The organism is Pandoraea captiosa, from assembly GCF_902459775.1.
Lineage (GTDB): Bacteria > Pseudomonadota > Gammaproteobacteria > Burkholderiales > Burkholderiaceae > Pandoraea > Pandoraea captiosa.
Window position 1 is genome coordinate 1 of sequence record NZ_CABPSQ010000011.1, and the last position, 169,430, is coordinate 169,430.

145 protein-coding genes, 4 tRNA genes and 1 riboswitch are annotated in these 169,430 nt (G+C 63.5%); of the genes, 76 read left to right on the forward strand and 73 right to left on the reverse strand.

What is annotated here, in order from left to right:
• Positions 1-22 precede the first annotated feature (22 nt).
• From PCA31118_RS21465 to PCA31118_RS21480, 4 genes are all read right to left on the reverse strand, one after another.
• Complete coding sequence (locus tag PCA31118_RS21465; RefSeq protein ID WP_174990559.1) at positions 23-2,698, reverse strand: hypothetical protein; 2,676 nt, start codon at positions 2,696-2,698, stop codon at positions 23-25.
• Between the two features lie 523 nt (positions 2,699-3,221).
• Positions 3,222-3,704, reverse strand: a complete 483-nt coding sequence (gene nrdR, locus PCA31118_RS21470) for a transcriptional regulator NrdR (RefSeq protein WP_044456512.1) — start codon at positions 3,702-3,704, stop codon at positions 3,222-3,224.
• An 18-nt stretch (positions 3,705-3,722) separates the two neighbouring features.
• The gene (gene glyA, locus PCA31118_RS21475) at positions 3,723-4,970 is read right to left on the reverse strand and encodes a serine hydroxymethyltransferase (protein ID WP_150627041.1); all 1,248 of its coding nucleotides are present in this window, start codon (positions 4,968-4,970) and stop codon (positions 3,723-3,725) included.
• Between the two features lie 99 nt (positions 4,971-5,069).
• Positions 5,070-5,177: riboswitch (ZMP/ZTP riboswitch) on the reverse strand.
• Between the two features lie 31 nt (positions 5,178-5,208).
• On the reverse strand, positions 5,209-6,228 hold the full coding sequence (locus PCA31118_RS21480; protein WP_150627154.1) for a zinc-dependent alcohol dehydrogenase family protein: 1,020 nt from the start codon (positions 6,226-6,228) through the stop codon (positions 5,209-5,211).
• A gap of 213 nt (positions 6,229-6,441) precedes the next feature.
• On the opposite strand from PCA31118_RS21480, the gene PCA31118_RS21485 reads away from it, so the two are divergent.
• Complete coding sequence (locus PCA31118_RS21485; RefSeq protein WP_150627042.1) at positions 6,442-7,374, forward strand: LysR family transcriptional regulator; 933 nt, start codon at positions 6,442-6,444, stop codon at positions 7,372-7,374.
• 89 nt (positions 7,375-7,463) lie between these two features.
• On the opposite strand, the gene PCA31118_RS21490 is transcribed toward PCA31118_RS21485, so the two are convergent.
• A complete protein-coding gene (locus PCA31118_RS21490; RefSeq protein WP_150627043.1) occupies positions 7,464-8,882 on the reverse strand; it encodes a hypothetical protein in 1,419 nt (472 codons plus the stop codon).
• Between the two features lie 283 nt (positions 8,883-9,165).
• On the opposite strand from PCA31118_RS21490, the gene PCA31118_RS21495 reads away from it, so the two are divergent.
• Positions 9,166-9,702 (forward strand): 2-thiouracil desulfurase family protein, encoded by a 537-nt coding sequence (locus PCA31118_RS21495; protein WP_150627044.1) that lies wholly within the window; start codon positions 9,166-9,168, stop codon positions 9,700-9,702.
• Positions 9,703-9,744: 42 nt separating this feature from the next.
• Here PCA31118_RS21495 and PCA31118_RS21500 read toward each other — a convergent pair whose 3' ends face one another.
• The 5 genes from PCA31118_RS21500 to PCA31118_RS21520 form a co-directional block, all read right to left on the reverse strand.
• Entirely contained in the window at positions 9,745-10,326 is a 582-nt protein-coding gene (locus tag PCA31118_RS21500; protein WP_150627045.1) for a DJ-1/PfpI family protein, read from the reverse strand.
• Positions 10,327-10,573: 247 nt separating this feature from the next.
• The gene (gene boxA / locus PCA31118_RS21505) at positions 10,574-11,863 is read right to left on the reverse strand and encodes a benzoyl-CoA 2,3-epoxidase subunit BoxA (protein WP_150627046.1); all 1,290 of its coding nucleotides are present in this window, start codon (positions 11,861-11,863) and stop codon (positions 10,574-10,576) included.
• A gap of 37 nt (positions 11,864-11,900) precedes the next feature.
• The gene (gene boxB / locus PCA31118_RS21510; protein ID WP_150627047.1) at positions 11,901-13,328 is read right to left on the reverse strand and encodes a benzoyl-CoA 2,3-epoxidase subunit BoxB; all 1,428 of its coding nucleotides are present in this window, start codon (positions 13,326-13,328) and stop codon (positions 11,901-11,903) included.
• Positions 13,329-13,411: 83 nt separating this feature from the next.
• Positions 13,412-15,067 (reverse strand): 2,3-epoxybenzoyl-CoA dihydrolase, encoded by a 1,656-nt coding sequence (gene boxC, locus PCA31118_RS21515; RefSeq protein ID WP_150627048.1) that lies wholly within the window; start codon positions 15,065-15,067, stop codon positions 13,412-13,414.
• Positions 15,068-15,179: 112 nt separating this feature from the next.
• Positions 15,180-16,094 (reverse strand): helix-turn-helix transcriptional regulator, encoded by a 915-nt coding sequence (locus tag PCA31118_RS21520; RefSeq protein WP_044456523.1) that lies wholly within the window; start codon positions 16,092-16,094, stop codon positions 15,180-15,182.
• Between the two features lie 279 nt (positions 16,095-16,373).
• On the opposite strand from PCA31118_RS21520, the gene PCA31118_RS21525 reads away from it, so the two are divergent.
• The 4 genes from PCA31118_RS21525 to PCA31118_RS21540 all read left to right on the forward strand — a co-directional run bounded on the left by PCA31118_RS21525 (position 16,374) and on the right by PCA31118_RS21540 (position 21,089).
• On the forward strand, positions 16,374-16,844 hold the full coding sequence (locus PCA31118_RS21525) for a DUF4863 family protein (protein ID WP_150627049.1): 471 nt from the start codon (positions 16,374-16,376) through the stop codon (positions 16,842-16,844).
• Positions 16,845-16,901: 57 nt separating this feature from the next.
• Positions 16,902-18,485 carry a 3,4-dehydroadipyl-CoA semialdehyde dehydrogenase gene (locus tag PCA31118_RS21530; RefSeq protein ID WP_150627050.1) on the forward strand — a complete coding sequence of 528 codons (1,584 nt, stop codon included), beginning with the start codon at positions 16,902-16,904 and terminating at the stop codon, positions 18,483-18,485.
• A 196-nt stretch (positions 18,486-18,681) separates the two neighbouring features.
• Complete coding sequence (locus PCA31118_RS21535) at positions 18,682-20,253, forward strand: benzoate-CoA ligase family protein (protein ID WP_150627051.1); 1,572 nt, start codon at positions 18,682-18,684, stop codon at positions 20,251-20,253.
• 14 nt (positions 20,254-20,267) lie between these two features.
• Entirely contained in the window at positions 20,268-21,089 is an 822-nt protein-coding gene (locus PCA31118_RS21540) for an alpha/beta fold hydrolase (RefSeq protein ID WP_150627052.1), read from the forward strand.
• A gap of 2 nt (positions 21,090-21,091) precedes the next feature.
• Here the strand turns inward: PCA31118_RS21540 and selD are convergent, their stop codons facing one another.
• Positions 21,092-22,171 (reverse strand): selenide, water dikinase SelD, encoded by a 1,080-nt coding sequence (gene selD / locus PCA31118_RS21545; RefSeq protein ID WP_150627053.1) that lies wholly within the window; start codon positions 22,169-22,171, stop codon positions 21,092-21,094.
• 261 nt (positions 22,172-22,432) lie between these two features.
• Between selD and PCA31118_RS21550 the strand changes: the two genes are divergently transcribed.
• Positions 22,433-23,599, forward strand: a complete 1,167-nt coding sequence (locus PCA31118_RS21550) for a transglutaminase-like domain-containing protein (RefSeq protein WP_150627054.1) — start codon at positions 22,433-22,435, stop codon at positions 23,597-23,599.
• A gap of 78 nt (positions 23,600-23,677) precedes the next feature.
• Positions 23,678-24,277 (forward strand): TlpA family protein disulfide reductase, encoded by a 600-nt coding sequence (locus PCA31118_RS21555; protein ID WP_150627155.1) that lies wholly within the window; start codon positions 23,678-23,680, stop codon positions 24,275-24,277.
• A gap of 75 nt (positions 24,278-24,352) precedes the next feature.
• On the opposite strand, the gene PCA31118_RS21560 is transcribed toward PCA31118_RS21555, so the two are convergent.
• Together PCA31118_RS21560 and PCA31118_RS21565 are read right to left on the reverse strand one after the other, a co-directional pair.
• Positions 24,353-25,282: a LysR family transcriptional regulator gene (locus PCA31118_RS21560; protein ID WP_150627055.1), complete on the reverse strand. Its 930-nt coding sequence runs from the start codon at positions 25,280-25,282 to the stop codon at positions 24,353-24,355.
• 81 nt (positions 25,283-25,363) lie between these two features.
• The gene (locus tag PCA31118_RS21565; RefSeq protein ID WP_150627056.1) at positions 25,364-26,080 is read right to left on the reverse strand and encodes a hypothetical protein; all 717 of its coding nucleotides are present in this window, start codon (positions 26,078-26,080) and stop codon (positions 25,364-25,366) included.
• A 455-nt stretch (positions 26,081-26,535) separates the two neighbouring features.
• On the opposite strand from PCA31118_RS21565, the gene PCA31118_RS21570 reads away from it, so the two are divergent.
• Both PCA31118_RS21570 and PCA31118_RS21575 read left to right on the forward strand, forming a co-directional pair.
• Entirely contained in the window at positions 26,536-27,045 is a 510-nt protein-coding gene (locus tag PCA31118_RS21570; RefSeq protein WP_246190373.1) for a chromate transporter, read from the forward strand.
• A complete protein-coding gene (locus PCA31118_RS21575) occupies positions 27,042-27,572 on the forward strand; it encodes a chromate transporter (RefSeq protein WP_150627058.1) in 531 nt (176 codons plus the stop codon). The genes PCA31118_RS21570 and PCA31118_RS21575 overlap by 4 nt, the downstream gene beginning before the upstream one ends.
• A gap of 12 nt (positions 27,573-27,584) precedes the next feature.
• Here the strand turns inward: PCA31118_RS21575 and PCA31118_RS21580 are convergent, their stop codons facing one another.
• Positions 27,585-28,967, reverse strand: coding sequence for a hypothetical protein (locus PCA31118_RS21580; protein ID WP_150627059.1), 1,383 nt, complete (start codon positions 28,965-28,967; stop codon positions 27,585-27,587).
• A gap of 364 nt (positions 28,968-29,331) precedes the next feature.
• Between PCA31118_RS21580 and PCA31118_RS21585 the strand changes: the two genes are divergently transcribed.
• From PCA31118_RS21585 to PCA31118_RS21595, 3 genes are all read left to right on the forward strand, one after another.
• Positions 29,332-29,958, forward strand: coding sequence for a LysE family translocator (locus PCA31118_RS21585; RefSeq protein ID WP_150627060.1), 627 nt, complete (start codon positions 29,332-29,334; stop codon positions 29,956-29,958).
• 30 nt (positions 29,959-29,988) lie between these two features.
• Positions 29,989-30,804, forward strand: coding sequence for a DUF3047 domain-containing protein (locus tag PCA31118_RS21590; protein ID WP_246190363.1), 816 nt, complete (start codon positions 29,989-29,991; stop codon positions 30,802-30,804).
• A 298-nt stretch (positions 30,805-31,102) separates the two neighbouring features.
• The gene (locus PCA31118_RS21595; protein WP_150627061.1) at positions 31,103-32,887 is read left to right on the forward strand and encodes a peptidoglycan D,D-transpeptidase FtsI family protein; all 1,785 of its coding nucleotides are present in this window, start codon (positions 31,103-31,105) and stop codon (positions 32,885-32,887) included.
• 534 nt (positions 32,888-33,421) lie between these two features.
• On the opposite strand, the gene PCA31118_RS27090 is transcribed toward PCA31118_RS21595, so the two are convergent.
• The 5 genes from PCA31118_RS27090 to PCA31118_RS21615 form a co-directional block, all read right to left on the reverse strand.
• Positions 33,422-33,787, reverse strand: a complete 366-nt coding sequence (locus PCA31118_RS27090) for a cytochrome o ubiquinol oxidase subunit IV (RefSeq protein WP_044456536.1) — start codon at positions 33,785-33,787, stop codon at positions 33,422-33,424.
• Complete coding sequence (locus PCA31118_RS27095) at positions 33,788-34,414, reverse strand: cytochrome o ubiquinol oxidase subunit III (RefSeq protein WP_044456537.1); 627 nt, start codon at positions 34,412-34,414, stop codon at positions 33,788-33,790.
• Between the two features lie 2 nt (positions 34,415-34,416).
• Positions 34,417-36,396 (reverse strand): cytochrome o ubiquinol oxidase subunit I, encoded by a 1,980-nt coding sequence (gene cyoB / locus PCA31118_RS21605; protein ID WP_044458326.1) that lies wholly within the window; start codon positions 36,394-36,396, stop codon positions 34,417-34,419.
• Positions 36,397-36,411: 15 nt separating this feature from the next.
• Entirely contained in the window at positions 36,412-37,467 is a 1,056-nt protein-coding gene (cyoA, locus tag PCA31118_RS21610; RefSeq protein ID WP_150627062.1) for a ubiquinol oxidase subunit II, read from the reverse strand.
• A 511-nt stretch (positions 37,468-37,978) separates the two neighbouring features.
• A complete protein-coding gene (locus tag PCA31118_RS21615; RefSeq protein WP_150627063.1) occupies positions 37,979-38,608 on the reverse strand; it encodes a LysE family translocator in 630 nt (209 codons plus the stop codon).
• Between the two features lie 268 nt (positions 38,609-38,876).
• Here PCA31118_RS21615 and PCA31118_RS21620 point away from each other — a divergent pair, with 268 nt between their 5' ends.
• Together PCA31118_RS21620 and PCA31118_RS21625 are read left to right on the forward strand one after the other, a co-directional pair.
• Positions 38,877-39,341, forward strand: coding sequence for an Lrp/AsnC family transcriptional regulator (locus PCA31118_RS21620; protein ID WP_044456539.1), 465 nt, complete (start codon positions 38,877-38,879; stop codon positions 39,339-39,341).
• Positions 39,342-39,415: 74 nt separating this feature from the next.
• Positions 39,416-40,966 carry a sensor domain-containing diguanylate cyclase gene (locus PCA31118_RS21625; protein ID WP_150627064.1) on the forward strand — a complete coding sequence of 517 codons (1,551 nt, stop codon included), beginning with the start codon at positions 39,416-39,418 and terminating at the stop codon, positions 40,964-40,966.
• Here the strand turns inward: PCA31118_RS21625 and PCA31118_RS21630 are convergent.
• A complete protein-coding gene (locus PCA31118_RS21630) occupies positions 40,894-42,015 on the reverse strand; it encodes a LysR family transcriptional regulator (RefSeq protein WP_150627065.1) in 1,122 nt (373 codons plus the stop codon). The two genes, PCA31118_RS21625 and PCA31118_RS21630, sit on opposite strands and share 73 nt — an antisense overlap.
• The gene (locus tag PCA31118_RS21635) at positions 42,012-43,520 is read right to left on the reverse strand and encodes an MFS transporter (protein ID WP_150627066.1); all 1,509 of its coding nucleotides are present in this window, start codon (positions 43,518-43,520) and stop codon (positions 42,012-42,014) included. Before PCA31118_RS21635 ends, PCA31118_RS21630 begins: the two co-directional genes overlap by 4 nt.
• A gap of 86 nt (positions 43,521-43,606) precedes the next feature.
• Here PCA31118_RS21635 and PCA31118_RS21640 point away from each other — a divergent pair, with 86 nt between their 5' ends.
• Positions 43,607-44,263 (forward strand): helix-turn-helix transcriptional regulator, encoded by a 657-nt coding sequence (locus PCA31118_RS21640; protein ID WP_150627067.1) that lies wholly within the window; start codon positions 43,607-43,609, stop codon positions 44,261-44,263.
• 96 nt (positions 44,264-44,359) lie between these two features.
• Here the strand turns inward: PCA31118_RS21640 and PCA31118_RS21645 are convergent, their stop codons facing one another.
• Complete coding sequence (locus tag PCA31118_RS21645) at positions 44,360-44,677, reverse strand: YnfA family protein (protein ID WP_150627068.1); 318 nt, start codon at positions 44,675-44,677, stop codon at positions 44,360-44,362.
• A 102-nt stretch (positions 44,678-44,779) separates the two neighbouring features.
• Between PCA31118_RS21645 and PCA31118_RS21650 the strand changes: the two genes are divergently transcribed.
• Both PCA31118_RS21650 and PCA31118_RS21655 read left to right on the forward strand, forming a co-directional pair.
• Positions 44,780-44,995 (forward strand): SlyX family protein, encoded by a 216-nt coding sequence (locus PCA31118_RS21650; RefSeq protein ID WP_425495391.1) that lies wholly within the window; start codon positions 44,780-44,782, stop codon positions 44,993-44,995.
• Positions 44,996-45,166: 171 nt separating this feature from the next.
• Positions 45,167-45,883, forward strand: a complete 717-nt coding sequence (locus tag PCA31118_RS21655; protein WP_150627069.1) for a DUF1439 domain-containing protein — start codon at positions 45,167-45,169, stop codon at positions 45,881-45,883.
• Between the two features lie 80 nt (positions 45,884-45,963).
• Here the strand turns inward: PCA31118_RS21655 and PCA31118_RS21660 are convergent, their stop codons facing one another.
• From PCA31118_RS21660 to PCA31118_RS27435, 4 genes are all read right to left on the reverse strand, one after another.
• The gene (locus tag PCA31118_RS21660) at positions 45,964-46,389 is read right to left on the reverse strand and encodes an organic hydroperoxide resistance protein (RefSeq protein WP_150627070.1); all 426 of its coding nucleotides are present in this window, start codon (positions 46,387-46,389) and stop codon (positions 45,964-45,966) included.
• Between the two features lie 361 nt (positions 46,390-46,750).
• Positions 46,751-47,335: a TetR/AcrR family transcriptional regulator gene (locus tag PCA31118_RS21665; RefSeq protein ID WP_150627071.1), complete on the reverse strand. Its 585-nt coding sequence runs from the start codon at positions 47,333-47,335 to the stop codon at positions 46,751-46,753.
• Positions 47,336-47,491: 156 nt separating this feature from the next.
• Complete coding sequence (locus PCA31118_RS21670) at positions 47,492-49,480, reverse strand: TonB-dependent siderophore receptor (protein ID WP_246190364.1); 1,989 nt, start codon at positions 49,478-49,480, stop codon at positions 47,492-47,494.
• Positions 49,477-49,692, reverse strand: coding sequence for a hypothetical protein (locus PCA31118_RS27435; protein ID WP_246190365.1), 216 nt, complete (start codon positions 49,690-49,692; stop codon positions 49,477-49,479). The genes PCA31118_RS21670 and PCA31118_RS27435 overlap by 4 nt, the downstream gene beginning before the upstream one ends.
• A 336-nt stretch (positions 49,693-50,028) precedes the next feature.
• On the opposite strand from PCA31118_RS27435, the gene PCA31118_RS21675 reads away from it, so the two are divergent.
• Complete coding sequence (locus PCA31118_RS21675) at positions 50,029-50,532, forward strand: Lrp/AsnC family transcriptional regulator (protein WP_150627072.1); 504 nt, start codon at positions 50,029-50,031, stop codon at positions 50,530-50,532.
• Positions 50,525-51,463: a DMT family transporter gene (locus PCA31118_RS21680; RefSeq protein ID WP_150627073.1), complete on the forward strand. Its 939-nt coding sequence runs from the start codon at positions 50,525-50,527 to the stop codon at positions 51,461-51,463. The genes PCA31118_RS21675 and PCA31118_RS21680 overlap by 8 nt, the downstream gene beginning before the upstream one ends.
• 28 nt (positions 51,464-51,491) lie before the next feature.
• On the opposite strand, the gene PCA31118_RS21685 is transcribed toward PCA31118_RS21680, so the two are convergent.
• Positions 51,492-52,250, reverse strand: a complete 759-nt coding sequence (locus tag PCA31118_RS21685; protein WP_150627074.1) for an SDR family NAD(P)-dependent oxidoreductase — start codon at positions 52,248-52,250, stop codon at positions 51,492-51,494.
• Between the two features lie 301 nt (positions 52,251-52,551).
• On the opposite strand from PCA31118_RS21685, the gene PCA31118_RS21690 reads away from it, so the two are divergent.
• A complete protein-coding gene (locus tag PCA31118_RS21690) occupies positions 52,552-53,478 on the forward strand; it encodes a LysR family transcriptional regulator (protein ID WP_150627075.1) in 927 nt (308 codons plus the stop codon).
• A gap of 14 nt (positions 53,479-53,492) precedes the next feature.
• On the opposite strand, the gene PCA31118_RS21695 is transcribed toward PCA31118_RS21690, so the two are convergent.
• Entirely contained in the window at positions 53,493-54,146 is a 654-nt protein-coding gene (locus tag PCA31118_RS21695; protein WP_150627076.1) for a TetR/AcrR family transcriptional regulator, read from the reverse strand.
• Between the two features lie 248 nt (positions 54,147-54,394).
• On the opposite strand from PCA31118_RS21695, the gene PCA31118_RS21700 reads away from it, so the two are divergent.
• The 3 genes from PCA31118_RS21700 (at position 54,395) to PCA31118_RS21710 (ending at position 56,674) form a co-directional block, all read left to right on the forward strand.
• On the forward strand, positions 54,395-54,823 hold the full coding sequence (locus PCA31118_RS21700) for a VOC family protein (protein WP_150627077.1): 429 nt from the start codon (positions 54,395-54,397) through the stop codon (positions 54,821-54,823).
• 151 nt (positions 54,824-54,974) lie between these two features.
• Positions 54,975-55,904, forward strand: coding sequence for an ABC transporter ATP-binding protein (locus PCA31118_RS21705; RefSeq protein WP_150627078.1), 930 nt, complete (start codon positions 54,975-54,977; stop codon positions 55,902-55,904).
• Between the two features lie 8 nt (positions 55,905-55,912).
• A complete protein-coding gene (locus PCA31118_RS21710) occupies positions 55,913-56,674 on the forward strand; it encodes an ABC transporter permease (RefSeq protein WP_150627079.1) in 762 nt (253 codons plus the stop codon).
• Positions 56,675-56,720: 46 nt separating this feature from the next.
• Here the strand turns inward: PCA31118_RS21710 and PCA31118_RS21715 are convergent, their stop codons facing one another.
• Positions 56,721-57,335, reverse strand: a complete 615-nt coding sequence (locus tag PCA31118_RS21715; RefSeq protein ID WP_150627080.1) for a glutathione S-transferase — start codon at positions 57,333-57,335, stop codon at positions 56,721-56,723.
• A 173-nt stretch (positions 57,336-57,508) separates the two neighbouring features.
• Between PCA31118_RS21715 and PCA31118_RS21720 the strand changes: the two genes are divergently transcribed.
• Both PCA31118_RS21720 and PCA31118_RS21725 read left to right on the forward strand, forming a co-directional pair.
• Positions 57,509-58,198, forward strand: a complete 690-nt coding sequence (locus PCA31118_RS21720; RefSeq protein WP_044456559.1) for a type 1 glutamine amidotransferase domain-containing protein — start codon at positions 57,509-57,511, stop codon at positions 58,196-58,198.
• Positions 58,195-58,725 (forward strand): GNAT family N-acetyltransferase, encoded by a 531-nt coding sequence (locus PCA31118_RS21725; RefSeq protein WP_246190366.1) that lies wholly within the window; start codon positions 58,195-58,197, stop codon positions 58,723-58,725. Before PCA31118_RS21720 ends, PCA31118_RS21725 begins: the two co-directional genes overlap by 4 nt.
• Before the next feature lie 147 nt (positions 58,726-58,872).
• Here PCA31118_RS21725 and PCA31118_RS21730 read toward each other — a convergent pair whose 3' ends face one another.
• Positions 58,873-59,394: a DUF1993 domain-containing protein gene (locus tag PCA31118_RS21730; RefSeq protein ID WP_150627081.1), complete on the reverse strand. Its 522-nt coding sequence runs from the start codon at positions 59,392-59,394 to the stop codon at positions 58,873-58,875.
• Between the two features lie 297 nt (positions 59,395-59,691).
• On the opposite strand from PCA31118_RS21730, the gene PCA31118_RS21735 reads away from it, so the two are divergent.
• The 7 genes from PCA31118_RS21735 (at position 59,692) to PCA31118_RS21765 (ending at position 65,482) form a co-directional block, all read left to right on the forward strand.
• Positions 59,692-60,330 carry a hypothetical protein gene (locus PCA31118_RS21735; protein ID WP_150627082.1) on the forward strand — a complete coding sequence of 213 codons (639 nt, stop codon included), beginning with the start codon at positions 59,692-59,694 and terminating at the stop codon, positions 60,328-60,330.
• 114 nt (positions 60,331-60,444) lie between these two features.
• Positions 60,445-61,293 carry a hypothetical protein gene (locus tag PCA31118_RS21740; protein ID WP_150627083.1) on the forward strand — a complete coding sequence of 283 codons (849 nt, stop codon included), beginning with the start codon at positions 60,445-60,447 and terminating at the stop codon, positions 61,291-61,293.
• A 52-nt stretch (positions 61,294-61,345) separates the two neighbouring features.
• Positions 61,346-62,278 carry a hypothetical protein gene (locus tag PCA31118_RS21745; protein WP_150627084.1) on the forward strand — a complete coding sequence of 311 codons (933 nt, stop codon included), beginning with the start codon at positions 61,346-61,348 and terminating at the stop codon, positions 62,276-62,278.
• A 217-nt stretch (positions 62,279-62,495) separates the two neighbouring features.
• The gene (locus tag PCA31118_RS21750) at positions 62,496-63,230 is read left to right on the forward strand and encodes a YoaK family protein (protein WP_150627085.1); all 735 of its coding nucleotides are present in this window, start codon (positions 62,496-62,498) and stop codon (positions 63,228-63,230) included.
• A gap of 196 nt (positions 63,231-63,426) precedes the next feature.
• Positions 63,427-64,197, forward strand: a complete 771-nt coding sequence (locus PCA31118_RS21755) for a 3-oxoacyl-ACP reductase (RefSeq protein WP_150627086.1) — start codon at positions 63,427-63,429, stop codon at positions 64,195-64,197.
• A gap of 187 nt (positions 64,198-64,384) precedes the next feature.
• Positions 64,385-64,894, forward strand: coding sequence for a hypothetical protein (locus PCA31118_RS21760; protein WP_150627159.1), 510 nt, complete (start codon positions 64,385-64,387; stop codon positions 64,892-64,894).
• 273 nt (positions 64,895-65,167) lie between these two features.
• A complete protein-coding gene (locus PCA31118_RS21765) occupies positions 65,168-65,482 on the forward strand; it encodes a VOC family protein (RefSeq protein ID WP_150627087.1) in 315 nt (104 codons plus the stop codon).
• Positions 65,483-65,590: 108 nt separating this feature from the next.
• On the opposite strand, the gene PCA31118_RS21770 is transcribed toward PCA31118_RS21765, so the two are convergent.
• Positions 65,591-66,511 carry a DMT family transporter gene (locus tag PCA31118_RS21770; protein WP_150627088.1) on the reverse strand — a complete coding sequence of 307 codons (921 nt, stop codon included), beginning with the start codon at positions 66,509-66,511 and terminating at the stop codon, positions 65,591-65,593.
• A gap of 214 nt (positions 66,512-66,725) precedes the next feature.
• On the opposite strand from PCA31118_RS21770, the gene PCA31118_RS21775 reads away from it, so the two are divergent.
• The gene (locus PCA31118_RS21775) at positions 66,726-67,514 is read left to right on the forward strand and encodes an AraC family transcriptional regulator (RefSeq protein ID WP_246190367.1); all 789 of its coding nucleotides are present in this window, start codon (positions 66,726-66,728) and stop codon (positions 67,512-67,514) included.
• 51 nt (positions 67,515-67,565) lie between these two features.
• On the forward strand, positions 67,566-67,862 hold the full coding sequence (locus PCA31118_RS21780) for a YciI-like protein (protein ID WP_150627089.1): 297 nt from the start codon (positions 67,566-67,568) through the stop codon (positions 67,860-67,862).
• A gap of 151 nt (positions 67,863-68,013) precedes the next feature.
• On the opposite strand, the gene PCA31118_RS21785 is transcribed toward PCA31118_RS21780, so the two are convergent.
• The 6 genes from PCA31118_RS21785 to PCA31118_RS21810 all read right to left on the reverse strand — a co-directional run bounded on the left by PCA31118_RS21785 (position 68,014) and on the right by PCA31118_RS21810 (position 75,597).
• Positions 68,014-68,089 (reverse strand) — tRNA-Glu (locus PCA31118_RS21785).
• 14 nt (positions 68,090-68,103) lie between these two features.
• Positions 68,104-68,179: transfer RNA gene (locus PCA31118_RS21790), tRNA-Ala, on the reverse strand.
• 158 nt (positions 68,180-68,337) lie between these two features.
• Positions 68,338-69,522, reverse strand: a complete 1,185-nt coding sequence (locus PCA31118_RS21795; protein WP_150627090.1) for a DSD1 family PLP-dependent enzyme — start codon at positions 69,520-69,522, stop codon at positions 68,338-68,340.
• 39 nt (positions 69,523-69,561) lie between these two features.
• Positions 69,562-72,687, reverse strand: a complete 3,126-nt coding sequence (locus PCA31118_RS21800; protein WP_150627091.1) for an FAD-binding and (Fe-S)-binding domain-containing protein — start codon at positions 72,685-72,687, stop codon at positions 69,562-69,564.
• A 220-nt stretch (positions 72,688-72,907) separates the two neighbouring features.
• On the reverse strand, positions 72,908-74,185 hold the full coding sequence (locus PCA31118_RS21805; protein ID WP_044456570.1) for an MFS transporter: 1,278 nt from the start codon (positions 74,183-74,185) through the stop codon (positions 72,908-72,910).
• A 191-nt stretch (positions 74,186-74,376) separates the two neighbouring features.
• Positions 74,377-75,597, reverse strand: a complete 1,221-nt coding sequence (locus PCA31118_RS21810; protein ID WP_150627092.1) for a pyridoxal-phosphate-dependent aminotransferase family protein — start codon at positions 75,595-75,597, stop codon at positions 74,377-74,379.
• A gap of 185 nt (positions 75,598-75,782) precedes the next feature.
• Here PCA31118_RS21810 and PCA31118_RS21815 point away from each other — a divergent pair, with 185 nt between their 5' ends.
• Positions 75,783-76,499 (forward strand): GntR family transcriptional regulator, encoded by a 717-nt coding sequence (locus PCA31118_RS21815; protein WP_150627093.1) that lies wholly within the window; start codon positions 75,783-75,785, stop codon positions 76,497-76,499.
• Positions 76,500-76,644: 145 nt separating this feature from the next.
• Here the strand turns inward: PCA31118_RS21815 and PCA31118_RS21820 are convergent, their stop codons facing one another.
• Both PCA31118_RS21820 and PCA31118_RS21825 read right to left on the reverse strand, forming a co-directional pair.
• Entirely contained in the window at positions 76,645-77,301 is a 657-nt protein-coding gene (locus PCA31118_RS21820; protein ID WP_150627094.1) for a flavodoxin family protein, read from the reverse strand.
• Between the two features lie 421 nt (positions 77,302-77,722).
• Positions 77,723-78,583, reverse strand: a complete 861-nt coding sequence (locus PCA31118_RS21825) for an IclR family transcriptional regulator (RefSeq protein WP_150627095.1) — start codon at positions 78,581-78,583, stop codon at positions 77,723-77,725.
• Positions 78,584-78,878: 295 nt separating this feature from the next.
• On the opposite strand from PCA31118_RS21825, the gene PCA31118_RS21830 reads away from it, so the two are divergent.
• From PCA31118_RS21830 to PCA31118_RS21870, 9 genes are all read left to right on the forward strand, one after another.
• Positions 78,879-80,327, forward strand: coding sequence for an NAD-dependent succinate-semialdehyde dehydrogenase (locus PCA31118_RS21830; RefSeq protein ID WP_150627096.1), 1,449 nt, complete (start codon positions 78,879-78,881; stop codon positions 80,325-80,327).
• A 114-nt stretch (positions 80,328-80,441) separates the two neighbouring features.
• Positions 80,442-81,734 (forward strand): ABC transporter substrate-binding protein, encoded by a 1,293-nt coding sequence (locus PCA31118_RS21835; RefSeq protein ID WP_246190368.1) that lies wholly within the window; start codon positions 80,442-80,444, stop codon positions 81,732-81,734.
• 134 nt (positions 81,735-81,868) lie between these two features.
• Positions 81,869-82,765 (forward strand): branched-chain amino acid ABC transporter permease, encoded by an 897-nt coding sequence (locus tag PCA31118_RS21840; protein ID WP_150627097.1) that lies wholly within the window; start codon positions 81,869-81,871, stop codon positions 82,763-82,765.
• A complete protein-coding gene (locus PCA31118_RS21845; protein WP_150627098.1) occupies positions 82,762-83,790 on the forward strand; it encodes a branched-chain amino acid ABC transporter permease in 1,029 nt (342 codons plus the stop codon). Before PCA31118_RS21840 ends, PCA31118_RS21845 begins: the two co-directional genes overlap by 4 nt.
• Positions 83,791-83,800: 10 nt before the next feature.
• Complete coding sequence (locus tag PCA31118_RS21850) at positions 83,801-84,565, forward strand: ABC transporter ATP-binding protein (RefSeq protein ID WP_150627099.1); 765 nt, start codon at positions 83,801-83,803, stop codon at positions 84,563-84,565.
• Positions 84,558-85,199: an ATP-binding cassette domain-containing protein gene (locus PCA31118_RS21855; RefSeq protein WP_150627100.1), complete on the forward strand. Its 642-nt coding sequence runs from the start codon at positions 84,558-84,560 to the stop codon at positions 85,197-85,199. Before PCA31118_RS21850 ends, PCA31118_RS21855 begins: the two co-directional genes overlap by 8 nt.
• 33 nt (positions 85,200-85,232) lie before the next feature.
• Positions 85,233-86,393, forward strand: a complete 1,161-nt coding sequence (locus PCA31118_RS21860) for an iron-containing alcohol dehydrogenase (RefSeq protein ID WP_150627101.1) — start codon at positions 85,233-85,235, stop codon at positions 86,391-86,393.
• A 157-nt stretch (positions 86,394-86,550) separates the two neighbouring features.
• Complete coding sequence (locus tag PCA31118_RS21865; RefSeq protein ID WP_150627102.1) at positions 86,551-86,931, forward strand: DUF1801 domain-containing protein; 381 nt, start codon at positions 86,551-86,553, stop codon at positions 86,929-86,931.
• A 548-nt stretch (positions 86,932-87,479) separates the two neighbouring features.
• Positions 87,480-88,193, forward strand: coding sequence for an autoinducer binding domain-containing protein (locus PCA31118_RS21870; protein WP_246190369.1), 714 nt, complete (start codon positions 87,480-87,482; stop codon positions 88,191-88,193).
• A gap of 73 nt (positions 88,194-88,266) precedes the next feature.
• Here PCA31118_RS21870 and PCA31118_RS21875 read toward each other — a convergent pair whose 3' ends face one another.
• The 5 genes from PCA31118_RS21875 to PCA31118_RS21895 all read right to left on the reverse strand — a co-directional run bounded on the left by PCA31118_RS21875 (position 88,267) and on the right by PCA31118_RS21895 (position 100,977).
• A complete protein-coding gene (locus PCA31118_RS21875) occupies positions 88,267-88,950 on the reverse strand; it encodes an acyl-homoserine-lactone synthase (RefSeq protein WP_150627103.1) in 684 nt (227 codons plus the stop codon).
• A gap of 180 nt (positions 88,951-89,130) precedes the next feature.
• A complete protein-coding gene (locus tag PCA31118_RS21880; protein WP_150627104.1) occupies positions 89,131-90,612 on the reverse strand; it encodes a hypothetical protein in 1,482 nt (493 codons plus the stop codon).
• 84 nt (positions 90,613-90,696) lie between these two features.
• A complete protein-coding gene (locus PCA31118_RS21885) occupies positions 90,697-92,379 on the reverse strand; it encodes a hypothetical protein (protein ID WP_150627105.1) in 1,683 nt (560 codons plus the stop codon).
• 102 nt (positions 92,380-92,481) lie between these two features.
• Entirely contained in the window at positions 92,482-96,039 is a 3,558-nt protein-coding gene (locus tag PCA31118_RS21890; RefSeq protein ID WP_150627106.1) for an RCC1 domain-containing protein, read from the reverse strand.
• A 15-nt stretch (positions 96,040-96,054) separates the two neighbouring features.
• The gene (locus PCA31118_RS21895; RefSeq protein WP_150627107.1) at positions 96,055-100,977 is read right to left on the reverse strand and encodes an RCC1 domain-containing protein; all 4,923 of its coding nucleotides are present in this window, start codon (positions 100,975-100,977) and stop codon (positions 96,055-96,057) included.
• Between the two features lie 214 nt (positions 100,978-101,191).
• On the opposite strand from PCA31118_RS21895, the gene PCA31118_RS21900 reads away from it, so the two are divergent.
• The 3 genes from PCA31118_RS21900 to PCA31118_RS21910 all read left to right on the forward strand — a co-directional run bounded on the left by PCA31118_RS21900 (position 101,192) and on the right by PCA31118_RS21910 (position 105,233).
• Complete coding sequence (locus PCA31118_RS21900) at positions 101,192-103,555, forward strand: hypothetical protein (RefSeq protein ID WP_150627108.1); 2,364 nt, start codon at positions 101,192-101,194, stop codon at positions 103,553-103,555.
• 116 nt (positions 103,556-103,671) lie between these two features.
• A complete protein-coding gene (locus PCA31118_RS21905; RefSeq protein WP_174990560.1) occupies positions 103,672-104,703 on the forward strand; it encodes a winged helix-turn-helix domain-containing protein in 1,032 nt (343 codons plus the stop codon).
• A complete protein-coding gene (locus tag PCA31118_RS21910; protein WP_150627110.1) occupies positions 104,700-105,233 on the forward strand; it encodes a hypothetical protein in 534 nt (177 codons plus the stop codon). Before PCA31118_RS21905 ends, PCA31118_RS21910 begins: the two co-directional genes overlap by 4 nt.
• Positions 105,234-105,350: 117 nt before the next feature.
• Here PCA31118_RS21910 and PCA31118_RS21915 read toward each other — a convergent pair whose 3' ends face one another.
• The 6 genes from PCA31118_RS21915 to PCA31118_RS21940 all read right to left on the reverse strand — a co-directional run bounded on the left by PCA31118_RS21915 (position 105,351) and on the right by PCA31118_RS21940 (position 115,316).
• Positions 105,351-107,600, reverse strand: coding sequence for an autotransporter outer membrane beta-barrel domain-containing protein (locus tag PCA31118_RS21915; protein WP_150627111.1), 2,250 nt, complete (start codon positions 107,598-107,600; stop codon positions 105,351-105,353).
• A 163-nt stretch (positions 107,601-107,763) separates the two neighbouring features.
• Positions 107,764-110,016 carry an autotransporter outer membrane beta-barrel domain-containing protein gene (locus tag PCA31118_RS21920; RefSeq protein WP_150627112.1) on the reverse strand — a complete coding sequence of 751 codons (2,253 nt, stop codon included), beginning with the start codon at positions 110,014-110,016 and terminating at the stop codon, positions 107,764-107,766.
• Between the two features lie 342 nt (positions 110,017-110,358).
• The gene (locus tag PCA31118_RS21925) at positions 110,359-111,534 is read right to left on the reverse strand and encodes a glycosyltransferase family 9 protein (RefSeq protein ID WP_174990561.1); all 1,176 of its coding nucleotides are present in this window, start codon (positions 111,532-111,534) and stop codon (positions 110,359-110,361) included.
• A gap of 150 nt (positions 111,535-111,684) precedes the next feature.
• Positions 111,685-113,328: a rhodanese-related sulfurtransferase gene (locus tag PCA31118_RS21930; protein ID WP_150627114.1), complete on the reverse strand. Its 1,644-nt coding sequence runs from the start codon at positions 113,326-113,328 to the stop codon at positions 111,685-111,687.
• A 54-nt stretch (positions 113,329-113,382) separates the two neighbouring features.
• A complete protein-coding gene (locus PCA31118_RS21935) occupies positions 113,383-114,048 on the reverse strand; it encodes a cysteine dioxygenase family protein (protein WP_150627115.1) in 666 nt (221 codons plus the stop codon).
• Positions 114,045-115,316: an acyl-CoA dehydrogenase family protein gene (locus PCA31118_RS21940; RefSeq protein WP_150627116.1), complete on the reverse strand. Its 1,272-nt coding sequence runs from the start codon at positions 115,314-115,316 to the stop codon at positions 114,045-114,047. Before PCA31118_RS21940 ends, PCA31118_RS21935 begins: the two co-directional genes overlap by 4 nt.
• A gap of 251 nt (positions 115,317-115,567) precedes the next feature.
• On the opposite strand from PCA31118_RS21940, the gene PCA31118_RS21945 reads away from it, so the two are divergent.
• The 9 genes from PCA31118_RS21945 to PCA31118_RS21985 all read left to right on the forward strand — a co-directional run bounded on the left by PCA31118_RS21945 (position 115,568) and on the right by PCA31118_RS21985 (position 124,451).
• On the forward strand, positions 115,568-116,665 hold the full coding sequence (locus PCA31118_RS21945; RefSeq protein WP_150627117.1) for an LLM class flavin-dependent oxidoreductase: 1,098 nt from the start codon (positions 115,568-115,570) through the stop codon (positions 116,663-116,665).
• 42 nt (positions 116,666-116,707) lie between these two features.
• On the forward strand, positions 116,708-117,598 hold the full coding sequence (locus tag PCA31118_RS21950) for a class II aldolase/adducin family protein (RefSeq protein WP_150627118.1): 891 nt from the start codon (positions 116,708-116,710) through the stop codon (positions 117,596-117,598).
• Positions 117,599-117,695: 97 nt separating this feature from the next.
• On the forward strand, positions 117,696-118,739 hold the full coding sequence (locus tag PCA31118_RS21955; RefSeq protein WP_150627119.1) for an ABC transporter substrate-binding protein: 1,044 nt from the start codon (positions 117,696-117,698) through the stop codon (positions 118,737-118,739).
• Between the two features lie 79 nt (positions 118,740-118,818).
• Positions 118,819-119,940 carry an ABC transporter permease gene (locus PCA31118_RS21960; RefSeq protein WP_425495392.1) on the forward strand — a complete coding sequence of 374 codons (1,122 nt, stop codon included), beginning with the start codon at positions 118,819-118,821 and terminating at the stop codon, positions 119,938-119,940.
• On the forward strand, positions 119,934-120,809 hold the full coding sequence (locus tag PCA31118_RS21965; protein WP_150627120.1) for an ABC transporter ATP-binding protein: 876 nt from the start codon (positions 119,934-119,936) through the stop codon (positions 120,807-120,809). Before PCA31118_RS21960 ends, PCA31118_RS21965 begins: the two co-directional genes overlap by 7 nt.
• A gap of 93 nt (positions 120,810-120,902) precedes the next feature.
• Positions 120,903-122,192: a c-type cytochrome gene (locus PCA31118_RS21970; protein ID WP_150627121.1), complete on the forward strand. Its 1,290-nt coding sequence runs from the start codon at positions 120,903-120,905 to the stop codon at positions 122,190-122,192.
• A 105-nt stretch (positions 122,193-122,297) separates the two neighbouring features.
• On the forward strand, positions 122,298-123,266 hold the full coding sequence (locus tag PCA31118_RS21975; RefSeq protein WP_150627122.1) for an ABC transporter substrate-binding protein: 969 nt from the start codon (positions 122,298-122,300) through the stop codon (positions 123,264-123,266).
• 171 nt (positions 123,267-123,437) lie between these two features.
• On the forward strand, positions 123,438-124,079 hold the full coding sequence (locus PCA31118_RS21980) for a LysE family translocator (RefSeq protein WP_150627123.1): 642 nt from the start codon (positions 123,438-123,440) through the stop codon (positions 124,077-124,079).
• 126 nt (positions 124,080-124,205) lie between these two features.
• Positions 124,206-124,451, forward strand: a complete 246-nt coding sequence (locus PCA31118_RS21985; RefSeq protein ID WP_150627124.1) for a DUF3820 family protein — start codon at positions 124,206-124,208, stop codon at positions 124,449-124,451.
• Here the strand turns inward: PCA31118_RS21985 and PCA31118_RS21990 are convergent.
• The 3 genes from PCA31118_RS21990 to tcuC form a co-directional block, all read right to left on the reverse strand.
• Positions 124,405-125,949, reverse strand: a complete 1,545-nt coding sequence (locus PCA31118_RS21990; protein WP_150627125.1) for an amidase — start codon at positions 125,947-125,949, stop codon at positions 124,405-124,407. The two genes, PCA31118_RS21985 and PCA31118_RS21990, sit on opposite strands and share 47 nt — an antisense overlap.
• A gap of 213 nt (positions 125,950-126,162) precedes the next feature.
• Positions 126,163-126,903 carry a substrate-binding domain-containing protein gene (locus PCA31118_RS21995; RefSeq protein ID WP_174990564.1) on the reverse strand — a complete coding sequence of 247 codons (741 nt, stop codon included), beginning with the start codon at positions 126,901-126,903 and terminating at the stop codon, positions 126,163-126,165.
• A 124-nt stretch (positions 126,904-127,027) separates the two neighbouring features.
• Complete coding sequence (tcuC, locus tag PCA31118_RS22000) at positions 127,028-128,344, reverse strand: MFS transporter (RefSeq protein ID WP_150627126.1); 1,317 nt, start codon at positions 128,342-128,344, stop codon at positions 127,028-127,030.
• A gap of 324 nt (positions 128,345-128,668) precedes the next feature.
• Between tcuC and PCA31118_RS22005 the strand changes: the two genes are divergently transcribed.
• On the forward strand, positions 128,669-129,631 hold the full coding sequence (locus PCA31118_RS22005) for a LysR family transcriptional regulator (protein ID WP_150627127.1): 963 nt from the start codon (positions 128,669-128,671) through the stop codon (positions 129,629-129,631).
• Between the two features lie 119 nt (positions 129,632-129,750).
• A complete protein-coding gene (locus tag PCA31118_RS22010; RefSeq protein WP_150627128.1) occupies positions 129,751-130,182 on the forward strand; it encodes a hypothetical protein in 432 nt (143 codons plus the stop codon).
• A gap of 99 nt (positions 130,183-130,281) precedes the next feature.
• Here PCA31118_RS22010 and PCA31118_RS22015 read toward each other — a convergent pair whose 3' ends face one another.
• Positions 130,282-131,469 carry an alpha-hydroxy acid oxidase gene (locus tag PCA31118_RS22015; RefSeq protein ID WP_150627129.1) on the reverse strand — a complete coding sequence of 396 codons (1,188 nt, stop codon included), beginning with the start codon at positions 131,467-131,469 and terminating at the stop codon, positions 130,282-130,284.
• A 64-nt stretch (positions 131,470-131,533) separates the two neighbouring features.
• Entirely contained in the window at positions 131,534-132,007 is a 474-nt protein-coding gene (locus tag PCA31118_RS22020; protein ID WP_044456604.1) for an Lrp/AsnC family transcriptional regulator, read from the reverse strand.
• A gap of 277 nt (positions 132,008-132,284) precedes the next feature.
• Between PCA31118_RS22020 and PCA31118_RS22025 the strand changes: the two genes are divergently transcribed.
• Together PCA31118_RS22025 and PCA31118_RS22030 are read left to right on the forward strand one after the other, a co-directional pair.
• The gene (locus PCA31118_RS22025; RefSeq protein WP_150627130.1) at positions 132,285-133,373 is read left to right on the forward strand and encodes a porin; all 1,089 of its coding nucleotides are present in this window, start codon (positions 132,285-132,287) and stop codon (positions 133,371-133,373) included.
• Between the two features lie 218 nt (positions 133,374-133,591).
• Entirely contained in the window at positions 133,592-135,058 is a 1,467-nt protein-coding gene (locus PCA31118_RS22030; RefSeq protein ID WP_150627131.1) for an amino acid permease, read from the forward strand.
• Between the two features lie 152 nt (positions 135,059-135,210).
• Here the strand turns inward: PCA31118_RS22030 and PCA31118_RS22035 are convergent, their stop codons facing one another.
• Positions 135,211-135,963, reverse strand: a complete 753-nt coding sequence (locus tag PCA31118_RS22035; RefSeq protein ID WP_150627132.1) for a CerR family C-terminal domain-containing protein — start codon at positions 135,961-135,963, stop codon at positions 135,211-135,213.
• Between the two features lie 102 nt (positions 135,964-136,065).
• Between PCA31118_RS22035 and PCA31118_RS22040 the strand changes: the two genes are divergently transcribed.
• Genes PCA31118_RS22040 through PCA31118_RS22050 form a run of 3 tightly spaced genes read left to right on the forward strand, consistent with a single transcriptional unit; the run spans position 136,066 to position 140,488 of the window.
• Positions 136,066-137,403 (forward strand): HlyD family secretion protein, encoded by a 1,338-nt coding sequence (locus PCA31118_RS22040; RefSeq protein ID WP_150627133.1) that lies wholly within the window; start codon positions 136,066-136,068, stop codon positions 137,401-137,403.
• Positions 137,396-138,997 (forward strand): DHA2 family efflux MFS transporter permease subunit, encoded by a 1,602-nt coding sequence (locus tag PCA31118_RS22045; RefSeq protein WP_150627134.1) that lies wholly within the window; start codon positions 137,396-137,398, stop codon positions 138,995-138,997. The genes PCA31118_RS22040 and PCA31118_RS22045 overlap by 8 nt, the downstream gene beginning before the upstream one ends.
• Before the next feature lie 6 nt (positions 138,998-139,003).
• Positions 139,004-140,488, forward strand: coding sequence for an efflux transporter outer membrane subunit (locus tag PCA31118_RS22050; protein ID WP_150627135.1), 1,485 nt, complete (start codon positions 139,004-139,006; stop codon positions 140,486-140,488).
• Between the two features lie 159 nt (positions 140,489-140,647).
• Here the strand turns inward: PCA31118_RS22050 and PCA31118_RS22055 are convergent.
• Together PCA31118_RS22055 and PCA31118_RS22060 are read right to left on the reverse strand one after the other, a co-directional pair.
• Positions 140,648-140,724: transfer RNA gene (locus PCA31118_RS22055), tRNA-Arg, on the reverse strand.
• 141 nt (positions 140,725-140,865) lie between these two features.
• Positions 140,866-140,942: transfer RNA gene (locus PCA31118_RS22060), tRNA-Arg, on the reverse strand.
• Positions 140,943-141,339: 397 nt separating this feature from the next.
• On the opposite strand from PCA31118_RS22060, the gene PCA31118_RS22065 reads away from it, so the two are divergent.
• Positions 141,340-142,992 (forward strand): AMP-binding protein, encoded by a 1,653-nt coding sequence (locus tag PCA31118_RS22065; RefSeq protein ID WP_150627136.1) that lies wholly within the window; start codon positions 141,340-141,342, stop codon positions 142,990-142,992.
• 340 nt (positions 142,993-143,332) lie between these two features.
• Here PCA31118_RS22065 and tcdA read toward each other — a convergent pair whose 3' ends face one another.
• Positions 143,333-144,169: a tRNA cyclic N6-threonylcarbamoyladenosine(37) synthase TcdA gene (gene tcdA / locus PCA31118_RS22070; RefSeq protein WP_150627137.1), complete on the reverse strand. Its 837-nt coding sequence runs from the start codon at positions 144,167-144,169 to the stop codon at positions 143,333-143,335.
• On the opposite strand from tcdA, the gene PCA31118_RS22075 reads away from it, so the two are divergent.
• Positions 144,168-146,279 (forward strand): AsmA family protein, encoded by a 2,112-nt coding sequence (locus PCA31118_RS22075; protein ID WP_246190371.1) that lies wholly within the window; start codon positions 144,168-144,170, stop codon positions 146,277-146,279. The two genes, tcdA and PCA31118_RS22075, sit on opposite strands and share 2 nt — an antisense overlap.
• Positions 146,280-146,303: 24 nt before the next feature.
• Here the strand turns inward: PCA31118_RS22075 and PCA31118_RS27100 are convergent, their stop codons facing one another.
• On the reverse strand, positions 146,304-146,462 hold the full coding sequence (locus PCA31118_RS27100; RefSeq protein ID WP_174990562.1) for a hypothetical protein: 159 nt from the start codon (positions 146,460-146,462) through the stop codon (positions 146,304-146,306).
• Between the two features lie 156 nt (positions 146,463-146,618).
• On the opposite strand from PCA31118_RS27100, the gene pdxH reads away from it, so the two are divergent.
• The 3 genes from pdxH to PCA31118_RS22090 all read left to right on the forward strand — a co-directional run bounded on the left by pdxH (position 146,619) and on the right by PCA31118_RS22090 (position 149,785).
• A complete protein-coding gene (pdxH, locus tag PCA31118_RS22080) occupies positions 146,619-147,266 on the forward strand; it encodes a pyridoxamine 5'-phosphate oxidase (RefSeq protein ID WP_150627138.1) in 648 nt (215 codons plus the stop codon).
• 114 nt (positions 147,267-147,380) lie between these two features.
• The gene (locus PCA31118_RS22085) at positions 147,381-148,592 is read left to right on the forward strand and encodes an SAM-dependent methyltransferase (protein ID WP_150627139.1); all 1,212 of its coding nucleotides are present in this window, start codon (positions 147,381-147,383) and stop codon (positions 148,590-148,592) included.
• Positions 148,589-149,785, forward strand: coding sequence for a DUF72 domain-containing protein (locus PCA31118_RS22090; RefSeq protein ID WP_150627140.1), 1,197 nt, complete (start codon positions 148,589-148,591; stop codon positions 149,783-149,785). Before PCA31118_RS22085 ends, PCA31118_RS22090 begins: the two co-directional genes overlap by 4 nt.
• Before the next feature lie 59 nt (positions 149,786-149,844).
• Here PCA31118_RS22090 and fabV read toward each other — a convergent pair whose 3' ends face one another.
• Positions 149,845-151,038 (reverse strand): enoyl-ACP reductase FabV, encoded by a 1,194-nt coding sequence (gene fabV, locus PCA31118_RS22095; protein ID WP_150627141.1) that lies wholly within the window; start codon positions 151,036-151,038, stop codon positions 149,845-149,847.
• Positions 151,039-151,194: 156 nt separating this feature from the next.
• Positions 151,195-152,742 (reverse strand): MFS transporter, encoded by a 1,548-nt coding sequence (locus tag PCA31118_RS22100; protein ID WP_150627165.1) that lies wholly within the window; start codon positions 152,740-152,742, stop codon positions 151,195-151,197.
• Positions 152,743-153,223: 481 nt separating this feature from the next.
• Here PCA31118_RS22100 and PCA31118_RS22105 point away from each other — a divergent pair, with 481 nt between their 5' ends.
• Entirely contained in the window at positions 153,224-153,580 is a 357-nt protein-coding gene (locus PCA31118_RS22105; protein ID WP_150627142.1) for a hypothetical protein, read from the forward strand.
• A 63-nt stretch (positions 153,581-153,643) separates the two neighbouring features.
• Entirely contained in the window at positions 153,644-154,630 is a 987-nt protein-coding gene (locus tag PCA31118_RS22110; protein ID WP_150627143.1) for a hypothetical protein, read from the forward strand.
• 37 nt (positions 154,631-154,667) lie between these two features.
• Here the strand turns inward: PCA31118_RS22110 and msrA are convergent, their stop codons facing one another.
• The 10 genes from msrA to PCA31118_RS22160 form a co-directional block, all read right to left on the reverse strand.
• Entirely contained in the window at positions 154,668-155,240 is a 573-nt protein-coding gene (gene msrA, locus PCA31118_RS22115; RefSeq protein WP_044456617.1) for a peptide-methionine (S)-S-oxide reductase MsrA, read from the reverse strand.
• Between the two features lie 292 nt (positions 155,241-155,532).
• The gene (hutG, locus tag PCA31118_RS22120; protein WP_150627144.1) at positions 155,533-156,489 is read right to left on the reverse strand and encodes a formimidoylglutamase; all 957 of its coding nucleotides are present in this window, start codon (positions 156,487-156,489) and stop codon (positions 155,533-155,535) included.
• Between the two features lie 114 nt (positions 156,490-156,603).
• Positions 156,604-157,386, reverse strand: a complete 783-nt coding sequence (locus tag PCA31118_RS22125) for an amino acid ABC transporter ATP-binding protein (protein WP_150627145.1) — start codon at positions 157,384-157,386, stop codon at positions 156,604-156,606.
• Entirely contained in the window at positions 157,383-158,051 is a 669-nt protein-coding gene (locus PCA31118_RS22130; RefSeq protein WP_039396703.1) for an amino acid ABC transporter permease, read from the reverse strand. Before PCA31118_RS22130 ends, PCA31118_RS22125 begins: the two co-directional genes overlap by 4 nt.
• A gap of 153 nt (positions 158,052-158,204) precedes the next feature.
• A complete protein-coding gene (locus PCA31118_RS22135; RefSeq protein WP_052811119.1) occupies positions 158,205-158,942 on the reverse strand; it encodes a transporter substrate-binding domain-containing protein in 738 nt (245 codons plus the stop codon).
• 39 nt (positions 158,943-158,981) lie between these two features.
• Positions 158,982-159,728, reverse strand: a complete 747-nt coding sequence (locus tag PCA31118_RS22140; RefSeq protein ID WP_150627146.1) for an IclR family transcriptional regulator — start codon at positions 159,726-159,728, stop codon at positions 158,982-158,984.
• Positions 159,729-159,973: 245 nt separating this feature from the next.
• Positions 159,974-161,539: a class I adenylate-forming enzyme family protein gene (locus PCA31118_RS22145; RefSeq protein WP_150627147.1), complete on the reverse strand. Its 1,566-nt coding sequence runs from the start codon at positions 161,537-161,539 to the stop codon at positions 159,974-159,976.
• Between the two features lie 71 nt (positions 161,540-161,610).
• Positions 161,611-162,855, reverse strand: coding sequence for an acyl-CoA dehydrogenase family protein (locus tag PCA31118_RS22150; RefSeq protein ID WP_044456621.1), 1,245 nt, complete (start codon positions 162,853-162,855; stop codon positions 161,611-161,613).
• Positions 162,856-162,912: 57 nt separating this feature from the next.
• Positions 162,913-163,728, reverse strand: coding sequence for an alpha/beta fold hydrolase (locus PCA31118_RS22155; protein WP_150627148.1), 816 nt, complete (start codon positions 163,726-163,728; stop codon positions 162,913-162,915).
• Positions 163,725-164,771, reverse strand: coding sequence for a 2,5-dihydroxypyridine 5,6-dioxygenase NicX family protein (locus PCA31118_RS22160; RefSeq protein WP_150627149.1), 1,047 nt, complete (start codon positions 164,769-164,771; stop codon positions 163,725-163,727). Before PCA31118_RS22160 ends, PCA31118_RS22155 begins: the two co-directional genes overlap by 4 nt.
• 145 nt (positions 164,772-164,916) lie before the next feature.
• On the opposite strand from PCA31118_RS22160, the gene PCA31118_RS22165 reads away from it, so the two are divergent.
• Together PCA31118_RS22165 and PCA31118_RS22170 are read left to right on the forward strand one after the other, a co-directional pair.
• The gene (locus PCA31118_RS22165) at positions 164,917-165,435 is read left to right on the forward strand and encodes a flavin reductase family protein (protein ID WP_150627150.1); all 519 of its coding nucleotides are present in this window, start codon (positions 164,917-164,919) and stop codon (positions 165,433-165,435) included.
• An 8-nt stretch (positions 165,436-165,443) separates the two neighbouring features.
• Entirely contained in the window at positions 165,444-165,896 is a 453-nt protein-coding gene (locus tag PCA31118_RS22170; RefSeq protein WP_150627151.1) for a MarR family winged helix-turn-helix transcriptional regulator, read from the forward strand.
• A gap of 16 nt (positions 165,897-165,912) precedes the next feature.
• On the opposite strand, the gene PCA31118_RS22175 is transcribed toward PCA31118_RS22170, so the two are convergent.
• Positions 165,913-166,095, reverse strand: coding sequence for a hypothetical protein (locus PCA31118_RS22175; RefSeq protein ID WP_150627152.1), 183 nt, complete (start codon positions 166,093-166,095; stop codon positions 165,913-165,915).
• Positions 166,096-166,163: 68 nt separating this feature from the next.
• Between PCA31118_RS22175 and kynB the strand changes: the two genes are divergently transcribed.
• From kynB to kynA, 3 genes are all read left to right on the forward strand, one after another.
• Positions 166,164-166,799, forward strand: coding sequence for an arylformamidase (gene kynB / locus PCA31118_RS22180; protein WP_150627166.1), 636 nt, complete (start codon positions 166,164-166,166; stop codon positions 166,797-166,799).
• Between the two features lie 80 nt (positions 166,800-166,879).
• A complete protein-coding gene (gene kynU / locus PCA31118_RS22185) occupies positions 166,880-168,133 on the forward strand; it encodes a kynureninase (protein ID WP_150627153.1) in 1,254 nt (417 codons plus the stop codon).
• Between the two features lie 16 nt (positions 168,134-168,149).
• Positions 168,150-169,151: a tryptophan 2,3-dioxygenase gene (gene kynA / locus PCA31118_RS22190; protein ID WP_246190372.1), complete on the forward strand. Its 1,002-nt coding sequence runs from the start codon at positions 168,150-168,152 to the stop codon at positions 169,149-169,151.
• Positions 169,152-169,430: the final 279 nt, after the last annotated feature.

The following is a 169,430-nucleotide window of genomic DNA, read 5'->3' on the forward strand; positions in this document are numbered from 1 at the left end:
TGATATTTCATAAGCCAATGATTTATAATGAAATTCCCTTCACTAGGGGCACAAGTATCCGCGACGAAAGCGCGTTCTGACCGGTGACGACACCGGTCGGCCGAGTCGTGTCGGGCTCGACGGGTGGCGTCGTATCCGGGTTCGATGGATCGACGGGGTTCGTCGGATCAGTCGGATCCGTCGTGTCGGTCGGATCGGTTGGATCGGTAGGGTCAGTCGGATCGGTGGGATCGGTAGGGTCGGTTGTCTTGTCCACGGTAATGCTGCCGACCGTCACCTTGCCGAGTGTGGCGGACTTGCCTTCGGCAACACTCACTACGCCCAGCTTGTCCTGCACATCGGCAAGCACGACATCGTGCGCGACCGAAACGTGGATCGCCGTGTTGGTGAAATCACTGTTCTCCGACACCTGAATGGCACCGCCACTCACGCCGCCGTCCACCTTCGACAGGCGCGATGTGATCTGCGCGCCGGGCTGCGATGTATACCGCCCCACGACGAGCTTGTTAGTCCCCAAATCGATCTGACCTGCGTTATCGACGCTTTGAACGCCCGCCACAGACTTCGTCAGCGCGATAGCCGCATGTTTGCCGATCGTCACCGCCCCCGAGCCCAGCGCCTTCTCGTGCGCGGCTGTCAGCTTGCCGCCCTGTACGTCGAGCGACGCGACACCGCTCTGGTCGGCCGTCAGCGTCAAATTGCCCGCCCCCACCTTGATCAGACGTGCGCCCGCCGCAACGGACCGGAGGGATGCGTCCGGCACGCGCTTCGGCGTGACGCCTGACGACAAACGCGACGTGCGCCTGCGCGTGACGCTGGCATCCGGTGATTCCGCCACCGGCAGAATCCGGCCGTCGAACGTGTCGTCCAGCCCCAATGCGCCCAACTCTACGACCGTGTCGCCCGTCACCAGATCGCCCTTTCCTGTCAGGGAACCCATGGAGATCTTGCGCTGGCCGCCGTCCGGGGGCGAGTCGATCTGAGCCACGTCGAGCACGCCGTTATCGAGCGCGATGCGTGCCGCGTGAGCGGTGGTCGCGCCGATGAGTTCGACGGTTCCCTCGTTCGTCAGACTGACATTGTCGAGCGCGGAGTGCAGCACGCTCAGGTCGCCGTGCGCGCCGTTGCGAACGTGCGCATTCCCGCCCCGGGATTGCGAGAGAGTGACTTCGCCCATGTTCACGAGCGTCATGTTGCCAAGGTCCGTATCGAGAATCCGAAGGTTGCCGTCACCGCCGTTCGTCACCTGTGCAGATCCGCCATCCACCTCGGTCAATGCGACTAACCCGGTATTGGTCATCTGCATGTCTTCGAGACGCGTGTTCAAAAAGTCGGCGTGGCCTTCCTGATAATTCACGACTTGGCTGGCGCCCATGGAAGCGCCGTTTGCCTTCAGCACGCCCGAGTTTCTGATGGTTGCGTTCGCGGCGCGCGCGCTCTCGAAATGTGCGCTGCCGCCGTCAACGAGGAGCGTGCTCGCACCGGCATCCGAGTCTTTGTCGAAACGAACCTGCCCGCCATCCGACACCGCAATACTCGCATTGCCCGCGCTGGTCCCGGCGTTGAAGACGATCTTTCCCGGGCGGTGCTTCCTTGAGACCTCACCCGCGCCACGCTCGCCAGTGCGATCCCCATCGGTCACTTCGACCGCATCGGCACCTCGTCCGGCCATGAGCGTCACGTTCTGCGCCCCACTGTCGACGCCCCTGCCGTTCGCCACGAAGTTCAGCACGCCGTCGGTCCCCACCGCGATCACGGCTCCCGTGTCCGCTTCGAGCGCATGATGCACGTTCAAGGTACCGCCCGCCACGCCGACGACGTGCCTGGCACCCGGCTTGAATCGGATCGTGCCGACGTCACGAACGCCACCGACGGTGTCCTTCAACGCCTCGGACCAGGGCCCGGACCGTGCAGTCAGTTCCAGTAACGTATCTTTTCCAACGACGCTGGCCCCTTCCGGATATCCGGTATCGAAGTCGGCGTTGAACAGGTTCTCGTCGCGCCATGACAGCGCGGTGAATTTTTCGGGGTCAGGCAATGCCCGGGAGACAAGCTCGTTGGTATTCGCCATTCGACGGAAGGCCGTTTCGTCGGCCTGCTTGATCCGACCGATCCTCGTCTCCAATGCACTTGCCGCCTGGCTCAACGCAAAGGCTTCGTCGCGCACACGGTCGTGCGCCGTTCGGTCGGCAAGATAGACGGACAGCGCTTCCTGCCTTGCCGCCTTGTCGTGCTCGGGCGCGCTCAATACGTCCTTGACCTTCTCGCGAATCTTTTCAAGGTCCTGCTTCCGGAGATCTTTCATCCACGGTTGCACTTCGCTTTCCTTGCCCTTTACACCGATGACACGAATTGCCGTTTCTATTTTTTCAGAATACTCCCGCAGTTTCTCATCGATCTCTGCGATATCGCCGAGATGGGAGATATCCGACAAAATATCCGAATTCATCGATTTCACGGCGGATAAATTATCGAAAATATCGCTTTTCCTGCCAAATTCACTTTTCACATGAGACAGACGATCATTCAGAAATTTAACGACATCGTCTCTCTTGTGGTTCCATGCCGCAATCTCGGCAACGTTGCCCAAGCTCACCGCCGCGTGCGCCGGCAGTCCCATTGCCGCCACCATCGCAGCGGCCGCGAGGCAAATCTTGGATCGATAAAACGTTTTCTCTTTTTTAACTTTCGCCTGCATTCGACAATTTCCCTATTTAATTCGCATTCAACAGCAGCCAATTCGACTGCTTCCTCAACGACGGAAATCACACCGCCGTCAAGACCGCGAATTCTAGAGATGAACTATCGAATTCTGATCGACCTCATCATTTTTTGGTACTTACCCCATAATGACATCAACATTTATGATTGGGGCAATTCTTAATTTTATTGATTTAAAAAACATAGACGATTCCCAAAATATTCTGAATACCCGTCATGAATCGCCCAAAAGTATCGTCAGGTGCGGCACACGCACAACACCGCACCGCCTCCTTTCAGTCACGGCCCACGGTCGCGTGCTACGGGTTTCGCGTGACGGGCGCCCCCTCGAACGGCGAACGCCGTTGCGTTGCTCGCGGCCATAAAAAAACCGTCGCACCCTTTCGGGCACGACGGTTTTTTGCTTGTCCTTACAGCTTTTCCTTACGACCAGTCAGGCCATTGCGCCTGTCCCGCTCGCATGCAGGACCGTCACGCAAACGATCACACGCGACTCAACTTCACGCCACCGGCTTGCGCTTGGGCTTGATATCGGTGCTGTCGATCTCTTCGAGAACGTCGCGGAATTCCGCAATGTCCTCGAAGCTCCGATAGACCGATGCGAAACGGATGTAAGCGATCTTGTCCAGGCGCTTCAACTCGCGCATCACCAACTCGCCGATACGCTGGCTGATCACCTCGCGCTCTGCGCCGGCCAGCAGTTTGTACTCGATGCGCGCGATCGCGGCATCCATCGCTTCGGCGCTCACCGGACGCTTGCGAATCGCCAGCTGCATGCTGGCGCGCACCTTCGCACGATCGTACTCGGCGCGGCTGCCGTCTTTCTTGACGACGACCGGCATCGCCAGTTCGACGCGCTCGTACGTCGTGAAACGCTTGTCGCACGACGGGCATTTCCGGCGCCGCCGGATGGCAGCGCCGTCTTCCGCTTCACGCGAGTCGATGACTTGCGTGTCGTCGTGCCGGCAGAACGGGCAGCGCATGCGTGCGGCGCCTGTGGCTTAGCCGTAGACCGGGAAACGCTTGGTCAACTCGGCCACTTGTGCACGCACACGGGCCAGGTTTTCGGCGTCTTCCGGATTGTCCAGCACGTCGGCGATCAGGTTGCCGACCAGCTCGGCTTCGGCTTCCTTGAAACCGCGCGTGGTCATGGCCGGCGAACCCAGACGCACACCGCTCGTCACGAACGGCTTTTCCGGATCGTTCGGAATCGCGTTCTTGTTGACGGTGATGTGGGCTTCGCCCAGCGCGGCTTCGGCAGCCTTGCCGGTGATGTTCTTGGCGCGCAGATCGACCAGCATGACGTGCGACTCGGTGCGACCCGACACGATGCGCAGGCCGCGCTTGACCAGCGTTTCGGCCATCACGCGAGCGTTCTTGGCGACTTGCTGTTGGTATTCCTTGAATTCCGGCGATGCGGCTTCCTTGAACGCGACGGCCTTACCGGCGATCACGTGCATGAGCGGGCCGCCCTGAATACCCGGGAAGATGGCCGAGTTGATGGCCTTCTCGAACTCCGCCTTCATCAGAATCACACCACCGCGCGGGCCGCGCAGGCTCTTGTGCGTGGTCGTGGTGACGAAGTCGGCGTGCGGCACCGGGTTCGGGTACACACCGGCGGCGATCAGACCGGCGTAGTGCGCCATGTCGACCATGAAATAGGCGCCGACCGACTTGGCGATCTTCGCCATGCGCTCGAAATCGATCTTCAGCGCGAAGGCCGAGGCGCCGGCCACGATCATCTTCGGCTTGTGTTGCTCGGCCAGTTTCTGCGCGGCGTCGTAATCGATGTCTTCGGCTTCGTTCAGGCCATAGCTCACCACGTTGAACCACTTGCCCGACATGTTGACCGGCGAGCCGTGCGTGAGGTGACCACCGTGCGCCAGGCTCATGCCCATGATCGTGTCGCCCGGCTTGAGCATGGCGAAGTACACGCCCTGGTTGGCCTGCGAACCCGAGTTCGGCTGCACGTTGGCGGCTTCCGCGCCGAACAGCGCCTTCACACGGTCGATCGCCAGTTGTTCGACGACGTCGACATACTCGCAACCGCCGTAATAGCGCTTGCCCGGATAACCTTCCGCATACTTGTTGGTCAGTTGCGAACCCTGCGCTTCCATCACGGCCGGGCTGGTGTAGTTTTCCGAAGCGATCAGTTCGATGTGATCTTCCTGACGCTGGTTTTCTTTCTGAATCGCTGCCCAGACGTCGGGATCGACGGAGGCAACGGTAGATTTCGATTTGTCGAACATGGCGGTTCCGTTGAATTGAACAGGTTTTCCGGGAGGGGGATGCTGCGGCGCGCCTTCCTTTGTGCTTCGGAAGACGATAGACAGGGCAGCACCAACCATCACGGCTGCCCAGGCGAACGGCAAATAAGACCCCGGCGCTTCCCGGTGGGTTGCTCCACCTCGGGCGCACAAGGCTGTGCACCCTAATCGCCAGTCACGCGGGGTTTGTGGCGTCGACAGTTTATGCGAGGTTGCGGCGTTAGGCAACCGGCCCGGAACCCGTTGAGACACGTACCACCACCTTGCCGAACGCCCCGCGGCGCAGGTGCGCAAGCGCCTGAGCGAAGTCGGCGAAATCGTAGACGGCGTCGACCACCGGCACGATGCCATGCCGGTCGACCGCCGTCACCAACGCCTCCAGCCCCTGCCGGTGCCCGACGCCAATGCCCTGCACGTGCGCCCGCTTGAGCAGCATCGAATACACGGGCAATCGCAGCGTGTCACCGCCCAGCGTGCCGATCACCGAGACCTTGCCGCCCGGCGCCAGGGCCGTCATGGTCTCGCGCATGTCGCCGCCCGCGAGTTCCAGCACCTGCTCGACCCCCGTGCCCTGCGTCAGCTTGCGGACTTCCTCCGCCCAACCTTCCTGTCGTTGGATGCCATGGGTGACGCCGAGCGCCGCCGCGCGCGCCAGTTTGTCCGCGCTGCCGCTCACCACGATGGCCTTCGCCCCGTGAGCGAGCGCTAGTTGCGCGCCGAACAGCGCCACACCGCCCGTGCCGATGCTCAGCACCGTCTCGCCGGCGACCAGCTTCCGGCCAGTGCCGAAAAGCGCGAACCAGGCGGTCAGCCCTGCGCAGGTGAGCGTTGAGGCGGCCACGTCGTCGAGCGAAGACGGTGCGCGCACCAGCGCCGCCTCGTCGAATACGGCGTATTCACGCAACACGCCCTGCAACGTCCCACCGAAGATCTTCAGCCCCGCCGGCGCCCGTTCGCCATCGAACCAGCGATCCCAGAACGTGTTGACGACGCGCTCGCCAACGCGCACGCGTGTCACGCCGTCGCCTGCCGCGACGACTTCCCCGGCCATGTCCGAGCCGGGCACAAAGGGGAACGACACCGGCAACCCCATGCCGGTATCGATCATCAGGGCGTCACGATAATTGAGCGATACCGCGTTCACCCGAACGAGGACTTCGCCAGGGCCCGGTGTCGGCACGTTCACCGTCGCGCGTTCCAGCGCCGCCTCGCCCAAAGTCGCCATTTGCCATTGTTGCATCGTTGCCATTGCCAGTTCTCCAATCCTTGTATCGACGTTTCCCCAATGGGGATCCCTGTATGTCCGGTGACTCCGGTGACTCCGGTGACTCCGGTGACTCCGGTGACTCCGGTGACTCCGGCAGGCCCCGCCTTCCGACGGACATAGACATGGCTAGCTTATTGGAGAATACTTCGCGGCAGTGATGGCAATTTATCCACGAATTGGCGACTTATGAGAACCAATGAGACCTATACCCCTGACCGGCTTTCGGGCATCTCGGCCTTCGTGGCGGCAGCGGACGCCGGTAGTTTCGCGGGCGCCGCGCAGCGGCTGCATCTCACACGCTCAGCGGTAGCCAAACGTATCGGCCGCCTGGAGGTGCGTCTCGGCGTACGTCTGTTTCATCGCACCACCCGCAGTCAGCACCTGACCGACGAGGGCCAAACGTTCTATCAACGCTGCACGAAGGTGCTCGCAGAGTTGTCGGAAGCCGAGGATGAACTGAGCGCCGGTTCCCAGACCCCCATGGGCAGGCTTCGGGTGACCATGCCCGTGCAGATCGGACGCCAGTGCATCGCGCCGGTGTTGCTGTCACTCGCCAAGGCGCATCCGCAGTTGCGGCTTGAAATGGCGTTCAGCGACCGCCGCATCGATCTGATCGAGGAAGGCTTCGATCTCGCCGTCCGTAGCGGACGTCTGGACGACACACCGGGACTCAAGGCCCGCTCGCTCGGCGAACAGACGATGTTGCTGTGCGCGTCAGGCGCGTACCTCGCGGCCAACGGTACGCCGCAAACGGTTGACGATCTCGCCGACCATGAGCGTCTGATGTACGGGCGCGGCGCCAATCTCTATCAATGGCCTGCCTTGCCAAGACTCCCCGAAGCGTCTGCCGCCACACGCCGCACACCGCGCTTCGTGCTCGACGACCTCGTCGCGCTCGTGCACGCGGCAGAGCAGGGGCTGGGCATTGCCTGCATCCCGCGCTGGGTGGCAATGCAATCGCTCGGCGCCGGGACCCTCGTGCAATTGCTGCCGCAGACCTATGCGCCCGGTACGCCGCTGCATCTGGTCTGGCCCGACACACGGCACCCGTCGCCCAAACTGCGCGCCGCGATCGACGCGCTGGTGAGTGCCACCCCTGCTTTGCTCGGCATGCCTTGATGGCTCGATGGTCCAACCAGGTGCCGGGGCCGAACGGCAACGCTTGACGACGTCACGACATCACGACGTCACCCGAGGGCAACGCCCGCTCAAGTGCCGCTGCGACGCAGGAACGGTTCCTGCTGGGCATCGACGGCCTGGGCGCGGGTGCCGTACATATGCGCCCAGGTTTGCGCTGCCCACGGGCCGCCGAGTAACCGAACGAGGCTGTCGCGCCGCCCCAGAAGGTGGCTCACGAGCGTTTCCGGGTCCAGGACCGGCATATCCCCGTCGAGCGCCGCGCCACTGCCGGTACGCCCCACCCGGCAGGCGGCCTCGATCCACGGCCGGACTTCGCGCGCCGAAAGCCTGCCCAGCCGATACGCCATCTCGGCAGCCACCGCCCGCACGCTCGTGGGATCGCGTAATTCGTCCCCTGCCGTTTTCGTCGATGCATCTCGTGCGAACCCCGCGAGCCGGCGAACGAAAGGGGCGTAGTTTTCGCCATACGGAAATTGCGAGAGATCGGTCAACGCGCCGTCGGGCAATGTGGGGTCGAATGCGGCGGCGTCGCGGCGAAACGTGGATGTCGACGCGGGCAGCGACGGCACCGCCTCTCGCTGCCCGAGCGCGAGGTCATACGCCTGCGCCTTGAGCCGCCCTTGGAATCCGAGATGCAGGCACGCGTCGAAGTCGAGCGACATCGCGCACGGCAGGTCGTTCACGTCCCGCCACACGCCGATGTTTTCCATGAAGACATTGCACATGTCCCAGTTGCCAAGCCACAGTCCGGCAATGTAATGACGTTCCAGCGCACTTTGATAGACGTCAGGCAGCGCCTGACATAGACGCAGACGCATGGCATTGCGATGCGCAAGTGCGTCGGCATACGCGCGCGCCGACGCGTCGCGCAGCGCATGAAACGGCAGCCCCCCGGCATCGGCGAGCACCTGCGCCATGCGCGCCCGCGCGTCAATGGCTTCATCGCGGACGTGGCGCAACCATTGCGGCGCGGGCTGACCCGCACCATCGAAAACGCGCCAGGCGTCGTCGCTCTCGATCCATTCGCCGAGATCCCGATACCCGGACAGAAAGGTGGTCGCGAAATAGACGCGATCGGGCGCGAGCGTGCTGTCGAACGCCTGAGAACATCCCTTGACCAGCATCGCGGTGGGCGTGGCGAGACCGAGCGCGCCGAAGAGCCGTGAGGCGAGCCACGCCTGCGCAGCATGTGCCGGGCTCGGGCATGCCTTGACGACATACTGGGGCGCATCGGCGAGCGGCACGAGCGACATGCGGACCGCGCCCTCGGTACTTCCCAACGCCGGGGCATCGGGCACACGGGTCGCCGACGAGAAGTCGTACGGCCCGATGTCCGGCAACGGTGCGCCGCTTCCGTCATGACCGATCACGGCGCCGAACACGCCCGAGGGCCCCGCTTCAGGCAAGGGGCGAGCATTTGCAGGCGCATCGTTATGCCGCCAATGGTGGTTGAGATCGACTTGAGCCTTGTAGGCGTTGGCACGCATCACGACTCTCCCTGGTCGTAGCACGGGGAAGGAGACGTTGTGCGCCATCCATACGGCACGCGACATGCATCGTGCGCGCGGCAGGCAACGTCGCGAGCTTCGCGAACGTCTCCCGCTTCGCGACGACACGAACGTCGGACTCCCCAATCAAGATCGGCAAATCTTGCTGCGGCACCGCACTTCGAGCTTTCGAAAATGAAGCAATCCCGGACAAAGCGGCCGTGTCCAATCGATGCGCGATTAGCGTGTATTCGCGCGGATTCCGGTGTGATAGGCTCGCCGCATGTCTACGTCCGTCCGAGTCCTTGTCAGCAGTTGCCTGCTGGGTCATCCCGTTCGCTATCACGGCCGCCCTGCCGCCTGTGAAGCCGATGCCGACGCCGTGCTGGCGCGCTGGCGCGCCGCTGGATGGCTCGTGCCCATTTGTCCGGAAGTCGCAGGGGGATTGCCAACCCCACGCCCGCCCGCGGAGATCGAGCACGCCCTGAGCGGCGATGCGGTCTGGCAGCGGCGCGCGCGCGTAATGGATGACACCGGCGCCGACGTCACGGCGCCCTTCCTCGAAGGGGCGCGCCGTGCGCTCGCGCTCGCCCAGCATCACGGCATTCGCATTGCGGTATTGAAAGAGGACAGCCCCTCGTGCGGCAGCGCATCGATCTACGACGGCTCGTTTCGCGGCGCAAAGGTGTCGGGCGAGGGCGTGAGCGCCGCCTGGTTACGGCAGCACGGTATCGAAGTCTTCAGCGAGCACACCATCGCGCTCGCCGATGCGCGACTGCGCAGCCTCTACCGCCTCGACCGCCTCCACCCCGGCACATGAGCGTCAGACGCGCAGCGTTGCACTGCGCGCCCCATGCCAACGTCAAAGTTCGATCTTCGTGCCGAGCACGGCAAGAAACTGTGCAATCCACGCGGGATGTGCGGGCCAGGCCGGCGCGGTCACGAGCTTGCCGTCGGTATGGGCATCGTCGATCGCGATGTCCATGTATTTCCCTCCGGCCAGGCGCACCTCCGGCGCACATGCCGGATAGGCCGAACACTCGCGCCCTTCGATCACACCGGCGGCCGCGAGCAGTTGCGCGCCGTGGCAGATCGCGGCAATCGGCTTGTCGTTTTCCGCAAAATGCCGCACGGCGGCGAGCACCGCGTCGTTGAGCCGCAGATATTCCGGCGCGCGTCCGCCGGGAATGACCAGCGCATCGAAGTCGCTGGGCGAGAGACCGTCGAACGTCGCATTCAGCGTGAAGTCGTGACCACGCTTCTCGCTGTACGTCTGATCGCCCTCGAAATCATGGATGGCGGTACGCACCTTGTCGCCCGCCTTCTTGCCGGGGCACACGACTTCCACGCGATGGCCCACGGCCATGAGCGCCTGTACAGGCACCATCAGTTCGTAGTCTTCGACGTAATCGCCTGCCAACACCAGAATCCGCTTCTTGCCCATGTGGCTCTCCGTTCAGAGAAAAAATGGAAAGGGAAACAGCCCCTCCATGTTACTCAATTCCGGGAATGCCCCCGCCACAACACGGGCAAAAAAAACCGCGTGCCTGAGCACGCGGTGTCAAGTCGGCGCAAAACGCCGTCGGTCAATCGTACGGGACCACGTCAATACGCCGACGCAGTCCTGCTCAGTTCACAACAAGGCGACAGTGTGTCTCGATGCTGGCGACACGCGCGCCTCGGCCATCTCGTCAGTAAGTCTCCAGATGCAGACGCCCTTCCGTCTTCATCCGTTGCCAGAGTGCCTGCCAGTCCAGCCCGGCTTCGCCCGCGATGGTTTGCAGCACCTGCAGCACGCCGTCTTCCATGCCCTTCAACCCGCACACGTAGATGTAGGTGTGATCGTGACGCAGCAACGCGGCAACATCTGCTGCGCGCTCGCGCATCGCGTCCTGCACGTAGCGCCTGGGCTGCCCCGGCGTGCGCGAAAACGCGAGATTGGTATCGATGAAGTCCTTCGGCAAATTCAATAGCGGCCCGAAGTACGGCAGTTCACCTTGCGTGCGCGCACCGAAGAACAACATGAGCTTGCCGGTCGCACCTTTCATGCGCCGCCGACGGCGATACTCCGTCATCGCCCGCATCGGCGCCGCCCCCGTGCCCGTGCAGACCATCAGCAGATGCGAATCGGCATGGTTCGGCATCAGGAACGTGCTGCCGAACGGCCCCATCACGTTGACCACGTCGCCCTTTTTCAGGTCGCACAGGTAGTTCGAACATACGCCGCCGACGGCCTGCCCCTGATGGTCTTTCGTCACCCGTTTGACCGTCAGCGCCAGGTTGTTGTAACCGGGGCGCTCACCGTCGCGAGGCGACGCAATCGAGTACTGCCGGGCATGGTGCGCTCGCCCGTCGGCCGTCGTGCCCGGGGGAATGATGCCGATGGACTGCCCTTCGAGCACCGGAAACGGCTGCTTGCCGAAGTCCAGCACGATGTGGTGGATGTCGCTCTCGGTGCTCGCATCCGTCACACGATAGTTGCCCACCACGCTCGCCTGCACCGGCGCTTTGTGGTTGTACAGATTGACGTAAGGCTTCGCGGCGGACCACGGCGGCACGACCGAGCCCCGCACCAGGTCCGAGCCACCAATGACCGGCGCCGACGCCTCGCTCGTCACGCCAATGCCTGCGGCCCCCGCCCCGCCGCCCGACGCCCCCTGACTGCCTTGCGCGGCCTCGCCGATCGAGCCCTGCCCGGCGAGCGCGTCGTCCTGCACGGGCAGTTCATCCCACGTGAGCTGTTCGTCGACGGGATAGGCTTCGGCCCTGAGCACGTCGCGCCAGTTGTCGATGGCCCCCGTCGGGCAAGGCGAAATACACGCCATGCACCCATTGCACGTGTCCGCGCGCACAACGTAGTTGTTCTCGTCGTGCGTGATCGCGTCGATCGGACACGTCTCCTCGCAGGTATTGCAGCGAATGCAGATCTCCGGATCGATCAGATGCTGCTTCAGGACTTCGACCGGAACGGGGCCGTTCATGATGCTGTCTCCTTGTGGGGATGGCGCTTGCGGCCGCTTAATTGAAACGCACGTACTCGAAGTCGATCGGCTGACGATTGATGCCCAGCGGGGGCGGCGCGATCCAGTTCGCGAACTTGCCCGGCTCGGTCACGCGCCCCATGAGCGACGCGACATACGCGCGGTCCTCCGACGACGGCAGCCACTCGCGCTCATGGGCGGCCCATTCGGTCTCGCTCACGACACGACCGTCCGGCGAAACGCGCACGCCCGCGAACGTGCCGATCTGACGATTGAACGCCTTGTGCGGCACCGTCAGGCGCAAATCGATGCCCGCCTTCTCCAGCACCTTGTTCCAACGGTTCACGCCGGCCACCGAATCCTTGATGTAGTCGTCGCGCAGCACTTCGTTCATGGCGTTGAGCATCGGCACCTCGCGCTCCACGAGCTTGCCGTTGTCTACGTCGAGCAGACGATACATCTGGCCATTGAGCTGGTGATCGTCGTCGCGCTTGCTCTCTTCATAACGTCCCTTCAGACCGGAGCTGTAGAAGATCGCCGCGTTCGACGACTGGTCCGCGCCGAACAGATCGATCGTCACGGAGTAATGGAAGTTGATGTAACGCTGAATCGTCGGCAGATCGATCACACCGGCGGCGCGCAACTTCGAGACGTCGTCCGTCTTCAGTTCGTTCATGACCTGCGCGGTGCGGGCAATCACGCGCGAGACGCCCGACTCGCCCACGAACATGTGATGCGCTTCCTCGGTGAGCATGAACTTCGTGGTGCGCGCGAGCGGATCGAAGCCCGACTCGGCCAGCGCCGAGAGCTGGAACTTGCCGTCGCGGTCGGTGAAGTACGTGAACATGTAGAACGCCAGCCAGTCCGGCGTCTTCTCGTTGAACGCGCCGAGAATACGGGGATTGTCGTCGTCACCCGAGCGACGGCCGAGCAACGCTTCGGCTTCTTCGCGGCCATCGCGACCGAAGTAGCGATGCAGCAGGTAGACCATGGCCCACAGGTGGCGGCCTTCCTCCACGTTCACCTGAAACAGGTTGCGCAGGTCGTACATCGACGGCGCGGTCAGCCCGAGGTGACGCTGCTGCTCGACCGACGCCGGCTCCGTGTCGCCCTGCGTGACGATGATGCGGCGCAGGTTCGCGCGGTGCTCGCCCGGCACTTCCTGCCACGCGGCCTCGCCCTTGTGCTCGCCGAAGTGGATCTTGCGATCGGCCTCGCCCGGCGTGAGGAAGATGCCCCAGCGATAGTCGGGCATCTTCACGTGATCGAAGTGCGCCCAGCCGCTCGGATCGACGCTCACCGCCGTGCGCAGATAGACGTCGAACCCATGCGAGCCTTCCGGCCCCATGTCACCCCACCAGGACAGGAAATTCGGCTGCCACTGTTCGAGCGCGCGTTGCAGCGTGCGGTCGTCCGAGAGGTTGACGTTGTTGGGGATCTTCTCGCTGTAGTTGATCGAAGCCATCGTGGGAATCCTCGTGTCTCGTGCGTATGCTTTGGAAAACCTGCCGGTGCGTGCCGGTGCGTGTCGGAGCGTATCTGTCTGTCTCAAACGCGGTTCAGATCGAACTGCGCCTTGTTGCCCTTGCCGTAGACCTTCAGCGCGCCCTTCTCGCCCACGGCGTTCGGACGGATGAAGATCCAGTTCTGCCACGCGGACAGGCGGCCGAAGATGCGCGTGTTCATCGTCTCCTTGCCGTTAAAGCGCAGGTTCGCTTCCATGCCGGTGAGCGCATCGGGCGACATGGCCGCACGCTCTTCGATGGCGATACGGATTTCGTCCGGCCAGTCCAGATCGTCGACGGCCGCAGTGACCAGACCCAGACGCTCAGCCTCGTCCGGACGCACCGGGCGGCCGATGGTGGCGCGCACGGCCTCCAGTTCGGCGGCATTTTCGTAAAAGCGACGCGCCAGACGCGACTGATCGGTCACCATCGGCAGCAGGCCGAAGTTGACTTCGCTGAGCGTGATGGCCGGCTCGTCCTCTTCGCTTGCAGGCAGCGCGGCCATGTAGGTACGGTCGGCGGCGAATGCGAATTCGGCGAGCGTGCCGGTAAAGCACGAATCCGGTTCGATGAGTGCGAAGAGCGAACGCGAGGACACATCGATACGGGCGAACGTGCGGCGCAGCATGCCGATGGTTTCGCGCACGAACCAGTGATCCCGATGAGCGAGCAACGAGGCATCGGCAGCGAGCACATGCCTGGCATCGCCTTCCGTGCGCAGCAGCCACGTGCCGATGTCGAGCTCGTTGGTACGAAGGTTGAGAATGGCGTCGTCGAGTTCGCGCGCCATCTTGAGCGGCCACCAGTGGATGCCGGCCGCTTCGATACCGGCGATGTCGGACGGCGGCGCAGACTTCGGCGCCCTGACCGTGAGGCTGGCGGTACGATTCGCGCGATCGATCTCCACTTCCACGAATTCGTAACGGATCGCGTCCGGCTCGTCGGTGCGCTCGATGCGGGTGAGCGTCACGCCCTTGCCGCCCGGACGATCGCTGCCCTGCGCGAGTTCCGCCGCGCGCGCGGCCACGGCCTGTGCGAACTGCGCGGGCTTGACCACTTCATCCACGAGACGCCATTGCTTGGCGCGCTCGCCGCGAATGCCTTCGACGATGGTGCAGAAGATGTCCGCGCGGTCGTTGCGCACGTGACGCTTGTCGGTCAGACGCGTGAGGCCGCCGGTGCCCGGCAACACGCCGAGCAACGGCACTTCCGGCAACGCGACCGACGACGAACGGTCGTCCACCAGATAGATCTCGTCGCACGCCAGCGCGAGTTCGTAACCGCCACCGGCACAGGCGCCATTGACGGCGGCAATGAACTTCAGGCCCGAGTGGCGGCTGGAGTCTTCAAGACCGTTACGTGTTTCGTTGGTGAACTTGCAGAAGTTGACCTTCCACGCATGCGAGGAGAGGCCCAGCATGAAGATGTTCGCGCCCGAGCAGAACACGCGGTCCTTGGCGCTCGTGACCACCACCGTCTTGACTTCCGGGTGTTCGAAGCGGATGCGCTGGATGGCGTCGTGCAGCTCGATGTCCACGCCCAGATCGTACGAATTGAGCTTGAGCTTGTAGCCTTCACGAATGCCGCCGTCTTCCGCGATGTCGATGGCAAGCGTTGCCACCGCGCCGTCGAAGCTCAGTTTCCAGTGCTTGTACTGCGTGGGGTCCGTACGGTAGTCGACGTGGGGTTTGCCGAACATGATTGCCTCCAACTCGAATAATGATCTTGTTGAATTGCAATATAGTGCAGCACAAACCCACCGTCAACCGTTTACCCAAAGAAAAATGAATTATTTTGCAGAATGATGTCCCTTAATCGGACGACAGCTGCACCGCGAGGCGTCCGCGCAGTTGCAGGTAGGCGTCTGCGAGGGCCTTTCCACCGGTGTCGAAGCTCATGTCGGCCTTGGCGTAGAAGTCCGTGCGCCCGGCCAGAATGCGCTTCAGGTCGTCCATCGCCTCTGCATTGCCCGACATCGGACGCAGGTCGCCTTGCGCCACGACACGCTTCATGTGCTCTTCCGGCGACGCCTGGAGCCACACCGTATAGCAATGCGTGAGCAGGAAGTTGAATGTCGCGGCGTCGCTCACAATGCCGCCCGGCGAGGCGATCACGGCGCGCGGATGCTCGGCCACCACCGCTTCGAGCGCCCGCAATTCATAGCGCCGGTAAGCCGTTGCGCCATAGAGCGAGTAGATCTCGGACGGCGGGCAACCGGCCAGTTGCTCGATCACGCGATTGAGCTCCACGAACGGTACGTGCATATCGTCAGCCAGCATGCGGCCCAGCGTCGACTTGCCTGCGCCCCGCAGACCGATGAGAGCGATGCGTCCGCGCCGGTCCGGGTCGCGCTCGCTGCCCGCGAACAGTTCGCTCAGCGCCTGCCGCGCCCGCGTCAGCGCTTCGCCGTCGCGGCCATGCAGGATCTCGCGAATGAGCAGCCACTCGGCGGAAGACGTCGTTTCGTCGCCTACGATTTCCGCCAATGTGCAATTTAGTGCCTGTGCGAGCTGACGCAGAAACAGTACGGACGCGTTCCCGACGCCCGACTCCAGGTTGGCCACGTGACGCTCCGAGACCCCCGCGTCGAGCGCCAGCGCCTTGCGCGTCAGGCCGCGACGGGCGCGCAGCGTGCGAACACGCTCGCCCAGCGCCACCAGGAACGGATCCTTGTCACCGGCGCCCCGGGCCGTGGGCACCCCGTCGGCTTGCGCACTCTTATTCATCGGAGGAAGTCCTCGAAGCAGATAACATGTAATATATTGCTTGACAGCCAAATTTGCATGCTCTAATTTTCACCATGCGTCGATAAAAAAGCAAACGCGAGCCGGGTCTCCTGTGCATCGTCCTTGATCGGCGTCATATCAATAGAGCAACAGACAGTGCGCCGTGCGGCGCTCGCGCTGACGACAGAGCATGGAAGTGACGATGGCGGCCTGCAGGAATTCGGGCCGCATAGGTCGGCGCGAACGGTATCGCCACTGCGACGTCCCCAGGAGACATGGATGGATGTGCCCCAATTTCAGGCGCTGATTGCCGAGGTGACACGTCAACTCGACGGTCGCGCGCTCGACGCCTCGCTCGCCGACTGGCTCAACGCCCGGTATGGCGCGGGCTCCCCAGGTTACGAAGCGCTCGCCGAGGCCTGCCGCACCGGCGTGGCCGAAGGCTGGCTGTGCAATCGCGAAGGCGGCGGAATTCGTTACGGCCGCGTCATCAAGCCCACGCCCGATACCCATGGCTTTTCCGTCGACGTCGTCGACATGGCCGACCTGGCGGGTCCGCATCACGTGCATCCCAACGGCGAGATCGACCTGATCATGCCGCTCACGCCGGGGGCGACCTTCGATGGTCATCCTGCCGGCTGGTGCGTGTACGGCCCCGGCACGGCACATCGGCCGACGGTCGCCCAAGGGCGCGCCCTCGTGCTGTACCTCCTGCCCGAAGGCGCGATCGAGTTCACGCGCAGTGCTTGAGCCGTCGGCGCCACGCGTGCCGCTTTGCCATTTGGGTCTTCTGCTTGCTTCAGGTTGATGGACATGAGTACTGCTGCCTTGCTGGAAAACTACGTCGCTGGCCAATGGGTGGCCGGCAACGGTGAGCGTACCGCGCTGACCGACCCGGTCACGGGCGACACGCTTGCCTACGTCTCGAGCGCCGGGCTTGATCTCGACGCGGCTTTCGCCTTCGCACGCGACACGGCCGGCCCGGCGCTGCGTGCGCTGTCGTACGGTGAACGCGCGCAGCGACTTTCGCAGATCGTTGCCACGTTGCAGGCGAATCGCGACGACTACTATGCGATTGCCACCGCCAATTCGGGAACGGTCGCGACCGACTCGGCCGTAGACATCGACGGCGCCATCTATACGCTCTCCACTTACGCGAAGCTCGGTGCGTCGCTGGGCGACGCGCACCTGTTGCTCGATGGCGCCGCCGTGCCGCTCGCCAAAGACGCCTCGTTCGCCGTGCGCCACGTTTTGCGTCCGACACCGGGCGTCGCGCTCTTCATCAACGCGTTCAACTTCCCGTCGTGGGGACTGTGGGAGAAGGCGGCCGGGGCGCTGCTCGCGGGCGTGCCAGTGATCGTCAAACCGGCGACCTCTACCGCCTGGCTCACCCAGCGCATGGTGGCCGACGTTGTCGCAGCCGGCATTCTGCCGCCCGGCAGCCTGTCGGTGATCTGCGGCAGCGCCGCCGGACTGCTCGACCGTATCGGCCCGTTCGACGTCGTCTCCTTTACCGGCTCGGCCAGCACTGCCGCCACGCTGCGCGCACATCCGGCGTTCACCGAACGCTCGGCACGCATCAACGTGGAAGCGGACAGTCTGAACAGCGCGATCCTGCTGCCGGATGCCTCGCCGGGCACCGCTGCTTTCGATCAGTTCGTGCGGGAAGTGGCGCGCGAGATGACGGTCAAGTCGGGACAGAAGTGCACGGCGATTCGTCGCGCGATGGTGCCCGTCGCGTATTTCGATGCCGCAGCGAGCGCGATTGCCGAGCGCCTGGCGAAGACCGTGGTGGGCAACCCACGCAACGACACCGTGACGATGGGCTCGCTCGTGAGCGTTGCCCAGAAGCGCGCCGTGCTCGAAGGCATCGCCGAGCTGCAATCGGAAGCACAGACGCTCTACGACGGCAATCGTGACGCCGCCTTCGTCGATGCCGAGGCGAACAGCGCGTGCGTGGCGCCCGTGCTGCTGGGGCTGCGCGATGGCGCGGCAGGCAAACGCATTCACGACACGGAAGTCTTCGGTCCCGTGGCGACGCTCGTAGGCTATCGCGATCTCGACGACGCCGTGACGCTCGCCCGACGTGGGCAGGGCTCGCTCGTCGTCTCGTTGTACGGCAACGACGCCGCCGCGATGCGTGCCCCTGCGATCGCCCTGGCGGATGCGCACGGTCGCGTGCATGCGGTCGATCCGTCGGTGGCGAAGACGCAAACCGGCCATGGCAACGTGATGCCCCAGTCGCTTCACGGCGGACCGGGCCGCGCCGGTGGCGGCGAAGAACTCGGCGGCCTGCGCGCGCTGCGCTTCTATCACGTGCGCTCGGCCGTTCAGGGCCCCGCGGCACTCGTCGAAGCGCTGACGCAGGACGCCGTCGAACTGCCTCGGTAGTCCGACCATGGCCCCACACCGCGGGCCGTGTTATCCAGTTTCAACCCCGCAGTAGCCGCAAGCCGTCGCAGTCAAGGTGATTCAACGAGGCGCCGTCAGAGCGCGGAAAAGAACTCACGCTACGCGTACCCGCCCCCATCGGTGCCATTTGTGCCGTCGATGGGCGCCGGCCGCGTGGTGATCCACCGGAGGCAACATGGAAGCCGTACTCACCCCACCGCCGGCGAATTTCAACTTCGCCGCGCACCTGGAGGCGCTCAACCGCGAGCGCGCTGCCAAGACTGCATATCTCGACGACACGCGAACCCTCACGTATGGCGAACTGGCCGAGCAAAGCCGACGCTTCGCCACAGGCCTCGTGCGCGCGGGCGTGCATCGCGAGGAGCGCATTCTGCTCGTCATGCTCGACACCGTCGACCTGCCGGTCGCGTTCCTCGGCGCTCTCTACGCGGGCGTGGTGCCGGTGGTCGTCAACACGCTGCTCACCGCCGACGACTATGCGTACATGATCGCGCACAGCAAGGCGCAGCTCGTGATCGCCTCCGGCGCGCTGATGCCGACGGTCCAGGCCGCGCTCGACAAGGTCGGCGAGACGACTACGCCGCCCCCCTGCATCGTCTCGCAACCGATTGCGGCGCAAACCGACGGGGCGAGCGCATTGCCCACGTTCGATGCACTCGTCGACGGCCCGCCCAGCGCCCTGCCCGCCGATACGGCGGCCGACGACATCGCCTTCTGGCTGTATTCCTCCGGCTCGACCGGCAAGCCCAAGGGCACTGTCCACACACATGCGAATCTGTACTGGACGGCGCAGACCTACGGACGCCACGTACTGGGCGTTCGCGAGGACGACATCGTCTTCTCTGCCGCCAAGCTCTTTTTCGCCTACGGGCTGGGCAATGGGCTGACGTTCCCACTGTCGGTCGGTGCGAGCGTCGTGCTGATGGCCGAGCGCCCCACGGCCGAGGCTGTGGCGCAGCGTCTGCGCCAACATCGCCCCACGATCTTCTACGGTGTTCCCACGCTCTACGCCACGCTGCTCGCCTCGCCGCATCTGCCCGCGCGCGAGGACGTGGCGCTCCGTCTGTGCACGTCCGCCGGCGAAGCGCTGCCGCGCGAGATCGGCGAGCGTTTCACCGCGCACTTCGGCGCGGAGATTCTCGACGGCATCGGCTCGACCGAAATGCTGCACATCTTCCTGTCGAATCGCGCGGGCCGCGTGGCCTATGGCACGACAGGCGAGCCGGTACCCGGCTACGCGGTGGAACTGCGCGACGAGCACGGTCAGCCGGTGCCCGATGGCGAGATCGGTGACCTGTACATCAAGGGGCCGAGCGCGGCGCTCATGTACTGGTGCAATCGCGAGAAGTCTCGCTCGACATTCCTTGGCGACTGGCTCAAGAGCGGCGACAAGTACCAGCGCCTGCCCAATGGGTATTACGTCTATGCCGGACGCAGTGACGATATGCTCAAGGTCAGCGGCCAGTACGTCTCGCCCATCGAAGTGGAGATGGTGCTGATGCAGCACGACGCCGTGCTGGAGGCGGGTGTCGTGGGACGCGACGACAACGGCCTGACCAAGACGCAGGCGTTCGTCGTCCTCAAGCCGGGGCTCGCTGCCACCGACGCAATGGCCACCGAGTTGAAGGCCTTCGTCAAGGCACGTCTGGCGCCACACAAATATCCGCGCGAGCTGGTGTTCGTCGACGACCTGCCGAAGACGGCCACCGGCAAGGTGCAACGCTTCAAGCTACGTGAAATGCTTTAGGAGACACCCACAGAATGTCGGACGTACAGTTCGCCCGGATCGAGACGCCCTCGCATGGCGCGCTCTCGCTGGAGTATCGATGGCTCAACCGCGAGCGCACGCACGCGCCGCTGCTGGTCTTCCTGCATGAGGGGCTGGGCTCCGTTGCCATGTGGAAGGACTGGCCGCAGCAGTTGTGCGACGCGGGCGGCTATCGCGGTCTCGTGTACTCACGCAACGGATATGGCCGCTCGACCCCGCGCCCGCACGACGAAGCCTGGCCCGTTGACTTCATGCACCGTCAGGCGCGCGAAGTGCTGCCGGCGTTTCTCGATGCGGTGGGGGTAGGGCCGCACGAGGCGGATCGCATGTGGCTCGTGGGGCACAGCGACGGCGGCTCGATCTCGCTGCTGTTCTCCGCCGCCTTCCCCGACCGGCTCGCGGGGGCGGTCGTGCTCGCGCCGCATCTGTTCGTCGAGGACGTATCGGTCGAGAGCATCGCCAAAACGAAGACCGTCTACGAGACGACGGATTTGCGCAGCAAGCTCGGCCGTTATCACGACGACGTCGATTCCGCTTTCTGGGGGTGGAACGATATCTGGCTGAACCCGGCGTTTCGCGAGTGGAATCTGGTGGACGCCGTGGCCACCATCTCAAAGCCGCTGCTCGCGATTCAGGGCGAGGACGACGAGTACGGCACGATGGCGCAGATGGACAGCATTGCTGCGCACGTGCCGCACGCGAGCGTGGTGAAGCTGCCCGATTGCGGTCACTCGCCGCATCGCGACGCGCCCGGCCCGCTCGGGCAAGCCATCGTCGCGTTCATCGGTGCGCACACCTCGCGTCAAGCCGCCTGAGCTCAGATGACGCGCACCCCCGGCGAGCCGGGACGCATGGCGCCGACGATGGCCGCTTCGATGAAACCGTCGGCACGGAAAACGGCGAGCACGTCGTCGACAGCGCCCGGTGCGCACGACACCAGCAAGCCACCGGCCGTCTGCGGATCGCACAGCAAATCGCGATCGCGCGTCGTCAGACGCTCGCCCAGTTCCACCGACGCCCCATAGGACGCCCAGTTGCGACCGGACGCGCCGGTGATGTACCCCTTGTCCGCCAGTTCGCGCACCCCGTCGAACAGCGGCACGTCGGACATGCGCAAATAGGCCGCCAGGTTCGCACCTCGACACATCTCCAGCGTGTGGCCGAGCAGGCCGAAGCCGGTCACGTCGGTGAGCGCATGCACGCCCGGCAGCGCGGCGAGCGCCGGGCCGACGCGATTGAGGCGCGTCGTCGCATCGATCATGCGGCGATAGCCCTCCTCGTCGAGCTGGTGCTTCTTGAGCGCGGCCGACATCACACCGACGCCGAGCGGCTTGCCCAGGACGAGCACGTCGCCTGCCTGCGCGTCGGCGTTGCGCTTGAGACGTTTCGGATGCACCACGCCCAGCGCGGCCAGACCGTAGATCGGCTCGACGGAATCGATGCTGTGACCGCCCGCAATGGGGATGCCCGCCTCCGCGCAAATCGACTCGCCGCCGCGCAGGATGTCGCGGATCGTCTCGCGGGGCAGCACGTTGATCGGCATGCCGACGATGGCGAGCGCGAAGATCGGCTTGCCGCCCATCGCATAGATGTCGGACAGCGCGTTGGTCGCGGCAATGCGGCCAAAGTCGAACGGGTCGTCGACGATCGGCATGAAAAAGTCGGTCGTGGCAATGATCGCCTGCTCGTCGTTGAGCTGATAGACCGCCGCGTCGTCGGCGGTCTCGGTGCCCACCAGCAGCGCAGCGGGCGCGGGCAATGGCGTGTCGTTGCGGGCAAGCAATTCGGACAGCACGCCCGGCGCGATCTTGCAGCCACAGCCGCCGCCGTGCGCGAGCGAAGTCAGACGCGGCACTTCCGGGGCAGCGCCCGATTGAGTTGCATCGTTTGCGGTCATGATCGTGAGTGTTCGTTTTCTTGAAGTCGACGTATTATGAAGCAGCTTTGGCGCATCGCCATGTCTTGCGATGTGTCGCCATGCCTGCCATGTCCCGAAATCGCGACGTCTCGGAATCTCAAAACGGCAGACGATGCGCTCATGCTACCGTTTCACATCGTCCCTGCATTCGGGGACGTCGTTTCACGACATCTCGTTCCACCTTGTTTTACCCTCTAACCAATATGCGCCGTGAGCGCTGAAGCCTAAGGGGACCACACCATGCAACGCCGCCGCTTCCTGTCTTTGGGCGCTTCTCTGGGCGCTTGCGCCCTGCCCGCCTCCGTGCTTTCCACTTCGCTGCTGCCGGGTGCCGCACGCGCGGCATCGAGTGCCGCAGGCGTCGCCGCACCCAATCCCGCCGACGGCTGGCGTACTTTCGAGTTGACGACACAGGTCGATCTGCCGGCCGGCAACGGGCCCGCGAATGTCTGGCTGCCCGTGGCAATGACGCCGTCCGGCGCCTATCAGACCGCGCTGGGCACCCACTGGGAAGCGCCGGGCGCCAGGGCCGAGCTGCGCATGGTCCGCGGTGCGTCGGGCATCGGCGTGCCGATGCTGGCTGTGGCGTGGCCGGAGGGCGCGGCGCATGGCGCGCGCACCGTCACGCTGACGAACACGTTTGCCACGCGCGACCGGCGTGTCGATCTGTCCCAGCCGCCGTCGGCCGAGGCAGCGCACGAGTCGCCAGCGGTGCTGCGTCAGTATCTCCAGCCGACCGAGTTGCAGCCGACCGACGGTCTGGTGCGTGACACCGCCGAGAAAATCACGCGTGGCGAAAAAGGCGACGTCGACAAAGCCCGCGCCATTTATCAATGGATCGTGGAGAACTGTCGCCGCGAAGGGTCGGTGCGCGGCTGCGGCACGGGCGACGTGCGCTACATGCTCACCACGGGAGACCTCGCGGGCAAGTGTGCCGATATCAATGCGCTCTTTACCGCGTTGGCGCGCTCGGTCGGCATTCCCGCACGCGATGCCTACGGCGTGCGTGTCGCAACGTCGCGTCACGGCTTCAACAGCCTCGGCAAGGCAGGCGACGTGACGCGCGCCCAGCATTGTCGCGCCGAGTTCTATGCCGCCGGCTACGGCTGGGTGCCGGTCGATCCGGCGGACGTGCGCAAGGTCGTGCTCGAAGAGGTCCCGGGCGGCCTGCCGCTCGACGATCTGCGCGTTCGTGCGGCGCGCGCCATGCTGTTCGGTCAGTGGGAAATGAACTGGGTTGCGTTCAATCACGGCGCCGACATTCCGTTGCCGGGCGCGCAAGGTACGCAGACGCGCGCCGTACCGTTCCTCATGTACCCGAACGGCGAAGTGGCAAATGCCCGGCTCGACAGCCTCAATCCCGACACCTTCCGCTATCGCATGAACGCTCGGGAGATCACGGCGTGAATAGCATCTGAGTAGCACCTGAGTACGACCTGAGCGGTAGCCTGTTCGTCACCGCCCCACCCACGAGGAAGCCTTGCCATGCAACGCCGTCAATTTCTTCATACGCTCGGTGCGCTCGGCGCGGCGTCGACACTGGGCGGGACCGGCACCCCGGCGTTCGCCGCCGGACCGGTGAAGGGCGCGACGGAAGTCGACGACAGCGCCCTCGCCGGCACCTCCGGCGGCACGCTGGCGGCATGGCGGGGGGCCACGCCTGCCTTCTCCCTCGAAGGGCTCGACGGCAAGACCCATGCCTTGTCGCAGTATCGCGGGCGCGTGGTCATCGTCAATTTCTGGGCGACGTGGTGTGGTCCCTGTCGCAACGAGATTCCTGCGATGGGTGAGGTCGTGCGTCAGTACCGTGCGCGCGGCCTCACGCTGCTGGCCGTCAATTACAAGGAACCGGCCACGACCGTGAAGCCCTTCGTCGACAAGTTGCCTATCGACGGCACCGTCCTGCTCGATGCGGACGGCGCGGTGTACAAGCGCTTCGGCTCGCTCGGCCTGCCCGCGACTTATCTGGTCGACCGCGCAGGCAATGCACGCTTCTGGCGCATGGGCGAACTGGAATGGACCGACGTGGGATTGCACGGGCACATCGAAGCGTTGCTCACGCAAAAAGGCGGCACGGCGGCCTGACGCGCTATTGCGACGCCATTGGCGATTGGCTGTCGGCTGTTGGCCGTCTGCTGATGGCGGATGGCTAACGGCGCGTTATGCCTCCGCGACCGTACGAACGTGCTCGAGCAGGCGCGCGGTCGGCCCGGCAAGCACCCCTTCCCGATAGGCGCAGCATAGCGGCGCGCGGGGCGGCGGCGTGAGCGGTCGGTACACGATGCCCTCGATCTGCATGCGCATGAGCGAGGCGGGCACCACCGACACGCCAAGCCCTGCGGCGACGAGCGAGAGCGTGGTGAGCAGGCGCGGCGCCTCCTGTTCGATCGCCGGACTGAAGCCTGCGCCGTGACACGCGGCGATGATGGCGTCATACAGTCCCTGCCCGGCGCGACGGCGATAGAGAATCAGCTTCTCCGAGGCGATTGCCGTCATGGGCACGTCCGCGTTGACAGATTTGGCGGATTTCCCGCCGCGGCCGGTGCGCGCGAGCGGATGCGCCGAGGGCACCGCCAATACCATCGGCTCCTCCAGCACCTGCACCACGGTGATCTCGCCGGTATTGCCTTGCGGTTGCCGAATGAAGGCGACGTCGATGTGGCCGTCGCGCAATCCGTCGAGCAATTCGCCCGTGCTGGATTCGTCGAGCATGAGGGAGACCGACGGTGCATCGCTGCGAAACGCGCGAATCACCGTCGGCACGAACGGGTGCAGCGCTGCCGAACTGGTAAAGCCGACGGAGAGGCGTCCCTTCACGCCGGCGGCAACGCGCCGCACGTCGTCGACCGCCTGATCGAGCTTGCGCACGACCTCGTAGGCGTCGGAGAGGAAGGCCTGTCCGGCATCGGTGAGCGCCATGCCACGCGGCAGGCGCTCGAACAAGGTCACGCCCAGTTGTGTCTCCAGCACCCGGATCTGCTGCGAGAGGGGCGGCTGCCCGATACCCAGACGCTCCGCCGCGCGCGTCATGTGTCCGGTTTCAGCCACCGCAATGAAATAGCGGAGCAGGCGTACGTCGACGTTTGCCATATTGGTTCGATATCGATGTTCCATCAAAGATATCGAACCATATATCGCGCCCCAACCACCCGCAAGGGCTCGCGCGACGAATCAGGCAATCGTGCCGAGTTCCTGTTCGGTGAATGTGTGATCCTCGCCGTTCCAGGCACGCAGGTCGATGAAGCGCATGCCGCCGGGGACGGTCCCCAGCCCCGGATGGTTCGTAAAGTGCGACGCGCCGCTCGTGTAGAACTTCATTAGCTTGCCCGGCGCCGAAATACCGACGCCCTGTTGAAACGGGATGTATTGTCGCCCTCTCACAGCAGTGATCAGTTGTTCCCTGTTCGTCGACGCGACGGGTTGGAATCTCCAACTTGGCGCGTGTTGCGGCTGGTCCGCAAGGATAGGTCGATCCAGTCCCTGAAAATGGAAATTCGCGTCGAGTGGAAAGTAGTAATAGATGAGGCACAACAGATTCACGAGGTTCTCGTAATCCCCCGGGCCCGCACGCAATTCGTCCAGGTCGGGGCCGAAAGGAATCTCGATATGGAAGCGTTCATAGGAAACGACGATCGCGTAGTTATTCCCCACCGTATAGTCCGGATGGCTGTCGATGACGTCATCGATCAACGCAAGCATCTGCGACGGCGTTGCGCAGTTCATGACCCCCAAGATCTGAGCGGACCAGGATCCCTGCTGAATCGCGTACATATCGGCCGACACAAACTCGCTCAACAGGCGGTCGTCGTGAATCAACTCCGTGTTGCCCGGTTCGATCTGGATCGGCTGGATCCGTGGGAACCGCCGCTGAAGGGTTTTCAGATTCATGGTGCGCTCCTCGAAGAGCAGATCGTTGTCGGCATCGTTGTGCCGATCCCACTCTAGCGAGCGATCTGTCGCGTGCCACCTGTCAATGTTGTCAGGTCAGCGCTCTTTTTACAGCGCTCTGCTCGTCGTTCGCCCCCCCAATAGCTCTCGTCAAATCCATATCAAACCGATATGGATTCATCGACATTCATATATTGGACAATATCGCGCAGCAGCACTACTCTGCAAGGGTCCAGCGCAACGGAGCGCAGTCCAACCGTTTGAGCGATTTGACCGTGTTCCCGACGTGCCCCATCGGCAGCCATACCCAAGAAGTCCTCATGTCCTCTTCAACACCAACATCTGCAGCCTCTGCGGCTGATGCATCCTCCGACCAGCCCGCGCCGACCCCGGAAGGGCCGCACGCCCGAACCGGCAACGACACTCACCTCTCACGCGCGCCCAGTGTGCGCGAAATGTTCCTCGGCTTTCTCGGTCTGGGCATGACCGCGTTCGGCGGGGCGTTGCCGCTGGCGCGACGCATGATCGTCGAGAAGCATCGGTGGATCACACCTGCGGAGTTCACGGACTTGCTCGGCCTCTGCCAATTTCTGCCGGGCGGCAACATCATCAATCTGTCGGTCGCGCTCGGCATGCGGTTTCACGGCTGGCGCGGTGCGCTGGCCTCGATCCTGGGGCTGATCGCTGCGCCGTCCGCTGTCGTGATCGTCCTCGGCACGATTTATCAGCACTTTCAGAACGATCCGCATGTGAAGCATCTTTTCGCCGGTCTGGCGGCCGCCGCTGCCGGTCTGTTGATTCAGATGGCGTGGAAGGTTTCGTGGCCGCTACGCAAGTCGCTGGCGCTCGGCGGCGTGGCAGTGGCATGCTTCATCGCGATTGCCGTGCTGCGCGTACCGCTCGTGCTCACCATGCTGGTGATGACACCGATCTCCATCTATGCCACCTGGAGAGTCTCGCAATGACCGGCACGCTCATCTCCCTCGCCCTCATCTTCACGCAGTTGTCGGTGCTTGCCTTTGGCGGCGGCAACACGATCCTGCCGGAGATGGAGCGTCAGGTCGTCGATCTGCACCACTGGATGACCTCCGAAGAATTCAGCGCCTTGTTCGCGCTGGGACAGGCGGCGCCCGGTCCGAACCTCATGATCGTCACGCTCGTCGGCTGGCATGTCGCCGGCTGGCAGGGCATGCTCGTCACGTCGATCGCCAAGTTCGGACCGTCGTCGCTCATCACGGCCGGTGTGCTGCACCTTTGGGAACGCTTCCGAGACCGACCGTGGCGCCGTATCGTGCAGGCGGGCCTGATGCCGATGACCGCCGGGCTGGTGGCTGCGAGCGCAGCGCTGATCGCCCAGGCATCGGCCACCTCGTGGCTGCTCGCAGGCATTACGGCCAGCGTTGCCGTGCTGGCCATTCGCACGAAAGTCCATCCGCTGTGGTGGCTCGCCCTCGGCAGCGTGGCCGGGCTGCTCGGTGGGCCTTATCTGTAAGACAGGGGAGGCTTAGCCCCGCTCACAGGCCTGCGCAAACGACGCCTGCCAGTGTCCCCGGCCCATCGCGTCGATGCCGTCCACCAGACGCACCCAGTCGGGGCTACCGATTTTCAGCGATGGCGGCGTGTCGCCACGCACCAGTGCGACGAGGCGGGCCGGACACGGCACATTGGCGGCATTGGGCTTAAACTTCCCCGCCACGATCATCACGCGGGCAATCCAGCGAGCCACGTCCAACGGAATCGTCGGACGGATCGTCTCGCCGGGTTGCAGTGCGGGCTCGTCAGACCAGCGCCAGGCGTAGCGCGCGCTGATGCCCGCTCGCGTGGCCACGCCCAGCGCGTCGAGCACCTGTCCACATGTCATGCCTTGGTGAGCCGCCACCGTCATCGCGCGTTGCGCGAGTTCACGCCAATCGCCGGTGCCGCCACAGTCGTCGCGAACGCTGGCGGCGAAGAGTTGCATGAGCCGGTTACGCACGCGTCTCAGCGCCGTCGGATGTGTGAGCAAGCGGCGGTCGTTTCGCGTCTTCGCGCACAGGTCGTCGGTGGTCTCGGCAGGATCGAACACCTGCACGTCGATGGGATGGACCGTGAACGTCGGCGAGCCAGGCGCGTCGTGACGCCAGTCCGGTTCGAGCCGATCCCTGAGCAACGCGAAGGCACTATCGTCGCGAATCAATGACAGGCGTTCGTCGGTAATGAACAAGGCGTCGCGCATGGCCTTGGGCAGCTTGAACCCGAGGCCGTGGGCCATCAACTGGCAAAGACCCGAGACGCGGTCACTTCGTGCCAGATCGGGTTGCGGCGCGTCCGCAATGTGCAGCAACAGCGCTTCGGCGATACGCATTTCCGCGAGCACGCGACGCGGCAGCGAGGCGCCGTCCTGCCGTGCGTTGGCCGCAGGCGCGGTCGCATCGAACACGGCAAGACACTGACGCATCGCCGTCACGTCCGCGAGCGTGCGCCGACGCAGTTGCGAATCCGTCTGCACCGCCCACGCGCGCTGCGCCTCGCCGCCGCTGCCGATTGCCCGCTCCAGCGCCCTGAGCTCCGGCCAGAGGTAGCTGCATGTCGCGCCGAGCGTGAGCGCACTCAGCGCACAGGCGAAGCCGACATCCGCGACAGTCGTGACATCCGAGACGCCCCCCGCCCCGGGCTGCGCGTGAGCCTGTGGGCGGCCCCGTCGGCCTGTCTGATGCCAGGCATCGACGAGCAGATGACGTAATCCGCTCTCGCGCAGGCAGGCGAGCGCGCCGGTGAAGTCCTCCCGAAAGCTATCGAAAACGCAATGCATCGCGTCCATCGCAAGATGAAAGACCGTGCTCGCACCGGGCAGCGTGCCGGTCGAGAGTGAGTGGGAAGTGCGGGGTGCATCGGACCCAATTGACATGGGACAGGCTCCTTGATGAGTCGCGGTGTCGATCCACGCCGATCCGCGCCAATCCACGTCAGTCCACGCCAATCCGCAGGGTCCTGCCCGCCATGAGGGCAAGAGGGCAGGAGAGCAGACACGAGGAACGCACGAAGCAGGCGAAAGCTGACCCAAAGCAGACGGAAAGCAGGCACGAAGCGGCAAGCAAGCGCACAGAAAGCGCGGACCGGAAGAGCGGGCATGGTCCCCCACCGGCGCCTGCCCGGCTTCAGGATTCGCTCCCGGCCCTTTCGGGCGGCCTCTCGCAGAATCTGGGATGATGTCGGCATTGCATCGTCCCGACTCACTGAAAACTCGCTCGTCCCTATTGGAGGAGGCCGTCATGCCGACCCTGGCCACGCTTGCCACGTTTGTCGTTGTCGTACTCGGACTTTTTCTGATTCCGGGGCCTGCCGTTCTGCTGACCATCACGCGCACCGTGCAGGGCGGACGCCGCGCCGGCGTCATGACCGGCATGGGGATCGCCTTCGGCGACCTCGTGCACACGCTGTTCGCGGCGGTCGGACTGTCTGCCGTGCTCATGACCTCGGCGCTGGCGTTCGACGTGGTGAAATACGTCGGCGCGGCCTACCTGATCTATCTCGGCATCAAGGCGCTGCGCGAGCGCCCGGCCGATCCGCAATTGCCGACACCGCCCCGGGTCTCGCCGGGCCGAGCCTTCGTGCAAGCCGTGGCAACGGAAGTGCTCAATCCCAAGACCGCCCTCTTCTTCCTCGCGTTCATGCCGCAGTTCGTGCATGCGAGCGAAGGGAACGCCTTCCTGCAGTTCCTCGTGCTGGGCATGGTGTTCGTTGCGATGAGTGCGCTGTACACCGCAGCCATCGCCTTGTCGGTGCGCCCGCTGGGCAAATTCGTGGGCCGCTTCACGTGGCTGCTGCGCAGGCAAGGCAAGATCATCGGCACCATCTTCATCGGTCTGGGGCTGCGGGTCGCCATGCAGCAACGCTGAGTTCGCCTTTCAATGTGGGAGTCGTTCGCCATGCCATGCATTGTCCCGACGCTTCGCTCACCGTTTTCTCAATGTCTGTCCCGTTTGCGCCCTCGCAGCGTGGCCGCCACGACCCTGATCGCATGCGTCGCCACCATCGGCGCACACGCGACACCCGCCATGGCCGCCGACGCATCGCCGCCCGGCCCGGCAGCCATTGCGTTTTCCAAAGCGCCACCGGGCAGTGCCTTGCCGACGGGATGGCAGAACCTGCCGGTCGTCAGCGGCAAGAAGCTCACCGTCTACACCGTGGTGGCCGATGGCAGGCGCAACGTCATCGAGGCGAACTCGGCCGACTCGGCATCGGCACTTGTAGCCAAGGGTGACGGCATCGACCTGAGTGCGACGCCCGTCGTCGCGTGGCGCTGGAAAGTGGACGCGGCGATTCCCGGCGCGGACAACCGGGCCAGCGACAAGGAAGATGCACCGGCGCGAGTCGTGTTCTTCTTCGACGGCGACAAGTCGTCGCTGCCGTTCGGCGACCGCGCGGCCATGACGCTCGCCAAGGCGGGCGGCGAAGATCTGCCCTACGCCACGCTGATGTACATCTGGTCCAACGATGCACCGGTCGGAGGCGTCATTCAGAACCCGCACACCGACCGGGTGCAGATGCTCGTCGTCGCCGGCGGTGACGCGTCGCTGGGCAAATGGCAAACCTTCTCGCGCAATCTCGCGGCCGACTTCGAGCGCGTCTACAAGGAAAAACCGGGCAAGCTGCTCGGCTTCGGCATATTTACCGATAGCGACAACACGCACGCCACCGCCCACGCCTGGTACGGCGACTTGCGCTTCGATCCGGCGAAATGATCCGTGGAAGTCATCGACCAACGTCATTCGCCGAAGTCATCCGCCAACATCATCCGCCAACATCGGTCGGCAAATTCGACGCAGGAAACCGGTTCCGGTTTCATCAGCCGACACCCCTGCGAAAAGTCGTGTAGCAAGCCTCGAAAAAAACGTCGAAAGCCCCGTGTGACGGGGCTTTTGCGCTATTGCAACGCTCGCTTGCGTGCTACGCTATCTCGCCTAGAATTTGAGCCATAAGTGGTAGACGGGCTCATCGCACTTCATCGTCGTTTCAGCCTTTCATCGCCCTGCGAGCGCCATGCAAAAGAACCGCCAGCCCAAGGACGTTACGTTCGCCGCCAGTCCTGTTTTGCAATCGCGCATGTCGTTATGGCGATCCAAATTCGTCGTCATCGTCATCACCCTCGCCTTCATCGGTCTGGTGGTGCGCGCGTTCTGGATTGCCGGACCGGGTAACGGCTTCTACATCGCGCAGGGCGAAAAGCGTTACGAGCACGCTATCGTCATGCCGGGCGTACGCGGCAAGATCGAAGATCGCGATGGCCGCGTACTCGCCACCAGTCTGCCGATGCGCACCATCTGGGCAGTGCCTGCCGAGGTACCGGACGACCTCTCCGACAGCGACATCCAGAAAGCCAGCAAGCTGCTCGACATTCCGACAAAGGAATTGCGCACGAAGCTCATCGGCGAGAAGAAGTTCGTCTACGTGAAGCGCCAGGTCTCGCCGGAGATCGGCAAGCAGGTCGAAGCGCTGGGCATTCCCGGCGTCTACGAAAGCAGCGAATACAAGCGTTTCTATCCCGAAGGCGAAGTCGCGGCACATGTCGTGGGCTTCACTAACGTTGAGGACAAAGGTCAGGAAGGCATGGAGCTCGGCGAGGAGCCGTTGCTTGAAGGGACGGCCGGTGTGCGTCGCGTCATCAAGGACCGGATCGGTCGCACGATTCAGGATCTGGACGACTCCAGCCCGCCGCGCGACGGCAAGGACATTCGTCTGACGCTCGACACGCGCGTGCAGTACATCGCCTATGAAGCGCTGAAGAATGCGCTCGATCGCACGGGCGCGAGGGCCGCGATGGCCGTCGTCATCGATGCGAAGAGCGGTCAGGTGCTGGCATTGGCGAATCTGCCGACCTACAATCCGAACGACCGGGAGCATCTCACCGGCGAACAACTGCGCAACCGGGTGTTCACCGACGTGTTCGAACCGGGCTCGATTCTCAAGCCGTTCACGATGGCACTGGCGCTCGACCTGCACCGCCTCACGCCGACCACGACCATCGACACCGGTCCGGGCCGTTATGTCTTCGAAGGTGCGACGATCTCGGACGACAGTGCCAACGGCGTGCTGACTGCGGCGGGCGTCATCCAGAAGTCGAGCAACATCGGCATGACGAAAGTGTCGACCATGTTGCGCGCCGAAGAGATGTGGGACATGTTCACCGAGATCGGCCTGGGACAACAGCCGAAGCTGGGCTTTCCCGGTGCGGTGTCGGGGCGTCTCCGTCCGTACAAATCGTGGCGACGGATCGAACAGGCGACCATGGCTTACGGATACGGGATTTCCGCCTCGCTATTCCAACTGGCGCGCGCTTACACGATCTTCGCGAACGACGGCGTGCTCGTGCCCATCTCCATCATCAAGCCCGACACGCCGGCACAACCCGAGGGAGTGCGCGTGATCGATGCGCGCACGGCCGTAGAGATGCGCAAGATGCTGGCCAGCGTGGTGGATACCGGCGGCACCGCAACGACCGCGCAGGTGGCCGGTTACAGCATCGGCGGCAAGACCGGCACGGCCTACAAGGCTGGTGCGCATGGCTACGATCACTCGAAATATCGCGCGTCGTTCGTCGGGATTGCGCCGTTGTCGGCGCCGCGTCTGGTGATTGCCGTGTCCGTGGACGAGCCGAAGGCATCGCAGCACTTCGGCGGTCAGGCCGCCGGTCCGGCGTTTGCGGAAATCGCGTCGCAAGCGTTGCCGTTGCTCGGGATTCGGCCGGATCTGCCGGTAAGGCCCGGCGTGATTCTGGCGGCGCCGACTTCCGACACGCCGCCTGACGATAAAGCGCCTCACGGTTGATTTTTTTGCCTCCCCCGCTTCCCGCGTCAGCGGTAGATCGGGGTGGGGGCCGCCCGCGGCACTCCAATGCCTGTTAAGTCGCACCGCGGGCGACCCCCACCCCGATCCCCACACGTTAGCGATGCGACGACACCTATCGGTGCGACTCGGTGAAGTCCATTACAACTGCGCCCTGAACGATCCGACGCCACTGTCCAGTACGTGGACGATGACGCTACAGGATGTATGAGCGGCGGTTGTCGGTGCCCTGACGGAGTGACTTTAAAGTTGGAACGGAGTCAGGGTACCGGCAAGCGCCGCGGGTATGGGGGTCGGCGGGGGCGGAAGGAGTTGAATAGCGGGCGGTGTCGACGTAGCGATGCGGCGTGAGCAAAAAGGGCGATTCGATGATTCGAATTGCCCTTTTTGCATACCGCACCGGCAAAGCCGCACCACCCAACACCGGCCCCCGCACAAACGCCAACAAAAAAAGGCGGCCCGGAAACCCGAAGCCGCCTTTCTCACTCGCCCAACATCCAGGGCAAGTCCAGAGACTTACATCCCCGGCATCATCAGCGAGTTGGCGTTGTGCATGATCCACAGCGAGCCGACGAGCACGATGGCTACGATCAGCACGGTGAACAGGAACGCCATCACATTCCAGCGCTGTTCCGACGAGCGGTCCATGTGCAGGAAGTAGATTAGGTGGACGATGATCTGCACGAGGGCAGCGCCGAGGATCAACGGCAGTACCGTCGACGGCGGCATCGTGCCATCCATCACCAGCTTGAACGGCACGACCGTCAGGATGACCGCGAGCACGAAGCCGATCAGGTACGACTTCACGCTGCCGTGGCTACCCCCGGCCGCATTGTGGCCAGCTTCGTGGCCGTGCGATTGCACCGATTTGCTATTGCTCATTTACATCGCTCCCATCAGGTACACGACCGTGAACACGCCGATCCACACCACGTCCAGAAAGTGCCAGAACAGCGAGAGGCACTGCAGACGCGTGGTGTTGGTCGAGCTCAGGCCCTTCTTGGCGATCTGGTACATCAGCACGGCCATCCACAGCAGGCCCGAGGCCACGTGCAGACCGTGCGTTGCCACCAGGGCGAAGAACGACGACAGGAAGCCGCTGCGGTTCGGACCCGCGCCTTCGAGGATCAGGTGATGGAATTCGTACAGTTCCATGGCGATAAACGCCGCACCCAGAATCCACGTGATGGCAAGCCAGCCCATCACGGCACCCTTCTTGCCGTTGTGCAGGCCGATCATGGCGAAGCCATAGGTGATCGACGAGAACAGCAGGATGAACGTTTCGACCAGCACGAACTTCAGGTCGAACAGTTCCTTGCCCGTGGGGCCGCCCGCCGTTGCGTCACGCAGCACGGCGAACGTGGCGAACAAGCTGGCGAACAGCACCAGGTCGGTCATCAGGTACACCCAGAAACCGAAGATCGTGTTGCCCCCGGTGTCGTGGTGCGCGTGGTCGTGCGCATGCGCATCGGCATGCGCGCCAGTGTGTTTGAGAACTTCGCTCGTCATGATTAAGCCTTTGCTGCTGCGGCCAGTGCCTGATGGTGAGCCGATTCAATGGCCACCACTTCCGGCGACTGCACGTAGTAGTCGATCGAATCGTTGTTGCTGCGGCAGATGAACGTCACGATCATGCCCACGAAGCCGACGATGGCGAGCCACCAGATGTGCCAGATGGCGGCGAAACCGAACACCAGCGAGAAGGCACTGATGATGAAACCGGCGCCGGTGTTCTTCGGCATGTGAATCGGGGCGTAGCTCGTCTTCAGATCGCTCTTGATGCCGTGTTCCTTGCGATAGGCCAGCTCGTCGATGTCGTGCACGCGCGGCTCTTCGGCAAAGTTGTAGAACTGCGGCGGCGACGACGTCATCCACTCCAGCGTACGGCCGTTCCAGGGGTCGCCCGTGGTGTCGGCCAGCGCCTTGCGGTTCTTGATCGACACGACCAGTTGCAGCACCTGGAAGCCAATACCGGCGGCGATGAACAGTGCACCGATGAGCGCTGCGATCAGCCAGGGTTGCCATTCCGGATTGCTGTAGTGGTTCAGACGACGGGTCATGCCCATCAGGCCCAGCACGTACAGCGGCATGAACGCGAGGTAGAAGCCGATCAGCCAGCACCAGAAGCTTGCCTTGCCCAGACGCTCGTCGAGCTTGAAGCCGAAAGCCTTCGGGAACCAGTAGTTCATACCGGCGATATAGCCGAACAGCACGCCACCGATGATCACGTTGTGGAAGTGAGCAATCAGGAACAGCGAGTTGTGCAGCACGAAGTCCGCACCCGGCACGGCCAGCAGCACGCCGGTCATACCACCGATCACGAACGTGACGATGAAGCCCAGCGTCCACAGCACCGGCGTGGTCATCTGCACGCGACCACGGTACATCGTGAACAGCCAGTTGAAGATCTTCACGCCGGTCGGGATCGAGATGATCATCGTCGCGATGCCGAAGAAGGCGTTCACGCTGGCACCCGAGCCCATCGTGAAGAAGTGGTGCGCCCACACGAGGAACGACAGCACCATGATCGCGGCCGTGGCGTACACCATCGACTTGTAGCCGAACAGCTTCTTGCCGGAGAACGTCGAGATGATTTCCGAGAAGATACCGAACGCCGGCAGAATCAGGATGTACACCTCAGGGTGACCCCAGATCCAGATCAGGTTGATGTACATCATCGGATTGCCGCCCAACTCATTCGTGAAGAAATGGAAGTCGAGGTAGCGATCGAGCGAAAGCAAAGCCAGCGTCACGGTCAGGACCGGGAACGCGGCGCACACCAGCACCATCGTGCACAGGGAAGTCCACGTGAAGATCGGCATCTTCATCAGGTTCATGCCCGGTGCGCGCATCTTCAGAATCGTGACGACGAAGTTCACCCCGGTGAGCAACGTCCCCAACCCTGAAATCTGCAAGGCCCAGATGTAGTAGTCCACCCCCACGCCAGGGCTGTACTGAATGCCCGAGAGCGGCGGGTATGCCAGCCAGCCCGTGCGCGCGAATTCACCCACGCCCAGCGACAGGTTGACCAGTGCGGCGCCCGCCACGAACAGCCAGAACGACAGCGTGTTCAGGAACGGGAAGGCCACGTCGCGTGCGCCGATTTGCAGCGGCACCACGAGGTTCACGAGACCCGTCATGAAAGGCATCGCCACGAAGAAGATCATGATCACGCCGTGGGCGGTGAAGATCTGGTCGTAGTGATCCGGCGGGAGAATGCCGCCCGAGTTGTGCGCAAGCGCCAGTTGGGTACGCATCATCATGGCGTCGGCGAAGCCGCGCAGCAGCATGACGAGCGCGACGAGCACGTACATGACACCGATCTTCTTGTGATCGACCGACGTCACCCACTCGTTCCAAAGGTACTTCCACTTACCGAAGTAGGTGAGCAGAGCAATGATGCCCAGCCCGCCCAGCACCATCATGCCGACCGCGCCGACGATGATCGGCTCGTGGTACGGGATGGCTTCGAGAGTCAGTTTGCCAAACAGTGCTGACATTGTTGATTACTCCTTATGCGCGTGCGCAGCCGTACCGGCGTGCATCGCGTGCGCACCGGCGTCCATGGCCATGGTCATCGACTGGCCTTGCACATTGGCGGCGGCGGCCGGAGCCGTCGCGGCGTCCGTGCCCGCGCCCTTCATTTCCATCTTCATGTCCATGCCCTTCATTTCCACGGCACCGTGGTTCTCATGGCCTTCGTGCTTCTGCGCCATGCCCGATGCCATCGGGGCGTGCACGATCGACTGGAACATGTTCGCGTCGACCGAGCTGTAGTACGTCACCGGCGTGTTTTCGCTCATCGGCACCAGCGAGGCGTAAGCGTCGCGGTCGAGCACCTTCTTCGACTCGCGCACCTTCGTGACCCATTGCTGGAAGTCGCCATCGGTCATCGCCAGCGTCTTGAAGCGCATGCCCGAGAAGCCGCCGCCGCTGTAGTTCGCCGAGATGCCGTCGTACGAGCCGACGTGGTTGGCGATCAGGTGCAGCTTCGTTTCCATGCCGGCCATCGAGTAGACCTGGCTACCCAATTGCGGAATGAAGAACGAGTTCATGATCGATTCCGAGGTGATCTTGAAATTCACCGGGACATCGACAGGAACGGCCAGTTCGTTGATCGACGCAATGCCCTGTTCCGGGTAGATGAACAACCACTTGTAGTTCAGCGCCACGACTTCGACCGTAATCGGCTTCACTTCGCTTTCCAGCGGCTTGTACGGATCGAGTTCGTGGGTGGAGACCCAGGTGATGCGCGCGAGGATCGCAATGATGATGATCGGCACGAGCCAGACCACGACCTCAATGGCCGTCGAGTGCGACCAATTCGGCTCATAGCGCGCCGACTTGTTGGTTGCGCGGTACTTCCACGCGAACCACAGCGTCATCAGGATGACCGGAATCACCACGATCAGCATCAGCCAGGTGGCCGTGAGGATCAGGTTCTTGTTCTCAATTCCGATCTGCCCCTTAGGGTCGAGCAGCGTCATGTCGCAGCCAGCCAAAAGCAGCGGCGAGCACAAGGCGAGGAGCCTAAACAATCGCGGGTTTCTGTGTTTCTTCATGTCACACGACAGGGTTGAGTTGGCCAGCGAACGGCGCAACACGGGCTTACCGGCCTGATGCAGGGTCGCAGGAGGTTGGCAAGGGTTAAGGTGGGACGGGAGCAGTCGTCACGCCGGTATTGCACCGGTTGAACTACGACGACTGTGTCATCGAAAAGACGGGAACCGGGGCGGATTGCCGCCCGCAGACCTCAAGTCACTGTCCGACTTCTTGTCTTTTACTTCCATCACGGTGCGGCATTATGCCGAAGTTTAATTAGGCCGCACATTGCCCACCCACCAGCGCGACAATGTGTCGCGCGGCTCTCACGCGTACGCGCGCGACGTTTTCCCGGCAGATCGACACCTTTTTGGCGGTAAACGCTGTGCAATGCAGCAATGCGGGAAGGTTCTGGGAATTCAACAGGTGCGACGTTGTGTCGCACCCCGATTTGCGGTGTCGCAGCGAAATGCACCAAGACGGTGCACTCGCTGGCAGGCGATGTCGGTGAGGGGTATTGTGCCCGCCTTTTCAGTCGAGCGACAACCGTACGGCAAATGCCATGAGGGCTGCGCCGAACGACCAGCGTTGTACTTTTTGTGCAAGCGGGCGAGCGCGCAGCCAGCATGCGATACGCGCCGCGCCAAAGGTGAGGGTCACGTCGAAGAGCGCGCCGACGATCAATAGCAGCACGCCGAGTTCCAGTACCTGCGACCACACCGGGCCTGCGTCAGGACGCACGAACTGCGGCAGCAGTACCGAACAGAACAGCAACGCTTTGGGGTTGAGCACACTCGAGAGCACGCCACGTCGGAATGCCTGCGAGAGCGGCGGTGCAATGTCGTTCGATGTCGCGGCCACGTCCATGCCGAACGCCGGCGAGCGCCAGATCTGGATCGCCACCCACGCCAGATAGATCGCGCCCGCGATCCGCACGGTCTCGAAAAGCCACGGTGCCGCACGCAGCAGCGCCGCCACGCCGCAGGCCGAAAGCGTGACGTGCGCGGCGCGCGCCAGCGCCAGGCCGGCGGCGGTCGCCAGTCCGTGCCGGGTGCCTCGCGTCATGCTCGTTTGCATGATCACCGCCATGTCCGGTCCCGGCAGCGCATAAACGACAACGAGTGCGCCGATGAAGACCGTGAGCAAATGCAGCGAGACCATGACTTTTCTCCGTGGGATGAACGCAAGTGAAGTTGCGATTCATGATCTCTCCATTCAATGAGTGATAGATAGCGTTTTCCGCCCATCAACAAATGAATATTTGGTGTATTTCTCTATATCAGTCCCGTTTGTCGACGAAAGCGCCGCCACCGCCTCGCCCCCACTGCCGGTCGACCTAAGCCATACGGATGAGGGAAACACTTCCCGCACAACGCGGATCGTGGTGGAATGCCGTCTTTGAAGCTGTTTTCGTAGCGGGATACCCACCATGAACGAACTCGACGCCATCGATCGGGCCATTCTTGCCATCGTCCAACGCGATGGCCGCATTTCCAACGCCCGCCTTGCCGAGCGCGTCTCCCTGTCCGAGACGCCCTGTGCCCGACGTCTCAAACGTCTCGAAGCCGAGGGCTATATCACCGGCTACCGAGCCGAGCTCTCGCACCGCGCGCTGGGCCTCGGCGTGACGGCGTTCGTTCACGTGCGCTTCGCCGTGCACGACCGTGCGTTGTCCGAACAATTCGAGCGCGAGGTGCAGGCCATCGACCGTATCGTCTCGTGCCACAACATCTCGGGCAGCGCCGACTATCTGCTCGGCGTGGTCGCCACGGATCTGGACGACTACGGCAGTTTCACGCGCGATGTCCTGCGCGCCCTGCCCGGCGTCACCGCCATCGAGTCGATGCTGTCCTTGCGTGAGGTCAAACGCGATACGGGCGCGCCGCTGCTGTAAAACGATTCACCAGGGCATACAGCAGGTTTCACCGTAAAATGTCAGCCTAAAACCAGAACCAGACCAGGTGACACATGCCGGACGCTCTGCCCGCCGTTCCCTCTGTTCCCGATCTTCCCGCTTCGCAGTCATCGTCGTCCGTCCCCGCGACGGACGACGCCCTGATGTTCGATCTCGCGCCGGTCTCGCTCTGGCTGGAAGACTTCAGCGGCGTGAAACAGCTGTTCGACGAATGGCGTGCGCAAGGCGTAGTCGATCTGCGCGCGCACTTCAAGGCCGACCCCGCACACGTCTCACAGTGCTCGCAGCGCATTCGCGTCATCAAGGTCAACCGGCGCACGCTCACGATGTTCAACGCTGCGGCGCTCGACGAACTCGTGGCCAACCTGTCGCGCGTATTCCGCGACGACATGCTCAAGACGCACATCGAAGAGCTGTGCCAACTCTGGGACGGCAAGACCCACTTCACCAGCAAGACGGTGAACTACACGCTCGACGGCCGTCGCCTCGACGTGCTGCTCAACGGCTCGGTACTGCCCGGGCACGAGACGTCACTCGATCGCGTGCTGATCTCACTGGAGAACGTGACGGAACTGGAGCACGCCCGCGAGCGCGTCACCATGGGCGAGCAATATGCTCGCGGCCTGTTCGAATACTCGCCGGTTTCCCTGTGGGTCGAAGACTTCAGTGCGATCAAGCTGCTTCTGGACGATGCCCGCGCTCGCGGCATCACGGACTTCCGTACGTTTACCGACGTGCACCCGGAGTTCGTCGAGCGCTGCATGCAGGAAATCGACGTGCTCGACGTGAACCGCCACACGCTGGCCATGTTCGTTGCGCCGGACAAAGCCACGCTGCTCGGCCGCCTGCCCGACGTCTTTCGCGACGACATGCGGCATAACTTCCGCGAACAGCTGATCGATCTCTGGGAGAACAAACTCTTTCAGCAACGCGAAGTCATCAATTACGCCCTCGACGGCAACGAAATCAATGTGCACCTGCAGTTCGCGGTGCTGCCCGGTCACGAGGCGCGCTGGGACCTGGTGCTCGTGGCACTCACCGACATTACGGCACGCAAGAAGGCGGAATCGTATCTGGAATTCCTCGGCAAGCACGACGTGCTCACCAAGCTGCGCAACCGTTCGTTTTACGTGGACGAACTCAATCGGCTCGAACGCAAAGGCCCGTATCCGGTCACGGTGGTCGTAGCGGACCTGAACGGCCTGAAGGCGGTCAACGACCAGTTGGGTCACGCGGCGGGCGACGCGTTGCTGCGTCGCGCGGGCGAAGTGCTCGGCAAGGCCGTCATCGCGCCGCAGATCGCGGCCCGCATCGGGGGTGACGAATTCGCGCTGCTGCTGCCCTCCACCGACACGACCGGTGGCGCGGCCATCATCGAGAGCATTCGTCAGTTGGTGGAACTGAACAACTCGTTCTATCCGGGTACGCCGCTGTCATTCTCGATGGGCATGGCAACGTGCGAAGCGGGCGAGCGGCTGGAGGCGACGATTCAGCGTGCCGACCTGCTCATGTACGAAGAGAAACGCAACCACTACGCCGGGAGCGTGAACGAACGCCGGTTGCCGGACGGCGGGGCGTCGGGCAGGACCGGCAGCGGCGCATAATCTACGGGGGCTACGGGCGCTACTGGGGCTCCGAGGGGGATAGCAGCGGCGTCGACCGTCATGTCGGCGGCCGCGTGCGCCTTGGCCGTTCCCAACGGCTCGCAGATCAGCGCAAGCCAGTCGACGAACGCGCGCACACGCGGCGACACGCGCTTCTGCGCCGGATAGGCCGCCGACAGTCGCAACGGTGGCGGCGGACACTTGGGCAACACCGGCACCAGACGCCCCGACGCCAGGTAAGGAGCGGCCGCGAGCCGCGTCGGCTGAATGAGCCCGAGCCCTTCAAGCCCTGCCGCGAGATACGCCGCCTCGTCGCCGACATGCAATTGCCCGCGCGTACGTACGCAAGTGGCTTTGCCGCTCACCACCATCGTGAGGTCGCCGCAGCGTGCGGGCATCGTCGAGCCCTCTCTTGCGGACAGCCCGGCGGCAACACCGAGCGACGCCAGCGACTCCGCGGGCGCCGTCAGCCATTTCACGGACGTATGCGTTGCCAGATCGTCAAGGTCGGCGGGCGTGCCATGCGAGTCCAGATAGCGACGGCTCGCGCACGTCACCCGGGGCAGATCGCCCAGATGACGCGCCACCAGACGCGAATCCGGCAACTCCCCGAGCACCACACCGCAGTCGACGCCGTCACCGCGCCAGTCACCGTGCGCGGGCGTCGCATCCAGCGCGATTTCCAGTCCCGGATAGCGGGCCTGAAATTCGGCGAGCGACGGCATGACGACCTCACGCGCGATCACCGGCGGCAGCACAACGACGAGGCGACCGCGCAGTTGCGCGTGCGCACCGAACAGGCCCGACTCGACCTCTTCGACGTCCGCGAGAATGGCCGAGCATCGCTCGTAATAGGCAGCGCCTTCCATCGTGAGCGCTACGCGTCGCGTGGATCGCGTGAAAAGCGCGACGCCGAACCAGCGCTCGAGATGCTGGACTTGTGTAGTGGCCGTGGCGCGCGGAATGTCGAGCGACAGCGCCGCCTTCGTGAAGCTGCCGACTTCGGCCACACGCACAAAGGTACGCATGGCAGTGATGCGATCGATCATGATGCCTCCGTCCGTTCCTGTATCGTTTCGCGCGTCTCGTCGGCTTTCAGGGACGATGCGACGCCCCTGCCGCGCAGGATGATGACCACGCTCGCCGCCGGCGCCAGCGCGAACAATGCAAAGAGCCACACCGACGCGCGCTGCGCTTCGGCCAGTCCGCCATCCGCCAGTCCCGCCGAGTTCACCACCCACCCTGCCAGCGCCGAACCGAGCGCCATCGAGTACAACTGCACGGTCGTGATCGAGGCCGATGCCAGCCCCGCTTCGCCGGGACGTGCCGCCGTCATCACCCGCGTGAGCAGATGCGGCCAGCCAATGCCCACGCCGACGCCGACGCCGAACAGCGCGATGCACAGTGCGGCGACGCCCGCCGCACTGTCGAAAAGCGACGCCTGCGGCAGCAGCCACGCCAGTGTGAACATCCCAAGCGCGACGATGACCGGTCCGAGGCGCACCCGGCGCTCGGCGGCGTCGCCCTGACGACCGGCGCTCGTCATCGAGCCGACCGACCAGCCTGCCGCCATCAGCGCGGCGAGATAGCCCGCAGCGAAGGGTGCCTGGCCGTGCACGGTCTGGAGGAAGTAAGGGATGTAGATCTCGCTCGTCATCGCCAGCCCGAGCAGGCTCATGACGGCATAAAGACCGCCGAGACGCGTTCGCAACGAATACGCGCCCGTGGGCATGAGGCGAGGCAGTGCATGCCGCACGCTTCGCTCGCGGTGCGCAAGCCACCACGCGAGCACCAGCCCCGACAGCATCCAGACGGCGGCAACGCCGTGCGAACTGACGACGGATCCCAGGGAAATCGCGACGGCCGACGCACACAGCAGCGCCACTTTGAACCATGGCACCGCATGCGCTTCGTCGTGGCTTTGCGACGTGCCGTCCGCACTCGTCACCGTGCGTCCGCCGGGCACCTGTGCCCGGATAATGAGGCCAAGTCCGACTACGATCGGCAGCAACGACCAGAACGCCCAGCGCCAGTGACCGAACTGCGCGAAGACACCGCCAACGGCCGGACCACACAGCGTTGCGACGCCCCACATGCCGGAGACCAGCCCCATGGCGCGTGACCACAACTGCGGAGCAAAGACGATTCGGATCAGCGCATAGCTCAGCGCCAGCAATATGCCGCCGCCGAAACCCTGCAACGTGCGCCCCACCAGCATCCACGGCATGGTCGGTGCCGCCGCGCAAAGCATCGTTCCCGCGCTGAAGCCGACCAACGCGGCAATGTAGGCGACGCGCGGGCCGAGCGACGACAGCATCTGCGCCGCAAACACCGACCCCAGTATCGACGCCACCACGAACAACGTCGTGTTCCACGAGTACAGATCCAGCCCGCCAATGTCTTTCACGATGGAGGGCAATACGGTCGTCGCCACATAGACGTTGGTCGCGTGCAACGCCACCCCGCCCGCCAGCGCCAGCGAACGCCAGCCGTTGTTGCCACTCAGCAAATCGCGCCAGCCCGGCGCATGGGAAGTCGTCGTGCTCGTTGTCATGGATGGACAGCCCCCACTCGGGAGACTAATATGCAAGAAAGTTCTTGGATATTACATGCCTCACAATGAATTACCCAAATAACCCCTTGGATAATAGGGCAGCGCAGCCCGGCCCCCCCGCCGCCGGACACGAGCGTGTGCTGCAATGGCTGAAGACGCAGGGACCGGCGTCGACGGCCGAGGTCGCGTCAGGATTGGGCATTACAGCGGAAGCCGCGCGTCAGCAGGTGCAGAAGCTCGTGGCGGACGGCCTGCTCGTCGGGGAGACGATGCCCACGCGCGGTGCGGGACGCCCTCGGCAGGCATGGGCGCTTACCGAGGCGGGCCACAGCCGCTTTCCCGACGCCCATTCCACGCTAACGATTCAGTTGATCGGCTCGATCCGCCAGCTCTTCGGTGAGGACGGACTCGACCGATTGATTGCGCAGCGCGCCGCCGAGACCCGCATGCATTACCAGCGGGCCATCGATCCGCTCCCGGGATTGGCCGCGCGTATGGAAAAGCTCGCGGAAATTCGGTCGGCGGAAGGCTATATGGCGCGCGTGGAGCGCGATGGCGATGACTGGCTGCTCATCGAGGATCACTGCCCGATCTGTGCGGCGGCCAAAACCTGTCAGGGCTTTTGCCGCACCGAGCTGGAACTGTTTCAGGCGTTGATCGGCGAGCGTGGCACCGTGTCGCGCGAGGCGCACATTCTCGCGGGTGGACAGCGCTGCACCTATCGCGTGAAGACGTCGGCCTGACGCAGCGGGGCCCACGGTTGAGGTTTTCGCGATGTCGCAGACGTCGGCTGCCGCAGGTGCGTCTCAGATGCCCCGGATGCATCGAACACATCGAACCTAGCGCGGCTGAAACGCGATGAGGCTCATCCCCGCGAGCGCCACGACCACGCCAGCGACATCCCAGGACGTCGGACGCATGCCGTCGACCAGCCACAACCATACGATGGCAACGCCGATGTACACGCCGCCATACGCCGCGTAGACGCGCCCGGCGGCCGAGGGATGCAGCGTCAGCAGCCACGCAAAGAGCGCAAGCGCCATCGCACCGGGCACCAGCAACCACGCGCTGCGCCCCTGCCTGAGCCATAACCATGGCAGATAGCAGCCGACGATTTCCGCTACCGCGGTTGCGACATAAAGCAGAAAGGTTTTCATGCTGCGATTATGCCCGGCGGACTCGCGAGGCGTCACTTTGCGCGCCATGCACACTGACGGGACCTGCAATGACCTACAATGCCGCGTTCACCGGAGAAGCTCATGGAATCGTTGGAAGCACGCGTCGTCGAACTCGAAATCAAAGCGGCGTTTCAGGAAGATCTGCTCGAAACGCTCAACGAGATCGTCACCCGCCAGGAACAGCAGATCGACCTGCTGCAAAAGCAGCTCAAGGCGCTCTATCAGCAGATGCAATCGCAAGGACAAAGCGGCGGCAACGACGGCAATCCTCGTCACGAAATTCCCCCGCACTATTGAGACGAGCACGCGCGCGCGACACACGCCCGCATGCAGCATGTGCCGCAGGGGCTTCAGACAGATGGACACTCGGATGAACGCGCGATTCAGAACGTTCAGAACGATTCGCCGCTTCTCGGGTCACATGACCATCGACGATTCAGGCACGCCCGCTTGCCGGGCACCCGTGACATGACTTCGCAACGCGACACCCGCAGTTCACGCCGCACCGGCAAAACCCACCACACGGACCACACGGACCACACGGACCACACGCACATCATCCTCCCTGACGATCCGACGGACGCGGGCGCTGAGGCGTCCGTGCTGCGTTTTTCCCGGCGAGACAGCCTGCGACTCGTCGTCGGTGGTTGGCTCGGACTGGCGCTCACCCCCTGGATGCGTCCCGCGCTCGCCGCGTACAACATCTGGACCGGCGAGTACACGATGACGCGCAAGGAGATCGAGAGCGCCGTCGACAAGCGCTTTCCGACCACGCTCAACTACGGCCAGCTGCTCTCCGTCGAGTTGACGCATCCGCAGATCGGTTTCAATCCGCAGGCCAATCGCGTCAATACGCAGGTCGATGCCCAGGTGCAGAACGTGTTGCTGCAAGGCCAGCCCCTCAAAGGGGTGCTGGCGATTTCCAGCGCGCTGAAGTACGACCCCGTGCGACGCGCCGTCCTGCTGGACAACCCCAGCGTCGAGCGTGTCGACGTCAACGGCATGCCGCCCACCTACGGTCAGCAACTGACCGCCATCGGTGGCACCGTGGCGCAACAGGTACTCAACCAGTATCCGATCTACACATTCAAGCCGGAACAGCTCAAGTACGGCGGACGCGACGTCGAACCCGGCGCGATCACCGTGCTGCCGGACGGCATCAAGGTCGAAGTGAAGACGAAGTAGTTTGCGGCGCCTACCGCGTCATGAAAAAAGGGCGGCCCGGAGGCTGCCCTTTGCACACTCGCCGCGCGGCGGGTGACGTCTTAGACGACAGTCAGCGTCACGTCGATGTTGCCACGCGTGGCGTTCGAGTACGGGCACACGACGTGTGCCTTCTGCACGAGGTCCTCGACCACGGCGCGATCCACACCCGGCACGCTGATCTTCAACTCAGCCTGAATGCCGAAACCGGTCGGGATCTGCCCGATGCCGACGGCACCGTCGATCTTCGTGTCTGCTGGCAGCGCCACCTTTTCCTTACCGGCGACGAACTTCAGTGCGCCGAGGAAACACGCCGAGTAGCCTGCGGCAAACAATTGTTCCGGGTTCGTGCCGCCAACGCCGGGACCGCCCATTTCCTTGGGCACGACCAGCTTGACGTCGAGCACGCCATCGGACGAGACGGCACGGCCATCACGGCCTCCGGTGGCGGTGGCATGGGCGGTGTAAAGCACTTTTTCGATCGACATGACGAACTCCTGGTAAGTAGAGAAATTTCACTGCCAAACTTCGACCCCCTGACCGGCCACACCGTCGCGGCGTTGCCTGGTAGCCAAGCGGCCATCTTAATACCCCTGTGGGACACCTTTCGTGAACGTCGATTCAATCGCAATCGTCGTTCGTCCCGCATGATGTTGCTGATTGTCCTGCCTATTGCCCGCATTATCTATCTACGTATAGATAGATGGACGACCACAAATAAACGGGAGACGCTGCTCCCGCAGTGATGCTGTCTTCATAACTCTGCCCACGTGGGCTGCCCGCATGGGGCTAACCGCGTGGGGCTAACCACATCGGGCTAACCACATGAGGCTGCCAACCGGCTGCGGCTCAAGCTACGCCGCACACCGACGCGACCACATCCTCCAGCCTCGATGGCGCCCGGAACAATCGGGATGCCATCACACTGCCCTGAAACCCGGCAAACAGCGCACGGGCCGTCGCCTCGGGCGGCGACGTGAGTTTCAGCGTCCCTTCCGCCTCACCCTGCGTGAGCACACGTGTGAGCCACGCTTCGTGATAAGCGAAGAATCGCTGCACGGCCTCGCGCACCGTTTCCGGCAACGTCTCGATATCGGCTGCCAGCATGCCGCACAGACAAATCCGGTGACCGTCCTCGACAATGCGCCCGAACCCCTGCGAGTACCGCGCCAGCTTTTCGGGCGCGGGCAGCGACTCGTCGATTTGCGCCAGCCCTTCTCCGATGAAAGCGTCGTAAGCCCGGATCGCTTCGAGCACCAGATCTTCCTTTGCGGGGAAGTAGTAATGGATGCTCGACGTCTTCACACCGACGCGCTCGGCCAGATCCCGGTAACTGAAGCCGTTATAGCCTCGCGTCATCAGGAAAGTCTGCGCCTGCGTCAGCAGTTTCTCTCTGACGGTCGGTGCAGTGGGCGATGTCGTGGTGCGGTTCATGTGACGAACTTTATCTATCAGTAGATAGATAGTCAAGCGTATTTTTCGAAGCGTCGATGGATTTTTTCGATGGCGTCGATAGCCGAGCCGCCGCCCCAATCGAAACAGCGGCCCGAAGGCCGCTGCTCAAGCTCACGCGGTGCCCCCGGCACACGGTCAGAAGTCGATCTTCGCGTTCAGGCTGACCATGCGCGGGTCGGCGGGCTTGATGTAGTTGTCGTACTGGTATTCCCAGTACTTGCGGTTGGTGAGATTGCTCACGGCCGCGCGCAACGTCACGTCCTTGCCCGACACGCGGGTCCGGTACGTCGCCCCCAGGTTGATCAGCGTGTAGCCCGACACGGTCAGCGAGTTCTGCGGATTGAGCGCGGTGCGGCCGTTGTAGCGAATGTCCCCGCCGACCGACAGACCCGGCACGTACGGAATCTTGTATTCGACGTTGCCCGAGAGTACGAAGCGCGGCGCGCCGCCCACGCGATTGCCGTCGAAGCCGCCGGATGTGCGTGCGTACCACGCGTCGAGCGCCATGGCGCTCGCACCCAATGTCCACTGCGGACCCAACTTGACCGAACCGGCAAGCTCGATGCCCTGATAGATCGACTGGCCGTCGGCCACGCGCGCGTTGGCGCTGTTCGTGTAGACCGCGCCGCGTTCGATGCGGAAGAGCGCCGCCGTCGTGCTCCACGTCGCCTGCTCCGTCTTCACCCCGACTTCGTACTGACGGCTCTTGAACGGATTGAGCACGGCCCCGGCGTTCGCGTAAGTCGAACCGACCACTTCACCGGCCTCGAGCGCTTCCACGTAGCTCACATAAGCGGTCGTGTTCGGTGTGAGCTTGTACAGGGCAGCGAGCGTCGGCGTGAAGACGCCGTTCGTCGAATACGTCGACACGCCTTGTGCGTTCGTCTGGTCATAGTTCGTGAAGCGCCCGCCGGCCAGCACCGAGAAGCGATCCGTGATCTGCACGGTGTCCGATGCAAAGACCGACTTCTGTTCGATGGCGCTGGAGCGCTGGGCCTGAAGCGGTGTGCCGTCGCCGTAGAACTGGTACGACGTGCCCTGGTACAGGTTGCCGGTATAGGTGGGGCTATAGACGTACGCATAGTCGTTCGTCTGATATTGCGATGCATATCCGAACGTCAGTTGATGCGTCAGCGCGCCGGTGCGGACCTTGCCTTCCGCGGTCACTTGCCACGCATGGAACGTATTGACCTCGTCGCCCAGATCGTTCTGGCCACGGAAGTCGCCCGCCCCGTTGAGCAGATTCAGCGTGGCTTCGTTGCGGTCGCGCGTGGACTTGTTGTAGGCGAAGTTGGCCGACACCTTCCAGTCCGGATTGATCTGATACTGCAGGCCCGTCGTGTAGAACTGCGTGATCGTGTTCAGGTGCGTGGCCTGCGTTTGCAGGTTGGCATTCGATACGTTGATGGGGCCAGGCAACTGGTTGCCGGTGAAGCTGAACGTGGAGAGCGAGGGCGACGTGCCCGTGGCGCGGCGGTCCTGATACATCGCGCCGAAGTTCCACGTGAGGTCGGGCGTGATGCGTGCATCCAGCGCCACGGAGACCGTATCGCGGTTGAGGTTGCCGTCGGTATAGGTGCGCCCTTCCTCGTGCGTGTAGTTCAGTCGCCCACCGAACATGTCGTTGGGACCGGCGCGACCGCCAAGATCGACGTGCTCGCGCCAGATGCCTTCGGACTGGAAGCCGACGTCGATGCTTGCCACGCGCTCGTCCGTCGGCTTCTTCGTCACATAGTTCACCACGCCGCCTGGCGCGACAAAACCGTACATGAAGCCCGAGAGCCCCTTGAGCAATTCCACGCGGTCGAACTGTTCGTACGGCATGGTCACGCCGTAGGTCATGACAGGCATGCCGTCGAGCTTGAAGCCCGATTGCCAGTCGATAGGCATGCCGCGCACATAGATGTAGCCGGCCCATGCGTCGAAGGCATTGCTGCCGTCGGTCACGGAGGCATCGGTCACGAACACGTCGCCAAGCTTGGCCGGTTGACGCTGTTCCAGTTGCTCCTGGCTCACTACCGTGGTCGAGAACGGCGTGTCGAGCTGGCTGCGCGAACCCAGCGCGCCGGCCTGTACCGATTGCTTCAGATTCTGCGGCGTCTCGCGCAGCGCCGAGTCCGTCACCGTGGTGGCCTTGAGCGTCGCGGGTGCTGCGGCATCGACGGGGACGCGCTGCCGGTGGTGCCGGCAGTCCCCGTGGCTTCGGCGGACGACTGCGCGAAGACCGGGGAAGCGCCCACAGCAGCGAAGGTCAGGAAGGCGGCCAGCGCGAGCGGACGCGCAGCGAGATGGCCAGCCGCAGTGCGGCGGGCCCGGTAAGCCGGAGCAAACGACATGCTTGAAATCCCGTGTGTCTAGAGAAACTATTTATTTAATGAGAATCGTTAACGTTCTCATTCACAGGATCGGGATATTAGCAAACCGTCGCCGCCCGTCAACAAATGTTGTCATCCGCTGGCACGGACAACACCGAAATACAACATTTCCGTCCCTTACACGCTTCGGCACCCCGGGCGGGACGCGGCGACGCCAATTCGGCCTGGTTTTGAAGATCCTTGTGGCCCCCGCACCGACAACGCAGCCAAATAGGCTAATATCGCGGCACTGTCGCCTACCGAGCGGCTAATCGAACGGAACGCCGACCCTTATCCGGGGCGCGCGCGTAGTGTGGTATGGAACTCGACGCCATTGATTTGAAGATTTTGCGGGAGCTGCAAGCCGACGCCCGCCTCACCAACGTGGAACTCGCCTCGCGGGTCAGTTTGTCGCCCTCACCGTGTCTCGCGCGCGTCAAGGCGCTCGAGACAGCCGGTTATATCCGCCAGCGCGTGACGCTGCTCGATCCGTCCCGCCTCGGGCTGCACATCAACGTCTTCATCCACGTCACGCTGGAAAACCAGAACCGCGACGGGCTGGACGCCTTCGAAGCCGCCGTGACCGCGCTGCCCAACGTCATGGAGTGTTACCTGATGTCGGGCGACGCCGACTATCTGCTGCGCGTGATGGTCAGCGACATGGCCGCATACGAAACGCTCATCACAGATCGCATCTCGCGAATTCCGGGTATCCGTAACATTCGTTCGAGCTTCGCGCTCAAGCAGGTCATGTACACCACGGCTGTGCCGGTGCCCGGTCAGGACGGCGCCGGTGGCCCCGACAGCGCGGGCGATGCCTGAGACGTCTCAGGCGGGCGCAACCTCGGCCCCGCCGGGCGGCGCGAGTCAACAGGTCGCGCTGCATGTGGCGGCGATGCTGTTTGGCGCGTCGGCCCTGTTCGGCGAACACATTGCCGCAAGCAGCACCCTGATCGTCTTCGGACGCGGACTGTTTTCGTGGCTCGCGCTCACCGTGATTGCGCTCGCCGGTGTGGCCGGACTGCGAGGCGCGGCGCGACTCTCGGGGGGTGCGCCGTGGCGTGGCCTCTCGGTGGGCGCGGCAGGCCGACTGATGGTCGCGGGAGTATTGCTCGCGATGCACTGGCTCGCCTTCTTTCTCGCGATCAAGGCCGGGGGCGTGGCCATCGGCACGCTTGGATTCGCATGCTTTCCGGCGTTTGTGATCCTGCTGGAGTGGCCGCTGCGCCGCGAACGTCCCTCGTTGGGAGACATCGGCGTGATCGCGCTCGTTTGTTTCGGTCTTGCGCTCGTGACACCCGCGTTCGACTGGCAGGCCGGAGCGACGGTCGGGCTGGCGTGGGGCGTGCTCTCGGGGGCGCTCTACGCCGTCATCGCGCTGTCGAACCGGGTGCTCGGCGCACACGCGTCGCCATTGCAGGCGAGCTGGTGGCAGTGTCTGGGCATTCTCGTCGTGCTCGCACCGTTCGCATGGCGCGAAGCCCTTGCGCTCCCCGGCGCTCAGTGGGGGTGGCTCGCCTGCCTGGGCGTCGTCTGCACCGCACTCGCCTACACCCTTTTCATTCATGCGCTGCGCGCGGTCAAAGCCAGTCAGGCGGCCGTGGTGATTGCGCTCGAACCGGTCTACGCGATCGCGTTCGCGTGGGGGTTGTTCGGTACCGCCCCCACGCTCAAGATGGCGATCGGCGGCGTGTGCATCGTCGGTGCCGTTGCCTGGTCCGGCTCGATGCGCTCACGCCGCCCCGCGCATTGAGGCCCTCGCGCGCGACGCAGGCAGACCGTCAAAGGAACATGCCGCCCGAGGCTTCGATGCGCTGGCCGTTGATCCAGCCCGTCTCATCGCTCAGCAATGCCGCCACGGCACCACCGATGTCATCGGCTTCGCCCACGCGCCCCAACCCGGTGTTGCTCGCGACCATCTGATGCACGCCCTGGTTGTCGCGCACCGTGCCGCCATTGAAGTCCGTGGCAATGGCGCCCGGGGCGATCGTGTTGGCGCGAATGCCGCGCGCCCCCAATTCCTTCGCGAGATAGCGCGAGAACACCTCGATGCCTCCCTTCATCATGGCGTACGCCGACGCATTCGGCAGCGTAAAGCGCGCCAGACCGCTCGACACGTTAAGAATGCGCCCCCCGTCGGCAATCATGGGCAGCAAGGTCTGCGTGAGAAAGAACGGTCCCTTCAGGTGCAACTTCACCAGAAAATCGAACTCCTCTTCCGTGGTCTCGGCAATCGACTTGTGCAGCCCCGTGCCCGCGTTGTTCACGAGGAAATCGAACGTATCGCGCTGCCAGACTTCCTTGAGGAGGCGTTTGACTTCGGCGGCGAACGGGGTGAACTGAGTGGAATCGGAGGCGTCCAGCGCGAGCGCCACGGCATTCGCGCCCATTTTGGTGATCTCGGCGACCACCGCTTCGGCTTCGGCACGCTGGCTGCGGTAGGTAAGGATGACGTCGGTGCCTCGTTGCGCCACGGCCAGTGCCGAAGCGCGACCAAGGCCGCGGCTGCCGCCGGTAATAAGTGCGATCTTGCGGGTCATGGTGATTCTCCTGAATGCGGTTTGCGTCGGGCACCGCGGGTCGGTGCTGCGCCGGTTGAACACATCGGACAGCCACTCGGGCCGCCCATCCTGTCTATCTCGTCTGCCGCGCCTGAATGGACACGTTGCGTGCCCGTCGCGTATCGCCGTATGGGACGCTCACATCAGATGTCGCGGTATGTTCAACATGCTATTGCATCGAATTTCACCAATAAATCCACCGAATATGATTACACTGATCAAATTCCAATAACAATGACGTATCCGCATCAACGGATTGTCGGATTGCCGGATTGCCGCCATGCATCAGATCGACGCCATGCGCATCTTCGTGCGCGTTACCGAGACGGGCAGCTTCACGCAGGCGGCCGACAGCCTTGGCCTGCCGCGCGCCAGCGTGTCCAATGCCATCAAGCAACTCGAAACGAAGCTTGGCACGCGTCTGCTGCACCGGACCACGCGCCGCGTGCAACTCACGCAGGACGGGCAGGCGTGCCTCGAGCGCTGCAAGGATCTGCTCGCCGACATGGAAGAGTGGGAAACGATGTTCGTGCCGCGCGGCGAGGCGCTCACGGGACGCCTCCGTGTCGATCTGCCGGCAACGCTCGCGCGCACGACCGTCATTCCGCAGTTGCCGACGTTCCTGGCGCAACATCCCGCGCTGCGCGTAGAGCTGTCGAGCACCGACCGGCGCGTCGATCTCGTGCGCGAAGGGTTCGATTGCGTGCTGCGCGTCGGGGCCGTTGCCGAATCGACATTGATTGCAAGACCGCTCGGCCATATGCGTCAGATCAACGTGGCCAGTCCGGCTTACCTCGAACGCTACGGCGTGCCTGCCACGCTGCAAGACCTGAGCGCACACCGCCTGATTCACTACACCACGACGCTGGGTACCCGCCCGACGGGCTGGGAGTACCACGACGGCGAGCGTTACACGCAATGGCCGATGGACGGCGTGCTGACGGTCAATAACGCCGACGCCTATCAGGCCGCGTGCCTTGCCGGGCTCGGCCTGATTCAGGCGCCGGAAGGCGGCGTCCGCGCCCTGCTCGCCGATGGCACGCTGCGCGAGGTGATGCCCGAGTTTCAGGCGGAGCCGCTGGCGGTATCGCTGCTCTATGCCAACCGCCGACATCTGCCGCGCCGCGTGCAGGCGTTCATGAACTGGCTCGCCGATCTGCTGACGCCTCGCCTGACGACGTTCGGCGGCCCGACAACGCCGCAATAAGGTCGGCGGCCCGCTTACAGTCCCTGTTCGACCATGGCCACGAGCCGCTGCCCCAGCGCATCGACCTGGGCATCCGGCAGATCGCGCAAGGGGCCATCGATGACGAGTACCGACAGGCCGTGCACGGCCGCCCACGCCAGATACTCCGCACCGGGTCGCTGCGCCGCATCGATGATGCCCGCCTCGACCATACCGTCGAGCGCGGCCCCGAGCAGTTCGAACGGATTCAGTCCGCTCGCCCCGGCCTTTTCCGGGCCACCGGCCGAGCGCACGTTCTCCGACGGTGCAAACGCCGTGCGGAACAACCCCGGCTCGCGTCGCGCGAAATGCAGATAGCCGATACCCACTGCTCGCAACACGGCGCGTGAGCGTGCCGCGCCATCGGGCAGCGACGTCGCGTCGATCGTCGCCTGCTCGTGTTCGATGGCCACCGCCAGTTCGGCAAGCGCCGCAGCGCGCACCGCGTCGAGCAAATCCTGACGATTCGCGAAGTGCCGATACGCGGCGTTGGGAACGACCCCGGCGCGGCGCGTCGCTTCCCGTAGGATCACTGCATCCGGACCGCCGTCGCGCGCCAGCGCAATCCCCGCTTCCAGCAATGCCCGACGCAGGTCACCGTGACGGTATGTCGCGCGCACCGGGCCGGACGTTGTTTCTTGTTCTGACATGACTACCTCTTGTGGACAGTGTCCATTATGTCTGCTATTGTTTGTGTACACTGTCCACAAAGGCAAGTTGCACTGCGTCATCGGTCCGTGGACGACGTCACATTCGCGACCCGGCAGCAGAGGCACTATGGTGTGTCTATGTACCGAGGTATCGACGACGTGGGACCGATGACAGGTTCCTGGCCGGGTGCCGTCACTCCCTAACCCCTTCCGGCCCCTTTTGATTCCGACACATCGAGGAGCGCTCCATGCAAGTTCATTCCTATCTGTTTTTCGAAGGCCGTTGTGAAGAAGCGATCGATTTTTATGTCAAGACGCTGGGGGCAAAGCCCGGCATGCTGATGCGGTATGGCGAAAGCCCGGAGTCTTGCCCCGAAGGCATGCTGCCGCCGGGCAGCGAAAACAAGATCATGCACGGGGAGTTCTTCATCGGCGAATCGATGGTGATGGCCTCCGATGGCATGGCGAGCGGCAAGCCGAAGTTCGAAGGCTTCGCGCTATCGGTGGATTTCACCGAAGTCGCCGCCGCCGAAAAGGCGTTTCGCGCACTGGCCGAAGGCGGCGAGATCAACATGCCGCTGGGAGAGACGTTCTTCGCCAAAACGTTCGGTATGGTCAAGGATCGTTTCGGCATGAACTGGATGGTGATCGTGCCGAAGGAAATGCCCAAGGGCTAAGGCGCAAGCGCGGGTATCTTCGGCTGCGGGATACCGCGCCGAAGCACGCCGAACATGCGGGTTCGGGATCGACGGCGGTCCCAACGCCCGCATTTTTTGCGTCGCCGAACGTGTCCGACAAGTTCGTCACGCCTGTGCTATCGTCGCCGCCATGCCATCCGTGATCTCAATCAAAAATCTGTCGAAGACGTACGCGACAGGTTTCCAGGCGCTCAAGAATATCGACCTGGAAATCCAGCGCGGCGAGATCTTCGCCCTGCTCGGCCCGAACGGCGCCGGCAAAACGACCCTCATCAGCATCATTTGCGGCATCGTGCGCGCCAGCGAAGGCACGGTCACCGTCGACGGACACGACATCGTCACGGACTACCGTGCCGCGCGTGAAGCCATCGGCCTCGTGCCGCAGGAGCTGACCACCGATTCGTTCGAATCGGTGTGGGCCACCGTCTCTTTCTCGCGCGGCCTGTTCGGCAAGCCGGCGAATCCCGCTTACATCGAAAAAGTCCTGCGCTCGCTCTCGCTGTGGGAGAAGAAGGACAGCCGCATCATGCAACTGTCGGGCGGCATGAAGCGACGCGTGCTGATCGCCAAGGCGCTCTCGCACGAACCACGCGTGCTGTTTCTCGACGAGCCGACCGCCGGGGTCGACGTGGAATTGCGCCGCGACATGTGGCGTCTCGTGCAATCGCTGCGCGAGACCGGCGTGACGGTGATCCTCACCACGCACTACATCGAAGAGGCCGAGGAAATGGCCGACCGCGTGGGCATCATTACCGGCGGGCAAATCACGCTCGTGCAGGAAAAGACCGAACTGATGCGTCACATGGGCAGCAAACAGCTCTCGCTGCAACTGACCGAGCCGATTCCTGCGGTGCCCGAAGCGCTTGCCGGTTACGGCCTCACACTTAGTGAGAACGGTAGCGAACTCGTGCTCACGTACGACGCCAATATCGAGCAGACGTCCATCGCCGCCTTGCTGCGCGACATGGAACGTGCCGGGATTTCGGTCAAGGACCTGCACACGACGCAAAGCTCGCTCGAAGACATTTTCGTCTCGCTCGTGCACAAGAAAGAAGGATGAGCCGCGCCATGAATCTTTACGCTGTCAGGGCGATTTACAACTTCGAGATGGCGCGCACGCGTCGCACGCTGATGCAGAGCATCATCTCGCCGGTCATCTCGACCTCGCTGTACTTTGTGGTTTTTGGCGCGGCCATCGGTTCGCGCATTCCGGAAATCGAGGGCGTGCCTTACGGCGCGTTCATCGTGCCGGGCCTCATCATGCTCTCGCTGCTCACGCAGAGCGTGACGAACGCCTCGTTCGGCATCTATTTTCCGCGCTTCACCGGCACGATCTACGAGGTGCTGTCGGCGCCTGTGTCGTACATGGAAATCGTGTGCGCCTATGTGGGCGCTGCGGCCACGAAATCGATCATTCTCGGGGTCATCATGCTCGGCACGGCCGCCCTGTTCGTGCCGCTGCGCATCGAGCATCCGCTCTGGATGATTTTCTTTCTGGTGCTCACGGCGGTCACGTTCAGTCTGCTCGGCTTCATTATCGGGATCTGGGCGGATGGCTTCGAGAAGCTGCAACTCGTGCCCTTGCTCATCATCACGCCGTTGACGTTCCTCGGTGGCAGCTTCTATTCGACGAGCATCCTGCCGCCGTTCTGGCGCGCGGTCACCCTGTTCAATCCGGTCGTGTATCTCATCAGCGGTTTTCGCTGGAGCTTTTACGGGTTGGCGGACGTGAGCGTAGCCGTAAGTCTCGGTATGACGCTGCTGTTCCTCGCGATCTTCCTCGCCATCGTGGCGTGGATGTTCAAGACGGGCTACCGACTCAAGAGCTGACGGCTCATGATCGCGCCGGGGGTCGCCCGGCGCGGTTCCCCCGCGCTTACACCGGCGGCGTTTCGCGAAACGCCGGCAAGGCTTCGGCCTGCGCCGCAAACTTTTCAATCTCCGGAAAGTCGCGGCTGAAATCGATTTCCGGCAGCATCATTTGATGGAAACGCCACGCCACGGCGATCGTGACACCGTGCTCGCCGATCTGGTCGGGCGTTGCCACGACCGGCACCTGCGCCAGTTCCTTTTCCAACGCATGAAACGCCGCACGGACCTGCGTGCGCACGCGATCTGTCCACGGCGCATGGCGCTTTTCGCTCGGACGCAATTCACGCTCGTACACGAGTTGCACGGACTTCTCGCATGCCGCGAGCGCCAGTCCGGTCAGACGCAGCGAACGCACATGCGCCGCCGGGTCGACAGGCACCAGCCGCTGCGCAGGATCGACCAGCGATTCGAGGTACTGCAGGATCAGCGTGGAGTCCATCAGCACCGTACCGTCGTCGGTCACGAGCGTGGGCGCCTTCACCACGGGGTTGATGCTGGCGAACTCGTCGAACGTCCGGAATACCGACAAGGGTCGGTGCTCGAAAGGCAGGCCCAGCAACTTCAGACAAATTGCAGTACGGCGAACATACGGGGAATCCAGCATTCCTATCAACTGCATCTCTTTTCTCCTTGTTATCGCGCTTATGGACGGATTATGGACGGCTCATGGGCGGCGTACGGGCAACGTGCAGGCGGCCCGTGGACGGCTTGCAGACGCCTTGTGACCGGTTTCGCCGATGATACATGACGGGTAGAATGGACCGCATGGCCGATTCGACAGGGAGACGTTTCATGAACATCCTGATGGTTCTGACCTCGCACGACCGCCTCGGCGACACGGGCAAGAAGACCGGCTTCTGGCTCGAAGAATTCGCCTCGCCTTACTACGTGTTCATCGACGAAGGGCTTGCCGTCACGCTCGCATCGCCGGCCGGCGGCCAACCGCCGCTCGACCCGAAGAGCGACGAGCCCGACGCCCAGACGGAAGCCACCCGACGCTTTCGCGACGACACGGAAGCCAAGACGGCACTTGCCAATACGCTGAGGCTGGCGGACGTGAACGCGGACGACTACGACGCCGTCTTCTACCCTGGCGGCCACGGCCCGCTCTGGGATCTGGCGCAAGACCCGCACTCCATTCATCTGATCGAAGCCTTCGAGCGCGCAGGCAAGCCCATCGGTTTCGTCTGCCACGCGCCGGGGGTGCTGCGTCAGGTGCGCGCGGCCAACGGCGAGCCGCTCGTGCGCGGACGCCATGTGACCGGCTTTACCAACGATGAAGAAGCAGCCGTCGGCCTGACCGACGTGGTGCCGTTTCTGGTCGAGGACGAACTCAGGCGTCTGGGCGGCCTGTATGAGAAGGCGGGCAACTGGGAATCGCACGTCGTCGGCGATGGGCGTCTGGTGACGGGTCAGAATCCGGCGTCTTCGGAAGAGGCGGCGCGCACGGTGCTCGCGATGATGGAGCCGCGTCTGCCATGAGACAACCCTCGGCAGCCGTGGACATCCGGCGCCTCGTTCCCACCGACGCGCTGGCGTTTCAGGCGCTGCGTCTCGCGGGATTGCAAGCGCACCCGGAAGCGTTCGGATCGAGCTACGAGGAAGAGAAAGACTGGCCGGTCGAGCGTGTGCGCGAATGGCTGACCGCGCGCCCGGACGCCGGCGTCTTCGGCGCCTTCGAAGACGAACGGCTCATCGGGGTGCTCGGGTTGGGACGCCAAACCCGCAGAAATTTCGCGCATGTGGGCTTTCTGTGGGGCATGTACGTTCAGGCGAGCGCCACGGGGCGAGGCGTCGGGCGAAGGCTGCTCGAAGCCGCACTCGCCCTTGCGCGCTCTCAGCCCGGGCTGCGCCACATCACCTTGCAGGTCAACGCCGACAATCGCGCGGCCATCGCCCTGTATCAGTCGTTCGGCTTCGTCGAGATCGGGCGCGAGCCGGATGCCATGCGCGTTGGCAACGGCTTTTGCGACGACATCCGCATGTACCTGCCGATCGCCACGCACTGACGCTGGTGCATTGGTGCATTGGTGCATTGACCTTAGCGCCGGCCAACGGCGCAGTGCGTCTGCGAAAGCACCGAAGGCGGCACCGACGAGGTATTGACCGTCGCTGCCGCCTTCGTCATTCAGGCGCTCGCATGTGTGCGCCGAGCGTCAGACCGGCTGCATCTCGAACGGCCCCAGGTAATCCGTCTTGCCCACGTCCACGCCTTGTGCACGCAACAGGTCGTGCGTGGTCGTCACGTGGAAATAGAAGTTCGGCAACGCAAACTTGAACAGGTAATCGACGGCGTCCATCGTGGTCTGATGCGCCTTGAACCGCAACGTGACCTGACGCGACTCGGCCCCTTCGAAACGATCTTCCAGAATGCCCGCAACGAAGGCCTCCGTGTTGGCGATGCGATCGCGCAGCTGATCGAACGTCGTTTCGTTGTCTTCGAACTTCGGCGCCTCTACACCCGTCAGACGCGCCACCGCGAATTTCGCCGTATCGCTCACGCGCTGGATCTGCCCGATGAAATCGAGCATGTCCGGTGCGAGTCGGGCCTTGAGAATCGAATCCGGATCGACGGCTTTGGCTTCGCAGTGCGCGCGAGCCTTCTTGATGTAGTCGGCCATGACGGTCAGGCCGCGCAGATAGACGGGAATGGTGGCGCGGTAAAGGGAAATCGACATCGGGAACTCCTCGAAGATGGCATAGCACGTAGCACGCGGGGGCGTGATACGCATCCATGCTATCAGCGCCCCCGAATTCCTGCCGCGCACCGAAGCGATTCCTGAAATACAAGAGGGCTTCCTCTAGGGAAAATCCTATCGTTCGCGATGGGACATCCCTTTGCAAGTCCCGCTCCGAACGTCTCCCGAAACGCTCAAACCGGAAAAGGATCCTGCAGTATGACGAGTCCGCTGACCCTCACCTCATCGAACGGCAACCATACGCGCTCATTGAGCGATGAGACGATCGTGAAGTGCATGTACGCCGCGAACGAGAAGGCGCTGGACAGCCTGTGGAGCCGCCTGAAAGATTACTTTCTCGGCACCCACAAGAGTGACGTCAAGCACGCGATCTACACGCTGGCCAACGCCAGCGAATTCAGCGATCAAATCAGAGCATTCAACGTGGTCGTGAGCTGCATCGATCCGGGGGACCTTCATCGTGTGTCGTGGAGGCTAGACGCCCAGCAGGTCGTCGGTTTTCAGATCGGCGATAACGACTTCCCTATGGCCAACGATACGCAGAATTTCATGAAAGATGTCATGCCATTGAGTCTCGATGCGAAGTGCCGGATGTTGCGCACAATTCGCGTCGGAGAGTCGCAGGCGCTGGCAACGCCGGAGCATTTTGGACTCCATATTGAAAAGGTGACGAGTCCACCGAAAAGTGTCGCGTTCTTTCACGAAATGCAGGCGCGCGACGTGGAAATGAGAGGGCTTCCGGCGCTGCTCGATGCGCTGCAAGTCATCGGGCTGCATCAGGAATCGCCTCAGGCGGTCAAGGACACGCTGAAGGAGCAACTTGCGGCGTCGGACGGCGTGCTGTTCGCTCCGAGAATGGAACGTAACGTCGAGAACCTGGTGCGTCTGGTCCGGGCGATGAACGATCGTCACTGACGCACGGCCGTCAGAACGGAACTCGTGCGATAGCCCCCCCCGTCAATCGCCCCCCCCAATGCGCAACATGAGCGCAACATGAGCGCAACATGACAACCCAAAGGAGCCCCACCGATGTCAGTTTCACCGGCAACGCCCTCGATCGGTCTGCTCGGTCTCGTGCCGCGCAGCCTCAGCGCGGACACCGTCGCCGCTTGCACGAAGAACGATATTCAATACCAGTTGAACACGTTGTGGGAGCGGATCAAGGACTGGTTTCTGGGCACCCACAAGGTGGCCGCCACCACAGCCATCCACACGATGGCGACGACGACCTCGGTCAGTGCGCAGATCGGCGCTTTCCTCGACCTGATCGGCCATGTCAGGCCGGAGCACCGCGATCAGTTGAAGTGGTGTGCCGGAGAGGGCGAGGCCCCCTACTTCATGATCGGCGACACCGTGATTGCGTCGGCGAAGGATTGGTCGGCGCGCACACCGATGCAGCTGAGTACGCCGGACATGGCCCGCATGCTGCTGGCTACCCATCACCGGGAAACGCCGCTGTTGCTGACGTTCCTCCAGATCGATGTCAGCGCCGCCCCGCAAGCGCGCCCGACCATGACACCGGAGGACGACGACGATGTCGTGTACGTCGACATGGACGCCCATACCGACTTTCTTCGCGACGCGCCCCTGCTCAGGGACGCGCTGGAATTCATCGGTATGCACCGTAACGACGAAGACTGCGAACTGTCGCGCAGTCTCGGGGAAGCGGTTGCGGCCCAGTGGCGATCGATGGGGCTTTACCTCATCGAGTCCGCCGATGGCGAGTCGACGCAGGGCGCCGACACCATGGGCGGCATGGCGCAGAACGTCATGGTCGTGACGACGGACCTGTTCCACGAGCATCAGCAAGTGAAGCGCAATGCCGCACCGGGCAGCGGTGGAAGCGCCGGAAGCGCTTCGATGCGACCGCTTGCATGACAGCGTCGACGCCGACCGAATCCCCCGTCCGTCATCTCAAGGAGCCATCAAGATGGCAACGCCCATTCCGAATATCACGCTCAGTCTGAGTGGCGGGTACGGCTGCGTGCTCGACGCAAAGACTGTCGAGACATGCACGACGACCCACGACGCCGACGCGCTGACCAGCCTCTGGGGAAAAATCAAGGACTGGTTCTTCGGCACCCACGCCGAGGCGGCGAAAAGCGCGCTGCATCAATTGGCACATCCCACGTCGCCCGAGGCACAGTTCGACGCGTTCGCCAGACTGCTCGAATACGTCGCCCCTCAGGACCGCGGCAAATTGACGTGGCATGTCGAGGAGAACAAGGCGCCCTGCTTCCGGGTGGGCGACTACGCGTTCGATGCGCCGAACGACTGGCTAAGCCAGCGCCTCACGCAGCAGTCGGCGCCCGACATGGCGCGACTGTTGTTGTCCCTGCACTATCGCGACACGCCTGTCCTGAGTGACCTGGGCAACTCCTGCCTGAACGCGCTTGCCGAACGTGCGCTGCGCATGACCGGCACCGACGATGTCGCGCTGAACGCCGAGGTAATATTCGAGTCGTTGCGCTGGCAATTGCCGGATCTGAATCGTAAGCCGGCCCTCGTCAATGCGTTGGGGCTCATCGGCATGCAAGGCAACGACGAGCACGATGCGCTGGCCGACGCCGTCGCAGAGGTCGTCACGCAAACGCTGCTCAGCGGTATCGACGCACCCGACGAGGACTTGCGCCAGATCGCCGGAGTCGCTGGCAGCTATGCCGGTGGGCTGGTGCGCCTGACCACGCAAATGAGCCGTGATCGCGACGCATTCATACGCGTTTGGCTCGCGCTCAATCTGCCGCTCAATACCTCGCTGCGCCACAACCGCATGCCCGTCGACAGTGATGCCGAAGCCGCTATCGGGAATGTTGTCGGGGGTGTCGCCGGGGGTGTAGCAGGCGCGACGGATCTTCCGTCCTGATCGGCGGCAACGAAAGCAATAAGACACCATAAGGCGCAATAAGACGTTCGGACGGTGGCCGCCAGGCGTCGGCGCGTTGCACCATGGCGGGTCGACGGGAAGCCCTGCGTCGTGGACAGATGATATGCTCCATCGGCGTCCAGGGCTTCCCGGTTTTGCGCTGTCTGCCCTGCAAGGGGGCGCAACATTCGCCACGCATGCCGACACAGGAGCTGCCATGGGTTCCCCCCGCCATATCCCCTCTGCGACCGAAGCCGCCACACTCGCGCGCGCATGGGTCGGTCACTTTTCGAAACCCGCTGCCATCGGCATGACGCTCGCCTTCGTGGCGGGCTACGTCGACGTCGTCGGCTTCATCGCGCTCTTCGGGCTCTTCACGGCACACGTGACCGGCAACTTCGTCATGATAGGCGTGCAGCTCGTGGCAAGCACGCATGTCGGTGTCGTCGCGAAGCTGCTCGCGTTGCCCGTGTTCGTGATCTTCGTCGCGATGGTCAAGGTCATCGTGCAGGGCTTCGCGAACACCGACCGGCGCCCGCTGCGACTCCTGCTCGTCGTACAGACGGTATTGCTGCTGGGATTCATGGTTGTGGGCATGGCGGCGCAGCCGATCGTCTCGGCCGACGCCCCGCTCGCGATCCTCTCCGGCATGTTCGGCGTGGCCGCGCTCGCGATTCAGAACGCGATCGGACGGCTCGTGCTCTCCGATCTCGCCCCCACCACCATCATGACGGGCAACACCACGCAGATCGTGATCGACATGGTCGAGCTCGCGAGCGGCAACAGCGGCGACGGTAGTGCCGCAAAGGCGCGGCTGCGCAAGATGCTGCCCGCGTTGGCGGCGTTCGCCGTGGGCGCCATCTTCGGCGGCTTCGCCTATCACGGCGCCGGGTTCTGGTGTGTGCTGCTGCCCGTTGTGCTGCTCGTCGCGCTCGCGATCGCCAACGAGTAAGGCCACCGTGAGTGCGCACCTGCGCGATAATGCGGGTCTTTCACGCCCGCCGGCGTTCGCCGACACACGCTAATGCACGCCGATGCACGCTGATGCAGGGTCGGCATCCGTCGATGTCGCACACCGGCCAATTGCGGAATTGCCGAATTGCCGCGCACTCGCTGCGGGCGGGCCGCAAACGTCACAGGAATTTGTCATGAAGCTCGATTCTCAGTGGGTCCTCGTCACCGGTGGGGCCCGAGGGCTAGGCGCCGCCATCACGCGCGCCGTTGCGCAGGAAGGCGCTGGCGTCGTCATCAACTATCTGCGTAGCGATGTAGCCGCGCGCGAACTCGTCGACTCGCTCGGTGCGCTCGGCCAGCGTGCGATCGCCTTGCAGGCCGACGTGACCGACGCCGCAGCCGTCGCCCGTCTTTTCGCGCAAGCGCGCGAGCGCACCGGCGCGCCGATCGTCTCCGTCGTCAACAATGCGCTTGCCGACTTCCGCTTCGACGGCGATGCCCGTCCCAAGCTGGCCGACATTTCGTGGACGCGTTTCGCGCAGCAACTCGAAGGGGCCGTCAAAGGCGCACTCAATACGATGCAGGCCGCCCTGCCGGGCATGCGCGAAGCCGGTTTCGGACGCATCGTGAACGTGGGCACCAACCTGTTCCAGAACCCGGTGGTGCCGTACCACGATTACACGACCGCCAAGGCTGCCCTGCTCTCGCTCACGCGCACCGCGGCCAATGATCTGGGCCCGGACGGCATTACCGTCAACATGGTCTCGGGCGGCTTGCTGCGCGTGACGGACGCCAGTTCGGCAACGCCTGAAGCCGTGTTCGATCTGATCGCCGGCCTCACGCCGCTGCGCCGGGTCACCACGCCCGAGGAGTTCGCCGACGCGGTGTTGTACTTCCTCAGCCCATGGGCGCGCGCCGTCACGGGGCAGAACCTCATCGTCGACGGCGGGCTGGTGAAAGGCTGAAGGCCGGCGCGACGAGGCAGCGTCCCTACGCAATGCGCTGAACGCGTCCATGCATTGGCCGGACGCGGTAAAATTGCGACCTTTGTAAGCGCCCGCTTCCGTTTCCGACCCGGCGAAGCCGCGCCTTTCTCTTATCCCCAAGCCCCGACATCAGACAGTGACCGCCTCTTCCGTCATCCCTGCCGACATTCCAGACGTTCCCGACGTTCCAGACGCTGACGACGCCACCGATCATCAGGACACCATCCACGAAGACCGCCTTTGGCGCGACGACGGGTGGACGGCGAAGGTCGTCAAGAACGAGGAAGACGACGGCTGGGCCGTCGCCATGTTCAAGGACGGCGAGTCGGAACCGGCCCTCGTGGGCCCGTGGACGATGGGGCGTGACAAGAAGAGTCCGAAACCGCTCGACGTCAACGCCTTCCACACGCTGGTGAAAACGGCCGCCGAGGTGTTGCGACGTCACGAGCAGCAACTGCGTGCACAGTTGCACAAACGGGTAAGCGTCGATGGTCCGGATGGCGACATCGAGGTCACGCTGGACATTGTGCCGGACGACTACGATCCCTACGCCATGCTGAGCGCCATCGACCGGTTTGGCGAGACCATCGCCACGGTCAAGGTGCCACCGTCGTTCAAGCTCTCGCGCAACAGCGCCCGCGCCTGGATCGACAACGACTTCCAACGCCCCCAGTAAGCGCCCGCTCACCGCTGATCGCGCTCGCCTGTCTATCCCATCACTGCGGATACCGGGATAACTGCCCGTCTGGCTGCCCTTCCCGACACCACCTAAGATGTGCCTCACCGACGAGGACACCGTGCCGCCGAACGTTCGCAAAGGACACGCATCGTGCAAGCGGGCGCTCACACTGCACGGTGTCTTCGCGGGCATGCGGGCATTTGCGAGTCTTTGCCAACACATCCGAGACAACACATCCGAGACAACACATCCGAGACGTCAGGAGACCTCATGAAACGTTTTCACATCGCGCTTGCCGTGCGCGATCTCGACGAATCCATCACCGATTACTCCGCCCGCCTCGGCCAGCCGCCGTCGGCCGTGGTGCCAGGAGCGTACGCCATGTGGCGCACCGACTTGCTCAACTTCTCGATCAATCAATCGCCGTCGCGCGCGGGCGAATTGCGACATGTTGGCTTCGAGGACGACGACACGCCCGGGTATTCGAGCAGCACCGACTGCAACGGCCTGCTGTGGGAAGCGTTCTCCGCCGCCGAGCAGGACCGTCGCATAGTGAGCACTTACGGGGTAGCGGTTCGCGACTGACCCAAGCGAAAGGGGGACCGCAATCCCCCTTTCTCCCCTCGCCCGCCGCGCGCACGCATGCACGTACAGTGCGTGCCGCTTGGGCCTCAGAACGCTATCCGAGCCAAATCAGGCCGGTACTTCGTCCGAATCGTCGACCACATCGCCGTAGCCCGGCAACGGACGCTGCCAGCGCTGTGCGATGAACACGCCAACGAGCGCCACACCGCCACCGATCACATGAAACGTGTGTAATTGCTCACCCAGCAGCACCACCGCGATCGCTGCCGTCATCACGGGCAACACGTTGATGAACATGCTGCAACGGTTCGGCCCCAGATGCCGAATGCCCTGAATCCACAGAATCGGCAGCACGATCGACGCCCCCAGCCCTGCATACAGCACCAGCGGCACCGTCGCCGCATTCAGTTGCGCCTGACCGGCAGGGACCAACGCCAGCATCGGGATCATGGTCACGAGTGCGGCCCACGCCTGCACGTAGGTCGACTGTGCGGGCGGCACGGCCACGTGCCAGCGACGCAGCAGCACGCTGTACAGACCATACGACGCCGATGCGATCAGCATCAGAATGTCGCCCAGATGGACACCACCGTCGAGCAACGTCGACGGATGTCCCTGACCGATCAGGTACACCAGGCCCGCGAGCGAGAGCAGACCGCCTACGAGCATGCCGAGCGTGGGCGGCTCACGCAGCAGCACCACGCTCCACAGCAAAGTGAGCAACGGCGCAAGCGCGGTCACGATCGCCATGTTGGTGGCGGTCGTGCTGTGCGCGGCGAGGTACGACAGGCTCTGATAAAACGACATGCTCAGAAAGCCGAGGAAGGCGAGCTTGGCCAGTTGCGGCCTCACGTGATGCCAGTTGCGCGCTAGCGGACGAATCACGAACGGCGTCATCACGACGAGCGCCAGCACCAGCCGGTAGAACGTGATGGCCGACGGCGCGATGGTCGTGGCGGAGAGTTTGGAGACGATGACATTGCCGGCCCACAACAGCATGGCGCCGAGCGGATACAGGAAATACCCCATGACGAATTCCCACAGGTTTGACAAAGGAAGCGCCATCGTCCGCGATGCAGGAAAGACCGTCTCACGCTAAAATCACAAAACCTGTCTCGAAAAGGACACGCCGTTTTGCCGGTGCTGCTTTTCCGGTGCCTTTCCGGCGCTTTTCCGGAGCTTTTTTTGCCCATCCGGTTTTTACGTCGCTTCTTCCAACGCTTCGCCCCAATCGAATTCGATCATGAAGGCCGTCCGGCGGATCATCGATCCTCGACTCACCGACCATCTGCGCTTCGAGAGCACCCCCATGCCCATGGCGGCCATGGCGGTCGACTATGCGCATAACGAGTTCATCGCATCGCACTCCCATCGGCGCGCGCAATTGCTCTATGCGATCGAGGGGGTGATGATCATTGCGTCGGCCTCGGGACGTTGGGTCGTTCCGCCCACGCGCGGGGTCTGGATCGCCGCCGGGCTGGAGCATACGGTTCGCATGAGCGGCAACGTGAAGATGCGCACGGTGTTCGTCGAGCCCGGCAGTGAGCCGCTGCCCGACAGAAGTTGCGTGGTCGAGATTACGCCGCTCATGCGCGAACTGATTCTCGCCGCCATCGAGATCCGGCCGGATTACGCTGCAGACTCGCGGGACGCCCGCCTCATGCGATTGTTGCTCGACGAACTGATCGCGCTGCCCGTCTTGCCGCTTTACCTGCCATGGCCGAGGAATGCGCGTCTCGCACGCGTGTGCGAGCAGTTGATGGAGGACCCATGCAACGACGCCACCATCGAGCATTGGGCCAACGAGGCAGGACTCTCCGCGAAGACGTTTCAGCGACGCTTTTCCACGGAAACCGGACTGACCTTCGGGCGCTGGCGTCAGCAGGGCCGCCTGCTGCAAGCGCTGGAAGCCCTCGCGCGTGGGGAGAAGATCGTGAATGTCGCGCTCGACCACGGCTACGCGAGCCAGAGCGCCTTCGCCGCCATGTTCAAGCGCCACTTCGGCGTGCCACCATCGTCGTTTTACCGGTAATTACCGATAATTATCGATAATGACGGAAACGCCTCGACAGGAGACATCCCCATGCATTACCTGCTGACTTACGAACTCGTCGACGACTATCTGGCGCGGCGCGGCCAATATCGCGATGCGCATCTGGCACTGGCGTGGGCGGCTGCCGACAGAGGCGAATTGCTTCTGGCCGGCGCACTCGAATCCCCCGTCGACACCGCAGCCCTGCTATTCGAAGGCGAGTCGCCGGCGGCCGCGGAAGCCTTCGCGGCGGCAGATCCGTACGTCGTGAATGGTCTGGTGAAGTCGTGGCGCGTGCGGCCGTGGAAAACGGTCGTCGGGAAGACGGCGAGCACGCCGGTGCGGTGAACCGGCGCGAGCGTCGTGATGGCAGCGGGCACGGGATCGCGGAATCCGCCGCACAAAAACAAAACGCGCTTGGCGGTTAAACCAAGCGCGTTTGTCGACAACCGATTGCGCGTCGCGTTCCCGGAGTTTTCCGAAACCACGCCACTAAATCTGGCGTCCCCTAGGGGATTCGAACCCCTGTACTCACCGTGAAAGGGTGATGTCCTAGGCCTCTAGACGAAGGGGACCTAAATCTTCGTTTTGGTGGAGGTAAGCGGGATCGAACCGCTGACCTCTTGCATGCCATGCAAGCGCTCTCCCAGCTGAGCTATACCCCCGTACGGCGAAGAAGTGAGACTATAGCGTGCTTTTTCAATCTTGGGAAGCCCCCCACCAAAAATATTTCGGATAGCGTAGACGTCACGGCAGCCACCCGACCGGCATGTGCTTCGCTCAACACTGCCCGAGCTACCGCCGCCGCGCCTGCCCGGCGGCATTACCGGCTCAGCCCGCGCGCCTCGATCGGCCACAGCGCCTCGACTCGCCCGTGCCGCACTGCCACATAGCGGTCGTACAGATTCACGGTGGGATCGCAATGCCCCGGCACCAGCAGAATGGTTTCGCCCAGCCACGCGGCACTGTCCTCCCCGGGCGACGCAAGTTCGAGCACGCCGTGCTCGTCGGACGCCGTCCGGTAATGCGGCTTGCCTGCCTGCTGCGACGACCAGAAGCGCGGCAGCCCGGAATCGGTCGCCACGCTCTTGAGTCCCGCGTCGCACACGATGATGCCCTTGCGGGCGGTACTCATGATCGTGGACGCCAGGAAGAGACCGTGACGAAAACGCCAGTCGTCGCGCCATTCGAGCGCCCCGTAATGACCGTCCAGAAACACATACGATCCGGGCTGAATCTCGGTGTAGACGCCGCTTTCGATATCGAACTCCGCCGTCCCGGTGCCACCGCCCGTCACCACCGGGCAGGCAATCCCTCGCGCTTCGAGAAACCGCACGTAAGCCGAAGCCCGGTCCGCCGCCAACCGCGCCGTATCGCGACGCTTGTCCCAGCTTTCGACGTGCTGCGCGCTGCCGTGATAGGCCTGCAGGCCGCCGAAGCGCAATCCTTCGTAATGATCGATGGCGTCGACCAGTTGCGCCACGGCATCCGTCGAATCCACGCCGCAGCGTCCCTGCCCCACGTCGACCTCCGGCAGTACGGCAATGCGCACCCCGGCGCGCTCTGCCGCCTTGCCGAGCGGCGCGACCTGACGCACGTCGTCGACACAGACCGACAGCGTCACACGCGAGGCCATCGCCACGGCCAGCGCGACACGCGCTTCGCCAACGAACTCGTTGCTGATGTGGATGTTCCCGATGCCCGCGTTGACGAACGGGATCGCCTCCGTCACCTTCTGGCAACAGATCCCCACGGCGCCCGCCGCCAGCTGGGCGCGCGCAACGTTCACCGACTTATGCGCCTTCGCATGCGGGCGCACCGCGACACCACGCGCGGCCGCCGCACTCGCCATGCGTTCGACGTTCGCATCGAATGCATCGAGATCGAGCAGTAAAGAGGGGGTCGCCACCTGCGCGAGCGAGTCGCCCACGCGCGCGACCGGCGGTACCGCAACGCCGCCAGCGGCAGCGTTGACGGCTATCGACGTCGTATTGACGGAATCTGGCATCACAATCCTTCGAATGGCGTTCGCAGAAAATGTCGGCAATCAGGCAGACGAAGCACGCGAATCAGGCGAGGCAGGCCAGGCACCCGAGCCGCCCGGCAAGGCACGCGCCAGCACACACGCCACATGCAACGCCTGCGTCTGCGCACCGTCATGAATCTGATGACGGCAACTGGTGCCGTCTGCGACGACGATGGCGTTTTCGCTGCGTTGTCGAATCGCCGGCAACAGCGTGAGTTCCGACATGGCGCGCGACGTGTCGTAATGTTCGGCCTCGTAACCGAAGCTGCCTGCCATGCCGCAGCATGACGACTCGATCGATGATACCTTCAGCCCCGGCACCCATCCAAGCACCGCCGTGACGGGAGAGTAAGCATCGAACGCCTTCTGATGGCAGTGACCGTGCACCAGCGCTTCGCCCACGCCGTCAGGCAGCGCTTGCCAGGCGATGTCCAGACGCCCTGCCGCCTTCTCCCGAACCAGAAATTCCTCAAACAGGAACGCGTTGTCTGCCAACCTGCGGGCCGCATTGCCGAAGCCATAGCCGAGCACCTCGTCGCGCAACGACAGCAGGCACGACGGCTCCAACCCCACGATGGGCACGCCGCGCTCGACGAACGGCATTACGGCGTCGAGCAGGCGACGCGCTTCCGCCTTCGCTTCGTCCACCAGCCCGGCTGCGAGAAACGTGCGCCCGCAGCACAGCGGCCGCTCGCCGGCACGCCGGTTCACGTGGACGGTGTAGCCCGCCGCTTCGAGCACCTGCCTCGCGGCACGCGCATTCTCGGGCTCCATATAGTTGTTGAACGTGTCGACGAAGAGCAACACGTGGCGCCCGGCGTCGGCGCCGCCGCACGCGTCCTCAACCATGCCCAGCGGCGTCTGCCCCTCAAGGAAAGACCGTTTCAGCGCAGGCACCGAGCGCTCCAGCGCCAGACCCAGCCAGCGCTTTGCCGCGTTGCCACCCGGCAGACGCTGCGCCGCATCGAGCAGTCCGCCCACACGGCTGGCCCAGGGCGCGTAACGCGGCAGGTAAGCGATCAGCTTGTCGCGCAGCGACACGCCATGCCGCTTCGCGCGCGCATGGCGCGCCTCGATCTTGAATCGCGCCATGTCGATGCCCGTCGGACAATCCCGCTTGCAGCCCTTGCACGACACGCACAGATCGAGCGCGGCCTTGACCTCGTCGCTCGCGAGCCCGTCCTCCCCCAACTGACCGGAGACAGCAAGACGCAGCGTGTTCGCCCGCCCCCGCGTCACATGCTGTTCGTCGCGCGTCACGCGATAGCTTGGGCACATGGTGCCCGCGTCGAACTTGCGGCAGTGGCCGTTGTTGTTGCACATCTCGACGGCAGACGCCAGACCGTGCGTGGCGTCGCTGCCGGTATCCGGCGCGCTCTGCTCGCCGCTCAGCGCGTCGCGCCTGACGTTCCATGCGGTCCAGTCGAGCGCGGGCGTCATGGGCCTGGCCGCGTAGCCCGGTGCGAAACGGAACAGCTCGCGGGTGTCCATCTTCGGCGGGCGCACCATCTTGTCCGGATTGAAGCGGTTCTCCGGATCGAACAGTTGCTTGATCTCGCCGAACGCCGCATTGATGCGCGGGCCGTATTGCCAGGCCACCCACTCGCCCCGGCACAGACCGTCGCCGTGCTCGCCCGAGTAGGCGCCCTTGTATTCGCGCACGAGCGCTGCGGCCTCCTCGGCGATCTCGCGCATCTTCACCGCGCCGTCGCGACGCATATCCAGAATCGGGCGCACATGCAGCGTGCCCACGCTCGCGTGCGCATACCAGGTGCCCTCGGTGCCGTTGCGATGGAACACTTCGGTCAGGCGTCGCGTGTACTCGGCCAGATGTTCCAGCGGCACGGCGCAATCTTCGATGAAGGACACCGGCTTGCCGTCGCCCTTCATGCTCATCATGATGTTCAGGCCCGCCTTGCGCACTTCCCACAGGGCCTTTTGCGGTCCGGCATCGGGCATCTTCACCACGCTGTCGGGCAATCCGAGATCGCCCATCAACGTGGCGAGATCGTCGAGTCGCGCCCGCAGCGCCGCCGGATCGTCGCCCGCGAACTCGACCAGCAGAATCGCCTGCGGATCGCCCGTGAGCGCCTTCTCGATCACCGGACGGAACGCCGCGTTGTCCATGGCCAGATCGATCATCGTACGATCGACGAGTTCCACCGCCACCGGCCCGAGTTTGACGATGTGCTGCGTGAGATCCATCGCCTGATAGAACGTGGGGAAGTTCACCACGCCGAGCGTCTTGTGCTGCGGCAGCGGTGCGAGCTTGAGCGTGATCTGTCGGCTGTAGGCGAGCGTGCCTTCCGAGCCGACCAGCAGATGCGAGAGATTGGCCACGCCGTCGTCGGTGTACGCGCGCGGATTCAGACAATCGAACAGATCGAGGTTATAGCCCGCCACGCGACGCAGCACGCGCGGCACGCGCTCGCGCATCTCCTCCTGCTCGCGCATGGCGATCTCGTGAACGCTGGCGAGCAGCGCCTTCGTGCGTGTGTCTGTGGGCGGGGTGTGCAACGAGCCGAAGTGCAGTTGGGCGCCATCGGCCAGCACAGCATCGATGGACAGCACGTTGTGCACCATGTTGCCGTACTCGATGGAGCGCGATCCGCATGAGTTGTTGCCCGTCATGCCACCGATGGTGCATTGCGCCGCCGTCGACACGTCGACCGGAAACCACAGGCCGTGCGGTTTGAGCCACGCATTCAGATGATCGAGCACGATGCCCGGCTCCACGGTAATCGTTCGCGCTTCGGCATCGAACGCCACTACGCGATTGAGCCATTTGCTGTTATCGATGACGAGTGCTTCGCCGATGGTCTGCCCGCACTGGCTGGTTCCCGCGCCGCGCGCGAGCACCGGCACCTGCTGATCGCGGGCAATGTCCAGCGCACGAATCAGATCTTCCTGATCGCGTGGCACGACCACGCCAATAGGGAAGATCTGGTAGATCGACGCATCGGTCGCATAGCGGCCACGGCTCGCGCGATCGAAGAGCACGTCACCGCGAAGTTCGCGGCGCAGGCGTTCCTGCAATGGGGTGAGCGCTACGCCGCCGCGCTGCATCGGCATCAGATGCACGGGCTGACCCACGACATTCGGGCGGGCCGGGAGATGGGATTCACGGGCGTTCGGTTGGGAATTCATGGCGTGACTGGCATTGAGCTGGCGGGGCGGGAGGCGTCGCAATCGCGAAGGCCGAATCGACGGCGCGTCCGACGCGGGCGAAGTCGCCCGGCCATGATGTTGCGGGGGAAGTCATTCGACTTCGGTCGGCACCGCCTGGCGCCGCGCACGCGGAAACTTCCGGCGTGCGCGGCGATCAGGCGAGCGTCATACGTTCCTGCATTCACGGGTCGTGAACATGTCAGGCGGGCTGGCGAGCGTTGCTTGCCTTGGCGGCATCGCCCGCCATCGAGAACTTGCTCTCAGGTTGCATACGGAAGGCCAGCACCACCCCCACGGCCATCAGGATCATGCTGCCCACGAACGGCAGTTCCCAGTTGCCCGTGCGGTCGATGAGGTAGCCGGAGAGCACGGGCGAGATGATCGCCGCCAGTGCCGAGCCGGTGTTCATCATGCCGCTGGCGGTGCCCGAATACTCCGGCGCCACATCCATCGGGATGGCCCACATCGGGCCGATCGTCATTTCGGCGAAGAAGAACCCGAACGCCAGACACGCCATCGAGACATACAGATGGTGCGTGAACATCATCGGCACGAGCGAAATGAGCGTCAGCAGCATGCACACCGACACCATCCAGCTGCGCGCACGCTTCAGATTGCCCGTGCGCTCGTAAAGCTTGTCGGTGACGATCCCGCCGAGCGTGTCACCGACCACACCGGCAAAGAACACGCTCGACGCGAACAACGCCGACTTCTTCAGATCGAGGTCGTAGCTGTGCAGGAAGTACTGCGGAATCCACGACAGGAACAGCCACAGTGTCCAGCCATAGCAGAAGTACACGATGGTCACGGGCATCATGCGCCTGAACAGCGGCCCCCACGGCACCGAGCCGCTCTTGGCCTTGAGCGCGGGCAACACGGCGAGTTCTTCCGTCGTAATGCGCGGATGATCCTGCGGACGTTCCGTGAAGGTCAGCGCCCACAACGCGACCCAGATCAGGCTGACGATACCGCACAGGTAGAACGACTCGCGCCAGCCGTGCGTAGCCATGATGAACACCACCACGGCCGGCGCCACGGCGTTACCGATGCGCGACGCCGCGTGCGTGATCCCCTGCGCGAAACCGCGCTTTTCCTTCGGAATCCAGCGCGACATGGCCGACGTGGCCGCCGGGAACGTCGCCCCTTCGCCCAGCCCCAGCAGCAAGCGCGCGAGCAGCAGCGTGACGAGACCGCCGGCCATGCCGGTCAGGATGGTCGCCACGGCCCAGAGCGCGCCGCACACGAGCAGCGTGCGTTTGGCGCCGAAACGGTCGCTGACCCAGCCGCCGATGATTTGAAATACCAGATAGGGGTAGGCAAATGCCGAGAAGACAAGACCGATTTCAGTCTTGGAGAGATTGAATTCCTTGCCGAATCCGGCCGCAGCCGTACTGACGTTGACACGATCGAGGTAGGTGATGAAATACATGACGCATAGCATCACCAGCACGACCCTTGTCGCTCTGAAAAGCTTCATTGCATGTCTCCTGAAACATCCCGTGAAGCGCGGCTGCGGCATGCGGCCAGCGCAAAGGTGTTGCTGCGTCACGGGCCTTTCTGTACTGAAGCCCTGTGACGCGTGAATGACAATAAAAGCGTTCACTTCAGAGGCGATGCTCGCCGTGCAACATCCCCTCTTGTCCCCTGATAAGGACTACTAACGGCATGTCAGGCGGCGGCCTTGAGCAACGGCGCAGTTTTGGCCTGTGCCAGGTAGTCCATGGCGGCGACGACACCGGAGGCTGCCAGCTTCACGCCGGAGATTTGCAGCCCCATTTCGCAGCCCGAGAGCGTAGCCATGAGCGTGAGATCGTTGCAGTCGCCGAGGTGACCGATCCGGAACATCGTGCCGCGAATCTTGCCGAGCGCCTGACCGAGCGACATGTCGAAGCGTTCGTAGATACGCTTGCGCACCTCGTCGGCGTCCACGCCTTGCGGCATCACGACACCGGTGAGCACCGGGCTGTACACCGCCGGGTCCTGACACTGGATCTCGAGCCCCCAGGCATTGACCGCGCGGCGCGTTGCCTCGGCCAGACGCTGGTGGCGCGCAAACACGTTGTCCAGCCCTTCTTCCAGAATCATGTCGAGCGCTTCGGACAAGCCGTACAGCAGGTTGGTGTTCGGCGTGTACGGCCAGTAGCCGTTCTTGTTCGCTTCGATGATTTCCTGCCAGCCCCAGAACGCCCGCGGCAACTTCGCTTGCTTGCCGGCTTCGAGCGCCTTCGGCGACACCGCGTTGAAGCTGATGCCCGGCGGCAGCATCAACCCCTTTTGCGAACCGGAGACGGTCACGTCCACCCCCCATTCGTCGTGACGATAGTCCGCCGAGCCGAGACCCGAGATGGTGTCGACAAGCAGCAGCGCCGGGTGCCCAGCGGCGTCGATGGCACGACGCACCGCTGCGATGTCCGACGTCACGCCGGTGGAAGTCTCGTTATGCACCACGCACACGGCCTTGATGGCATGGGCGGTGTCGGCGCGCAGGCGCGCTTCGATCATGTCCGGCTGCACGCCACGGCGCCAGCCTTCGGTGCCCGGCAGGCCAATGAACTCGGGTTTGAGGCCAAGGTTTTCGGCCATCTTTTTCCAGAGCGTCGAGAAGTGCCCGGTCTCGAACATCAGCACATGGTCGCCAGGCGAGAGCGTATTGGACAGCGCAGCCTCCCACGCGCCGGTACCCGATGCCGGATAAATCACGACCGGCTGCTCCGTCTTGAAAATCTTCTTGATGTCGGCGAGCACCTTGCGACCCAGTGCGCCGAACTCGGGGCCACGATGGTCGATCGTCGGATAACTCATCGCGCGCAGAATGCGATCCGGCACCGGGCTCGGGCCTGGGATCTGCAGGAAATGGCGACCCGAGGGGTGGAAATCGAGCTTCAGCATGAACGTCTCTCTCCTCTTGAAAATTCGTTTTGAATTTTGCATTCAAAATACTTTAGCAGAGCCGATGGCTTTCGCAAGGGGTGAGAAGCGCTTTTAATACAGTCGTTTACCCTAGAGATACGGACGCCTGATACCGTGCGTTACAATCCCGGTCACGCGCTTTGACGATGCCTTGATGATTTTGAATGCAAAAAATGGATAACACGTCGACGATTGCCGCCCCCGAGATTCCGCGTGTCGAGCGCTTGCGGTTGCACGACACGGTCGTCGAGCACCTGCGCCGCCTCATCATCGAGGGCGTGCTCAGCCCCGGCGTCAAACTCAACGAACGCGAGTTGTGCGAGACGCTCGGCATCTCGCGCACCCCGTTGCGTGAGGCCTTCAAGGTGCTTGCCGCCGAGGGACTGATCGAGATTGCGCCGAATCGCGGCGCGAGTGTCGCGCGCATGACGGAGAAGGAAATCCGGGAGATGTTCGAGCTCATGAGTGCGCTCGAAGCCTTTTCGGGAGAACTGGCGGCAGAACGGATGACATCGGTAGAGCTTGCCGAAATCAAGGCGTTGCATTACGCCATGCTTGCGTGCCGCGCGCAGCAGGATCTTCCCGGCTATTACGCACGTAACCAGGCCATTCACGACCGCATCAACGAAGCGGCGCGCAACGGCGCGCTGCGTCAGACTTATGTGTCGATCAACCGTCGCCTGATGGCGCTGCGCTTCCGTTCGAACTTCCATGCGGACAAGTGGGATCGCGCCATCGACGAGCACGAACAAATGATCGATGCCCTCGAAAAGCGCGACGGCAAGCGACTGGGCGAAATCTTGCGCAAGCATCTGCTCGCCAAGCGCGACGCCGTGCTGCAAATCCACGCCGACCCGGCGAGCGATGCCCCGAGCAACTGACGCCGCAGGGCGACGGGCGGCTCGGCACATGCTACGGCTCTCGCCGTCCCCACCATCCTCACCATCGCTTCAGTTCGACGCACAAAAGACAAACGGCACGTCGAGTGCAATCACTCGACGTGCCGTCGATCGCTTCAGCGATGCGTCAGAGGCGACGCTCGGCCGCTTCGCGCGCACGACGCGCCAATACGGCGGGAGACTCCAGGACTTCGCCGGCCAGACGCGCGACCAGCGATGCGACGTTGCGTCCGTACTGCTTGCCGGAGATGACGTCCGCCGGGTCGAGCGCGTACGCCGCGTCGACTTCCACGCCCGGCGCCGTCACCGCCGGGAAATCGCCCGCGAAGCGCATGACCGGCGACGCCGCCGCGCCGCGCACCTCGAAACCGGTGTCATCGGCATCCACATCTGCCCATACCATGCCGTGCTGCGCTGCCAACGCGGCGAAGTAGTCGAGCGTGTTGCGCTTGTCGTCGCTGGAGCGGCAGCTAAACGAGAAGCCCCCCGCGACCTTGTTGCGCCAGCTACGGGCGCGCCACATGCCGGTGGTCGCATCTGCGAAGGCTTTGAACGTGGCGGCAATTCCACCCTGGAATGCCGGCGCACCGAAGATGATGGCGTCGGCAGCGGCCAGACGCGACAGCATGGCTTCGTCATGCCATTGCCCGTCGACGAGCTGGTGCGGCTCGATGCTGAACAGTTGCGCGTGCGCACCGGCGTCGTTGACGCCTTGCGCAACGGAATGGGCAATCATGGCGGTCGCGCCGCCCTGCGAGTAATAAACGATTGCGATATTGGACATGGCGTAGTGCTTCCCTATTGGATGTCCGCCCCATGGCACCGCCCGGATCGCGCTTCCCTTCGCTTCCTTTGGCTTGTCTGGACATCAGTCAGGTCCAAATGATGCCAGTGATAACCCCTAGGGAATAGCCCGCATTCATGGACATGACTGTTCCGCCAAAGATAACAATCGAATGTCGGCAAGACGCTGTCGGCCCGCGAGCGCGAAACCAACAGGAAAATGGCGCCACGCTGACCGCGAGGCCGTCACCGTGTCACCGACTAAAGCCCTACGGCGCGCGAGGAAATTATCGGGACATTCACGTCGCCAAGCACAGTAGGTTGCGTGCAGTTCGAAGACGCTTCGCCGAATATCACGTGAGATCCGCTCAACGCCTCACGAACATCATGTTCGTCGCGGCGGACGTGCCTGCGCCGAGCGCTCAGCGGCGCGAAGGCGCACCAAGGCGCACCGACAACTGATCGGCCAGCTCGCGCATCTGGCGACCGATGCGCTGCCCCGTCTCGGCATCGATCTCGTTGGTCAGAAAGCTCACCGCCAGACCGGCCACGGCACGCTCGCCGCTCGCGTCGAACACCGGCGCACCGAAACAGATCATGCCTTCGCGCATCTGTCCGTTGTCGATGGAATAGCCGTCGCGGCGCACCTGCGCCATTTCCTCGGCGAGTGCAGGATACGTACTGACGCTCGCCCGCGTGAGCGGTGCGGGCCATGCCCCCGCGAGCAAATCGGCCGCCTCGCCCGGTGGCAGCGTCGAGAGCATCGCCTTGCCGGTGGCCGTATAAGGCGCGGGCAGTCGCATGCCGATCCGGAACGTCACGCCAAGCGGCCGGTTGCCGTTGTGGCAGGCGAGATAGATCACTTCGGCGCCGTCAAGCACCGACAGCGTGACGGTCTCCTGCGCAAACGCGCGCGATGCCTCCCAGACGGCCCGAAATTCCTCGGTGATATTGGTCTGCGACAGGAACGCATTCGCCCATCCCATCACATACGAGCCCATCGTCATGCCGCCATTGGCATGACGTTTCACCAGCCGCAACTTGACGAGCGTGTCGCACAGTCCGTGCAGCGTGCTCTTGGGCACCCCCGTCTCGCGCGCCAGATCGGCCAGCCCCACCGGCTCGGACGCCGCCGCGATCACATCGAGGATGTGCACGGCGCGCACCACGGCGGGCGCGGTGGTCTTGAGCGGTTCATCGGCGTTGGCCGCATGAGGGGCATGGGCAGCACCAGCGGCCGCGAGCGAAGCGTTGGCAGGCAGATCGAGTTTGCGCTTTGGCATGAATCGGGAGTCTCGGGAATCACGGAAATCGGGGCGTCAAGCAGGCGTCTCGGGCATTGAGACGCCCGGCGCAGGGCGCGACGCCGCCAGCATGGTACGGGTAACACCTGCCCATTCCGCCCTAGGAAAACCCCTTAGTTGCACCTGAAACGTTCAATACGTAGAATCACATTCAATACATAGAATATCGTTCAATAGATAGAACGACAAGTGACAGACGAGACACTGCCACGCCGTTCCCTCCTGATCGATCCGCATCCCTTGTAGGAAACGCCGGCGTTCCCGGCCAATTGCCATGCAACTCAAAGACACCAACCTTTTCAAAACGCTCGCCTGGGTCGACGGTCAATGGATCGCGGCCGACAGCGGCAAGACCTTCGACGTGCTCGATCCGGCCACCGGCGAAGTGCTCGCGCAGGTACCGGAACTCGGTGCGGAAGAAACCACGCGGGCCGTGACCGCCGCCGAGCTGGCACAAAAGGCATGGGCCGCGCGCACCGGCAAGGACCGGGCGAACGTGCTGCGTCGCTGGTTCGAGCTGATGATCGCGAACACCGACGACCTCGCCTATCTGATGACCCGCGAGCAGGGCAAGCCGCTCGCCGAGGCACGCGGTGAAATTGCCTATGCGGCCAGCTTCATCGAGTGGTTTGCGGAAGAGGCCAAACGTGTGGATGGCGACGTACTCGCAACGCCCGCCGTCGACAAACGACTCGTCACGCTAAAACAACCGGTCGGCGTCTGCGCGGCCATCACGCCGTGGAATTTCCCGGCCGCGATGATCACGCGCAAAGTCGCGCCCGCATTGGCCGCCGGTTGCGCCATCGTCGTCAAGCCGTCCGAGCTGACTCCGCTCTCGGCGTTCGCGCTGGCCGAACTGGCGCAACGTGCGGGGATTCCCGCGGGCGTGTTTCAGGTCGTCACGGGCGATGCCCGCGCCGTGGGCGGCGTGCTGACGTCGCACCCGAGCGTTCGCAAGCTTTCGTTCACCGGCTCGACCGGCGTGGGTCGCCTGCTCATGGCGCAGTGCGCACCGACCGTCAAGCGCCTGTCGCTGGAGCTGGGCGGCAACGCACCGTTCATCGTCTTCGACGACGCCGACATCGATGCCGCCGTCGAAGGCGCGCTCGCCGCGAAGTATCGCAACGGCGGCCAGACGTGCGTATGCGCGAACCGCTTTTATATTCAGGACGGCGTCTACGACACCTTCGCCGAGAAGTTCGCCCGACGCGTCGCCGAGATGAAGGTCGGCAACGGTCTCGAAGACGGTGTGGTCATCGGCCCGCTCATCGAAGGCAAGGCCGTGGACAAGGTCGTGACGCTGGTCGAAGACGCCAAATCGCGCGGTGCGCGCGTGCTGGTCGGCGGCGCAGCGCATGCGCTGGGCGGCACGTACTACACCCCGACCGTGATCGCCGACGCCACCGCGCAAATGCGCGTGGCGCGTGAAGAAATCTTCGGCCCGGTCGCCCCGCTCTTTCGCTTCACCCGAGACGAAGACGCCATCGCGCTCGCGAACGACACCGAATTCGGCCTCGCCGCCTATCTGTATACGCGTGACATCGCGCGTGCATGGCGCACGTCCGAAGCGCTCGAATACGGCATGGTCGGCCTGAACACCGGCCTGATCTCCAACGAAGTTGCTCCGTTCGGGGGCATCAAACAATCCGGGGTGGGCCGCGAAGGCTCGCGCTACGGCATCGAGGAATACCTCGAAATGAAGTACCTGTGCCTGCAAGTGTGAGGTAAGGGGCCTGCCGGACATCTTGCCGGCAGGCTCAGGCACCGCACCGGGGCATCAGACTCCGCACGACCATAAATCGACATCCCTGTCGTAACACCACCAAAGGAAACCAGTATGAAGCGCGTTATCCAGCGCGGCATGAAGCCGCTCGCTCTCGCACTTGCGGCCGGCGCCGCCATCGCCTCGGTTGCCACCACGGCCCATGCCGATGCGAAGCCGATCAAGATCGGCGTCGTGACGTTCATGTCGGGCGCTGCCGCCGGACCGTTCGGCGTGCCCGCGAAGAACGCTGCGGAAATCACCGCTGCGGAACTCAACGCCGGAAAAGTGCCTGCGCCGTACGCCACGAAGGGCTTCGGCGGTGCGCCGATCGAACTCGTCTACATCGACGAAGCGGGCAGCACCAGCAAGCAAGTGAGCGAATACCGCAACCTGCTCAATCAAGGTGTGGACTACGTGGTCGGCTACACGTCCTCGGGTAACTGCCTGGCGATCGCGCCGGTCGCCGAAGAAATGAAGAAGGTCACGCTGTTCTTCGATTGCGGCACGCCGCGCGTGTTCGAAGACGCGAGCTTCAAGTACGTCTTCCGCCCGGTCGCCACCGCCACGATGGATAACGTGGGCGCGGCGCGCTACGTCGCCGAGCGCAAGCCGGATCTGCAGACGTACGCCGGCATCAACCAAAACTACGCATGGGGCCAGGACGCCTGGGCCGACTTCGAAGGCACGCTCAAGGCGCTCAAGCCGAACGCGAAGGCGGTCAGCTCGCAAATGCCGCAGTTGGGCGCGGGTCAGTACAACGCCGGCATTTCGAGCCTGCTCGCCGCTCACCCGGACGTTTTGCATTCGAGCTTCTGGGGCGGCGATCTGGAAGGCCTCGTAGTGCAGGCCGGTCCCCGCGACCTGTTCAAGAAGTCCCTCACGGTGCTCACCGCCGGTGAGACGGCCACGCACGGCAAGACCCGTTTGCCGGACGGCGTGATCATCGGCGCACGCGGCATGTACGGCATGTTCGCCCCGGACAACGCGCTCAACCGCTGGCTGCGCGCGGCCTACAGCGCCAAGTTCAACGACACCCCGAGCTACCCGTCGTACAAGATGAACCAGAGCATCCTCGCGCTCAAGGCCGCGTACGAGAAGGCGCAGGCGGCCAACGGCGGCAAGCAGCCGACGCCGGAGCAGGTCATCGCCTCGTTCGAGCACCTCGCCTTCGACGCACCTGCCGGCAAGATCGGCCTGACGCTGGGCAAGGGTCACCAGGCCGCACAGGGCACGGCGTTCGGCATTGTGAAGAACGTGAACGGCAAGGTCACCGTGACCGACGTGAAGCAGTACTCGATTGCCGAAGTCACGCCCCCGGAAGGCGTGAAGTCCGCCGAGTGGATCAAGGGCGGGTTGAAGCACTAAGCCCGCGCGTGTAGCAAAGCATCAAGACCGGGAGGACGGGGCGAGCCCGTCTTCCTCGCAATAAGCGGTACCCGCAACACTGGCGCCGTGGCTCGCGTGCCACCCGCCGTGTTGCGTTCCAAGGAGAATGCGAGATGTCGCAGATCTACGCCGTCCTGGTGGACGGGGTGATGTACGCCGCGTGGCTGTTCCTGGTTGCTCTGGGACTGACCCTCGTCTACGGCGTGCTCAAAATCTTGAACATGGCGCACGGCAGCCTGTACGCACTCGGTGCGTACGCCGGCGTGACGCTGATCGGCCCGTGGGTTGCCCAGGGCGGCAACCTTTACGTAAGCTATCTCTTGCTCGTGCTTGCGGCCATCGTCGCGGGCGGGGCCATCGGTTTCATCATGGAGCGCGGCATTCTGAAGCGCTTCTACGGACAGGACCCGGTGGTGCTGTTGCTCGTGACCTATGCGCTCTTCCTCATCATGGAAGACGCCATCAAGCTCGTCTGGGGGGTCGACCCGTACACGGTCTCGGAGCCCTACAGCTTCCTCGGCAACTTCGACCTCGGCGACCTTTCCTATCCGAACTACAACTTCCTGATCGTGGGCGTGGCGCTCGTGGCCGGCGTCGGCCTCACGGCGTTCCTGAAGTTCACCCGCAGCGGCCGCTTGCTGCGCGCCGTGATTCACGACCGGGAAGTCAGTCAGGCGATGGGCATTCGCGTGAGCCGTTACTTCGTGGTGACGTTCATGGCCGGCGCGGTACTCGCGGCCATCGGCGGCGCACTCACCGCCCCGACCGTGTCGGTCGCGCCCGGCATGGGCGTCGAGATCGTGGTGCTCACTTTCGCCGTGGTGGTGATCGGCGGGCTCGGCTCGCTGCCGGGCGCCGCGTTCGGCGCACTGCTCGTGGGGCTGGTGCGCGCGAGCGCCGTGCATTACTGGCCGCAAGGCGAATTGTTCTCCATTTACATCGTCATGGCGCTGGTGCTGGCCGTGCGTCCGAAAGGCATCTTCGCTCCGCTGGAGGCCCGCAAGATATGAGTTCCGCAATCTCCTCCGCCGTGCGTGCGCCGGGCACCTGGCTCGCCGTCGCCGGCTTCGTCGCCATCGGTGCTGCGGGTCTTGCACTGCCGCAGTGGCAATTCCTGGTGTCCGTGGCGCTGTCCAAGGGCATCGTCGCGCTCGGTCTCGCGCTGCTGCTTCGCACGGGCCTCGCATCGTTCGGTCAGGCGTTGTTCTTCGCGGTCGGTGCTTATTGCGTCGGCCTCGGCATGAACTACTACGGACTGACGGAGCTTTTCGCGCTGCTCGCGATCTCGATGGTCGTCTCGGCCGTGCTGGCGTTCGTCCTCGGCTTCCTGCTGGCTCGTTATCGCGACATCTTCTTTGCGATGCTCACGCTCGCGCTCTCGATGATCTGCTACGGGCTGCTTCTCAATAACGTCGAACTCGGCGGCAGCGACGGCTTCAACGTCAACGCGCCGACGCTGGGCAGCAGCGCCGAGCCGTGGCAACTCGCCGGCACGAATCTGTTCGCCGTCGGTTTCATCGCCGCCATCGTGTGCGTGATGGTCGTGGCGCTGTACATGCGCTCCACGCCGGGACGCCTCGGGCCCGCGATCAAGGACAACGAGATCCGCGTGGAGTATCTGGGCACGTCGGCGCGCGCGAACATTCATCTGACGTACGTGATCGCCGGGGCGCTCGCCGGTCTGGGCGGGGCGTTGCAGGCATTCAACATCGGCCACATCGATCCGGACATGGCGTTCTGGACGACCTCGGGCGAATTCGTTTTCATCGCCGTGCTCTCCGGCACGCGCTTCGCATTTTCGCCGTTCATCGGCGCGCTGCTGCTCGAAGTGGCACGCGCCATGGCTTACCGCTACGCACCGAACACCTGGCAAATCGTGATGGGCGCGATCATGCTCGCAATCATCGCGTTCCTGCCGGGCGGTCTCACGAGTCTGGGTCTGGGCCGTCGCAAGTCCGGCGCCGCGCATCCGGTCACGCAAACGGGCGCGAAGACGGGCACGACGACGGCAGCCGCCTCGGGCGATGCAGCATAAGGGGCACGAGATGGCATCGACACATATCATTGAGGCCACCGGCCTGCACAAGACCTTCGGGAGCGTGACGCCCGCGAAGGACATTACGGTCAATATCGACGCGCAGAGCGTGGTCGGCCTGATCGGCACGAACGGCGCGGGCAAGACGACATTCGTCAACATGCTCACGGGCTACATCAAGCCGGATCGCGGCGAGATCGTATTCCGCGGCAAGCGCATCACGGGGCTGGCTCCGCGCAAGATCACGCGACTGGGCATTGCGCGCTCGTTTCAGATTCCGCAGCTCTTCGGTACGCAGACAGCGCGCGAGAACATCGAAATCGCGCTGGCGATCTCCGGATTGTCGGCCGACCTGGCGAACGAAAGCCTGGCCCGGCTGGGCGTGCTGGAATTTGCGGACATGGTCTCGGGAACGTTGCCCGAAGGCGTGCGCAAGCTGCTCGATATCGCCCTGGCGATGGTCTGCAAGCCCGAGGTGCTGCTGCTCGACGAGCCCACGTCGGGCGTGGCGGCGGAGGAGAAGTTCGACGTGATGAATCGCGTGCTCGATGCGGCACGCGCGCTGGGCATCACAGTGCTGTTCGTGGAGCACGACATGGAAATCGTGCGCCGCTACAGCGACCGCGTGCTCGCGTTTTGCGACGGTCGCATTCTGGCGGACGGCACACCGGACGCGGTGCTGGCCGACCCGCAGGTGCGCGAGTTGATCATTGGCGAGACGGTGGCGGCAGTGCCGGGCACCGGTCACAAGGCAGGCGAGGTGGCCCATGCTTGAAGTCGGAAATCTGAATGTGCGCTTCGGCGCGACGGACATTCTTCGCGGGGTGCAGTTCTCGGTGCCGAAGGGCGCAATCGTCGGGCTGATCGGGCGTAACGGCGCGGGCAAGACGACGACGCTGCGCGCGATCATGGGGCTGGTGAAGGCCAACGGCGGCTCGCTGTCGTTCGATGGCGTCGATCTCATGAAAGCCCCGTCGCACGAGCGCACGTCGCTGGGCATCGGCTACGCGCCGGAGGATCGCCGTCTGATCCCCGACATGACCGTCGAAGAGAATCTCTGCGTCCCCGCATGGGCGCTCAAGGCCAAGGACGTGCAGGCACGTCTGGACAAGGTCTACCGCATCATTCCGGAAGCCCGCGAGTGGGCACCGCGCCGTGCCTTGCAATTGTCGGGAGGCCAGCAGAAACTGGTGGCCGTCGGCCGTGCCCTGATGACCAGTTCGCGCCTGCTCATGCTCGACGAACCGTTCGAAGGCGTGGCCCCCGCGTTGTCCAAGCGCATTGCCGAGGTGATCGGCCAGATGCGCGGTGAAGGCCTTGCCGTGATTCTCTCCGGCGCGGATTTGCAGCACGCCGGTGCGGTGCTCGACGACGTCTACCGAATCGATCGCGGCCAGATGGTCGCGTAGCTTTCAACACAAGGTTTCAAGAGGAAAACGATCATGAACGCGTTTCGTTTCCAGACGGTTCCCACCGTCGTCGTCGAATTCGGCGCCGCGCGCCGTCTCGGCGCATTGCTGCGCGAGCAGTTCCCGGCAGGCAAGCGCCTGTGCGTGGTGACGGACGGCTTTCTGCACAAGAGCGGTTTGCTCGCCCCCGCACTGGCCGATCTCGCCAAACACGACTGGCAGGTCTCGGTGATCGACGACGTGATCGCCGATCCGCCCGAGCATGTCGTGCTCGAAGCCGCCGAGCGCGCACGCGCCGCCGATGCCGAGATCGTGCTTGGTCTGGGCGGCGGCTCGTCGATGGACGTGGCCAAGCTACTTGCCGTGCTACTGCCCGGCACGCAGTCGATCCAGGAGATGTACGGCGTCAAAAAGGTGACGGGTACGCGCCTGCCGCTGGTGCAAATGCCGACGACGGCCGGTACCGGCTCGGAAGTGACGGCCGTGTCCATCGTCACGACCGGTGAGACAACGAAGATGGGCGTGGTGGCGCCGCAGCTCTTCGCGGATCTGGCGATCCTCGATGCAGAGTTGACGCTCGGCTTGCCGCGCGCGGCTACGGCCGCCACGGGCATCGACGCCATGGTCCACGCCATCGAAGCCTATACGTCCGCCCATCTGAAGAATCCGATCTCCGATATGCTGGCCGTGAAAGCGCTGGAGCTGCTCTCGCGCAATCTCCTGCCGGCGTGCAACGATGGCAACGATCGCAGCGCCCGCGAGGCGATGCTCGTCGGCGCCATGTTTGCCGGCCAGTCGTTTGCCAATTCGCCGGTGGCCGCCGTTCACGCCCTCGCCTACCCGATTGGCGGTATTTTCCATGTCGCTCACGGGCTGTCGAACGCGCTTGTTCTCTCGCACGTCATGCGTTTCAACGCCCCGGCCGCAAGCCAGTTGTACGCCGAACTGGCCGAGGTGATTCTGCCGGGTAAGACCGCTGGCAGCGATGAGGCGAAAACCGACGCGCTCATCGCACACATCGAATCGATGATCGTCGAGACCGCGATTCCTCGCACGCTGCGCGAAGTGGGCGTCAAGCAGGAGGACATTGCGCGCATGGCCAGCGACGCCATGCTTCAGACGCGCCTGCTCGTGAACAACCCTCGCGAAGTCACCGAGGCGGACGCGTTCGCGATATATAGCGCTGCGTTCTGATTCTTACCGCATCGCTTGCATCGCCGTGACTGACGGTGCAGGCGGTTGCAGGGGGGCAGGCGGGCGCCGTTCATTGCTAACGGCGCCCCGCTACAATGGCGCTTCATCGTTCGCGTTGCTTCGATCTCGTTGCTTCGCTCAGGACCGGGACACCGCCATGAAGAAGACCTTCCCCGACGCCGCCGAAGCGGCTGCCCTCATCGATGCCCGCATCGCCGAACTGGCCGGTTGGCGCGGTGATCTGCTCGCGCACCTGCGCAAGATCGTCACGAGTGCGTCCCCCGATATCGTCGAGGAGTGGAAATGGCGCGTGCCCGTCTGGTCGTGTCACGGCATTCTCTGCACCGGCGAGGCCTACAAGGCCGCTATCAAGATGACCTTCCCCAAAGGCGCCTCGCTCCCGGATCCGACTCACCTCTTCAACGCCAGCCTCGAAGGCAATACGCGCCGCGCCATCGATTTTCATGAGGGCGATCCGGTCGACGAGAAAGCACTGACCCAACTCATCAAAGCTGCCATCAAGGCGAATCAAGGCTGACTTGCGATTCGTTTTAATAAACCACTTAAATATTTTGGACTCTTCTCTTCATTCAAAAAGAGAAAATCATGCTCAGCACCGATAATCATTCCCAATAAAAATTGCGCATGATTTTAATCAAAATACCTCAAAACAAGAGAGATTTTTAATACAAAAACCGTTAACAATACGTCGCAAAATCCAATAAAAAAATATCTTGAAATTCTAAGGGTCTCGTTTTTTTATATTTTTGATGCAGACATTGAAAACCTGCGAACCGGTTGATATTCTTCAGCCCATCGGCATACGGAACGAAATTCAAACATGTGGCCAAGCCACCCGATCCCGATGCGTAGCTTTCGATAGTTGCATTGCCACGGCGTGCGAAACGATTGCCAACGTCAGCAACACCATCTTGTATTCGCATTCATTTTAAAACTCCGACGCGTTGAAGTGACCCAGGGGCCGACACGGCGAAATTCGTCGTGGTGGCGTCGCTCGCGCCCGAGGAACCGGTGTTTCTGAAAAAACAGTTAAACGCACAAGCATCAACTCCCCCTGGAGACATCATGTCTGCCTTGATGCATTTGCTGGAAACCATCCACGACCATTGCCACGGAATCACCGACTCGCAGAAGCTTTTCCTGCAAATCGACTCGTTCGCAAAACGCATCGGTTTCGAATATTGCAGTTACGGTTTTCGTCATCATCGCAGTGCTACCCAATCGGAAGTGCGGGTCTTCGACAGCTACCCGACCGGGTGGATGTCGCACTACGGCGCAAGCGGATATCTGGACATTGACCCGACCGTCGTCGTCGGCGCTCACACCGACAGGCTTCTGTCCTGGCGCGACCCGACTTTGCCGCAAGCGGATGCGCTCTGGCGTGACGCGAACGATTTCGGCCTGAATCATGGCGTGGCCCGCTCCAGTTGGGGCCCGCATGGCGAATTTGGTCTGCTGAGCTTCAGCCGGTCGACGGAACACCTCACGCCCATCGAGCTGAGTTCGCTCCAAGTCGGCATGGGCGCATTGGCGAATTACACCCACGAGTCGATGAGTCGACTGCTGCGTCCGCAACATCCGCCGTTCGATCTCGCGTCGTTGTCAGGCCGTGAGCGTGAAGTGTTGTTGTGGACGGCAGAGGGAAAGACCGCCGATGAAATCGGCGACATCCTCGGTATCTCGACACGCACGGTCAACTTCCATATTCGCAACTGCCTCGACAAGACGGGCTGCAGAAACAAGGTGCAAAGCGCGATTCGGCTCGTGATGTGGCGCTGAGGTTCGCCCCTTCGCGACGCTGAAAAACCGAGGCTGTCAGGCGAGGCCCGAAAGGGCCCCGCCCCGCGCTAACTCAGTTCGTGGACTGACCGTCCGACAGGCCGAGTGCGGCACGCGTCGTATCGTCGATGTCGATACGGTAAGCCGCCACCAGACGACCATCGATGCGATACGCCGCGCCGAGCTTGTGGGTCGGCACACCGATACGGACGAACAGGCGCGCGAGGCTGACGAAGGTCACCCCGATCAGCCGGCGCGCCCCCAACGAACTGGCCGTAAAGACGGCGGCCCGCAACAGTTCCCTGGCGCCCTGGATCGACTGCTGACCGTCCGCTTGATCTGGCGCAATACCTTCGGCCTGCGGCGGCTCCCAGGCAAATCGGGAGAGCTCCCACACGGGCGTCGGCGGCGCGCCATGTGCGTAAGCGCCCTCGCCCATGTCGAAACCGTCTCCCATGTGTACGGCGGCAGGCAGATCGTCTACGAGATGGGGAAAATGATCGCCGAGCAAATAGCGATGCGTGGCCGGCAGCAACCGGGCGCATCCGACGATCGCATCCTCGTGACGGAGCGTGACGTAAATGGTGTCGTCACGATCATATTCGTCGGACTCCTCACCATCTTCCGACATGCCGTACTGTGACGAAGATTTCATTTCCCATCCGAGTTTTTCCACGAAAACCCGATGGCGAAAGCGCGCAATTTCGCCTCGTGCGGAAGGGACCAGTTGAGCACCGCGCATCACATCGACTCGCATTCCAAACCTCCATCGTTAGTAGATGAAGGCAGATTAGCGACGCCGAAATGCAGCGAAAACTGTCAACGTTGACAGGTACGAAAATCATCATGCAAACCGCGGAAAAATGCCTTCAAAGATCGCTCATTGCATGAGATTCCGAAGGCGATTTTCGGTCCGGCGTTTGGTCCGATCTTTCGGTCACCAGTCCGGATCCTGACGTCCGGTTCGCGGCATTGCGAGCACCGCATCGAGGTCCATGGCGCCCTCCTGATCCTCGACCCGATAGGTGTAAATGGTGCCGGGAGGATTGGTGAGCGTGACCGCCAGCACCGGCTTGAAATGCCCGGTCGTTGCCATGTAGTCCTGTTGAATGTACTGCGCGCCGCCCTTGTCCTCCGGCGTCGGATAGAACCACGCCTCGATGGGCAGCAATTCCGGAATATTCTGCGGCCAGGCGGCGATGATGACTTCGTTATGCTGGCTGTTGATCGTCTGTCGCAAGTCTTTGAGCACGGCAAACTGTTCAACGCTGGGCGACAGTCCGCAGCCCGATTGCGGCGCGCTACCGTGAGCGGCAATCCACTGTGCGGCCGTGGTGATACCCCGCGCGTCGCAAAGGCGAAGATCACCATTGGTGGTGCCGCAAGCGCCCGGACGACCGCTCGACGCCGCATTGGCAGGAAACGAGCAACGCCACTCCAGCGGGTGCCCCGTCGGCGCCTGCAATTCGGCCATGATGACGCCGGGATCGCCCCGGTGTGTCGTTCTCATGTTCATGTCCGCTCGCGCGTAAGAAAACGACACGCCATTGCGCGCCTGCGCGGGGTCGCTCGGGTTCCATGACTTGAAATTTCCATACCCGGTGATGCGAACCAGCACGCCTGCGCAGCGATAGCCGGGCGTATTGTCCGGACAGGTCATGCGTGTGTCGGCATGACGCTGTTCGAGTCGGCTCGCCACCGTGAAGCCATAGCTGAGCTGATCTTCCTCGTCGAATCCGAACGCGGTGGCCGCGCCCGCACCCAACGTCGCCTTGAGCACAGGGATCCACTGGCCCGTGCGGTCGTAGTACTGCTTTTGATAGCGAAGCGCCTGCGAAAGCTGGCCGCCATTGGCCACATCGTAGTAGATGGCCTGCACCGCGAGCGCCGCCGGATCGTTCACGTTCCAGAGGCTCACACCGACAGCGTCGGCAGGGTTGGCGCATGGCGGCAACGACTGGGCCAGCGGGGCTTGACCGCAGACGAAATCGTAAGGCTGTCCGTTGCCGGCGGCCGTCGGCCGGTCGGCGAGAATGAAGCCCACGGAGTCGGACGGATTCGCAGCGGGCAAATCCTGCCGCGCAAAATACATGCGCGCGTAGCCGGCGGCCGTCTCGTCCGAGCCAATGCGCCAGAAATCGGTACCGGGTGCGCCCGCCGGCGCCGTGCGCAGCATGACCCCGGAGCAATCGAACGCAGGGCCGCCGACAAAACATTTCCCGGGCGTTTGGGCGTAGCGCCGATTGATGGCAAACGCAACTTCGGCGCCGGGCAAATGCGGTGTGGCCGCAGCCGCCGACGTCGGCACCGACACTACTGGCGCCGGTTCTTTCGCGAAAGGCGCGCCAGTGCAGGCGAACGACATCGCCAGCACCGGCGTCATGAGCCGCCGTGCCGTTTTCCCCATCCGGATCAACATGGAACACCTCGCGTGGGAGCCACGCTCCCTAAACGTGATTTCGATGGTTTCGAGGGAGCGTTGCGCCCGATGCGCGTGCGATGTTCAGGGCGTCACACCGATGACCTGAAGGTAGTCGGCTTCGTTGCGTCCCTTCACGTTCTGCTGTTCATCCGGTCCGTTGAGGTCGTAGGCGTTCGCTGTGCCCGCGCCGATCTGCTGGCTGGTCCAGAACTGGTACGACAGCCAGCCCATGTATTGCGCCACGGGGCCGGAGCTGTGGAAATAGGTCGTCCAGAATGCCTGCATGTCCGCCACCGTCGGCACATTGAGTCCGGCGGCGGCGCAAGCGACGGCGGCGCCCGCAAAGTTCTGTGACGGACTGACGAAGTGCATCGTCTTCAGGTTGGCGACCGTCACCGTAAACGATCGCGTTTCGTTGCGGCTGTCGGTCGCGGAAATTTGCGCCGACCCATTGCCCATGACCGTAACGAAGCCCGCGCTATCGACAATCGCAACCTGAGCATTCGCGCTCGCATAGGTGTACGGCGGCGTACCGAATTTCGCCTCGCGCAGGAACCTCGCGTAGTCCGGCACGGCCACCGGCGGCTTCTCGCTGCCCACGATGTATCGGTACTTCGACATGTCGGCGATCAGCGGCGCTTCGAACGCTTCCCCGATGTACAGAACGAACGGCTCGGACGGGCTTTGCGACGTGCCGCGCGTCACGGTGTAGGTGAGCGTCGCGGACTTCTCCTTGTTGAGGTCCGCGTGATTGCGCGGTACATCGAAGACATAGTCCTGTTGCGGCGTGCCGCCTACGGTGACCTCCCCCTGGAACGGTGCAGGCGCGCCGCTCGCGTTGACCCAGCGAAACGAGATCTTGTCGCCCTCGGCAATGCCCGGATACGGGCCGATCACAACCTCGATGAAATCGCCGACGATATCTTCCGGCACGAGCGAATTTCCGACCGCTTCCGGCACGGTGACCAGAGGCAGTTCTCCCACCGGTTCCAGCACGCGAATTTGCAGAGGATTCGATTTGATCGTGCCATTCTCGTGCCCCGTCACCACGGTGTGCAGCGTGATCGTCGTGCCGGAGAACTTCTGCAAATCTTCTCTGGGAATCGTGAACGGCACCGGCTGCCCGACCTGACCGGCGTCGGTGATACGAACGTATTCTTCCCACGTCGAGTCGTTGATATCGATGAAGACGTATTGCCCGACATTCATTCCCGCATACGGCTCAACGATTGCAAGCACGCCTTCCTCGGGTACGTCCGCGAGATTCAGCACGCCGTTGACGACGCCTTGGATCGCCGGGGGGTCCACATCGCCCGGTTCAGGCACTTGTTCACCGATGGGAACGAGCGCCACGTTCGACGTTTCTACGACGACGCCGTCGCGCCTGACCTCAAACCATACGGAAACGGTCGTGCCTTCGTTCGGTTTGATTTTGTCGTCTTCCACACGAAATCTGATGGGAAAGTCCGCGGCAGGCGCGGTCACGGGAAAAGCATCGTCGTAAAGACCGGTGACCTTCGCGTCCCACAGGATCCAGACCCAATCGCCCGCCTGACTGCCCGCGTAGGCGGGCACGCTGACGATGGTTCTCGGCAAATCGGGATCGAGGATGCCATCCTCCAGGTCCGGGAACTCCGGCGGCGGGTGATCCGCCGTGATGACCGCCCGACGTGTGCTCACCTGCGTCACCTGCGCACCTGTGCCTGCGGCCTCACCCGATGCCGCTGCCTTGGCGCGTTGCGCCGTTGGAATCGTCGTTGCCATGATGCTCCCTCCTGAGACTGGGCTCTCAACCTTGCCTGCCGGGTGCCGCCCTGAATCGGGAACAGGCACCGTTAATGGCCACGCCAGAGGCGAACGCGATGGTTACGCGCTTTCCAACACGGCGCGGCGCAACTGATATCGGGTCAGTGCGCGACCCTGTGGCGAAGTCCGGTCGATCGCCGAGCCTTTAACTTCATAGCGCACGTACCTGTCGAGGTTTTCCTGCTGCTGTGGCGTCGGCGTTCCGCCACCGGCGGCGACGCCCCAGCTCACGATGCCGCCCTTGGAAGGAATTGCTGCAAACCCCTGACTGTTGGCGTAAATCGCCCGAATGTCGACCAGCAGATGCGCAACCGCCGATGCGTCGCCCCCGCGCGCCGGGTCGCCCCACACCATGACCGTACCGTCACGTTTGAGTCCGGCGAATGCCGCAGACGATGCGGCAACCTGAACGAACTGTGCGAGCGCCACGTCGACGGGCATCGGATGTCCGTAGTCGACCGCAGCCTTGTCTGGCCCCCAGGTGATCACCTGTCCGTTGGCCCGGCGCGCACAGAAGACCCGTGTGTTGGCGACGACCTCGACGATGTCGCTGAAGATCTTCACGGCTTCACTCACCTTGCCGCCGAAAAGCTCGTTTCCCCATGCCATCACCTTGTTTTCTTCGGTGATGACGGCAAACGCGGCCGACGTCGCCGCAGCCAGTTCGGTGATATCGCGGGCCAGTGCGACATCGTCTTCGAGCTTGCCACCGTTCGTGTCCAGCCCCCATGCGATGAGCGTGTGATTGGGTCGCAGCGCGCAGAAGGCCTGTGTACTGCCCAGCACGTCTGTCACGGTTTCCTTCTTCATGAGATCGTCGATAACGCCACCGTTCGCAACGGTTCCCCATGGCACCATCTTCCCGTCCTTGCGCAAGCAACAAAAAGCGTGAGAGTTCGCGATGATCCTGTCGGCGTCGGTCACCGTCAGGGCGTCGCCCTCCACGACACCCGCTGTCGCGGCATTGCCCCATGCGCCCAATGTCCCGTCCTTGCGTATGTAGGCGAAGGCCCCCAGATTGCCGACGATATGCGCCACATTGGCCGGATACGGCATATCGGGCGCGCCGTTCGCGGGGTTGCCCCACATCACAGCGTTGCCGTCCGCCAGACGCGCGGCAATGGCGTGGTGCGTTGTGCTCAGTTCCACCGCCGCCATGCCCATAAACGCCGGATCGATATCACCGCCGTACAAACCATTTCCCCACGCATACGGCGCACCTGTCGACATCAGGACCCCGAACGCCGCCGTCCCCGTCGCCGTATTGGCGTCGATCCCCGACCCGGCCACATGCGCGGGAAGAATGGACGTCGACGCCGTTTCGGTTCTCACATGCAGCAAGCGCCACGGTTCGCTATCGAGGAAAGACGCGCCGGACTTGGAAGCCGTGTCGCCGTCATACCGCCACTCGGCGATGATGTCTTCGCGCTTGTCGGCGCTCACGGCACGCAGGTATTTCGACCCTCCCGAATTGCGCATGTCCGCCGGGCGATTGCGCGCCCCCAACACGATCAGATCCCCTTGCGCAAGCTCACGGCCGACTTCGTACGTTGCCGGAGGCGAGTCCTCCGTGAACCCCGACGCCTTTCGCAAAATCGAGTACTTCACCTCTACGACCGTGCCGTTGCTCTGTTCGACGGTGGCCTTCGGAATACGTAACTCGATGGCGTTTCCCACGTCTGAGGCTTTGATCGTGTATGCGGGGACCTGGTAGTCCGTCGCCCCCTTCCAATACACCGTGACGATATCGTCCAGCGCAAAGAGCGCGGTCTCGTCAATGCGTACCGTCGCCCCATCGGCGGGCACATCGTCGGGGTTCAGGTTTCCCTCATTGGCGTCCGTCATCACCACGGCGGGTAACTCAGACTGTTCGATCACGAATGGAATCGCCGCGCCCGACGCCACCACATCGTCGTTGACGATGAGGTCGTAAGTAACAGTCACGGTGCTGTCGAGGCCAGCGTCGACGATGTCGAAGGGCACGGTAAATTCGATGTCCTTCGCGCCCCCGCCGACTGGCTTTTCCTGCGTGAAATCCGCATCGGCGTTCGTGCTGCGCCACCTCAATCGGATGGTGTTTCCGAGTTCCATATGATCGGCGTCGAACGGCACGACCACTTCCGCGCCGCCCGCGACCTGCCGGGGGTCCAGCTTGCCGTCGACGACCGCAGGAATTCGGGGCGGCGCGAGTTCGAGCCCGGCGTCCACGACCGTCACCAAGAGGGCATCCGACGTGTCGTTGACCAGGTTGCCCTCCACGCGATAGGTCACCGGCACGGTCTGCCCCACGAACGGCCGAAGCGCTACGACTTCGAACGCATCGTCGATCGGCTTGCCTTCGGTCTCATCGCTCACGTGGTTGGCCAGCGTGAGTCCGTCGTCGCCGTTCCCAGAGCCTGGCCCCCAGTCGATCCAGACCCTGTCTCCACTGCTCATCCCCTCGTACACGGGCACCGTTACGTCGGCGTATTTCGTCAATGCACCGAGGTTCAGCTCCCCCGCCTCGTTCACTTGCGCCATCGTGGGCGCTGGCATTTTTTGCGGCTCGATGCCCACGCCAAGTTTCAACACCTCCGAGCGGATGACCGTGCTGCCGCGCGTGATCGTGTAGCGCACGGGGGCAATTCTGCCGAGCCAGGGATCGACTTTGTCCTTGGTCAGTCGGAAGCGAATACTCTCAGGCACACCGATGACGACCCGGTCAGGGTAATAACCGTCGTCCCCCGGTTCCCCCCAATACAGGTCGACGACGTCATTCGCCTGCATGTCCGCATGTAGCGGAACCACCGTTCGAATGCCCCGTTGATAAGCCTCTTCGGGCAGATAGTCACCGTCTGCCTCCTCGACATAGGGGGCGGGCCAACGTGGCTCCGTTTCCGGTTCGCCCACGATCAGGGTGAGTTCATCGGAGACGTCGAACACACCGGAACCTTTGATTTTCTCGACCTTGTAGTACACCGTCACCGTCGAGTCTTTGAAAAACTCGACTTTGGCTTTGGGCACGTACATCTCGGTGACCGTGTCCACGTAGTTCTGTGAGATGTAAAAGTTATCGCTCTCCTCGGCCTCGGTGCCTTCGCCGAAGTAAATCCAAACCGTGTGACCCTCCGCCATGCCCTCGTATGGATCGACGCTCACGGTAATATCGACGTTGATGTCGTCCGGGTCGATCACGCCGTCGGGCGCCTCGTTGACCCGAGGCGGCGGCAACGTGTCGCCATCGTTCAGCGGCTTGACTTCGACCAGTGTTGTCTCGGACTCTTCACGTGTTCCGCCTTGCGGAGTCACGGCATAGATTGCGGTCACGGTATCACCTCCATTGGCATTGATTTCGAGCACGCCGCGCGACACGGTGACTTCAACGTCGCCCACGGTTTCGATGTTGAAGTCACCGGCGTCCTGACCACCCACCGACTGGCCCAGCCAGAACCACTCCAGACGATCGCCCACGGCCATGCCGTCCCATTCGGGAATGGTGTATTTGGGGCCGTCGGGCACTTGAGCCGGGTCGAGCTTTCCATCGACGACGCTCTCGATCGTGGGGGCAACGTAAGGCGATGCCGTCGGCGAGGGCGAGCGCGTCGTCGCGCGCGAGGGTGTTTTGCTTTTCGTGTCCATCGCGATGTCTCCCGGTTAGTCGACGACCAGCGTTTCGTGCTTGCGACGGTAGATCGCGAGCGCCTTGCCTTGCGCAGACGTCTCGGACAAGGCGTTCCCCGGCGCTTCGTAGCTCATGTTCTGGTTGAGCGCGTTTTGCTGGTCAGGCGTCGGCGTGCCGCCGCCATTCGGGATTCCCCACGTCACGACCACGTTGTCGTCACGAATCGCCGCAAACGCCTCGCTGTTGGCATACACCGCGCGGATGTTCACCAGAAGGTGCGCGACTGCCGATGAATTGCCGCCGAAGGTCTGGTCGCCCCATGTGAAGACGCGGCCATCTCGCAGCAGTCCGGCAAACGCACGGGCGGTGCCGACCACCTGAATGAAGTCGTAGGTGGCCCAGGCGGGCGGGAAGTTGTTGCCCCGGTTCGGGTCGCCCCAGCAAACCAGATTGCCGTTCTGCCGACGCGCACAGAACGCACCCCATGTAGCGACGATTTCAACGCAGTCGGAAACGAGCTTGGCGGCCTCCGAGAGCACGCCGCCGTGGGTGTTCGGCCCCCACGCGATGATCTTCCGGTCGGTAGTAATGACGGAAAACGCGCGTGCCGTCGCACTGCCGAGCGATGCGACGTTCGTTGCAGTTTCGGCGCCGTTCTTCAACACCCCGCCGTACGCGTCGTCCTTCCACGCGGCCAACGTCCCGTTTTCGCGCAAGGCACAGAACGCCCCGAAGTTGCCCATCACGTCTTTGAACTTCTGTCCGGACAGTTCCGGCGGCAATTCGCCGCCGTGCGTGGCCGGTCCCCACGGAACGAGTTCGCCGCCCACACGTCGGCAACAGAACGCCCATCCGCTGCCGACCACCCGATCGGCGTCGTTCACAAGACTGGCGGCGGTGTTGAGCTTGCCGCCCTGATTCTCGTTACCCCACGCCTGCAGGGTGCCGTTATCCCGGATGGCGGCAAAGGCCCCCGCATTGCCCACGACGCGTCGAATGTTGACCGGTATCGGCGTGACCTCACCGCCGGTGTTCGGCTGCCCCCACACGGAGACCATACCGTTGCTGTGACGCGCTGCCATTGATGAAGGCGACGTGCTGATCTCGACGTACCCGGCATTGCCAATGAGGTTGGGATGAATGTTCGCCCCCCAGCTCCGATGTCCCCACGCGTACGGACGTCCTAACGTGAGCAACGCACCAAAGGCCGCCGCCCCGGTGGTCGAAGCACTGTCCGTGCCGCTTCCCGAGAAGTGCACCGGCAAGACCGATGTGGAAGCATTTTCGGTGCGCGCATGGATCACACGCCACGGCTGGGTATCGAGGAACGATGTGCCCGTCGCGCCCGACAGATCGCCCTCGTAACGCCATTCGGCCGTCACGTCCAGGCGCGTCGCGGTACTGATGGCGCGCAGGTAGCGCGGCGAGCTGGACGCACGATAGGCCGCACTACCATTGCGCGCGCCCAGCACCAGCAAGTCTCCTGTGCCCAGTTCGCGCCCCACGGAATAAACGGCATCGGGCGACGTTTCGATATCGCCGCCGTTCTTGCGCAAGATCGTGTAGTAGACCTTGACGACGGAGCCGTCGCTGCTGTCGATGTTGCTCTTGGGCACCATCAGCGGCAGGTCTTTGCCGATGTCGGTCGGTTGAATCGTATGCGGCACCTGATACGGCGGAACGCCTTGCCAGTTGAGCGTGACAACGTCGTCCACTTCGAACATGGCCGACGCATCGATCAATGCCGTCGCGCCTTGCGGCGGCACGGCGTCCGGGTCCAGATTGCCACCGTTCGCTTGCGTCATCACCACCGCAGGCAACTCGGTCATGCGGATGACGAAGGCAGCCGCCGCGCCGGAACCGATGACGTTGCCGCTGCGCCGCACCTCATAAGACACATTCACGGTGCCGTCGATACCGGCTTCGAGCGTCTCGAACGGCACGGTGAACTCAACGGTGGTGCCACCGCCAACCGGCTTGGTATGGGAATAGTAACCGGCATCGACAGAGCAATCCCAGGTCAGCACGACCTCGTCGCCAAGCGCCATCGCGTCGTTGACGTCCACAATCACTTCGACGCCGCCTGTGACCTGGCGAAGATCGAGTTCACCGTTGACGACGGCAGGAATACGCGGTGGGTCGAACGTCGCGATATCGCGCACGACCTCGAATGTGATCGGATTGGACTGCCCGACCAGAACATTCTGCCGGACCACCCGATACAGCACGTCCACCGTCTGATCAACATACGGTTCAATGTCGGCGAGAGGGAAGTGTTCGTCGACCGGCTGGCCGACCATGTTCTGGGAGATCTGTACGTCGACGGTCAGCCCGCCGTTCTCCTCCCCCCCAGCCCAGTCGAAGTAGACGTAATCGCCGATTCGCATTCCCTCATACGCGAGGGCCCGCACGTCCGCACCGTAGGTAAGATCGGACAGATTGAGCTTGTCGTCGATCACCTGGTCCATTTCCGGGTCGGCCAGGTCCGTCGGCACAAATCCCACATTCAGCGTCAGATGATCGGAGTGGATGACGCCGCTTGCCCGGGTGACCGTGTAGCGAATCGTGACTGTCTCGCCCTTCCAGCGATCGACAATCGCCTTCTCCACGCGAAATGGAAAATCCATCGGTACGCCAACGACCACACGGTCCGGGTACGTTGGCTTGCCCGCCCCCTCCCAGTAAAGATCGATGACGTCGTTGGCCTGCATGTCCGGATGTTGGTGCACGATGGTCTGCACGCCGCGCTCGTAAGCCTCCTCGGGCAGATTGCCATCAATGGATTGCGGCACGCTCGGCGCCCCCCAGCGCACGGGTCGGCTGACGTTGAGCACAAGGTCTTCCGAGCGCTCCTCCACGCCAGGGGCCTTGACGACCCTGTAATACACCGTCACCGTCGACGTATCGAAGTACTCCACCTTGGCCTTGGGCACGTACATGTGAATCGGCTGGTTCAGGTTCTGGTCGGACACGAGGAAGCTATCGATTTCCTCGCCGCCTCCGCTGCCCTCGCCGAAGTAGACCCACACCGTCTGACCACTTGCCATGCCCGGATAGGGGTCCACTCTGACCGTGGCGAACTCATCGACATCGTCCGGATTGAGGGATTCGCCCACCGCCTCTTCCACGACCGGGGGCGGCAGCAGGATCTCGGCCAGCGGAAGCACGCGCAACGATTTGGCCTGCGACGTCGTATCCCCGCCGCCCTGCTTCACGATGTAGTAGACGTTCACCGTGTCGCCACCGTTCGCATTGATCTCGATCACGCCACGGGGTATGGTGCCGGTCTGATCGCCGATCTGGCCGGGCGTGGTGACGTCGATCCTGTCGGTTGCCTGGCCACCCTGCGACGTGCCGATCCAGTACCACTGCACCGAATCGCCCACGGCCATATTCGGCCACTCGGCAATCGTGATCGTCGGCCCGTTGGGGACCAGTGCCGGATCAAGCTCACCGTTCGACTCGCCTTCGATCAAGGGGGCCGGCAAGTCCGCCAACTTGAGCACCGTGAGTTTTAGCCGATCCGACTCACGTGGCCCGCCCCCTGACGAGATCACGTAATACACTTCTGCCGATCCCCCCGCGGTCGCCGAAATCGTCTCGAAACTCAGTGGGATCGTCACGGTCTGCCCGATGTCCTCAGCCTTGATCTGCTTGAAGTCCTGATCGGTGACCGGGGAACCGTCTGCGGCTGTACCCGCCCAATACATCATGACGATGTCGTCAATGGCCATGCCAACCCACGGCTCGATTTCGACGGTTGCGCCATTCGGGACCAACGACGGATCCAACTCTCCATTTTCGGCCTCCGGAACCACTGGAGCGGGCAATCCCTTCGCCACACCGACGATGGTGTAATACGCCCGCGCCGAGCGGCCCTTGGGAGTCCCGCCGCTGTCGGTCACGCGATAGAAGATCGAGCCTTCGCCCGGCACGACTGGCGCGAGACTGGCATTCGCCAGTGGGATTTCGAGCATCGGCGGGGCCCAAGGCTGGCTTACCGAAAACGTCACCGGCACGCCGTCGTCGGAACGTCCTTCGAACACCAGTTCGATGGTGTCGCCATCGGCGAGATCGTTGTTGATGAACACAATCGCCTCGGCGTCCTCCCCCGCCAGCGCATCGAAGTCGAGCACCCCGCCCGGGGCGTCGCTCAGTGCCGGGGCGACGTAGATCGAGTCGCCGGCCTCCACTTTGACGAACGCCGGCAACGCGCGCAGCGAGTAGTTCGTCACGGCATCGTAAATGTCGTAGGTCACCGCGAGCTTTTCGCTGTCGCCCGCGGCATCGATCGTGGCTTCATCGACCATCACCACAATGTCGGTGTCCACTTCCTCCGTGGTGATCGTGCGCGTGGGCAAGGTCTCCGATCCCCAGAACACGCGAAGACGATCGCCCTCGGCCATGTTCTCCCAGGCGAGAATCGTGACGGGTATTCCTTCCGGGGGAATCGGCGGCTCGATGGGGCCAGGCGGCAGCACGGCAAGCTTAAGATTCTCGTTGATCGACGGCGTCGACTGGTCGGGATCGTCGCCCCCGGGCTTCGTGCGTTTGACGAGAACCTGCGCGTGCGGCGACTCCCGCCTCGCGCCGCTGATATTCGAGACGTGCTCGAACCAGACGTCGACGATGCCGTCCGGCAGATCCAGTACGTGCTGCACGTCCACATTCATCGCGTAGGTCGCGTTGTCCGGGTTCGTGATGAACATGTCGTCTACCGCGACGCCTTCCACGCCCCAATACAGGATCAGTACGTCGTTGCGCTCGAAATCGTCGCTCCATGGCACCAACACCACGATCGGCTGCCCGGGATTGTGCAGGCTTCGATAGCCGATACCGCCGTAGGTCTCTGCGTCCAGCACACGCGGCGCCTGAAGGACAAGCGGCTGAGCGCTGTCGTCCCCGGTGCGTGCCTTTCGTGCCTCAGGCTTGAGCGAAGCATCTCTGACGTTCATGATCGACCTCCGGAAGGGCGTGCGCGGGTGTGGGCACACATGACGAGACGGGAAAAAAGGCACGCGTTGCGCATCTCATTCGCGCAGCGCGTGCCGATGCGTCCATATCACTACCGATGCCCGTGCCCGACAACTGTCAACGTTGACAGTTACCGGACGACAATCGCCGCGCGACACTTGGCAAACCCAACTCCTCTCCGAATGGAGGTCTGTCATGACAGTCAAACGAAAGTCTCTTTTACGCACGGACAACAAGGCGGCCAGCCTGACAGTCCCGGCGAAGCGAACCTCGGAGTCCGGCCCCTTATTCGAACCGGACCCGCCAGTGATCGATCCGGATGCGCTGGCCGATCGTCAAAACGTGCCTGAAAACATCTACCCCTTCAACGTTATCAAGACGACATTGAAAGACCAGCCGATCAACTTCACGGCGAAAATGGAGGTTAACTACACGCCGGGTTATCGATACATATACGAAGTCGATGGAAAGACCGACGGTGTCGAATATGAGTTCACAGACGAAGACTTTGACAACGAAACCTTCACGTTCGCCGTCCAACCGCTGTTACTGACCCACGGACTACACGCATTGCAATACGCCACCCGTCCGGAGTACGATCCGAACTTTTCCAATCTGTCGCGCCCGTTTTATTTCGTGTGTGACTTTGCGAAGCCAACGAACCTCGGCGAGGGGGAGGTGCCTCCGGAGGTGGAAGAAAACGGATTGACCGACTCGATCCTGACCGATCTGAACGACGTTTTGCCGTTGACCCTACCGAGTTGGATCGACATGTTTTACATGGATGTCGTCGTCGGTATCGTTCGGCAAAAGGACGGTGCGAACCATGAGCTCCCACCGGTCACGCTCACCTACCCCCGTGACTTGTCGGATCCGGTCGTGCTGGAGTTTCCACGCGATCTCCTTGAAACGGTCGGAGACGGACTGCTCGAGTTCACGTACAAAGTCACCGACATGGCAGGCAACGAGTCGGACGAAGCGAACATCAAGGTCGTCGAAGTGTTCATCTCCGGCGCCATCGATGACCTCGAACCCCCGGAGGTTCCTGCGCAAGAGGTCGATGGCCTGATCACCGAGGAAGACGCGCGCGAGCCTGTCGTCGTTCAGATTCCCGGACATCTGAGCGTGGTGCCGGGCATGAAGATTGTCGTGACGTGGGGCGATACGGCACTGCCCGGCGTGGTCTTCGATGGCGATAACACCGAGGAATTCATGCTCGAAGTGGATGCGCCCTACGCCGCCGTTTCCGCGGAATGGGAGGCGAACAAGGACGCCGGAGGTTTCGCCGACATCGAGGTGAACTATATCGTCTTCACCCCCGAGGGACGAGAAGCCGGACGCCCCGACACCCCAAAGCGTGTGCGTGTGAATCTGAGTCAGGGCGGCGGCGTCGACCCCGATCCCGAAACGCCCGAAAACGAGGCACTTGGCAAACCGGTGGTTCGACATTCCGCATGGCAGGACCCGGAACAGGAGGATTTCATTCCCGATGCGTCCGTCGAAGTGGACCATAAGATTGTCATTCCCTGGTTCGTCAGAGATGAACTTGGCAATGTGACCGACCAGGATGCCTTCGTTGCCGGCGACGAGATTCTCTTCGTCTATAACGGCGAGCCCGCCGGAGCTTACACGGTAGGCGGAGGTGACGTAGTCAACAAAGATGATCTCGTCAGGCCGCTCGCATGGGGGCCGGTGAAAGCCGGCGGGAGCGGGTTGAAGGATGTCCAGTACATCGTCGAGCGCACGCTGGTGGACGGTAGTGTCAACACCGCCCTGTCGCCTGTCACCGTCGTGACGGTTCGGGATTCAGGCGACTTGCCCGGCGGGCCGGGTCCATTGCCGGAAGCTGCATTCAACGATGCCATAATCACCTGGGAGAAGATCACCGAGATCAATAACGGCTTCGCACCGTTGACAATTCCCGTATACCCCAACCAGAAACTGGAAGACATCGTTCGGATTCACGTGCTGTGCAACCGATGGAAGACTGGCGAACCCGATGGCGACCCCATTCCGCTTGCGGAATATGGGGGTGAAGATGGCGTGAACGAGGTGCCGGGTTTCCCATTCGAACTAGTGATCACCCCGACCAACATCGGCAAGCCGTTGACGTTCGCATGGCCGCAAGCGGTGATTGAGCATGCTTGGGCCTTGGCAAGAGCCCGGGTGTTGTACAAGGTGACGCGCGGCGACGACGACACGATGCACAAGGAGACTACCGACGGGGCCCGCAGCATCGTCGAGCTCGGCAACATGCCCAAGCCGCCAGATCCGGCCCGTGGCGCCGCCACTGCCAAGCGACACCGTCCGACAATGGCCGAAGCGCTGGAGGGCGTGGGGACGTCGTCGGCGAAAGCCCGGCTTGCCGCACTGCGGAAGTATGTAGGCGCGTGGCGAACGACATCCTCCCAACGCCGGGATTACCTTGCTATGAAGAAATTACGTGAGGAGAAACTTCGGAAGGCCGTCAAGATGGAGCGCCGTATCGACGACCCGCACGCGCGCAGAATCGCCCAGATCGCCGCGCGCCCGACGCCCGATCCCTTTAAGAAGGAGTAACATTTAGCAACGCGATGTGCGTGACTTCGTCTCAAAAGGACGACATCACACACATTGCCTGCGAAGCATTCCCAACTTTCCTGACGCCAAGGTGTTCTACACCTTGGCGATTTGCTATGGTCAAGTTCCTTATCGCTGACATTGCGGGCTTCGATACCGACACGTTCGCGCTGGTCTCGCAACGAGACGCCAGCGTGAGCGTGCCGCTCGGCGCGACCGCCGGGCGCTGCCTTCAAGTGCTTTTGGAAGCCGACGGCGAGATCGTGACCAAGCGCACCTTGCTCGCGCAAGGCTGGGAGCAGTACGGTGCAGTGGTCTCCGATAACAACCTCAGCCAATCCATCGTTCGCATCCGAAAAGCGTTGCAACAACTCGGCGCGGACCCCGCCGTGCTCGCCACACTTCCGCGCATTGGTTATCGACTGACCAGCGCCAAACGGGTGACGCCTTTCGTCGATGCCCTCACGAGTACCCCGCTATCTGCGGAAACCGGCGCATCCAGCGCACCGTTTCCATGGGATAACGCCCAAAGTGTCTCGAGAACTGAAAATATTTTCGAAGACAAAAGCAAGTCATCGTCGGAGCGCGTAAGCAACGATCCGTCGAGCGGATCGACAAGCACGACGCCACGAATCGTGGGCGAGGGGCCTGCCTCCACCCTCGGCGGCGACGATGGCAGGCAAGTTGCGCCTGGACAGCCTGCCGACGACGCCAAGTCCGCAACGAAATCGACATCGCAAATTCCCGCCGACGCCAGGCCGCTACGCCAATCCTGGTGGCCCGCGACGGGTATCTGGTTGGGGGTTGCCGCCGTCAGCGCCGCGCTCGCAGGCTGGGTGGTCCCCTCGCTGCGTGGCGATCTGCGAACGAATGCGAGTGTTGCCCAGTGGGCGCCGCTCGACGATACGCCTGACAACCGCGTGTTCATCGCGCCGGATTTCAAGCAGGACGCAGACTTCGTCAAGCAGCGTCTCGCACGACTGGCGAGTACGCCTCCGTTGGCCGTCGACGATGCTCACGAGCGCTACGTATACATCAACGGCGCCGGCAGTCTCGACGTGTTCAGCTACTTTCTCTGTCGCGCACCGATCGGCCGCGCCGACTCCGAATGCTTGTCTTATCTGCTGATCGACCACACTCACTCATGAGCCACCCCATGCCGCCAGATCGGCGTGAATCCCGAAAACGCGCGAAGCGCAGCCTTTGGCTCGGCGCTGTCATTGCCGCGACGATTCCATGGGCTGCCGCGTGGTGGCTCGTACCGGACGACCGCGTCGAATGGCAATGCCTCGCCAACATCGAGTTCGATACCCGTTCCTCCACCGGTGCACGCGTGCAAGTCTTCGGCACGATGGAGTCCAGCTACCACAAGGACGGCACCGGCACCGCTCGCTTTACTGGCCGTGTAATGCAAGGCGACACATCGAGCGTTGTGCATCGGGCCAGCGAATTCCGGTACGTGGCGCTGCAAAGCTGGCTACGAGTGAACACCCTGCGTGCCAGCCGATTACCCAACGACGACACGCCGGACGACCTCGTCTACCGCTTCGTCTATCACGGCTTTCAGGCGGGCCACACGGATTACTTTCAGGCGATGCGCGTCGGCGATGGCGCAAGTGTCGGCTATAACGATCAACCGCGCGTGTATTGCGCGCCCAAGGCGGCGTCTCCCGCCTGACGCCAACAGACGGAAATAAAAAAGCCTGACACCTTTGCAGGTCGTCAGGCCAAGTGGAGCACTCAAAAAGATCTTCAAGGGCGACGTGCGCGCGTCGCCCGTCTCATATCGGAAGCGTTAGAACCGATAGCGCACACCGACGTTGGCACCCCACGGCTTGTCGAGACGCTTGCCGACCGAGTAGCTGCCCTCCACGTACGCCTGCAAATTCTTCGCCATCTGCGCAGCCAGACCCGCACCGACTTCGAGGCGCGTGCCCGAGATGTCCTGCTGCAAGTCGATTCCGTTCACGCGCACCGAATTGCTTCGCACGAACTCGTGCGTCACCGCAAATTTGCCGTACGGCTGGAAGGTGCCCTTTGCCGTCTCGAACGTCTTACCAAAATGCATACCGACCGTGCCGAGCAACGACTTCGTGCTGCTGGTCGTGGCATGCATACCATTATCCAGCGTGAAGTCCGAGCCGTTTGCCCACAGGCCCGCCACTTGCCCGAATGGCTCGATAAACCATTGATTGCCAAATTCGATCTTGCGACCGACCTCCGCCGAAAGGCCCAGGCCGTGGTTGACGAAATCGCCCTTGCTGCGCATGCCGTCGCTCATGCGAACATCCAGCTCCGAGCCGAAGCGGTTGTATTTCAACACCCCGTCGAAGTAGTAGCCGTTATTTCCCAGCCAGGTCGCGTAAGCGCCGACCGTGTGGCTCTCGATGTCGCCGCGTGAACCGTTGTTGAACTTCAACCGGCTATTGCTGGTACCGAACATGCCGCCGACGAGCCAGCGACCCGCGTCGTTTTGCGCCACAACCCTGTCGCTACCGCCGATGACGCCCCACTGATTCTGGTTGTAACCTGTGCCCGCCGCGGGACGCGCGTTGTATTCGCCGCCAAACACCCGCGCCCAGGTCCCGCCCTTGTCTCCCTCGCCCAGGCGCAGTTCGCCCAGTCGCGAACGCAGCACGGTGTGCTCACCCAGCCAGGCGGTCGGCAATGCATTGTGGATATTCACCACCGCGTCGGTACCCGGCGTCAGCGCTTCGGTCTTCTCCAGATACCACGACTGCTCGCCGCCCGCCTCACCGTCCGACTTCAGCACGTACGAATACACCCCGGCGTCGACCTTGTCGCCCACGAGCGAGAACTTGCCGTCGCCGCCGCCTTGCTCGACCAGAACCTGTGTCTGGACGCCACCTTCCGTTCCGGTGTTCTTGACGTGCAATTGATGCTCACCCGTTGCGCTCTCCACGTCGAGCAGGTCGGCGCCGCCCAGTTGCAGATCGGCCTGCATCTGGAACGTGCCATTGCCGGAAAGCGCCGCGACATCGAGCGTATGGAACGTGCCGGCGGCTGCCGTGCCGTGAATATCGATGAAACCGCCGTCCATCGTAATCTTGGCCATTTCCTGATCGGCCGTTAGCGCCCATTTGCCATTCGAATTGACAGCCAGCAAATCGACGTTGATCAACTGACCGGTGATCGAGCCGTAGTTCTGCAGCGTCAAATCCAGCGTTGCGCTGCCGTCGCTCACGATATCGCCGGTCAATTGGGAGTTGTCGACGGTCACGGTCGAATCGACACCCTCGTGATGCTCGATCAGTACGCCGTTGGCGCCAGTGATCGTGGTGCCATTCGCTATCGTCAGCGATACCGATTTTCCGTCGACGCTTGTCGGGTCGGCCTCAAGCAGGATCCCCGCACCTTCTCTGCCCACGATATGAGTGCCGTTGAGCACGGCCACCGACTCATCTCCGTACGGACCGCTTGCCATCCAGATACCGTGATCGCCGGTGATCGAGCCACCATTGACGTGAAGGTACGAGTCGCGAGTGTAGACACCGGCGTTGTGTGCGCCGAGGCGCCCATCACGGCTGCTGACATGGGTATCGTTGAGCACAACCGTCGCGCCCGCCCCCATGTGAATGCCAGCCGCCAAGCCGTTGATCGTGCTGTTGCTGACCACCGCGCTCGAGGGCGTGAAGTTCCCCCCGCCAATGCCCACCCACATCCCGCTCCCCCTATTGCTCCAGATACTGGAGTTGGCGATGTTCGCGCTCGCGTTTTCGAGGGTGATACCGGCGTTGGCAGCGATGGTGCCGACAACCTGCACACCATCGAGGATCAGGCGGCTCGCCCTATCGGCGCGAAGCCAATTGGTTGCCGTGCCCGGGTGGATCGTCAGTTGACTGCCATTGCTCACGTTCCAAAACTGTTCCGGATCGCCGGGGGCGTTGAGCTCGTGCTCGCCGCCGTCGTTGATGATTCCGGCATGTGCCGTAGCACTCAGACAGGTGAGCAGAATCGCGACGCCTTGCGCAATTCGGCTTGGGAAGGGGGTTGCGGCAATGCGCCGCAGGTCTGTCGTACGCATGATGGTCGTTTCCAGAAAAAGTCAAAACGACACGAAGCGTACGCAAACACCCTACAAAAAACCGTTTCAAATGACGTTAACCACCAATATTCACTGAAAATCATCAACATTCCACCAAATTCACGGAATTACATTTCACGGTTAGGCGAAACTTGCATTGACATCAGAATGTGTAGCGCAGTCCCAGCTGCACACCCCAAGGCTGATTGACATGGCGCCCCACGCTCGACTCGACTTCCGAGTAGATCTGCAGATTGCGGCGCAACTGCCCTGTCACCCCCGCGCCGAACTCGAAGCGAGTGCCGGACAGATCGTTGTTGAACCCAATGCCGTTGACCATGACTTGATTACTCTTGATGAACTCCTGAACCACCGCCAGCTTCAGGTAGGGCTGAATCACGCCGCCTCCCGATAGCGACACCGTCTTGCCGAACGCTGCCCCCACGCGAAGCTGCACCGACCCGGTGTGCGACGTCTGGGATTGCATGCCGTTGGTGAGCGTAAAGTTGTCGCCGCCGACACGCAGCAAAGCCAGATGTGCGTATGGCTCCAGGAACCACTCGCCGTTGAATTTCAGGTGTCGACCGAACTCCAACGTCGCACCGACACCGTTCTCGCCAAAGCTGCCGTGCGCGCCCGTGCCGTCGCTCATGATGACGTTCGCGTCGTTCTGGAAGTGGTTGTAGCGAACCACCGTCTCGAAGTAATAGCCCGTGGCACCGAGCCACGTGCCGTAGAGGCCTGCCGTGTAGCTATTGACGCCACCGGTTGAGCCGCCATCGAACGAGAGCTTGCTATGGCTGGTGCCAAGCAACCCGCCAACCAGCCAGGTGCCACCCCATGCCTTGCCGACCACGGCGTCGGCGCCGCCCATGACCCCGTATTGTGTCTGACGGTAATCGACGCCGGAGGTCGGTGTCGCGTGGAACTGCTTCCCGTAGGTCCGAACCCATGCACCGCTGTTGCCCTGATCCGCAATTCGGATGTCGCCGAGGCGGCTTCTCAAGATGGCCTGCTCACCGGCCCAAACGGATGGCGCAACGCCGGAAATGCCAATGACCGTCTCCGCCCCCGGTGTCAGATCGGGACCACCGGGATCTCCCGGATCGTGCGGGTCTGTCATGAGGACCCAGTTGTTGCCGTCCTGACGCAAGTCATACTTGTACACGCCGGCGTCGACGGCGCCGCCGACCAGCGAGAATGCCGCACCGCCGCCGCCTGTCGTCACGACAGTCAACGGCCTGACTTCGGCAGGCTCTGCGCCAGTGTTGCGGATGTGCAGTTGGTAGCTGCCGGTGGCGTTACCCGTCACCGCCAGCAAATCACCCGTGTGGGTCGCGATGTTGGTGCCCATCATGAACGCGCCGTTGCCGGAGAGGGTGCCTAACGTCAATGTGTGAAACGTTCCGGTGCCGGCCGCAGTCCCTGAGATATCGATCGTGCCGCCGTTCATTGTCACGGTGGGCACGCTGCCATTGCCCGTCAACACCCATTTCCCGCCGGAATTCACAGCCAACGAATTCACATTCACGAGCGCCCCCGTGAGCGAGGCGTTATTTCTGAGCGTCAGATCGATGACGCCCGTGCCGTCCCCCGTCACGTTGCCGGTCAGTTGCGAATTGTCGACGGTGACGGTCGACGTGAAATCGCCGATTGAATTGATGATGTTCCCGTCGCTCCCGGTGATCGTCGTGCCGTTCTCGATATTGAGGGTGACCGGTCGCGGCCCGGGAATCGTGGGTTGTGCCTGAATCAGAATCCCGGGGCCGCCTGTCCCCGTGACCGTCGTGCCGCTTAGCGTCGTGGTCGAGGAAATGCCGTTATCCCCAGTGGCAATCCAGATCCCGTTACGCCCACTCACAGCGCCGCCGTTGACGACCAGCGTGGAATCGAAGTTCGCAATGCCTGAGTCGAACTGGGCGGTACCGCTACTACTCACCGTGCTGTTGTTGAACGTCAGCGTCCCTTTGGTGCCGACCGACGCACCGAACTGCACACCGGAGACCGTGCTATTGGTGACTGTCACGTTGGGCGCGATGGTGGACCCTGCGTTCGAGCCAAGCGCAATACCGCTTCCGCCCGTGCTGCTCACCGTGGAGTTCGAGACGGTGCCGGAGGTATTGAGAAACAGCATGCCGGAATTCACGCCGATGGTGGCAGCCACCGTCGCACCGTCGACGCTCGCTGTGCTTCCGGTTTCGACGTTGATGAAGTTGGTCGCCGCACCTGGCTCGACTGTCAACGTCCCCCCGTTGACGACCAGCCACTGTTCTGCAGGATTGCCTGGCGCTGTCACCGTTGCCGGGACACCATCCACAATCGCCGCCTGCGCCTGCGCCGCGAGACACGCCACGCACGCAGCGACGGCATGAGCAATCGGATGGCGCGTAGGCGCCCGGGGCTTTAGCGTTTTCATACGGTTCTCCTACACATAGGCATGCATGACAAACCGACGGATGCGACAAGACCGGCGGATGCCCCCACCAAGCATTCCGCCGAAAACACCAAGCCCCTGACCTCCGCAGCCCCGATTCATCCAACCCGGCGGACTGTCGCGCCGCTCGAAAAACACAAGGGGAAACCCTTATGTAATCATGGGGTTGCAGCGTCTTTATTGATTGAACGTTAGATTCAGACGAGCCAAACCGCACCTGTCAACGTTGACAGGTGTCGTGACAGAACTTTCGTGTAATGCTCGGGACGCGGTCGTCCCGGCGCGCGAAGCGTGCAGGGACGACGCAGGAAGGAAAAATGGACGTTAGCGCGAAGCGTCGGGCACAGAGGAAGACGGCGATTCGGACGCCAACTTCGGCACATTCGGTACGAACGACGGCGTCGCCGCCAGCGTCGCGATGATGGTCTCGGCAAGCTCGACCGGATCGACAGCGCTCACGTCGCTCTGCGTCTGCAAGGGTGTCGACTGGCAACGCGGTGTGAGCCGTAGATACGGCGGCTCGGCAGCGGCGAACAGGGTGACGCTCGGCGCGCGGGTGGTGTGTGCCACGTGCATCAGCCCCCCGTCCGCGCCCACGAACAGCGACGCATTCGCGATGACCCGTTTGGCATCGCGCAAGGTCAGTTCGCCAACGAACGACACCATCTCAAGATGTCGGAACTTCGCCTCCATGAGCGCTTTGGCCGCGTCCACCCCGTTGCCGGAACCCAACAGCACGATGCCGGTCGGCAAGCCGGGCGCATGCGCCGCGTCGTACGCTTCGAGGCATTCGCGCCAATGCGCGTAGGTGCGACGCGGCTCGACACCGCCCATCGCCAGTACGAGATAGGGTCCCGACGGCAGTCGGTTCACCACGGCCTGCGGCAACGCCGTCTCTTCCCGCAAATACGGCTTGGCGCGCGCGAAGAGTTCGTCGGGGCCGAGTTGCAAGCCGAATACGTCGTTGACGGCGGCCAGACTGAATTGCGTTTGATTGCGATCCGGGCCGTGGAAGAAGCGAAACAGACACGCGAACGGCAGCGCCTCGAAAAAACGGCGCTTGATGCGAAGCGTCGGGTAGTTGAATTCTTGCAGCACGACCACGTCGTAGTCAGCGGGATTCACCGCAGCCGGATCGTCGTAGACGTGGCGAAAGATGTCGTCGCCCTCGAACACGGCCATCAGCCCCGGGCCGATGAGCAGATCGACAGGCCCCGCGCGATCGCGCAGCAACGCGCGTCCGGACAGGTCCATCACGGCATCGCCGACCGAGGCCTTGCCGCCGTAAATCCATAGCACGCGCGCATCCGGTGCGACATGACGTACCTCGCGACTCGCCTGCCCGCTCAGCGCAAGACGCAAACGGCGATGGAGGTACTTCTTGGCGACCTTGAACTTCGACGTGCGTTGCAGAAAGACGTCGGGTTCGTGGTACACCCACTCATACGGGATACGGGTGCACGGATCGATGAGACTGGCGAAGCGGCGCTGCTGTGACATGGTCGGGTCGAAGGCGAATCGGCCGCCGCGCGGACCTGCCCGATGCATCACTCGGCCGACCGATTCAATCGAGTGAATCAGCAGACCGACTTACGGGGCATGCGCGGCGACGCTTGAAGTTCGGAAGTATGCCACGCGCGCAGCCTGCGCCTACACCACCTGGAAGTGGTGCGTGCCATCGCGATGCAGTTGATCGACGAGGCCGAACTCCCAATCGAGATACGCCTGCATCGCCTGCGCCGCGTTGTCGGTGCCTTCGTACGGGCGACGATACCGGTCGTCGCGGGCGCTGGCCAGTCGCGTCTGCCCGGACTCCAGCGGCAATCCCGCATGGATCCAGGCCTGCGTGCCGCCTTCCAGCACCACGATTTCCGCATCGGTCAGACGTCGCAGATCAGCGGCGGCGAAGCGCGCGAGCAAGCTCGATCCGCAGGTCAGCACATAGCGCGGCACCGGCCCGACCTTGCGCAGCGCCTCCCCGAGCCGCGCACGAATCACGAACCACGCGCCAGGAATGTGTCGTTTGACGTAGTTCACGCCCGAGGTGAAATCGAGCACCGCGAGTTGCCCGGGAGCCGCTTCGTCGATCCAGCGCGCGAGCAACGCGGGCGTGACCGTGGCGACATCCGGCGCACTCGGCGTGTGCAGCGGCCAGCCGCCTTGTGCGCTGCGCGCTTCGGCGCCGTGCGGCTCGACCGCGTAGACCGTCCAGCCCATCTGCGCGAGCCACGAGCCCGTCATGTCGGCGCGAACGCCGTCATCGTCGGCAAGCACGATCCATGCGCCGCGCACCGGCGCGTGATGGTCCGTTTCCTGCACGAGTTGTCCGCCCGGTGCACTCGCGAAATCGGGAAGATGGCCCTCGGCGTATTCCTCCGGCGTGCGCACGTCGAAGCGATAGACGGTGCGCCCGGGAACATTAAGCGATGGCACATCCGCCAACGCGATACGACGCACGCCCGCGCGATCCGCGACGGCACGCGCCCCTTCGCGGGCGACCGCCAGCGTCGCCTCGCGTACCGTGGCCGGATGCCGACGGTCGGCACCATGCTCCAGCGACTGCCCGGCGAGCGTCCAGCCGATGGTGCCGTTGCGAAGCGCCGCGACCGGGTTCGGCAGACCGGCGTTCACGAGCGATTGCGTGCCGATGATGCTGCGGGTACGGCCCGCGCAGTTCACGATCACGCGGGTGGCCGGATCCGGAGCGAGTTCACGCACGCGCAGCACGAGTTCGGCGCCGGGCACGCTCGTCGAGCCGGGAATATTCATCGTCTGGTATTCGTCGAAACGACGCGCGTCGACGACGACCACATCGGCATCCGCATCGAGCAGCGCCTTCACTTCCTGTGCGGAGAGCGACGGCGTGTGGCGCAGTCCTTCGACCCACTCGCCAAAGGCCTTGCTCGGCACGTTCACATCGCGGAAGACTTCGCCACCGGCGGCAATCCACCCGTCGAGTCCGCCCGCGAGCAGATTGACGTCGGTATAGCCGAGCCTGCGCAGCACGGCCGCCGCGCGCGGGGCGAGGTCCTCGCCGTCATGCGCGCCATAAAGCACGATGCGGGTATCGCGACGCGGAATGCGCGCCCAGGCCTCGATCTCGACGCGCGAGAGCGGCAGATTCGCCGCCCACAGCGGGTGCGACTGCGCGAACGGATCTTCCTCGCGCACGTCGAGCAGTGCGATTTCCTCGCGTGCGAGCAGCGCGGCGCGCACGTCGGCGTAGGTCAGTTCGGGAGAGGGGGCGTCTGCGGCCTGCGGCGGCACGTCGGTCAATTGAACGGACACGGTCATTCCTTGAATTCGTCTGAAGTCGATGCGGTGTGGCTGCTCTGGGCTATCGCCCCGTCATTGCTTGTCGGCGGGCGGCGCGGCCTTGCCCCACGGATTCGGCAACTGCGCGTTGGCATAGCCGGAGACGAAGCCCTTGCGCTCGCCGGATTCGGTGAAGACGCTGCGATGCACCGCGCCGATATTGGCGCCGTACACGTGAATGCTGACCGACACCCGGTCGTCGTACGCATTGCTCACGCGGTGAATATCGCCCAGGCGCGGCGACAGCACTTCCACGTCCCCCGGGTCAAGCCGCACCGGATCGCCCGCCACGACGGGGATACCTTTGGCGTCGAGCACATACGGTTGTGAGTGCTCTGCGCCGCGCAACATGCCGATCAGCCCCCACACGGTGTGATCGTGAATCGGCGTGCGCTGGCCCGGCCCCCAGACGAAGCTCACGATGGAAAACCGCTGGGCCGAATCGCAGTGCAGCAGGAATTGCTGGTAATGATCGGGATGGGGCGCGGCGAACGCGTCTGGCAGCCAGTCGTCGCGCGCCACGAGTTGGGCGAGCAGACCGGCGCCCTCTTCGAGCAAGGTCGTTTCGTGCGGACGTCGTTCCAGCAGCCGCGAGAAGGCCGCGACGAACGTGCGCAGCGGGTCGAGCGCGTCGTAATCCTGTGCAGGCAAATCGCGCGACAAGGCGATGCCATCCAACACTTCGGTAGTACCTGTCATGCAGATTCCCGGAAAACTGCGAGCGCCTGCCGTCCGGCAGCGCCCAGAATGGTGTCGTTTTGCGGCGTGTGGATACGGCTGCACAGCACGTCGCGATGATAGCGCTCCAGCGGGTTGTTGCGCGAGAGTCCGTGGTTGCCGGAAAGTTGCAGGGCCAGTTCCAGCACCCGGATGGCATTGCCCGTTACCGTGAACTTTAGCGCACCGCTGGCAATGTCGTCATCGGGGTCTCCCGCATCGGCCGCCTGCGCCGCCGCATCGAGCAGACGCTGATTGACATGCAGCAGCGTGGCGATCTCACCGACCGTCTCCTGCACGCGCGGCAACGTGGCGAGCGGCGCGCCGAGATTGCCCGGCACCCGTGTGTTGAGGAATGTCACGAGCCAATCGACGCCGGCGCGCGCCACCGCGTCGTAAAGCGTGCCGAGCAGCACGCTCATCCACGCCTGTTGTTCGATATGCGCATCGTTGTCACGCTGGCCGATGCCCGCGGGCGCCCATTCGCCGGGCGGGCGGATGTCCACTGCGTTGCCGAACGGCAGATCGATGTCTTCGAGAATGACTTCGTGGCTCGCAGACGCGCGCAGACCGAGGTGATCCCAGTTCTGCACGACGCGGATACCGGGCCGATCAGGCGACGCCTCCGAGCCTGCCGGACGCGGCACGAGAAAGACGCCGACGCGCGGTTCCGCTTCGTCGGTGCGCGCCCAGACGCACAGCCAGCGCAGCGCGGGAATCCCCGTGCAATAAAGCTTGCGTCCGGACAGCCGCCAGCCGGTTTCGGTCCGTCTGGCAATCGTCGACGGCAGCCCGCCGCGCGCGGGCGTGCCGAGATCGGGTTCGACGCGCAGCGCGTTGATCAATGCGCCATCGCGCACGGCGCTCTCGAACACGGCCTGACGCTGCGCTTGCGGCCAGCGCGTACTGGTACGCACGAGCGAGCGATGCTGGAGATAGGTCATGGTCAGGACGAGCGCCGTGGCCGATTCCCCGGCCGCGACAGCCCCGATGATGCGGCGTGCCGTGGCCAGCCCGCCACCGCCGCCACCGGCAGCACGCGGCACGATCTCCGAGATCAGGCCGTGGCGATGCAACAGCGCAAAGTTGTCGAACGGAAAGCGCGCATCGCGGTCGAGCGACGCTGCGCTTTCGGCCAGCGCGCGCGTAATGGGCGGGAGCAGCGTGTCGAGTTGCGCCGCGCGCACGGGGCCGTCGGCACGCGGCAGCGGCAGCACCGCCCCGGAAGGTGCGAGACCAGAAGAAGCCATGATTTTGGAATAAGCAAATATGCGTTCGACGCAGGGTGCGCCGCTCTACGCAGTGCCCATAGCGTAAGGCCCGGCACGCGCGCGCCCAACCATCCATATCGAATAATCTTTGCGTAAATGATTATTTAACGACCGTAGATTGTTTGCGTACGCTCACACCCATTCACCGTCTGTTCCGATCGATGGGCGTGTAGCGCAAACCGACCCACGTCGCCGTGCACGCGTCCCCTACCCCACATCAGGAGAGCGTCATGAGCGTCGAGATCATCGGCATGATTCAAAGCAGTAAGCAATCCGAAATACATCCGAAAAGCGGCGCTGCCGTCGACCGCGATTACGTGCGCAATTTTGCGCGGGCTCACGAGCAATCGGGCTTCGACCGCATTCTCGTGCCGCATCACTCCACCAGCCCGTCGGCCACGCTCACGATCGCTTACGCGTCGACCGTGACCGAGAACATTCATTTCATGCTCGCGCACCGCCCGGGCTTCGTCGCACCGACGCTGGCCGCGCGCCAGATCGCCACCCTCGACCAGTTCAGCGGCGGACGCCTGGGCGTTCACTTCATCTCGGGCGGCTCGGATGAAGAACAGCAGCGCGACGGCGACTTTCTCCTGCATGACGAGCGCTACGCCCGCACCGACGAATATCTGAGCATTCTGCGCCGCATCTGGACGGAGGACACACCGTTCGATCACGACGGCAAGTACTACCGCTTCAAGCAAGGCTTCTCCGAAGTCAAACCGGTGCAGCAACCGCATGTGCCGATCTTCTTCGGTGGCGCTTCGGACGCAGCCGTTGCCGTCGCGGCCAAGCATGCCGACATCTATGCGCTCTGGGGCGAATCGCTCGATCAGGTGCGCGACATCACCACGCGCGTGCGTGCAGCCGCCGCCGTGCATGGTCGCGTGCCGCGCTTCTCGGTGTCGTTCCGCCCGGTGCTGGCCGAGACCGAAGCCAAGGCATGGGAGCGCGCCGACAAGATCCTCGCGCAGGCCAAGGCGATCCGCGAAGCCGCCGGCCTGCCGCAAGGCTCGGCACTGCAAAGCGAAGGGGCACGACGTCTGCTGGCCGCCGCCGAAAAGGGCGCGCGACTGGACAAGGTCTTGTGGACGGAGATCGCCAAGCTCATCGGCGGTCGCTCGAATTCCACGGCCCTCGTCGGCACGCCGGAGCAGGTCGCCGACGCCCTGCTCGACTACTACGATCTGGGCGTGACGACGTTCCTCATCCGCGGCTTCGACCCGCTGGGCGACGCCATCGATTACGGCCGCGAACTGATTCCGCGCTTGCGCACGCTGGTCGCCGAGCGCGATCGCCAGAACGAGGCCACGCGCCGCGCGGCCTGACTTGACTTCATCGACTTGATTTCGACGCACAGGAGAAACCCAATGGCTGCCGTTCTGCCCGTCGACACCCATGGCTTCGGCCGTACGAATTCGACGACCTCCCCCCCGAACACCCGCACCACGCCGACCGGTCTCGTGCTCAACGCAGCGCCGCAACAGCGATTCTGGTTCGACGCGCCGCCCGTGCGCAGCGACATTCTCGCGGAGCGTCGCCATCGCCAGACGCGTCTGGCGGCCGCGTTCCGCATCTTCGCGCGGCATGGCTTCGATTTGGGGTTGGCCGGACACATCACCGCACGCGACCCGGAACTGACCGATCACTTCTGGGTGAACCCGCTCGGCGTGCACTTCTCGCGCATTAAGGTCTCCGACCTGCTGCTCGTCAACGCGAAGGGCGAGACGGTCGTGGGAGACCGCCCGCTGAACAAGGCGGCGTTCGCGATTCATGCGGCGATTCACGAGGCGCATCCGCATCTGGTCGCCGCCGCGCACACGCACTCGACCTACGGCAAGGCGTGGTCGACGCTGGGCCGTGCGCTCGACCCGCTTACGCAGGACTCGTGCGGCTTCTTCGAAGACCACGCCCTGTTCGATGACTTCACCGGCATGGTGGTCGACGGCAGCGAAGGCGACCGCATTGCGCAGGCGCTGAACAAGCCGGACGGCAGCGGCACGGTCAAGGGCGTGATTCTGAAGAACCACGGCATTCTCACTGCCGGCCCGACAGTGGAGGCCGCTGCGTGGTGGTACATCGCGCTGGAGAACGCGGCGCACACGCAGTTGCTGGCGCAGGCCGCAGGCACGCCGCAACCGATCGATGAAGCCACCGCACGACACACGCACAGTCAGGTCGGCGGCCCCGAAGGCGCGCTGTATTCGTTCGAGAGCCTTTATGAAGGTCTCGTCGAAGCCGAGCCGGATCTGCTCGACTGACATGGCTCGCGCGGCGCCATAGTGCTGCCTGACTTGCACACCCGCGCGCGCACCAACAAGCACACAAACATCAGAAATCAACAGGGGAGTCGTATCCATGAAGTTCCGCCACACCGACAAGACCACCCGCGTCGTCACGCCGAACGAAGTGCATGCCGGTCGCCGCAAAGTGCTGCGCGCAGGCGCCGCCGCAGCGCTGGCCGCCCCCGCGCTGTTGCTCGGACGTCAGGCCTGGTCGCAACCCAGGAAGCTCACGTTCGCGTGGAACCAGAACTCGTTCTGCCTCACGCCCATCGTCGCTGCGCAAGAGCGCGGCTTCTTCGAGAAGAACGGCCTGCAAGTTGATCTGATCAACTACAGCGGCTCGACGGACCAGTTGCTCGAATCCATCGCCACCGGCAAGGCCGACGCTGCCGTCGGCATGATTCATCGCTGGCTCAAGCCGCTCGAATCGGGCTTCGACGTAAAGATCATCGGCAGCTCGCACGGCGGTTGTGTGCGTCTGCTCGGCTCGAAGGCGGCGGGCATCACGTCGCTCGCCGCGCTCAAGGGCAAGACCGTGGGCGTGTCGGATCTGGCCGCACCGGGCAAGCACTTCTTCCAGATTCTGCTCGCGAAGAACGGTATCGACGCGGAGCGCGACATCACGTGGCGTCAGTATCCGGCGGACCTGCTGGGCGTGGCTGTGGACAAGGGTGAGATTCAGGCGATTGCCGACGGCGATCCGAACCTGTACCTGCTGGAAAAGCGCACCAACGGCGCCTACGTCGAACTGGCGACCAACCTCAGCGGCGAGTACGCCCGCAAGGTGTGCTGCGTGGTCGGTGCGCGCGGCGATCTGGTGCGTAACGACCGGGCCGCCGCCAGTGCGCTGGCACGCTCGATCGTGCAGGCCACCGAATTCGTCAACGAGAATCCGAACGAGGCCGCCAAGATCTTCGCCAAGTACTCGCCGAAGATCAGCACCGAAGACCTGCGCAAGCTGTACGCCACGCTCACGTATTCCCATCATCCGACCGGCGTCGATCTGCGCGACGAAATCGCGTACTTCGCCGACGACTTCCGTCGCATCGGCGTGCTCAAGAAGACGACCGATCCGCAGAAACTCGCGCAGCACGTCTACGCCAATGTGCTCGGCTGAACCTGCGCCCTATGGATAAACGATCATGAGTGCCATTCTCGACAACGCAGCGCTGCGCGGAGCGTCCCCGGCCGGCGCGCTGGAATTGACGGAACACGCCGAAGGGTCGACGCTGCGAGTGCCTGCGTCGGCTTCTGCGTCGGCTTTTGCTTCTGCTTACGCTTCGGCGCCAGCCCCCTCCTTGCCTCGCTTCGACGAGACGGAAATCGACCAGTTGTTCGCCGCACCGCGTACCCCGGCCTTGTGGGGCGTCGGGTTCGCCGCCGCGCTCGCATGGGCGGCGTTCGGCTCGATCACGCTGCGCTGGCCGAACAAGGTCGTCGGCTTCGCCGACTGGGCGTTTACGGACGAGTTGGGCGTGTTCGCCCTCGTGGTGGCCGCGCTGCTCGCCGTCCTGTCGGTGTCCGGTCGTGCAACACCGCCGCTGCTACGCCTGCGTGAAGCCCTGACGGGCGCGGGACCATGGCTCGTGGCGATCCCGGTGGCGCTCTCGGCATGGGAGATCCTCACGGCGAAAACCGGCACGCTGCCCACGCCCTTCTTCGCACCGCCACAAGCGCTCATCGAGGTCTACACGGAAGACTGGCGACGTCTGGGCGACAGTGCGGTCAACACGCTCAAGCTGCTGGGGCTGGGCTTCGGCTTCGGGGCAATTGCCGGTTTTCTGATCGGCGTGTCGATCGGCTGGTCGCGGGCGATCGGCTATTGGGTGCATCCGGTGCTGCGCGTGCTCGGTCCCGTGCCGGCCACGGCGCTGCTGCCGCTCACGTTCTACTTCTTCCCGTCGAGCTATTCGGCAGCGGCCTTTCTGATTGCGCTGTCGACGGCATTTCCCGTGGCCGTGCTCACGTGGTCGGGCGTTGCAGGCGTGAACAAGAGCTATTACGACGTGGCGCGCACGCTTGGCGCCTCCGAAGCCTTTCTCGTGCTGCGCGTGGCGATTCCGGCCGCCCTGCCGAATGTGTTCGTCGGCCTGTTCATGGGACTGGGCGCATCGTTCTCGGTACTTGTCACCGCCGAGATGATGGGCGTGAAGTCCGGCCTCGGCTGGTATCTCACGTGGGCTCAGGGCTGGGCGTCGTACGTGAATATGTACGCCGCGCTCATCGTCATGGCCCTGCTTTTCTCCGGCGTGATCACGCTGCTCTTCACCGTGCGCGACCGCGCCCTCGCCTGGCAGAAAGGAACCGTCAAATGGTAAGCGCCGCCACCTCTTCCCCGACGTTCGCCGGTGCCGATGCCGATGCCAATGCCCGAGCGCAGCAGGCCCGGCAGTTGCCATCGGAGGCCGATCGTCATTCGTCGGCCAACGACACCGGCGCACAAATCGACATTCAGGGGGTAAGCCACTGGTTCGGTTCGCGACAGGCGCCGTTGCAGGTGCTCGACGGCGTCGATCTGAAGGTCGCCCCCGGCGAATTCGTCGCGTTGCTCGGCCCCAGCGGCTGCGGCAAGTCCACGTTGCTGCGTCTGGTCGCCGGACTGGAGACGGCGACGCGCGGCGCGATTACGCAGGACGGCGCACCGATTACGCGTCCCGATCCGTCGCGTATCGTGGTGTTTCAGGACCCCACGCTGTACCCATGGCGCACCGTGCGCGATAACGTCGCGCTCGGTTTGCAGGCGCGCGGCGTGTTGGCCAGGGAGCGCCCTCGCGTCGACGCTGCACTGGCGCGCGTGGGCTTGTCGGAATTCGCCGAGGCCTTTCCGCACCAACTCTCCGGCGGCATGGCGCAACGTGTGGCGCTGGCGCGCGCGCTGGTGAACGATCCGCGTCTGCTCGTGCTCGACGAGCCGCTTGGCAAGCTCGACTCGCTCACGCGACTGGCCATGCAAAGCGAACTGGTCGACCTGTGGCAGCGCGCAGGTTACTCCGCGCTGCTGGTGACACACGACGTGGAAGAGGCTCTGTTCCTCGCGCAACGCGTGATCGTCTTCAGCCCGCGTCCGGCGAAGATCGTGGCGGAGTTGCGCGTCGATTTGCCGTACCCGCGACATCGCGGCGACGCGCGCATCACCGAACTGCGCCACGAAGCGCTCCGACATCTGGGGCTCGATGCCAGTTGGTGAGTCACTTCCCGAATTCGCTGTGCGCAGTCCCGATATGCCTGTCACGTCGTGCTTCCTGCGGTCGTCGGCTCGTTCCTCAGCGGAGCGGCGTCGATGACCTCGCCGCCCTCTCATCTCTGGCTGAACGCCCTGTTGCAAGCGTTGCAGTTCGCGCAATCCGCGTGGCTGGAGGCTCTTTATGCGCTCGGCATCACCGACGATTCGCACGGCGCGCCTGCCTGGCCATTCGCGTCGCGCATCGCCGGTGAGAATCTCGTCATCGATGTCTCGCTCGCCCGGCAGTTTGCCTGGATGCTGGCGGCCATCGCATTCGCCGTTGCCTGCCTGCTGATCGCGCTGCTCTGGCGACGCGCCTGGCGCTGGCTCACGCTCGCCGCCATCGGCGCGCTGCTCGTCGCGCCGTGGCCATCGCCTTCGTTATGGCTCACGGCGGCCGTGCCCACGAGCTTCCATTCGAGTCCGACGGGATTCACGGTGCAGAGCATCGCGCGCGGCTCGCGCGTGTATGCGGCGCAATGCGCGGCATGCCATGGCGCCGACGGACGCGGCGAAGGCCCGCTTGCCGCGACGCTCGATCGCTGGCCGCCGACGATGGCGAGCGCACTGCTGAGCCGCCGCGCGGATGGCGAACTGTTCTGGCACGTGTTGTATGGCATGCGTCGCGAACAGGGTGTCACGATGCCGGGGTTTGCCGGACGTCTCAGCGACCGGGAAATATGGGCTGCGCTCGATTACATGCGCGTGCTCTCGGCCTCTGCCGGGATGGCCGCCGGCGGCAGTTGGCCGGTGCCGATCGCACTGCCCTCTCTTACCGTCAAATGCGCCGATGGCCCGGCGCGTCAGGTCGCGGCATGGCGAGGTCGCCAGCGTGTTCGGGTCGTCGCCGTGGACGCCGCGCATCCGCCCCCATTCGAAGATCCGCGCTTTCTCACACTGCTGATCCGCGACGGCAACGTGCTGGCGTCGGAGCCGCCGGGGCGGCGGGGGCAAGGGCAGGGGCAAGGGCAAGGGCAGCCCGTGCGGGCGGTGCGCACCATCGCGTCGTCTGGCAAACCGTCGCAGGTCACGCCGCTTTTCGGCGCACGGGCGGATTGTGTCGCCGACTCACCCGAGGCATGGCAGGTCTTCGCGCAGATTGCAGGCGCGTCGCCGGGGGCGCTGGCGGGCACCGAATGGCTGGCCGATCGCGACGGCTGGCTGCGCGCGCTGGCACCGGCCGGACGCCGGGGCTGGACCGACGGCGGACTGATGTGCACCACGTCGACTTCGGGGCCCGACGATGTCGGGGCCAAGGGTCGCGATGGTGGCGATCCGCTGAGCACCACGCTGCGCCAGATGGACGACGACCCGGTGCGCTTCGTCAAAGGCGGCTTCGTGCATTAGCGCTTGCGACGCGGACACCGCCCTGCCCTGCCCTCCCCATCGACGCACGAATTTCAACCGTTTCCGATTCCGATTCCGATTCCGATCCACCACAGGCTCCACACCATGACGATTTCCCGACGCCGCTTCCTGCAGTACGTCACGACCGCCAGCGCCGCTGGCACGCTCACCACGCTCGCGTTGCCCGGCGCGTCCTTTGCGCAATCCGGCCGTCCTGTGCTCAAAGCCGGCGATCAGAAAGGGGGCTTGCGCGCGCTGCTCGAAGCCGCCGACGAACTCAGGCAACTGCCCTACGACATCCAGTGGACGGAATTCCCGGCGGCAGCACCGCTGGCCGAAGCGCTCAACGCCGGCGCGGTAGACTGCGGTCCGATCGGCGATGCGCCCGTGATTTTCGCGTTGTCCTCCGGTGCCGCGATCAAGATCGTCGGCGCGAACCGATCGGACGCTTACGGCACCGCCGTGCTGGTGCGCCCGGACTCGACGCTGCGCACCGCAGCCGATCTCAAGGGCAAAAACGTCGGAACGACGCGCGGCTCCATCGGCCATTTCGTCACGCTCAAGGCCATCACGGCGGCGGGGTTGTCGCCGAGCGACGTCAACTTCCGCTTCCTGCCCCCGGCCGACACGGTGACAGCGCTCGCGAGCGGGTCGGTGGACGCCTGGGCGACGTGGGAGCCCTACACGGCGGTGGCCGAGACGACCGGACGCGCACGCGTGCTCGTCAATGGGCGAAGCCTCTGGTCAGGGCTGAGCTATCTCGCGGCGACGGATGCCGCTCTCGCCGCCAAACAGGAAGTGCTGCGCGACTTCCTCGCGCGTGTGGTGCGCGCCCAGGTCTGGTCGTATCAGCATGTCGACGCATTCTCCGCCGCCATGGCGCGCATCATCGGTATTCCGCCCGAAGCCGCGAAGCTTCAGTTCTCGCGACGTGCGACGAAATGGCTCAACATCGACGATGCGCTCATCGCCGAACAACAGCGCACGGCGGACTTCTACTCGCAAGTCGGTTTGTTGCGTCAACCGCTCGACGTCAAACCGACGTTCGACCGGCGTTTTCCCATCAAGGTCTGACCAAGGCTCGGTCGGCGGTTCAGTCGGCACTTCAGTAGGCGGTTCAGTCGGTGGCACGGTCGACGCCAAGTGGCTCGGCGGGAATAGCGAGAAGTGTCTCTGGCGTCTGCGGCAAGGCGCCCGGACACTGGGGGCTCTTCCGTCCTTGCCACACGGGTTCCAAGGCTCGCCATGATCGCCAACGCCACGCTCGACACCCATCTTCTGATCGCCTTCACGGCGTACTTCGTCAATGCCGCCAGCCCGGGACCGAGCAATCTGGCGATCATGTCCATTGCGGCCAATCACGGTCGACGCCCGGCGCTCACGTTTGCGCTCGGGGTGATGTCCGGCTCGCTCTTCTGGGCGATGGTCGCGATGCTCGGGATCTCCGCAACGCTGCTGGCATACGCGCAATTCCTGGTCGCGCTCAAGATTTTCGGCGGTGCGTATCTCCTGTGGCTGGCCTTCAAGTCGGGGCGCGCTGCGTTGCGGCCCTCGTCCTCGGCGACGTTCGTACCGACGGATGCCAACGGCAACCTGTCGCTCAGGCGTCTTTATCTGCGCGGCACGCTCCTGCACCTGACCAACCCGAAGGCCGTGCTCGGCTGGATGTCGGTCGTGGCGCTGGCGTCGGGGCCGGACGGCACCTTGCCCGTGGCAGTCGTGCCCGGTTGCGCGACGCTCGGCCTTACGATCTTCTGCGGCTACGCCATGCTTTTCTCCACGCGCGCCGCGCGGCGTGTCTATCTGCGGATTCGCCGCGGGCTGGACGGATGCCTCGCGGTCGTCTTCGGCACCGCCGGGTGGCAGTTGCTGACCTCGCGTATGTGAGCGGCAAGCCCTCCGGAGGACGAACCGTCTTCGGCTGTGCTAGGGTGACGCCCTACGTCCCTCCGCCCTGACAGCCTGACGGCATTTGGCCGTCCGGCGCCAGGCGCCGTGCACACACGTTCGCCCATGCTCGATTTCGACGCCGACGCGCTGATGCGTCTCGTAACCACGCCCATGCCCTACGGCAAACACAAGGGCACGATGATTGCCGACCTGCCCGGGAACTACCTGAGCTGGTTCGCCCGGGAGGGCTTCCCGCCGGGCGATATCGGCCGCCTGCTCGCGCTGATGCACGAGATCGACCACAACGCGCTCGGCGATCTGCTCAAGCCGTTGCGCGCGCGGCAAGCGTCGGTGGCAAACGGCGGCTGACCCACTGCGTGACCTGTTCATGCGCATGCGCGAGTTGCAGCACGGCGAGATCGGCCTGCGCCGGGCCGATGATCTGCATGCCCATCGGCAAACCGCGCGCATCGAACCCGACCGGCACGCTGATCGCCGGAAGCCCCGCCAGCGTCGGCCCGATCACCACCTCCATCCAGCGGTGATACGTATCCATCGGCCGGCCAGCGACAGCCTTCGGCCAGTGCGTCTCGGCTTCGAACGGAAAAACCTGTGCGCTCGGCAGCAGCAGGAAGTCGTAACGCTCGAAGAGCCGAGCCAGCGAGCGGTACCACTCGCTACGGTCGACCGAGGCGCGGAACACATCGGTCGCACGCAGTCCTTCTCCGCCTTCCACCTCCCACTGCGCCTCGGGCTTGAGCTTGCTGCGACGTGACGGGTCGGCGTAGAACTCACCGAGCGAGCCGTTGACCATCCAGTGACGCAGCGTCAGCCAGGTCTGCCACAACCGCTGCGGCGCGAAGTCGGGCGCGCAGGCTTCTACCTCGCACCCCAACGCCGCAAAATCCTTCAGCGACGCCTCGCAAAGCGCCATCACGCCGTCTTCCATCGGCAGATAGCCGCCGTAGTCGCCGAGCCAGCCAAGTTTCACGCCCTTCCAGCCCTTCACATCCGTTACGTTGCGTCGGAGCGCGCCGGGGAAGTGCGACGCGTCGCCCGCAATGGATAGCGGGCTGCGAGCGTCGTAGCCCGCCTGGGTGGCGAGCAGTTGCGCGACATCGGCGACCGTGCGGCCCATGGGACCTTCGGTACTCATTTGCTGAACGAACACTTCCGCCGCGGGGCCATAAGGCACACGGCCCTGCGATGGCCGGAAACCGTAGACGTTGCCGTATGCCGCCGGGTTGCGCAGCGAGCCCATGAAGTCGCTACCATCGGCCACCGGCAACATGCGCATGGCCAGCGCGCTGCCTGCGCCGCCGCTGCTGCCTCCCGCGATGCGCGAGGGGTCGTAGGCATTGCGCGTCGTACCGAACACCGGGTTGTAGCTATGGGAGCCGAGCCCGAACTCCGAGACGTTCGTCTTGCCGATGAAGATTGCCCCCGCCGCCCGAATGCGCGACACGCTGATGCTGTCCTGCGTATCCGGCGCCTCGGAGGTCAACGGTGAGCCTTTGCGCGTGGGCAGGCCGGCGCAGGACGCGATGTCCTTCACGGCATGCGGCATGCCGTGCATCCAGCCGAGATACTCGCCATTGGCCAGTTGGCGGTCGCGCGCGTCGGCTTCGGCTAGCAGCGCGTCGGCGTCACGCAGCGACACGATGGCGTTCACTGTCGGGTTGTGTTGCGCGATGTGCCCGAGATACGCCTGCATCACCTCGCGACAGGACACGCGCCGCTCGCGGATGGCGCCGGACAATGCGAGCGCGTCGAGTGCGACGATGTCGTCGAGTGAATGTCGTGGCGTCCGGGAAATGGGGGAAATGGGCTCATTCGGCACGTTTGGCGTGTTCGGCGCTGCGGCCATGTCTCTCTCCTTGACGGGTGATGCGCGGATGCAATCCGGTGCACGCGATGCGCGCCTGCTGGCAGACATTGTCGACCAAACCTGCGTGCCGTGCCGGCGTCGGCGCCTATTATTTACACATTAACGAAAATGGCGCGCATAAAAAAGCGCGGCCCGACTTTCATCGGACCGCGCCTGACTTCCCTGATCGGCGGATCGCCGATGCCCTACCGCTCAGTGCACCAGCGGATCGAGCCCCGTCGACTCGACATCTTTCGACGCCGCGGGTGCCGCCATGTAGTCGAGCAGCTTCTTGCCTTCTTCCGGATGCGGCGCCGCCACCGGCACGCCACCGGCAAAGCGCGTGACCGATTGCAGCGACTCGGGAATCTTGCCCGCGTAGGCAATACCCTTGACCGGCAGCAGTTCACTGACCTGTTGCAGGCCCATCGCGTAGTCGCCGGCCGCGACCTTCTCGGCCACCGGCGTCTTCTGGACCATCACGGCCTTGCCCTGCATCTGATCGGCAATGCCGAGTTTCTTGAACAGTTCCCGCTCGACATAGACGCCGCTGGCGCTATCCGAATACGCGACCGACTTCGCTGCCAGCAGCGCCGCCCTGAGCTTTTCGGGAGTGCTGACGTCCGGCACCGGCTCGCCCGCCCTGACCACCACACCGATACGTGAATCGGCCAGATCGACGCGCGAATCCGGGCGTACCTTGCCCGCCTTGATCAGGTCGTCGAGCGCGTAACCGACCATGATGACGACATCGGCCGACTCGCCGCGCGCCAGCCGATTGGGGATGGCCTCGGGCGCCTTGCCCATCGACGGGCCCCATGCCGTGTCGACGTGATCGCCGCTGGCCGCTTCGAACTTCGGCAGCAGCAATTTGTACGCCGCGGTAAAACCGCCCGAGTTCATCACGCGCAGATCTTCCGCGCTGGCGGGGGCGGCGCCGAGCAGCGCCGTCATAACGACGCCGGCGCTCAGCAGGCCCAGCGCACGATGCAGACGTCCCATCGGAATGACTTTCATGGTGTTGTCTCTGTTCGTTATTGTGAATATTGTAAAGATTGCGCGTTCGTCACCGTCGGCATCAGCCGGCGGCCAGTTCGGCGCGACTGCCCTGCCCGCCCCGGCGTCCACGGTACAGCGCCAGCGTCGCGCAGATCGCACACAGCGCGGCAAAGCTCATCCAGTAGCCCGGCGCGGCCTTGTCGCCCGTCGCGTGAATCAGGTAGGTCGACAGCGCCGGCGTAAAGCCACCGAAGAGCGCGGTTGCGAGGCTGTAAGCCAGCGAGAAGCCCGCTACACGAACGTCCGGCGGCATGACTTCCGTCAGTGCCGGGATCATGGCGCCGTTGTACATGCCGTACAGGAACGAGAGCCACAGCAGCGCGACCAGCATGCGCGTGAAGCTCGGCGCCTGCACCAGGAACGAGAGCACCGGATAGGCGGTGACCAGGGTCAGACCGGCAAACAGCAGCAGCACGGGACGGCGACCGATGCGGTCCGACAGCGTGCCGCCGACCGGCAGCCAGATGAAGTTCGACACCCCCACGCACAGCGTGACGAGCAGCGCATCGGCGCTCGACAGATGCAGCACGCTCTTGCCGAACGTCGGCGCGTAGACGGTGATGAGGTAGAACGCGGTGGTGGTCAGCGCCACGAGCATGGTGCCGCCGATCACGACGCCGAGATTCGACGCCATCGAACGGAACACTTCCTTGACCGACGGGTGACGCTTGCGTTGCTTGAATTCGTCGCTTTCCTGCAGCGAGCGGCGCAGCACGAAGATCACGGGCACGATCAGGCAGCCCACGAGGAACGGCAGGCGCCAGCCCCACGACGCGATCTGTTGCGCGGTCAGCGTGAGCGACAGGGTGAAGCCCAGTGCCGCCGACACGACGATGGCGACCTGCTGGCTGGCCGACTGCCAGCTGGTGTAAAAACCCTTGCGGCCCGGCGTGGCGATTTCCGCGAGATACACGGACACGCCGCCGAGTTCGGCGCCAGCGGAGAAGCCTTGCAGCAGGCGGCCGATCAGCACGAGTGCGGGTGCGGCGAGGCCGATCGTCTCGTAGCCGGGCACGAACGCAATGAGGATCGTGCCGCTTGCCATGATCGCCAGTGTCGTGACGAGACCCTTGCGGCGGCCAACGTTATCGATGTAAGCGCCCAGCACGATGGCGCCGAGCGGTCGCATCAGGAAGCCCGCGCCGAATACGGCAAAGGTCAGCATGAGCGACGCGAACTCGCTGTCGGTCGGGAAGAAGACGCGAGAGATCTGGGTCGCGTAGAAACCGAACAGGAAGAAATCGAACTGCTCGAGGAAATTGCCGGCCGTGACGCGCAGGACTGCGCCGGCTTTTGAGGGGCGACGCGAAACTGCGTCGTTGGGGCGCTGTGACATGCGCTGTCTCCGTGTTGCCTGCGGCCCTGGGGATAGGACCGCAAATGATCGTCGCATGCGTCTCTGCCAGGGACGTGTCGGGCCGTCGCGGACGCTTTTTTGAAGCCGCCAATGTTGCGCCGGAAGTTCCACGCTTGTGAATTGCAAGTTTTGGAAGGATTGATGCGCACACGCTATCAATCGTAGGATGTCTGATGCACCGACCGAGCGGTAACACGGTACACTCCTGGCCGCGCCGTCGCGGCTTGCCACCCCGTGCGATCAAGGGTTTCCCGGTTTTTCCGGACACCGCCGGTGTTCTAACGGCATTCATCCCCCCATGTCATGGCGATCAACTTCGATCTGAACGATTTGCAGGCCTTTCGCGCGGTAGCGCAACTCGCGAGCTTTCGCCGCGCGGCCGAATCGATCCATATCTCGCAGCCGGCCTTGTCGCGCCGCATCGACAAGCTCGAAGACGCGCTGGGCGTCAAACTCTTCGAGCGCAGCACGCGGCGCGTGGCGCTGACCAACGTCGGGCGCGCCTTCGCGCGCGATGCGGAGCGCATTCTCGACGATCTGGACAATGCGTTGCTTGGCATCCGCGACGTGGCCTCGTCGAGCCTGGGGCATGTCACGATCGCCTGCGTGCCGTCTGCCGCCTACTACTTCATGCCGCAGGTCATCTCGCGCTATCACAAGGCGTTCCCGCGCATCCGGATCTCGGTGCTGGACGCGAGCGCCAACGAGGTGCTCGCAGCCGTGGTCAACGGCGACGCGGACTTCGGCCTCAATTTCATCGGCAGCCAGGAGCCGAACATCGAGTTCAAGCTGCTGTTGCAGGAACGGTATGTCGCTGCGTGCCGTCGCGATCATCCGCTCGCGGGCAAGAAGCGGGTGAGCTGGCGTGAGCTTTACGAGCACGACTACATCACCGTCGGCAAGGTCTCGGGCAATCGTCTGTTGCTCGATCAGGCGCTCACCGGCCTGCCGCAGCGTCCGCCCAGCATCTGCGAGACGCAGCACGTCACGACGATGATCGGGCTGGTGGAAGCCGGGCTGGGGGTGGCCGCCGTGCCGACCATGGCCATGCCCGGCGCCGACCATCCGGTCCTCACGAGCGTGCCGCTGGTCGACCCGGTGGTCACACGGCGCGTGGGCATGATCCGCAGCAAGGCGCGAGCGCTCTCCCCGGCCGCCGCACAGCTGTATCGCTTCGTCGCGGAGATGAAGGTGCCCGCGCGGCGGCGGGCGGGCGGCATGGTGGCGGACGCGGGCGACGTCGCGGTTAGCGTCGACGTGCCGTGATTGCACGTGCGGAAACACTTTGTTACCTGTCTTACGCCGCGCGAAACAATGCGGCGATGGTGGCGGCGTCGGTCGTCTTTATACTTGCGTCGCGTCAATCCGAATCTCTTTCAAGACTCATGTTCAAGCGAATTTTCCCGATGGTGGCGATTGCCACGCTGGCTGCAACGACTTCCCTGACGGCGATGGCCAGTGATATGAATAACGCCCTTGGCGGTGCGCTGGGCGGCGTGGCAGGCGCGGCCGTTGGCGGCGCGCTGGGCGGCAGTACCGGTGCAGTGGTGGGCGGCGCGGTCGGCGGTGGCGCCGGTGGCGCCATGACGTCGAACCGTCGCGAACGCACGGGCGCGATCATCGGTGGCGCGTTGGGTGGCGGTGCGGGTACGGCCGCCGGCAATGCAATGGGCGGCCGCTCGGGCGGCCTGATCGGCGCGGCCGTCGGCGGCGGCGCCGGCGCGGCGCTGGGCGGCAACATGTCCCGCTCCAGTTCGTATGACGACGATCGTCATTACCATGGCAAGCGTCGCGGCCATCACAAGCATCATCATTGATCCGACTGGCCTGACGAGTGGTGACAACGGCGACAATAGCGACAATGGCGGGATCGCCGCAGCGCGACGCTGCGGCGTTTTGCCCGACCGCGTAAAACGTTACGGGTTGCCCGGCTCGTTCAGGTAAGGGCCGATGCCGGTCGGGTAGCTGCCGGGAATGAGCATCGACGGGTCGAGACGATCGATGGTCGTGCGGCCCGTCAGCGCCATGGTCACGTCCATCTCCTTCGCGATCACCTCCAGCGCACGGCGCACACCGGCCTCGCCCATCGCGCCCAGTCCGTACAGGAACGGACGCCCGATCAGCGTGCCCTTCGCCCCGAGCGCCATCGCCTTGATCACGTCCTGCCCCGAGCGAATGCCGCCGTCGAGCCAGACCTCCGTATCGCGCCCGACCGCCGCGACGATGTCCGGCAATGCACGAATCGTCGAGAGCGCGCCGTCCAGTTGACGGCCACCGTGATTGCTCACGACGATGGCGTCCGCCCCGGTGTCGCGCGCAGCGCGCGCATCCTCGGGATCCAGCACTCCCTTGAGCACCAGCTTGCCGCCCCAGCGCTTTTTGATCCACTCGACATCGTCCCACGACAGTCGCGGATCGAACTGCGCCGCCGACCAGGTGGCGAGCGATCCGATATCGTCCACGCCCTTCGCATGCCCCACGATGTTGCCGAACGTGCGACGGCGCGTGCCGAGCATGCCCATGCACCAGCGCGGTTTGGTCATCATGTTGGCGATGTTCGGCAATGTGAGCTTCGGCGGGGCCGACAGACCGTTCTTGATGTCCTTGTGACGCTGACCGCTGATTTGCAGGTCCATGGTCACCATCAACGCCGAACACCCTGCGGCCTTCGCGCGATCGATCAGACGCTCGATGAAGTCGCGATCCTTCATGACATACAACTGGAACCAGAACGGCGCCTTCGTGTGCGCCGCCACGTCTTCGATGGAGCAGATCGAGACGGTCGACAGCGTGAACGGCACGCCGAATGCCTCAGCCGCGCGCGCCGCCAGGATCTCGCCGTCGGCGTGCTGCATGCCGGTCATGCCGGTGGGCGCGAGCGCTACCGGCATGGCCACCGACTGCCCGAGCATCGTCGTGCGCGTGCTGCGGTGCTCGATGTTGACCGCAACGCGCTGACGGAACGCGATGTCGGCAAAATCCGCCGCATTCGCACGATACGTCGACTCGGTCCAGGAGCCGGAATCGACATACTCATAGAACATGCGCGGTACGCGCCGTTGTGCGAGAACCCGCAAGTCCTCGATGGTGGTAATCACTGCCATGCTGCGTCTCTTGTTTTAAGAATGCATTCTCGCGATTCGAGAATAGTTAATATCTTCTAGATTTTTATTTCTGCTTCACGAGGTCGACGAGCGACTGCGTGTGTTTAATTGTCTTCAGGACAATGTTCGATTGAATCGACATTACCGCCGGTGCCCGGTACAGCTCGTTGACGATGAAGTCGGAGTAATGCGCGAGGTTGCGCGCTCTTACCGTCAGGATGTAATTAGCCGAGCCGGTGACGATGCGCGCCGTGACCACTTCCGGCCAGTTCTGCACTGCGGCCAGAAACTTTTCGTGCCATTGATCGACGTCCGGACGCAACGTGATCTGCACTAGCGCTTCAAACTCCAGACCGATATGCTGTGCGTCCACGATGCAGCGATATCCGGAAATCACCCCCCGATCCTCGAGCAATTTCACCCGACGCAGGCATGCCGACGGCGACAGGCCAACGGCGTCCGCCAGCTCCTGGTTGGAGATGCGGCCATTGAGTTCCAGATGGCGAAGGATGCGCAGATCGGCAAGGTCGAGGTTCATTGGCAGAATCCATCAAGTTTCCCGGGATTCTGGCAGATCCTTCGATTCCCCGCCAGTTGCTTGATAGAAATAGCAAGCAAATTCAAATTTTGCGTTGATATGATAGCCCTCGACTCTGGCCGAATGGGTGAGGCATTCCGGCGCCGGGTCGATTCAGATATTGCAGCCGTCGTGCGAGAAGAATTCGCAGTCTCCTAAATCGGAAGGAGCCGCGAATTCGTTTAAAGCGCATTCATGCGCATTCATAAAACGTCTAAAAGACGCAACAAGGAGACCCATGAAGTCTGCAATTCCGGCCAGTCTGGCCGTTTTCTCGGCTGCTTGCGGCCTTGCTTTGAGCAGCACCGCCGCAGCACAGAGCAGCGTAACGCTCTACGGAATCGTCGATCAGAGCGTTAGGTATCAAACGAATGCCAATGCCAACAACGGCGCCCTGTGGCAAGTCACCAACGGCGCCGTCACCAACAGCCGTTTCGGCTTCAAGGGATCGGAAGATCTGGGCGGCGGCACGAAGGCCATCTTCCAGTTGGAATCGGGCATCAACCCGCAGAACGGCACGCTGGCGAACAGCCCGCGTCTGTTCGATCGTTACGCGTTTGTCGGCCTGCAAAACCAGTACGGCACGATCAAGATCGGCCGCCAGGCGACCGAGGCGTTCAACGTCTACGGCGACTTCGATCCGCTCACCATCGGTAACTACGCGAACAACTCTTGGATGTACAACATCACGCGCGGGCGCGTGGATAACGCCGTGAGCTATGCGGGCACGTTCGGCGGCCTGTCGGTGGGCGCGACCTACGGCTTCGGCAACACGGCCGGTACGATGGCCGCCAGCAACTACTGGGGCGCGCGCGCCGCTTACGCGATGGGGCCGTTCCAGGTCGCTGGCGTCTATCAGCAGGCGCGCGACGCCGCCAAGCGTGTGCAGCAGATGTGGGGGCTGGGCGGCATCTACAGCGTGTCCATCGCCAAGGTGTTCGTGGGCTACATGGGCGGACGCGATCGCAGCGGCTGGCTCGACGGCACGCTCAACGATCCGGCCCACTCGGTCACCACCGGCAACCTGAACGACAATCCGCGCAAGGACATGACGTTCTATCTCGGCACGACCATTCAGGCCATGCCGAACCTCGCCATTACCGGCGCGGCGTACTTCGACGACATCAAGAACATCAACGCGCAGGCGGGCGACGCCGGTTCGGGCCGTCGCTACACGTATGTGCTGCTCGCGGAGTACGCGCTGTCCAGACGCACGCAACTGTACGGCACCGTCGACTACAACAAGGTCAGCGGCGCCGCTCGCGTCGAACTGCCGGGCAACTCGACGCAAGTCGGCGTGGGCACGGGCATCCGCCACATCTTCTGAACGGCAGGCGCGACTCGCTCGCGCCTTTGCTACCGGAAGACTTCAGCGTCTTGCGGTTCGTATGACCCGCCCCGGCTCTCACCGGGGCGGCGGGGCCCGTTCGTGCCGGCGTTTGCGTATGTGGGCGTCGCACCGGCGGGCGATGGCAAGCAATGCAGTACTCACGTGGATATCGCGTGCGTCGCCGGATGCGCGCCACGGTGTCCAAGAGGTTTGACATGACGCGTATTCCCCAGCCCCCTCAGTCTTCGTCTTCAGGCAAGTCCCGCGACTTCTCGCACATCACCCGGCGCGAGCAGGGTCTGCGGCGCTCGCTCACCGCCAGCCAGATGGCGATGATCGCCATTGGCGGCGCCATCGGCACCGGCCTGTTTCTCGGCAGCGGTTTTGCCATCGGCTTCGCCGGACCGAGCGTGCTCGTCTCCTACGGCATCGGTGCGCTGATCGCACTCATGCTCATGGGGTGCCTGGCCGAGATGACGGTCGCGCACCCCACATCGGGTTCGTTCGGTGCTTACGCCGAGCACTACATCGGTCCTTGGGCAGGCTTTCTGGTGCGCTATGCCTACTGGTCGTGCATCGTGCTCGCCGTGGGCACGGAAGTGAGCGCCATTGCCGTGTACATGAAGTATTGGTTCCCGCAAGTGCCGGGCTGGTATTGGGTCGCAGGATTTTCCGCTGCGCTGGTGCTGGTGAACGCCATGTCGGTGAATCTGTTCGGCGCGATCGAATACGGCTTTTCCCTCATCAAGATCACGGCCATCGTTCTCTTCATTTTCATCGGCGCGTACGTGGTCTTCATTGCCCCGAATTCGGTCGCGAGCGCGGGGCATGCACCGGCAGGGTTTGCGAACTACACCGCGCATGGCGGCTTTTTCCCGAAGGGACTTTGGGGTATGTGGGTGGCCGTGATCATCTCGATCTTCAGCTATCTGTCCATCGAGATGATCGCCGTGGCCGCCGGCGAAGCGGAGAATCCCGAGCGCGCGGTCACGCGCGCCTTCCGCTCGACCGTCGTGCGCCTCGTGTTGTTCTATCTGCTCACGCTCGCGCTGATGCTCGCCATCGTGCCGTGGACTGCCGCCGGTCAGGACGAAAGCCCGTTCGTCAAAGCGATGCAGGCCATCAACATTCCGGGGGCGGCCGGAGTCATCAACTTTGTGGTGCTGATTGCCGCACTTTCGTCGATGAATAGCCAGCTCTACATCACCACGCGCATGATGTTCTCGCTCTCGCGCGCCGGCTACGCCCCGGCTCGCTTCGGCGAAGTGAACCGGCGCGGCGTGCCGCTCGCCGCCCTGCTGCTCTCGACGCTCGGCATTGCACTCGCCACGCTCGTGAACTTCCTGTACCCCGAGTCATCGTTCACGTTCATGATGGCGATTTCGATGTTCGGCGCGATGCTCACGTGGATGATGATCTTCGTCACGCACTTCTTCTTCCGCCGCGCATGGCGGCGCGAGCATCACGCGCCGCTCGCATTTCGCATGTGGGGCTTTCCGTGGCTCACGCTGCTCGGCGCAGGGCTGATGGCCGCCATCATGATCACGACGCTCTTCACCGGCGTGTTCCGCATGACGATGATTTTCGGCGTGCCGTTCGTGGTCGCCGTGCTGCTCATCTACTTCCTCTGGTATCGCAAACACGACGGCCAGCCACAGGGACGCACGATGACGCGTGCATGATGCAGTCCTGAGCCTGCGTCGACACAAAGCGAAAGGGGCACCGGTCGGTACACGGTGCCCCTTTTTTCATGCGGTACGGCCTGGCTTGCTCAGCCATGCGTCATGGCTCGCCCGTCACTGGCCTGCCGCTGTCTTGCCGCCCGCCCTGCCGCTCACTTCGCGGCGGCCTTGCGCTCCTTGACGGTGCGCTCCAGAAGAAAGCGCGTTTGCTCCAGCACGGCTTCGCGCACCATCCGGTTGCGCTCGGGGTTCGGCTCGGTGCCCCACCCCATCGAGCAATCGACGGAGCGACGCATCACGCGAAACGCCATGCCCAGCGTGCTGATGCACACCGCACGAATACGCATCGCTTCGTCGTTCGGGGAAACGCCTGCGAGCCGCGTCACGATGTTAGCGCCGACCGACGCGAGGCGGCTCGAGAACCGTTCGTGAAACACCTTGAACCCGGCTTCCGGCCCGAGCCCGGCCTGCTCTCGTGCCATGAACATGTGCCAGCCTTCGATCTCGGGCCCCTTCTCCATGAAACCGCCCTTGCGGTGCTGAAGCTCACAGAAGGCGTCGATGAGCTGCTTGTCGGTGGCGTTCGGGTCGGCCACGACACGCTCGGCCGCGTCGATGGCTTCGCCCATCTGTGCCAGCACCAGTTCCAGGATGTACTCGACGCACGCCTTGTACACCCCTTCCTTGTTATCGAAGTAGTACTGAAGCGCGGGCGCGTTCACCCCTGCGGCGTTCGCGATGTCGCGCGTGGACGCGCCGGTAAATCCGTACTCGCCAAAGCACTTGATCGCCGCGAGGATGATGCGCGCACGCGTTTCCTCGCCACGCTGATACCCGGTGTCGACCGCATGGCGCGGCCGCGCAGCAGTGCTCTGAACCCGCCCGGCACGTGAAGTCCCTGTCATGTATCCCCTTGCTTGCAAAAACTTTCGTCAAAAATATAACACTTGACATAAATCGATCAACTGGAATAATTCTGCCAACTGGAATAATTTGAGGAAATCCCCATGACCAACGCAGCACAGGTCAAGCCTTCCGATTCGGTGAAGACGCCGGGTGGCCCGGTGCAGGCCCCGTCCGGCAAAGCGCAGGAACACACCGGAACGCCCGGCCAGACAACGCCGCCGGCGAACCCGCGTCGCAAGCGAATTCTGCTGGGCGCGCTGGCGCTGGGCGTCGTCGCCGGTCTCGGATGGGGGGCGCACTGGTGGTTCGTGGGGCGCTTCATTGAATCCACGGACGATGCCTATCTGCAGGCCGACAGCATGACCGTTGCGCCGAAGGTCGGTGGTTACGTGACGGAAGTGCTCGTACGCGACAACGAGACGGTCAGTGTCGGTCAGCCCTTGGTGCGGCTCGACGCACGTCAGTATCAGGCCGCGTACGATGAAGCCGCCGCGACCGTCGTTGCGCGCGAAGCCGATGTCGCCCGCGCGCAGGCCGAGCTGTCGCAGCACGCAGCGGCCATCGCGCAGGCTCGTGCCGAACTCGATAGCGCACGCGCCAATGCCGCGTACTCCGCCGGTCAGGTCTCGCGGTACGCGCCGCTCGTGGCCACGGGGGCGGAGACGGACGAACGACTGGCCGAGTTGCGCAACACCAGCACTCGCGCGCAAGCGTCGCTCAAGAGCAACGAAGCCAGCCTCCAGTCGGCCGAGCGTCAGACGGATACCCTCACCGCCGCGCTTGCTCAGGCAAAGGCGCAGTTGGCCGTCGCACAGGCGAGCGCGCGCAAGGCGGAGCTCGATCTCGCCGACACGGTCGTCAAGAGCACGCTGGCCGGACGCGTTGGCGATCGCGCGGTACGTGTGGGCCAGTTTGCCCAGCCGGGCACGCGCCTGCTCACGGTCGTGCCGGTGCAGAACGTCTATCTGACGGCAAACTTCAAGGAAACGCAGGTCGGCCACATGCGCCCCGGCCAACCGGTCACCATTCATGTCGACGCCCTGCCTGGCGAGCGGATCCACGGTGTCGTCGATTCGCTGTCGCCGGGCACGGGTTCGCAGTTCGCGCTGCTGCCCGCGCAGAACGCGACAGGCAACTTCACGAAGATCGTTCAACGCGTGCCGGTGCGCATTCGACTCGACGCGCCGGAATCGATGCGCGCGGTACTGCTGCCGGGTCTCTCGGTCACGGCCGACGTCGACACGCATGGTGCTGCGGCATCCTCTACGCCCGCTACGTCTGCGACATCGCCGGCGCGCGCGAAACACGCGACCACGCCGCCGGACGCGCCGGCACAACTCTCGCTGAGCGCGCCGCTCGGCTTCGGTGTAGATCCGGTCATGAACGCCCCATCGAACGCCGATGCCGCCCCATCGCCCACGGGAGTCCGCCATGGCTAGGTCGGACGCCGCAGCCGACGCCCCGCAGGTCGCGCCGGTTCGCGCAGCAACGCCAGCCAATGCATCGGCGTCGGACTGGATCGCGGTCGCGGCCGGTGCGCTCGGCGCGCTGCTGGCCACGCTCGATATCTCGATCACGAACTCGGCGCTGCCGCAGATTCAGGGACAGATCGGCGCTTCCGGCACCGAGGGCACATGGATTTCCACCGGCTATCTGATGTCGGAAATCGTCATGATTCCGCTCGCGGCGTGGCTCACGCGCGTGCTCGGATTGCGGCGTTTTCTGATGCTCAACGCCGTGTTCTTCACGCTGTTCTCGATGATGTGCGGTGCGTCGGGCAGTCTGACGGAAATGGTCGTCGGGCGCATCGGACAGGGCTTTGCCGGTGGCGCCATGATTCCCACGGCGCAGATGATCATCCGAACGCGCCTGCCGCGCCACCAGATGGGCGTCGGCATGGCGATGTTCGGGCTGATCGTGCTGCTCGGCCCGCTGCTCGGACCGGTGGTCGGCGGCTGGCTGACGGAGAATGCGAACTGGCGCTGGTGCTTCTTCCTGAATCTGCCGCTCTCGGCCGCGATCGTGACGCTGCTTATGCTCGGCCTGAAGCGCGAGCCGACCAACCTCGAGGCGTTCTTCAAGGCCGACTGGCTCGGTATCGTGGGCCTGGCGATCGGCCTGAGTTCGCTGACTGTCGTGCTCGAAGAAGGCCAGCGCGAGCGTTGGTTCGACTCGCACATGATCGTCTGGCTGTCGGTGCTGTCGGTGATCGGCATCGGCATGATGCTGGTCGCGCAGTTCACCGCCGAGAAGCCCATCGTCAAGCTCTCGCTGCTCAGCAACAAGAACTATGCGAGCGTGATTTACATCGTGTTCACGGTCGGGGCCGGACTGTACGGCGTGTCGTATCTGTTGCCGCAATTTCTCGCGACCATTGCGGGGTATAACGCGCAGCAGTCGGGCAACATCATGCTGCTCTCCGGGCTACCGGCGTTTCTGATGATGCCGTTCCTGCCGCGCCTCATCAGCCGCGTCGACATTCGTCTGCTGGTGATTCTCGGCCTGTTGAGTTTCTTCGCGAGTTGCATGCTCGACATCGATCTGACGGCGCAAAGCGTGGGCCATGACTTCACGTTGTCGCAACTGCTGCGGGGTGTCGGACAGATGCTCGCGATGATGCCGCTCAATCAGGCGTCGATGGCGGCGGTGGACGCGCAGGATGCCGGCGACGCCGCCGGACTCTACAACATGGCGCGCAACCTCGGCGGCTCGGTCGGGCTGGCCCTGCTGGGCACGCTCATCGACCGTCGCACCGACTATCACGACGCCATTCTTCGCGAGTCGCTCACCGCCAACAATCCGATGGGACAGGAACACTTGTCTGCGAATGCCGCAGGCTTCTTCGCGCAAACCGGCGACATGGTGCATGCGCAGTTGCAGGCCAGCGCGCAGCTTGCTGCCGAGATCGCGCGACAGGCGAGCGTGATCACGTTTTCCGAGACTTTCTACGCATTGGGTATCGCGCTGCTGCTTTGCGTGCCGCTCGCCCTGATGCTCAAGCAACCGGCCGGCTTCTCCTCCGGCGGGCACTGATCGATCATGACTTTTCATCTCAGAACGCTGGCCGTTGCGGCCGCTTTTCTCGTTGCAGGCTGCACCGTCGGCCCCGACTATCGCGGTGCGCCCGAGGTCGCGGGCGACGCCCTTCGCACCGGAGGCACGTTTGCCCATGCAGGTGAAGGCGTCGAGCCGCACGCACCCGGTGTCGCTCGCTGGTGGACGGCACTGAACGATCCGCAACTCACCGCACTGATCGACGACGCCATCGCCCACAGCCCGGATATTCGTGCGGCGCAGGCGAAGGTGCGGCAGTCGCGCGCGAGCCTGCGCAGCCATCAGGCCGATCTGCTGCCGAAGGCCACCGTCGACCTTGCCACCCTGCGCACGCGCTCGCCCGATCTGGGGGCACTCACCGGCAATGGCGGCGGCGGTGGGCGCGGCCCGATCGATCTTTACATCGCGGGTTTCGACGCGAGCTGGGAAATCGATCTGTTCGGCGGCACGCGCCGCGCGGTGGAGGCCGCCGGCGCGGACGCAGACGCCGCGTCCGAAGATCTTGCCGATGCCCACGTGCAACTGGCCGCCGAGGTGGCACAGACCTACGTCGCGCTGCGCGATCAGCAGGCCCGCCTCGCACTGGTACGCGACTCTGCGAAACTGGAAGGCGAAATGCTCGACCTGACGCGCCAACGCCGTGCAGGCGGCGTCGCCTCGGAACTGGATGTGGAGCGAATCTTCACGCAAGTCGAACAAACGCAGTCGCGCGTGCTGCCGCTGGAGGCAGACGTCATCGAATCGCTCGACCAGTTGGCACTACTTACCGGTCGCGCGCCGGGGGCATTGGACGACGAACTGAAGACATCGAAGGCGCTGCCGAGCGTGCCGGCGAAGGTCGCCATCGGCGATCCGTCTGCGTTGTTGCAGGCGCGTCCGGACATTCGGGCCGCCGAGCGACGCCTGGCTTCGCAGAATGCGCAGATCGGCGTGCAGACGGCAAACTGGTTTCCAAAACTCTCGATCATGGGCGAGCTTGGCTATTCGGCGCTGGACCCCGGCCATCTCGTGCGCAAGGACAACTTCAGTTGGATGACGTTGCCGCGACTGCAATGGAACGTACTCGACTTCGGCCGTGTGCAGGCTGGCGTAGACGGCGCGAAGGCGGGCCGCGATCAGGCGCAGGCGAAGTATGAAAGTGCGGTACTCACCGCGCTGCGCGATGCCGACGTGGCGCTTGCCCGTTATGGACATCAGCGCGAGAACGTCTACCGGTTGCGCAGCGTGGAGGGCTCCGCATCGCGCGCAGCGACGTTGACGCGTCAGCGCTATCGCGCAGGCACGGCCAGCACGCTGGACTGGCTCGATGCCGAACGCACGCGCTTTTCGGCCGAGCAGGACCGCATCGCCGGCGACGCCCAATTGCTCAAGTCGTTTGTGACACTGCAAAAGGCGCTTGGCCTGGGATGGCAGACGGAGTCAACCGGCTCGACCGGGTCGTCCGAGTCAACTGAGTCGAAGGCAGGTTGAGCTTCGTTGCGTCAGCTGCGCGGGAACGACGGGCATCTCAAGCGCGGTGCCCCACCTCCCCGCACGACGTAAGAAGCCAGAGGCAAGAGGTGAAAGGTAAGAGGTAAACGAAAAACGCTCCAGAAGCTTTCGCCTCTGGAGCGTTTTTGCCAACTGAGTTGGCGCGGCTGGCAGGATTCGAACCCACGACCCCTTGGTTCGTAGCCAAGTACTCTATCCAACTGAGCTACAGCCGCACTTACTGCACGAGATGCCGACGGACTAATCTGTCGACGTATCCCTCTCGACAACGCCACCGGTGCAAGACACTCGGCACGTCACCGGGAAGGACTCTCCCGAAAAACTAAGGGTCTCCGTGAGGAGACCCTCGAAATAGGTGGCGCGGCTGGCAGGATTCGAACCCACGACCCCTTGGTTCGTAGCCAAGTACTCTATCCAACTGAGCTACAGCCGCGCTGTGAGAACAGAATTATGTAAGAAACCAACGAGCCACGCAAGTGTTTTTTGCAAATCTTTTGTCATATCCCCGATTTGCCCGCCGCATCCGGCTTTCCATGCGGGATTAGCGCGGAATCGCCCTCACTGGCAAGCCTTTGCCGCTAGAACAATTACTCCACGCAAACCCGCATCAAATCAGGGCTTTCCATGTGCTCGCCCCGGAGACGGCACGGTATGCTACGGCTTTTTGCAACGCATCGAATGGCGCACCCGCTGCGCAGCGAGACAGAATCGGGCAAGGAGACGCCCCGCTCGCGCCCCCACACGACATGCGATGAAACGACGCATCGAGCCGCCCCCGCTCTTCCCCCGGCGCTCACGATGCGATAAAAACCACACTCAAGGAGGCGCTCATGGAAAAAGTCTGGCTCAAGAGCTATCCGCCCGGCGTGCCGGCCGAGATTGACGTCAACACGTATCGTTCGCTGAACGATCTGTTCCTGCAAAGCTGCCAGAAGTTCGCGAACCGTCCGTCGTTCACCAATCTGGGTGTCACGCTGACCTTCGCCGAGCTCGAACGCAAGTCGCGTGACTTCGCCGCGTATTTGCAAAGTTTGCCCGGTTTGCAACGCGGTTCGCGTGTGGCAATCATGTCACCGAACCTGCTGCAATATCCGGTTGCCGTGTTCGGCATCCTGCGCGCAGGCATGGTCGTCGTGAACGTCAACCCGCTATATACGGCGGGCGAACTCGAACACCAGTTAAAGGACGCGGACTGCGCGGCGATTCTCGTGATCGAGAACTTCGCCGCCACACTGCAAAAGGCGCTGCCCAACACACCGGTCAAGCATGTCATCACGACGGCCATCGGCGATCTGGTTCCCGCACCGAAGCGCTGGATCGTGAACTACGTTGTGCGGCACGTGAAGAAGATGGTGCCGGCGTGGAACATCCCGCACGCGGTGCCGATGCGCACCGCCATGGCGCTGGGCGCACGCGCGAAGTTGCAGGAAGCACAGCTCGGGCACGACGACATCGCGTTCCTGCAATACACCGGCGGCACGACAGGCGTGGCCAAGGGCGCCATGCTCACGCATCGGAACATGATCGCCAATATGTTGCAGGCACGGGCATGGATCGGCTCGGGACTCGAAGAAGGCAAGGAGATCATCGTTACCGCCTTGCCGCTGTATCACATCTTCTGCCTGACGGCGAACTGTCTGGTATTCCTCCAACTCGGCGCCCTGAACCTGCTCATTACCAATCCGCGCGACATGCCGGGCTTCGTGAAGGAACTCGGCAAGTGGAAGTTCACGTTCATGACGGGGGTGAACACACTCTTCAACGGACTGCTCAATACGCCGGGATTCGACCAGCTCGATTTCAGTGCGCTCAAGTGCGCGCTGGGCGGCGGCGCCGCCGTGCAACGGGCTGTGGCCGAGCGTTGGCAGAAGGTCACGGGGCACCCCCTGATCGAAGCCTATGGCCTGACCGAAACGTCGCCCGCCGTGTGTATCAACCCGCTGGGCAGCGAATTCAACGGCTCCATCGGGCTGCCGATTTCTTCGACGGAAGTCAGCATCCGCAACGATGCCAACGAAGCCCTGGGCTTTGGCGAGGAAGGCGAGATCTGCGTACGCGGCCCGCAAGTGATGAAGGGCTACTGGAACCGCCCCGACGAGACCGCCAAGACCATTACGCCGGATGGCTGGCTGCGTACCGGCGACATCGGCACGATGGACGACCAGGGTTACGTGCGCATCACCGACCGCAAAAAGGACATGATCATCGTGTCCGGCTTCAACGTCTACCCGAACGAAGTCGAGAGCGTCCTTGCAATGTGCCCGGGCGTACTAGAGTCCGCCGTGGTGGGCGTGCCGAGCGAGCGCACCGGTGAAGCGGTCAAGGCAGTCATCGTGAAGAAGTCGCCGGATCTCAACGAAAAGGCCATCATCGACTTCTGCCGCCAGCATCTGACGAACTACAAGGTGCCGCACGTGATCGAGTTCCGCACCGAGCTGCCCAAGACACCGGTCGGCAAAGTGTTGCGCCGAGAGTTGCGGTAAGCCGCCTGGCGGACGCGGTAAGCCGCGCGGATGCGGCTCCAGCGTCCACCCCCAACGCGTTTCCCATGCGATGTTTCGGCATACATAACGAAACATCGCGCATTGAACGACAGCGGTAAACATGCAACGGCCGGGGGTCACTTCAACACGCCCGGCCGGTGTTGTTTGGGACGTCGACGAATCCCGCAACGGCGCGTTTGCGATTACCCCGGATTGGCGCCCTCGCGCCGCTTGCCCGCCCTACCTCCCCGCCCGCCTCCCGCCACCTCCCGATTCGTAACTTTTGGTTACAGACGCCGCGCGCGAGGCGCGGGAAAATCTCGGGCACGTCAGTGCCCTCTCAACGTCCGACCTTCGTTACCTGCTTCAAAACGTGAGCAGCGGCTGCCATGCCGAATGTCGCTGTAACACACATGCTCGAACCGAAACCGGCGCAATTCAGGCCTTGCGGGCCCGCAGCGGCATCGGGCGCTTCCCCCGGTGCACATACCGCTTCCGGATACTGCAACGGCTCGTCCGAGTACACGGCCGGCACGTTGAACTTGGCTTTCGGACCACGGACAAAGCCATGTTGCTTGCGTAACTGCGCACGCACTTTCGCAAGCAGCGGATCCTGGATCGTGCGGGCGAGATCGTCGATGCGAATCCGTGTCGGATCGATCTGACCGCCCGCGCCGCCAACGGTGATCAGACGCTGCTTATGCGCCACGCACCACGCGATGAGCGCCGTCTTCACCCGAACGCTGTCGATGGCGTCGACCACCCAGTCGAAGCCGCCGGCTAACATCGTGTCGAGATTTTCGAGCTCTAGGAAGTCCTCGATGAGCGTAAGCTGGCAACCGGGATTGATGGCCACGATACGTTCGGCCATCGCGGCAACTTTCGGTTTTCCGTAGTTGCCATCGAGGGCATGCACCTGACGATTGGTATTGCTTTCGGCGACGTTATCGAGATCGATGAGTGTGAGCCGTCCCACGGCGCTTCGCGCCAGCGCTTCGGCCACCCACGAGCCGACGCCGCCGATGCCGATGACGGCCACGTGAGCTTCACGCAAGCGCGCGAGACCGTCGTCACCGTACAAACGCGCGAGGCCGCCGAAACGGCGGTTCGCGTCATAATCCACCTCCGATGGCGTGGCAGGCACCGGAGCAACAACGATCGACGGGGTACTGTTCATGATGCGATGGGTAACGTCCTTGAAATGGCTGGCGATCACGGTGGTCGCCATCGTGCTGGCATTCGCGGCGTTCATCACGTGGTTTGACTGGAACTACGCCCGGCCCTTCATCAACCGGGAAGTGAGCACCGCGACCGGACGCCCCTTCGAAATTCGGGGCGACCTCTCGCTGCACTGGCTGGCCCCGAATGCACAGGCCCCGGGTCTGGGGCGCTGGCTGCCGCGGCCTCGCCTGATCGCGAATGATATCGTGTTAGGCAACGTCGCGTGGAGCGACACGCCGAACATGATCTCGGTCGGCCGGCTTACTTTCTCTCTCGAATGGCTGCCGTTGCTCGACAAACACGTGGTCCTGCCCGAGGTCGCGCTGTCCGCGCCGAAGGTGATCGTCGAGCAACGGGCCGACGGACAGAACAACTGGACATTCACCAAGGGCGACGGCAAGCCATCGCCCTGGAAACTGCGCATAGGCCGTCTGATTCTGGAAGACGGCGTGATCCGCGCGAATCTCGTGCCGCAGCAACTCGACCTGAGCGCCAACATCGCCACGATCGACGGCCAGGCGCCTTATGGCATTGGCGTCACGCTCAAGGGCACGTTCCGAAAAGTCGCTGTCACGGGCAAGGCGCGCGGGGGAGACGTGCTCTCGCTGGAAGACGCCGGTGAGCCCTATCCGCTTGACGCGAGCGTGCGCATCGGGCGCACGCAGATCGCCGCGAACGGCACGTTCACGAATCCGGCGACGCTCTCGGCCCTCGACATGCATCTGCGTTTGGCCGGCCCGACCATGGCCGACCTGTATCCGATCACCGGGGTGCTGTTGCCGGATACTCCCTCCTACGAGACCAACGGCCACCTGTTGCACACGGCGGGCGTGTGGCGCTACGAGCGCTTCCAGGGCAAGGTCGGGCAGAGCGACCTGTCGGGCACACTCGTCTTCCGTCAGCGTGCCCCGCGCAACGTTTTGCAAGGCGCAGTCGTATCGAATCAGTTGCGGCTCGCCGATCTCGGCCCGGCCATTGGCGGCCAGAATCCTTCCGGCGGCAGCGATCTGTCGGGCAAGCCGAAAGCGCCGCCGTCCGACAAGGTCTTGCCGGTCGACCCGTTCAGGACCGACCGCTGGCGCGCCATCGATGCAGACGTGCAATTCACCGGCCGCAAGATCATCAGGGACAAGAGTCTGCCGATCGACAATCTCGTCACCCACCTCGTGCTCGACGACGGCGTGCTTTCGCTGCGTCCGCTGGAATTCGGCGTGGCAGGCGGGCGCATCACATCGACACTGGTACTCAACGGGCAGACCGAACCGATGAAGGTCGATTCGCAGGTCTCGCTGCGACATCTGAAGATGAAGCAATTGCTGCCCGAAGTCGACCTGATGAAGACGAGCGTCGGCGAAGTCAATGGCGACGCAGCGCTCACCGCCACCGGCAACTCGATTGCCGCGCTGGCGGGGTCGTCCAACGGCGAAATCAAGACGCTGATCGACCGGGGATCCGTAAGCAAGCTGCTGCTGCAGTACATGGGCCTCAACGTGGGCAACATCGTGCTGACCAAGCTCTTTGGCGACAAGCAGATCGAGATGCGATGCGCGGCAGCGGATTTTGCGGTGCGCGACGGGGTCATGGATACCCGCACGTTCGTAATCGACACCGACGATACGAGCATTGGCGTGACCGGCCAGGTCGATCTCAAACGCGAACATTTCAACCTGACGATTCGTCCGGAGCCGAAACACTTCGGACTGCTCTCGCTGCGCTCGCCGCTGTATGTGAAAGGAACGTTCAAGCACCCGGACGTCGGCGTGAACGTGCCGACCCTCGTTGCGCGCGCGGGCGGTGCGATCGCACTGGGCGTGCTCGCCCCGTACACCGCGCTCGTGCCGCTGCTGGAACTGGGTCCCGGCAAGGACAGCCCGTGTGGGGAACTGCTCGCCAGCCTGCAACATCCGCCGAGCCGCAACCCGGCCACTGTCAAACCCGTGCCGGGCGCCAACGGCACGGGCACCAGCACCGGCCAGGGTCCTGCCTCCGGCACCACGGGACGTGCGAGCCGGCCCGCGGCGGCCGCATCGCCGTCGGGCGTCGACCACGGCCGCGACAAACCTTGAGCCCCTGCCCCTGAGACCTGAGTCCTAACCAACGAGCCACACGCTGCACACACTGCACACGCTGGCGTGGCGCATTGCCAGCAACTGGCAAAGCAATGCCCATGCCACCGGGATGGATTTGCCGTTGTCGTTGCGGGCGATTTTCGGAACGACAGCGACACGCCGCCCAATTACTTCACTCATTAAATATCAAGCACATAGCGCGAAACGCCCGCACCGCGGGGCATTCGGAGGATTGATATTCGGTCGACGCGACAAATCGTCACGTGCGCACATTTGCCGACTCTTCGCTATACTGTGTCGCAACCCCCCAACCGCTACAGACCGACTACGATCGTCGTGACTCAGACGCTTTCTCTCGCGGACCTGCGCAAAAACTACGCCCTCGGCTCCCTTTCCGAGACCGACGTGGCGTCCAGCCCGTTCGACCAATTCCGACTCTGGTTTGAGCAAGCGCTCACGGCCCAACTGGCCGAGCCGAACGCGATGACGCTCGCCACCGTCACACCCGAAGGCCGCCCGGATGCGCGCATCGTGCTGATCAAGGGCGTGGACGAGCGCGGCTTTACGTTCTTCACGAATTACGAATCGCGCAAGGGGCAGGAACTGGCGGCGACGCCCTACGGCTGCCTGCTGTTTCACTGGATCGAACTCGAGCGTCAGGTGCGCATCGAGGGACGTGTCGAGAAGGTGAGCGCGGAGGAAAGCGACGCCTATTACCATTCGCGCCCGGTGGGCTCGCGTCTGGGCGCCTGGGCCTCGGTGCAAAGCGCCGAAGTGGCAGACCGAACCATCATCGAGCAACGCGAAGCGGAGTTCCGGCGCCAGTTTGGCGACGCCCCGCCGCGCCCGCCGCACTGGGGTGGCTACCGGCTCGTGCCGGATGCCATCGAGTTCTGGCAGGGTCGCGAATCGCGCCTGCACGATCGCATCAAATTTTTCCGGCTTGCCGACGGAGCCTGGCGCATTGCGCGCCTGTCCCCCTGAACGTTGTGTCGGCTACGCCGACGCGGTACGCCTGCCCGCCCGTTTTTGACGAGGAGACGTCACCGTGCCGACGGTACGGATTGCAGTTTTTTTGGTGACACTTGGAGCACATCCATGTTGTGGGAGAAAAAACTCGAAAACTGGGTAAGCGGTGTCAAGACATCGTCGAACCTGCCCATCCGCCTCGCGCTCTGGAATGGACAGCAATACGATTTCGGTGCCTTCGACAATCCCAGCGTAACGTTGCGCATCAACGGCCCTGCGGCCATGACGCGCCTGCTAAGTCCCAGCCTCGATAATCTCGGCGAGGCGTACGTGAAGGGCGAAATCGACGTCGAGGGCAAGCTCGCCGACGTCATCGACATGAGCTATGCGCTCGCCGGTAGCAGTCTGACGACTATCGGCCCGCTGGAGCGTGCCGTGCGCCACTTCAATCACAGCAAGAAGTCCGACAAGCGCTCGATCGAGTTTCATTACGACGTGTCGAACGAGTTCTACCAGCTCTGGCTGGACAAGAACATGGTCTATTCGTGTGCCTATTTCGAAAATGGCGACGAAGATCTCGACACGGCGCAAGAGAAGAAGATCGATCACATCCTGACGAAGATCGGCCTTCGCCCCGGGCAGACATTGCTCGACATCGGCTGCGGTTGGGGTGCACTGGTCATTCGCGCTGCGCAGAAATTCGGCGCGAAGTGTGTGGGCGTTACGCTCTCGCAGAACCAGTTCGATCTGGCCACCGAGCGGGTTCGCAAGCTCGGACTGGAAGACAAGATCGAGATTCGCATCCAGGATTACCGCGATGTGGAAGGTCAGTTCGACCGTATCACGAGCGTCGGCATGTTCGAGCACGTGGGCCGCAAGCAGCTGAAGGACTACTTCGCAAAGATGGCATCGCTGCTCAAGGACGACGGCGTGGCCATGAACCACGGCATCACGTCGACCGATCCGGATAGCGGCGAGACGGCGATGGGCGGCGGCGAATTCATCGATAAGTACGTGTTCCCGAACGGCGAATTGCCGCACATCAGCCTGGCGCTGGAGTCGATGCAACGCGGCGGTCTGGAGGCAAGCGACGTGGAAAGCCTGCGCCGTCACTATGCCCGTACCCTCACGCTCTGGTCGGAACGTTTCGAAGCCCATGCCCCGCGTCTGCGCGAGCTGGCCGGCGAAGAGCGATTCCGCGTCTGGCGCGTGTATCTCGCCGGTTGCGCGTATGCGTTCGAGCACGATCACGTCTCGATCTACCAAATCGTTTGCCGCAAGGCGGGGCAATCGGCCAAGCAACTGCCCTGGTCGCGCCGTTACATGTACGAGAATCGATGAGCCAGTTCGATCTGTTTGGCACGCCGCCTGACGATCCTGCGCCGGGCGGACGTGCCAGGCAGGTCGATGGCAAGTCGGCCGCCTCCCGTTCCGACGCGGCGGCTCATGACGACGCCGACACCTCCCGCCGCAGCGGTGGTTCACGCCGCGGCGTCGGCGCCGCCGACGTCGCGCCTGCCACGCGCGCGCTTGGCAAGCGACTGCCCGCCAATGTTCGTCTGGGCACGTCATCGTGGTCGTTCCCCGGCTGGAAGGGCATCGTCTGGGACGACGATTACAGCGATACCAAACTCTCACGGCAGGGGCTCACCGCATACGCCAGTCATCCGGTACTACGTTGCGTCGGGATCGACCGGTCTTTCTACAAGCCGATGTCGATCGTCGAGTACCAGAAGTACGCCGAACAAGTCCCGAAGGATTTCCGCTTTCTGGTCAAGGCGCCGAGTGTCGTGACGGATGCCGTGGTGCGCGGAGACAAGGGCGAAGGCCTGAGCGCGAATCCCTGTTTTCTCGACGCACGGATCGCCGACGAACAGTTCATTGCCCCCTGCCTTGCAGGACTCGGCCCCAAGGCCGGTGTGCTGGTGTTCCAGATCTCGCCGCTGCCCGTCGAGTTGCTGCGCGACGTACCGGCGCTGATCCAGCGAATCGAAGCGTTTTTCTCCGCACTCCCGCCGCTACCGCTTGGGGAAACGCTGCCCGATGGCACGGTCGCACCCGGTCCGTGTTACGCGCTCGAGATTCGCGACGGCGCGCTGCTCACGCCGCGCCTCATGCGTGCGCTGGGGCAACTGGGGGTGCGCTACTGCATCGGTCTGCATGCACGCATGCCGCACGTCGAACGTCAGGCCGCAGCGCTGGCGTTACTGGACGAGATGGGTGCCGGGCCGCTCGTCGTGCGCTGGAACCTGAACAGCGGCCACAAGTACGAACAGGCGAAAGCGAAATACGCGCCGTTCGACAAGATCGTGGATCCCGATCCCACCACCCGCGAGGTACTGGCCGCGCTGGCTGCCCACTATGCGCTCGCGGGGCATCCCGTCTTCGTCATCGTGAACAACAAGGCGGAGGGCTCGTCGCCGCTCTCCTGTCACGCGCTCGCCGAGCGCATCTCGGCGCTGTCAGCGGCCTCCGAAGAAGGAAACGACGCAGCGTCCCTCGACGACATGCCTCCGGAAACGACAATGGCCTGAAGCGGCAGGCAAGCCGCATTCAGGCCATTGTCATTCGCGCGCCGATGAGGGCGCGACGCTTACGCCACCAGGTGGGGAATCGCGACGTCCGGATTCACGTCCGCTTCGTAATCCACGCCTTCGATCTCGAAGCCGAACAGTCGCAGGAATTCGTGCTTGTAGCCCGCGAAGTCCGTCAACTCGTACAGGTTCTCGTTGGTCACCTTGTCCCACAGTGCCGAGACCTCACCCTGCACTTCCGGCGAGAGTTCCTTCTGGTCGGTACGCACGCGGCCCTCTTCGTCGAGCAGCGGCGAGGCGTTGTAGAGGCTGTCCTTGTACAGACCGTAGATCTGTTCGATGCACCCTTCGTGCGTGCCCTTGGCCTTCATGACCTTGAACAGCAGCGACAGGTAGAGCGGCATCATGGGAATGGCCGAACTGGCTTGCGTGACCAGCGCCTTGAGGACGGCCACGCGGGCATCGCCGCCGGTCGCGGCGAGTTTGGCGCGAATGCCCAGCACCTTCTCGTCCAGATCCTTCTTGGCTGCGCCGATCGAACCGTTCCAGTAAATGTCGTGCGTGATCTTTTCGCCGAGATACGTGAACGCGGTCGTCTTGGCGCCGGGAGCGAGTACACCGGCATCGGCCAGCGCGTCCATCCACATCTGCCAGTCTTCGCCGCCCATGACGGCCACCGTGTTCTCGATTTCTTCCTGAGACGCCGGCTCGAACACGGATTCCTTGACCACTTCCTTGTCCGTGTCGATGCCGCGCAACGTCACCGACTTGCCCACCGGCTTGAGCACCGAATTGAACACCTGCCCCGTTTCCGGGTGCGTGCGACGCGGCGCTGCCAGGCTGTACACGACGAGATCGACCTGTCCGAGATCGTTCTTGATCGTCTCGATGGTCTTTGCCTTGATTTCCTTGGAGAAGGCATCGCCGTTGATGCTCTTGGCGTACAGGCCCTTTTCCGTGGCGAATTTGTCGAAGGCGGCGGTGTTGTACCAGCCCGGCGTTGCGGGCTTGGTGTCGGTGCCCGGTCGCTCGAAGAACACGCCGAGCGTGGCAGCGTCGCTACCGAACGCCGCCGTGATGCGGGCGGCAAGACCATACCCGGTCGAGGCACCGATCACGAGCACTTTCTTCGGGCCGTTGGCGATCGGCCCCTGTGCCTTCACGTAATCGATCTGTTGCTTGACGTTGGCTTCGCAGCCGACGGGATGGGTGGTGACGCAGATGAAGCCGCGCACGCGTGGCTTGATGATCATGGAAACCTCGTTCACAAAATTCGATGATGCCGGCTCACCCGGCAAACACCGCGCATTGTAAACGAGGTCGGGCGCGGGCCGGCATTTTGCGCCCCTTGTACGTCCGACGCCTATGTGTCCGCTGCTTGCCTGCCGTCCGCCGGTGCTACGCCTCGCCTACTCCGGCGCGACGACGACCGTGCGGTCGATGTGCTTCGGAAACTGAATCTGGCGAATGCGGCGCACCAGCAGTGCCGCGACGATGGCGCCAACGCCCGTGAGCAACACGCCGGCATGCACGGCGCTCACCAGCGTCTGACGTGCGGTTTCCACCAGCGGCGTGCCGTCGATACCCATCGCCCGCAGATCGGTCAGCAAATCGGTTCGCAAGGCGGGATCGATAAGAATACGCGGGTCCAGCGCGCGCGTGACGGCGTGGGAGGCCAGCGTGCCGTCGAAGCTCGACACGGTCCCGGCTACGCCGCGTGCATACCAGTGATTGACGAGCGTGCCCACGATGGTCGTACCCAGCATGCCGCCAACCATACGGGTCGATTGCAGCAACGCGGTCGTGATGCCGAACCGCTCCCGTCCGGCAATCTCCTGACCGAATACGTTCATGTTGTTCAGGATGAAGCCGATGCCGATTCCCGCGCAGGCCATCGCCATGGCAAGCAGGCCGTGCGGCGTATCGCGACGAGACAGCCCCACGCCCGTCGCCGCCACCGCCAGCAGGCAGAAGCCGATGACCAGCATGTTGGTCGGCCTGGCCAGTCGCACCACGATCGGCGTGTTGATGAAGCTGCCCAGCGCAATGCATGCGGCAATCGGCGTGGCGATCAGCCCTGCCGCCTGCGGACTCAGCCCGAATCCCCCTTGCAGCAACAGCGGCGCGAAGAAGATCAGCGAATACATCACAAAGCCGATCAGCACCGAGAGGGTGAACAGCACCACGAGTTGCGGGTGGCGGAACATGTCGAGCGGCACGATCGGGTGCGTTGCGCTGCGTTCGGTGCGCAGTAACGCGAAACATCCAAGCGCAACCGCAACGATCAGCAGCAGGTTGCCAGGCGACGCGCCGTGCGACGGCACATTCTCGATAAAGACCTGAAACCCGCCGAGCACCACCGCAATCCACAGCGCCCCGCGCCAGTCCACGCGCACATCGCCGACGTCGTCCTTGTGAGCGGGCGGAAATTTCGGCAGGTAACGCCAAACGAAATACAACGCTGCCAGACCGACCGGCAGATTGACGAAGAACGTGGAGCGCCAGCCGAAGTGTTCCGAGAGCAATCCGCCCAGCGACGGCCCTGCCGCCGTACCGATGCCGTACGCCGTGGTGATGACCACCTGCCAGCGCACGCGCGAGCGGGCATCGGGAAATAGGTCCGGGACCGAGGCGAAGGCCGTACCGACCATCATGCCGCCACCAATGCCCTGCAAGCCGCGCGCGAACACGAGGAACGGCATGTTGGGCGCCAGCCCGCACAACAGCGATGCGAAGGTAAACGTGAGTACCGAGGCGACGACGAAGCGGCGTCGGCCAAAGTAGTCGCCGAGCCGCCCGAACACGGGCACGGTCACAACGGACGCCAGCAGATAGATACTCGCAATCCACGCGTAGTACTCGAAACCCTTGAGCTCGGCGACGATGGAGGGAAGTGCCGTACTGACGACGGTCTGGTCGAGAGCGACCAGCATATTGACGAGCGCGATGCCGATCATGGCCATCAACGCATCGCGAAAAGGCAGGGGGCGCACGGCGTACTACCTGAAGACTTCATGGAGGGGAGCTGCCATTCTATGCGAAAAATAATGAATATATGAACGTTCATGCGTGGCGCGCATTCTCGGGCGAAACCGCGTCGAATGCCTTGCCGCGCGCCGGTTCGCAATGCTTGATCCGACAACGAATCGACTGATACGAATTTTCAACGGCAGCCTAAAAATTACTCAACGCGATGCGATCATGCGCGTGGCCGTGATGTCCCGATCCCACGAAATCGGGCGTTATCCGATACCCCTTTCGGACGCGCCTCAACCCCATGCCCCGCCCGCCCGGGCATCATCTTTCCAACGCCGTCGCTGCGGACCGAAGCAAATGCCTGAATCCCGGGCGCATTCGCCAAAACCGCATCCGAACAACAGCCGCACCATCGCTCGACGCTTTGGAAGGCGTCATCGTCACTTATCTGGAGCCCTGCCCATGAAACATCGCCCTGTGCGCGAAGACTATCGACGCTGGCTGGATGCGCAACGCGCCGCCACATCGGCAACAGCGCGTGGGCAAACCCGGGCACCGGCGACGCCCGCGCAGCCCGAACTTCCGCCGAGCTTGCCGTTTGCCGGATACGTCGTCTGGTTCCCGCTACGCCGGGCTTATCTCGATATCCGGTTCGATCACCAACGCTTTGCCATCGTCACGCAATCGGTGGAAACCGCCGACGCTGCGTTTTACTTCGATCATTTCGACGCCGCATACGGACACGCCACGGATATCGAAGAACCGTGCCTGATTCTGTACGCCGCACACCCGGGCGGCCCGGTGAGGGTTGCGGGCTGATGGCTCGTCACGTTCCACCACTTTGTTCGAACGGCACCTAAGGTGCCCTAAAGGAGCCATTGCATGCACGTTCCATCACAACCGCTGCCCGGTTACTGGCCACAACTGTCTGACTGGCAAGTCAGGACCGGCGAGATTCCCGTCAGCCCAAATGCCGCCGCGACATTCACGAGTATCCGGAACCGGCTGCCTGAGGGGCACGCGATTCGGATGGCATCGCCGAACACGCAAGCGGGGGTAGATGGGCTATCGGAGGGAACGGGTGCAACGGATGTGAAGGATGTGACGGCGTCGAGTCACAAATGTCGCACGGTTCATGTCGACGACTACACGCACAACGTGCTCACGGCATTGGTCACGCCGCAGGACGGATGCCCGTCTCGTCGTTACACACGCAACGCGGATATCCGAACCTCGGTCGCCACCGCACTGGCACTCCACCCGGAAGGCGGCGACGCGCTGCTCGCAGCGAGACTCAAGGCGTTGGGACTGCCCTCGTTGCTTCGCGACGAACCGCAGTATCTGCCCGGAACGCTGGAAGCGCTTCGATACGATGTCGGGTCGCGAATCGTGGCTATCGGACGAAGCAAACTACCCGATCTGGCGAATCTCGGCGCACCGGACGATCTGGCCTTGCATGCGGCAGGTGAACGCGAACTGTCTTATCTGAATGGCGAGAGTCCGCACGCGGCGCAAGTCGCGCTCGATCACAAGCGAATTCTCGATTTTCACTACAGTGCAGCCGGGGTCACGACGTGGGCGGAGCGTCATGGGGACCGGGAGCGCCACGGCGACGAAGCGAAGCGCGCAAGCGAGAAAAGTCGAGAACATCGCATGGGTCCCGAGCCGCGAATCGGCACGTTCATCGAACATCTGGCGCGGTGCCAGCAGCGATCCGAGCCCGCGCGCACGTCCACGCGGGCCAAAGGACGCATTCCGCTTCCTCAGGACGTCGAGGCCCAGCGATCGCGCCGCAAGACGAAAGTCGAGCCGCCGCCCTACCCGCTCTCACCGCAGCATGACATTCTCTACAACTGCACACTGCTCTGAACGGCCGACAAGTCGGCCGTCCCATTCGTGCGCTCGCTCAGGCGGCAGGCTTGAGTCGGCGCGCAAACTTCTCGCGGAATTTCTTGAGCTTCGGGGCGACGACATAAGCGCAGTAGCCCTGATCCGGATGTTGACGGAAATAGTTCTGGTGATAGGCCTCGGCAGGCCAGAACGTCTGCGTGGGCACGACCTGCGTGACGATGGGATGCGGATACGTCATCTCGGCCATCAACTCGGCGATGAGATGATCCGCCGCCGTCTTCTGGGCTTCGTCGTGGTAGAAGATTGCGGAGCGGTATTGCGTGCCGATATCGTTGCCCTGACGATTGAGCGTGGTCGGATCGTGAATCTGGAAGAACACGACCAGAATCTCCTCGAACGTGACGACGTCCGGATCGTAGGTCACCTGAACCACTTCGGCATGCCCGGTATCGCCTTCGCAAACCTGCTCGTAGGTCGGATTGTCGACATGCCCGCCTTCGTAGCCGGAGACGACGGATTTCACGCCGTCCAGTTGCTGATAGCAGGCTTCGAGACACCAGAAGCATCCACCAGCCAGCGTGGCGACTTCGGTACGGGTATCGCTCGGGGATTTCGTCTGCTCTGTCATCTTGACCTCGCTTGTCGACTGCGTTGGTGCTCGCGCAGACTCGCGTCGTGTCGTGCCGCACTGCACCAAACCAATAGGGCGGGCGATCGATGTTCGATCGCCCGCCCTATTGTCGCGCAGAAGTCTCGCGAATGGCGCAAATTACCTTTTGCAGCGCGTCACTCATCGGTCATCACAACCGCATAACCCTGATGCTTTGCGGCGCCACCGCCTCGACTCCTCACAGCGCAAGTGCGCCGCCCGGTCAACCGTCCGACGCTCCGCCCTGCAGCCCGGACTTCCCCGCAAAACCTCAGACGTCCAGTTGTGTGATCAGCGGATGCAGCAAGCGCGCACCGACGCGCGCCGTCAGGCCGTCCCGGTCATACGTCGGGTTGTACTCGGCAATGTCCGCCACGCGCAGCTTGCCGGAGCGACGCACCACGCCCACGAGCGCTTCGATCACTTCGAGCGCCACGCCGTGCGCTGCCGGAGCCGAGACGCCCGGGGCCTTCTCGCCCGGCAACACGTCCATATCAATCGTCAGGTAGACGTGACTCACCTTCGCCAGCCGCTTCTCCAACTGCTCGCACATCTGCGGCAGACGGTGTGCGAGCATCGTCTCGTCGAGCCAATAGTCGACGTTGAGTGCCGTCGCACGCTCAAAGAGCGCTTCGGTGTTGCTGTAGCGGCTCACGCCGAGACATGCGTAATGGAACGGCGCCTGACGCCCTGCCAGCAACTGCGAAATCTGCCAGAACGGCGTGCCCGAGCTGGCCGTCGGCTGGGCGCGAAGATCGAAGTGCGCGTCGAAGTTGAGAATCAGCATCGGCTCGTCGCGCAGACGGTCGCCGAAATGCTCCGCCACCCCGAGGAACGTGCCGTAGGCGATTTCGTGTCCGCCGCCGAGCACCACGGGGCGCGCGCCGGCGGCCAGCACCTCGGCCACCCGGTGCCCCAGCGCGGCCTGGGCGGCTTCGAGGCGGTCGTCGGCACAAACGATGTTGCCGCCGTCGAACACCGCAGGCGTGCCCTGCACCGGCAAACTCGCCAGTGCGCGACGCAACATGTCGGGGCCGGCAACGGCGCCCTGACGTCCATGATTGCGGCGCACACCCTCGTCGCTGCAAAAGCCCAGCACCACAGCGCCGCCAGCGACTTCAGACGCGTCGCACGCGTCGTAGTCACGCAGCACCTGATGCAAACGCAGCGTATGGCCTGCTTCGCCGGTATCCACGCGGCCTTGCCAGACCGCTCGATCGATTGTCATTCGTTTTCCTGCCTTGCCTTACCTGATCGTTACCGAATGCCTGCGCATGTCCTTGCGACACCTGACCAACCCAAGCTGCCCCAAGTCTCACGCGCAGGCACCATTCACACGGCGTTACGCGGATCGCGTGAGCACCGCCTGAAGGAATTCACGCGTACGCGCCTCGCGCGGCGCCGTGAAGATCTGGTCCGGCGGACCGGCTTCGATGATGCGCCCCTGATCCATCACGACCACCACGTCGGCCACTTCGCGAGCAAAGCCCATTTCATGCGTCACGACGAGCATCGTCATACCGTCGTTGGCGAGCGCCTTCATGACTTGCAGCACTTCACCGACGAGTTCCGGATCGAGCGCGGAGGTCGGCTCGTCGAAGAGCATGACCTGCGGCTTCATCGCCAGCGCGCGCGCAATCGCCACACGTTGCTTCTGGCCGCCGGAGAGCGTGCCCGGGTAGACGTCGGCCTTCGCCGCCAGGCCCACCTTGGCGAGCAGTTCGCGTGCGAGCTTGTCGGCCTCGGCGCCCTTCATGCCGCGCAGCTTGCGCGGTGCGAGCGTGACGTTGTCGAGCACCGTCAGATGCGGGAAAAGATTGAACGACTGGAACACCATGCCCACTTCCGTGCGCAGATGGTTGAGCGCGTTCTCGCCCATCATCTTGCCGTGATCGACGAGCTTCTTGCCCACGATCTCGATGGTGCCCTGCTCTGCCGTCTCGAGACCGTTGCAGCAGCGCAGGAACGTGCTCTTGCCCGAACCGCTCGGGCCGATGACCACGACGACCTGACGGGCGTCGACTTCGAAATCGATGCCCTTGAGCACCTGATGGCTGCCGTACGCCTTGCCCAGCCCTTCGATTTTCAGGATCGGGGCGCCGGTGACTTTCTTGACTTCGCTCATTGCACGGCACCTCCGGCACGCAGGGACTTCTCGGCGCGCTGCAGCAGCAGCGTGGTAACACCGGTCAGAATCAGATAAACAAAAGCAATCGCCAGATACACTTCCAGCGAGCGATACGACACGCTGATGATCTTCTGGCCTTCGTGCATCACGTCATGAATCGTGAGCAACGACACGAGGGCGGAGTTCTTGATCAGCGCGATGAATTCGTTGCCGAGCGGCGGAATCATGCGAACCACTGCCTGCGGCAGAATGACCGAGCGCATGGCCTGACCATAGGGCATGCCCAGCGAACGGGCGGCTTCCATCTGTCCGCGTTCGATCGACTGGATGGCGCCACGCACGATTTCCGAAACGTAGGCACCGCTGTAGATGCCCAGGCCCAGCACGCCGCACACGAACGCCGGCAGCAGAATGTTGAACTGCGGCAGGCCGAAGAACAGGATGAAGAGCTGCACCAGCAGCGGCGTGCCACGAATGAACGTGACGTAAGCGGTACAGATGCCGTAGCGAATGCGGTTAGCCGGATTGAGGCGGCCCATGCCGACCAGCAAACCCAGCACACAGCCCAGGGCCAGGGCGCAGGCAGTCACTTCAACGGTCACCAGCGCGCCACGCGCCAGATCCGTCCAGTTTGCCCACACCGGCGAAAAATCGAGTTCCATGCGTACTCCGTCAGTTGCTCTACTGCGCTATTGCCAATTACTTGGGCGGACGACGTCACCCGTTTCAGAGTGACGGCCAGCCCGCCCGGTCTTGCTTTGGTATTGCCCGGACGTCGCTCAGGGACTCGCCCTGAGACGACCTTCGCCAATGCCTTACTTCGCGGTACCGAAGTACTTGGTCACGAGCGCGGCGTAGGTGCCGTCGGCGCGGACCTTCTCCAGCGCCTTGTTCATCTCTTCGGTCAGTGCCTTGTCTTCCTTGCGCAGGGCGAAGCCATAACGCTCGATCGTGAGCGTCTTGTCGAGCACCTTCACCGACGGGTTGGCCTTGGCGTACAGCAGGGCGGCCGGCTTACCGGTCACGGCGGCGTCGGCACGGCCGATCTTCACGAGTTCGAACATCTGGTCGTTCTTCTCGACTTCCACGCGCGAGACCTTCGGATAGTTTTCCGTCAGGAACTGCACCGACTTCGTGCCGACCTGCACCGAGACCTTCTTGCCGTTCAGATCGGCCGGTTCCTTGATGCTGGTGTTATCGGCCTTGACCATGATGGCCAGACCGCCGGTGTAGTACGGGTGCGTAAAGTTCACGGCCTTCAGGCGTTCATCCGTGATGTAGATGGCCGAAGCGGCCACGTCGACACGCTTGGACAGCACGGCCGGAATCAGGCCCTTGAAGTCGATATCCGTCCACTCGACCTTCTTGCCCATGGCCTTGCCCAGCGCTTCGATCATTTCGACGTCGAAGCCCGTACGCTTGCCGTTTTCCACGTACTCGAACGGCGGGAAGGTCGCGTCGGTCGCGACACGCAACACGTCGTCGGCAGCGAAAACTTTGGTCGAGCAGGTGACGGCCAGCGCCATCGTGAACAGGATGTGACGCAATTTCATCTGGTACTCCTTCGTGTAGTCTCGGTTCGGTAAAACCGGTTAAAAGTACTGCAATCGATTCGAAATACGCTCGGCTGCCGCCAACGTGAGGCGGATCAGCTCTTCGTGGCGCTGCGCCACACGCACGGCCGGCGCCATCAGGGTGATGGTGCCTTCCAGACGTTCCTTCGCGGCAAAGACGGGAGCCGACACGCCCCAGACGCCGAAATCCACTTCGCTCTCGGACACCGCGTAGCGCTGCTTGCGAATCTCTTCGACCTGCGCGACGAGACGCTCCTGCGCAACCGGCTGCCCCGCCAACTGGCGCCCGATCAGATTGTCGCGGGTGGTCTGGGGCAGGAAGGAGAGCAGGGCCTTGGCCGATGCACCGTGCACCAGCGGGTGTGCGCGTCCCTTGGCGAACGAGCAGCGCAGCGATTGCTCGCTCTCGTGCATGTCGAGGCAAACGACCTGGCCGTTCGCCGCCACGAGCAGACCGACGGTCTCCCCGGTGCGCTGCACGAGGGCGTCGATTTCTTCACGCGCCTGGGTGACAAGATGCGAGTTGTGGTCGAAACCCCACGCCAATTGCACGCCAACCGGACCAGGTTCATAGAGCGCCTCATGGGCGTGCTCCTGCACCAGGCCCCACTTCTTGAGCGGCACGAGGTGGCGGTAAACCGTGGAGAGCGGCAGGCTCGTTTGCGCGGCGATCTCGCGTGCCGCGATCGGTCGTCCATGACGCGCGACAGTCACAAGGACCTGCAGAACGCGCTCGGAGACCGAATGAGCTTCGGTGGTGTCCATCGTCTTCAAAAACCAAAGAAAGCAAAAAAATCAGCGGGATGTGCCGCCGATGACGACATGGGCGCTATCTTGCGATGCAATTCCCAAAGTAAAAAATGCGATTCTCATCGGATGGTAACAAATTGGGAGATTACGCATAGGGACTTTCCCTTATGCATCGCGGAATCGCGGCATAAAAAAACGCCGAAACCCTTTATACACAAGGGTTTCGGCGTTTTTAAACAAAAACTGAATAAAGGCTCTGATTACCGAATGTTGGTAGCCATTTGCGAATTTGCGGAAGCCGATAGCCACTCGATGAGAATCGGTTTCTGCACTTTCCCAAGTGCGCTCTTCGGCAGGCTGTCGGACACGACGACCCGGCGCGGCAGTTTGAAGCGCGCGATGCGGGTGGCGAGAAAATCCAGAACGACCTGCTGCGTGGCCGGGGCGTGCGGCGTCGGCACAACGACCGCGACCGGCACTTCGCCCCACCGCTCGTCCGGCACGCCGACCACCGACGCTTCAAGCACGCCCGGGCAATCGACCAGCGCGTTTTCGATCTCTGCCGGATAAATGTTCTCGCCGCCCGAGATGATCATGTCCTTGCTCCGGCCGACGACCTCGAAGCATCCGTCGTCGCGCAGCCGTGCCAGATCGCCCGAGCGAAACCAGCCGTCGTCGAGACCGCGATTGCCGGGCGTGCGCCCGGTATGCCCAGACCAATACTCGCGCATGACGTTCGGCGCACGCACGAGAATCTCGCCGACCTCGCCCGGCGCAACGTCCTGCCCTGCCGCGTCGATCAGCCGCACTTCGACACCCGGACAAGCACGCCCGACCGCCCCCGGATGCGCCTTCGCTTCGCCCAGACGCAACGCGATGGACACCGGCCCGGTCTCCGTCGCGCCGTAGACTTGTCCCAGCGGAATGCCACGGTCGTGGAACGCGTCGATGGCGGACATCGGCACCACGCTCGACCCGGCCATCACACCGCGCAGCGAGGAGAGATCGGTCGTCGCCCACGCCGGATGCATCTGCACCGCGCGCAGGGTCGCAGGCACCATCAGCGACAGGGTGGGACGATGTCCGGCCACGTCCGCCAGCCACGCGGCCGGATCGAAGCGCGGGTGCAGCGTGACGCTCGCTCCGCGCAGCAACGCGGGCAGCGTCTGGATGCAGAGTCCGCCGACGTGAAACATCGGCAACGTCGACAGGACATGATCGTCGGCGCGCATTTCGTGCGCCCACCAACTGGCCTCGGCATTGGCCAGCAGCCCGGCCTGCGTGTGAAGCGCGCCTTTCGGCTCGCCCGTCGTACCGGACGTATACGCGAGCAACACCGGGGCATCGGCAGGCACGTCAGGGTACTCGACCGGCTTGACGGACGGCACCGCGATCAGTCCTTCGATGGGCGCGATGGCAGGCGGCGGCAGATCGGTAGTTGAATCCTGCTCCAGCGTGTCGCGGATCTGGCGCGCCGTATCGCGATGCATGGCATCGAACCACAGCACGCGCACCCCTGCATGGCGCACGATCGCCGAGAGCTCCGGCACGGCAAGGCGAAAATTGAGCGGCAGAAAGATGGCACCGGCACGTGCGCAGGCGAAGAGCAATTCGAGTTGCAATTCGTCGTTCAGACCGAGACAGGCCACGCGATCGCCCGGCGCAATGCGCCATGTCTCACGCAGGTGACCGCCGACGCGCTCGATGCGTCGCCAAAGCGCGGCATAGTCGATCGTCGGCGCTTGCTCGCCAACACCGCACCGCAGCGCCAGCCGCTCAGGCGTGGCGCGCGCGTGACGGGCGAGCGCTTCTACAAATGGCGTCAACTTGTTCTCCGTGACGTGACTAATCACACATTACTCATCACACGTACCCACCACGCATTACTCACCACACATTACTCGTCGCGTTCGCCCGGTTCGTAGAGCGCTTCGCGGCCGATACGATCGAGACACAACTCGGCCGTCCACGGCAGCATCAGCGCGCCGCAGCGCGAGTCCCGATACATGCGCTCGAGCGGCAGCGTCTTGAGCATGGACTGTCCGCCACAGGTGCGAATCGCGAGGCGGCACAACTCGTTGGCGTTCTCCATGATCGTGTACTGCGCCGCGTACGCACGCAAGCGCGCCTCCTTGCCCGGGTCGGCCCGACCGTCCTGCAACGCGCGCAGGAAAAGTGCCCGCGTCTGCTCCAGCATGATGTGCATCTGGGCAACGGCGATCTGCTTGGTCGGATACATGCGACGCTTGACCGGTGCGCCCATGCCTTCGGCTTCGCCGCGCAGATAGCGAACGGTGAAATCGTACGCCGCCTGCGCAATCCCCATATAGGTGGGCGCGAGCGTCATGAACATGTGCGGCCAGCGGCTGGCGGCCTGATAGTAGACGCCGCGCGGCATGAGCTGAAGTTCGTCCGCCACGAACACGTCCTTGAAGAGCAAGGTACGCGAGACGGTACCGCGCATGCCCAGCGGATCCCAATCGCCAGTGACGGTCACACCCGGGGCGTCGCCCGGCACTGCGATGTAGAACGTGTCCTTCATCGACAGTTCGGGCTTGTCTTCCGTACACAGCACCCCGTAGTAGTTCGCGGCGCCCGAGAGCGACGCGAAGATCTTGCGACCGTTGATCAGCCAGCCGCCGTCGACCTTCGTCGCCGTGGTGCCGAACGGCGCCTTGCCTGCGGCGGCCGCGCTTCCCTCTGAGAACGGCTGCGCGTAGATCGCGCCGTCCTGAATCACGCGCGCGAAGTGATGCTTGCGATAGCCCGCATGCTCGGTGCGTTGTTCGGGCGTCATGTCGAGATCGTCGGCAAGAATGCCGGTCCACATCATCGAGCACGTGTGCATGTTGAACGTGAGCGCCGTGGCGCCGCAATGACGCCCCAGCTCGGCGGAGACCATCATGTAGGTCGCGAAGTCCGCCCCCAGACCGCCCTCCGCCTCGGGAATGCACAACTTCAACAAACCGGCGGCGCGCATGTCGTCGTAGTTCTCGAACGGGAACGACGCTTCGCGGTCCCAGCGCGCGGCGCGCGGCGCGAGCGACTCGCGCCCGACCTGTTCTGCCAGCGCCAGCAGGCGCCGCTGCTTGTCCGTGAGCGGATAGTGCTCGCCGACGATCGAAGGGGGCTGATAGGCCACGGTTGTCTCCTGAAGTGTTCTGGGGATGGACGGAAGTGAGAGAGGGCTGGCGTGCAGTCAGACGCGCAGGTCGGCGAGGAACGCTCGCACCTCGGCATCGAAGGCCGCAGGGTGCGTAAGATTCATCAAGTGACCGGCACCCGGCAGGCAAACGTAACGCGCGTTCGGAATGGCCTCGGCCATGCGGGCCATGACCTTGGGTGGCGCATTGTTGTCGTGCTCGCCTGCGACAAGCAACACGGGGACGGACAAACGCGCAAGCGCTGCGCGCTGCTCAAACCCCACCAGCGCCTGCAATGCGGCGCGGTAAGCGTCAGGCGTGAGCGCGCCCATGGCCTGCACGGCGAGCGCATGCGCGGTGTCGCGCGTGGCGGGCTCAGGCTCGCCCAGCATGCCCGGCACGATGGCGTCGGCGATCTCGCGCAGTGTCTTGCCCGCGTCGAGCGGTGCGGTACGCTGCCGCACGAACTCGCGCTGAAAGTCGCCGTCCGGTTTGCCGAACGCGGGCGACGTGCCGCACAGCACGAGCGCGGCGACATCGCGGGTGAACGGTTCACCACGTGCCATCAACTCCTGCGCCACCATGCCGCCCATGCTGTGACCGACCAGCACGAAGCGCGACGGCGCGAGCGAGTCGAGCAGGGTACGCAGACTATCCGCGAGCGCCGCCATCGTCGGCGCGGCAGGCATCGGACTCTCGCCGTACCCTGGCATGTCCCACGCCACTACCCGATACCCCGCCGCAACGAATGTCTCGAACTGCGCCGGCCAGACGTTGCGATTGCCGCCGATGCCGTGCAGCAGAACGAGCGTTAGCGGGCCGTCGCCTTCGACGCGACAGGCGGGGCGAGGAACCGAAGCGTGCGCCATCATGCGAACTCGCCTTGCAGTTGTCCGTCGCGCACGACGACGTCGCCATCGAGGGCGATCGTGCACTTGCGCAGCGGCAGGTCGAAGTGCCCCAGCGTATGGCGTCCCGCGACCTCATTGGCACCCGTCGAATAGAGGAAGTTGCCGGCGAAGGCACGTTGCTCCGTGCCGTTGCAATCGCGCTTGTCGTAGCAGGCGAGTGCATCCCAGCGCGCGCGCGGGTTCAGACCGAAGCCGACATGCGAGACGGCATACGCCTCGCGATCGCCCCATGCCGCGAAATAATCGCGCATGAGGTCGACATCGACGCCCTCGCCATCGATGGCCACGACGTAGTCGTCCTCGACCGTCAGCGCGATCCGGTCGCGCAGGTATTGTTTGAAGGTGAGATTGATGTCGCCGGGCGCCAGCACGAGCTGACCGTTCACGCTGTGCGCGGCGGGAAACGCCAGTGCCAGGCCGCCGGGCCAGTGCGCTACCTGGCCGGGCTTGGCGCACCAGCCCCAGACACCGCCGACGCGCGCGTCGCGCAATCCGATGCGCAGGTCGGTCCCGGCGGCCGACGTCACATGCATCTGTGCTGCACCGCGCAAACGCTTGATGGCCGCGCGCACCTTGGGTTCCAGTGCCGGATCGGTTGCGCAGCGCTCCAGAATTTCGGGGTGTTCGTTGGACACCATGAGTACGCGTGCGCCGCCGCCGAGAATCTCCGGCAGTTCGGGCGCGTGCAGCAGGCCCTCGACGGTGCAGTCGACAACGAGCGTTGCCGTCTTCAATGCGGCGACGACCGGGGCCAGTTGTCCCAAGGCGTCGCTTGCGCCGGTCGAGCGCACGGGCACCGGCGCGGCCAGCCGCGGGCTGGGCACAATCAGCCGGAAAGGCCTTGCGCCAAGCGACTCGGCGGCCAGTTGCGCCAATTCCACGTTGACAGGCCGGGATTGCGTTTCGGCTACAATCGCCACCACATCACCGGGTCGTATGTCGCAGCGCCGCAAAGTCTCGGCAAATACGTCGATCCACTTATGCTCGATTCGCTCGATCAGCATATCGTCTCCTGAGCGTCTGACCCTTGCGCCCCTGCGGGGCTCCGTTGGCCATCACGCGTCTTGTCGATCTGTTGTTCGTGCCATAGTATATGAATATTCATACAAATCAACCCGATCAAATTTGCCGGACGGGAGTGCAGGAAAAGTGAACGCCAAACGCGCCGCAACGCCAGATTTCGACAGCACGGCTTTTCGCAATGCACTCAGTCAGTTTGCGACCGGGGTCACTGTGATTACTACGCGAGCCGAAGACGGTTCGCTCATCGGCATCACCGCGAGTTCATTCAATTCGGTCTCGCTCACGCCGCCGCTCATTCTTTGGAGCCTCGCCACGCGTGCCGGCAGCATGCCCGTCTTTCGCGAAAACTCGCATTACGTGGTGAATGTGCTGGCCGCCGATCAACTGGACATCTGCAAGCGCTTTGCGACGATGAAGGGCGACCGGTTCGCGGGTGTCCCGTACACGTTGTCGGCATCGGGTACGCCCGTGCTCGACGGTGCGCTGGCCTGGTTCGAATGCCACAACCGCAGTCGTTACGACGAAGGCGATCATGTGATCTTCGTGGGCGAAGTCGAGCGTTGCGGGGTCCATGCGCAGGCAGGCGATCGCACGCCGCTCGTCTTCCATGGCGGCAGTTTCCACAAACCCCAATCGCTGGGCTAAGGCGCATCATGTCTGCCGCGGGCGCGCCCTTCGTCGACGACTATCTGGCGTACCTGCTCGCGCGCGCGAGCGCTCTGGTCTCGGACGAGTTCCATCGCGAAGTCGCAGCAGCAGGTCTCGGGGTGCTGGAGTGGCGTGTGCTCGCCACGCTCTCCGACGGCCGGGCACGTACCGTCAACCAACTGGCGGACATCGTGCTTGCCAAGCAACCGACCGTCACCAAGGTCATCGACCGGCTCGAAGCCTCCGGTTATGTCGTCAGGGGTGAGAGCGCGACGGATCGGCGCCAGTCGCTCGTGTCGCTCACCCGGGCGGGTATCGCTCACGTCACGCCGCTGCTCGACAGTGCGCGCCGCCACGAAGCGCGCGTGCTTGCCCGCTTCGGTCAGGTCCAGTCGGCGCAACTCAAGAACGCGTTACGCGAGCTGATCCATCAGATGACGGATTGCCGCCAGCCGTAGAACGTTTTTGTACGCGTCATCCAACTTCAAGTTCCGACGAACTCGCATCGAATTCGACCAATTTCGCGAAAATTAAAATAATCCACCGCGAAACAGGCAAAATCGCCTGCCCAATTTCAATTCGACGTTTCACGCCCTTCGAATACGCAAGCACCTGCGGCGAGGAATTTCCTACACTATCTGGGATTTCTCCTTCCATGATTCGCCCTGACAAAGCGCGTGCGTATGAACGTTTCGAACGCTGCGGCCAGCACCGCAGACACCTCCATGACACGCGAGCGTCGCGTGTGGGATATCAGCGCACCGCTGAGTGCGGACACGCCCGTATGGCCCGGCGACACGCCCTTCACCGAGCAAGCCGTCTGGCAGATCGGTCCGGGTTGCCCCGTCAACGTCGGTCGGATCACGCTCTCGCCGCACACCGGCGCCCACGCCGACGCGCCACGTCATTACGACGACGAAGGCGCTTGCATCGGTGAAGTCGATCTTCAGACGTATCTCGGTCCGTGTCGCGTGATTCATTGCCTCGGCGCGTCGCCGGTGGTCACGCCCGAGATGGTCGAGCCGTATCTGGCGGACGTGCCCTCGCGGGTGCTCCTGCGCACATATGCGCAAGCGCCTGTGGACCGCTGGGACAGCGAGTTCTGCGCGGTCGCGCCTGAAACCATTGATCTGCTCGCCTCGCGCGGCGTGGCGCTCGTGGGCATCGACACGCCGTCGCTCGATCCGCAGCAGAGCAAGACGATGGACGCGCATCACCGGATTCGCGCGCATCGCATGGCGATTCTCGAAGGACTGGTGCTCGACGCCATCGAGCCAGCCGACTACGAACTCATCGCGTTGCCGCTGAAGTTCATGCGGCTCGACGCGAGTCCCGTGCGCGCCGTGCTGCGTTCGCTCTGAACGTCACGCCTGCACAACGCGCCGATAGTTTTTCACTGCCCTTCCTTCACTAGCATTTTCATTACTCGACAACGCAAACCATGACGTCTTCCCGCAACGATTGTCTGGCCCTCGACGCGGCCGATCCGCTTGCGCCGCTGCGCGCGCAGTTCGACCTGCCGCCGGGCGTGATTTACCTCGATGGCAACTCGCTGGGCGCCCGCCCGATCGCCTCGGCCAAACGCGCGCAGGAAGTGATCACGGCCGAATGGGGCGTCGGCCTCATTCGCAGCTGGAACGAAGCCGACTGGTTCGCGCTGCCGCGCACGCTGGGCGATGCACTCGCGCCGATCGTGGGCGCAGGCAAGGGTGAAGTGGTGGTCACGGACACCACCTCGAGCAACCTCTTCAAGGTGATGGCCGCAGCGCTCGACGCACAACGCACGCGAGCCCCGAAGCGCAAGGTCGTCGTCTCCGAGCGCAGCAACTTCCCGACCGATCTTTATATCGTGCAGGGCCTCACGCGTCTGCTCGACGATGGCTACTCGCTGCGCCTGATCGATTCGCCGGACGATTTGCCCGGCGCGCTGGGCGACGACGTGGCGGTGGTTTTGCTCACGCACGTGAACTACCGCACGGGCGCGATGTACGACATGGCCGCGCGCACTGCCGAGATTCACGCATCGGGCGCCTTGGCCGTGTGGGATCTGTGCCATTCCGCAGGCGCGGTGCCGGTGGATCTGAACGGCGCAAACGCGGACTACGCGGTGGGTTGCACGTACAAGTACCTCAACGGCGGCCCCGGCGCACCGGCGTTCGTGTGGGTCAACAAGAAGCATCAAGACACCTTCTGGCAGCCGCTGTCGGGCTGGTGGGGGCACCGCACCCCGTTCGCGATGACGCCGGAATACACGCCGGACGACGGTATCGGTCGTTATCTGTGCGGCACGCAGCCGATCGTGTCGCTCTCGCTGGTGCAATGTGGTCTGGACATCTTCGCGCAAACGTCGATGCAGGCGTTGCGTCGCAAATCGCTGGCGCTCACGGATCTGTTCATCGAACTGGTCGAAGCGCGTTGCGCCGAATTCCCGCTCACGCTCGTGACGCCGCGCGACCACGCCGCACGTGGCTCGCAAGTGAGCTTCGAGCATCCGCAAGGGTTTGCCGTGATTCAGGCGCTGATCGCGCGCGGCGTCATCGGCGACTATCGCGAACCGCGCATCATGCGCTTTGGCATGACGCCGCTTTACACGAGCTTTGCCGACGTGTGGGATTCGGTCGAGATTCTGCGTGACGTGCTGAGCACGGGGTCGTGGGACAAGCCGGAGTTCCATCGCCGTGGCGCGGTGACCTGAGAGAGGAGTGGTCAGCATGAGCAAGACGTCCCCCACCTCCCCCACCTCCCCCACGTCCGCCAACGCCACGCCGCCGGGCGGCGAGGCCGCCACGCCCGCACAGGGCGGGTGCCCGTTCGGCCATCGCAGCGACGACACGCCCGGCGTCGCGGGCGCGGCACCGGCCGCCCAGAACAATTCCGCGACTTCGGCCAACGCAACGCAATGGCACGACGCCAAGCTCGATTTCTCGAAGAGCATGAGCTATGGCGACTACCTGTCGCTCGATCCGATTCTGAACGCACAGCATCCGCGCTCGACCGATCACAACGAGATGCTGTTCATCATTCAGCATCAGACGAGCGAACTGTGGATGAAGCTGGCGTTGTACGAATTGCAGGCTGCGCGCACGGCGGTGCATAACGACGAACTGCCGCCGGCGTTCAAGATGCTCGCACGCGTATCGCGCATCCTGGAACAACTGGTGCAGGCGTGGAGTGTGCTCGCAACGATGACGCCGTCGGAGTATTCGTCGATGCGTCCGTCGCTGGGCAGCTCGTCGGGTTTTCAGTCGTATCAGTACCGCATTCTGGAGTTCATGCTGGGCAACAAGAATGCGGCGATGCTCGCGCCCCATTCGCATCGCCCCGATCTGTACCAGCAGGTCGAAGCAGCACTCAAGGCGCCCTCGTTCTATGACGAAGTCGTCCGCCTTCTCGCGCGCCGCGGCTTCGCGATCGCACCGGAGCGCCTGGAGCGCGACTGGACGAAGCCGACGCCGCACGACAAGAGCGTGGAGGCGGCCTGGCTGGAGGTCTATCGCAACCCGTCGCAGTACTGGGAGCTCTACGAGATGGCCGAAGAACTGGTCGATCTCGAAGACGCCTTCCGTCAATGGCGTTTCCGTCACGTAACGACCGTCGAGCGCATCATCGGCTTCAAGCAGGGCACGGGCGGCACCAACGGTGCGCCTTATCTGCGCAAGATGCTCGACGTCGTGTTGTTCCCGGAGTTGTGGCACGTGCGGACGTTGCTGTGACTTGATTGATTCGCGCCCTTGGCCGGGCGTGTGTCGGTGCCTCTGCGCTCGTTCGTTGGAAAACCCTCGTATGGACGCCGCCCCCGCCCTTGTCTCCTGCCCGGGGCTGCGGCGCTTGCCCGGCCCCTGACTCCGCTCCAATGCCCTTTAAGTCGCTACGTCAGGGGCCGGACAATCACCGCCATCCATTGTCCTGTTCGGTGGGTGTCGTCGCGTCGATGGCGGTTGCGGATCGGCTCGGGTGTCGCCCGCGGTGCGACTTAAAAGGCAGTGGAGCGC

Bases quoted from the DNA above. Each gene is read 5' to 3' on its own strand.
- PCA31118_RS21905 (WP_174990560.1), top strand. From the start codon at position 103,672: ATGGTCAAGTTCCTTATCGCTGACATTGCGGGCTTCGATACCGACACG.
- PCA31118_RS22125 (WP_150627145.1), bottom strand. From the start codon at position 157,386: ATGAGCGAAGTCAAGAAAGTCACCGGCGCCCCGATCCTGAAAATCGAA.
- PCA31118_RS22100 (WP_150627165.1), bottom strand. From the start codon at position 152,742: ATGATCGGCATCGCGCTCGTCAATATGCTGGTCGCTCTCGACCAGACC.
- PCA31118_RS21725 (WP_246190366.1), top strand. From the start codon at position 58,195: ATGAGACAACCCTCGGCAGCCGTGGACATCCGGCGCCTCGTTCCCACC.
- PCA31118_RS21930 (WP_150627114.1), bottom strand. From the start codon at position 113,328: ATGACCGTGTCCGTTCAATTGACCGACGTGCCGCCGCAGGCCGCAGAC.
- PCA31118_RS21655 (WP_150627069.1), top strand. From the start codon at position 45,167: ATGACTTCGCAACGCGACACCCGCAGTTCACGCCGCACCGGCAAAACC.
- PCA31118_RS21495 (WP_150627044.1), top strand. From the start codon at position 9,166: ATGTCTACGTCCGTCCGAGTCCTTGTCAGCAGTTGCCTGCTGGGTCAT.
- PCA31118_RS21840 (WP_150627097.1), top strand. From the start codon at position 81,869: ATGTCGCAGATCTACGCCGTCCTGGTGGACGGGGTGATGTACGCCGCG.
- PCA31118_RS21800 (WP_150627091.1), bottom strand. From the start codon at position 72,687: ATGAATTCCCAACCGAACGCCCGTGAATCCCATCTCCCGGCCCGCCCG.
- PCA31118_RS21750 (WP_150627085.1), top strand. From the start codon at position 62,496: ATGGGTTCCCCCCGCCATATCCCCTCTGCGACCGAAGCCGCCACACTC.
- PCA31118_RS21855 (WP_150627100.1), top strand. From the start codon at position 84,558: ATGCTTGAAGTCGGAAATCTGAATGTGCGCTTCGGCGCGACGGACATT.
- PCA31118_RS21865 (WP_150627102.1), top strand. From the start codon at position 86,551: ATGAAGAAGACCTTCCCCGACGCCGCCGAAGCGGCTGCCCTCATCGAT.
- PCA31118_RS22035 (WP_150627132.1), bottom strand. From the start codon at position 135,963: ATGACAGGGACTTCACGTGCCGGGCGGGTTCAGAGCACTGCTGCGCGG.
- selD (WP_150627053.1), bottom strand. From the start codon at position 22,171: ATGACCGCAAACGATGCAACTCAATCGGGCGCTGCCCCGGAAGTGCCG.
- PCA31118_RS21820 (WP_150627094.1), bottom strand. From the start codon at position 77,301: ATGTCCAATATCGCAATCGTTTATTACTCGCAGGGCGGCGCGACCGCC.
- PCA31118_RS22110 (WP_150627143.1), top strand. From the start codon at position 153,644: ATGCACGTTCCATCACAACCGCTGCCCGGTTACTGGCCACAACTGTCT.
- PCA31118_RS21885 (WP_150627105.1), bottom strand. From the start codon at position 92,379: ATGGCAACGACGATTCCAACGGCGCAACGCGCCAAGGCAGCGGCATCG.
- PCA31118_RS22015 (WP_150627129.1), bottom strand. From the start codon at position 131,469: ATGGCAGTGATTACCACCATCGAGGACTTGCGGGTTCTCGCACAACGG.
- msrA (WP_044456617.1), bottom strand. From the start codon at position 155,240: ATGACAGAGCAGACGAAATCCCCGAGCGATACCCGTACCGAAGTCGCC.
- PCA31118_RS22160 (WP_150627149.1), bottom strand. From the start codon at position 164,771: ATGCTGATCGAGCGAATCGAGCATAAGTGGATCGACGTATTTGCCGAG.
- PCA31118_RS22025 (WP_150627130.1), top strand. From the start codon at position 132,285: ATGAAGTCTGCAATTCCGGCCAGTCTGGCCGTTTTCTCGGCTGCTTGC.
- fabV (WP_150627141.1), bottom strand. From the start codon at position 151,038: ATGATCATCAAGCCACGCGTGCGCGGCTTCATCTGCGTCACCACCCAT.
- glyA (WP_150627041.1), bottom strand. From the start codon at position 4,970: ATGTTCGACAAATCGAAATCTACCGTTGCCTCCGTCGATCCCGACGTC.
- PCA31118_RS21630 (WP_150627065.1), bottom strand. From the start codon at position 42,015: ATGATCGATCGCATCACTGCCATGCGTACCTTTGTGCGTGTGGCCGAA.
- nrdR (WP_044456512.1), bottom strand. From the start codon at position 3,704: ATGCGCTGCCCGTTCTGCCGGCACGACGACACGCAAGTCATCGACTCG.
- PCA31118_RS22140 (WP_150627146.1), bottom strand. From the start codon at position 159,728: ATGGACACCACCGAAGCTCATTCGGTCTCCGAGCGCGTTCTGCAGGTC.
- PCA31118_RS21870 (WP_246190369.1), top strand. From the start codon at position 87,480: ATGTCTGCCTTGATGCATTTGCTGGAAACCATCCACGACCATTGCCAC.
- tcdA (WP_150627137.1), bottom strand. From the start codon at position 144,169: ATGAACAGTACCCCGTCGATCGTTGTTGCTCCGGTGCCTGCCACGCCA.
- PCA31118_RS21675 (WP_150627072.1), top strand. From the start codon at position 50,029: ATGGAACTCGACGCCATTGATTTGAAGATTTTGCGGGAGCTGCAAGCC.
- PCA31118_RS21685 (WP_150627074.1), bottom strand. From the start codon at position 52,250: ATGACCCGCAAGATCGCACTTATTACCGGCGGCAGCCGCGGCCTTGGT.
- PCA31118_RS21900 (WP_150627108.1), top strand. From the start codon at position 101,192: ATGACAGTCAAACGAAAGTCTCTTTTACGCACGGACAACAAGGCGGCC.
- PCA31118_RS21580 (WP_150627059.1), bottom strand. From the start codon at position 28,967: ATGTCAATTGGGTCCGATGCACCCCGCACTTCCCACTCACTCTCGACC.
- PCA31118_RS22075 (WP_246190371.1), top strand. From the start codon at position 144,168: ATGATGCGATGGGTAACGTCCTTGAAATGGCTGGCGATCACGGTGGTC.
- PCA31118_RS21970 (WP_150627121.1), top strand. From the start codon at position 120,903: ATGACCTCGCCGCCCTCTCATCTCTGGCTGAACGCCCTGTTGCAAGCG.
- kynU (WP_150627153.1), top strand. From the start codon at position 166,880: ATGACGTCTTCCCGCAACGATTGTCTGGCCCTCGACGCGGCCGATCCG.
- PCA31118_RS21595 (WP_150627061.1), top strand. From the start codon at position 31,103: ATGCAAAAGAACCGCCAGCCCAAGGACGTTACGTTCGCCGCCAGTCCT.
- PCA31118_RS27095 (WP_044456537.1), bottom strand. From the start codon at position 34,414: ATGACGAGCGAAGTTCTCAAACACACTGGCGCGCATGCCGATGCGCAT.
- PCA31118_RS21565 (WP_150627056.1), bottom strand. From the start codon at position 26,080: ATGAATCTGAAAACCCTTCAGCGGCGGTTCCCACGGATCCAGCCGATC.
- PCA31118_RS21465 (WP_174990559.1), bottom strand. From the start codon at position 2,698: ATGCAGGCGAAAGTTAAAAAAGAGAAAACGTTTTATCGATCCAAGATT.
- PCA31118_RS21720 (WP_044456559.1), top strand. From the start codon at position 57,509: ATGAACATCCTGATGGTTCTGACCTCGCACGACCGCCTCGGCGACACG.
- PCA31118_RS22030 (WP_150627131.1), top strand. From the start codon at position 133,592: ATGACGCGTATTCCCCAGCCCCCTCAGTCTTCGTCTTCAGGCAAGTCC.
- PCA31118_RS22065 (WP_150627136.1), top strand. From the start codon at position 141,340: ATGGAAAAAGTCTGGCTCAAGAGCTATCCGCCCGGCGTGCCGGCCGAG.
- PCA31118_RS21955 (WP_150627119.1), top strand. From the start codon at position 117,696: ATGAAGTTCCGCCACACCGACAAGACCACCCGCGTCGTCACGCCGAAC.
- PCA31118_RS21830 (WP_150627096.1), top strand. From the start codon at position 78,879: ATGCAACTCAAAGACACCAACCTTTTCAAAACGCTCGCCTGGGTCGAC.
- PCA31118_RS21620 (WP_044456539.1), top strand. From the start codon at position 38,877: ATGAACGAACTCGACGCCATCGATCGGGCCATTCTTGCCATCGTCCAA.
- PCA31118_RS22155 (WP_150627148.1), bottom strand. From the start codon at position 163,728: ATGATGGCGCACGCTTCGGTTCCTCGCCCCGCCTGTCGCGTCGAAGGC.
- PCA31118_RS21500 (WP_150627045.1), bottom strand. From the start codon at position 10,326: ATGGGCAAGAAGCGGATTCTGGTGTTGGCAGGCGATTACGTCGAAGAC.
- PCA31118_RS21965 (WP_150627120.1), top strand. From the start codon at position 119,934: ATGGTAAGCGCCGCCACCTCTTCCCCGACGTTCGCCGGTGCCGATGCC.
- PCA31118_RS21990 (WP_150627125.1), bottom strand. From the start codon at position 125,949: ATGGCCGCAGCGCCGAACACGCCAAACGTGCCGAATGAGCCCATTTCC.
- PCA31118_RS21980 (WP_150627123.1), top strand. From the start codon at position 123,438: ATGATCGCCAACGCCACGCTCGACACCCATCTTCTGATCGCCTTCACG.
- cyoA (WP_150627062.1), bottom strand. From the start codon at position 37,467: ATGAAGAAACACAGAAACCCGCGATTGTTTAGGCTCCTCGCCTTGTGC.
- PCA31118_RS22010 (WP_150627128.1), top strand. From the start codon at position 129,751: ATGTTCAAGCGAATTTTCCCGATGGTGGCGATTGCCACGCTGGCTGCA.
- PCA31118_RS21935 (WP_150627115.1), bottom strand. From the start codon at position 114,048: ATGACAGGTACTACCGAAGTGTTGGATGGCATCGCCTTGTCGCGCGAT.
- PCA31118_RS21560 (WP_150627055.1), bottom strand. From the start codon at position 25,282: ATGGCAAACGTCGACGTACGCCTGCTCCGCTATTTCATTGCGGTGGCT.
- PCA31118_RS21860 (WP_150627101.1), top strand. From the start codon at position 85,233: ATGAACGCGTTTCGTTTCCAGACGGTTCCCACCGTCGTCGTCGAATTC.
- PCA31118_RS21680 (WP_150627073.1), top strand. From the start codon at position 50,525: ATGCCTGAGACGTCTCAGGCGGGCGCAACCTCGGCCCCGCCGGGCGGC.
- PCA31118_RS21570 (WP_246190373.1), top strand. From the start codon at position 26,536: ATGTTCCTCGGCTTTCTCGGTCTGGGCATGACCGCGTTCGGCGGGGCG.
- PCA31118_RS22040 (WP_150627133.1), top strand. From the start codon at position 136,066: ATGACCAACGCAGCACAGGTCAAGCCTTCCGATTCGGTGAAGACGCCG.
- PCA31118_RS21780 (WP_150627089.1), top strand. From the start codon at position 67,566: ATGCATTACCTGCTGACTTACGAACTCGTCGACGACTATCTGGCGCGG.
- PCA31118_RS27090 (WP_044456536.1), bottom strand. From the start codon at position 33,787: ATGAGCAATAGCAAATCGGTGCAATCGCACGGCCACGAAGCTGGCCAC.
- PCA31118_RS21880 (WP_150627104.1), bottom strand. From the start codon at position 90,612: ATGTTGATCCGGATGGGGAAAACGGCACGGCGGCTCATGACGCCGGTG.
- PCA31118_RS21745 (WP_150627084.1), top strand. From the start codon at position 61,346: ATGGCAACGCCCATTCCGAATATCACGCTCAGTCTGAGTGGCGGGTAC.
- PCA31118_RS21490 (WP_150627043.1), bottom strand. From the start codon at position 8,882: ATGCGTGCCAACGCCTACAAGGCTCAAGTCGATCTCAACCACCATTGG.
- PCA31118_RS21575 (WP_150627058.1), top strand. From the start codon at position 27,042: ATGACCGGCACGCTCATCTCCCTCGCCCTCATCTTCACGCAGTTGTCG.
- kynA (WP_246190372.1), top strand. From the start codon at position 168,150: ATGAGCAAGACGTCCCCCACCTCCCCCACCTCCCCCACGTCCGCCAAC.
- PCA31118_RS21825 (WP_150627095.1), bottom strand. From the start codon at position 78,583: ATGCCAAAGCGCAAACTCGATCTGCCTGCCAACGCTTCGCTCGCGGCC.
- PCA31118_RS22135 (WP_052811119.1), bottom strand. From the start codon at position 158,942: ATGAAATTGCGTCACATCCTGTTCACGATGGCGCTGGCCGTCACCTGC.
- PCA31118_RS22085 (WP_150627139.1), top strand. From the start codon at position 147,381: ATGTTGTGGGAGAAAAAACTCGAAAACTGGGTAAGCGGTGTCAAGACA.
- PCA31118_RS21835 (WP_246190368.1), top strand. From the start codon at position 80,442: ATGAAGCGCGTTATCCAGCGCGGCATGAAGCCGCTCGCTCTCGCACTT.
- PCA31118_RS21950 (WP_150627118.1), top strand. From the start codon at position 116,708: ATGGCTGCCGTTCTGCCCGTCGACACCCATGGCTTCGGCCGTACGAAT.
- PCA31118_RS21770 (WP_150627088.1), bottom strand. From the start codon at position 66,511: ATGGGGTATTTCCTGTATCCGCTCGGCGCCATGCTGTTGTGGGCCGGC.
- PCA31118_RS21815 (WP_150627093.1), top strand. From the start codon at position 75,783: ATGCAAAAAATGGATAACACGTCGACGATTGCCGCCCCCGAGATTCCG.
- PCA31118_RS22175 (WP_150627152.1), bottom strand. From the start codon at position 166,095: ATGGAAGGAGAAATCCCAGATAGTGTAGGAAATTCCTCGCCGCAGGTG.
- boxA (WP_150627046.1), bottom strand. From the start codon at position 11,863: ATGAACGGCCCCGTTCCGGTCGAAGTCCTGAAGCAGCATCTGATCGAT.
- PCA31118_RS21555 (WP_150627155.1), top strand. From the start codon at position 23,678: ATGCAACGCCGTCAATTTCTTCATACGCTCGGTGCGCTCGGCGCGGCG.
- PCA31118_RS21895 (WP_150627107.1), bottom strand. From the start codon at position 100,977: ATGAACGTCAGAGATGCTTCGCTCAAGCCTGAGGCACGAAAGGCACGC.
- PCA31118_RS22020 (WP_044456604.1), bottom strand. From the start codon at position 132,007: ATGAACCTCGACCTTGCCGATCTGCGCATCCTTCGCCATCTGGAACTC.
- PCA31118_RS21645 (WP_150627068.1), bottom strand. From the start codon at position 44,677: ATGAAAACCTTTCTGCTTTATGTCGCAACCGCGGTAGCGGAAATCGTC.
- PCA31118_RS21700 (WP_150627077.1), top strand. From the start codon at position 54,395: ATGCAAGTTCATTCCTATCTGTTTTTCGAAGGCCGTTGTGAAGAAGCG.
- PCA31118_RS21875 (WP_150627103.1), bottom strand. From the start codon at position 88,950: ATGCGAGTCGATGTGATGCGCGGTGCTCAACTGGTCCCTTCCGCACGA.
- hutG (WP_150627144.1), bottom strand. From the start codon at position 156,489: ATGACAATCGATCGAGCGGTCTGGCAAGGCCGCGTGGATACCGGCGAA.
- PCA31118_RS21765 (WP_150627087.1), top strand. From the start codon at position 65,168: ATGAAACGTTTTCACATCGCGCTTGCCGTGCGCGATCTCGACGAATCC.
- PCA31118_RS21660 (WP_150627070.1), bottom strand. From the start codon at position 46,389: ATGTCGATCGAAAAAGTGCTTTACACCGCCCATGCCACCGCCACCGGA.
- PCA31118_RS21625 (WP_150627064.1), top strand. From the start codon at position 39,416: ATGCCGGACGCTCTGCCCGCCGTTCCCTCTGTTCCCGATCTTCCCGCT.
- PCA31118_RS21650 (WP_425495391.1), top strand. From the start codon at position 44,780: ATGGAATCGTTGGAAGCACGCGTCGTCGAACTCGAAATCAAAGCGGCG.
- PCA31118_RS27435 (WP_246190365.1), bottom strand. From the start codon at position 49,692: ATGTCGTTTGCTCCGGCTTACCGGGCCCGCCGCACTGCGGCTGGCCAT.
- PCA31118_RS21925 (WP_174990561.1), bottom strand. From the start codon at position 111,534: ATGTCACAGCAGCGCCGCTTCGCCAGTCTCATCGATCCGTGCACCCGT.
- PCA31118_RS21690 (WP_150627075.1), top strand. From the start codon at position 52,552: ATGCATCAGATCGACGCCATGCGCATCTTCGTGCGCGTTACCGAGACG.
- PCA31118_RS21585 (WP_150627060.1), top strand. From the start codon at position 29,332: ATGCCGACCCTGGCCACGCTTGCCACGTTTGTCGTTGTCGTACTCGGA.
- boxB (WP_150627047.1), bottom strand. From the start codon at position 13,328: ATGGCTTCGATCAACTACAGCGAGAAGATCCCCAACAACGTCAACCTC.
- PCA31118_RS21775 (WP_246190367.1), top strand. From the start codon at position 66,726: ATGAAGGCCGTCCGGCGGATCATCGATCCTCGACTCACCGACCATCTG.
- PCA31118_RS21530 (WP_150627050.1), top strand. From the start codon at position 16,902: ATGGACATGAGTACTGCTGCCTTGCTGGAAAACTACGTCGCTGGCCAA.
- PCA31118_RS21890 (WP_150627106.1), bottom strand. From the start codon at position 96,039: ATGGACACGAAAAGCAAAACACCCTCGCGCGCGACGACGCGCTCGCCC.
- PCA31118_RS21480 (WP_150627154.1), bottom strand. From the start codon at position 6,228: ATGCAACAATGGCAAATGGCGACTTTGGGCGAGGCGGCGCTGGAACGC.
- PCA31118_RS21540 (WP_150627052.1), top strand. From the start codon at position 20,268: ATGTCGGACGTACAGTTCGCCCGGATCGAGACGCCCTCGCATGGCGCG.
- PCA31118_RS21485 (WP_150627042.1), top strand. From the start codon at position 6,442: ATGAGAACCAATGAGACCTATACCCCTGACCGGCTTTCGGGCATCTCG.
- PCA31118_RS22090 (WP_150627140.1), top strand. From the start codon at position 148,589: ATGAGCCAGTTCGATCTGTTTGGCACGCCGCCTGACGATCCTGCGCCG.
- PCA31118_RS21665 (WP_150627071.1), bottom strand. From the start codon at position 47,335: ATGAACCGCACCACGACATCGCCCACTGCACCGACCGTCAGAGAGAAA.
- PCA31118_RS22005 (WP_150627127.1), top strand. From the start codon at position 128,669: ATGGCGATCAACTTCGATCTGAACGATTTGCAGGCCTTTCGCGCGGTA.
- PCA31118_RS22130 (WP_039396703.1), bottom strand. From the start codon at position 158,051: ATGGAACTCGATTTTTCGCCGGTGTGGGCAAACTGGACGGATCTGGCG.
- PCA31118_RS21740 (WP_150627083.1), top strand. From the start codon at position 60,445: ATGTCAGTTTCACCGGCAACGCCCTCGATCGGTCTGCTCGGTCTCGTG.
- PCA31118_RS21520 (WP_044456523.1), bottom strand. From the start codon at position 16,094: ATGAATAAGAGTGCGCAAGCCGACGGGGTGCCCACGGCCCGGGGCGCC.
- PCA31118_RS21710 (WP_150627079.1), top strand. From the start codon at position 55,913: ATGAATCTTTACGCTGTCAGGGCGATTTACAACTTCGAGATGGCGCGC.
- PCA31118_RS22045 (WP_150627134.1), top strand. From the start codon at position 137,396: ATGGCTAGGTCGGACGCCGCAGCCGACGCCCCGCAGGTCGCGCCGGTT.
- PCA31118_RS21755 (WP_150627086.1), top strand. From the start codon at position 63,427: ATGAAGCTCGATTCTCAGTGGGTCCTCGTCACCGGTGGGGCCCGAGGG.
- PCA31118_RS21810 (WP_150627092.1), bottom strand. From the start codon at position 75,597: ATGCTGAAGCTCGATTTCCACCCCTCGGGTCGCCATTTCCTGCAGATC.
- PCA31118_RS21940 (WP_150627116.1), bottom strand. From the start codon at position 115,316: ATGGCTTCTTCTGGTCTCGCACCTTCCGGGGCGGTGCTGCCGCTGCCG.
- PCA31118_RS21525 (WP_150627049.1), top strand. From the start codon at position 16,374: ATGGATGTGCCCCAATTTCAGGCGCTGATTGCCGAGGTGACACGTCAA.
- kynB (WP_150627166.1), top strand. From the start codon at position 166,164: ATGACACGCGAGCGTCGCGTGTGGGATATCAGCGCACCGCTGAGTGCG.
- PCA31118_RS22105 (WP_150627142.1), top strand. From the start codon at position 153,224: ATGAAACATCGCCCTGTGCGCGAAGACTATCGACGCTGGCTGGATGCG.
- PCA31118_RS21695 (WP_150627076.1), bottom strand. From the start codon at position 54,146: ATGTCAGAACAAGAAACAACGTCCGGCCCGGTGCGCGCGACATACCGT.
- tcuC (WP_150627126.1), bottom strand. From the start codon at position 128,344: ATGTCACAGCGCCCCAACGACGCAGTTTCGCGTCGCCCCTCAAAAGCC.
- PCA31118_RS21995 (WP_174990564.1), bottom strand. From the start codon at position 126,903: ATGACGGCGCTGCTCGGCGCCGCCCCCGCCAGCGCGGAAGATCTGCGC.
- PCA31118_RS21915 (WP_150627111.1), bottom strand. From the start codon at position 107,600: ATGCGTACGACAGACCTGCGGCGCATTGCCGCAACCCCCTTCCCAAGC.
- PCA31118_RS27100 (WP_174990562.1), bottom strand. From the start codon at position 146,462: ATGAGTGAAGTAATTGGGCGGCGTGTCGCTGTCGTTCCGAAAATCGCC.
- PCA31118_RS22170 (WP_150627151.1), top strand. From the start codon at position 165,444: ATGTCTGCCGCGGGCGCGCCCTTCGTCGACGACTATCTGGCGTACCTG.
- PCA31118_RS21920 (WP_150627112.1), bottom strand. From the start codon at position 110,016: ATGAAAACGCTAAAGCCCCGGGCGCCTACGCGCCATCCGATTGCTCAT.
- boxC (WP_150627048.1), bottom strand. From the start codon at position 15,067: ATGTTCGGCAAACCCCACGTCGACTACCGTACGGACCCCACGCAGTAC.
- PCA31118_RS21730 (WP_150627081.1), bottom strand. From the start codon at position 59,394: ATGTCGATTTCCCTTTACCGCGCCACCATTCCCGTCTATCTGCGCGGC.
- PCA31118_RS21910 (WP_150627110.1), top strand. From the start codon at position 104,700: ATGAGCCACCCCATGCCGCCAGATCGGCGTGAATCCCGAAAACGCGCG.
- PCA31118_RS21845 (WP_150627098.1), top strand. From the start codon at position 82,762: ATGAGTTCCGCAATCTCCTCCGCCGTGCGTGCGCCGGGCACCTGGCTC.
- PCA31118_RS21615 (WP_150627063.1), bottom strand. From the start codon at position 38,608: ATGGTCTCGCTGCATTTGCTCACGGTCTTCATCGGCGCACTCGTTGTC.
- PCA31118_RS21705 (WP_150627078.1), top strand. From the start codon at position 54,975: ATGCCATCCGTGATCTCAATCAAAAATCTGTCGAAGACGTACGCGACA.
- PCA31118_RS21635 (WP_150627066.1), bottom strand. From the start codon at position 43,520: ATGACAACGAGCACGACGACTTCCCATGCGCCGGGCTGGCGCGATTTG.
- PCA31118_RS21795 (WP_150627090.1), bottom strand. From the start codon at position 69,522: ATGCCAGATTCCGTCAATACGACGTCGATAGCCGTCAACGCTGCCGCT.
- PCA31118_RS21985 (WP_150627124.1), top strand. From the start codon at position 124,206: ATGCTCGATTTCGACGCCGACGCGCTGATGCGTCTCGTAACCACGCCC.
- PCA31118_RS21550 (WP_150627054.1), top strand. From the start codon at position 22,433: ATGCAACGCCGCCGCTTCCTGTCTTTGGGCGCTTCTCTGGGCGCTTGC.
- PCA31118_RS22050 (WP_150627135.1), top strand. From the start codon at position 139,004: ATGACTTTTCATCTCAGAACGCTGGCCGTTGCGGCCGCTTTTCTCGTT.
- PCA31118_RS21535 (WP_150627051.1), top strand. From the start codon at position 18,682: ATGGAAGCCGTACTCACCCCACCGCCGGCGAATTTCAACTTCGCCGCG.
- PCA31118_RS21945 (WP_150627117.1), top strand. From the start codon at position 115,568: ATGAGCGTCGAGATCATCGGCATGATTCAAAGCAGTAAGCAATCCGAA.
- PCA31118_RS21715 (WP_150627080.1), bottom strand. From the start codon at position 57,335: ATGCAGTTGATAGGAATGCTGGATTCCCCGTATGTTCGCCGTACTGCA.
- PCA31118_RS21975 (WP_150627122.1), top strand. From the start codon at position 122,298: ATGACGATTTCCCGACGCCGCTTCCTGCAGTACGTCACGACCGCCAGC.
- PCA31118_RS21805 (WP_044456570.1), bottom strand. From the start codon at position 74,185: ATGAAGCTTTTCAGAGCGACAAGGGTCGTGCTGGTGATGCTATGCGTC.
- PCA31118_RS21735 (WP_150627082.1), top strand. From the start codon at position 59,692: ATGTACGCCGCGAACGAGAAGGCGCTGGACAGCCTGTGGAGCCGCCTG.
- PCA31118_RS21590 (WP_246190363.1), top strand. From the start codon at position 29,989: ATGCCATGCATTGTCCCGACGCTTCGCTCACCGTTTTCTCAATGTCTG.
- PCA31118_RS21850 (WP_150627099.1), top strand. From the start codon at position 83,801: ATGGCATCGACACATATCATTGAGGCCACCGGCCTGCACAAGACCTTC.